Annotated in this window: 201 protein-coding genes, 1 tRNA gene and 1 riboswitch (1 of these 203 only partly in view); of the genes, 120 read left to right on the top strand and 82 right to left on the bottom strand. The window is 72.6% G+C overall.

The annotated features are described in order from the left end of the window. From trpM to ACFYOU_RS10800, 11 genes are all read left to right on the top strand, one after another. A protein-coding gene (gene trpM / locus ACFYOU_RS10750; RefSeq protein WP_389761430.1) for a tryptophan biosynthesis modulator TrpM crosses the window boundary here: on the top strand, positions 1-17 show its final stretch. It extends 178 nt beyond the left edge of the window; 17 of the gene's 195 nt are visible here — the last part of the coding sequence; its start codon lies beyond the left edge, outside the window; it ends in the stop codon at positions 15-17. 185 nt (positions 18-202) lie between these two features. Next, positions 203-1,510 (top strand): tryptophan synthase subunit beta, encoded by a 1,308-nt coding sequence (gene trpB, locus ACFYOU_RS10755; protein ID WP_391304740.1) that lies wholly within the window; start codon positions 203-205, stop codon positions 1,508-1,510. A gap of 59 nt (positions 1,511-1,569) precedes the next feature. Then, a complete protein-coding gene (gene trpA / locus ACFYOU_RS10760; protein ID WP_389761660.1) occupies positions 1,570-2,367 on the top strand; it encodes a tryptophan synthase subunit alpha in 798 nt (265 codons plus the stop codon). A 146-nt stretch (positions 2,368-2,513) separates the two neighbouring features. Next, positions 2,514-3,293 carry a thioredoxin domain-containing protein gene (locus ACFYOU_RS10765; protein WP_391304743.1) on the top strand — a complete coding sequence of 260 codons (780 nt, stop codon included), beginning with the start codon at positions 2,514-2,516 and terminating at the stop codon, positions 3,291-3,293. Between the two features lie 173 nt (positions 3,294-3,466). Next, complete coding sequence (gene lgt, locus ACFYOU_RS10770) at positions 3,467-4,447, top strand: prolipoprotein diacylglyceryl transferase (RefSeq protein WP_391304744.1); 981 nt, start codon at positions 3,467-3,469, stop codon at positions 4,445-4,447. A gap of 203 nt (positions 4,448-4,650) precedes the next feature. After that, positions 4,651-5,382: a VIT1/CCC1 transporter family protein gene (locus tag ACFYOU_RS10775; protein ID WP_391304746.1), complete on the top strand. Its 732-nt coding sequence runs from the start codon at positions 4,651-4,653 to the stop codon at positions 5,380-5,382. Between the two features lie 101 nt (positions 5,383-5,483). After that, the gene (locus ACFYOU_RS10780) at positions 5,484-5,663 is read left to right on the top strand and encodes a hypothetical protein (protein WP_387006205.1); all 180 of its coding nucleotides are present in this window, start codon (positions 5,484-5,486) and stop codon (positions 5,661-5,663) included. Between the two features lie 148 nt (positions 5,664-5,811). Then, positions 5,812-10,404 (top strand): glutamate synthase large subunit, encoded by a 4,593-nt coding sequence (gltB, locus tag ACFYOU_RS10785; protein WP_391304748.1) that lies wholly within the window; start codon positions 5,812-5,814, stop codon positions 10,402-10,404. Then, a complete protein-coding gene (locus tag ACFYOU_RS10790; protein ID WP_389761416.1) occupies positions 10,397-11,857 on the top strand; it encodes a glutamate synthase subunit beta in 1,461 nt (486 codons plus the stop codon). The genes gltB and ACFYOU_RS10790 overlap by 8 nt, the downstream gene beginning before the upstream one ends. Positions 11,858-12,065: 208 nt before the next feature. Then, positions 12,066-12,929, top strand: coding sequence for a TrmH family RNA methyltransferase (locus ACFYOU_RS10795; protein ID WP_389761414.1), 864 nt, complete (start codon positions 12,066-12,068; stop codon positions 12,927-12,929). An 82-nt stretch (positions 12,930-13,011) separates the two neighbouring features. After that, a complete protein-coding gene (locus ACFYOU_RS10800; RefSeq protein WP_391304750.1) occupies positions 13,012-13,413 on the top strand; it encodes a hypothetical protein in 402 nt (133 codons plus the stop codon). A 457-nt stretch (positions 13,414-13,870) separates the two neighbouring features. On the opposite strand, the gene ACFYOU_RS10805 is transcribed toward ACFYOU_RS10800, so the two are convergent. Both ACFYOU_RS10805 and ACFYOU_RS10810 read right to left on the bottom strand, forming a co-directional pair. Further along, positions 13,871-14,656, bottom strand: coding sequence for an ankyrin repeat domain-containing protein (locus tag ACFYOU_RS10805; protein ID WP_391304752.1), 786 nt, complete (start codon positions 14,654-14,656; stop codon positions 13,871-13,873). 67 nt (positions 14,657-14,723) lie between these two features. Then, entirely contained in the window at positions 14,724-15,611 is an 888-nt protein-coding gene (locus ACFYOU_RS10810; protein WP_391304754.1) for a hypothetical protein, read from the bottom strand. 248 nt (positions 15,612-15,859) lie between these two features. On the opposite strand from ACFYOU_RS10810, the gene ACFYOU_RS10815 reads away from it, so the two are divergent. Continuing rightward, entirely contained in the window at positions 15,860-16,639 is a 780-nt protein-coding gene (locus ACFYOU_RS10815; protein ID WP_391304977.1) for a trypsin-like serine protease, read from the top strand. 126 nt (positions 16,640-16,765) lie between these two features. On the opposite strand, the gene ACFYOU_RS10820 is transcribed toward ACFYOU_RS10815, so the two are convergent. Next, positions 16,766-18,535, bottom strand: coding sequence for a beta-galactosidase (locus ACFYOU_RS10820; protein WP_391304978.1), 1,770 nt, complete (start codon positions 18,533-18,535; stop codon positions 16,766-16,768). A 176-nt stretch (positions 18,536-18,711) separates the two neighbouring features. On the opposite strand from ACFYOU_RS10820, the gene ACFYOU_RS10825 reads away from it, so the two are divergent. From ACFYOU_RS10825 to pyk, 7 genes are all read left to right on the top strand, one after another. Then, positions 18,712-19,605, top strand: a complete 894-nt coding sequence (locus tag ACFYOU_RS10825; RefSeq protein ID WP_389761402.1) for a helix-turn-helix domain-containing protein — start codon at positions 18,712-18,714, stop codon at positions 19,603-19,605. Between the two features lie 6 nt (positions 19,606-19,611). Next, positions 19,612-19,968 (top strand): chorismate mutase, encoded by a 357-nt coding sequence (locus ACFYOU_RS10830; protein WP_385485470.1) that lies wholly within the window; start codon positions 19,612-19,614, stop codon positions 19,966-19,968. A gap of 303 nt (positions 19,969-20,271) precedes the next feature. Continuing rightward, positions 20,272-22,767 (top strand): aminopeptidase N, encoded by a 2,496-nt coding sequence (pepN, locus tag ACFYOU_RS10835; RefSeq protein ID WP_391304756.1) that lies wholly within the window; start codon positions 20,272-20,274, stop codon positions 22,765-22,767. Positions 22,768-22,944: 177 nt separating this feature from the next. Further along, on the top strand, positions 22,945-24,342 hold the full coding sequence (locus ACFYOU_RS10840; RefSeq protein WP_391304758.1) for an aminotransferase class V-fold PLP-dependent enzyme: 1,398 nt from the start codon (positions 22,945-22,947) through the stop codon (positions 24,340-24,342). Then, positions 24,339-25,787, top strand: coding sequence for a SidA/IucD/PvdA family monooxygenase (locus tag ACFYOU_RS10845; protein ID WP_391304760.1), 1,449 nt, complete (start codon positions 24,339-24,341; stop codon positions 25,785-25,787). Before ACFYOU_RS10840 ends, ACFYOU_RS10845 begins: the two co-directional genes overlap by 4 nt. Before the next feature lie 128 nt (positions 25,788-25,915). Next, positions 25,916-26,644: an SIMPL domain-containing protein gene (locus ACFYOU_RS10850; RefSeq protein ID WP_389761392.1), complete on the top strand. Its 729-nt coding sequence runs from the start codon at positions 25,916-25,918 to the stop codon at positions 26,642-26,644. Between the two features lie 199 nt (positions 26,645-26,843). Further along, complete coding sequence (pyk, locus tag ACFYOU_RS10855; protein WP_385485460.1) at positions 26,844-28,274, top strand: pyruvate kinase; 1,431 nt, start codon at positions 26,844-26,846, stop codon at positions 28,272-28,274. A 150-nt stretch (positions 28,275-28,424) separates the two neighbouring features. On the opposite strand, the gene ACFYOU_RS10860 is transcribed toward pyk, so the two are convergent. Further along, positions 28,425-28,507, bottom strand: a tRNA-Leu gene (locus ACFYOU_RS10860). 94 nt (positions 28,508-28,601) lie between these two features. On the opposite strand from ACFYOU_RS10860, the gene ACFYOU_RS10865 reads away from it, so the two are divergent. Further along, positions 28,602-29,261: an ANTAR domain-containing response regulator gene (locus ACFYOU_RS10865; protein ID WP_387006165.1), complete on the top strand. Its 660-nt coding sequence runs from the start codon at positions 28,602-28,604 to the stop codon at positions 29,259-29,261. 74 nt (positions 29,262-29,335) lie between these two features. On the opposite strand, the gene ACFYOU_RS10870 is transcribed toward ACFYOU_RS10865, so the two are convergent. The 7 genes from ACFYOU_RS10870 to ACFYOU_RS10900 form a co-directional block, all read right to left on the bottom strand. Then, positions 29,336-30,052, bottom strand: coding sequence for an ABC transporter ATP-binding protein (locus tag ACFYOU_RS10870; RefSeq protein WP_385485456.1), 717 nt, complete (start codon positions 30,050-30,052; stop codon positions 29,336-29,338). Continuing rightward, positions 30,049-31,026: an ATP-binding cassette domain-containing protein gene (locus tag ACFYOU_RS10875; RefSeq protein WP_391304980.1), complete on the bottom strand. Its 978-nt coding sequence runs from the start codon at positions 31,024-31,026 to the stop codon at positions 30,049-30,051. Before ACFYOU_RS10875 ends, ACFYOU_RS10870 begins: the two co-directional genes overlap by 4 nt. Positions 31,027-31,031: 5 nt before the next feature. Further along, entirely contained in the window at positions 31,032-32,828 is a 1,797-nt protein-coding gene (locus tag ACFYOU_RS10880) for a branched-chain amino acid ABC transporter permease (RefSeq protein ID WP_391304982.1), read from the bottom strand. Between the two features lie 5 nt (positions 32,829-32,833). Then, positions 32,834-33,766 carry a branched-chain amino acid ABC transporter permease gene (locus tag ACFYOU_RS10885; RefSeq protein ID WP_389761389.1) on the bottom strand — a complete coding sequence of 311 codons (933 nt, stop codon included), beginning with the start codon at positions 33,764-33,766 and terminating at the stop codon, positions 32,834-32,836. A 135-nt stretch (positions 33,767-33,901) separates the two neighbouring features. Next, entirely contained in the window at positions 33,902-35,125 is a 1,224-nt protein-coding gene (locus ACFYOU_RS10890) for a branched-chain amino acid ABC transporter substrate-binding protein (protein ID WP_389761654.1), read from the bottom strand. 1,191 nt (positions 35,126-36,316) lie between these two features. Then, positions 36,317-36,784: a hotdog fold thioesterase gene (locus ACFYOU_RS10895; RefSeq protein WP_391304764.1), complete on the bottom strand. Its 468-nt coding sequence runs from the start codon at positions 36,782-36,784 to the stop codon at positions 36,317-36,319. A 91-nt stretch (positions 36,785-36,875) separates the two neighbouring features. Continuing rightward, positions 36,876-39,155, bottom strand: coding sequence for an FdhF/YdeP family oxidoreductase (locus ACFYOU_RS10900; protein ID WP_391304766.1), 2,280 nt, complete (start codon positions 39,153-39,155; stop codon positions 36,876-36,878). Positions 39,156-39,292: 137 nt separating this feature from the next. Here ACFYOU_RS10900 and polA point away from each other — a divergent pair, with 137 nt between their 5' ends. From polA to ACFYOU_RS10915, 3 genes are all read left to right on the top strand, one after another. Beyond that, positions 39,293-42,019 (top strand): DNA polymerase I, encoded by a 2,727-nt coding sequence (gene polA, locus ACFYOU_RS10905; RefSeq protein ID WP_391304768.1) that lies wholly within the window; start codon positions 39,293-39,295, stop codon positions 42,017-42,019. 90 nt (positions 42,020-42,109) lie between these two features. Next, positions 42,110-42,490: a hypothetical protein gene (locus ACFYOU_RS10910; protein WP_391304769.1), complete on the top strand. Its 381-nt coding sequence runs from the start codon at positions 42,110-42,112 to the stop codon at positions 42,488-42,490. A 330-nt stretch (positions 42,491-42,820) separates the two neighbouring features. Continuing rightward, positions 42,821-44,677: a lytic transglycosylase gene (locus ACFYOU_RS10915; RefSeq protein ID WP_391304771.1), complete on the top strand. Its 1,857-nt coding sequence runs from the start codon at positions 42,821-42,823 to the stop codon at positions 44,675-44,677. A gap of 111 nt (positions 44,678-44,788) precedes the next feature. Here the strand turns inward: ACFYOU_RS10915 and ACFYOU_RS10920 are convergent, their stop codons facing one another. Together ACFYOU_RS10920 and ACFYOU_RS10925 are read right to left on the bottom strand one after the other, a co-directional pair. Next, a complete protein-coding gene (locus ACFYOU_RS10920) occupies positions 44,789-47,449 on the bottom strand; it encodes an ATP-dependent helicase C-terminal domain-containing protein (RefSeq protein ID WP_391304774.1) in 2,661 nt (886 codons plus the stop codon). A 105-nt stretch (positions 47,450-47,554) separates the two neighbouring features. Beyond that, on the bottom strand, positions 47,555-48,373 hold the full coding sequence (locus ACFYOU_RS10925) for a methyltransferase domain-containing protein (protein ID WP_391304985.1): 819 nt from the start codon (positions 48,371-48,373) through the stop codon (positions 47,555-47,557). A 439-nt stretch (positions 48,374-48,812) separates the two neighbouring features. Between ACFYOU_RS10925 and rpsA the strand changes: the two genes are divergently transcribed. The 4 genes from rpsA to ACFYOU_RS10945 all read left to right on the top strand — a co-directional run bounded on the left by rpsA (position 48,813) and on the right by ACFYOU_RS10945 (position 52,587). Further along, positions 48,813-50,309 carry a 30S ribosomal protein S1 gene (gene rpsA / locus ACFYOU_RS10930; RefSeq protein WP_385485442.1) on the top strand — a complete coding sequence of 499 codons (1,497 nt, stop codon included), beginning with the start codon at positions 48,813-48,815 and terminating at the stop codon, positions 50,307-50,309. A gap of 223 nt (positions 50,310-50,532) precedes the next feature. Next, a complete protein-coding gene (locus ACFYOU_RS10935; protein ID WP_389761373.1) occupies positions 50,533-51,471 on the top strand; it encodes a PAC2 family protein in 939 nt (312 codons plus the stop codon). A 44-nt stretch (positions 51,472-51,515) separates the two neighbouring features. Next, positions 51,516-52,118, top strand: coding sequence for a dephospho-CoA kinase (coaE, locus tag ACFYOU_RS10940; RefSeq protein WP_391304777.1), 603 nt, complete (start codon positions 51,516-51,518; stop codon positions 52,116-52,118). An 88-nt stretch (positions 52,119-52,206) separates the two neighbouring features. Beyond that, complete coding sequence (locus ACFYOU_RS10945) at positions 52,207-52,587, top strand: tetratricopeptide repeat protein (RefSeq protein ID WP_387006134.1); 381 nt, start codon at positions 52,207-52,209, stop codon at positions 52,585-52,587. 34 nt (positions 52,588-52,621) lie between these two features. Here the strand turns inward: ACFYOU_RS10945 and ACFYOU_RS10950 are convergent, their stop codons facing one another. Next, positions 52,622-52,882, bottom strand: a complete 261-nt coding sequence (locus ACFYOU_RS10950) for a DUF6343 family protein (RefSeq protein WP_389761368.1) — start codon at positions 52,880-52,882, stop codon at positions 52,622-52,624. 178 nt (positions 52,883-53,060) lie between these two features. Between ACFYOU_RS10950 and ACFYOU_RS10955 the strand changes: the two genes are divergently transcribed. Next, on the top strand, positions 53,061-54,071 hold the full coding sequence (locus ACFYOU_RS10955; protein WP_391304779.1) for an acyltransferase domain-containing protein: 1,011 nt from the start codon (positions 53,061-53,063) through the stop codon (positions 54,069-54,071). 36 nt (positions 54,072-54,107) lie between these two features. Here ACFYOU_RS10955 and ACFYOU_RS10960 read toward each other — a convergent pair whose 3' ends face one another. Next, a complete protein-coding gene (locus tag ACFYOU_RS10960; RefSeq protein WP_391304780.1) occupies positions 54,108-54,713 on the bottom strand; it encodes a S4 domain-containing protein in 606 nt (201 codons plus the stop codon). A 216-nt stretch (positions 54,714-54,929) separates the two neighbouring features. On the opposite strand from ACFYOU_RS10960, the gene ACFYOU_RS10965 reads away from it, so the two are divergent. Both ACFYOU_RS10965 and ACFYOU_RS10970 read left to right on the top strand, forming a co-directional pair. Next, entirely contained in the window at positions 54,930-56,465 is a 1,536-nt protein-coding gene (locus ACFYOU_RS10965) for a YfcC family protein (RefSeq protein WP_389761362.1), read from the top strand. A gap of 62 nt (positions 56,466-56,527) precedes the next feature. After that, the gene (locus ACFYOU_RS10970) at positions 56,528-57,373 is read left to right on the top strand and encodes a uracil-DNA glycosylase family protein (RefSeq protein WP_391304782.1); all 846 of its coding nucleotides are present in this window, start codon (positions 56,528-56,530) and stop codon (positions 57,371-57,373) included. Here the strand turns inward: ACFYOU_RS10970 and ACFYOU_RS10975 are convergent. Further along, entirely contained in the window at positions 57,342-57,746 is a 405-nt protein-coding gene (locus ACFYOU_RS10975) for a RidA family protein (protein ID WP_389761358.1), read from the bottom strand. The two genes, ACFYOU_RS10970 and ACFYOU_RS10975, sit on opposite strands and share 32 nt — an antisense overlap. Before the next feature lie 166 nt (positions 57,747-57,912). On the opposite strand from ACFYOU_RS10975, the gene ACFYOU_RS10980 reads away from it, so the two are divergent. Beyond that, positions 57,913-59,235, top strand: coding sequence for a cytochrome P450 (locus tag ACFYOU_RS10980; RefSeq protein ID WP_391304784.1), 1,323 nt, complete (start codon positions 57,913-57,915; stop codon positions 59,233-59,235). Positions 59,236-59,305: 70 nt separating this feature from the next. Further along, a complete protein-coding gene (locus ACFYOU_RS10985) occupies positions 59,306-60,007 on the top strand; it encodes a DUF899 family protein (RefSeq protein ID WP_391304786.1) in 702 nt (233 codons plus the stop codon). Between the two features lie 149 nt (positions 60,008-60,156). On the opposite strand, the gene ACFYOU_RS10990 is transcribed toward ACFYOU_RS10985, so the two are convergent. Both ACFYOU_RS10990 and ACFYOU_RS10995 read right to left on the bottom strand, forming a co-directional pair. Next, a complete protein-coding gene (locus ACFYOU_RS10990; protein ID WP_389761352.1) occupies positions 60,157-60,606 on the bottom strand; it encodes a hypothetical protein in 450 nt (149 codons plus the stop codon). Further along, entirely contained in the window at positions 60,597-61,151 is a 555-nt protein-coding gene (locus ACFYOU_RS10995) for an ATP-binding protein (protein ID WP_385485416.1), read from the bottom strand. Before ACFYOU_RS10995 ends, ACFYOU_RS10990 begins: the two co-directional genes overlap by 10 nt. Positions 61,152-61,317: 166 nt before the next feature. On the opposite strand from ACFYOU_RS10995, the gene ACFYOU_RS11000 reads away from it, so the two are divergent. Continuing rightward, a complete protein-coding gene (locus ACFYOU_RS11000; RefSeq protein WP_389761350.1) occupies positions 61,318-62,178 on the top strand; it encodes a helix-turn-helix domain-containing protein in 861 nt (286 codons plus the stop codon). Further along, positions 62,179-62,421, top strand: a complete 243-nt coding sequence (locus ACFYOU_RS11005; protein WP_385485412.1) for a DUF397 domain-containing protein — start codon at positions 62,179-62,181, stop codon at positions 62,419-62,421. It begins immediately after the preceding gene. Between the two features lie 356 nt (positions 62,422-62,777). On the opposite strand, the gene ACFYOU_RS11010 is transcribed toward ACFYOU_RS11005, so the two are convergent. Both ACFYOU_RS11010 and ACFYOU_RS11015 read right to left on the bottom strand, forming a co-directional pair. Next, complete coding sequence (locus tag ACFYOU_RS11010) at positions 62,778-64,262, bottom strand: glutamate synthase small subunit (protein WP_391304790.1); 1,485 nt, start codon at positions 64,260-64,262, stop codon at positions 62,778-62,780. Between the two features lie 67 nt (positions 64,263-64,329). Further along, complete coding sequence (locus tag ACFYOU_RS11015; protein WP_391304792.1) at positions 64,330-64,812, bottom strand: anthrone oxygenase family protein; 483 nt, start codon at positions 64,810-64,812, stop codon at positions 64,330-64,332. A 150-nt stretch (positions 64,813-64,962) separates the two neighbouring features. Between ACFYOU_RS11015 and ACFYOU_RS11020 the strand changes: the two genes are divergently transcribed. Both ACFYOU_RS11020 and ACFYOU_RS11025 read left to right on the top strand, forming a co-directional pair. Further along, entirely contained in the window at positions 64,963-65,613 is a 651-nt protein-coding gene (locus ACFYOU_RS11020) for a uridine kinase (protein WP_391304793.1), read from the top strand. A 109-nt stretch (positions 65,614-65,722) separates the two neighbouring features. After that, the gene (locus ACFYOU_RS11025; protein WP_389761342.1) at positions 65,723-66,142 is read left to right on the top strand and encodes a CBS domain-containing protein; all 420 of its coding nucleotides are present in this window, start codon (positions 65,723-65,725) and stop codon (positions 66,140-66,142) included. A gap of 13 nt (positions 66,143-66,155) precedes the next feature. Here the strand turns inward: ACFYOU_RS11025 and ACFYOU_RS11030 are convergent, their stop codons facing one another. The 4 genes from ACFYOU_RS11030 to ACFYOU_RS11045 form a co-directional block, all read right to left on the bottom strand. Beyond that, positions 66,156-67,298, bottom strand: a complete 1,143-nt coding sequence (locus tag ACFYOU_RS11030; protein ID WP_387006098.1) for a magnesium and cobalt transport protein CorA — start codon at positions 67,296-67,298, stop codon at positions 66,156-66,158. Positions 67,299-67,467: 169 nt separating this feature from the next. Then, a complete protein-coding gene (locus ACFYOU_RS11035; protein WP_391304796.1) occupies positions 67,468-68,874 on the bottom strand; it encodes an MFS transporter in 1,407 nt (468 codons plus the stop codon). A gap of 26 nt (positions 68,875-68,900) precedes the next feature. Then, positions 68,901-69,572, bottom strand: a complete 672-nt coding sequence (locus tag ACFYOU_RS11040; protein WP_391304798.1) for a methylated-DNA--[protein]-cysteine S-methyltransferase — start codon at positions 69,570-69,572, stop codon at positions 68,901-68,903. Between the two features lie 46 nt (positions 69,573-69,618). Further along, complete coding sequence (locus ACFYOU_RS11045) at positions 69,619-70,512, bottom strand: glycerophosphodiester phosphodiesterase family protein (RefSeq protein WP_391304987.1); 894 nt, start codon at positions 70,510-70,512, stop codon at positions 69,619-69,621. A 280-nt stretch (positions 70,513-70,792) separates the two neighbouring features. Here ACFYOU_RS11045 and ACFYOU_RS11050 point away from each other — a divergent pair, with 280 nt between their 5' ends. The 7 genes from ACFYOU_RS11050 to aroQ all read left to right on the top strand — a co-directional run bounded on the left by ACFYOU_RS11050 (position 70,793) and on the right by aroQ (position 79,882). Further along, entirely contained in the window at positions 70,793-71,659 is an 867-nt protein-coding gene (locus ACFYOU_RS11050; protein ID WP_391304799.1) for an MHYT domain-containing protein, read from the top strand. A gap of 102 nt (positions 71,660-71,761) precedes the next feature. Further along, positions 71,762-73,897, top strand: a complete 2,136-nt coding sequence (uvrB, locus tag ACFYOU_RS11055; protein ID WP_389761335.1) for an excinuclease ABC subunit UvrB — start codon at positions 71,762-71,764, stop codon at positions 73,895-73,897. 157 nt (positions 73,898-74,054) lie between these two features. Then, positions 74,055-74,690 carry a TerD family protein gene (locus ACFYOU_RS11060; RefSeq protein ID WP_391304802.1) on the top strand — a complete coding sequence of 212 codons (636 nt, stop codon included), beginning with the start codon at positions 74,055-74,057 and terminating at the stop codon, positions 74,688-74,690. Positions 74,691-74,759: 69 nt separating this feature from the next. Beyond that, a complete protein-coding gene (locus tag ACFYOU_RS11065) occupies positions 74,760-76,673 on the top strand; it encodes a TerD family protein (protein ID WP_391304803.1) in 1,914 nt (637 codons plus the stop codon). 314 nt (positions 76,674-76,987) lie between these two features. Beyond that, complete coding sequence (locus ACFYOU_RS11070) at positions 76,988-77,974, top strand: TerC family protein (RefSeq protein WP_385485390.1); 987 nt, start codon at positions 76,988-76,990, stop codon at positions 77,972-77,974. A gap of 223 nt (positions 77,975-78,197) precedes the next feature. Then, positions 78,198-79,307 (top strand): calcium:proton antiporter, encoded by a 1,110-nt coding sequence (locus ACFYOU_RS11075; RefSeq protein ID WP_391304805.1) that lies wholly within the window; start codon positions 78,198-78,200, stop codon positions 79,305-79,307. A 92-nt stretch (positions 79,308-79,399) separates the two neighbouring features. After that, positions 79,400-79,882, top strand: a complete 483-nt coding sequence (gene aroQ, locus ACFYOU_RS11080) for a type II 3-dehydroquinate dehydratase (RefSeq protein WP_389761324.1) — start codon at positions 79,400-79,402, stop codon at positions 79,880-79,882. A 26-nt stretch (positions 79,883-79,908) separates the two neighbouring features. On the opposite strand, the gene ACFYOU_RS11085 is transcribed toward aroQ, so the two are convergent. Continuing rightward, entirely contained in the window at positions 79,909-80,565 is a 657-nt protein-coding gene (locus tag ACFYOU_RS11085; RefSeq protein WP_391304807.1) for an MBL fold metallo-hydrolase, read from the bottom strand. A gap of 100 nt (positions 80,566-80,665) precedes the next feature. Continuing rightward, the gene (locus ACFYOU_RS11090) at positions 80,666-81,352 is read right to left on the bottom strand and encodes a maleylpyruvate isomerase family mycothiol-dependent enzyme (protein ID WP_391304808.1); all 687 of its coding nucleotides are present in this window, start codon (positions 81,350-81,352) and stop codon (positions 80,666-80,668) included. 230 nt (positions 81,353-81,582) lie between these two features. Here ACFYOU_RS11090 and uvrA point away from each other — a divergent pair, with 230 nt between their 5' ends. Further along, positions 81,583-84,654, top strand: coding sequence for an excinuclease ABC subunit UvrA (uvrA, locus tag ACFYOU_RS11095; protein WP_391304810.1), 3,072 nt, complete (start codon positions 81,583-81,585; stop codon positions 84,652-84,654). A gap of 57 nt (positions 84,655-84,711) precedes the next feature. Here the strand turns inward: uvrA and ACFYOU_RS11100 are convergent, their stop codons facing one another. After that, a complete protein-coding gene (locus tag ACFYOU_RS11100; RefSeq protein WP_391304812.1) occupies positions 84,712-85,620 on the bottom strand; it encodes a PfkB family carbohydrate kinase in 909 nt (302 codons plus the stop codon). Positions 85,621-85,959: 339 nt separating this feature from the next. On the opposite strand from ACFYOU_RS11100, the gene ACFYOU_RS11105 reads away from it, so the two are divergent. Next, positions 85,960-86,391, top strand: coding sequence for a Rieske 2Fe-2S domain-containing protein (locus tag ACFYOU_RS11105; protein ID WP_389761313.1), 432 nt, complete (start codon positions 85,960-85,962; stop codon positions 86,389-86,391). A gap of 58 nt (positions 86,392-86,449) precedes the next feature. On the opposite strand, the gene ACFYOU_RS11110 is transcribed toward ACFYOU_RS11105, so the two are convergent. Next, positions 86,450-87,397, bottom strand: a complete 948-nt coding sequence (locus ACFYOU_RS11110) for a hypothetical protein (protein ID WP_391304814.1) — start codon at positions 87,395-87,397, stop codon at positions 86,450-86,452. A gap of 229 nt (positions 87,398-87,626) precedes the next feature. On the opposite strand from ACFYOU_RS11110, the gene ACFYOU_RS11115 reads away from it, so the two are divergent. The 13 genes from ACFYOU_RS11115 (at position 87,627) to pgi (ending at position 104,075) form a co-directional block, all read left to right on the top strand. Beyond that, entirely contained in the window at positions 87,627-88,289 is a 663-nt protein-coding gene (locus ACFYOU_RS11115) for a papain-like cysteine protease family protein (RefSeq protein WP_391304816.1), read from the top strand. Beyond that, entirely contained in the window at positions 88,286-89,206 is a 921-nt protein-coding gene (locus tag ACFYOU_RS11120) for a hypothetical protein (RefSeq protein WP_391304818.1), read from the top strand. Before ACFYOU_RS11115 ends, ACFYOU_RS11120 begins: the two co-directional genes overlap by 4 nt. 246 nt (positions 89,207-89,452) lie before the next feature. Continuing rightward, entirely contained in the window at positions 89,453-91,621 is a 2,169-nt protein-coding gene (uvrC, locus tag ACFYOU_RS11125; protein WP_391304820.1) for an excinuclease ABC subunit UvrC, read from the top strand. Further along, the gene (gene rapZ, locus ACFYOU_RS11130; RefSeq protein WP_389761290.1) at positions 91,618-92,664 is read left to right on the top strand and encodes an RNase adapter RapZ; all 1,047 of its coding nucleotides are present in this window, start codon (positions 91,618-91,620) and stop codon (positions 92,662-92,664) included. Before uvrC ends, rapZ begins: the two co-directional genes overlap by 4 nt. Next, complete coding sequence (yvcK, locus tag ACFYOU_RS11135; RefSeq protein WP_387002654.1) at positions 92,661-93,713, top strand: uridine diphosphate-N-acetylglucosamine-binding protein YvcK; 1,053 nt, start codon at positions 92,661-92,663, stop codon at positions 93,711-93,713. The genes rapZ and yvcK overlap by 4 nt, the downstream gene beginning before the upstream one ends. Further along, positions 93,704-94,705 (top strand): DNA-binding protein WhiA, encoded by a 1,002-nt coding sequence (gene whiA, locus ACFYOU_RS11140; RefSeq protein WP_389761286.1) that lies wholly within the window; start codon positions 93,704-93,706, stop codon positions 94,703-94,705. Before yvcK ends, whiA begins: the two co-directional genes overlap by 10 nt. A gap of 173 nt (positions 94,706-94,878) precedes the next feature. After that, positions 94,879-97,833: a M14 family zinc carboxypeptidase gene (locus ACFYOU_RS11145; protein WP_391304821.1), complete on the top strand. Its 2,955-nt coding sequence runs from the start codon at positions 94,879-94,881 to the stop codon at positions 97,831-97,833. Positions 97,834-98,070: 237 nt separating this feature from the next. Next, positions 98,071-99,081 carry a type I glyceraldehyde-3-phosphate dehydrogenase gene (gene gap / locus ACFYOU_RS11150; RefSeq protein ID WP_387002660.1) on the top strand — a complete coding sequence of 337 codons (1,011 nt, stop codon included), beginning with the start codon at positions 98,071-98,073 and terminating at the stop codon, positions 99,079-99,081. Positions 99,082-99,243: 162 nt separating this feature from the next. Beyond that, positions 99,244-100,455 (top strand): phosphoglycerate kinase, encoded by a 1,212-nt coding sequence (locus ACFYOU_RS11155; protein ID WP_389761283.1) that lies wholly within the window; start codon positions 99,244-99,246, stop codon positions 100,453-100,455. A gap of 7 nt (positions 100,456-100,462) precedes the next feature. Then, positions 100,463-101,245 (top strand): triose-phosphate isomerase, encoded by a 783-nt coding sequence (tpiA, locus tag ACFYOU_RS11160; protein WP_391304823.1) that lies wholly within the window; start codon positions 100,463-100,465, stop codon positions 101,243-101,245. Positions 101,246-101,425: 180 nt separating this feature from the next. Beyond that, entirely contained in the window at positions 101,426-101,662 is a 237-nt protein-coding gene (secG, locus tag ACFYOU_RS11165; RefSeq protein ID WP_387002666.1) for a preprotein translocase subunit SecG, read from the top strand. 206 nt (positions 101,663-101,868) lie between these two features. Then, entirely contained in the window at positions 101,869-102,204 is a 336-nt protein-coding gene (locus ACFYOU_RS11170) for an RNA polymerase-binding protein RbpA (RefSeq protein ID WP_173263245.1), read from the top strand. 218 nt (positions 102,205-102,422) lie between these two features. Then, positions 102,423-104,075 (top strand): glucose-6-phosphate isomerase, encoded by a 1,653-nt coding sequence (gene pgi, locus ACFYOU_RS11175; protein WP_391304825.1) that lies wholly within the window; start codon positions 102,423-102,425, stop codon positions 104,073-104,075. A gap of 94 nt (positions 104,076-104,169) precedes the next feature. Here the strand turns inward: pgi and pgl are convergent, their stop codons facing one another. Genes pgl through tkt form a run of 5 tightly spaced genes read right to left on the bottom strand, consistent with a single transcriptional unit; the run spans position 104,170 to position 110,819 of the window. Beyond that, positions 104,170-104,970 carry a 6-phosphogluconolactonase gene (pgl, locus tag ACFYOU_RS11180; RefSeq protein WP_389761276.1) on the bottom strand — a complete coding sequence of 267 codons (801 nt, stop codon included), beginning with the start codon at positions 104,968-104,970 and terminating at the stop codon, positions 104,170-104,172. Then, positions 104,967-106,037: a glucose-6-phosphate dehydrogenase assembly protein OpcA gene (gene opcA, locus ACFYOU_RS11185; protein WP_391304827.1), complete on the bottom strand. Its 1,071-nt coding sequence runs from the start codon at positions 106,035-106,037 to the stop codon at positions 104,967-104,969. The genes pgl and opcA overlap by 4 nt, the downstream gene beginning before the upstream one ends. Next, the gene (zwf, locus tag ACFYOU_RS11190; RefSeq protein WP_389761272.1) at positions 106,034-107,566 is read right to left on the bottom strand and encodes a glucose-6-phosphate dehydrogenase; all 1,533 of its coding nucleotides are present in this window, start codon (positions 107,564-107,566) and stop codon (positions 106,034-106,036) included. Before zwf ends, opcA begins: the two co-directional genes overlap by 4 nt. 4 nt (positions 107,567-107,570) lie before the next feature. Then, positions 107,571-108,689, bottom strand: a complete 1,119-nt coding sequence (tal, locus tag ACFYOU_RS11195; protein WP_387002675.1) for a transaldolase — start codon at positions 108,687-108,689, stop codon at positions 107,571-107,573. A gap of 42 nt (positions 108,690-108,731) precedes the next feature. After that, positions 108,732-110,819: a transketolase gene (tkt, locus tag ACFYOU_RS11200; RefSeq protein WP_391304829.1), complete on the bottom strand. Its 2,088-nt coding sequence runs from the start codon at positions 110,817-110,819 to the stop codon at positions 108,732-108,734. 597 nt (positions 110,820-111,416) lie between these two features. Here tkt and ACFYOU_RS11205 point away from each other — a divergent pair. The 4 genes from ACFYOU_RS11205 to ACFYOU_RS11220 all read left to right on the top strand — a co-directional run bounded on the left by ACFYOU_RS11205 (position 111,417) and on the right by ACFYOU_RS11220 (position 115,797). Further along, positions 111,417-112,358, top strand: a complete 942-nt coding sequence (locus tag ACFYOU_RS11205) for a heme o synthase (RefSeq protein ID WP_389761266.1) — start codon at positions 111,417-111,419, stop codon at positions 112,356-112,358. A 69-nt stretch (positions 112,359-112,427) separates the two neighbouring features. Further along, positions 112,428-112,805 carry a hypothetical protein gene (locus tag ACFYOU_RS11210; protein ID WP_391304830.1) on the top strand — a complete coding sequence of 126 codons (378 nt, stop codon included), beginning with the start codon at positions 112,428-112,430 and terminating at the stop codon, positions 112,803-112,805. Between the two features lie 551 nt (positions 112,806-113,356). Further along, entirely contained in the window at positions 113,357-114,694 is a 1,338-nt protein-coding gene (locus ACFYOU_RS11215; RefSeq protein WP_391304832.1) for a glutamine synthetase, read from the top strand. Then, on the top strand, positions 114,694-115,797 hold the full coding sequence (locus ACFYOU_RS11220; protein ID WP_391304833.1) for an amidohydrolase family protein: 1,104 nt from the start codon (positions 114,694-114,696) through the stop codon (positions 115,795-115,797). The genes ACFYOU_RS11215 and ACFYOU_RS11220 overlap by 1 nt, the downstream gene beginning before the upstream one ends. Before the next feature lie 63 nt (positions 115,798-115,860). Here ACFYOU_RS11220 and ACFYOU_RS11225 read toward each other — a convergent pair whose 3' ends face one another. From ACFYOU_RS11225 to ACFYOU_RS11235, 3 genes are all read right to left on the bottom strand, one after another. Further along, positions 115,861-116,856, bottom strand: coding sequence for a COX15/CtaA family protein (locus tag ACFYOU_RS11225; RefSeq protein ID WP_391304834.1), 996 nt, complete (start codon positions 116,854-116,856; stop codon positions 115,861-115,863). A gap of 75 nt (positions 116,857-116,931) precedes the next feature. Then, on the bottom strand, positions 116,932-117,747 hold the full coding sequence (locus tag ACFYOU_RS11230) for an ABC transporter permease (RefSeq protein WP_391304835.1): 816 nt from the start codon (positions 117,745-117,747) through the stop codon (positions 116,932-116,934). Continuing rightward, on the bottom strand, positions 117,744-118,676 hold the full coding sequence (locus ACFYOU_RS11235; RefSeq protein ID WP_391304836.1) for an ATP-binding cassette domain-containing protein: 933 nt from the start codon (positions 118,674-118,676) through the stop codon (positions 117,744-117,746). The genes ACFYOU_RS11230 and ACFYOU_RS11235 overlap by 4 nt, the downstream gene beginning before the upstream one ends. A gap of 254 nt (positions 118,677-118,930) precedes the next feature. Here ACFYOU_RS11235 and ACFYOU_RS11240 point away from each other — a divergent pair, with 254 nt between their 5' ends. The 13 genes from ACFYOU_RS11240 (at position 118,931) to ACFYOU_RS11300 (ending at position 130,961) form a co-directional block, all read left to right on the top strand. After that, positions 118,931-119,785 (top strand): ArsR family transcriptional regulator, encoded by an 855-nt coding sequence (locus tag ACFYOU_RS11240; protein ID WP_391304838.1) that lies wholly within the window; start codon positions 118,931-118,933, stop codon positions 119,783-119,785. Further along, a complete protein-coding gene (sufB, locus tag ACFYOU_RS11245) occupies positions 119,782-121,203 on the top strand; it encodes a Fe-S cluster assembly protein SufB (protein WP_389761251.1) in 1,422 nt (473 codons plus the stop codon). Before ACFYOU_RS11240 ends, sufB begins: the two co-directional genes overlap by 4 nt. Positions 121,204-121,280: 77 nt before the next feature. Further along, positions 121,281-122,465 (top strand): Fe-S cluster assembly protein SufD, encoded by a 1,185-nt coding sequence (gene sufD, locus ACFYOU_RS11250; RefSeq protein ID WP_391304841.1) that lies wholly within the window; start codon positions 121,281-121,283, stop codon positions 122,463-122,465. Then, a complete protein-coding gene (locus ACFYOU_RS11255; protein WP_385485322.1) occupies positions 122,462-122,779 on the top strand; it encodes a non-heme iron oxygenase ferredoxin subunit in 318 nt (105 codons plus the stop codon). The genes sufD and ACFYOU_RS11255 overlap by 4 nt, the downstream gene beginning before the upstream one ends. A gap of 7 nt (positions 122,780-122,786) precedes the next feature. Then, positions 122,787-123,551 (top strand): Fe-S cluster assembly ATPase SufC, encoded by a 765-nt coding sequence (gene sufC / locus ACFYOU_RS11260; protein ID WP_387002695.1) that lies wholly within the window; start codon positions 122,787-122,789, stop codon positions 123,549-123,551. After that, on the top strand, positions 123,548-124,816 hold the full coding sequence (locus ACFYOU_RS11265) for a cysteine desulfurase (protein ID WP_385485318.1): 1,269 nt from the start codon (positions 123,548-123,550) through the stop codon (positions 124,814-124,816). The genes sufC and ACFYOU_RS11265 overlap by 4 nt, the downstream gene beginning before the upstream one ends. A gap of 10 nt (positions 124,817-124,826) precedes the next feature. Beyond that, complete coding sequence (gene sufU, locus ACFYOU_RS11270) at positions 124,827-125,285, top strand: Fe-S cluster assembly sulfur transfer protein SufU (RefSeq protein WP_385485316.1); 459 nt, start codon at positions 124,827-124,829, stop codon at positions 125,283-125,285. Then, complete coding sequence (locus ACFYOU_RS11275; protein ID WP_385485314.1) at positions 125,282-125,617, top strand: metal-sulfur cluster assembly factor; 336 nt, start codon at positions 125,282-125,284, stop codon at positions 125,615-125,617. The genes sufU and ACFYOU_RS11275 overlap by 4 nt, the downstream gene beginning before the upstream one ends. Positions 125,618-125,846: 229 nt before the next feature. After that, positions 125,847-127,061, top strand: a complete 1,215-nt coding sequence (locus ACFYOU_RS11280; protein ID WP_391304843.1) for a helix-turn-helix domain-containing protein — start codon at positions 125,847-125,849, stop codon at positions 127,059-127,061. Positions 127,062-127,186: 125 nt separating this feature from the next. Next, on the top strand, positions 127,187-127,609 hold the full coding sequence (locus ACFYOU_RS11285) for an ATP-binding protein (RefSeq protein WP_391304846.1): 423 nt from the start codon (positions 127,187-127,189) through the stop codon (positions 127,607-127,609). A gap of 451 nt (positions 127,610-128,060) precedes the next feature. After that, a complete protein-coding gene (gene dapD / locus ACFYOU_RS11290) occupies positions 128,061-129,050 on the top strand; it encodes a 2,3,4,5-tetrahydropyridine-2,6-dicarboxylate N-succinyltransferase (RefSeq protein WP_389761240.1) in 990 nt (329 codons plus the stop codon). 166 nt (positions 129,051-129,216) lie between these two features. Continuing rightward, entirely contained in the window at positions 129,217-129,798 is a 582-nt protein-coding gene (locus ACFYOU_RS11295) for a SigE family RNA polymerase sigma factor (protein WP_391304848.1), read from the top strand. Continuing rightward, positions 129,795-130,961, top strand: a complete 1,167-nt coding sequence (locus ACFYOU_RS11300) for a WD40 repeat domain-containing protein (RefSeq protein WP_391304850.1) — start codon at positions 129,795-129,797, stop codon at positions 130,959-130,961. Before ACFYOU_RS11295 ends, ACFYOU_RS11300 begins: the two co-directional genes overlap by 4 nt. Before the next feature lie 51 nt (positions 130,962-131,012). On the opposite strand, the gene ACFYOU_RS11305 is transcribed toward ACFYOU_RS11300, so the two are convergent. Further along, a complete protein-coding gene (locus tag ACFYOU_RS11305) occupies positions 131,013-132,860 on the bottom strand; it encodes an endonuclease/exonuclease/phosphatase family protein (protein WP_391304851.1) in 1,848 nt (615 codons plus the stop codon). A 351-nt stretch (positions 132,861-133,211) separates the two neighbouring features. Between ACFYOU_RS11305 and ACFYOU_RS11310 the strand changes: the two genes are divergently transcribed. Then, on the top strand, positions 133,212-134,798 hold the full coding sequence (locus ACFYOU_RS11310; RefSeq protein WP_391304853.1) for a hypothetical protein: 1,587 nt from the start codon (positions 133,212-133,214) through the stop codon (positions 134,796-134,798). 98 nt (positions 134,799-134,896) lie between these two features. Here ACFYOU_RS11310 and ACFYOU_RS11315 read toward each other — a convergent pair whose 3' ends face one another. From ACFYOU_RS11315 to ACFYOU_RS11325, 3 genes are all read right to left on the bottom strand, one after another. Beyond that, positions 134,897-136,138 carry a TerD family protein gene (locus ACFYOU_RS11315; RefSeq protein WP_391304989.1) on the bottom strand — a complete coding sequence of 414 codons (1,242 nt, stop codon included), beginning with the start codon at positions 136,136-136,138 and terminating at the stop codon, positions 134,897-134,899. 85 nt (positions 136,139-136,223) lie between these two features. Further along, complete coding sequence (locus ACFYOU_RS11320; RefSeq protein WP_391304854.1) at positions 136,224-137,417, bottom strand: MFS transporter; 1,194 nt, start codon at positions 137,415-137,417, stop codon at positions 136,224-136,226. 50 nt (positions 137,418-137,467) lie between these two features. Then, positions 137,468-138,034, bottom strand: coding sequence for a hypothetical protein (locus tag ACFYOU_RS11325; RefSeq protein ID WP_391304856.1), 567 nt, complete (start codon positions 138,032-138,034; stop codon positions 137,468-137,470). A gap of 97 nt (positions 138,035-138,131) precedes the next feature. Between ACFYOU_RS11325 and ACFYOU_RS11330 the strand changes: the two genes are divergently transcribed. The 3 genes from ACFYOU_RS11330 to ACFYOU_RS11340 all read left to right on the top strand — a co-directional run bounded on the left by ACFYOU_RS11330 (position 138,132) and on the right by ACFYOU_RS11340 (position 140,211). Then, positions 138,132-138,740 (top strand): TetR family transcriptional regulator, encoded by a 609-nt coding sequence (locus tag ACFYOU_RS11330; RefSeq protein WP_391304857.1) that lies wholly within the window; start codon positions 138,132-138,134, stop codon positions 138,738-138,740. A 293-nt stretch (positions 138,741-139,033) separates the two neighbouring features. After that, complete coding sequence (locus tag ACFYOU_RS11335; RefSeq protein WP_391304859.1) at positions 139,034-139,621, top strand: TIGR03086 family metal-binding protein; 588 nt, start codon at positions 139,034-139,036, stop codon at positions 139,619-139,621. A 53-nt stretch (positions 139,622-139,674) separates the two neighbouring features. Further along, the gene (locus ACFYOU_RS11340; RefSeq protein WP_389761223.1) at positions 139,675-140,211 is read left to right on the top strand and encodes a GNAT family N-acetyltransferase; all 537 of its coding nucleotides are present in this window, start codon (positions 139,675-139,677) and stop codon (positions 140,209-140,211) included. 45 nt (positions 140,212-140,256) lie between these two features. Here ACFYOU_RS11340 and ACFYOU_RS11345 read toward each other — a convergent pair whose 3' ends face one another. From ACFYOU_RS11345 to ACFYOU_RS11355, 3 genes are all read right to left on the bottom strand, one after another. Then, on the bottom strand, positions 140,257-141,726 hold the full coding sequence (locus ACFYOU_RS11345) for a penicillin-binding transpeptidase domain-containing protein (protein ID WP_391304861.1): 1,470 nt from the start codon (positions 141,724-141,726) through the stop codon (positions 140,257-140,259). A 106-nt stretch (positions 141,727-141,832) separates the two neighbouring features. Then, entirely contained in the window at positions 141,833-142,525 is a 693-nt protein-coding gene (locus tag ACFYOU_RS11350; RefSeq protein WP_389761219.1) for a response regulator, read from the bottom strand. Positions 142,526-142,607: 82 nt separating this feature from the next. Continuing rightward, complete coding sequence (locus ACFYOU_RS11355; RefSeq protein WP_391304863.1) at positions 142,608-143,900, bottom strand: histidine kinase; 1,293 nt, start codon at positions 143,898-143,900, stop codon at positions 142,608-142,610. Positions 143,901-144,081: 181 nt separating this feature from the next. Between ACFYOU_RS11355 and ACFYOU_RS11360 the strand changes: the two genes are divergently transcribed. Then, entirely contained in the window at positions 144,082-145,128 is a 1,047-nt protein-coding gene (locus ACFYOU_RS11360) for an aminotransferase class V-fold PLP-dependent enzyme (RefSeq protein ID WP_391304865.1), read from the top strand. Positions 145,129-145,207: 79 nt separating this feature from the next. Here the strand turns inward: ACFYOU_RS11360 and thpD are convergent, their stop codons facing one another. The 5 genes from thpD to ACFYOU_RS11385 form a co-directional block, all read right to left on the bottom strand. Next, positions 145,208-146,107 (bottom strand): ectoine hydroxylase, encoded by a 900-nt coding sequence (thpD, locus tag ACFYOU_RS11365; protein ID WP_391304866.1) that lies wholly within the window; start codon positions 146,105-146,107, stop codon positions 145,208-145,210. A gap of 4 nt (positions 146,108-146,111) precedes the next feature. Continuing rightward, positions 146,112-146,510 carry an ectoine synthase gene (locus ACFYOU_RS11370; protein ID WP_385485276.1) on the bottom strand — a complete coding sequence of 133 codons (399 nt, stop codon included), beginning with the start codon at positions 146,508-146,510 and terminating at the stop codon, positions 146,112-146,114. A 176-nt stretch (positions 146,511-146,686) separates the two neighbouring features. Further along, on the bottom strand, positions 146,687-147,958 hold the full coding sequence (ectB, locus tag ACFYOU_RS11375; RefSeq protein ID WP_389761210.1) for a diaminobutyrate--2-oxoglutarate transaminase: 1,272 nt from the start codon (positions 147,956-147,958) through the stop codon (positions 146,687-146,689). 89 nt (positions 147,959-148,047) lie between these two features. Next, positions 148,048-148,602 (bottom strand): diaminobutyrate acetyltransferase, encoded by a 555-nt coding sequence (gene ectA / locus ACFYOU_RS11380; RefSeq protein WP_391304867.1) that lies wholly within the window; start codon positions 148,600-148,602, stop codon positions 148,048-148,050. Positions 148,603-149,128: 526 nt separating this feature from the next. Further along, positions 149,129-150,172, bottom strand: a complete 1,044-nt coding sequence (locus tag ACFYOU_RS11385) for an aminotransferase class V-fold PLP-dependent enzyme (RefSeq protein WP_391304868.1) — start codon at positions 150,170-150,172, stop codon at positions 149,129-149,131. A 335-nt stretch (positions 150,173-150,507) separates the two neighbouring features. On the opposite strand from ACFYOU_RS11385, the gene ACFYOU_RS11390 reads away from it, so the two are divergent. The 3 genes from ACFYOU_RS11390 (at position 150,508) to ACFYOU_RS11400 (ending at position 153,824) form a co-directional block, all read left to right on the top strand. Then, positions 150,508-151,377: a hypothetical protein gene (locus ACFYOU_RS11390; RefSeq protein ID WP_391304869.1), complete on the top strand. Its 870-nt coding sequence runs from the start codon at positions 150,508-150,510 to the stop codon at positions 151,375-151,377. A gap of 76 nt (positions 151,378-151,453) precedes the next feature. After that, positions 151,454-152,545, top strand: coding sequence for an amidohydrolase family protein (locus ACFYOU_RS11395; protein WP_391304870.1), 1,092 nt, complete (start codon positions 151,454-151,456; stop codon positions 152,543-152,545). A 337-nt stretch (positions 152,546-152,882) separates the two neighbouring features. After that, complete coding sequence (locus ACFYOU_RS11400; protein WP_391304872.1) at positions 152,883-153,824, top strand: SCO1860 family LAETG-anchored protein; 942 nt, start codon at positions 152,883-152,885, stop codon at positions 153,822-153,824. Between the two features lie 158 nt (positions 153,825-153,982). Here ACFYOU_RS11400 and cobC read toward each other — a convergent pair whose 3' ends face one another. Both cobC and ACFYOU_RS11410 read right to left on the bottom strand, forming a co-directional pair. Continuing rightward, a complete protein-coding gene (gene cobC, locus ACFYOU_RS11405; protein ID WP_391304874.1) occupies positions 153,983-155,068 on the bottom strand; it encodes an Rv2231c family pyridoxal phosphate-dependent protein CobC in 1,086 nt (361 codons plus the stop codon). Then, the gene (locus ACFYOU_RS11410) at positions 155,058-155,630 is read right to left on the bottom strand and encodes a cobalamin biosynthesis protein (protein WP_391304876.1); all 573 of its coding nucleotides are present in this window, start codon (positions 155,628-155,630) and stop codon (positions 155,058-155,060) included. The genes cobC and ACFYOU_RS11410 overlap by 11 nt, the downstream gene beginning before the upstream one ends. Before the next feature lie 120 nt (positions 155,631-155,750). Here ACFYOU_RS11410 and ACFYOU_RS11415 point away from each other — a divergent pair, with 120 nt between their 5' ends. Beyond that, positions 155,751-156,479: a ZIP family metal transporter gene (locus tag ACFYOU_RS11415; protein WP_389761197.1), complete on the top strand. Its 729-nt coding sequence runs from the start codon at positions 155,751-155,753 to the stop codon at positions 156,477-156,479. A gap of 68 nt (positions 156,480-156,547) precedes the next feature. Here the strand turns inward: ACFYOU_RS11415 and ACFYOU_RS11420 are convergent, their stop codons facing one another. From ACFYOU_RS11420 to ACFYOU_RS11450, 7 genes are all read right to left on the bottom strand, one after another. Beyond that, entirely contained in the window at positions 156,548-157,972 is a 1,425-nt protein-coding gene (locus ACFYOU_RS11420) for a cobyrinate a,c-diamide synthase (protein ID WP_391304878.1), read from the bottom strand. 19 nt (positions 157,973-157,991) lie between these two features. Beyond that, complete coding sequence (gene cobO / locus ACFYOU_RS11425; protein WP_385485254.1) at positions 157,992-158,618, bottom strand: cob(I)yrinic acid a,c-diamide adenosyltransferase; 627 nt, start codon at positions 158,616-158,618, stop codon at positions 157,992-157,994. Further along, positions 158,618-160,735, bottom strand: a complete 2,118-nt coding sequence (locus tag ACFYOU_RS11430) for a putative cobaltochelatase (protein WP_391304881.1) — start codon at positions 160,733-160,735, stop codon at positions 158,618-158,620. The genes cobO and ACFYOU_RS11430 overlap by 1 nt, the downstream gene beginning before the upstream one ends. A 190-nt stretch (positions 160,736-160,925) precedes the next feature. Beyond that, a complete protein-coding gene (locus ACFYOU_RS11435) occupies positions 160,926-162,470 on the bottom strand; it encodes a cobyric acid synthase (RefSeq protein WP_389761189.1) in 1,545 nt (514 codons plus the stop codon). Beyond that, on the bottom strand, positions 162,467-163,444 hold the full coding sequence (locus ACFYOU_RS11440) for a cobalamin biosynthesis protein (RefSeq protein ID WP_391304883.1): 978 nt from the start codon (positions 163,442-163,444) through the stop codon (positions 162,467-162,469). The genes ACFYOU_RS11435 and ACFYOU_RS11440 overlap by 4 nt, the downstream gene beginning before the upstream one ends. A 144-nt stretch (positions 163,445-163,588) precedes the next feature. Beyond that, a riboswitch (cobalamin riboswitch) is annotated at positions 163,589-163,715 on the bottom strand. Between the two features lie 183 nt (positions 163,716-163,898). Further along, positions 163,899-164,135 carry a hypothetical protein gene (locus ACFYOU_RS11445; RefSeq protein WP_387002756.1) on the bottom strand — a complete coding sequence of 79 codons (237 nt, stop codon included), beginning with the start codon at positions 164,133-164,135 and terminating at the stop codon, positions 163,899-163,901. Between the two features lie 9 nt (positions 164,136-164,144). Next, positions 164,145-165,401 carry an anion permease gene (locus ACFYOU_RS11450; protein ID WP_387002758.1) on the bottom strand — a complete coding sequence of 419 codons (1,257 nt, stop codon included), beginning with the start codon at positions 165,399-165,401 and terminating at the stop codon, positions 164,145-164,147. Between the two features lie 392 nt (positions 165,402-165,793). Here ACFYOU_RS11450 and ACFYOU_RS11455 point away from each other — a divergent pair, with 392 nt between their 5' ends. Together ACFYOU_RS11455 and ACFYOU_RS11460 are read left to right on the top strand one after the other, a co-directional pair. Further along, positions 165,794-166,924 (top strand): alpha/beta fold hydrolase, encoded by a 1,131-nt coding sequence (locus ACFYOU_RS11455; RefSeq protein ID WP_391304885.1) that lies wholly within the window; start codon positions 165,794-165,796, stop codon positions 166,922-166,924. Positions 166,925-167,170: 246 nt separating this feature from the next. Beyond that, positions 167,171-168,661 (top strand): hypothetical protein, encoded by a 1,491-nt coding sequence (locus tag ACFYOU_RS11460; protein WP_389761182.1) that lies wholly within the window; start codon positions 167,171-167,173, stop codon positions 168,659-168,661. 19 nt (positions 168,662-168,680) lie between these two features. Here ACFYOU_RS11460 and ACFYOU_RS11465 read toward each other — a convergent pair whose 3' ends face one another. Further along, on the bottom strand, positions 168,681-169,094 hold the full coding sequence (locus ACFYOU_RS11465; protein ID WP_389761180.1) for a VOC family protein: 414 nt from the start codon (positions 169,092-169,094) through the stop codon (positions 168,681-168,683). Between the two features lie 326 nt (positions 169,095-169,420). Between ACFYOU_RS11465 and abc-f the strand changes: the two genes are divergently transcribed. The 3 genes from abc-f (at position 169,421) to ACFYOU_RS11480 (ending at position 172,677) form a co-directional block, all read left to right on the top strand. Then, positions 169,421-171,019 carry a ribosomal protection-like ABC-F family protein gene (gene abc-f / locus ACFYOU_RS11470; RefSeq protein WP_387002766.1) on the top strand — a complete coding sequence of 533 codons (1,599 nt, stop codon included), beginning with the start codon at positions 169,421-169,423 and terminating at the stop codon, positions 171,017-171,019. Positions 171,020-171,460: 441 nt separating this feature from the next. Next, positions 171,461-171,682, top strand: a complete 222-nt coding sequence (locus tag ACFYOU_RS11475; protein WP_018533414.1) for a helix-turn-helix domain-containing protein — start codon at positions 171,461-171,463, stop codon at positions 171,680-171,682. 185 nt (positions 171,683-171,867) lie between these two features. After that, complete coding sequence (locus tag ACFYOU_RS11480) at positions 171,868-172,677, top strand: enoyl-CoA hydratase-related protein (protein WP_391304888.1); 810 nt, start codon at positions 171,868-171,870, stop codon at positions 172,675-172,677. 39 nt (positions 172,678-172,716) lie between these two features. On the opposite strand, the gene ACFYOU_RS11485 is transcribed toward ACFYOU_RS11480, so the two are convergent. After that, positions 172,717-173,574, bottom strand: a complete 858-nt coding sequence (locus ACFYOU_RS11485; protein WP_391304890.1) for a hypothetical protein — start codon at positions 173,572-173,574, stop codon at positions 172,717-172,719. A 91-nt stretch (positions 173,575-173,665) separates the two neighbouring features. Here ACFYOU_RS11485 and ACFYOU_RS11490 point away from each other — a divergent pair, with 91 nt between their 5' ends. From ACFYOU_RS11490 to amaP, 5 genes are all read left to right on the top strand, one after another. After that, positions 173,666-174,160, top strand: a complete 495-nt coding sequence (locus tag ACFYOU_RS11490) for an Asp23/Gls24 family envelope stress response protein (RefSeq protein ID WP_385485232.1) — start codon at positions 173,666-173,668, stop codon at positions 174,158-174,160. 62 nt (positions 174,161-174,222) lie between these two features. Next, complete coding sequence (locus ACFYOU_RS11495) at positions 174,223-174,408, top strand: hypothetical protein (RefSeq protein WP_385485230.1); 186 nt, start codon at positions 174,223-174,225, stop codon at positions 174,406-174,408. A 3-nt stretch (positions 174,409-174,411) separates the two neighbouring features. Beyond that, positions 174,412-174,753 carry an Asp23/Gls24 family envelope stress response protein gene (locus ACFYOU_RS11500; protein ID WP_389761169.1) on the top strand — a complete coding sequence of 114 codons (342 nt, stop codon included), beginning with the start codon at positions 174,412-174,414 and terminating at the stop codon, positions 174,751-174,753. Further along, entirely contained in the window at positions 174,750-175,415 is a 666-nt protein-coding gene (locus tag ACFYOU_RS11505) for a DUF6286 domain-containing protein (RefSeq protein WP_391304893.1), read from the top strand. The genes ACFYOU_RS11500 and ACFYOU_RS11505 overlap by 4 nt, the downstream gene beginning before the upstream one ends. Then, positions 175,412-175,999 (top strand): alkaline shock response membrane anchor protein AmaP, encoded by a 588-nt coding sequence (gene amaP, locus ACFYOU_RS11510; RefSeq protein WP_391304895.1) that lies wholly within the window; start codon positions 175,412-175,414, stop codon positions 175,997-175,999. The genes ACFYOU_RS11505 and amaP overlap by 4 nt, the downstream gene beginning before the upstream one ends. Positions 176,000-176,023: 24 nt before the next feature. On the opposite strand, the gene ACFYOU_RS11515 is transcribed toward amaP, so the two are convergent. The 5 genes from ACFYOU_RS11515 to ACFYOU_RS11535 form a co-directional block, all read right to left on the bottom strand. Continuing rightward, on the bottom strand, positions 176,024-176,776 hold the full coding sequence (locus tag ACFYOU_RS11515; RefSeq protein WP_391304897.1) for an SDR family oxidoreductase: 753 nt from the start codon (positions 176,774-176,776) through the stop codon (positions 176,024-176,026). 77 nt (positions 176,777-176,853) lie between these two features. Then, on the bottom strand, positions 176,854-177,657 hold the full coding sequence (locus ACFYOU_RS11520; protein WP_389761160.1) for an SURF1 family protein: 804 nt from the start codon (positions 177,655-177,657) through the stop codon (positions 176,854-176,856). Between the two features lie 57 nt (positions 177,658-177,714). Next, a complete protein-coding gene (locus ACFYOU_RS11525) occupies positions 177,715-177,948 on the bottom strand; it encodes a hypothetical protein (RefSeq protein WP_387002785.1) in 234 nt (77 codons plus the stop codon). Positions 177,949-178,043: 95 nt separating this feature from the next. Beyond that, on the bottom strand, positions 178,044-179,108 hold the full coding sequence (locus ACFYOU_RS11530) for a DEDDh family exonuclease (protein WP_391304900.1): 1,065 nt from the start codon (positions 179,106-179,108) through the stop codon (positions 178,044-178,046). Between the two features lie 154 nt (positions 179,109-179,262). Next, positions 179,263-181,857, bottom strand: coding sequence for an MXAN_6230/SCO0854 family RING domain-containing protein (locus tag ACFYOU_RS11535; RefSeq protein WP_391304902.1), 2,595 nt, complete (start codon positions 181,855-181,857; stop codon positions 179,263-179,265). 341 nt (positions 181,858-182,198) lie between these two features. Between ACFYOU_RS11535 and ACFYOU_RS11540 the strand changes: the two genes are divergently transcribed. The 5 genes from ACFYOU_RS11540 (at position 182,199) to ACFYOU_RS11560 (ending at position 185,769) form a co-directional block, all read left to right on the top strand. Next, entirely contained in the window at positions 182,199-182,543 is a 345-nt protein-coding gene (locus ACFYOU_RS11540; protein WP_391304904.1) for a hypothetical protein, read from the top strand. A gap of 80 nt (positions 182,544-182,623) precedes the next feature. Further along, complete coding sequence (locus ACFYOU_RS11545) at positions 182,624-182,950, top strand: antibiotic biosynthesis monooxygenase (protein ID WP_391304906.1); 327 nt, start codon at positions 182,624-182,626, stop codon at positions 182,948-182,950. 62 nt (positions 182,951-183,012) lie between these two features. Next, positions 183,013-183,747, top strand: coding sequence for a VIT1/CCC1 transporter family protein (locus ACFYOU_RS11550; protein ID WP_391304908.1), 735 nt, complete (start codon positions 183,013-183,015; stop codon positions 183,745-183,747). 204 nt (positions 183,748-183,951) lie between these two features. Further along, positions 183,952-184,674 carry a lysoplasmalogenase family protein gene (locus ACFYOU_RS11555; protein WP_391304910.1) on the top strand — a complete coding sequence of 241 codons (723 nt, stop codon included), beginning with the start codon at positions 183,952-183,954 and terminating at the stop codon, positions 184,672-184,674. A gap of 51 nt (positions 184,675-184,725) precedes the next feature. Further along, positions 184,726-185,769 (top strand): zinc-binding dehydrogenase, encoded by a 1,044-nt coding sequence (locus tag ACFYOU_RS11560; RefSeq protein ID WP_391304912.1) that lies wholly within the window; start codon positions 184,726-184,728, stop codon positions 185,767-185,769. 16 nt (positions 185,770-185,785) lie between these two features. Here ACFYOU_RS11560 and ACFYOU_RS11565 read toward each other — a convergent pair whose 3' ends face one another. The 4 genes from ACFYOU_RS11565 to ACFYOU_RS11580 all read right to left on the bottom strand — a co-directional run bounded on the left by ACFYOU_RS11565 (position 185,786) and on the right by ACFYOU_RS11580 (position 191,963). Then, the gene (locus ACFYOU_RS11565; RefSeq protein WP_391304914.1) at positions 185,786-186,838 is read right to left on the bottom strand and encodes a CopD family protein; all 1,053 of its coding nucleotides are present in this window, start codon (positions 186,836-186,838) and stop codon (positions 185,786-185,788) included. A 77-nt stretch (positions 186,839-186,915) separates the two neighbouring features. Continuing rightward, positions 186,916-188,412 (bottom strand): CoA transferase, encoded by a 1,497-nt coding sequence (locus ACFYOU_RS11570; RefSeq protein WP_391304916.1) that lies wholly within the window; start codon positions 188,410-188,412, stop codon positions 186,916-186,918. A gap of 78 nt (positions 188,413-188,490) precedes the next feature. Then, positions 188,491-190,029 (bottom strand): S8 family serine peptidase, encoded by a 1,539-nt coding sequence (locus ACFYOU_RS11575; RefSeq protein ID WP_391304918.1) that lies wholly within the window; start codon positions 190,027-190,029, stop codon positions 188,491-188,493. A 359-nt stretch (positions 190,030-190,388) separates the two neighbouring features. After that, positions 190,389-191,963 (bottom strand): S8 family serine peptidase, encoded by a 1,575-nt coding sequence (locus ACFYOU_RS11580; protein ID WP_389761140.1) that lies wholly within the window; start codon positions 191,961-191,963, stop codon positions 190,389-190,391. A gap of 551 nt (positions 191,964-192,514) precedes the next feature. On the opposite strand from ACFYOU_RS11580, the gene ACFYOU_RS11585 reads away from it, so the two are divergent. The 3 genes from ACFYOU_RS11585 to moaA all read left to right on the top strand — a co-directional run bounded on the left by ACFYOU_RS11585 (position 192,515) and on the right by moaA (position 195,691). Next, a complete protein-coding gene (locus tag ACFYOU_RS11585; RefSeq protein WP_389761138.1) occupies positions 192,515-192,883 on the top strand; it encodes a DUF485 domain-containing protein in 369 nt (122 codons plus the stop codon). Continuing rightward, a complete protein-coding gene (locus ACFYOU_RS11590; protein ID WP_391304921.1) occupies positions 192,880-194,517 on the top strand; it encodes a sodium/solute symporter in 1,638 nt (545 codons plus the stop codon). Before ACFYOU_RS11585 ends, ACFYOU_RS11590 begins: the two co-directional genes overlap by 4 nt. 172 nt (positions 194,518-194,689) lie before the next feature. Then, positions 194,690-195,691: a GTP 3',8-cyclase MoaA gene (gene moaA, locus ACFYOU_RS11595; RefSeq protein ID WP_391304923.1), complete on the top strand. Its 1,002-nt coding sequence runs from the start codon at positions 194,690-194,692 to the stop codon at positions 195,689-195,691. A 12-nt stretch (positions 195,692-195,703) separates the two neighbouring features. Here moaA and ACFYOU_RS11600 read toward each other — a convergent pair whose 3' ends face one another. Then, complete coding sequence (locus ACFYOU_RS11600) at positions 195,704-195,922, bottom strand: hypothetical protein (protein ID WP_391304925.1); 219 nt, start codon at positions 195,920-195,922, stop codon at positions 195,704-195,706. Between the two features lie 326 nt (positions 195,923-196,248). Continuing rightward, complete coding sequence (locus ACFYOU_RS11605; RefSeq protein ID WP_391304926.1) at positions 196,249-196,635, bottom strand: DUF3099 domain-containing protein; 387 nt, start codon at positions 196,633-196,635, stop codon at positions 196,249-196,251. Positions 196,636-196,880: 245 nt separating this feature from the next. Here ACFYOU_RS11605 and ACFYOU_RS11610 point away from each other — a divergent pair, with 245 nt between their 5' ends. Further along, positions 196,881-197,162 (top strand): GlsB/YeaQ/YmgE family stress response membrane protein, encoded by a 282-nt coding sequence (locus tag ACFYOU_RS11610; protein ID WP_387002818.1) that lies wholly within the window; start codon positions 196,881-196,883, stop codon positions 197,160-197,162. Positions 197,163-197,282: 120 nt separating this feature from the next. On the opposite strand, the gene tyrS is transcribed toward ACFYOU_RS11610, so the two are convergent. From tyrS to ACFYOU_RS11625, 3 genes are all read right to left on the bottom strand, one after another. Continuing rightward, on the bottom strand, positions 197,283-198,572 hold the full coding sequence (gene tyrS / locus ACFYOU_RS11615) for a tyrosine--tRNA ligase (RefSeq protein WP_389761129.1): 1,290 nt from the start codon (positions 198,570-198,572) through the stop codon (positions 197,283-197,285). A 162-nt stretch (positions 198,573-198,734) separates the two neighbouring features. Beyond that, positions 198,735-200,129, bottom strand: a complete 1,395-nt coding sequence (locus tag ACFYOU_RS11620; RefSeq protein ID WP_389761127.1) for a metallopeptidase TldD-related protein — start codon at positions 200,127-200,129, stop codon at positions 198,735-198,737. Further along, positions 200,126-201,679, bottom strand: a complete 1,554-nt coding sequence (locus ACFYOU_RS11625) for a TldD/PmbA family protein (RefSeq protein ID WP_389761125.1) — start codon at positions 201,677-201,679, stop codon at positions 200,126-200,128. Before ACFYOU_RS11625 ends, ACFYOU_RS11620 begins: the two co-directional genes overlap by 4 nt. 320 nt (positions 201,680-201,999) lie before the next feature. Here ACFYOU_RS11625 and fabG point away from each other — a divergent pair, with 320 nt between their 5' ends. From fabG to ACFYOU_RS11640, 3 genes are all read left to right on the top strand, one after another. Beyond that, a complete protein-coding gene (gene fabG, locus ACFYOU_RS11630) occupies positions 202,000-202,716 on the top strand; it encodes a 3-oxoacyl-[acyl-carrier-protein] reductase (protein WP_385496265.1) in 717 nt (238 codons plus the stop codon). Between the two features lie 5 nt (positions 202,717-202,721). Next, the gene (gene fabI / locus ACFYOU_RS11635) at positions 202,722-203,489 is read left to right on the top strand and encodes an enoyl-ACP reductase FabI (protein ID WP_389761121.1); all 768 of its coding nucleotides are present in this window, start codon (positions 202,722-202,724) and stop codon (positions 203,487-203,489) included. A gap of 208 nt (positions 203,490-203,697) precedes the next feature. Then, the gene (locus ACFYOU_RS11640) at positions 203,698-204,066 is read left to right on the top strand and encodes a hypothetical protein (RefSeq protein ID WP_391304929.1); all 369 of its coding nucleotides are present in this window, start codon (positions 203,698-203,700) and stop codon (positions 204,064-204,066) included. A gap of 205 nt (positions 204,067-204,271) precedes the next feature. Here ACFYOU_RS11640 and ACFYOU_RS11645 read toward each other — a convergent pair whose 3' ends face one another. Further along, positions 204,272-204,991 carry a FadR/GntR family transcriptional regulator gene (locus ACFYOU_RS11645; RefSeq protein WP_389761117.1) on the bottom strand — a complete coding sequence of 240 codons (720 nt, stop codon included), beginning with the start codon at positions 204,989-204,991 and terminating at the stop codon, positions 204,272-204,274. Between the two features lie 173 nt (positions 204,992-205,164). Here ACFYOU_RS11645 and ACFYOU_RS11650 point away from each other — a divergent pair, with 173 nt between their 5' ends. The 4 genes from ACFYOU_RS11650 (at position 205,165) to ACFYOU_RS11665 (ending at position 207,729) form a co-directional block, all read left to right on the top strand. After that, entirely contained in the window at positions 205,165-206,523 is a 1,359-nt protein-coding gene (locus tag ACFYOU_RS11650; protein ID WP_391304931.1) for a CynX/NimT family MFS transporter, read from the top strand. Between the two features lie 43 nt (positions 206,524-206,566). After that, positions 206,567-206,683: an SGM_5486 family transporter-associated protein gene (locus ACFYOU_RS11655; protein ID WP_385496261.1), complete on the top strand. Its 117-nt coding sequence runs from the start codon at positions 206,567-206,569 to the stop codon at positions 206,681-206,683. Between the two features lie 221 nt (positions 206,684-206,904). Continuing rightward, positions 206,905-207,114, top strand: a complete 210-nt coding sequence (locus ACFYOU_RS11660) for a hypothetical protein (RefSeq protein WP_391304932.1) — start codon at positions 206,905-206,907, stop codon at positions 207,112-207,114. Positions 207,115-207,204: 90 nt separating this feature from the next. Beyond that, positions 207,205-207,729, top strand: coding sequence for a SixA phosphatase family protein (locus ACFYOU_RS11665; protein ID WP_387002837.1), 525 nt, complete (start codon positions 207,205-207,207; stop codon positions 207,727-207,729). A 99-nt stretch (positions 207,730-207,828) separates the two neighbouring features. On the opposite strand, the gene ACFYOU_RS11670 is transcribed toward ACFYOU_RS11665, so the two are convergent. Further along, complete coding sequence (locus tag ACFYOU_RS11670) at positions 207,829-208,386, bottom strand: TetR family transcriptional regulator (RefSeq protein WP_391304934.1); 558 nt, start codon at positions 208,384-208,386, stop codon at positions 207,829-207,831. Between the two features lie 91 nt (positions 208,387-208,477). On the opposite strand from ACFYOU_RS11670, the gene ACFYOU_RS11675 reads away from it, so the two are divergent. Then, positions 208,478-209,350 (top strand): alpha/beta fold hydrolase, encoded by an 873-nt coding sequence (locus ACFYOU_RS11675; protein ID WP_391304935.1) that lies wholly within the window; start codon positions 208,478-208,480, stop codon positions 209,348-209,350. 111 nt (positions 209,351-209,461) lie between these two features. Here ACFYOU_RS11675 and serB read toward each other — a convergent pair whose 3' ends face one another. Then, positions 209,462-210,670 (bottom strand): phosphoserine phosphatase SerB, encoded by a 1,209-nt coding sequence (serB, locus tag ACFYOU_RS11680; protein WP_391304937.1) that lies wholly within the window; start codon positions 210,668-210,670, stop codon positions 209,462-209,464. 355 nt (positions 210,671-211,025) lie between these two features. Between serB and ACFYOU_RS11685 the strand changes: the two genes are divergently transcribed. Beyond that, a complete protein-coding gene (locus ACFYOU_RS11685) occupies positions 211,026-213,572 on the top strand; it encodes an FHA domain-containing protein (protein ID WP_391304939.1) in 2,547 nt (848 codons plus the stop codon). Positions 213,573-213,677: 105 nt separating this feature from the next. On the opposite strand, the gene ACFYOU_RS11690 is transcribed toward ACFYOU_RS11685, so the two are convergent. Both ACFYOU_RS11690 and ACFYOU_RS11695 read right to left on the bottom strand, forming a co-directional pair. Next, positions 213,678-214,436: a transglycosylase SLT domain-containing protein gene (locus tag ACFYOU_RS11690; RefSeq protein ID WP_389761103.1), complete on the bottom strand. Its 759-nt coding sequence runs from the start codon at positions 214,434-214,436 to the stop codon at positions 213,678-213,680. Positions 214,437-214,945: 509 nt separating this feature from the next. Continuing rightward, on the bottom strand, positions 214,946-215,644 hold the full coding sequence (locus ACFYOU_RS11695) for an SDR family NAD(P)-dependent oxidoreductase (protein ID WP_391304940.1): 699 nt from the start codon (positions 215,642-215,644) through the stop codon (positions 214,946-214,948). A gap of 208 nt (positions 215,645-215,852) precedes the next feature. Between ACFYOU_RS11695 and ACFYOU_RS11700 the strand changes: the two genes are divergently transcribed. From ACFYOU_RS11700 to ACFYOU_RS11715, 4 genes are all read left to right on the top strand, one after another. Next, positions 215,853-216,998 carry a GAF domain-containing protein gene (locus ACFYOU_RS11700; RefSeq protein WP_391304941.1) on the top strand — a complete coding sequence of 382 codons (1,146 nt, stop codon included), beginning with the start codon at positions 215,853-215,855 and terminating at the stop codon, positions 216,996-216,998. Continuing rightward, a complete protein-coding gene (locus tag ACFYOU_RS11705) occupies positions 216,991-217,632 on the top strand; it encodes a response regulator (protein WP_389761097.1) in 642 nt (213 codons plus the stop codon). Before ACFYOU_RS11700 ends, ACFYOU_RS11705 begins: the two co-directional genes overlap by 8 nt. 229 nt (positions 217,633-217,861) lie before the next feature. Beyond that, positions 217,862-218,107, top strand: coding sequence for a chaplin (locus ACFYOU_RS11710; RefSeq protein WP_389761095.1), 246 nt, complete (start codon positions 217,862-217,864; stop codon positions 218,105-218,107). 234 nt (positions 218,108-218,341) lie between these two features. Next, complete coding sequence (locus tag ACFYOU_RS11715; RefSeq protein ID WP_389761093.1) at positions 218,342-218,581, top strand: chaplin family protein; 240 nt, start codon at positions 218,342-218,344, stop codon at positions 218,579-218,581. A 110-nt stretch (positions 218,582-218,691) separates the two neighbouring features. On the opposite strand, the gene ACFYOU_RS11720 is transcribed toward ACFYOU_RS11715, so the two are convergent. Continuing rightward, on the bottom strand, positions 218,692-219,486 hold the full coding sequence (locus ACFYOU_RS11720) for a hypothetical protein (protein ID WP_385496246.1): 795 nt from the start codon (positions 219,484-219,486) through the stop codon (positions 218,692-218,694). 119 nt (positions 219,487-219,605) lie between these two features. Between ACFYOU_RS11720 and ACFYOU_RS11725 the strand changes: the two genes are divergently transcribed. The 3 genes from ACFYOU_RS11725 (at position 219,606) to ACFYOU_RS11735 (ending at position 222,140) form a co-directional block, all read left to right on the top strand. Then, positions 219,606-220,397, top strand: coding sequence for an ABC transporter ATP-binding protein (locus ACFYOU_RS11725; protein ID WP_387002854.1), 792 nt, complete (start codon positions 219,606-219,608; stop codon positions 220,395-220,397). 163 nt (positions 220,398-220,560) lie between these two features. Continuing rightward, positions 220,561-220,989: an NfeD family protein gene (locus ACFYOU_RS11730; RefSeq protein WP_387002856.1), complete on the top strand. Its 429-nt coding sequence runs from the start codon at positions 220,561-220,563 to the stop codon at positions 220,987-220,989. A 206-nt stretch (positions 220,990-221,195) separates the two neighbouring features. Continuing rightward, complete coding sequence (locus ACFYOU_RS11735) at positions 221,196-222,140, top strand: SPFH domain-containing protein (protein ID WP_385496243.1); 945 nt, start codon at positions 221,196-221,198, stop codon at positions 222,138-222,140. Between the two features lie 51 nt (positions 222,141-222,191). On the opposite strand, the gene ACFYOU_RS11740 is transcribed toward ACFYOU_RS11735, so the two are convergent. The 3 genes from ACFYOU_RS11740 to ACFYOU_RS11750 all read right to left on the bottom strand — a co-directional run bounded on the left by ACFYOU_RS11740 (position 222,192) and on the right by ACFYOU_RS11750 (position 224,333). Then, on the bottom strand, positions 222,192-222,725 hold the full coding sequence (locus ACFYOU_RS11740) for an HNH endonuclease (protein WP_391304943.1): 534 nt from the start codon (positions 222,723-222,725) through the stop codon (positions 222,192-222,194). Between the two features lie 236 nt (positions 222,726-222,961). Further along, a complete protein-coding gene (locus ACFYOU_RS11745; protein WP_391304944.1) occupies positions 222,962-223,501 on the bottom strand; it encodes a YbhB/YbcL family Raf kinase inhibitor-like protein in 540 nt (179 codons plus the stop codon). A gap of 49 nt (positions 223,502-223,550) precedes the next feature. Then, complete coding sequence (locus tag ACFYOU_RS11750) at positions 223,551-224,333, bottom strand: sporulation protein (RefSeq protein WP_389761086.1); 783 nt, start codon at positions 224,331-224,333, stop codon at positions 223,551-223,553. A gap of 144 nt (positions 224,334-224,477) precedes the next feature. Between ACFYOU_RS11750 and ACFYOU_RS11755 the strand changes: the two genes are divergently transcribed. After that, positions 224,478-225,122 (top strand): DNA-3-methyladenine glycosylase, encoded by a 645-nt coding sequence (locus tag ACFYOU_RS11755; protein WP_389761084.1) that lies wholly within the window; start codon positions 224,478-224,480, stop codon positions 225,120-225,122. Positions 225,123-225,489 lie beyond the last annotated feature (367 nt).

Raw genomic sequence — 225,489 nt, forward strand, 5'->3', positions numbered from 1 at the left:
GGTCCGCGCGGGGCTGACGCACGCCCCGCGGTCCGGACCCGGTGCGGTGACCGGTCACGCCGGGACGACACGCGGTCCGGGCGGTTCGGCGCACCGGCGCCGGGCCCGCCCGGGACCGCGCCCGCCCGGCCGCCGCGCCGTCCTGTGCACCGTGGCCATCGTCGGACTACATCCGGGGCACTGCGCCCCGCGAGGAACACACATGCCCAGTGATTTCTTTGTCCCCGACCCCGAGGGTCGGGTCCCCGACGTCGAGGGGTACTTCGGCGCGTTCGGCGGGAAGTTCATCCCGGAGGCCCTGGTGGCCGCCGTCGACGAGGTCGCCGTCGAGTACGACAAGGCCAAGACGGACCCCGTGTTCGCCGCCGAACTCGAAGACCTCCTCGTCCACTACACGGGGCGTCCCAGCGCCCTGACCGAGGTCCCGCGCTTCGCCGAACACGCCGGCGGCGCCCGGGTGTTCCTCAAGCGCGAGGACCTCAACCACACCGGCTCGCACAAGATCAACAACGTGCTCGGGCAGGCCCTGCTCACCAAGCGCATGGGCAAGACCCGCGTGATCGCCGAGACCGGTGCCGGACAGCACGGCGTGGCCACCGCCACCGCCTGTGCACTGTTCGGCCTCGAATGCACCATCTACATGGGCGAGATCGACACCCAGCGCCAGGCGCTGAACGTCGCCCGGATGCGCATCCTCGGCGCCGAGGTCGTCGCCGTGAAGTCCGGTTCCCGCACCCTCAAGGACGCCATCAACGAGGCGTTCCGCGACTGGGTCGCCAACGTGGACCGCACCCACTACCTGTTCGGCACCGTCGCGGGCCCGCACCCCTTCCCGGCCATGGTGCGCGACTTCCACCGGGTCATCGGCGTCGAGGCCCGCCGACAGATCCTGGAGCGGGCCGGCCGACTGCCCGACGCCGCCGTGGCCTGCGTCGGCGGCGGCTCCAACGCCATCGGTCTGTTCCACGCGTTCCTCCCGGACGCCGCGGTCCGGCTCATCGGCTGCGAACCGGCCGGGCACGGCATCGAAACCGGGGAGCACGCGGCGACCCTGACCGCCGGCGAGCCGGGCATCCTGCACGGCTCCCGCTCGTACGTCCTCCAGGACGACGAGGGCCAGATCACCGAGCCCTACTCCATCTCCGCGGGTCTCGACTACCCGGGCATCGGCCCCGAGCACGCCTACCTCAAGGACAGCGGGCGCGGCGAGTACCGCGCCGTCACGGACGACGCCGCGATGCAGGCGCTGCGCCTGCTGTCCCGCACCGAGGGCATCATCCCGGCCATCGAGAGCGCGCACGCGCTGGCCGGCGCCCTGGAGGTGGGCCGGGAACTCGGTCCGGACGGACTGGTCCTGGTGAACCTCTCCGGACGCGGCGACAAGGACATGGACACCGCCGCGCGGTACTTCGGGCTGTACGACGACGGCGACACCGCCGCCCACACCGACGCCGTCGTCGCGGCGAACAGCGACGGCGGCGCCGCCGAGATCCAGGGGGACGCGAAGTGAGCGGGACGACCAGCACCAGCGCTCCGGAGGCCGCAGCGCACCTCGGCGGCCAGGGCGAACTGTTGAGCGCCACCCTCGCCGGGGCGCGCGCCGAGGGCCGGTCGGCCCTCATCGCCTACCTCCCGGCCGGGTTCCCCACCGTCGACGGCGGCATCGACGCCGTCAAGGCGGTCTTCGAGGGCGGGGCCGACGTCGTGGAGGTCGGGCTCCCGCACAGCGACCCCGTCCTGGACGGGCCGGTCATCCAGACCGCCGACGACATCGCGCTGCGCGGCGGGGTGCGGATCGCGGACGTGATGCGCACGGTCCGCGAGGCGTTCCTCGCCACCGGCAAGCCGGTCCTGGTGATGACGTACTGGAACCCGATCGACCGCTACGGCGTCGAGCGGTTCACCGCGGAGCTGGCCGAGGCCGGCGGCGCCGGCTGCATCCTGCCCGACCTGCCGGTCCAGGAGTCGGCGCCGTGGCGGGAGAACGCCGACAAGCACGGGCTCGTGACCGTGTTCGTCGTGGCGCCCAGCAGCCGGGACGCCCGGTTGGCCGAGATCACGGCCGCCGGCTCCGGATTCGTCTACGCCGCCTCACTGATGGGGGTCACCGGCACCCGGGAGTCGGTGGGGGAGCAGGCGCAGGACCTGGTGCGCCGCACCCGCACCAGCACCGAGCTGCCGGTCTGCGTCGGGCTCGGGGTGTCCAACGCCCGACAGGCCGCCGAGGTCGCCGGCTTCGCCGACGGGGTGATCGTCGGCTCGGCCTTCGTCAAGCGGATGCTGGACGCGGAGGGCCCCGCCGAGGGCCTGGCCGCGGTGCGACAACTGGCCGCCGAGCTCGCCGAGGGCGTGCGAAGCCACCGCTGAGCCGGTCCCGCTCCGGGGCGCGCGGTCATCGTGCGCGCGCCCCGGAGCGGTGGCGGTTCCGGGAGCTCCCCTCGGGGCCGCTTCACCCGAAGGGATGGTCCTCCCGTCGGGTGGGGACGGCGGCGGCACTGTGTCGTTTGCCGGGTGTGAGTGACAAGAACCGTGAGGGAAAGCGCACAGCCCGCGAGCGGCTGGCGGTCGAACGCGAGCGTGAGAAGGGGCGCGAGAAGCGCCGCCGGACCCTGATCGTCAGCAGCGCCGTCGTCGGCGTGCTGGGGTTGGCCAGCGTGATCGGCGTGATCGCCGCGAACTCCGGCGGCAGCAAGGGCGAGACCTCGGGTCCCGTGGTCGTGCCGAAGGGCGCCACCGGGCAGGACGGGTTGGTCATCCCGGTGGGCGAGAGCAACGCCAAGTCGACCCTCACGATCTGGGAGGACTTCCGCTGTCCCGTCTGCAAGATCTTCGAGGACACCTACCGGTCGACCATCCACGAGCTGACCGACAGCGGCAAGCTCAAGGTCGACTACCGCTTCGCGACCCTGATCGACGGCAACATGGGCGGCAGCGGTTCGCTGCACGCGGCCAATGCGGCGGCCTGCGCCCAGGAGGTCGGGAAGTTCCCCGCCTACCACGACGTCCTCTTCGCGAACCAGCCCGCCGAGACCGATGACGCCTTCGCCAGCAACGCCAAGCTGATCGACCTCGCCGGCGAGGTCGACGGCCTCGCCACGGACTCCTTCCGCAGCTGCGTCAACGACGGTACGCACAACAGTTGGGTCGCCAAGTCCAACAAGGCGTTCCAGGACGGCGACCTGCGGGGCACCCCGACCGTCCTGCTGAACGGCAAGGACGTCTACGGCGACCAGGCGAACCCGTTGACCCCGGCGAAGCTCAAGCAACTGGTCGAGAACGCCGACCAGGGCTGACCCGGGACTGACCGGAGCTGACCGGAGCGGTCCGGCAGGGGCGGCGGGGCGCCGACATCGAGACAAGATCGGACAAGGGCCCCGCGCCCCGCACCACGGCCGGGCCCGTTACCCAGACGTGTCCGGGGTCGGTTGTCGGATGCGGCGCCGGTCAGGGTAGCGTCGGACCTGCCATGGAACTTGCCTTCATCCCCAGCCCGTCACGCGGTGTGGTGCATCTCGGGCCCATCCCGCTCCGCGGCTACGCGTTCTGCATCATCATCGGTGTCTTCCTGGCGGTCTGGCTCGGCAACCGCCGCTGGATCGCCCGGGGCGGACGGGCCGGAACGGTCGCCGACATCGCCGTCTGGGCCGTGCCCTTCGGCCTGGTCGGCGGTCGCATCTACCACGTGATCACCGATTACGAGCTGTACTTCGGTGCGGGCCGGGACTGGGTCGACGCCTTCAAGATCTGGGAGGGCGGCCTCGGCATCTGGGGCGCCATCGCCTTCGGTGCGCTCGGCGCCTGGATCGGCTGTCGCCAGCGCGGCATCCCGCTGCCCGCCTACGCGGACGCGGTCGCCCCGGGCATCGCCCTCGCCCAGGCCGTCGGCCGCTGGGGCAACTGGTTCAACCAGGAGCTGTACGGTCGGCCCACCGACCTGCCCTGGGCCGTGGAGATCACCGCCTCCACCGACGGTCGCGTCCCCGGGACGTACCACCCGACGTTCCTGTACGAGTCGCTGTGGTGCGTGGGCGTCGCCGTCCTGGTCATCTGGGCGGACCGCCGCTTCCGGCTGGGACACGGACGGGCCTTCGCCCTGTACGTCGCCTCCTACTGCGTCGGCCGCTTCTGGATCGAGTACCTGCGGGTCGACGAGGCCCACCACATCTTCGGGCTGCGCCTCAACAACTGGACGGCGCTCCTGGTCTTCGTGCTCGCCGTCGTCTACTTCGTGCTGTCGCTGAAGAAGCGCCCCGGCCGCGAGGAGATCGTCGAGCCGGCCGAGGGCACGGGGACCACGGACTCCACCGAGGGCCCGACCGACGCCGCCGACGCGGACACCGACGCCGCTGACGCGGCCGAGGAGACCGGCGACGGGGCGGGCAAGGAGCCCCGCAAGCCGCGGGGACCGACGACGAAGGCGGCGGGGTCCGGAGCCGACAAGGGCTGACCGGTCCCGCGCGGCCGCACCGCACGCACCGCACGCACCGAAGAGGGGACGGACCACGTGTCCGTCCCCTCTCGGCGTGCCCGCACCCGCCAGCACCCCGGCCGCGGCGGGTAAGTATGGCCTTCCTTGCTGGTGAGAGACGTTTTTCGTGCGTAAGTTCGGGAGTGTTCGTACGAAGATCGAGGAAGGGAGTCGGCGGGGCCATGGCCATCATCGACACTCAGGCGCCCCTTCATGAGGCGCACCGGGACAACCACACGCACCGGGACGTCAACGGTGGGTGGCTGCGGCCCGCGGTGTTCGGCGCGATGGACGGCCTGGTCTCCAACCTGGCCCTGATGACCGGTGTCGCCGGCGGTGACGTCTCCCAGCGGACGATCGTGATCACCGGTCTCGCGGGCCTCGCGGCGGGCGCGTTCTCGATGGCGGCGGGGGAGTACACCTCGGTGGCCTCGCAGCGGGAGTTGGTGCAGGCCGAGCTGGCGGTGGAGCGCCGGGAGCTGCGCAAGCACCCGCAGGACGAGGAACGCGAACTGGCACAGCTGTACGAGGCCCGGGGCGTGGAGCCGGAACTGGCCCGCGAGGTCGCGCGACAGCTGTCGAAGGACCCCGAACAGGCGCTGGAGATCCACGCCCGCGAGGAGCTGGGCGTCGATCCCACCGACCTGCCGTCCCCGACGGTCGCCGCCGTCTCGTCCTTCGCGGCCTTCGCCCTGGGCGCGCTGCTGCCCGTGCTGCCGTACCTGCTGGGCGCCGGGGCCCTGTGGCCCGCGGTGCTGGTGGCGCTCGTCGGACTGTTCCTGTGCGGGGCGGTCGTGGCGAAGGTGACCGCACGGTCCTGGTGGTACAGCGGACTGCGCCAGCTGGTCCTGGGCGGTGCGGCCGCCGCCCTGACCTACTTCCTGGGCGTGCTCATCGGGACGGCCGTAGGATGACGTCGGGCGCCCGGCACCGGTGAGGTACGCGAGAAGTCGCGGAGACAACTGTTACCGCGCGGTTTCGAATCTTTGACGGCTGGGCATGAGCCGTAAGCGCTGTGGGCAACGAAGCCCTCCCGCTCCCCGAGGACCCCTGGTCGCCGACCCGACCCGACCAGAGGGGTCCCCGCACCAAGGCCGCCGACGTCCTGGGCCCCGGACAGCACCGGGGCCGGCCGACGGTCCCCGTCCCCCGCACCACCCCGCTGAGCCGCCCCTCGCAGGAGCTGACCGCTTGACCTCCGGTACCGTCCGGTGTCCGGATGGTGAAATGCGTAATCCGCTTTTCGAGAAGCATTCCATCATGTAACCTGCACGAAATTTTCGCAGAGGGCCAACGTCGTCCCTCGGCACTGGAAACATGCCACGACGACGACGGGAGTGCCGATGCGTACGCCGCGCCAGCCGTCCCAGCTCCCCGTGAGCGCCCCCTGGGCGCACATGGACGCTCGCCCTGCCGCACAGGGGATGTACGACCCGCGCAACGAGCACGACGCCTGTGGCGTCGGTTTCGTGGCCACCCTCACCGGCGAGGCGAGCCACACGCTGGTCGACCAGGCACTCACGGTTCTGCGCAACCTTGAGCACCGCGGCGCCACCGGCTCCGAGCCCGACTCCGGGGACGGCGCCGGAATCCTCACCCAGGTGCCCGACGCGTTCCTCCGCGAGATCACCGACTTCCCGCTGCCCGGGGCCGGTGCCTACGCCGTCGGCATCGCCTTCCTGCCGCAGCACGGCACCGACGAGCACACCGCGCGCATCGACGCCCTCGCCGCCGAAGAGGGCCTGACCGTCCTCGGCTGGCGCGAGGTGCCCGTTGCGCCCCAGCTCCTCGGCGCCACCGCCCGCTCCACGATGCCGGTCTTCCGACAGCTGTTCGTCACCGACGGCGCGAGCACCGGGATCGCCCTCGACCGCAAGGCGTTCGTGCTGCGCAAGCGCGCCGAGCGCGAGGCCGGGGTGTACTTCCCCTCGCTGTCCGCGCGGACGATCGTCTACAAGGGCATGCTCACCACCGGACAGCTCGAACCGTTCTTCCCCGACCTGTCCGACCGCCGCTTCGCCAGTGCCGTCGCGCTGGTGCACTCCCGGTTCTCCACCAACACGTTCCCGAGCTGGCCGCTGGCCCACCCGTACCGGTTCGTCGCCCACAACGGTGAGATCAACACCGTCAAGGGCAACCGCAACTGGATGCGCGCCCGTGAGTCGCAGCTCGCCTCCGACCTCTTCGGCGACCGGGCCGCCCTCGACCGGATCTTCCCGATCTGCACCCCGGACGCCTCCGACTCGGCGTCCTTCGACGAGGTCCTGGAACTCATCCACCTCGGCGGTCGTTCCCTGCCGCACAGCGTGCTGATGATGATCCCGGAGGCGTGGGAGAACCACACCTCCATGGACGCGGAGCGCCGCGCCTTCTACCAGTTCCACGCCACGATGATGGAACCCTGGGACGGCCCCGCCTGCGTCACCTTCACCGACGGCGTTCAGGTCGGCGCCGTCCTCGACCGCAACGGACTGCGTCCGGGCCGCTACTGGGTAACCGATGACGGGCTCGTCGTCCTCGGCTCCGAGGTGGGCGTCCTCGACATCGACCCCGCGCGCGTCGTCCGCAAGGGCCGTCTCCAGCCCGGCCGGATGTTCCTGGTGGACACCGCCGAGCACCGCATCATCGAGGACGACGAGATCAAGGCCGGCCTCGCCGCCGAGCAGCCCTACCGGGAGTGGCTGGAGGTCGGCGAGATCGAGCTGGAGGACCTCCCCGAGCGCGAGCACATCGTGCACACCCACGCCTCGGTCACCCGCCGCCAGCAGACCTTCGGTTACACCGAGGAGGAACTGCGCATCCTGGTCGCCCCGATGGCGAAGTCCGGCACGGAACCCATCGGTTCCATGGGCACCGACACCCCCATCGCGGCCCTCTCCGCGCGGCCCCGTCTGCTCTTCGACTACTTCACCCAGCTCTTCGCGCAGGTCACCAACCCGCCGCTGGACGCCATCCGCGAGGAACTGGTGACCTCGCTGCGCTCCTCGCTGGGCCCGCAGGGCAACCTCCTCGACCCGACCGCCGCGTCCTGTCGCAGCGTCACCCTGCCGTTCCCCGTCATCGACAACGACGAGCTGGCCAAGCTCATCCACATCAACGCCGATGGCGACATGCCCGGGATGAAGGCCGTGACGCTGTCCGGTCTGTACCGGGTCTCCGGCGGCGGTGACGCGCTCGCCGCCCGGCTGGACGCCATCTGCGCCGAGGCCGACGACGCGATCGACGCCGGCGCCCGGCTGATCGTCCTGTCCGACCGGCACTCCGACGCCGAGCACGCGCCGATCCCGTCGCTGCTGCTCACCGCCGCCGTCCACCACCACCTCATCCGCACCAAGCAGCGCACCCACGTGGGCCTGCTGGTCGAGGCGGGCGACGTGCGCGAGGTCCACCACGTGGCCCTGCTCATCGGCTTCGGCGCCGCCGCGGTCAACCCGTACCTCGCCATGGAGTCCGTCGAGGACCTGGTCCGCGCCGGGACGTTCCTGCCCGGGGGCGAGCCCGAGGCCGCGATCCGGAACCTGATCTACGCGCTGGGCAAGGGCGTCCTCAAGGTCATGTCCAAGATGGGCATCTCGACCGTCGCCTCCTACCGGGGCGCCCAGGTCTTCGAGGCCGTCGGCCTGGCCGACGCGTTCGTCGACCGGTACTTCAACGGCACCGCCACCAAGATCGGTGGCGTCGGCATCGACGTCATCGCCGAGGAGGTCGCCGCCCGGCACGCCAAGGCGTACCCGGTGTCCGGGATCGCGCCGGCGCACCGCGCGCTGGAGATCGGCGGCGAGTACCAGTGGCGCCGCGAGGGCGAGCCGCACCTGTTCGACCCGGAGACCGTCTTCCGGCTCCAGCACGCCACCCGCAACCGCCGCTACGACGTCTTCAAGCAGTACACGGACCGGGTGAACGAGCAGTCCGAGCGGCTGATGACGCTGCGCGGCCTGTTCCACTTCGACAGTGGACGCGCCCCCGTCCCGCTGGACGAGGTCGAGTCCGTCGCCGACATCGTCAAGCGGTTCTCGACCGGTGCCATGTCGTACGGGTCCATCTCCCGCGAGGCCCACGAGACGCTGGCCATCGCCATGAACCAGCTGGGTGGCAAGTCCAACACCGGTGAGGGCGGCGAGGACCCGGAGCGCCTGTACGACCCGGCGCGCCGTTCCTCCATCAAGCAGGTCGCCTCCGGCCGCTTCGGCGTCACCTCCGAGTACCTGGTGAACGCCGACGACATCCAGATCAAGATGGCGCAGGGCGCCAAGCCCGGCGAGGGCGGGCAGCTGCCCGGCCACAAGGTGTACCCGTGGGTCGCCAAGACCCGGCACTCCACCCCGGGCGTCGGGCTGATCTCCCCGCCGCCGCACCACGACATCTACTCCATCGAGGACCTCGCCCAGCTCATCCACGACCTGAAGAACGCCAACCCGAAGGCCCGCATCCATGTGAAGCTGGTCTCCGAGGTCGGGGTCGGCACGGTCGCCGCGGGCGTCTCCAAGGCGCACGCGGACGTCGTCCTCATCTCCGGCCACGACGGCGGCACCGGCGCCTCCCCGCTCACCTCGCTCAAGCACGCCGGCGGTCCCTGGGAGCTCGGCCTCGCCGAGACCCAGCAGACCCTGCTGCTCAACGGGTTGCGGGACCGGATCGTCGTCCAGACCGACGGTCAGCTCAAGACCGGCCGCGACGTGGTGATCGCCGCGCTGCTGGGCGCCGAGGAGTTCGGTTTCGCGACCGCGCCGCTCGTCGTCTCCGGCTGCGTGATGATGCGCGTCTGCCACCTGGACACCTGCCCGGTCGGCATCGCCACCCAGAACCCGGTGCTGCGCGACCGGTTCTCCGGCAAGGCCGAGTTCGTCGTCAACTTCTTCGAGTTCGTCGCCGAGGAGGTCCGCGAGATCCTCGCCGAGCTGGGCTTCCGCTCCATCGAGGAGGCCGTCGGCCACGCGGAGGCGCTCGACGTCAGCCGGGCCGTCCACCACTGGAAGGCCCAGGGCCTCGACCTCGCGCCGCTGTTCCACGTCCCGGAACTGGCCGAGGGCGCCGTCCGCCACCAGCTCGTCGAGCAGGACCACGGGCTGGAGAAGGCACTCGACAACGAGCTGATCCGGATCGCCGCCGACGCGCTCGCCGCCACCTCGCAGGAGGCGGCGGCCCCGGTGCGCGCCCGGGTCGCGATCCGTAACATCAACCGCACCGTCGGCACCATGCTCGGTCACGAGGTGACCCGGAAGTTCGGTGGCGCGGGCCTGCCCGACGACACCATCGACATCACCTTCACCGGGTCCGCGGGCCAGTCGTTCGGCGCGTTCGTGCCGCGCGGGGTCACCCTGCGGCTGGAGGGCGACGCCAACGACTACGTCGGCAAGGGCCTGTCCGGCGGACGGATCGTCGTCCGGCCCGACCGCTCGGCCGACCACCTCGCCGAGTTCTCCACCATCGCCGGCAACACCATCGGCTACGGCGCCACCGGCGGCGAGATGTTCCTGCGGGGCCGCACCGGCGAACGGTTCTGCGTCCGCAACTCCGGGGCGCTGGTCGTCTCCGAGGGCGTCGGTGACCACGGCTGCGAGTACATGACCGGCGGCCAGGCCGTCGTCCTCGGCGAGACCGGACGGAACTTCGCCGCGGGCATGTCCGGCGGGACCGCCTACGTCATCGACCTCGACCCGGCCCACGTCAACGCCGGCAACCTCGGCGCCGTGGAACCCCTCGACGCCGACGACAAGCAGTGGCTGCACGACGTGGTGCGCCGCCACCACGAGGAGACCGGTTCCACGGTCGCCAGGAAGCTGCTCGCCGAGTGGGACACCGCCGCCGACCGCTTCAGCAAGATCATCCCCAGTACGTACAAGGCAGTGCTCGCCGCCAAGGACGCCGCCGAGCGAGACGGGCTCTCCGAGTCCGAGATCACCGAGAAGATGATGGAGGCGGCGATCAATGGCTGACCCGAAGGGCTTCCTGAACCACGGCCGCCAGGGCGCCTGTTCCCGCCCGGTGCCGGAGCGGGTGCGCGACTGGAACGAGGTCTACGTCCCCGGCTCCCTGCTGCCGATCATCAGCGACCAGGCGAGCCGCTGCATGGACTGCGGCATCCCGTTCTGTCACAACGGGTGCCCGCTCGGGAACCTCATCCCCGAGTGGAACGACTTCGCCTACCGCAAGGACTGGCAGGCCGCCTCCGAGCGCCTGCACGCCACCAACAACTTCCCCGAGTTCACCGGGCGGCTCTGCCCCGCCCCGTGCGAGTCGGCCTGCGTCCTCGGCATCAACCAGCCCGCGGTGACCATCAAGAACGTCGAGGTCTCCATCATCGACCAGGCGTGGGACAACGGGGACGTCGCCCCGCAGGCCCCCGACCGGCTGTCGGGCAAGACCGTCGCCGTCATCGGCTCCGGTCCGGCCGGGCTCGCCGCCGCCCAGCAGCTCACCCGGGCCGGGCACACCGTCGCCGTCTACGAGCGGGCCGACCGCGTGGGCGGGCTGCTGCGCTACGGCATCCCCGAGTTCAAGATGGAGAAGCGGCACATCAACCGCCGCATCGAGCAGATGCGCGCCGAGGGCACCAAGTTCCGCACCGGCGTGGAGATCGGCCGGGACATCGACGCGGTGAAGCTGCGCAAGCGGTACGACGCCGTCGTCATCGCCGCCGGCGCCACCGTCTCCCGCGACCTGCCCGTGCCCGGCCGCGAGCTGGGCGGCGTGCACTTCGCGATGGAGTACCTGCCGCTCGCCAACAAGGTGCAGGAGGGCGACTACGTCACCCCGCCGATCACCGCCGAGGGCAAGCACGTCGTCGTCATCGGCGGCGGCGACACGGGCGCCGACTGCGTGGGCACGGCCCACCGCCAGGGCGCGCTGTCCGTGACCCAGCTGGAGATCATGCCGCGCCCGGGCGAGGAGCGGAACGCCAACCAGCCGTGGCCGACCTTCCCCATGCTGTACAAGGTGACCTCCGCGCACGAGGAGGGCGGTGAGCGGGTCTACTCCGTGTCCACCACCCACTTCGAGGGCGACGAGGACGGCAACGTCCGGGCGCTGCACCTGGTCGAGGTCGAGTTCGTGGACGGCAAGCTGGTCCAGCGGCCCGGCACCGAGCGCACCCTGCCCGCGCAGCTGGTCACCCTGGCGATGGGCTTCACCGGCACCGACCAGGAGAACGGGCTCGTCGCCCAGTTCGGGCTGGAACTCGACGCGCGCGGGAACGTCGCCCGGGACGCCGAGTACCAGACCAACGTGCCCGGCGTGTTCGTCGCCGGGGACGCGGGACGGGGACAGTCGCTCATCGTGTGGGCGATCGCCGAGGGGCGCTCCGCGGCCCGGGGGGTCGACCGCTTCCTGACCGGAGCGAGCGAGCTGCCCTTCCCGGTGCGGCCCACCGACCGGTCCATCATGGTCTGACCCACCCGCGGTCCATGACCGCCCGACGGACCGTCGGTCCGTCACCAGTCGTTCCGTACAACGGCGTACGGTACAGCTCGGCGCCCGCCCCCGTCCCCGACCGGACGTGGGGGTCGGGCGCCGAGCACTTCCACCGCCCGGGGGCGCCGCTCCCCGGGCGTTCCGGTGCGGGTTCTGCCCGGGGCGCGCGGGGTGGGAGAGTGGAGGGATGAGTCAGCAGCACCGTGCGCCGCGCCGAGGCGGTCCGCCGCTTAGGGTGACCACCCGCAACGCCAGGTTCCAGCAGTGGCAGGCCCTCCTGGGCAACCGCACCAAGCGCCAGCGCGCGGGGGAGTTCCTGGTGCAGGGGGTCCGGCCCCTCACCCTCGCCCTGGACCACGACTGGCCGCTGCGCGAGGTGCTGTACGCCGGGGACCGCAGCCCCTCCCGCTGGGCGCGCGACTTCCTCGACCGGGTCCCCGCCGAGACCTCCCGGATCGCCGTCGCCTCGGAGCTCCTGCACGAACTCGGCGGCAAGGAGGACACGGTCCCCGAGCTGCTGGGCGTGGCGGCGATGCCGGAGGACCGGCTCGACCGGATGTCCCCGGGCCCCGACTTCCTGGGCGTGGCCTTCGACCGCCCCATCACCCCGGGCAACATCGGCACCCTCGTCCGCTCGGCCGACGCCTTCGGCGCCCACGGGGTCATCGTCTCCGGCCACGCCGCCGACATCTACGATCCCAAGTCGCTGCGCGCGAGCACCGGCTCCCTCTTCGCGGTCCCGGTGGTCCGGGTGCCCTCCCCGCAGTCCGTCGCGGACTGGGCGACGGGGCTCCGTGCGCGGGGGGTGCCGCTGCGGATCGTCGGCACCGACGAGCGGGGGACGGCCGGGCTCACCCGGACGGATCTGACGGGCCCGGTGCTCGTGGTGATCGGCAACGAGACCTCGGGGATGAGCGGCGCCTGGCGCGAACTGTGCGACGAGACGGTCAGCATCCCGATCGGCGGGGCCGCCAGCTCCCTCAACGCGGCGGCGGCGGCGACCGTCCTGCTCTACGAGACGGCGCGGCAGCGGGGCTTCCCCTCCCACTGACCTGTTGACCGCCGCACGCTGATACAAAACTGTGAACTGAATTCACGGGCATTTATGTCGTGCGGGGTGTCAAGATGTCTCCATGGCAGGTCACAGGAAGCACACGCAGTTGCCGCGGGTCCTCGGGACGCTCGCCGGGGTCTCCCTCGCGGTCGGAGTCCTCCCCGGAATCTCCGTCGCCCCCTTCGAATCCGGGGGCGTCGCCCTGGTCGTCACGGTCTCGATCTTCATCATCGTCAACCAGCTGATCTACGCTTACCCGAACGAGATACGGACCGCCCCCGCCGGGGTGGTGCTCCTCCTCGCGGGGTTCGGCTTCGTCCAGGACACGCTCATCTGGCTACTGGTCTCGTACGCGGCGGACCGGTCGATCGGCGGGCACACGGTGGACGGGTTCCTGACCGCGTTGCTCGGTGGGCTCCTGGTCCGCGGAGTCACCCTGGCGGTCCTGTACCTGGCCCCGCCCCGCCCCACCGAGCCCTGACCCCTCCGGTGCGTTCACCTGGCGGTGCGCTGTCCTGCGCGGGTGCGCGGTGCGATTTGCGCAGTTCCCCGCGCCCCTTGGGTGCGTCCGCCTGGGCGTGCGTTGTCCGGCTCGGTGCGCTGGCCGCTTTGCGCAGTTCCCCGCGCCCCTATTCGGTGCGTTCCGCTGGGGGTGCGCTGTCTTGTGCGGGCCTGTCGGGGGTCCGGTTGTGGCTGCGGACGACGGCGTCGAGAAGCGCCCGAGATCCAGGGGCGCGGGGAACGGCGCAAAGCCACCACGCACCCGCACCGAGCAGCGCACGTCGAACGGAACGCACCGAAGGGGGCGCGGGGAACGGCGCGGGCAACCGCAATGCACCCTGCCGGACAGCGCACGCGCAGGTGGGCGTACCCAAGGGGCGCGGGGAACGGCGCGAGCAACCACCACGCACCCGCACGGGACAGCGCACCGGAAGGGCTCAGGCGGACGCGCCGGGTCGCACGGCCTCCAGGAGCCGTACGACCTCCGCGTGGCCCGCGTCCCGGGAGTCACCGGAACGCGCCGCACCGTCCGACCCGAGCAGCCATACCTCAACACGTTCCGTGCCATCAGCACCGAGCGTCCGCCGCACCGAGAAGGCCGCCCCCGGCGCAGAGTGCGCGGCCCGCAGCCTCGCCGTCAACTCCGCCTCGACGTCCAGGGCGGACCAGCGCCGCGCCGTCGCCAGGGCCTGCGCGCGCCCGGCCACGGCACCCCGCCCGAGCAGCGCCCGCACGATCGCGGGAGAGCCGCGGTCGGCCGCCGCGCACAGCGGGGATTCCTCGCCGGCCCCGGGCAGATCGGGGTCGGCCCCCGCATCGAGCAGCGCTTCCACCACCTCGACGTGCCCGCCGCGCACCGCCCAGGCCAGGGGAGTGAGGTCGAACTCCTCCCGGGCGTCCGGCCGGGCCCCCGCGGCCAGGAGCTCCCGCACCACCGCGAGGTGGCCCCAGACCGCCGCCGCGCACAGCGGCAGCCCCTCCGTGCCGCTCGGCCGATCGGGTGCCGCCCCCGCCGCCAGCAACAGGCGGACGAGGTCGGCGGCGCCCTGGACGGCGGCGGCGTACAGCGGTGTCAGCCCGTCCTCGTCCGGGCCGTCCGGGTCGAGCCCGCGCTCCAACAGCACGGTGAGTTCCCGCGCGGCGGCCTCGGGGTCCCCGAGGCTCAGCAGTACGGCGTCGTGGAGCGGTGCGCCGGGTGCGGTCCGGTCGCCGGGAGAGTCCATGACGGCACCCTGACCGAGGGCGCGGCCCCGGCACAAGGCGATTTCCGCGGGCGGGCGCCCCCGCGGGTCAGGTGTCGCAGTCCAACACCGTCCGGCACAGTGCGCAGCGCACCCGGACCGGTCCGCGCACCGGGACCCTGATCCGCTGGTGGCAGGTGGGGCAGGCGAACCGCACCCGTAGGGGTGAACGGCCCTCGAAGCAGTACCGGTCGTCGGAGGCCGGCGCCGCCCCGCGGTCCCGGGCGCTGCGGCGGTCCCGTGCGTACCGGCGGCGCCCCGCCCAGCCCGCCGCAGCCAACGGCGGTCGCCTCGCGTCCGACCGGGCCCGGGCCAGCCCCCGTGCGTACGCCTCGTACGCCTGCGGGCTGGTGAACCACGGCGACGGGTCCTCGTCGAACAGCAGCGCCCGTTTGGCGAGCACGTACCCGTACTCCTCGGGGGTCAGGTACCCGAGCTTCTGCGAGGAGACGGCGTCCTCCCGGTAGGCGTCGAGGAGCAGCCACCCCGCGCCCAGGTACGCGGCGGTGGTGTCGGTCAGGATCTCGTTGTCCCCGGTGTCGGGGAACGACAGGTCGAGCCGGTGCAGGTACACGTGCGCCACTTCGTGGGCGAGGGCCGCGCCGATGTCCCGCCGGTGGGTGCGGAACCGGTCGTTCAGCTCGATGAAGTACTCCGGCCCCGGGGTGAGTTCCACGTGCGCCGCATGGGTCATCTCCCGGAAGCTGACGATCATCCGGGCGTGCGGCAGGCGGTAGTGCCGCACCATCTCGCGGGCCACCCGCTGCGCGCCGAGGTGCAGGTCGTCGAGGTCGTCGAAGGCCACGTCGGCCGGGGTGACGCTGGTGCCGAAGGCGTCGACGGTGTCGCGGGACAGTCGTCGGTACAGGGCGGTGATCGCTGACCGCACCGTCTCCAGGTGGGGGAATCCGTGTTCGATCGTTCCGCCGTTCGCCACGTCCGAACCCCCTGAAGGCGCTGAACCGATTTCCACTGTAGGTGGGTTCACGCCGCCCGCGTGTGGCCGGTGTCCGGAATCGGGCCCTTGCCGCGGACCGCGGGCGATCTCCATAATCCAGAAACGCTTGGCGGGTCCATGTCATGTTCAGGGTCGGGGTGGTACGTGTCGACCGGCGCGCACCGCACCGAGCCCGCACCACGCCCGTCCGGCGGCCACCCTCCCCCACGAAGGGACGCACCTTGAAGATCCTGAAGAAGTTCGCCGGCGTCAGACGGCTCATAGCCGCCGGTGCGGTCCTCCTCGCCGCCGTCTCGCTCCAGCCCCTGAGCACCGCGCAGGCCGCCCCCTCGCCCGTCGTCGGCGGCACCCGGGCGGCCCAGGGCGAGTTCCCGTTCATGGTCCGGCTCTCCATGGGCTGCGGCGGCACCCTCTACACCCAGCAGATCGTCCTCACCGCGGCGCACTGCGTCAGCGGCTCGGGGCCGAACACCTCCATCACCGCGACCGCCGGGGTCGTCGACCTCCGCAGCCCCAGCGCCATCACGGTGCGCTCCACCTACGTGCTGCAGGCCCCCGGCTACAACGGCACCGGCAAGGACTGGGCCCTCATCAAGCTCGCCCAGCCCATCAACCTGCCCACCCTGAACATCGCCACCACCACCGCCTACAACACCGGGACCTTCACTGTCGCCGGATGGGGCGCAGCGCGCGAGGGCGGAGCCCAACAGCGGTACCTGCTGAAGGCGAACGTCCCGTACGTCAGCGACGCCGTCTGCCAGCAGGCGTACGGGTCCTCCCTGGTGCCCGGCGAGGAACTGTGCGCCGGCAACGTCCAGAACGGCGGGGTGGACACCTGTCAGGGCGACTCCGGCGGACCCATGTTCCGCCGGGACGCCGCCGGGGCCTGGATCCAGGTCGGCATCGTGAGCTGGGGACAGGGCTGCGCACGGCCCGGCTACCCCGGGGTGTACACCGAGGTGTCCACCTTCGCCGCACAGATCGCCTCCGCGGCCAGCACCCTGTAAGCGTCCGACCGGCAGGGCCGAAGCACGCGGCCCCCGGTGCTCCGTCCCCCCCCCCCCCCCCCCGCACGGGCCTGCGCGCGGCCCTCGTGGGGACGCCGGAGCACCGGGGGCCGTGGCGCCCGCCGCTCAGGGGGGAGTGAGGGCGGGCGCGGCGCCGGGCGCCTCGCACTCCAACAGCCACAGCTCGTTGACGCCCTCGCGGAGCAACGGCCCCGGGACGTACCACCGCTGCTGCGGGCCCACCGACCAGTAGCGCCCCACGTTGACGCCGTTGACCCAGGCGAAACCCCGACCCCAGCCGGGCAGCTCCAGCACCGCGTCCCCCACCGGCCCCCGCACCTCGAAGCCGCCCCGGTACAACCCCCGGCCGTCGTCGCCCGGCTCCGCGCCGCCCGGTCCGTCCACCGGCTCCAGTGCGCGCACCCGCTCCGCGTCGTCGAACGCGTCGAGCCGCAGCGCCCGCGCCCGCACCCCGTGCAGGTACTGCCGCTCGTGCAGGACGCCGCCCGTCAGCCCCTTCGCCTCCCCGAGCCGCGGCCCGTAGTTCACCCGGCCCAGCGACTCCACCCACAGCTCCAGCCGGGCCGGCCCCGCGACCGGCACCGGGAGCACCGCCTCCTGTTCGGTGAGCGTCCCCGCCCACACCCCGTCCACGTGGACCCGGGCGAGGTCCCGCAACCCCCGCACCCGCACCTCGTACGGCTGCCGGGGCCCCGGCACCTCCAGCGCGTACCGCACCAGCCCCCGGTCCACCCCCAGCTCCTCGAACGTCGGCGGCACCCCGTGCGTCGACTCCGGGTCGCCGAGCCCCTCCAGCACCGTCACCAACGGCACCCGCTCCAACGGCCCCGCCGTCACCGGCGCGCCCAGCACCGGGGGCGCCGGCGGAACCGGGGGCAAGGGGCCGTCCGCGTACGCGGCGAGGACCTCCCGCATCAACCGGAACTTCTCCGTCACCCGGCCGAACTCGTCCACCGGGGCGTCGTAGTCGTACGAGGTGACGTCCGGCTCCAGCCGCCCGTCGTGGAGCTCCCCGGCGCGGTTCGCCCCCGCCCACCCCGCGAAGTTCGTCCCCCCGAACGCCATGTAGAGATTGACCGACGCACCGCACTCCAGGATCTCCCGCAGCGCCCCGGCGGCGTCCTGCGCGTCCCGCGCCACGTGCTCCGCGTCCCAGTGGTCGAACCAGCCGCACCAGAACTCCATGCACATCAGCGGCCCCGTCGCCCGGTGCCGCCGCAGCACGTCGAAGCCCTCCCGCGCCCGTGACCCGAAGTTCACCGTCGCCAGCACGCCCGGCACCGACCCCCCGGTCAGCATGTGGTCCTCGGGCCCGTCCGAGGTGAACAGCGGCACCCGCACCCCGAGGTCCACCAGCAGGTCCGCGAGCCCCCGCAGATACGCGGCGTCCGACCCGTACGAGCCGTACTCGTTCTCCACCTGCACCATGACCACCGGGCCCCCGTGGTCGATCTGCCGCTCCACGACCTGCGGCAGCAGCGCCCCGAACCAACGCCCCACGGCCACCAGGAACTCCGGGTCCCGGGTCCGCACCCGCGGGCCCAGCGGCCCCGTCACCCAGTGCGGCAACCCGCCGTTCTCCCACTCGGCGCAGATGTACGGCCCCGGCCGCACGATCGCCCACATGCCGGCCGCCCGCACCGCGTCCAGGAACCGCCCCACCTGCTCCACGTCCCGGTACGCGCCCGGCCGCGGCTCGTGCAGGTTCCACGGCACGTACGTCTCGACGCAGTTCAGACCGAGCGCCCGCAGCATCGCCAACCGGTGGCCCCACTGCTCCTCGTGCACCCGGAAGTAGTGCAGCGCCCCGGACAGCAGCCGCACCGGCCGCCCGTCCAACTCGAAGTCGTCCTCGCCCACCCTGAACTCGGCCATCACGTCCCTCTCGCTCACCGGCACCCACACGATCACCCCTGGCGGGCGGCCCGGTCCATGGACAAAGATCAAGGGTGATTGGACGCAAAGGGCTCCGCACCGTCCCCGCGGCACCGGCCGTGCCCCCGCGGTCCGGTCCACCGGCGCCGACGGGGACGACGAGCGAGGGATGACGGATGTATCACACCTGGATGCGGTACTTCACGCCGAGCCCGCTGCACCAGCGACTCGGACTCGTCTGCCTCGGCGTCGGGCTGCAACACGGCACCCTCCCCACCGTCGGACCCCGCACCCTCGACCACCACGTCGCCGTCGTCATCACCGCGGGACGGGGCTGGTACCGCAGCTCCGACGGCCGCCGCACCACCATCACCGCGCCCGCCCTGCTCTGGCTCACCCCCGGCGTCCCCCACCACTACGGACCCGACCCCGGCACCGGCTGGGACGAGAGCTTCGTCGACTTCTCCGGCCCGGCCACCGCCACCTACACCGAACTTGGCTACATCGAACCCGAACGGCCCGTCGTCGCGCTCGCCGACCCCTCCGGGCCCCGCGCCGCCGTCGGCCGCATCGCCCGCGCGGCCCGCCGCGGCAACCCCCTCCTCGAAGTGGAGACCGGGGCCGCCGTCCACGAACTCCTCGTCGCCCTGCGCCGCGCCCGCGCCGGCGCGGCCCCCGACGGCGACCCCGTCCTCCAGGCCCTGGCCCGGGACGCCTGCCAGCCGCTGTCCGTCGCCGAGCACGCCGCCCGCCACGGCATGACCCCCGCGGAACTGCGCACCGCCGTCCGCCGCGCCGCCGGGTGCAGCCCCAAGGACTACCTCCTCGGCATCCGGCTCGGCCGCGCCAAGGAACTGCTCGCCGCCACGGAACTCCCCGTCGCCTCCATCGCCCGCCGCGTCGGCTACGACGACCCCGCGTACTTCTCCCGGCTCTTCACCCGCCGGGTGGGCACGGCCCCCGTGCGCTTCCGGGAGCAACAGGGCCGTGCGGTGCCCGGCGGCTGGTCCACCACCGTCCCCGACCCCGACGACCCCCCGACCCTCCGCCCCGCCCGCCCCGTAGGGTGATCCACCATGACCTCCAGCGACACCGAAACCGACCGCGGCGAGCGCCCCGACGTCACCGAACCGGCCGTCCGGGCCGAACTCGCCCGCCTCCGCGACAGCATCGACAACATCGACGCCGCCGTCGTCCACATGCTCGCGGAACGCTTCAAGTGCACCCAGCAGGTGGGCCTGCTCAAGGCCGTCCACCACCTGCCGCCGGCCGACCCCGCACGAGAGTCCGCGCAGATCAGCCGCCTGCGCAGCCTCGCCGAGAACGCCAAGCTCGACCCCGCCTTCGCGGAGAAGCTCCTCAACTTCATCATCGCCGAAGTGATCCGCCACCACGAACAGATCGCGGACGAATCCGTGACCGGCGGCAGCTGAACCCCGGCCCCACCCACGGCACGGCCCCACCCACGGCACGGCACCGCGCACCCTCCGCGCCACCGCGCACCCTCCGCACCACGGCGGCTCCCGGCGGACGGCCACCCCGCGCCCGCTCCGGCCGCCCCACCCAGGGCCGCACGAGCACCCGCCCCGCCCGCCCGACCGGCGCCCCCGGAGCGGGAGGTCGCGCCCCCGCGCCCCCCGATGCGCCCCGGGAGCCACGAGAACAACAGGCACAAGTGCCCCAGAACGCTCGGGAGCGGACACCGCCTCTGTGCCCGGCGCCCCGCATCGTGCAGCATGAGCAGCATGTCCGTACTGACGCGCGACGAAGCGCACAACCGAGCCAAGCTCCTCGACGTCCAGCACTACACCGTCGACCTGGACCTCACAACCGGCGACGACACCTTCGCCTCCCGCACGGTCATCCGCTTCGTCTCCCGCGCGGACGCGGACACCTTCGTCGAGCTGAAGCCCGCCGTGCTCCACTCCGTCACCCTCGACGGCACCGCACTCGACCCCGCCGCCCTCGACGACAACCGGCTGCCCCTCACCCTCACCGAGGGCGCCCACGAACTCACCCTCACCGCGACGATGCGCTACAGCCGCACCGGCGAGGGCATGCACCGCTTCACCGACCCCACCGACGGCGAGACGTACGTCTACAGCCAGCTCTTCCTCGACGACGTGCAACGCGTCTACGCCGCCTTCGACCAGCCCGACCTCAAGGCCGTCTTCGACCTCACCGTCACCGCCCCCACCGACTGGACGGTGCTCGCCAACTCCGTCACCACCGACCACGGCGACGGCCGCTGGACCGCCGCCACCACCCCCCGCATCTCCACGTACCTCCTCGCCGTCGCCGCCGGCCCCTGGCACAGCGTCCGCACCGAACACCGCGGCCTCCCCTTCGGCATCCACTGCCGCCGCTCGCTGGGCGCCTACCTCGACACCGACGCCGACGAGATCCTCGACACGACCAAGGCCCTCTTCGACCGCTACCACGAGAAGTTCGAGGAGCCCTACCCCTTCGACTCGTACGACCAGGCGTTCGTCCCCGAGTTCAACGCCGGAGCCATGGAGAACCCCGGCCTCGTCACCTTCCGCGACGAGTTCGTCTACCGCTCCGCCGTCACCGACACCGAACGCCAGACCCGGGCCATGGTCATCGCCCACGAAATGGCCCACATGTGGTTCGGCGACCTCGTCACCCTCAAGTGGTGGGACGACATCTGGCTGAACGAGTCCTTCGCCGAGTACATGGGCTACCAGACCCTCACCGAGTGCACCCGCTTCACCGGCACCTGGGTCGACTTCGGGGTCGCCCGCAAGGCGTGGGGCTACGACGCCGACCAGCGCCCCACCACCCACCCCGTCGCCCCGGACGCCGTGGACGACACGGCCTCCGCCCTGCTCAACTTCGACGGCATCTCCTACGCCAAGGGCGCCTCCGCGCTGCGCCAACTCGTCGCCTGGCTCGGCGAGAAGGACTTCCTCACCGGCATCAACACCCACTTCGCCCGCCACAAGTTCGGCAACGCCACCCTCGCCGACTTCATCGACTCCGTCGCCAGCGCCACCGAACGCGACGTGCCCGCCTGGGCCGACGCCTGGCTGCGCACCACCGGAGTCGACACCCTCACCGCCACCGTCGCCGCCAGACCCGGCACCTGGGCCCTCACCGTCGACCGCGAGGGCACCCGCCCCCACCGCGTCACCGTCGGCGTCTACGACCGCGACCTCAACGACGCCGGCGCCCTCGTCCTGCGCGAACGCCTCGACGTCGACGTGCCCCGCACCGGGGACACCGCCCCCCGCACCGGGGTGCGCCCCGCCCTGGTCCTGCCCAACGACCAGGACCACACCTACGCCAAGGTCCGCCTCGACGCGCACTCCGAGGAAACCGCGCTGCGCACCCTCTCCGGCGTCCCCGACCCGCTCGCCCGCGCCGTGCTGTGGAACACCCTGCGCGACATGGTCCGCGACGGCGACCTCGCACCCGGCGCCTACCTCGCCACCGCCGCCGCCCACCTCCCGGCCGAGACCGACCTCGCCCTCGTCCAGGGCGTCCTCACCTTCACCGCCACCCACATCGCCGACCGCTACCTCACCCCCGCCCAGCGCCCCGAAGCGCTGACCGCCCTCACCGGGATCTGCCGCTCGCTGATCCGCCGCACCGAGGACGGCGAGAACCCCGGACTGCGACTGATCGCCGTCCGCCACTACATCTCCGCGGCGGCCCACCCCGACACCATCGAGGACTGGCTCGCCGACGGCACCGTCCCCGGCGGCCCCGAACTCGACCCCGAACTGCGCTGGCGCATCCTCGGCCGCCTCGCCGTCCTCGGCGCCACCGACCAGGCCGCCATCGACGCCGAACTCGCCCGCGACCCCAGCGCCAGCGGACAGGAGGGCGCCGCCCGCTGCCGCGCCGCCCTCCCCGACCCCGAGGCCAAGCGCGCCGCCTGGGACGCCCTCTTCCACTCCGACGACCAGCTCTCCAACTACCTCTTCACCGCCACCGCACAGGGCTTCTGGCAGCCCGAGCAGGCCGAGCTCGTCGCCGACTACGTGCCCCGGTACTTCAGCGACGCCATCGCGGTCTCCGCCCGCCGCGGCCCCGCCATCGCCACCGCCGTCGGCCACCACGGCTTCCCCGCGCACGCCGTCGCCCCCGACACCCTCGCCCTCGGCCGGGCCGCCCTGGACGACCCCGCCACCACCCCCGCCCTCCACCGGCGGCTCGCCGACCAACTCGACGACCTCGCCCGGGCCCTGCGCGTGCGCGGCACCTGACCACCCCCCGCGGCCCCGCCCCGGCGCGGCCGCCCCCACCCCACGGCGGGTGGACGGGCCACCCGCCCGTCCACCCGCCGTAACTCTTTCGGGTTCCCTTCCTGTGGATCTACGCGACCGTCCCAACCAGGCCGCCAGGCTGGGCATTTCGCGCCCCAGCACCCGAAAGGCACCACCATGAGCGCGCAGCCGCCACTCGCCGGGGGAACCCACGGACCCACCCACCTCAGACCCCTCGTCGCCACCGTGCTCCGCGCCCTCGGCACCGGCGCCGCCACCCGCGGCGGACCCCTCCCGGCCGGCGGACCCGCCGCCGTCACCCACCGCGTCCGGGCCACCGCCGCACCCGCGCTCCCCGAGCACGGCACCGGAGCCGAAGAAGCCCTGCACACCCTCGTCCGGATGCTCACCGAAGGCGCCGCCGACCCCGCCGACCCCCTGTGCGCCGCCCATCTGCACTGCCCCCCGCTGGCCGTCGCCACCGCCGCCGACCTCGCCGCCAGCGCCCTCAACCCCTCCCTCGACTCCTGGGACCAGGCCCCCGCCGCCTCCGCCCTCGAAGCCCTCGTCACCACCGAACTCGCCGCCCTCGTCTACCGCGACGCCCCCACCCCCGGGCCCGCCACCGAACCCCCCACGGCCCTCGTCACCACCGGCGGCACCGAGTCCAACCAACTCGCCCTGCTCCTCGCCCGGGAACTCCACGGCCGCACCACCCTCGTCTGCGGCGCCAACGCCCACCACTCACTGCGCCGCGCCGCCTGGCTCCTCGGCCTGCCCGAACCCCACGTCATCCCCACCCCCACCGGCACCCTCCACCCCGAGGACCTGCACACCGCGCTCAGCCGCGTCCCCGGGCCCGCCCTCGTCGCCGCCACCGCCGGAACCACCGACGCCGGACTCATCGACCCCCTCCCCGACCTCGCCCGGCTCGCCGCCCGGCACGGCGCCCGCCTCCACCTCGACGCCGCGTACGGGGGCGGACTCCTCTTCAGCGACACCCACCGCCACCTCCTCACCGGCATCCACCACGCCCACACCGTCACCCTCGACGCCCACAAACTCGGCTGGCAGCCCGTCGCCACCGGACTCCTCGCCGTCCGCGCCCCCCGCGACCTCGCCCACCTCACCACCCGAGCCGACTACCTCAACGCCGACGACGACACCGAAGCCGGCCTCCCCGACCTCCTCACCCGCTCGCTGCGCACCACCCGCCGCCCCGACGTCCTCAAACTCGCCGTCACCCTCCGCGCCCTCGGCCGCCACGGCCTCGGCGCCCTCGTCGACCAGGTCTGCGCCCACGCCCACGCCCTCGCCGACCTCATCACCCGCCGCCCCCGCCTGGAACTGCACGCCGCCCCCACCATCAGCACCGTGCTCTTCCGCCCCCGGGACGCCGACGACCACCACCTCGCCGCCCTGCGCCGCCGCCTCCTCCACGACGGGGACGCCGTCCTCGGCCGCGCCCGCGCGGACGGCCGCCTCTGGCTCAAGGCCACCGTCCTCAACCCCCACACCAGCCCCCACGACCTCACCACCCTCCTCGACCTGGTGGAAGGACACCCCCGACGATGACTCCCACCCCGCCGCCCGCAGCGCCCTTGGTGACTCCCGCGCCCCGCCGCGACCCCGGCACCCCCCGCGACCTCATCGGCGTCGGCATCGGCCCCTTCAACCTCTCCCTGGCCGCCCTCGCCCACCCCCTCACCACCCTCGACACCGCCTTCTACGACCCCCACCCCGCCTTCCACTGGCACCCCGGACTCCTCATCGACGGCGCCACCCTCCAAGTCCCCTTCCTCGCCGACCTGGTCACCCTCGCCGACCCCGCCAGCCCCTGGACCTTCCTCAACTACCTCCGCGCCCACGACCGCCTCTACCCCTTCTACTTCTCCGAGCGCTTCCACATCCCGCGCACCGAGTACGACGCCTACTGCCGCTGGGTGAGCGACCGCCTCCCCACCCTCCACTTCGGCCATCACGTCGACACCATCCGCTGGAACCCCGAACGCGCGCTCTTCGAGGTGGAGTTCACCCGGACCGGACCGGACGGCGAGCCCGGGCCCACCGGTCGTGCCCTGGCCAAGAACATCGCCCTCGGCATCGGCACCGCCCCCCACGTCCCCGACCCCCTGCGCCCCCTCGCCGCCGACCCCACCGTCCCCGTCCACCACTCCGCGGACTACCTCACCCACCGCGCCCGCCTCCTCGCCGCCGACCACGTCACCGTCATCGGCTCCGGCCAGTCCGGCGCGGAGGTCTTCCTCGACCTGCTGCGCCACCGGCCCCCCGGACGCGAACGCCTCCACTGGCTGGCCCGCACCGAGGCGTTCGCCCCCATGGAGTACTCCAAACTCGGCCTCGAACACTTCACCCCGGACTACACCCACTACTTCCACGACCTCGCCGAGCCCGTCCGGGACACCCTCGTCCCCCGACAGTGGCAGCTCCACAAGGGCATCGACACCGAGACCATCAGCGCCATCCACGAGGAGCTGTACCGGCGCACCCTGCACGGCGGCTGGCCCGACGCCGTCCTCACCCCGGGCGTCACCGTCCGCACCGCGGGACGCGTCGCCACCACCCGGGTCGAACTCCACCTGGAACACGCCCAGCAGAGCACCCGCAGCCGCCTCACCACCGATGCCGTCGTCCTCGCCACCGGTTACCGGGAACGCCCCCTGACCCCCCTGCTCGCCGAACTCACCCCCCATCTGCGCCACGACGCCTCCGGACGGCTCCGCGTCGACCGGCACCAACGCCTCGTCCTCGCCCCCTCCCTGGGCGCCACCGGCCGCCACCTCTACGTCCAGAACGCGGAACGCCACACCCACGGCGTCGGCACCCCGGACCTGGGGCTCGCCGCCTGGCGCAGCGCCACCATCCTCAACTCCGTGACCGGCAAGAACCCCTACCCACTGCCGGCCCGCACCGCCTTCACCACCTTCGGGCTCAGCCGACCCGCACCCGTCGGCCCCGTCGGGGAACTGACGCTCACCCCGCTCAAGGAAGCCCGCTGACCGCCGCCCGCTGACCACCCCGCTGACCCGCCCCCACCCCCTAGGGCCACCGCCACCGGACCCCGTCGCACCCCGCTCGCCTCCGACGCCCGCGCCCGCCGGTCCCGTCCCCGTGCCACAGTGGCCCCATGACCACCCCTCAGCACCCCGCCGAGTCCACCGCGCTGCCCTACGGCACCCCGGACACCCCCCGGCTCGCCGTCCGCGGGGAGGCCCACCTCGAAGCCGCCCCCGAGATCGCCCGCATCACCGTCACCCTCACCGCCCGCGACACCGACCGCACCCGGCTGTTGACCAACCTCACCCGTCGCAACACCGCCACCCTCGACCTGATCCGCGCCCAGGGGGACGCCGTCGAGCACCTGGAGACCGGCACCCTCACCCTCACCCCGCACCTCACCAAGCGCGGCCGGGCCGACCACGTGCGGCACTACCAGGGACACATCCACCTCACCGCGGAGCTCGGCGACTTCGACGTGCTCGGCGAACTCACCACCCGGCTCGCCGACCAGGACCTCACCCGGGTCGAGGGCCCCTGGTGGGACCTGCGCCCCACCTCGCCCCTGCACCGCGAGGTCCGTCGGCGCGCCGTCCACGACGCCGTCACGCGGGCCCGGGAGTACGCCGAGGCCCTCGGCACCACCGTCGCCCATCTGGTCGAAATCGCCGACATCGGCGCCGACGCGCCGGCCGGCGCCGACTGGAGGCCCACGGCGGCCGGCGGCTTCAGGAGCGCGGCGTTCGCCGGCGGCGCCGTCAAGGGCGCCGACGTCCCGCCGCTCGACCTCGAACCCCAGCGCCAGTACGTCAACGCCGCCGTGCACGCCCGTTTCACCCTCGTCCCGCCGCGCCTGTGACCCGGCCCGCCCGGCTTTTCCCGAGTGGCTACGCGCGGCTACCCAACGTGCCCGAATAGCCGCACCCCGGCGCTGGTAAATGCTCATCAGAGCACCCCTGTGCACAATTCAACAGTTGTTAAAACCCTTTCATGCAAAGGATGTTGGGCAGTCACCTCATACCAATTTCCTACCCGCCAGTAAGCTCTACTCTCGAACCATGCGCCGAGCAAAAATCGTCTGTACCCTGGGCCCCGCCGTCGACTCGTACGACCAGATCAAGTCACTGGTCGAAGCCGGAATGGACGTAGCCCGCTTCAACCTCAGCCACGGCTCCTACGCCGACCACGAGGAGCGCTACCACCGCGTCCGCAAGGCGTCCGACGAGACCGGCCGCAGCGTCGGCGCCCTCGCCGACCTTCAAGGCCCGAAGATCCGGCTCGGTCGCTTCACCGAAGGTCCCGTACTCCTTGAACGCGGGGACACGTTCACCATCACCGTCGAGGACGGCGTCCAGGGCGACCGCCACACCTGCGGGACCACGTACGACGGCCTCGCCGCCGACGTGACCGCGGGCGAACGCATCCTCGTGGACGACGGCAAGGTCACCCTCGAAGTCGTCGCCGTGGACGGCCCCCGGGTGCGCACCACCGTCATCGAGGGCGGCATGGTCTCCGACCACAAGGGCCTGAACCTCCCCGGTGTCGCGGTCTCCGTCCCCGCGCTCTCCACCAAGGACCAGGACGACCTCCGCTGGGCGTTGCGCACCGGGTTCGACGTCATCGCCCTTTCCTTCGTGCGGAGCGGACAGGACATCAGGGACGTCCACCGCATCATGCGGGAAGAGGGGCGATTCGTCCCGGTCATCGCCAAGGTCGAAAAGCCCCAGGCCGTCGAGAACATCGAGGGCATCGTCGCCGCATTCGACGGCATCATGGTGGCCCGGGGTGACCTCGGGGTCGAAATGCCCCTGGAGCAGGTTCCGCTCGTGCAAAAGCGGGCCGTCAAACTCGCCAGGCGCAATGCCAAGCCCGTCATCGTCGCCACCCAGATGCTCGACTCGATGATCGAGAACTCCCGTCCGACCCGCGCGGAGGCGTCCGACGTCGCCAACGCCGTCATCGACGGCACCGACGCCGTCATGCTCTCCGGCGAGACGAGCGTGGGGAAGTACCCCGTCGAAACCGTGCGGACCATGGCGCGCATCGTCGAGGCGGCCGAGGAGGACCTCCTCGCCAAGGGCCTGCCGCCCCTCGACGAGGCCAACAAGCCCCGTACGCAGGGCGGAGCGGTGGCCAGGGCCGCCGCCGAGATGGGTGACTTCCTCGGCGCCAAGTTCCTGGTCGCCTTCACCCAGTCCGGTGACACCGTCAAGCGGCTGTCCCGCTACCGCTCGCCGATCCCCCTGCTCGCCTTCACGCCCGACCCGGCCACCCGCTCCCAGCTCAACCTCACCTGGGGCGTCGAGACCTTCCTGGGCCCGCACGTCGACTCCACCGACGCGATGGTCGAGCAGGTCGACGAGCAACTGCTGAAGATCGGTCGCTGCAAGAAGGGCGACACGGTGGTGATCACCGCCGGCTCCCCGCCCGGGGTCTCCGGCTCCACCAACCTGGTCCGGATCCACCACATCGGGGACAACCCGTCCTGACGGACCGCCGCGGGCGCGCGGCCACCGAGGCCCGCCGGGAGCACGCACGACTTTCCCGGCGGGCACGGCGTGGCCACCCTGCGTGAGCACGGCTGCTTCGGGTAGAAAAAAAGCGGAGGTTCACACCGAGGTGAACTTCCGCTTCAAGCGTGCCGGGTGCGGGATTCGAACCCGCACGTCCTTTCGGACAGATGTGTTTGAGACATCAGCGTCTGCCATTCCGCCAACCCGGCAGGGCACCCGAGCAGCATACCGGGTCGGCGCCCGTGTCCGCTGCTGGGTAGGCTGCATTGCCACGACAGACAGGCCCGCCACGAGGAGCCCCAGGTGACCGCCCCCGAGCCGCCCCAGCCCGTAGAAGACGACGACAAGTCCCACGTGCCTCCCCTGACGACCCGCGTCGTCATCGCCGAGGACGAGGCGCTCATCCGCCTCGACCTCAAAGAGATGCTGGAGGAAGAGGGCTACAGCGTGGTCGGCGAGGCGGGCGACGGCGAGCGGGCCGTCGAGCTGGCCCGGGAACTCCGTCCGGACCTGGTGATCCTGGACGTGAAGATGCCGAAGCTGGACGGGATCTCCGCCGCCGAGCGCATCGCGGAGGACTCGATCGCCCCGGTCCTGATGCTGACCGCGTTCTCCCAGCGGGACCTGGTGGAGCGGGCGCGCGACGCGGGCGCGATGGCGTACCTGGTGAAGCCGTTCAGCAAGAGCGACGTCGTGCCGGCGATCGAGATGGCGGTCTCGCGCTTCACCGAGCTGCGCACCCTGGAGCAGGAGATCGCGGACCTGACCCAGCGCCTGGAGACGCGGAAGCTGGTGGACCGGGCCAAGTCGGTGCTCCAGACCGAGTACGGCCTGTCGGAGCCCGCCGCGTTCCGCTGGATCCAGAAGACGTCGATGGACCGCCGGCTGTCGATGCGGGAGGTCGCGGAGGCCGTGATCGAGGACGGCAAGGAGCGCCGGGCCGCCAAGGACCAGCAGCAGTAGGCACGCGCACCGCGGTACGGGGCCCGCTGCCCGGAGAGGGGATCTCCGGGCAGCGGGCCTCGTCGTGTGCGGGTTCAGTCCTCGCCGAGGTACGCCTTGCGGACCGACTCGTCGTGGAGGAGGTCGGGCCCTGCGCCGGACAGGACGATCTTGCCGATCTCCATCACGTGCCCCTGGTCGGCGAGGGAGAGCGCGGCCTGGGCGTTCTGTTCGACGAGCAGGATGGTGGTGCCCTGGGCCTTGAGCTCGGCGATGGTGGCCATGATCTTCTGCATCATGATCGGGGAGAGGCCCATGGACGGCTCGTCGAGCATGAGCAGTTTGGGGCGGGACATCAGGGCGCGGCCCATGGCGAGCATCTGCTGCTCGCCGCCGGAGAGCGTGCCGGCGGCTTGTCTGCGGCGTTCGCCGAGGATGGGGAAGAGGTCGTAGGCGCGCTGGACGTCCTGCTGGATGCCCTCGGTGTCCTTGCGGAGGAAGGCGCCGAGTTGGAGGTTCTCCTCGATGGTGAGCCGGGGGAAGATGTGGCGGCCTTCGGGGGAGTGGGCGAGCCCGAGGGCGACGATCTTGTGCGCGGGGGTGGCGCCGAGCGGGGTGCCGGCGAAGGTGATGCTGCCGCTGAGCGGTTTGAGGAGGCCGGAGATGGTGCGCAGGGTGGTGGTCTTCCCCGCTCCGTTGGTGCCGATGAGGGTGACGACCTGTCCCGCGTCCACGGTGAAGGAGATGCCCTTGACGGCTTCGATCTTGCCGTAGGCGACCCTGAGGTCCTTGACTTCCAGGAGCGCGGTCACGGGGTGTCCCCTTCCGGGCGGGTGGCGCGGGTGCCTTCGTGCGGGCCGCCGGACGGGGCGTCGGACGGGCCGCTGGAGGGGGCGTCGCGCGGGGTGTCGGATTCCGTGGCACCACCGGTCGGGTCGGCGTGGGCGGCGGCCTCGGCGGCGACGACCTCGGCGAGGGCGGAGTCCTCGGGCGCCCCGTCGAAGGGGGTGCCGAGGTAGGCGGCGATCACGCGTTCGTCGCTCTGGACCACGCTGCTGGTGCCTTCCACCAGCTTCTCGCCCTGGACGAGGCAGGCGACCCGGTCGCAGAGGTTGAAGATGAAGCGCATGTCGTGCTCGATGACGAGGACGGCGATGCCCTGGTCCCGGATGGCGAAGACGAGCTCTTCGGTGGTGCGGGTCTCCTGGGGGTTCATGCCCGCGGTGGGCTCGTCGAGGAGGAGGAGTCCGGGGTCGCTGGCGAGGGCCCGGGCGATCTCCAGTTTGCGCTGCTCGCCGTAGGGGAGGTTGCGCGCGAGGTGGTCGCGTTTGCGGGCGAGCCCGATGAAGTCGAGGAGTTCCATCGCGCGTTCCTCGGACTCGCGTTCGGCCTTCTTGAACCCGGGGCCGCGCAGGAGCGCGGACCAGAGCCCTTCCTTGGTGCGGGTGTGCCGTCCGACGAGCACGTTCTCCAGGACGGTCATGTTGGCGAAGAGCCGGATGTTCTGGAAGGTGCGGGCGATGCCGGCCTGGGTGACGAGGTGGGGTTTGGGCGGCAGGACGGTGCCCCGGTAGGCGACGGTGCCTTCGGTGGGGACGTAGAGGCCGGTGAGGCAGTTGAAGAAGGTCGTCTTCCCGGCGCCGTTGGGGCCGATGAGCCCGACGATCTCTCCGGAGTTGACGGTGAAGTCCACGGACCGTACGGCGGTGAGGCCGCCGAAGCGCATGGTGACGCCGGTGGCTTCGAGGAGGGTGGTGCCGGCGGCGGTGGTGGTGTCGGTGCTCATGGTGGTCACGCCCCCGCCTTGGTGGTGTGCGCGCCGGGGCCCGGTTCGAGCCCTCGATCGGGGACGTCGAGTTGCCCGGTCTCGTGGAATTCGAGTTGCTGACGACGGTTGGCGATGATGCCTTCGGGGCGGAAGCGCATGAGGAGCACCAGGGCGATGCCGAAGGCGAGCAGGGACTTGTCCTGGAGGAAGACGAGCTTCTCCGGCAGCAGGTAGAGGAGCGCGGCGCCGAGCAGGGGCCCGCTGACGGTGCCCATGCCGCCCAGGACGACGGCGGCGAGGAGGAACGCGGAGTTGGGCGGGGTGGACCCGGCGAACTGGTAGGGGTTCGGGACCACGCTGTAGGTGACGTGCGCGCTGACGGTGCCGGCGAGCCCGGCGAGCGCGGCGCCGAGGGCGAAGGCGATGAGCTTGACGCGGAAGCCGTTGATGCCCATGGCGGTGGCGGCGGTCTCGTCCTCGCGGATGGCGACCCAGGCCCGGCCGATGCGGGAGTCGGCGGCCCGGTTGTAGACGAGGACCACGATGGCCATGATCACGACCATCAGCAGGTAGTAGTTGGCGAACCGGCCGAGGGTGATGCCGGCGATCTGGTGGCTCTCGCCGAAGTCGAAGCCGAACATCGTGAGGTCGGGGATGGCGGGGATGCCGTTGGGGCCGTTGGTGATGTCGGGGCCGGACTCGCCGTCGAGGTTGTTGACCGCGATGCGGAAGATCTCGCCGAAGCCCAGGGTGACGATGGCGAGGTAGTCGCCGCGCAGGCGCAGGGTGGGCGCGCCGATCAGGACGCCGAAGATCAACGAGGCGGCGGCGCCGGTGAGGGCGGCGGCCCAGAAGGGGAACTGCACCCCGGAGAAGCGGGAGAACTCGGAGCCGGAGACCAGGGCGGCGGCGTAGGCGCCGACACCGAGGAAGGCCACGTACCCGAGGTCGAGGAGTCCGGCGAGGCCGACGACGATGTTGAGGCCGAGGGCGACGGTGCCGAAGATGAGGATGTTGACGCCGATGTTGGCGTAGTGGTCGTTGGTCTGGGTGAACGGGAAGACGATGGCCGCGGCGAAGCCCATGGCCAGGGTGAAGGCGCGGTTGTCGGCGGTGAGCCGGGAGAGCCGGTCGACGATCCCGGCGGTGCTGAGCGCCCAGATGCCGAAGACGACCACGATCAGGTAGCCGATGAAGGTCTCGCCCTCTTCGGAGGGGGTGTCCACCCCGAAGGTGAAGACGCCCAGTCCGGCGAAGGCGACCAGGGTGATCACGGCCCGCTGGGCCCAGGGCGCGAGGGCGGAGGCTGCGGGTATCCGGTCGGGCTTCGTGAACAGCGGACGCAGCGCGGCGGTCCGTCCCCCGCCGGTGTCGGTGGGCGGGGGTGCCTGCTGGGGGAGGGCCAGGGCGCCGACCAGGGGCAGCGCGGCGGCCACGGCGGCGACGTACGCACCCGGTTCGAGGTTCGCCAGGCCGCCGAGGGTGACGGCGATCGCGATGACGGTGAACCAGGTGGTGGCGAAGAGGCCGAGTGCGGTGAGGGCGAGGGGGGCGTCGCCGCCGCCCGGGTTCAGCCGGCGCACGCCGGGCACGCCGGCGGAGGCCAGTGCGTAGAGGGTGGTGAGGACGCCGGCTATGAGGGTCATCCACTGGAGGCCGCCGGGGTACCCGTAGACGGTCAGGTCTCCGGGGAAGCTGCTGGTCCAGGTCCAGGCGAGGAAGGGGGAGGCGATGCTCGCCGGGCCGCCGGCGAGGATCAGGGCACGGGCCGCGGGGGTCGGCAGGGGCAGCAGGGCGGTGGTGCGCGGGGTGGTCGTCATGGTGATCACGCCCTGTCCGCGACGCGCTCGCCGAGCAGGCCCTGGGGCCGGAACAGCAGGACGAGGATGAGGAGGCAGAAGGCCCAGACGTTGGCCCAACTGGAGCCGCCGAGCTGTTCCATGCCGGGGACGCCGTCGATGTAGGCGCTGGCGAGGGTTTCGGCGACGCCGAGGACCACGCCGCCGAGCATGGCGCCGTAGATGTTGCCGATGCCGCCGAGCACGGCCGCGGTGAACGCCTTGAGACCCATGATGAAGCCCATGCGGTACTCGACGTGACCGTACTTGAAGCCGTAGGCGACGGCGGCGACCGCGGCGAAGAACCCGCCGATGGCGAAGGCGATCACGATGATGCGGTTGGTGTCGATGCCCATGAGCTGCGCGGTGTCGGGGTCCTGCGCGGTGGCCTGCATGGCGCGTCCGGTGCGACTGCGCCGGACGAAGAGGGCGAGGGAGGTCATGCAGACGGCGGCGATGCTGATCAGGAAGACGTCGGCGTTGGTGATGGTGAGGGTGCCGATCTCGTAGCTGCCCCCGCCGAGTTCGGGGAAGACGCGGGGCTTGTCGGCGCGGGGGTAGAAGTTGCGGACGACTTCCTGGAGGGCCAGGGAGAGGCCGATGGCGGTGATGAGGGGGGCGAGCCGTGGCGCTCCGCGCAGGGGACGGTAGGCGAAGCGTTCGGCTCCCACGGCGAAGAGGACGGCGAAGAGTCCACCGCCGATGAGCATCAGCGGCAGGGCCGCCCAGATCGAGGTGCCGGCCGGCAGGACGTAGGCGTAGATGGTCAGCGCGCCGAAGCCGCCGATCATGAAGATCTCGCCGTGCGCGAAGTTGATCAGCTGGACGATGCCGTAGACCATCGTGTATCCGATGGCGATCAGCCCGTACATCGAGCCGAGGAGCAGCCCGTTGGCCAGCTGCTGCGGCAGAGTGTTCACCGCGTGGCCTCCATTGTCGCTGGGGGTGGGCAGGGCGGGGCCAGACGAGGGGCCGCGCGGTGGGGATCTGCCTGCCGCGCGGCCCTGGGCGGAACCGGTGCCGTCTGGTGGTGCGGGGGTCGTGGTGCGGGCGGGTCAGCCGTTGTAGGTACCGGTCTTGACGGCTTCCCACTTGCCGCCCTTGACCTGGTACACGGTCAGCTGCTTGTTGGTGGTGTCTCCGAACTCGTCGAAGGAGACCTTGCCGGCGATGCCTTCGAAGTTGCTCTTGCCGACCTCTTCGACGACCTTCTTGCGCAGGTCGTTCCCGGTGGGCAGCTTGTCGCCGTTGGCTTCCTTGACCGCCTTGACGGCGTTGATGATGGCGGTGGCGGCGTCGTAGGAGTAGCCGCCGTAGGTGCCGTAGTCGCCCTTGTAGCCCTTGGCCTTGTAGGTGTCGATGAACTGCTTGGCGGCGGGGAGGGTGTCGACGGGCACGCCGACGGAGGTCACGAGGTCGCCTTCGGAGGTGCCGCCGGCGGTCTCGATGTAGGTGGGGGTGAACATGCCGTCGCCGCCGAAGAGCGGGATCTTCGCCCCGGCCTCCTTCAGTTGCTTGGTGATGAGCTGGGACTCGTCGTACTGGCCGCCGTAGTAGACGAGGTCGGCCTTGGCGTCCTCGATCTTGGTGACGAGGGCGCCGAAGTCCTTGTCGCCGGTGTTGACGCTGTCGGTGCCGACGACGGTGCCGCCGAGCTTCTTGAACTGCTCGCGGAAGATCTTCGCCAGGCCGGCGCCGTAGGTCTGCTTGTCGTCGACGACGAAGACCTTCTTCTTCTTGAGCCCGTTGTACGCGTAGTCCGCGGCGAAGCCGCCCTGGAGGGCGTCGGTGGTGGCGGTGCGGAAGTACGTGGGGTAGCGGCGCTTCTTGTCGCCGCTCTGCCAGTCCTTGCCCTGGGTCAGCGCGGGGTCGGTGTTGGAGGGGCTGATCTGCACCAGGTTGGCGGAGGCGAACACCTGCTGCATGGTCTGGGCGACGCCCGAGTTGAGCGGGCCGACCACGCCCACGACCTGTTTGTCCGCCACGAGGGCCGAGGCGTTCTGCTGACCGGTGGCGGGCTGGGCCTTGTCGTCAAGTGCTTTGAGTACGAATTTCACGCCGGGGACGAGCTTCTTCTTGTTCGCGTCGTCAATGGCGATCTTGACGCCGTACTGGATGCCGAGCCCGGTGGCGGAATTCTCGCCGGAGAGGGGCGCGTCCACACCGATGGTGAGGGTGGTGTCGCCGCCTGAGTCGTCTCCGGAGCCCCCGTCGTCGCGTGATCCACAAGCGGTGAGGGTGAGCGCTCCGGTGGTGAGAACGGAGGTGAGTATCAGCAAAGAGCGCTGTCGCACAATCAGTCCTTTCCGCCGACAGGTCCGTCCCTGTTTGGGTCGGAACAATGCCGGGCTGGTACCGAACTCCCTATGGAGCGGTGACTGGCGGTGACTCTAAGCCTGAGCCCTGGCCCGGGGCAGTGGCGTGGGCGCGCTTGTGACTCTCTTGTTATGACGGGCCGGAATTTATGATTCCGCTCCTTGTCGGTCGGACGGCTTCGGCGCTTTCTCCATGTGGTCCACATTCTGAGAGTCCGCACTTCCGCTTGGTGGTGCGGCGGGCGCCGGAGAAGGGGTGTTTGATGATCGTTTTGACCACCCGGAAATGATCGATAATTTAGATGCCGCTAACATTGAGATGTTCGATGAGTATTGCTTCCGTGTTACGTAGCGTGAAGTTCCCCGAGGAGGGTTCGGTATTCAGTGGGAGTTCGAAGTGAACGTCCCCCTATGTCCGCTCCTGGGGTGTGTGATGTCCGGGCTTTCCCGGCAACGGGGGGAATCGATGGTGATACGAAGAAGGACTCCTGGGATTCCTGTGAATGGTGAACGGGGTGGGTGCGCGCCGCCCCGCGTGATTCGACGGCTGCCGGGGCGGGCTGGGGCGGTGCGGGGTCCCGGGTGGACGACTTGACGCGCGTCACTGCCGCGCCCGCACGGCAGCGGGGTGCTCGTCGGGCGCCGTGCGGGCGGAATGCAGGGGTGATGGGGTGGTTCGCCCCGGTTCGAGTTCGTCTCGCGGCCGCCGAGGTGCCCGATTTCCGGACGCGAACGCCGGGCGGCACCCGCCGGTGCGCGGTGCGGTGCCGGAGGGGGTCCGCCGCCCGGTGGGCGCGGCAGGGGTGGCCGATGCGTGGAGGGTGCACGCGCTACGGGGGCGTGATCGTTCCGACGGGCGGGTGCGCCGGAGGGCCACCGATGCCTTCGGTCCGTGTGGAACGGGATGTGACGGGGCGTCCGCGCCGAGGGATTGGGCCGGTCAGGGGCGCGGTGGGCGTCTCGCAGGGTGACCGGGGCCGACGGGGCGCCGGGCCGCCGGGCCCGCAGCGCCGCGAGCCGCCGTGCGGAGGGGCGGGCGGGGTGCCGTGCTGTCCGCATGGTGGACAAGGCGGGCCCCGGGAGGTGGAGCCGGGCGGTCACCCGGCCCCGTCCGTGCAGCCGCGTACCGGCGACGCCCTCCGGGGCCGTCCCGGGTCAGCTCGCCCGGCCGCCCGCCTCGCGGAGCAGGCAGGTGAGACGGGCGGTGCACACCCGCCGGTCCTCGGAATCGGTGATGACGACCTCGTACGTGGCGGTGGAACGGCCCCGGTGGACGGGGGCGGCGACGCCGGTGACGACGCCGGAGCGCACCCCGCGGTGGTGGGTGCAGTTGAGGTCCACGCCCACCGCGATCTTGCCGGCACCGCCGTGCAGCATCGCGCCGATGGACCCCAGGGTCTCCGCGAGCACGGCCGAGGCGCCGCCGTGCAGGAGTCCGTACGGTTGGGTGTTGCCCTCGACGGGCATGGTGGCGACGACGCGCTCGGCGGACGCCTCGACGAGTTCGATGCCCATCCGCGTGCCGAGGTGCCCGGCCGAGAACAGGGACGGCAGGTCCACGCCCAGGCTCGCGTACTCGTCGATGACCTCTTGCGGGAACTTCACGGCGTGCTGTTCGCCCACGGGTCCACTCCGTTCGGGTTCGTCCACGTCTGCGCGTGTCGGGTACACCTGATGTGCCGGACCCGTTCTATCAGGTCGACTGAGCGCACGCTTAGGCGGTGGTGGGTGCTTCCAACCGGACGACCACGGACTTGCTCGCGGGCGTGTTGCTGGTGTCGGCGGTCGAGTCGAGGGGGACGAGGACGTTGGTCTCCGGGTAGTACGCGGCGGCGCACCCCCGGGCGGTCGGGTAGTGGACGACCCGGAACCCCGCCGCCCGGCGGTCGACCCCGTCGCGCCACTCGCTGACCAGATCGACGTACGCCCCGTCCGCGAAGCCGAGCGCCCGGGCGTCCTCGGGGTGCACCAGCACCACGCGGCGACCGTTCTTGATGCCCCGGTAACGGTCGTCGAGCCCGTAGACGGTGGTGTTGTACTGGTCGTGGGAGCGCAAGGTCTGGAGCAGCAGCCGACCGGCGGGCACCCGCGGGTACTCGACGGGCGCGGCGGTGAAGTTGGCCTTCCCGGTGGCGGTGGGGAAGCGGCGCTCGTCGCGCGGTGCGTGGGGCAGGGTGAAACCGCCGGGCCGCGCGATCCGGGCGTTGAAGTCCTCGAAGCCCGGCACCACCCGGGCGATGCGGTCGCGGACGGTGGCGTAGTCGCCGGCGAACTCCTCCCAGGGGGTGCTGCTCCGGCCGCCGAGGACGGCGCGCGCGAGGCGGCACACGATGGCCGGCTCGGACAGCAGCTCCGGGCCCGCCGGGGCGAGGCGCCCGCGGGAGGCGTGGACCATCCCCATGGAGTCCTCGACGGTGACGAACTGCTCGCCGTGCGCCTGGAGGTCGCGCTCGGTGCGCCCGAGGGTCGGGAGGACCAACGCGCGGGCCCCGGTGACCACGTGCGAACGGTTGAGCTTGGTGGAGACGTGCACCGTGAGCCGGGCGCGCCGCATCGCCGCCTCGGTGACCTCGGTGTCGGGGGACGCCGAGACGAAGTTGCCGCCCATCGCGAGGAAGACCTTCGCGTCGCCGTCGCGCAGCGCACGGATCGCCCGCACCACGTCGTAGCCGTGGGCGCGCGGCGGCGCGAAGCCGAACTCCCGCTCCAGGGCGTCGAGGAAGGCGGGCGCCGGGCGCTCGAAGATGCCCATCGTCCGGTCGCCCTGCACGTTGGAGTGCCCGCGCACCGGGCACACCCCCGCACCGGGGCGGCCGATCGCACCGCGCAGCAGCAGGAGGTTGACGACCTCGCGGATGGTGGGGACGGAGTGCTTGTGCTGGGTGAGGCCCATCGCCCAACACACGACCGTGCGCCGGGAGGCGAGGACCATGCGCAACGCCTCCTCGATCGCGCTGCGCTCCAACCCGGTGGCGGCCAGCGTCTCGTCCCAGTCGGCGCTGCGGGCGACCGCCGCGAACTCCTCGTACCCGTGGGTGTGCTCCCGGACGAACTCCCGGTCGACGCCGTCTTCGGCGTCGAGCAGCAGCCGGTTCAGCAGCCGGAACAGGGCCTGGTCGCCGCCGATGCGGATCTGGAGGAACAGGTCCGTGAGCGCGGTGCCCCTCGTCAGGCCCTTGGGGGTCTGGGGGTTCTTGAACCGTTCCATCCCGGCCTCGGGCAAGGGGTTCACCGTGATGATCCTCGCGCCGGACGCCTTGGCCTTCTCCAGCGCGGTGAGCATCCGCGGGTGGTTCGTCCCCGGGTTCTGCCCGGCGACGATGATCAGGTCCGCCCGGTACAGGTCCTCCAGCAGCACGCTGCCCTTGCCGACCCCCAGCGTCTCGGTGAGCGCGGAGCCGGAGGACTCGTGGCACATGTTCGAACAGTCCGGGAGGTTGTTGGTGCCGAACTCGCGGACGAACAGCTGGTACAGGAACGCGGCCTCGTTGCTGGTGCGGCCCGAGGTGTAGAAGACGGCCTCGTCGGGCGAGCCCAGGGCGTTCAGCTCCTCGGCCACGATCGCGAAGGCCCGGTCCCAGCTGACCGGTTCGTAGTGCTCCGCGCCCGCGGGCAGGTACATCGGGTGGGTGAGGCGCCCCTGCTGACCGAGCCAGTAGCCGCTGCGCTCGGCGAGGTCGGCCACCGAGTGCTCGGCGAAGAACGCGGGGGTGACCCGCCGCAGGGTCGCCTCCTCGGCGACGGCCTTCGCCCCGTTCTCGCAGAACTCGGCCGCGTGCCGGTGCTCGGGCTCGGGCCAGGCGCACCCCGGGCAGTCGAAGCCGTCCTTCTGGTTGACCCGGAGCAGGGTGAGCGCGGCGCGCCGCACCCCCATCTGCTGCTGCGCCGTGCGCAGGCTGTGGCCGATGCCGGGCAGCCCGGCCGCCGAGTGCGGGGGCGGGGACACCTCGGGGACGTCCTGCACCGGGTCGCTCTGGGGCGGTTTGCTGGCCATCTCGGCTCCTCGTCGAGCAGCGGGTCCGGTCGCCGCGGTGACCACGGCGCCCCGATCCTCCCACGAGGGTGTGACAGGGCCCCGGCGGCGGGCGGCGGCGGAGTCCGCTGTCAGTGGGGCGTGGCAGGATCGGGGGCGTGGCAGAGACAGCATCGAAGAAGACCGGGACGGCAGCGGGCGCGGACGGCGACCGACCGCGGCTGCTCCTCATGGACGGGCACTCACTGGCGTACCGCGCGTTCTTCGCGCTGCCCGCGGAGAACTTCACCACCGCGACGGGCCAGCCGACGAACGCGATCTACGGGTTCGCGTCGATGCTGGCGAACACCCTGCGTGACGAGGCGCCCACGCACTTCGCGGTGGCGTTCGACGTCTCCCGCAAGACGTGGCGCTCCGAGGAGTTCACCGAGTACAAGGCGAACCGTTCGAAGACCCCCGACGAGTTCCGCGGCCAGGTCGAGCTGATCGGCGAACTGCTCGACGCGATGCACGCGGAGCGCTTCGCGGTCGACGGCTTCGAGGCCGACGACGTCATCGCGACCCTGGCGACGCGCGCCGAGGCCGAAGGCTTCGAGGTGCTGATCGTCACGGGCGACCGCGACTCGTTCCAGCTGGTCAGCGAACACACCACGGTGCTCTATCCGACGAAGGGCGTGTCGGAGCTGACCCGGTTCACCCCGGAGAAGGTGCAGGAGAAGTACGGCCTGACGCCCGCGCAGTACCCGGACTTCGCCGCCCTGCGCGGCGACCCGTCCGACAACCTGCCCGGCATCCCCGGAGTGGGCGAGAAGACGGCCGCGAAGTGGATCAACCAGTTCGGTTCGTTCGCGGAACTGGTGGAACGCGTCGACGAGGTCAAGGGCAAGGCCGGCCAGAACCTCCGCGACCACCTGGACGCCGTGAAGCTGAACCGCCGGCTCACCGAACTGACCCGGGACGTGGAACTGCCGCGCACGGTCCCCGAGCTGGCCCGCGCCCCTTACGACCGCAAGGCCGTGGCGATGGTCCTGGACACGCTGGAGATCCGCAACCCGTCGCTGCGGGAGCGGCTGCTCGCGGTGGACCCGGGCGCGATCGCCGAGGAGCCGGTGGTCGAGGCGGGCGTCGAGGTCGACGGCACGGTACTGGCCACGGGCGAGGTCGCCCCCTGGCTCGCCGCACACGGCGGCCGGCCCCTCGGCCTGGCCGTGGTGGACACCTGGTCGCTCGGCTCGGGCACGGTCACCGAGATCGCGCTCGCCGCGGCGGACGGGGCGGCGGCCTGGTTCGACCCGGCCCAGCTCGACCAGGCCGACGAGAACGCGTTCGCCGCCTGGCTGGCCGACCCCGCGGCCCCGAAGGTGCTGCACAACGCCAAGAACGTGATGCGGGTCTTCGCCGAGCAGGGCTGGGGCATCGACGGCATCACGATGGACACCGCGCTCGCCGCGTACCTGGTGAAGCCGGGCCGCCGCTCCTTCGCGCTCGACGCGCTGACGCTGGAGTACCTCGGCCGGGAGCTGGCGCCCGCGTCGGCGGCCGACGGCCAGTTGGCGTTCGGCGCGGACGAGCAGGCGGAGGCGGACGCACTGATGGTGCAGGCCCGGGCCGTCCTCGACCTCGGCGGGGCCTTCGAGGTGCGGCTGCCGGAGGTCGGCGCCGCGGACCTGCTGCGGGACGTGGAACTGCCCACCTCGGAGCTGCTGGCGCGGATGGAGCGGCACGGCATCGCGGCCGACCGGGCCCATCTGGAATCCATGGAGCAGATGTTCGCCGGTGCGGTCCAGCAGGCCGTGAAGGAGGCGCACGCCTCGGTGGGCCACGAGTTCAACCTCGGCTCGCCCAAGCAGCTCCAGGAGGTGTTCTTCGGCGAGCTGGACCTCCCGAAGACCAAGAAGACCAAGACGGGGTACACCACCGACGCGGACGCTCTGGCCTGGCTCGCCACCCAGACCGACCACGAACTGCCCGTCGTCATGCTGCGCCACCGCGAGCAGGCGAAGCTGCGCGTCACGGTCGAGGGCCTGATCAAGACGGTCGCGGCGGACGGCCGGATCCACACCACCTTCAACCAGACGGTGGCGGCCACGGGACGGCTGTCCTCCACCGAACCGAACCTCCAGAACATCCCGGTCCGCACCGACGAGGGCCGTGCCATCCGTCGGGGGTTCGTCGTCGGTGAGGGCTTCGAGTCCCTGATGACCGCGGACTACAGCCAGATCGAGCTGCGGGTCATGGCCCACCTCTCGGAGGACGAGGGCCTCATCGAGGCGTTCACCTCCGGCGAGGACCTGCACAGCACCGTCGCCTCGCAGGTCTTCGGGGTGGAGCGGTCCGCGGTGGATGCGGAGATGCGCCGCAAGATCAAGGCCATGTCCTACGGCCTCGCGTACGGACTGTCGGCCTTCGGCCTCTCCCAGCAGCTCACCATCGAGGCGGGGGAGGCCCGCGCCCTGATGGACACCTACTTCGAACGCTTCGGCGGAGTCCGCGACTACCTCCACCGCGTGGTGGAGGAGGCCCGCGCCACGGGCTACACGGAGACCCTGTTCGGTCGTCGCCGTTACCTCCCCGACCTCAACAGCGACAACCGCCAGCGCCGTGAGATGGCCGAGCGCATGGCCCTGAACGCACCGATCCAGGGCACCGCCGCGGACATCGTCAAGATCGCCATGCTGAACGTCGACCGTGCGATGCAGGAGGCCCGGCTGGCCTCGCGCATGCTCCTCCAGGTCCATGACGAAATCGTCCTGGAGGTGGCGCCCGGGGAGCGGGAACCCCTGGAGGAACTGGTCCGCCGCGAGATGGCGGCCGCGGTGCAGCTGCGAGCCCCGCTGGACGTGTCCGTGGGGTCCGGCCGCGACTGGGAGTCCGCCGCGCACTGACGGCTCCGGTCCCCGGCGGCACCGGGGCGGGTCACCCGCTTGGACCGTGCCCCCGGGACACCGGCGAGTCGCACCGCGAGGATGCCGTGCATGGGTCTCAACCTGCGTGCGGGCCTCACCGCGGGCCTCGCCACGGCGGTGGCGGTGCTGCTGGCACCGATATCCGCGGTGGGTGCCGCCGCCGAGGGCGCGCGGTCCGCGGTGCTGCGCCGCGCCGACCGGGAACGGGATCTCGCCGCCCCACCGCCTCCGGGCGGTGGGGCGGCTCCGTCGTGGTCGCGCCGGCTGCGCGCGCTGCGGCCGTGGGGGAGGGCGCGCGGGAGCGGGGCACGGTGTGCGGCGGCGAGCGTGCGCCGCGCGTCCCCGACCGCCTTCCGCTGGCCGCCGGGGACGACCGCCCTGCCGCACTCCTTCGCCCGGCGCCTTCGCGGGGGTGGCGCGCGCAACCGCCCACCGCGTCGTACGGGCTGAACCCGCGCGCCGCTCCGGTCGCTCCGGCCCGACGCGTACCGGGCTCGCCGCTCGCCGTCCGCATGCCGTCGCCCGTCGCCCGTCGCTCGTCGCTTGGGGCGGGCCGCTGGGAACTGACGGGGCGTCCGCCGCGCGGAATCCGATGAGCGGTCCCCGACGGGGAAACGCCTACCGCCGGGCTGCACAGTCGCCCGTCCCCCATAGGTGAATCAATCACCTTAAATCGGGTGTGAACCCATGTCTCCGCACAGGAAGTTGCCGTAGGGTCACAGCGTGCGTGAGGGACCGCGCGCGCGGGATCTGTCAGCGGCGGAGAGGAGAACTGGTTCAATGGCGGCGTACCTCGGCAGAAGGCTGTGCAAGGGAGCGGCGACCACCGCCGTCGCGGCGTTGGCCGTGGCGGCACTGTCCGCGTCGGGCGCACCCGGTGCGCAAGGAGTCACCGACTCGGCGTCCGGGCTCCAGGCCGCCGACAACGCACCGGGCTTCCAGGGCGGTGACCCTTCGGCCACCGGTGACTCGCCCTACTACACCGAACTGCCGCCGCTCAAGAGCCCGGCCGTACCGCCCACCGCAGGTGAGTCGGCCAACGGGGGAAGATCGGAATCGGGCATACCGGCGACCGTGCTCGACGCCTACAAGCGGGCCGAATCCTCGCTGCGTTCCTCCCAGCCGGAGTGCAACCTCCCCTGGGAACTGCTCGCCGCGATCGGCAAGGTCGAATCGGGCCACGCCCGCGGCGGCCAGGTCGACGGCAACGGCACGACGACGTCCCCGATCCTCGGTCCCGTCCTCGACGGCAACGGCTTCGCCAACATCTCGGACACCGACAACGGGGCGTTCGACGGCGACTCGACGTACGACCGCGCCGTCGGACCGATGCAGTTCATCCCCTCCACCTGGGGCCAGGGCGGACCGGACGGTCAGGGCTGGGGCGCCGACGCCAACGGAGACGGCAAGCGCGACCCCAACAACATCTACGACGCCGCGCTCGCCGCCGGACGGTACCTCTGCGCGGGCGGTCGGGACCTCACGAAGGCGCCCCAACTCCGCGCGGCGATCCTCAGCTACAACCGGTCCACCGAGTACGCGAACACCGTGCTGTCGTGGCTGGAGTACTACCGCGAGGGCACCCACGAGATCCCCGACGGCTCCGGCTCCGTGCCCCGGGACCGCAGCGACGGGGGCACCGGCGGCGGAGCCGGCAGCGGCTCGGGTTCGTCCAACCCGCGCTCCGGCGACGACGACAACACGAACGACCAGGGCAACGGGGACGACAAGAACGACAAGAACGGCGACAACGGCGACAACGACAAGCCGCGCAGCCCTTCCAAGCCCGGCGCGACCCCGTCGCCCGACCCCGGCGACCCCACCGAGCCGCCCGGTGGCGTCGACCCGAGCGCCCCGCCCACCACCCCGCCCACGACTCCGCCGACGACCCCGCCCACGAGCCCTCCGACCACTCCGCCCACGAGCCCGCCCACCACGACCCCGACGGACTCGGTCAAGCGGTTGGCGAACGCGAGCGGCGAGCGACTCACGGCGACCGCGGGCGGGAGCTTCGCCGGTGCCGCCAAGGTCCGCGCGCAGAACGCGTCGGGCGATCCGGTGGGCAAGGTGCGCGTCCGCTTCAGTCTCGTCGGCGACACCGACGCCACCTTCCCCGGCGGCGAGCGCGTCGCCACCGTCCTCACCGACCGGTCCGGCATCGCCACCGCGCCCGCACTGGTGGCGGGCGAGAAGGTCGGCCGCTTCCTCGTGCGTGCCGCACTCGTCGGGCGTGCGGTGCGGACCGACCTCCCGGCGACCGTCACCGCTCGCCAGGCCGACGCCCTCGTCCGCACCGGTGACAAGGAACTGATCTGCGTGCCCGGCGCCCCGTTCGCGGACGCCGTCGAGGTCAAGGCCACCTACAAGGGAGCTGCCGCCGCCCGCGTCGCGGCCACGGCCACCCTGGTCACGTCGGCCCAGGACGCCACCCCGAACGACAAGGGCCCGCACTTCAAGGACGCCGCAGGCAAGCCCGTGCGCACCCTCACCGGCCTCGTCACCGACAAGGACGGACTGCTGCGGCTGCCACAGCTGCACGCCGACGACGCCATCGGCACGTTCCTGCTGCGCATCACCACCACCGGGGGCGCCACGCTCACGGTGGAACTGAAGGTCGAGGCCCCGCCCGCGACCTGATCCGCCGCCCCGCCCGCCCCCGCGTCCACCGGCACCACGGACGCGGGGGCGCCGCACCGGTGGCCCCGCGCACCTCCGGCCCGTCGGCCCCGCCGGGCAGCGGCGCGGCGCTCAGCTGCCGGCCCGCGCCGTGGTGTGCCGGGTGGGTTGGGCCGCCGCCGGGTCCTTCGGCCACGGGTGCTTGGGGTAGCGCCCCCGCAGCTCGGCCCGCACCGCGTGGTACCCCTCCGCCCAGAACGAGGCGAGGTCGGCCGTCACCGCCGCCGGCCGTCCCGCGGGGGACAACAGGTGCACCAGCAGCGGCACCCCCGCCACCTCCGGGGTCCGCGCCAGCCCGAACATCTCCTGCAACTTCACCGCCAACACGGGACGTTCGGGGTCCGCGTAGTCCACCCGGATGCGGGAACCGCTCGGCACCTCGATCCGCTCCGGTGCCAACAGGTCGAGCCGGGCCGCCTCTCCGCCCGCCCACGGCAGCAGCCGGGTGAGCGCCTGCCCCGCGTCGATCCGAGCGAGCTGCGCCCGACCCCGGGCGCGCCCCAGCTCGGGCTCCAGCCACTCGTCGGCCCGGGCGAGCAGCGCATCGTCGGACACGTCGGGCCAGTCCCCGCCCACCGTGCGGTGCAGGAACGCCAGGCGCTGCCGCAGCACGAACGCGTCCCGGTCCCACCGCAGCAGCCCGAGCCCCTCCCGTCGCAGCCCCTGGAGCAGGGCTTCCCGGACCAACCCGGGGTCGGGGTCGCGCAGCGGGCGCACGGTCAGTTCCACCGCCCCCAGCCGTTCCACCCGGCGGGCGATCAGGTCCCCCTCGGACCAGGCGACCTCCTCGCCCTCCGTCCGTAGGGACCCCGCGGCCCGGCGCGCGACGTCCTCGTCCACCACGGCGGCCAGCCGCACCCGGGCATGCCCGGCGCCCGCCGGACGGTCCGCGACCGCCACCGCCAACCACGGGACGCCCCGCAGCGCCGAACCGCCACCCAACTCCGCACGGGTCCCCGACACCATCCGGTAGTCGCCCTCGCCCCGCCCGTGCGCCAGCCGTTCGGGGAACGCCAGCGCCACCACCAGGCCACCGGCCCGGTCCCGGTCGTCGGCCGGCGAGTCGTCCGGCCCGGCCCCCCGCCCCGTCGACACGGCCCCCCGCCCCGTCGGCCCCTCGGGTCCCGTCGCCCCGGCCCCGGGTCCCGTCGACACGGCACCCCGGCCCGTCCCGGCTCCCGTCGAGGGCCCGGCCCCGTCCAGGGCGGCGGTCAGCCGGCGCACCTCCGAGCGCCACCGGGCCGCGTACCCGTCGTCGCCGCGCCGCGCGGACCGCCACACCGCGGCGAGGTCGTCCCCGTACTCCCGAGGAGGTTCCTCGCTCAGCAGGGCCACCACCTCGGCCGCGCGGCGCCCACCGACCTCGGCCGCCCCGTCCAGCAGGGCCCGCCCGAGCCGGGGGTGCACTCCGACCCGCGCCAACCGCACCCCGCGTTCGGTGACCCGCCCGGCCCCGTCCACCGCGCCGATCGCCGTCAACACCGACCGGGCCGCGGCCATCGCACCCGCCGGCGGGGCGTCCAACAGGGCCAGCCCGGTCGCGTCCGGATCGCCCCACACCGCCGACTGGAGCGCGAACGCGGTCAGTTCGGCCACCTTGATCTCGGGCGTGGGGAACGGGGGCAAGCGGTCGTGCTCCGCCGGTGACCAACAGCGGTACACCGCGCCCGGCGCCTCCCGCCCCGCCCGGCCCGCCCGCTGCCGGGCCGCGGCCCGGGACGCCCGCACGGTCGTCAGGGAGCCGAGGCCCCGGGCGTGGTCCGTCCGCGGTTCCCGGGCCAGACCCGAGTCGACCACGACCCGCACGCCCGGCACCGTCAGGCTCGACTCCGCCACCGACGTCGCCAGGACCACCCGGCGGCGGGACCCACCGGCCAGCACCGCGTCCTGCACCCCGGCCGGCGCCCGCCCGTGCACCTGGAGGACCTCCGTGTCGCTGCGCTCCGTGAGGTCCGCCAACTGGCCCGCGACCCGCGCGATCTCACCGACCCCGGGGAGGAAGCACAGGACGTCCCCCGTCCGCTCGGCCAGTGCGCGGCGCACCACGGACGCGACGTGCGTCAGCATCGCCGGGTCGACGCGCATGCCGTGCGCAGGACGCACCACCCGGGGCGGCGGTGCCCACACCACGTCCACCGGATGGGAGGTGCCGGCCGTCTCGATCACCGGCGCCCCGCCCATCAGCTCCGCCCACCCGCGCGCGTCGGTCGTCGCCGAAGCGGCCACCAGACGCAGGTCCGGGCGGAGGGTGCCCCGGACGTCGAGGAGGAACGCGGCCGCCGTGTCCGCGTCCAGGTGCCGTTCGTGGCACTCGTCCAGGACCACGGCGTCCACCCCCGCCAACTCCTGGTCCCGCTGGAGGCGCTGGAGGAGGACCCCGGTCGTGACCACCTCGACCCGGGTCCGCCGGCCCACCACCCGTTCCCCGCGCACCGTGAAACCGACGCTCTCGCCGGGCTGCTCCCCGAGCAGCCACGCCATCCGGCGCGCCGCGGCCCGCGCCGCGATCCGCCGCGGCTCCGCGACGACCACCCGGCGGGGCACCCCGCCGTCCCCGCCCTCCCCGACGCCCCCGTACCCCGCGAGTCCCGCGAGGGCCAGCGGCACCAGGGTCGTCTTGCCAGTCCCCGGGGGCGCGCAGAGCACCGCGGTGCCCTGGGTCTCCAGGGCGGACAGCAAGGCCGGAACGGCTTCGCGTACCGGGAGTCGGTCGAGTGCGTCGGTTCGGATCATGCGGTCAGTGTGCTGCTTCGTCGGGACCGGTGCCTCCAGTTGTCCACAGGCAGGGTCGGATCAGCGGATCGTATGACTTACCCGGACGTGCGGAGCGCACCCGCGTCACTCGTGCCGTTCGCAGACGAAGATCGCCGTTCCGGGGATCAGCTGCCCCCGCAGCGGTGACCAACCGCCCCACTCCTGACGGTTCCACAGCGGCCACTCCGGTTCCACGAGGTCCACCAGCCGGAACCCGCCGGCCACCACGTCCCGCACCCGGTCGCCCACCGTCCGGTGGTGCTCGACGTACACCGCCTCGCCGTCCTCGCCCTGCTCCACGTACGGCGTGCGGTCGAAGTAGGAGGCGGCCACCGACAGGCCCTCGGGACCCGGCTCGTCCGGGAACGCCCAGCGGATCGGGTGCGTCACCGAGAACACGAACCGCCCGCCGGGCCGCAGCACCCGCCGCACCTCCCGCAGCACCCGCACCGGGTCGGCGACGAACGGCAGCGCACCGTAGGCGGAACACGCCAGGTCGAAGGACCCGTCACGGAAGGGCAGCGCCCCGGCGTCCGCCTCGACCAGGGCGATGCCGTCCGCGCCGATCCGCAGCGCGTGCTGGAGCTGCCGGTGCGACAGGTCCAGTGCCACCGGCCGCGCCCCCTGCTCCGCGAGCCAGCGCGCGCACTGGGCCGCGCCGGCACCGATCTCCAGGACGTCGCGACCCTCCAGCGCGCCCGCCGGACCCAGCAGCCGGGCGTCGGCCTCGTCCAGCCCCTCGGGCCCCCAGACGAACCTCCCGTCCCCCAGGAACGCGCCGTGGTCGCTCTGGTACTCGTCGGCGTTGCGGTCCCACCAGCCGCGGTTCGCGCGGCTGCTCTCCGTGCCCGATGCGGTGCGCCGAGTGGCTTCCGGTTCGGACTGTTCGACCTCTTGGATGATCGGCTCCCTCGTCGTACTCTTCCGTGAATCGCCGGGGGCGCGTCCCGCGTCCGCCCGCCGGCCGGACCTCCGCACGGGATCGTGCCCGGGGCGGACGGCCGGGGGTCTGCGTCGGGTGGCCGGATGCGTTCTCCGTGGCCTCTGGCGACAGTTCTTGCGCCGGGTATGCGGCGATCCGCCCCGGGTGTGCGCCTTCGCGCATTGACCCTGTCCGGCTGCCCCCGTATGCTACAAGTTGCGCTGCGAGCCTGCGCTCCTCAGACCTAGCAGGCTGCGCTCGCGTCTGTTGTATGTCCCCTCGGTTTTCGAGGTGCGTTCCGTTCTCCCGTCAGGGAAGCGGGCCCGCACTTCCCAGGCTGTCCGGCTTCTGCAGAGCGACAACGGCTCCCGGCGTAGCAGTACCTACGACTTCAATGTCCGTACCGGAGCCCTTTCCCACATGACGAGCAGCACCGAGACCACCGCCACCACCCCGCAGGTAGCGGTCAACGACATCGGTAACGAGGAAGCCTTCCTCGCCGCGATCGACGAGACGATCAAGTACTTCAACGACGGCGACATCGTCGACGGCGTCATCGTGAAGGTCGACCGGGACGAGGTCCTGCTCGACATCGGTTACAAGACCGAAGGTGTCATCCCGAGCCGAGAGCTCTCGATCAAGCACGACGTCGACCCGAACGAGGTCGTCAAGGTCGGCGACGAGATCGAAGCCCTTGTCCTTCAGAAGGAGGACAAGGAAGGCCGCCTGATCCTCTCGAAGAAGCGCGCCCAGTACGAGCGAGCCTGGGGCACGATCGAGAAGATCAAGGAAGAGGACGGCATCGTCACCGGTACCGTCATCGAGGTCGTCAAGGGTGGTCTCATCCTTGACATCGGCCTCCGTGGCTTCCTCCCGGCCTCCCTGGTCGAGATGCGCCGCGTCCGCGACCTCCAGCCGTACGTCGGCAAGGAGCTCGAGGCGAAGATCATCGAGCTGGACAAGAACCGCAACAACGTGGTCCTGTCCCGCCGTGCCTGGCTGGAGCAGACCCAGTCCGAGGTCCGCCAGACCTTCCTCACGACCCTCCAGAAGGGTCAGGTCCGCTCCGGCGTCGTTTCCTCGATCGTCAACTTCGGTGCCTTCGTGGACCTGGGTGGCGTCGACGGTCTCGTCCACGTCTCCGAGCTGTCCTGGAAGCACATCGACCACCCCTCCGAGGTCGTCGAGGTCGGTCAGGAAGTCACCGTCGAGGTCCTCGACGTGGACATGGACCGCGAGCGCGTCTCCCTGTCGCTCAAGGCGACGCAGGAAGACCCGTGGCAGCAGTTCGCCCGGACGCACCAGATCGGTCAGGTCGTCCCCGGCAAGGTCACCAAGCTCGTTCCGTTCGGTGCGTTCGTCCGCGTGGACGAGGGCATCGAGGGCCTGGTCCACATCTCCGAGCTGGCCGAGCGCCACGTGGAGATCCCGGAGCAGGTCGTCCAGGTCAACGACGAGATCTTCGTCAAGGTCATCGACATCGACCTTGAGCGCCGTCGCATCAGCCTCTCGCTGAAGCAGGCCAACGAGTCCTTCGGCGCCGACCCGGCCGCGGTCGAGTTCGACCCGACCCTGTACGGCATGGCCGCGTCCTACGACGACCAGGGCAACTACATCTACCCCGAGGGCTTCGACCCCGAGACCAACGACTGGTTGGAGGGGTACGAGAAGCAGCGCGAGGAGTGGGAGCGCCAGTACGCGGAGGCGCAGACCCGCTTCGAGCAGCACCAGGCCCAGGTCATCAAGTCCCGCGAGGCCGACGAGCAGGCTGCTGCCGAGGGTGGCGAGGCCATCGCCGCCCAGGCCGCGAGCACGGGCGGTTCGTACTCCTCGGAGTCCGCGGACAACTCCGGTGCCCTGGCTTCCGACGAGGCGCTCGCCGCGCTCCGTGAGAAGCTCGCCGGTGGCCAGAGCTGAGGCTCAACCACTAGGCGCTAGCCGCTGACGTCGGGCCCGCACCCCCTCGGGGGTGCGGGCCCGACGCCGTTCCCGGACGCACCCCGTGCACCACCGCCACCACCCGTCCCGACCGTGTCCGGGTGATCGAACGGACGGATGAGCGGGGACGATCGGACGGTCACTCCGGGAATTCCTTCGTACCGCAGCGTGTTCTGACTGAGGGACACGAGGAGGAGCGGCTGTGCTTGATCCGCAGGGTTTGTACACGTGGGAACCGAAGGGCCTGGCCGTCGTCGACGTGGCCCTGGCCCAGGAGTCCGCCGGACTGGTGATGCTCTACCACTTCGACGGTTACATCGACGCGGGTGAAACCGGTGACCAGATCGTCGAACGACTGCTCGACTCGATGCCGCACCAGGTCGTCGCCCGCTTCGACCACGACCGGCTGGTCGACTACCGGGCGCGGCGCCCGCTGCTGACCTTCCAGCGCGACCGCTGGACGGAGTACGAGGTGCCCGCCCTGGAGGTGCGACTCGTCCAGGACGCCACGGGAGCGCCCTTCCTGCTGCTGGCCGGCCCCGAGCCGGACGTCGAGTGGGAACGCTTCGCCGCCGCGGTCCAACAGATCATCGAACGTCTCGGCGTCCGGCTCGCCGTGAACTTCCACGGCATCCCCATGGGCGTGCCGCACACCCGACCCGTCGGGCTCACCCCGCACGGATCGCGCACCGACCTGGTGCCGGGTCACCGCAGCCCCTTCGAGGAGGCGCAGGTGCCCGGGAGCGCCGAATCCCTGGTCGAGTACCGGCTGATGGAAGCGGGCCACGACGTGCTCGGCGTCGCCGCGCACGTACCGCACTACATTGCGCGCTCCCCGTACCCGGACGCCGCCCTCACCGTCCTCGAAGCCATCACCTCCGCCACCGGACTCGTCCTGCCGGGCGTCGCGCACGCGCTGCGCACCGAGGCGCACCGCACCCAGACCGAGATCGACCGACAGATCCGCGAGGGCGACGAGGAACTCACCAGCCTGGTGCAGGGCCTTGAGCACCAGTACGACGCCGCCGCCGGAGCCGAGAGCCGGGGCAACATGTTGGCGGAGCCGACGGAGATCCCCTCCGCCGACGAGATCGGCTTGGAGTTCGAGCGGTTCCTCGCGGAGCGCGAGGGCGAGGGCTGACCCGGGCCCCGCGGCCCCGCACCCCCTGCCTCTAAGCTGCGGTCATGCTGACAGTGGGCCTGACCGGGGGCATCGGAGCCGGTAAGAGCGAGGTGGCGCGGCTCCTCGTGGGGCACGGCGCGGTGCTGATCGACGCGGACCTGATCGCCCGGGACGTGGTCGCACCGGGGACCCCCGGTCTCGCCGCCGTGGCGGCCGCCTTCGGCCGGGACGTGCTCGCCGAGGACGGTTCCCTCGACCGGGCCGCCCTGGGCGCGATCGTCTTCGCGGACCCCGACGAGTTGGCCGTGCTCAACGGCATCGTGCACCCCCTCGTCCGGGAGCGGTCCGCCGAACTGAAGGCCACGGCACCCGAGGACGCGGTCGTGGTGCAGGACGTCCCCCTCCTCACGGAGAACGGCTTGGCGGACCTCTACGACCTGGTGATCGTGGTCGACGTGGCGCCGCAGACGCAGCTGGACCGTCTGGTGCGGCTGCGCGGCATGAGCGAGGCGGACGCCCGCGCCCGGATGGCCGCCCAGGCCACCCGTGAACAGCGCCTCGCCGTCGCCGACATCGTGATCGACAACGACGTGTCGCGGGACGAACTGGGGGAGCGGGTGGCGCAGGTGTGGGAGGAACTGCTCCGTCGCGCGGCCACCGGGTAGCGCGGGGAGCGGCCGGGGGGAGCGGCTGCGGGGAATGCCAGCGGCAGGAACGGGCGTTGAACGGGTGAACGAGGGGAAGGGATGGAGCGTGCCCGAGCGTAGTGGATCACCCGGACGAAGCCCGGAGACGCATGTCATCGATTTCCGCGCCGCCGAGCAGCTCCTCGCCGCGCGCGACCCCAGGGGGGCGGTGAAGCTGCTGGACCGGGTCATAGCGGCCCATCCGGAGAACACCGCGGCCAGGCTGCTGCGCGCGCGGGCCTTCTTCGCCGCGGCCCAGCTCAGGCCCGCCGAACTGGAGTTCACCATCGTGCTGGAGCGCGAACCCGACAACGCCTTCGCCCACTTCGCGCTCGCCCGGACCTACGAGCGGGCGGGCCGCCCCGAGCAGGCGCTGCGGCACTTCCGGCTCGCGGCGGCGCTGGACCCCAACCCCGAGTACACCGCCGCGGCCCGCTTCGACGACTGACGCCGCCGCGTCGGACGCGGAGCGCCCCACGGCGTCAACGCTCCGACGGCGGGAGGTAGGGCGGGACGTCCCGGCCCGGCTGGTAGTGCGGGCCCTGCCGGATGTGGCGGACGATCACGACCGTGTCGACCACGGTGATCAGCCACAGCACCGCGCAGGCCGCGGCCCAGCCGGGGCGGCCGACCCAGGCGAAGGCGACCGTGCCGGCGAGCGCCCAGACCATTCCCCACAGGCTCAGCCAGAAACGCATGCGCAGCGGACTGCGCGCGGTCATCGGCTCACTGCCCGTACGCATCGCCACACACCCTCCTCGTCTGCACGGTACTCCCGTGCCGGCCGGTGCGGACGGCGAGCCGGGTGGACACGTACGGTGATGTCCGGGCACTTCTCGTGCGGGCGGTCCGTTGAACGGGGCACGGGCGGCCGGGTCCTCCCGGGGTGCCGACGCGGGCGCACGACGACAAGGGGCGTTCATGGGAGCGGAGCGGGGGAAGCCGCCGCTGGACGAAGCGGCGCGCACGGACGAGCAGTCCGCCCGGTGGCTGGCGGCACTGGAAGCCCCGGGCATCGCGCCCGTCCGGGCGGAACTCCCGTCCGTCGACGACCTCCCCGACGTCCTGCTGGGACTCGCGGTGCCCCACGAAGCAGTGGCCGAGCTCCTGGCGCTGCGCGACCGGTTCGACCGGGACCCGAGTGCGCGGCTGTTGCTGGAGCGGGCCGTCGCCGGACTGCTGCACCGCCCGGACGAGATCGGCGGGGGCATCGCGCCGCAGACCCTGCCGACCGGGGACGACCCCCTCGGACGCTGCTTCCCGATCTTCGTCTATCTGGCGGCGCTCCCGCACACCCGCGCGTTGCACCGGACCCGCGGCATCGAGGACGAGGTCTCCCGCGCCTCCCTCGCCGACCTGGGACGTCAGATCGCGGTCCACCGCCGCCGGCACGGGGAGACCGGAACGACCCCGCCCGGCTGGTGCTCGCTCGCCTTCCGCGGCGAGCTCTACCAACTGGGACGGCTCCAGTTCCAGCGGGCGCACCTGCTCGAAGGGCTCGCCCCGCTCGTCATCGCGGCCGGCTCGGCGAGCGACCCCACCGACCTCTGCGCGAGTCTCCACATCCCCGACTTCCGGGGGCCGCTGTCACCGGAGGTCTGTGACCGGTCCCTGGAGCGGGCGCGTTCCTTCTTCGCGCGCCACTACCCCGAAGAGCGGTACCGCACCGCGGCCTGCTCCTCCTGGCTGCTGGACACGCAGCTCCGGACCCTGCTGCGCCCCGGGTCCAACATCGTGCGGTTCCAAGAGCGGTTCCGGCTCGGTCCGCCCGACAGCGAGCCCGATGACCACAGCCCCGTGGCGTTCGTCTTCGGCGATCCCACGGTGGCGTGGGACGACCTGCCCCGGCGCACTTCCGTCGAGCGGGCGATCGGCGACCACCTGAGGTCCGGCGGGCACTGGTACCACGGGCGGGGCTGGTTCCCGCTGTGACGCCGGACGGGTCCGGTGGACTCCGGGCCCGGGTGCTCAGCGATCGCCCGCGCGCCCCCGGCCGAAGCCCGTCGGCTCTTCCGGGCCCCGGGTGATGCCCAGGCCCCCGGTGCTCCGCAGGCGTTCCATGTCCCGGCGGTCCCGCTTGGTCGGCCGACCGGTACCGCGGTCCCGCACACCGGCGACGGCCACGGCCTCGCGCGGCGGGGGCGGCGGGCTGTTGTCGACGTACGCCTCGACGGCGACGGGTGCACCGACCCGCTTGCGGAGGACGCGCTTGACGATCACGATGCGCTCGCGCCCCGCGTGCCGCAGCCGCACCTCGTCGCCGACGCGCACCGCGTGGGCCGGCTTCACCCGCTCGCCATTGACCCGGACATGGCCGCCCCGACACGCGGCCGCCGCCAGGGACCGGCTCTTCACCAGGCGCACCGACCAGATCCAGCTGTCCACCCGGACGCTGCCCTGCGCGGGGTCGGGGGCCACCACCGGTCCGGTGCCCCCGCGCTCGGTGCTCGCGCCCGCGTCCCCGGAGCCACCGGGGTCATCCGCCCCGGCGCCGGAGGAGGAACCCGCTGCGGCCGGACGGGAGGAACCCGGTGCGGCCGGGGGAGGAGGGCCGTCCGCCAGATCAGAAGCCATGCCCCGACCTTAGCCCGGTGCGTGCCCCGGACGCCGTGGATATTCCGCCCGAGCGGCCCACTCCGGGGTGCACCGGGCACCGGGCCCCGGAATCCTGACATCCAGCCGCCCGCCGGACCCGGTCCGGTCCTTCGACAGCCAGCTGGCGGTGCGGAACCGGGAGGGAGCGCGTCCCGTGCACACCGAGGCCACGACCGCCGCCCCCGGGGGCGGGCCATGACCACCCGGACCCCCGAGGCCGAACCGGACCCGGCGCAGGAGCCCCGACCCGGGTTCCGCTTCCCCAGCGCCCAGACGGTCCTGGTCCTGGTCACCCTCGCCGTCTGGGCGCTCACCTTCCTGATCCCGCCGGGCACCTACGACCGTGACGCGCGGGGCGCCCCCGTCCAGGGCACGTACCACCGGGTCGATGCCTCGCAGAGCTTCGCCGACCGGCTGAACGACCTGTTCCTCGCCCCGGTCAACGGCCTCTACGGCATCCTCGACCCGCGCAGCGGGCAAGTGGGGCCCGAGCTGTCGGGCGAGCTGTTCGGCAGTGCCGGGGTCTTCCTCTTCGTCCTCGCGATCGGCGCGTTCATCACCGTCGTCTTCGTGACGGGCGCACTGGACCGCGGCATCGAACGGCTCGCGCACCGACTGCGGAACCGGGGCTGGTTGCTCATCGCGGGCGTCATGGTGGTCTTCTCGGTGCTCGGCACGGTCGAAGGATTCGCCGAGGAGACCCTCGGCTTCTACGGGCTCGTCGTACCGCTGGTGCTCGCCCTCGGCTACGACCGGATGACGGCCGTGGGCACGATCATCCTCGGTGCCGGGGTGGGCGTCATGTGTTCCACCGTCAACCCGTTCGCGACGGGGGTCGCCTCCGCCGCCGCCGGGATCTCACTGGGCGACGGCATCGTGCTGCGGTTCGTCATGTGGGTGGTGCTCACCTCCGTCACCATCACGTACGTCGTCCGGTACGCCCGGCGGGTGCGGGCCCGTCCCGAGCGGTCGGTGTCCGGGTTCCTGCCCGGTGACCGGGCGCTCGCCGCGGCCGGCGGCCCCGATGCGGCGGTCCCGGAACTGACGGGCACCCACCGGGCCGTGCTCGCGCTCACCACCCTGGTCTTCTCCTTCATGATCTTCTCGGTGGTGCCCTGGGCGTCCGCACTCACCGGGCGCGCGGACGCGGTCCCGTACGGGTGGGAGCTCGGCTGGTCGTTCCCCGAACTCGCGGCGCTGTTCCTCGTCGCGGCCGTCCTGGTCGGGGTCGTCGCGCGGATGGGCGAACAGCAGCTGAGCGCCACCGTGGTCCGGGGCGCGGCGGACTTCCTCTCCCCGGCACTGGTCATCGTCCTCGCCCGCGGCATCACGGTCATCATGAACAACTCACAGATCACGGACACCGTGCTGCACTCCATCGAAGGGGTCGTGGCGGGCACCTCGTCGGCCGCGTTCGCGGTGATCGTCTTCCTGGTGAACCTCCCGCTGGCGTTCCTGATCCCCTCCAGCTCCGGACACGCCACGCTCGCCATGCCGATCCTCGCGCCCCTCGCCGACTTCGCGGGGGTGTCCCGGGCGGTCGTCGTCACGGCCTGGGCGGCGGCCAGCGGCTGGATGAACCTCTGGGTGCCCACGACGGCCGTCACCATCGGCGGGGTCGCCCTGGCGAAGGTCGGCTACGACCGGTACCTGCGGTTCGTGTGGCCCCTGCTGGCGATCCTGGCGGTCCTGGTCTGCGGGTTCCTGGCGCTCGGCGCGGTGCTCGGCTGACCCGCTCCGACCGGTGCCGTCCGTCCGCTGCGGGCCCGCCGCCGGGTGCCTACCGTGGTGCCATGGGGCACACGGGAGCCATCGGCGACGCCGGCGCCGTGGAGGACGCCGCGCGGACCGTCCGGGACGCGGACGGGTTGGCCGCGCTGGACGTGCGGATCACCGACTGCGTCGCCTGTCCACGGCTCGTCGCATGGCGGGAGGAGGCCGCGCGGGTCAAGCGCCCCGCCCATCGTGACCAGGAGTACTGGGCGCGGCCGGTCCCCGGGTTCGGGCCGCCGGACGCCGCGCTGTTGCTCGTGGGCCTCGCCCCCGCCGCACACGGTGCCAACCGCACGGGGCGGATGTTCACCGGCGACCGCTCGGGCGACGTGCTGTACGCGGCGCTGCACGCCCTCGGACTGGCTTCCGCACCCCGCACCGGGGCGGCCGACGACGGACTGGCCCTCCGGGGCGTGCGCATCACCTCCCCCGTGCACTGCGCACCGCCCGCCAACCGCCCCAGCCCGGGGGAACGGGACACCTGCCGGCCCTGGCTCGTCCGCGAGGTGGGGTTGCTGCGCCCCACCCTGCGGGCCGTCGTGGTGCTGGGCGCCTTCGGCTGGCAGGCGTTGTGGCCCGCGCTCGCGGCGGCCGGCTTCGCGGTGCCGAAGCCCCGCCCCGCCTTCGGTCACGGGACCCGGGTGGGGGTCGCGTCGCGACCCGCCGGCCCGGAGCCGGGCCGGACCGCGGCCGGGCGGGGCGGGCCGGGACTCACCGTCTTCGGCTGTTACCACGTCAGCCAGCGCAACACGTTCACCGGTCGGCTCACCCCCGCGATGCTGCGGCAGGTGCTCGCCGCGGCGGCCGGGGCGGCGGGGGTGCTCCCGGCCGGGGTCAGTCCTGGGGCACCGCCACCGTCGCCGTGATCTCCACCAGCTGGCCGGGGTAACCGAGAAGGGTGACTCCCATGATCGTCGAGGAGTGCGGGCCGCGGCTCAGACCGCTGGCCTGGACCACCTCCCAGACCGCGTCCAGCGTCTCGTGCGCGTCGGTGACCACGTACACATCGGTGTAGACGACGTCCTCCAGTGCGGCGCCGACGGCCTTCGCCTGCTCGGTGAGGTTCGCGATCACCTGCTCGGTCTGTCGGACCGCGTCCCCGGCGCCGACGAGTTCGCCCGCCGGGTCCAACGGGACGGAGCCGGCCAGGAAGGCGAGCCGGGTGCCCGCCTCCACCACCGAGGCGTGCGCGTAGGTGGGCGGGGTGTACAGCGACGGGACGGTGACACGACGGATCATGGGGCTCCTCGGCCGGACGCGGGCCCCGCACCCGGTCGGGGCGGGACGTACCAGGCACGATCATGTGCTGCCCGCCCCGGTCCTCGCATCCGATTATCGGAACGCGGTGTTCCCCTCGCCTCGATCCGTGCGCTCCGCCGGCCGGCCGCACCTAGGCTTGCCGCCCATGGTCACCCCTTCCGCGCACCCGCGTCCGGAACCCTCCGACGAGCTCCCGCCGGCCCCGGACGGTTGCCCCGTCCGGGGTGCCGGCCGCGCTCCCGAGGACCCCGCGGACCGGCTGCTCGCCGACCCCTTCACCGCCTACGCGGCCCTGCGCGCCACCGCACCCGTCCACCGGATCACCGGACCCGACGGCACCCCCGCCTGGCTCGTCACCCGCTACGAGGACGTGCGGTCCGGGCTAGCTGACCCCCGGCTCTCGCTCGACAAGAAGAACGCCCTGCCGGGCGGTTACCACGGCTTCCGGCTGCCGCCCGCGCTCGACGCCAACCTCCTGAACATGGACCCTCCCGACCACACCCGCATCCGCCGTCTCGTGGCGCGCGCCTTCACCCCGCGCCGGATCGAACGGCTCCGGGAACCGGTCCGACGCGCGGCGCACGCCCTGGTCGACGGTTTCGGTTCCACCGGCCGCGTCGACCTCGTCACCGCGTACGCGGGGCCGTTGCCCGTCACCGTCATCGGTGACCTCCTCGGGGTCCCGGAGGGCGACCGGCGCGACTTCCGGAGCTGGACCGCGACGCTCCTCGGCCCGGAGCGCCCCGACCCGGTCGCCGCGAAGGAGACGGTGGGGGCGATGCTGCGCTTCTACACCGGACTCGTCGCCGACAAGCGCCGCGCCCCCGGCGACGACCTGCTGTCCGACCTCGTCGCCGTCCGCGACGAGACCGCCGAACCATCCCCGTCCGGCTCGTCCGGCCCGTCCGGGTCCGCAGCGGACGGGCGACTCACCGAGGACGAACTGGTCTCGTTGGCCTTCCTCATCCACTTCGCCGGCTACGAGAACGCCGTCCACCTCATCGGCAACGCCGCCCTCGCCCTGCTGACCCACCCCGAGGCGCGCGCCGAACTGCGCGCCGACCCTGCGCGATGGCCCGCCGCGGTCGACGAGTTGACCCGCTTCGACACTCCCGCGCTGCTCGCCTTCCGTCGGTTCCCCACCGAGGACGTGCGCATCGCCGGGGTCACCGTCGGGGCCGGGGAGACGGTGTTCCTCTGCCTGGCGTCGGCCAACCGGGACCCGGAACGCTTCCCCGACGCCGACCGGCTCGACCTGTCCCGGGACGCCTCGGGCCAGTTGGCCCTCGGCCACGGCATCCACTACTGCCTGGGTGCGTCGCTCGCCCGGCTGGAGGCGGAGGTCGCCCTCGCGGTCCTCCTCGAACGCCTGCCGGGGCTCGCACTGGACGGCGGTCCGACGGCCTCCCCACCGCGTCGGCGCACCCTGCGGAACAGGGGTCTTCGGGAACTGCCCGTCAGATTCTGAGCCCCGCCGATGAGTTCCGGTCCTCCGCACGGTCCACCCCCCACAGCCGTCGCCGTCCGGAGGAGGAACGATGTCGTTTCCGCAGATCGTCACGCGAGCGGAGTGGGTGAGTGCGCGGGAGGACCTGTTGGCCAAGGAGAAGGCCGTCACCCGCGCGCGGGACGCGCTCAACGCGGAGCGGCGCAGACTGCCGATGGTCGAGGTGCGCACGGAGTACGTCTTCGACGGCGCCGACGGGGCGTTGACGCTGCGCGACCTCTTCGAGGACCGGGACCAGCTCATCGTCCTGCACTTCATGTTCGCCCCCGAGTGGGAGTCGGGGTGCGTCGGCTGCTCCGCCTTCCTCGACCAGATCGGGAACCTGGCCCACCTCAGGGCGCGCAGTACGGCCTTCGTCGCCGTGTCCCGGGCCGCGTTCACCCGCATCCTGCCCTTCCAGGCGCGGATGGGCTGGGCGGTGCCGTGGTACTCGTCGGGCCGGTGCGACCGCGACGCCGACTTCAACACCGACTTCGGCGCCACGGTGCGGGAGGGCGGCCGGCTCGTCGAACGGTCCGGGGTGAGTTGCTTCCTGCGGCACGGGGAGCGGCTGTTCCACACCTACTCGACCACGGAACGCGGTCTCGACGGACTCGGTTCGACGGCGAGCCTGCTCGACCTGACCGCGCTCGGCCGGCAGGAGGAGTGGGAGGAACCCCCAGGGCGCGGGCTGGGCCACGGCGCCCGGGACGGCGGCGGCTGGCTGCGCTACCACGACGAGTACGAGGACTGATGCACACGGGCAACGGGGGACGGCACCCCCGAGGACCGGGGGCGGGGTCGCGGGCGGGGGTCAGAGGTCGGAAAAAGGGTCCGACCGGCGGCACCCCCACGGGCCGCCGGTCGGACCGGGTGACCGGGCGACACCCCCAGGGTCGCCGGTCAGGCCGTCACGGGACGGCACCACGTGGGCGTCGTTCCCGTGACGCGGCATAGAGCCAGATAGAGCGGTATGGGCGGGGTGTAGGGGACCGTCGCCGTCGGCCGGTGGATCAGCCCCGGGGGGCGGCCCCCGTCCGGGAGCAGGGCCCCGTTCACGTAGTGGGCGGGTGCGGGCCAGTGCAGCGCCACGTCCGAGCCGGCGGGGACGATCCACCACCAGCGGTCCCGCTCGTCGGCGTACACACACCCGATCCGGGGCAGTCGGGAGACCATCCGGCGGGCGTGGGCCTCGGGCACCGAGACCGCGTCGCAGCCGAGCGGGAGCGACATGCCCGTGGGCAGGGCCAGGCGCGGCGAGCAGGTGGTGCGCGTACGCCCCCGTGCCCTGCGGTGACGTTCCCGGGTGACCAGGGTGTCGAGGCTCAGCGTCCGTGCGGTCGTCACAGCCATTCGGCCCCCGTCCCGCGGAACGCCTCCGCACGGGCGCCCGGGACCGTCTTGCCGCCCACCGGCTCGGCGGCCCGCGGCAGTTCGGCCCAGACCAGCAGGCCGGGCCCGGTCTCCTGGGCACCCCAGGCGCTGGAGACCGCCGCGACGAGCAGCAGGCCCCGGCCGTGCTCCTCCTCGGGCCGCTGCGACGAGGGCCGGGGCTCGCCCGGGGCACATCCCTCGTCGCTGACGGCTATGCGCACCTTTTCGGTGTCGTCGTGCAACTCGCAGACGATCAGGGTGGAAGCGGTGTGCACGATGGCGTTGGTGACCAGCTCGGACACCACGAGATCGGCCGCGTCGCAGGTGTCCTCACAGACGGACCAGCCGGACAGCCGGGCCCGTGTGAGGCGCCTGGCCTGTGCGGGCGAGCCCGGATGTGCAGCCAACTCGAAGCGGAAGCGGCGCCTGGCAGCCTCGCCAGGAGGCGCCCCGGCTGCCTCGGCACCGATACCCATTTCGGCAGCCTCTGTTCCTAACGGCGCGGACGGAATCACGTTTGCCACTATCTCCCCGCCGTGAACACTTGGCAAGTGGCACTCTGAAAATTGCAGAGTGCAGTGTGCCCGGCGAGGGGCACATGGCACACTGCTCGCAACAGCACGCGAAGCGGCCCCAGTTGGGTCCGCTGTTCTGTGCTGCCTGATCATCGGTGACTCTCCGGAGGTGGACGTGAGCGAACCGCGGTCCGCGCCGACCGTCGGCCAGGTCGTGCTCGGTCGTCGCCTCCAGGACCTGCGGGAGCGCGCCGGACTGAAGCGTGAGGAAGCCGCCCAGCTCCTCCGGGTCGCCCCCGCCACCGTCCGCCGCATGGAGAACGCCGAAGTCGCCCTCAAAATCCCGTACGTGCAGCTCCTGCTGAAGGCGTACGGGGTCGCCGACGACGAGGCCGACACCTTCGTCACCCTGGCGGAGGACGCCAACCGCCCCGGCTGGTGGCAGCGCTTCCACGAGGTGCTGCCGGGCTGGTTCTCCATGCACGTCAGCTTGGAGGGGTCGGCGAGCCTCATCCGGACGTATGAACCGCACTTCGTGCCCGGACTGCTCCAGACGGAGGACTACGCACGCGCGGTGCTCCGCTCCGGTGCCGTGGGGCAGACCCGCCCCGAGGACATCGAGGGGCACGTGGCGCTGCGCATGCAACGGCAGGACCTGCTCACCCGCGAGGACGCCCCGCGGCTGTGGGTCGTCATGGACGAGACCGTGCTGCGCCGCCCCGCCGGCGGTCCCGAGGTGATGCGCGACCAGATCGACAAGCTGCTGGACCGCACGGCGCTGCCGAACGTCACCCTCCAGATCGCCCAGTTCGAGTCGGGTCCGCACCCCGGCACGTACGGCCCCTTCGTGCTGTTCCGCTTCACCGTGCCGGAACTGCCCGACATGGTGTACAGCGAGTACCTGACCGGCGCCGTCTACCTCGACGCACGTCCCGAGGTCGCCCGGCACCTTGAGGTCATGGACCGCATGGCGGCCCAGGCCGCCACAGCACATCGCACGAAGGAGATCCTGCGGGATCTCCGCAAGGAGCTATGAATGGATCGACAGGGGATATACAACGGCATGCCCGCTCGGGAACTCGGCGCCGAGGGCTGGCACAAGCCCTGGAGCGGGGGCAACGGCGGGAACTGCGTCGAAACCATGAAGCTGGCCGACGGCCGGGTGGCCGTGCGTCAGTCCGCGGATCCGGACGGGCCGGCGCTGATCTACACGCGTGGAGAGATCAGGGCGTTCATCCAGGGGGCCAAGGCGGGTGAGGCCGACTTCCTGCTCTCCTGAACCGATCGGCTCCCGCACCGCGCGCCACCCGGGACCGCGCCCCCGGTCGACCGGCGAGGGCCACGCCGCCCGACCGGACCCGTACCGTCCTCCCCCACGACCCGTCCGCGGCCCGTCATGACACCGCCGTCGGCGGTCGCACCCGGCATCTGACGTTCCCCCCTCCGCACCCCGGCGTCCCCCACGGCGTCGGGTCGTTCCGGCACGGCAGCGGAAGGGGGCCGATCGGAAGGGGTCCAGTGGAAGGGGCGCCCCGCCCTGCACCGGCCCGCCCCGCCCCGGCCCGCCTGGTGGCGCCCCGACCGACCGGTGGCGGCGACCGGTGCACGCCGCGGTGCCCTCGGCGGGGCGCACGGTCAGGCGCGCATCGGGCGGTCCTCCGGCCCGATCGGCGCGGGCAGCCCGCTCGTGCCGACCAGGTACCGGTCGACCGCCGCCGCCACCGCCCGGCCCTCCGCGATCGCCCACACCACCAGAGACTGACCGCGCGCCGCGTCACCCGCGGCGAACACGCCCGGGCGGTTCGTGGCGAAGGAACGGTCCCGGGCGATGCCCCCGCGGGCGTCCACCTCCACCCCCAACCCCGACAACAGCCCGTCGTCCCGGTCGGGCCCCGAGAACCCGAGCGCCAGCAGCACCAGATCGGCCCGCAAGGTCCGCTCCGACCCCGGCAACGGCCGCCGCCGCGCATCGACGTCGGCCATCCGCACCCCGCGCACCCGGCCCTCCGCGTCCCCCTCGAAACCCAGGGTCGACGCGGCGAACAGCCGCGCGTCGGCGTCCGACACGGGTGCACTGTGCAACCGGGCGCCCTCCTCGTGCGCCGCCGACAACCGGTAGACCCTGGGGTACGTGGGCCAGGGTTCCCCCGCCCCGCGGTCCGGCTCCGGCAGGACGTTGATGTCCAACTGGGTCACCGACGCGGCACCCTCGCGCAGCGCCGTGCCCAGACAGTCCGAACCGGTGTCCCCACCGCCGATGACGACGACGTGCCGTCCCGCGGCCGACAGCGGGGACACCTCCAGATCCCCCTCGCACACCCGGTTCGCCCAGGGCAGGTACTCCATCGCCTGGTGGATGCCCGCCAGCTCCCGCCCCGGCACCGGCAGCTCGCGCCACGCCGTCGCCCCCGTGGCCAGGACCAGCGCGTCATGACGGGACAGCAACTCCTGCGCACCGCACCCACGGCCCACCGCGGTGCCCGGGTGGAACTTCGTCCCCTCGTCCCGCATCTGCGCCAGCCGCCGGTCCAACTGCCCCTTGTCCATCTTGAACGCGGGAATCCCGTACCGCAGCAGCCCGCCGATCCGGTCCTCCCGCTCGTACACGACCACGGTGTGCCCGGCCCGGGTCAGCTGTTGGGCCGCGGCGAGTCCCGCCGGGCCCGAACCCACCACCGCGACCGTCCGCCCCGACAGCCGCTCGGGGGGCCGGGGCGGCAGCAGCCCGTCGGCCCACGCCCGGTCCGCTATCGCGGCCTCCACGTTCTTGATCGTGACCGCCGGCTGGTTGATCGCCAGCACGCACCCGGCCTCGCAGGGCGCGGGACACAACCGCCCGGTGAACTCGGGGAAGTTGTTGGTGGCGTGCAGCCGCTCACTGGCCGCCCGCCAGTCGTCGCGCGCCACGAGGTCGTTCCAGTCCGGGATCAGATTGCCCAGCGGACACGCCTCGTGGCAGAACGGGACCCCGCAGTCCATGCAGCGGTCGGCCTGCCGCCGGACCAGGGGCAGCAGCGCCCCGGGCACGTACACCTCGTCCCAGTCCCGGACCCGTTCCTCCACCGGGCGGCGCGGCCACTCCTCGCGCCCCGTCCGCAGGAACCCCTTGGGGTCGGCCATGGCCGTCTCCCTCGTGTGCGCTCCCGAGCCACGATACGCCGCGCCCCGGCCGTGGGGGCGGCCCCGCTCACCGGGCGAGCGCCAGCACGTACAGCGCACAGGACGCGAGCGCGGCGCCGGTACGGACGTGGTTGGCGCGCGTCCACTCACGCGCCCAGGTCCGCCAGTACCCGGCGGTGTCCGGTCCTGCGGGGTCGACCTCCGCCAGCGCGTCGTTGCGCGGGAAGTGCGCCACGGCGCTGAGCCCGAGGGTCCCGAACAGGTACAGCCCGGCGCCCGCGAGCAGCAGCACCCCGGTCGACCCGGGCCAGGACACCAGGGTGAACCCGACGATCACCGCGCTCAGCACCGCGCCGCCCGCGAACGCCACCATGACCCAGGGACTCAGCGCCGTCCGGTTGACGGCCTGCATCGCCGCGACGCCCTGGGGCGGCGGCAACGAGACCAGCGCCCGCATCACGAAGGTGGAGAACGCGTACAGCGCCCCCGCCGTCAACCCGCACAGCAGTGCCCCCGCGAACACCACCACGAAGAACGCCCCGTCGATCATCACCGCTCCCCTCGTCCGGGGCCCGGTCCCGGGCCCGTGCTCCCAGTCAAGCCCCGGCCGCCCTGGCCGACCATGGCCGAGACGCGCACCGGCATGCGTCTGCGTCCCCCCCGCCCGGTGGCCCGCGCCCGGCCCGGGGAGGATGGACCCGTGCGCCTGCAACCGATCACCTGGGACCGGCTCGCCCACGCCCTCGTGGAGCGGCTGCCCGCTCCGGACGCCGACCCCGTCGCGGACCACGAGGCCGACCGCACCTGGCTGCGAATCGCCCTCGACGCCGCTCCGGCGGCCCGGCCCGCGGACCTGGCGCAGCGGCTGGCCGAAACGCTGCGGACGCGCGGCCGGGCCGCCGTGGTCATCGGGACGGAGGGCTTCCAGCGGCCCGCCTCGCTCCGCTACGAACACGGGCGCGAGGACCCCGACTCCTACTACGACGGCTGGCTCGACACCGGCGCCCTGTGGCGGGAGGTGTTCGCGCCGCTGGACCCGGGAGGCACCGGCCTGGTGCTGCCCGACCTGTGGGACCCCGTCACGGACCGCGCCACCCGCAGCGCGCCCGTCGGCCTGCCGCCGGGCGGTGTGCTGCTGCTGCACGGCCCGTTCCTGCTCGGACACTGGTTCCCGTTCGACCTCACGGTGCACCTGGGGCTCTCCGCGGGGGCCTTGGAGCGCCGTACGCCCGCCGCGCACCGGTGGACGCTGCCCGCCTTCGCCCGGTACGCGTCCGAGGTCGATCCGGCGGCCGCGGCGGACGTCCTCGTACGGGCGGACGACCCCGGGCGGCCGGCGTGGAACGGCTGACCCGGGGCGTCTCGGGTGCGGCCCCCTCCCGGTGCGGTGACAATGGAGGGCGCCGGGACTAGCGACGCGTCCCGCGCCGCGCCGGCCGTCCGGCACCGGGAGGTACCGCATGACCACCGCCGGAGACATCATGCACCGGGGCGCCCAGTGGATCCCCGCCCACGAGACCCTCGACCGGGCCGCCCAGCTGATGCGGGACCTGGGGGTCGGCGCCCTTCCCATCGCCGACGCCGACGAACGCCTCTGCGGCATCCTCACGGACCGCGACATCGTGATCGAGTGCGTGGCCATGGGCCACGACCCGGCCAAGGTCACCGCGGGCGACCTGGCCCAGGGCACCCCGCGCTGGGTCGATGCGGGCGCCGACGTGGACGCGGTGCTCAACGAGATGCAGGGCCATCAGATCCGCCGGCTGCCGGTCCTGGAGGACAAGCGGCTGGTCGGCATGATCAGCGAATCGGACCTCGCCGGGCACCTGTCCGACGAGCAGATCGCCCACTGGGTCGAGAGCGTGTACGCCACGCGCTGACCCTGCCCGGAACTCAGAGCCAACCGTTGCGGCGGAACCCCCGGTACACCAGGACGCACGCCGTGGCGATCACGGTGAGCACGGCCGGGTAACCGTACGGGGACCGGAGTTCGGGCATGTGCGTGAAGTTCATGCCGTAGACCCCGCACACCATCGTCGGGACCGCGATGATGGCCGCCCAGGCGGTGATCTTCCGCATGTCGGCGTTCTGGGCCACCGTCACCTGCGCCAGATGGGCCTGGAGGATCGAGTTGAGGAGGTCGTCGAAGGCGCTGATCTGCTCGCCGACCCGCAACAGGTGGTCGGCGACGTCCCGGAAGTACGTCTGCATCTCCGGGTCCACGGAGCGCGTCGGGTGACCGGAGAGGATCTGGAGCGGTCGGTTCAGGGGGAGGACGGCCCGCTTCAGCTCCAGCAGTTCGCGCTTGAGCTGGTACACCCGCCCGGGGTCGACCCGGGCACCGCCCTCGGCGAACACCGCGGACTCGATCTGGTCCATGTCGGCCTGGATCGCGTCGGTGACCCGGAGGTAGTCGTCGACCACGTGGTCGGCCACGGCGTGCAGCACCGCGGCCGGCCCCTTCGCCAGCCGCTCCGGCTCGGACTCCAACTCCTCCCGGACCGGACCGAGCGAACCGTGCTGGCCGTGCCGGACGGTGATGACGAACCCGCGGCCGACGAAGACCATGAGTTCCCCGGTGTCCACCACCTCGCTGGTCGCGGTGAGTTCGGCGTGCTCCACGTAGGCGACGGTCTTGAACACCGCGAACAGCGTCTCCCCGTAACGTTCCACCTTCGGCCGCTGGTGCGCGTGGACGGCGTCCTCCACCGCGAGGGGGTGCAGGTCGAACAGCTCGGCGATGCCGGCGAACTGTTCCTCCGTCGGTTCGTGGAGCCCCATCCAGAAGAAGCCGTCGCCGCGGGCGCGCACCCGTTCCACGGCCCGGGCCAGGGCCTCGCCGGTCAGCGCCGGCCCGTCCGTCTGACGCACCCCGCCCTGGTAGCGCACGCAGTTGACGACGGCGGAACCCAGCGGGGAGCGGGCGGGGTGGCTGAGGTCGACCCGTCGGCGGCCACGGGTCAACTGCGCCACCTTGCGCAGGCCGCCGACCCCCCGGAGGCCACCGGCCCTCCGCAGACTTCCCGCCATCGACATGCCGAACTCCTCGTGTCGTACTGCGATGTGGCGGGTCAGTCTGCCAGCAGGACGGGTGCCGTGGGGACGGGAGCGGGGGTTCCGCAGTGGTCCAGCTCACCCCGGTGGCCTGCGGGTTCGCCCCGTGCGCCCCTGGTGCAACAGCGGGCTCCGGGCGTTCCGACCGGCCCTAGAGTCCGCGGTCCCGCCGGGGAGCCGTGCTCCGGTCGGCTCGCCGGGTGAGCAGGGTCAATGCGCTCAGCGGGAGCAACAGCAGCGCGGCCCACAGGTTCAGCCAGGCGTAGCCGGCCGCCGCCACCACGAGTCCCGCAAGGGCGCCGCCCACGCCCGCCGCCGCACTCATGACCAGGTCGGACAGGCCCTGGGCGGCGGCCTGCGCGGCCTTCGGGACCGACTCGGTGAGCAGCGCCGAACCGGCCACCAGCGCCGCCGACCAGCCCAGCCCCAACAGGAAGAGACCGGCCGCGGTCCGGCCGTGCGCACCGCCCGAGGTACCCGCGAGGAGGGCGGCGCACGCCAGCAGCACCACCGACAGGCCGATCACCGCATCGCGCCCCAGCCGGTCCGACAACCACCCCATGACCGGGGAGAAGGCGTACATGCCGGCGATGTGACCGCTGATCACCAGACCGATCAGCTCGATGCCGGCGCCGTGGTGCCCGAGGTGCACCGGGGTCATCGCCATGACCCCCACCATCACCGTGTGCCCGAGTGCGACGGTCACCAGCGCCAGCCGGGCCCGGGGCGACGCCGAGACGGCCGCGAAGCCCACACGCAGGGTGCCGCCCCGCCCCGGCGCCGCGTCGCCGGGGGACAGGGCGCGGGCCACCAGCAGCGGATCGGGGCGCATCAGGAGGGCGACCACCCCCGCGGCGGCCAGGAACACCCCCGCCGCCCACAGGAACGGCCCGGCGGTCTCCGGTACCCCGAGCGGGGCGGCGCTCGCCCCGGCCGGACCGGCGATGTTCGGGCCGAGGACCGCGCCGACGGTGGTGGCCCACACGACGTGGGAGATGGCCCGCGCCCGGTGGCCGGGTTCCGCGAGGTCCGCCGCGGCGAACCTGGCCTGGAGGTTCGCCGCGGTCGCCGCACCGAACGCCGCCATGCCGAGCAGCAGCAGCGGGAAGCTGTCCACCACCCCCGCGACCACGATGACCCCGGCGCCGACCGCCCCGATCAGGTACCCGAGCACCAGCCCGGCGCGTCGGCCGCGGGCGTTCATCAGCGCGGCCAACGGCAGCGCCAGGAGGGCCGTCCCGGCGACCGTCGCGGTGGGGGCGAGCCCCGCCAGGGAGCCGGTTCCGCTGACCTCCTCGGCCAGCACCGCGGCGAGGGCCACCCCGATGGCGACCCCGAGTCCGCCGAGTATCTGGCTGGATATCAGGGCGGTCGACACCCGTCGGCGCAGCGCGGGCAGGTCATCCGGGACGGTCACCGGGTTCGCCACCGGGGTCGTCACCGGGAGGCTCGGGCCGCGGTCGGGCCCGGGCCTGGGGGCCGTGGTGTCGGGTTCGGGCGTGCTGGAAGGATTCACCGCCGCAGTCTGACAGCGCACCCGCCGCTCGGAACACCCCATTGACCTGCGTAAACGGCGGGGAGCCCTTAGAACAGCGGCTGCGGCAGGACGCCCTCCAGGGCCAGCAGCGTCCGCTTGGCCTCCAGCCCGCCCCCGAAGCCACCGATGCCGCCGTCCCGCTCGACGACCCGGTGGCAGGGCACGACGACGGGCAGCGGGTTGGCGCCCATGGCCGCCCCCACGGCCTGCGCGGCGCCGGGCTGCCCGACCCGACCGGCCAGCTCCCCGTACCCCGCGACCGCGCCGTAGGGCACGCCCGCCAGCAGTTCCCGCAGCACCTCGCGGTGGAACCCCGAGACCAACGACCAGTCCAGGGGCACGGTGAAGGTGCGCAGCTCGCCGGCGAAGTACGCCGCCACCTGACGGATCGCCTCCGCGAGCAGCGGCTCGGCGGGGGCGTGCACCGGTCGGGTGCCCAGCCGGGCCGCCAGGGCGTCCAGGGTGTCGTCGCGCACCGCGTCGGTGGCGTGGAAGGCGACCGTGACCAGACCCCGGTCCGTGGTGACCAGGAGCAGCGGGCCGATGGCGCTGTCGACGACCTCCCAGGCGGGGACCCGGGCGCCCGGGCGGGCGCCGCCGGACCCACCCGCCTCACCCGTGCCGCCCGTGCCGACTACGCCGTCCGTGCCGTCCGTGTCGACTACGCCGCCCGTACCGTCCGTGCCGTTGGCGTGCTGCCCGTCCTCCGTGCTCACCATGCGGCCCACCGTACGCCCACCCCCTGACAGCGCGGGCCCGCCGCCGTCAGTCGACCTGACCGAGCGCCTCCGCCACGACGTCGGGGGTGTTGGTGATGATGCCGTCCACGCCGTTGCGGGCGGCCAGCCGCGCCTCCGGCGCCGCGTTCACCGTCCAGGTGTTCACCTCCAGACGGCGGCCGTGCGGCCCGCCGAAGCTCTGCACGGCCGCCACGTACGCCGCGGACACCGTGCTGTGCTTCGGGTTGATCTGGTCCGTGAACTGCGCGTACCAGGGCAGTGCCGCGAGCGAGGGGGTGCCGAGGAATCCGGTGCGCACGTCCGGGCGGGCGCCGTGCAGGGTACGGATGCTGTCCGTGCTGAAGCTCTGGACGACGAGCCGGTTCCTGAGGTGGCGCTGGTTGAGCCAGCGTTCCTCGCCGAGGACCCGCAGGACGTCGTCCTCGATCCCCGGATACTGCTCCGGGGCCTTGATCTCCATGAGCAGCTTCTGGTCGTTGACGTCGACCCGCCGCAGGTAGTCGCGCAGGGTGGGCACCCGGGTGCCCGCGTACTCCTCGCCCTTCCAGCCGCCCGCGTCCAGGCGGGAGATCTCCGCCGCGGTGAAGTCGGCGACCTTCCACGGCGACCGTCTGGGGAAGACCTGTTCGGCGTTGGTGGTGCGCTGGAGGTCGGTGTCGTGGATCACCACGAGGACGCCGTCCTTGGTGCGCTGGACGTCGTTCTCGACCCAGTCGACGCCCAGCTGGTCCGCCCGGTCCACCGCGGCGAGGGTGTTCTCGGGCGCCTGGGCCGAAGCACCGCGGTGGGCGATCACGGCCACCTGGTCCTCGGTGGCGAGGGCCTGGCTGGACAGGGCGGGCAAGGCCACGGCCGCCGCGCCCAGCACGACGACCGAGGACACGGCTCCCGTCCGTAGAGGTACCGGCAGTTTTCGCATCATATGAACGAGCACGGGACCGACCCTGCCAGCACCATCGCAACGGACCGTGTACGGCGCGTGCACACGCGCGGAACGGATGACCCGGTCGGACGCACGTCCGAGGCGGAAGGGGGACCGACGGTGCGGAGGGGAACGAACATGATCCTTTGAACCGGAATCGCTCGTACGTTCTTTCTGGGGTCATAATCACGTTGCAGCCCATGACGTTCCGGGCCCTGGGAAGGGGGAAACGGACGCCAACAGGGGGGTTCGCACAGAGCGAAAGGCAAACCGTTTCATGCAAGGCACCGTCGACGGCTTCAGCTACGGATGGGTCACCCCGGTCATCGCGTACGCCATGGCCTGTCTGGGCGCGGGGCTCGGCCTGCGCTGCACCACCAGATCGCTGCTCATCAACGACTCCTGGCGGCCCGGCTGGCTGCTTATGGGCTCGGCGGCCATCGGCTCCGGCATCTGGACCATGCACTTCGTCGCGATGATGGGCTTCACCATCCAGGAGACGCCCATCCGCTACGACGTCAAGCTGACGTTCGCCAGCCTCGGCGTGGCGATCGTCATGGTCGGCGTGGGGGTCTTCATCGTCGGCTACAAGGGCGCGACGAAGGCTTCCCTGTTCACCGGCGGCACCCTCACCGGCCTCGGCGTCGCCTCCATGCACTACATGGGCATGGCGGCCATGCACATGAACGGGCGCCTCGTCTACGACACCGGCGTCGTCGTCCTGTCGGTCGTGGTCGCCGTGGTCGCCGCGACCGCCGCCCTGTGGGCCGCCGCCCAGGTGCGCGGCTTCCGCTGGACGCTCGGCGCCAGCCTGGTCATGGGGGTCGCCGTCACCGGGATGCACTACACGGGGATGGCCGCGCTCAGCGTGAAGCTCCACGGGATCCCCGGCAACCCCGCCGGCGACTCGCCCGCGGAACTGCTCACCCCGATGCTGATCGGCCCGCTGGTGTTCCTGCTGCTCGCCGGCGTGGTCGTGATGTTCGACCCGATGCTCATCATGGGGCGCACGGAGTGGGAGACCGCCCGGGCCCGCGACGAAGCCCGGCAGGCGCGCCCCGCACCGGCCGACCCGTCCCTCTTCGACGCCTCCGGCCCGGTCCCCGCCCCGTCCGCCGCCCCGCCCGGACCGCAGAACTGGTGACCCGCACCGGGCCGGCCCGCACGACGCGGCGCCGGCCCGGTCGGCGCCGCCGCCGCGCCCGGCCCGCGCCCGATGTCAGTGGCGCGCCGTACGGTGGGTGTCATGCGGCCCGTATCCCATATCGAACGCACGGTGGCACCCTTCGAGGTCGTCAGCCCCTTCAGCCCCAGTGGCGACCAGCCCGCGGCCATCGCCGAGCTCGACCGGCGCATCCGTGCGGGGGAGAAGGACGTCGTCCTGCTCGGGGCGACCGGCACCGGCAAGTCCGCGACCACCGCGTGGATGATCGAGAAGCTCCAGCGCCCCACCCTGGTGATGGCGCCGAACAAGACCCTGGCCGCCCAGCTGGCGAACGAGTTCCGCGAGCTGCTGCCGAACAACGCCGTCGAGTACTTCGTCTCGTACTACGACTACTACCAGCCCGAGGCGTACGTCCCCCAGTCGGACACGTACATCGAGAAGGACTCCTCGATCAACGAGGAGGTGGAACGGCTACGGCACTCCGCGACGAACTCCCTGCTCACCCGGCGCGACGTCGTCGTGGTCGCCTCCGTCTCCTGCATCTACGGCCTCGGCACGCCGCAGGAGTACGTCGACCGCATGGTCTCCCTGAAGGTCGGCGAGGAGGTCGACCGGGACGAGCTGCTGCGCCGCTTCGTCGACATCCAGTACACCCGCAACGACACGGCGTTCACCCGGGGCACCTTCCGGGTGCGCGGCGACACCATCGAGATCTTCCCGGTCTACGAGGAGCTCGCCGTCCGGATCGAGATGTTCGGCGACGAGATCGAGGCCCTCTCCACCCTCCACCCGCTCACCGGCGAGATCATCTCCGACGACCAGCGGCTGCACGTCTTCCCCGCCACGCACTACGTGGCCGGTCCCGAGCGCCTGGAACGCGCGGCGAACGACATCGAGAAGGAGCTCACCGACCGGCTGGCCGAGCTGGAGAAGCAGGGCAAGCTCCTGGAGGCGCAGCGGCTGCGGATGCGCACCACCTACGACCTGGAGATGCTCCGCCAGATCGGCTCCTGCTCCGGCGTGGAGAACTACTCGATGCACTTCGACGGCCGCGAACCGGGCTCCCCGCCGAACACGCTGCTGGACTACTTCCCCGAGGACTTCCTCCTCGTCATCGACGAGTCGCACGTCACGGTCCCCCAGATCGGCGCCATGTACGAGGGGGACGCCTCCCGCAAGCGCACCCTGGTGGACCACGGCTTCCGACTGCCCTCCGCGCTCGACAACCGCCCGCTGAAGTGGGAGGAGTTCCAGAAGCGCATCGGCCAGACCGTCTACCTGTCCGCGACGCCGGGGAACTACGAGCTGTCACGCGGGGACGGTTTCGTCGAGCAGATCATCCGCCCCACCGGCCTGATCGACCCCGAGGTCGTCGTCAAGCCCACCGAGGGCCAGATCGACGACCTGGTGCACGAGATCCGCAAGCGCACCGAGCGCGACGAACGCGTCCTGGTCACCACCCTCACCAAGAAGATGGCCGAGGACCTCACGGACTACTTCCTGGAGCTGGGCATCCAGGTCCGCTACCTGCACAGCGACGTCGACACGCTGCGCCGCGTCGAACTCCTGCGGGAACTACGGGCCGGGGAGTACGACGTCCTGGTCGGCATCAACCTGCTGCGCGAGGGGTTGGACCTCCCCGAGGTCTCCCTGGTCGCGATCCTCGACGCCGACAAGGAGGGCTTCCTGCGCTCGGGCACCTCGTTGATCCAGACCATCGGACGCGCGGCCCGCAACGTCTCCGGCCAGGTCCACATGTACGCCGACAAGATCACCGCGGCGATGGACAAGGCCATCGAGGAGACCAACCGCCGCCGGGAGAAGCAGGTCGCGTACAACAAGGAGCGGGGCATCGACCCGCAGCCCCTCCGCAAGAAGATCAACGACATCGTGGCGACCATCGCCCGCGAAGAGGTCGACACCGAGCAACTGCTCGGCACCGGCTACCGGGCGGCCAAGGACGGCAAGCCGACGAAGACCCCCGTCCCCGCACGCGGCGCCGCGGGCCAGGGGGCCAAGGGCAAGGGCGGGGCCAAGGCGGCCCAGGTGCCCACGGACCGTCCCGCCGCGGAGCTCGCCGAGCAGATCGAGGAGATGACCGCCCGGATGCGCGCCGCCGCTGCGGACCTCCAGTTCGAGATCGCGGCACGGCTGCGCGACGAGGTGTCGGAGATGAAGAAGGAACTGCGGCAGATGAAGGAAGCCGGACAGGCCTGACCGCACGGTCGGGGCCACGGCGGGGAGCGGTCGGCCGGTGTGTTGCAAGAGCGACACAAATGCCGACCGCCGGGGCGGCGTTGTCGCAGCCCGTGCGTAGGGTTCTCGACAACCGCGGTCACCGCGGTACAGGGGACGGTTCGAGAGGGGACAGCGCGTGACGGTCAACATGACCAAGGGTCAGGCCATCAACCTGCAGAAGAACGACGGGGGCACCCTGACCGCGGTGCGCATGGGACTCGGCTGGCAGGCCGCGCCGCGCCGGGGGCTGTTCGGCTCGCGCACCCGGGAGATCGACCTCGACGCGTCGGCCGTGCTCTTCGCCGACAAGAGCCCCGTGGACGTGGTGTTCTTCCGGCACCTCGTCAGTGATGACGGTTCCGTGCGGCACACCGGGGACAACGTCGTCGGTGGGGTCGGGCAGGGCGGCGACGACGAGGCCATCGTCGTCGACCTCCAGCGTCTGCCGGTCCACATCGACCAGATCGTCTTCACGGTGAACTCCTTCACCGGGCAGACCTTCGCCGAGGTCCAGAACGCGTTCTGTCGCCTCGTGGACGAGACGAACGGCCAGGAGCTGGCCCGCTACTCGCTCGACGGCAGCGAGGCCGGCGGGATCTCCAAGGACCGGGCGCCGGCGGCTCCGGTGGGCGACGCCTGGAAGCGCTCCACCGCGCAGATCATGGCCAAGGTCCACCGCGCGGGTGCCGGCTGGCAGATGACCGCCGTCGGACAGGCGGCCAACGGCCGCACGTTCCAGGACCTCATGCCGGCGATCCTGCCGCACCTGTAGAAGCAGGGGGCCGGCCAGGGCCGCCGGCCAGCTGGACGCACGCCAGTCAGACACAGGGGGACACGGGCAATGACGGCCGAACTGGTCCGGGGGCAGAACCACCCCCTCACCCGGACCCGTCTGGAGGTACGGGTGTCGGCCGGCGGACGGGTCGTCGTCGCCGCCACGCTCTGTGACGCATCGGGCCGGGTGCTCGACACCGACGGGGTCGCCCACCCGGGTGGCCCGTCGCTGCCCGGCCTGGAGACGTCCCCGGGAGCCGCCGCCGACCACCGTCTCGCCCTGGACCTGGAGGCGCTGCCGGACACCGTGCACCGGGTCCACCTCCTGCTGGCCCTCCCGGCGTCCGGTGACCGTCCGGCCGGTTTCGGTGCGCTGCCGGCGCCCTTCACGGCCCTCGTCGGTCCCGACGGCACCGAGCTCGTCAGCTACACGGTGACCGGGCTGGGCGCCGAGTCCGCGGTCGTCGCCCTGGAGGTCTACCGCAGACGGGACGCCTGGAAGGTCCGCGCGGTCGGCCAGGGGTACGCGGGCGGTCTCGTCGACCTGCTCGGCGACCAGGGCCTGTCGCGGGCGGCCGAGCTGGCCGCCGCGATCGACGCGGCCGTGGCCCGCAGCGAGCCCCGCCCCACCGGGGGGACCCGGGCGGCCGGGGTCCCCGCCGCACGCTCCGCCACCGCCGACGGCGCCACCGCGGCGGGGAGCACCGCCCGCAACGCCGGCGGCTCCATCGACTACACCCACCGCGACCGCGCTTCAGCGGCCCCCACTGCTCCAACGGCCCCAGCAGCCCCGGTCGACCCGCCCGACACGGCCGCCTCGCCGTCCCCGGCGCCCGTGCCGTCCGGTGGGGGCCCCGTCGCGGGCGACGCCGCCGGCTGGTCGCTGGACGAGCGGCTCTACAACCAGGTCCGGGGCATGTTCGAAGACCTGGCCCGGAGCGTCTCCGCGTACCGCAGCGCCGTCGACTTCGCCGAGTCCCGCCGCGAACAGGAACTCGACCGCGCCCTCGCGGACCCCCGCGCCCGCATCGGCGGGGCGAGTGACGCGGCCCGGGAGTCGGCCCGCGCCAAGTACGCCTCCCTGGTCGACCGGGCCCGGGCCGCCCTCGACCGCGACCTCGCCCAGCTCACGGCCGAGTCCGCCGTCGTGGAGACCGCCCTGCCCGCCGCCTTCGCCCGCTGGGACAACGCCGTGTGGCAGGCGTACCGGACTCCGACCGAGGCCCCCCTGGCCCTGCGGATGGGTGACCTCCACCTTCCCGAGGCGGACCGGCTGCGCATCCCCATGCTCGTACGGCTCCCCCTGGAGCGTGGCCTGTGGATCGACAGCGGCCGCACCGAGGAGGTCCCCGCCTCCTCGGCCGACGGGGACACCCTCAGACGCCTCGCCCTGGAGACCGCGGTCGCCCACGCAGCCCGCATGCTCGCGGTGCACCTGCCCGGCGAGCTCACCCTCCACGTCATCGACGCGGCGGGGGCCGGTACGAACGCCCTCGCCCCGCTGCTCGACAGCGGAGTCCTCGCCGCGCCCCCGGCCCGCGGGGCCCGCGGGGTGAACCGGATGCTGGAACACCTCACCCGGCGGGTCGACCTCGTCCAGATGGCGCTGCGCAACCAGGCCGTGGACGCCCTGCCCGACGACCTCGACACCGCACGGCAGCTCCTGATCCTCCACGACTTCCCGCACGGCTTCGACGACCGGGCCGTCACCCGGTTGCGCTACCTCGCCGACGAGGGCCCCGAGGTCGGGGTGCACCTGCTGATGGTCGCCGACCGTGAGGACGCCGCCGCGTACGGTCCGCTGCTCGATCCGCTCTGGCGCTCGCTGCTCCGGTTGACGCCCGTTCCGGACGATCACCTCGCCGATCCCTGGGTCGGACACGCCTGGACCTACGAGCCGCTGCTCCCGCCGTCCGGCGGGCGGGTCCTCCACCGGGTGCTGGCCGAGGTGGCCGCCGCCCGGCGGGCGCGGGGCAGCTGAGGGCGCGCGCGCCGGTCAATGTCACCCGAATGGGTCAATGTAGGTGACAAGATGCCCCAAAACCCATCCTGACCAGGTGACTTGGCTCTCACTTTACCTTCTGCTTTACCGCTCTTTGGTCCTTCGGGTAACCTGGCTCACGCGGAGGGGAGTACTCCCTAATCTGCGGCGTACCCGTCAATACGGACCCGACAGGGACCCGGGGCGCCGGCCCATGGAACACAGGACGTCACACGTCCCGCGCTCTTCGGGTGGAAGAGACCTCCGGCAGCGGACGACGCTGGAACCTGCCGTTACGTACTGCCGGAGGCGCAGTGGATGTTTCCATGACCCTATGGGTCCTCACCATCGTGGGCTTGTGTGTCCTGATCGGGGCCGACTTCTTCATCGGTCGCAAGCCGCACGACGTGTCCATCAAGGAAGCCGGCATCTGGACGATCGTCTGGATCGTGCTGGCCGCCCTGTTCGGCATCGGCCTCTGGATCTGGGGCGGTGCCACCCCCGCCGGTGAGTTCTTCGCCGGATACATCACCGAGAAGTCGCTGAGCGTCGACAACCTCTTCGTCTTCGTCCTGATCATGGCGAAGTTCGCGGTTCCGACCCAGTACCAGCAGCGCGTGCTGCTGATCGGCGTGCTCATCGCCCTGGTGCTCCGGGCGATCTTCATCGCGGCCGGTGCCGCGATCATCGCCAACTTCTCCTGGGTCTTCTACATCTTCGGTGCCTTCCTCATCTACACCGCCTGGAAGCTGATCCAGGAGGCGCGTGCCGACGAGGACGACGAGGACTGGGACGAGAACCGCCTCCTCAAGGCCGCCGAGAAGCGTTTCGGCGTGGCGAGCGAGTACCACGGCACCAAGCTCTGGATCGTCGAGAACGGCAAGAAGATCATGACCCCGATGCTGGTGGTCATGCTGGCCATCGGCACCACGGACATCCTCTTCGCCCTGGACTCCATCCCCGCGATCTTCGGCCTGACCCAGGACCCGTACATCGTCTTCACGGCCAACGCGTTCGCCCTGATGGGTCTGCGCCAGCTGTACTTCCTCATCGGTGGTCTCCTCAAGAAGCTGGTCCACCTCAGCTACGGCCTCTCGGTCATCCTCGGCTTCATCGGCATCAAGCTCGTGCTGCACGCGCTGCACGAGAGCGGTGTCAACGTTCCGGAGATCTCCATCCCGGTCTCGCTGGGCGTGATCTGTGCGGTGCTCGTCATCACGACGATCACCAGCCTCATGGCCTCCAAGAAGAAGGCCCGCGAAGAGGCCGAAGCCGCCGAGCACCAGGGCGTCGACCTCTGATCCCCGCTTGACCCCGCCGGCCGGTGGGCCCCGCCCACCGGCCGCACCCGGCCCGGTCCCCCCGGACCGGGACCCGCACGCGAGCGACGGCCGCCGACCCTCAGGGTCGGCGGCCGTCGGCCGTTGCGCCGCGCCCCCGCACCCCGACGGCGCGCTTCTCCCGGCTGCGCATGGGTGTTGACCCGTCTGGAACCCTTTGGTGCGTGATCGTACGATCAGACACATGATCGTTCGGCTTCGAGAACTCGCATCCCGTTGGACCGAGGCGGTGCCAGTCCTCGCAGTGCTGCTCCTCGCCGTCACCTGGGGGCGCGACCTGGCCGGCGTCTGGGTCGGCCTGGTCACCCTGGTCCTGGCCCTGGCCGTGCTCGCCGCCGTGCACCACGCCGAGGTCGTCGCCCACCGGGTCGGCGAACCCCTCGGCTCCCTGGTGCTGGCGGTCGCCGTGACGATCATCGAAGTCGCGCTGATCGTCACCCTGATGCTGGACGGCGGCGACAAGAGCGCGACGCTCGCCCGCGACACCGTCTTCGCCGCCGTCATGATCACGTGCAACGGCATCATGGGCCTGAGCCTCCTCGCCGCCTCGCTGCGCCACCGGGTCGCCGTCTTCAATCCCGAGGGCACCGGCGCCGCCCTGGCCACCGTGGCCACCATCGCCACCCTCAGCCTGGTCCTGCCGACCTTCACCACCAGCAAGCCGGGCCCCGAGTTCTCCACCTCGCAGCTCACCTTCGCCGCCCTGGCGTCCCTGGTCCTGTACGGACTGTTCGTCGCGACCCAGACCGTGCGCCACCGGTCGTACTTCCTGCCGATCAACCGCAGCGGCGAGGTCATCGACGCGGCCTCCGCGGACGACACCGCCGAGCGGCCGAGCAACCGTGCCGCCTACACCAGCCTGACCATGCTCACCCTGGCCCTGGTGGGGGTCGTGGGGCTCGCCAAGGGGGTCTCGCCGACCATCGAGTCCGGCGTCGAAGCGGCCGGGATGCCGCACGCCGTGGTCGGTGTGATCATCGCCCTGCTCGTCCTGCTGCCCGAGACGATCGCCGCACTGCGCGCCGCCCGCCGCGACCGGGTGCAGATCAGCCTCAATCTGGCCCTCGGTTCGGCCATGGCCAGTATCGGGCTGACCATCCCGGCCGTGGCCGTCGCCTCCATCTGGCTGTCCGGCCCGCTGGTGCTCGGACTGAGCGCCACCCACATGGTGCTGCTCGCGCTCACGGTCGTGGTCGGCACCCTCACCGTGGTGCCCGGCCGGGCCACCCCGCTCCAGGGCGGGGTGCACCTGGTGCTGCTCGCCGCGTACCTGGTGCTCGCCGTGAACCCCTGACCCACCCGGCCCCGTCCCGGCGACCGGGCGGGGCGTGCGCGGGCGCGTGATAGACCTCCCCTGACGTGCCGCACCGACCCGGAGGCCCCGCGATGACCCGTCCCGCCCGCTCCCTCGCCACTGCGCCGATCATGGTCCTGAACGGTCCCAACCTGAACCTGTTGGGACTGCGTCAGCCCGATGTCTACGGCCACGCCACGCTCGCGGACGTGGAGGCGCTGTGCACGCGGACCGCCGCGGCCCACGGGGGCACGGTCGACTTCCGGCAGTCCAACCACGAGGGGGAGCTGGTGGACTGGATCCACGAGGCGCGCCTCGACCACCTCGGCGTGGTCATCAACCCCGCCGCGTACTCCCACACCTCCGTCGCGCTGCTCGACGCGCTCAACGCCTGCGACGGGCTGCCCGTGGTGGAGGTCCACATCTCGAACGTCCACCGGCGCGAGGCGTTCCGGCACCACTCCTACGTGTCGCAGCGCGCCGACGGGGTCATCGCGGGCTGCGGCATCCAGGGGTACGCGTTCGGCGTCGAGCGGGTGGTGGCCCTGGCCGTCGAGCGGGCGGCGGCCGGCTGACCGGTCCCGACCGCCCCGCCCGGGGCTCACCAGCCGCGGGCCCGCCACTCGGGGAGCTGGGGACGCTCGGCGCCCAGGGTGGTGTCCCTGCCGTGGCCCGGGTAGACCCAGGTCTCGTCGGGCAGCACGTCGAAGACCTTGGTCTCCACGTCGTTCAGCAGGTGGGTGAAGGCGACGGGGTCCTTGCGGGTGTTGCCGACGCCCCCGGGGAAGAGGCAGTCGCCGGTGAAGACGTGCGGGGGGCCGTGCGGGTCGTCGTAGACCAGGGCGATCGATCCGGGGGTGTGGCCCCTCAGATGGACGGCGCGCAACTCCACCCTGCCGACCCGCAGGGTGTCCCCGTCGGCGACCGGGACGTCCGTCGGGACGGGGATGCCCTCGGCGTCGTACCGGCCCGCGTAGGTGCGGGCGCCGGTCGCGGCGACGACCTCGGCGAGGGCCTGCCAGTGGTCCGCGTGCCGGTGGGTGGTGACGACGGACTCGATGCCGTCCGCACCGATCAGGGTGAGCAGGGTCCGGGCGTCGTTCGCGGCGTCGACCAGCAACTGTGCGTCGGTCGCCCGGCACCGCAGCAGATAGGCGTTGTTCTCCATCGGGCCGACGGCGACCTTGGAGATCATCAGGTCCTGCAACTCGTGCACGTCCGCGGGCCCGCCGACCTTCACCACTCCGCTGTACGTCATGGGGCCAGCCTACTCAGCGGGGGGCGCCCGGGGGCCGGGTCCGGGGTTCCCGGGGCGGGGGCGGAACCCGGCGTTGGACCGGTCCCGCCCCCGCGCGGCGTCACAGGGGCGGCAGGGCGGGCAGCGGGCCCCCGGTGACGGTGAGCGTCGACCCGTCGCGGCGTCCGGCGAGCCAGCCGAGGAGGTCCGGCTGCCGGCCGGTGACGGTGAGCGGGGTCCCGCCGCGGCTCCCGGTGGGGACCACCCGTCCGTCGTCCTGCCTGATCAGTACGGCCGGAACCCCGTCCAGACCACGGAACCGCTCCGCCAGGAAGAGGATCTCCTGCTGGACGAACGTGGGGGACAGGTCCTCCAACTCGTAACCGACGTCCAGGTCGACGTGATGGAGCTCGACCTCCACCAGACGACGGAAGGGGATGCGCGACGCCGTGTCCCGGACCCCGCCCCGCAGTTCCACCGTGCGGGACCAGTCCGCCGGGATCTGGGCGGCCGTCCACAGGCGTTCCGCGCTCTCGCGGACGTCCTTGGCCTGGGTGTCCAGGTCGCGGTGGGCGTCCCGTTCGATGTCGTTGGTCCGTGCGTCGGCACTGCTGTACATGGGGTGACCGGCGAGCACGTTCACGAGGGCGTCGGCATTGCGGGCCAGGTGGGCGAGGAGGTGGCCCCGCGTCCAGCCCGGCAGCCGTGACGGTCCGGCGAGCGAGGCGTTGTCCATGGGGGCGACCGCACCGAGGAGCCGTTCGGTCGCGTCACGTACAGCTGTCAGATCGCGTACATGATCATTCATGCCCACGACGATAGCCCCGCCACACGTTCGGGTGAAGGCGGCGTCCCACAGACGGAAATCGAATGCACGTGCTATAAGGTCGGATCCGGCATCGTGCATGCTTGATAGTCGGGACCGTGTTCCAGACGTCCCGCCCAGCAGAACCGCTCATCGCTGACGGCGGCCCCTCACAGTCCGGGAGGACGGGGGCCCCGCCCCTGTAGCTCCACTCAAGAAAGGTGCGGACCGGCGTGGCCGACCGTCTCATCGTCCGAGGTGCCCGCGAGCACAATCTGAAGAACGTCTCGCTCGACCTGCCGCGTGACTCGCTCATCGTCTTCACGGGGCTGTCCGGGTCGGGCAAGTCGTCGCTCGCCTTCGACACGATCTTCGCCGAGGGGCAGCGGCGTTACGTGGAGTCGCTGTCCTCGTACGCCCGGCAGTTCCTCGGCCAGATGGACAAGCCCGACGTCGACTTCATCGAGGGCCTGTCCCCGGCCGTCTCCATCGACCAGAAGTCCACCTCGCGCAACCCGCGCTCCACCGTGGGCACGATCACCGAGGTCTACGACTACCTGCGGCTGCTGTTCGCCCGGATCGGCAAGCCGCACTGCCCCGAGTGCGGCCGTCCCATCTCCCGGCAGTCGCCGCAGGCCATCGTGGACAAGGTCCTGGAACTGCCCGAGGGCAGCCGCTTCCAGGTGCTGTCGCCGCTGGTGCGCGAGCGCAAGGGCGAGTTCGTGGACCTCTTCGCCGACCTCCAGACCAAGGGCTACAGCCGCGCCCGGGTCGACGGCGAGACGATCCAGCTCTCGGAGCCGCCCGCGCTGAAGAAGCAGGAGAAGCACACCATCGAGGTGGTCGTCGACCGCCTCACCGTGAAGGACAGCGCCAAGCGGCGGCTGACCGACTCCGTGGAGACCGCGCTCGGCCTGTCCGGCGGCATGGTCGTCCTCGACTTCGTGGACCTCCCCGAGGACGACCCCGAGCGCGAGCGCATGTACTCGGAGCACCTCTACTGCCCCTACGACGACCTCTCGTTCGAGGAGCTGGAGCCGCGCTCGTTCTCGTTCAACTCGCCGTTCGGCGCCTGCCCGGACTGCACGGGCATCGGCACCCGCATGGAGGTCGACCCGGAGCTGATCGTCCCGGACGAGGACAAGTCCCTGGACGAGGGGGCGATCCACCCCTGGTCCCACGGCGCCACCAAGGACTACTTCAGCCGGTTGATCGGAGCCCTCGCGGACGCCCTGGGCTTCCGGACCGACATCCCCTGGGCGGGGCTGCCGCAGCGGGCCAAGAAGGCCCTCCTGCACGGTCACCGCACCCAGATCGAGGTCCGCTACCGCAACCGCTACGGCCGCGAGCGGGTCTACACGACCGCCTTCGAGGGCGCCGTGCAGTTCGTCAAGCGGCGGCACAGCGAGGCCGAGAGCGACACCAGCCGCGAGCGCTTCGAGGGCTACATGCGCGAGGTGCCCTGCCCCACCTGCGAGGGCACCCGGCTGAAGCCGATCGTGCTGGCCGTCACGGTGATGGAGAAGTCGATCGCCGAGGTCGCCGCCATGTCCATCAGCGACTGCGCGGACTTCCTGGGCCGGCTGAAGCTGAACGCGCGCGACAAGAAGATCGCCGAACGCGTGCTCAAGGAGGTCAACGAGCGGCTGCGGTTCCTGGTGGACGTCGGCCTCGACTACCTGTCGCTGAACCGCGCGGCGGGCACCCTGTCCGGCGGCGAGGCCCAGCGCATCCGACTGGCCACCCAGATCGGCTCGGGCCTGGTGGGCGTGCTGTACGTCCTGGACGAGCCGTCGATCGGCCTCCACCAGCGGGACAACCACCGGCTGATCGAGACCCTGGTCCGGCTGCGCGACATGGGCAACACCCTGATCGTGGTGGAGCACGACGAGGACACCATCAAGGTCGCCGACTGGGTCGTCGACATCGGCCCCGGCGCGGGCGAGCACGGCGGCGAGGTGGTCCACAGCGGCACCATGGCCGAACTGCTGGCCAACGAGAAGTCGATCACCGGTGCGTACCTCTCCGGGCAGCGGTCCATCCCGCTGCCCGAGATCCGCCGTCCCCTCGACCCCTCCCGACGGCTCACCGTGCACGGCGCCCGTGAGAACAACCTGCGGGACATCGACGTGTCCTTCCCGCTGGGCGTCCTCACCGCCGTCACCGGGGTCTCCGGTTCCGGCAAGTCGACCCTGGTCAACGACATCCTCTACACCCACCTGGCGCGCGAGCTGAACGGCGCCCGGAGCGTGCCCGGACGCCACACCCGGGTGGACGGCGACGACCTCGTCGACAAGGTGGTCCACGTCGACCAGTCGCCGATCGGCCGCACCCCCCGGTCCAACCCGGCGACCTACACCGGCGTCTTCGACCACGTGCGCAAGCTGTTCGCCGAGACCACCGAGGCGAAGGTGCGGGGCTACCTCCCGGGCCGGTTCTCGTTCAACGTCAAGGGCGGGCGCTGCGAGAACTGCTCCGGCGACGGCACCATCAAGATCGAGATGAACTTCCTGCCGGACGTCTACGTCCCCTGCGAGGTCTGCCACGGCGCCCGCTACAACCGGGAGACGCTCGACGTCCACTACAAGGGCAAGTCCATCGCCGAGGTGCTGGACATGCCGATCGAGGAGGCGCTCGACTTCTTCGAGGCGGTCCCCGGCATCGCCCGCCACCTCAAGACCCTGCACGAGGTGGGGCTCGGGTACGTCCGCCTCGGACAGCCCGCGCCGACGCTCTCGGGCGGCGAGGCCCAGCGGGTGAAGCTCGCGAGCGAGTTGCAGAAGCGCTCCACGGGCCGCACGGTCTACGTCCTGGACGAGCCGACCACGGGCCTGCACTTCGAGGACATCAGCAAGCTGATCACGGTGCTGTCCGGGCTGGTGGACAAGGGCAACACGGTGATCGTGATCGAGCACAACCTCGATGTGATCAAGACGGCGGACTGGGTCGTGGACATGGGTCCCGAGGGCGGCAACGGCGGCGGTCTGGTCGTCGCCGAGGGCACGCCCGAGGAGATCGCGGCGGTCCCGACCAGCCACACCGGCAAGTTCCTCCAGGACATCCTGGGCGCCGACCGGGTCGGTGCCGCAGTGCTCCCCCCGGCGCGCAAGCGCAAGACGGCGGCCAAGGCCACCACCGCCAAGGCGACCCCGAGCAAGACGGCCGCCAGCAAGACCGCGGCGACGAAGAAGGCCGTGACGAAGAAGGCCGCGGGCAAGACGGCGACGAGCAAGACCGCCGCGAGCAAGTCAGCGGCGACCAAGAAGGCCGCGTCGCCCCGGAGCACCCGGGCCGGCAAGGCGTAGCCGGGCGGTGAACCGTCCCTCGGGGTCCCCACCGTTGCGGTGCGGACCCCGAGGCGTTCAGGGGGCCAGTTCGCCGGCCCGTGGGGACCGGGCGCCCCGGTGGGCACAGGTGGCCGCCGCCGCCCGGGCCGCGAAGCCCAGGACGTCCGTCCAGACGGGCCGCGGCAGCGCGGCCAGCGCCGCGGCGGACAGCGCCCCGTGCGCGGTCAGCCGGTGGAGCAGCGCCGCGGTGACGGTGTCGCCCGCGCCGATCGTGTCCACCACCCGCACCGGTACGGCCGGAACCGTGAGTTCGCCGGCCTCCCGGGTGTACACGGACAGCCCCTCCGCCCCCCGGGTCAGCACCACCGCCGCGGGGCCCGCCGCCAACCACTCCCGCGGGGTGCCGCCCAGCCACTGCGCGTCCTCGACCGAGAGTTTCAGCAGGTCCACCGAGGGCAGCCAGGACCGGAACCGCGCCCGGTGGCCCTCGGCGTCCGGGACGAGGGCGGGGCGGACGTTCGGGTCCAGGACGGTCAGGACGCCCGGACCGGCGCACCCGTGCAGCACCTCCTCGTAGGCGCTGGCCCCCGGCTCCAGGACGAGCGAGCAGGTGCCGAAGGACACCGCCCGCGTCCCTTCGGGCAGCCCTCCGGGCGCGGTGAAGAGCCGGTCGGCGGTGCCGTCCACGTAGAACGCGTACCCGGCGGAACCGTCCCTGCCCACCGTGGCCAGGGCCAGCGTCGTCGGCTCCGGCCCCCGCTGGACGTGCGAGACGTCCACGTCCGCCCCGCGCAACCCGTCGAGCAGGGCCCGACCGTAGCCGTCGGTGCTCAGCCGGGACAGGAACGCGGTGGGGGAGCCGAGCCGCCCCAGGGCCACCGCGGTGTTGTACGGGCCGCCGCCGGGCCGGGGGCTCAGCGGGGCCAGCGGCCCCTCCCGCTCCGGCACCAGGTCGATCAGGGCCTCTCCGGCGACGACGATCACGTGCGGGTCCCTTCTACGGTTCCGGTCGGGCCCGGGAGCGCCCGTCGGGACGGCCCGGTCGCCCGACCGAGGGGGCGGCCACGCGGCCACGGGACCGCGGCACGTCCCGCACCGCAGCGTACGCGGACGGCGGGCCGCCCCTGCTGCCCCGGCACCGGGAGGCACCCCCGCCCCGGCACCGGCCGCCCCTGCTGGCGGGGGCCGCTGACGACCCTGCCGCCCCCGGCCACGGCGTCCGCGCCACCCCCGCCCGGTCGCCCCGGCCGCGGCCGGTAGGGTCGTCAGCGGCCCCCGGGGCCAGCCGGACTCCGTTGACCTGCACGAACACATGGAGACGTCATGCCTGCCCACGCGACACCGAGCCGCCGCACCCTGCTCCAAGGGGCGGCCGCCGTTCCGGTGGTCGGACTCGGTCTCACCGGCTGCTCCACCGAGGGGAACCCCCGGGCCGCCAGTGCGACCCCCACGGCTCCGGTGGAGCTGGGTCCCGAGGGCGAGGTGGCGAAGGGCACCACCAAGCTGTTCAAGGAGCAGAAGGTGGTCGTCACCCGGGCCGAGGACGGCGGCCTCACCGCCTTCGGCAGCGTGTGCACCCACGCCGGGTGCCCCATGAACAAGCTGGAGGGGACGACCCTGATCTGCTCCTGCCACGGCAGCCGCTTCGACGCCACCACCGGCGAGGTGCTGGAACGCCCCGCGACCGTGCCGCTGCCCGCGGTGCCGGTCCGGGTCGAGGGTGGCCGACTGGTCGCCGGCCCCGCCGACGCCTGAGCACCCCGCGGCGAGCACCGGGCCTGAGCACCCCGGGCCGGGGCACGGCCGGGCCCGGTCAGCCCCAGTCCCAGGTGATCCCCAACAGTCCCGCCCGCACCTGCGGTTCCACGAAGTGCACCGAACGGTGGCGCCCGCTCAACAACAGCTCCCGGCGCCCGCAGCGCGGTGCCGCCGCGGAGTTCTGGGTGAACCGGTGGCAGCGCACCGGCAGCGCCTCCTCCGCGAAGCTCACCTGGAGCAGGTACTGCCCCCCGGCGAAGCTGAAGCCGCGCACGTACTCCTGCGAGGTGCCCGCCGTGCCGTCCTCGAAGGCGTACCGGAACAGATGGGTGTCACCGCCCCGCAGCACAGTGTCGAACAGGAACTCCGCCACCAGCACCCCCGTCCCGCCGTGCCAACGCACCCGGCCGGTCCGGCAGTTCTCCAGCGCCCGGACGACGACCCGGTCGGGGGCGCAGCCGGGGTCACCGTGGTGGATGGCCACGTACCGGTCGACCCCGTCCTTGTGCGCGCGCACGATCTGGTGCGACTCGCGGCCCGACAGTTCGCGGCGGGGGCCGATGTGCACCCGCTCGTGGTGCCCGACCGTGTGCAGTCCGCCGTCGAGCGGCGACTCCAACTCCCCGAGGAGTCGTTCCAACACGTCCGAGGCCTCCACCAGGGAACGGTACGTGCGCGCCGCGGGGCGCCCGGAGCCCTTGGTGCCCTCGGGCTGGGCGAGGAGCCGGATCAGGGACTCCTCGGGCAGGTGCAGCACCTCCTCCAGGGCACGGACCGCCCGGAGCGACTCCGCGCGCTGCGGCCGCCGGGCGCCCTGCTGCCAGTAGCTCAGACTCGTCACCCCGACGTGCACGCCGAGCCGGGCCAGATGGTGCTGCACCCGCTGGAGGGAGAGGCTGCGCGCGGCGATCGCGGCCCGCAGGGCGGTGTGGAAGGGACCTGCCTTCAACGCCGTTTCGAGGTCCTCGGCGGGAGCCTGTGCCGGAGGTGTGCCGTGCCGCATCCAGGGGCCCTTCTGTGAATGTCCACAACGGCCCGACCGGTCGCCGGTACCGGTGCCGGGGCTGACCTGGCCGTCCTCCCCGACGCGTTCACACGGGTGCGCCCCCGTTCACGGACCCGTGTGCCCCCGCATTGAAGCGTGTTGACCTGCACTGGACAACACCTGATGCTCAACCCCAGCGTCCGGACGCGCTCCTCCGCTCACCCATCCCCCCAGTGGGAGGAACGCGATGCGCAAGAGAAACCCTCATACCACCCCACCGCGACGGTCAGCACTGCTCGCGGTGACCGTCGCCGCCGCGGCCCTGGCGGCACTCACCGCGCCCGTCGCCCAGGCGGCGCCGCCCACCACGCCGACCGCTGCCGCGGCGGCCGCCGACGGCCGGGCCGCTCCCGGTGACGTCTCGGCCCTCGCCACCAAGCGGCTGGACATCACCATGCAGGCCCAGCAGAAGACCAACTGGTGCTGGGCCGCCGCCGGCAACACGATCGCCGCCTGGTACGGCCGCTCGTACTCGCAGAACCAGTTCTGCAACGCCGCCTTCGGCCGCTCGCAGAGCTCCCAGTGCCCCAACTCCCAGGCCACCCTGGGCGATGTGCAGACCGGGCTGCGCTGGACCGGCGTCAACCCCGGCTCGTACGTCAACGGCTGGCTGCGCTACCCGACGCTCCAGACCGAGATCAACGCCAACCGGCCCGTGGAGACCCGCATCCAGTGGTCCTCCGGCGGCGGCCACATGCACGTCCTGTACGGCTACGACGACTCGGGCAGCTGGGTCTACTGGGGTGACCCCTGGCCGAGCAGCCAGCGCTACAGCTGGGCCTCCCACAGCTGGTACGTCAACAACTCCACCTTCAGCTGGACCCACTCCCTCTACCGGATCGGGGCGTGAGACCGGTGCGATCCACCACACGACACCAGAGCGCCGCCCGGACCCTGCCCCGTGCCGCCCTCACCCTCGGCGCGGCGACGCTGCTGACCGTCCTCGCCGCCCCCGCGGCCACCGCCGACGCACCCCCGGCCACCGACAAGGCGGCCAGCGCGGCGGCCGACAAGGCGGCCAGCAGCGCCGGCACGCTCGACGCCCTCACCCGGTTCTTCGCCCAGGACCGCGGCCAGACCCGTCCGCCCGGCGCCCCCGAGGCGCGGGGAGCCGCCGCGGCCGAACCGCGCGTCGAGGACGGTGCGGTGCCGGTGCACCACCTGTCCCCCGACTTCGTCGCGGGCAAGCCCGGCGCCCCGGTCGCCGTCCCGGTGTTCCACGCCAGCCGGGCGGTCGCCGCGGACGGCCGCACCGCCTCCCTGTGGACGGCCCGGCACGAGGGCCGCTGGCAGGTCGTGAACATCGCGACCGGCGACGAGGAGACCCGGTACGCGGCCCTGGGCGAACGGAAGCTGCCCGGCGGAACCGTCTTCCAGGAGCCCCAGATCGGCGCCTGGTACGTCCAGCGGGGCGAGCGCGTGGTGCCCCTCGACGGCGAGGCGCGCCGCGCGGTGGGCGCCGACGGCGCGACCCTCGCCGAGTACCGCACGCACGTGCGCAGCGCCTACGGCGACAAGCTGCGCGGTTCGGGCTACGCGAAGTCCGGCAAGGCGGGCGGGTACGGGCCGGCCGAGGCCGCCCGGGGCGCCGAAGGGGCGCACGGACCGGCCGCCCACGACACGCCCGCGACCCGGGCGGCCGAGCCGGACGGCGCCCTGAGCGTGCCGGTGGCGGTCGGCGCCGGCGCGGCCGGCGTGGGCCTGCTCGCCCTGCTGCTGTGGGCCGGCACCGCCCTGCGCCGCTGGGCCGGGCACCCGGGCAGCTGAACCACCCGGGGCCGCACCGCCGTGCGGCCCCGGGCCCGCCCCGGGCGCCCGCCGCCCGGGGCACCGCGCCCCCGGCCCCCGGCGTCCTCGCGGGACCACTCACCCCGCGAGCGCACCGGGTCGGGCCCCTGGGCCCGGGGCAGCCGGGCGCGGCACGGACGACCCCGTGTCGCGCCCGGCCCGCGCACCCGTCGACCGCCCTGGTCCGCGGCACGATCGTCAGTGCCCGCCAGTAGGGTGTGAGACATGGCAGACCCCTCCAGCTACCGCCCCAAGCCGGGACAGATCCCCGACTCGCCGGGGGTCTACAAGTTCCGCGACGAACACCGTCGGGTGATCTACGTCGGCAAGGCGAAGAGCCTGCGCCAGCGCCTCGCGAACTACTTCCAGGACGTCGCGGGCATGCACCCGCGCACCCGGACGATGGTCACCACGGCCGCCTCCGTGGAGTGGACGGTCGTGTCCACGGAGGTCGAGGCGCTCCAGTTGGAGTACTCCTGGATCAAGGAGTTCGACCCCCGGTTCAACGTCAAGTACCGCGACGACAAGAGCTACCCGTACCTCGCGGTCACGATGAACGAGGAGTTCCCCCGGGTCCAGGTGATGCGCGGCCACAAACGCAAGGGCGTGCGCTACTTCGGCCCCTACGGGCACGCCTGGGCCATCCGCGACACCGTCGACCTGCTGCTACGCGTCTTCCCCGTGCGGACCTGTTCGGCGGGCGTCTTCAAGAACGCCGCCCGCACCGGCCGCCCCTGCCTCCTCGGCTACATCGGCAAGTGCTCCGCGCCCTGCGTCGGCCGGGTCACCCCCGAGGAGCACCGCGAACTCGCCGACGAGTTCTGCGACTTCATGGCCGGCCGCACCGGCACCTACATCCGCCGGCTGGAAGAGCGGATGCAGGAGGCGGCCGAGGAGATGGAGTACGAGCGGGCCGCCCGGCTGCGCGACGACGTCCAGGCGCTGCGCACGGCGATGGAGAAGAGCGCCGTCGTCCTCGCCGACGCCACCGACGCCGATCTGATCGCGCTGGCCGAGGACGAGTTGGAAGCGGCCGTGCAGATCTTCCACGTGCGCGGCGGCCGGGTGCGCGGTCAGCGCGGTTGGATCACCGACAAGGTCGAGGCCGTCACCACGGGTGACCTGGTGGAACACGCCCTCCAGCAGCTCTACGGCGAGGAGAGCGGCGACGCGGTGCCCAGGGAGGTGCTGGTCCCCGCGCTCCCCGAGCCGGCCGAGCCCGTCCAGGAGTGGTTGACCGGTCGCCGCGGCGCCGGCGTGTCCCTGCGGGTGCCCCAGCGCGGCGACAAGAAGGCGCTGATGGAGACCGTCGCCCGCAACGCCCAGCAGTCCCTCGTCCTGCACAAGACGAAGCGCGCCTCCGACCTCACCACGCGCTCCCGGGCCCTGGAGGAGATCGCCACCGCCCTCGAACTGGACAGCGCCCCGCTGCGGATCGAGTGTTACGACGTCTCCCATCTCCAGGGCGACGACGTGGTCGCGTCCATGGTCGTCTTCGAAGACGGGCTCGCCCGCAAGAGCGAGTACCGCCGGTTCCAGATCAAGGGCCGCGCCGGTGACACCCAGCTCTGGCACGGCCGGGGGCAGGACGACGTCCGCTCGATGCACGAGGTGATCACCCGCCGCTTCAAGCGCTACCTGGCCGAGAAGGAGCGCACGGGCGAGTGGGCCACCGAGGAATCCGCGCCCCCCGAGGCCCTCCCCGCAGGCCCGACGGCCGACGCCCCGGACGCAGCGGCCACCCCGGCCGTCCCGGCCACCGCGGACGCAGCCGCGCCCGACGTGCTGCGCGCCGACGGCACGCCCGACACCCCGACCGGTCCGACCGACGACAACGGCCGGCCCCGGCGGTTCGCCTACCCGCCGCAGCTCGTCGTGGTCGACGGCGGACAGCCCCAGGTCAACGCCGCCCAGCGGGCCCTGGACGAGCTGGGCATCGACGACATCGCCGTGTGCGGACTGGCCAAGCGCCTCGAAGAGGTGTGGGTGCCGGGCGAGGACGACCCGGTGGTCCTGCCGCGCACCAGCGAGGGCCTGTACCTGCTCCAACGGGTCAGGGACGAGGCCCACCGCTTCGCGATCACCTACCAGCGGGCCAAACGCGCCAAACGTTTCCGGGCGAGCCCCCTCGACGACGTCTCCGGCCTGGGGGAGACCCGCAAGCAGGCCCTCATCAAGCACTTCGGTTCGGTCAAGAGGCTCCGGTCCGCGACAATCGACGAGATCTGCGAGGTGCCCGGCATAGGTCGCAAGACGGCCGAGTCCATCGCCGCCGCCTTCGCCGGGGCGGCACCGGCCGCACCCGCCGTGAACACGGCGACCGGAGAGATCATTGAAGACGAGGAGCCCGTATCCGCGGGCACCTCGGAGAACCGACGGGGGCAGGAACCATGACGAACCAGGATGCACACGACGCGCACGACACGCGCGATACGGGCGCCGCGGCCGGGTCGGACACCCCGGTCGGGGCCACCGCACGGGACGAGGACGGACACGGTGCACATACGGAACCGGACAGCGACGGAGCACAGGCGGGTGCGGGCATGACGATCGATGCCGCGGGAGTCCCCGAGGCGGCCATCCCCGAACTGGTGATCATCTCAGGGATGTCCGGGGCGGGTCGTTCCACGGCCGCGAAGTGCCTGGAGGACCTCGGCTGGTTCGTGGTCGACAACCTGCCGCCCGCCCTGATCCCCACCATGGTCGAGCTGGGCGCCCGCTCCCAGGGCAACGTCGCCCGGATCGCGGTCGTCGTGGACGTCCGGGGCCGCCGCTTCTTCGACAACCTCCGCGAGTCCCTCGCCGACCTGGCGGCCAAGCACGTCACCCGGCGCATCGTCTTCCTGGAGTCCTCCGACGACGCCCTGGTCCGCCGCTTCGAAGGGGTGCGCCGCCCGCACCCGCTCCAGGGCGACGGCCGGATCGTCGACGGCATCGCCGCCGAACGCGAACTCCTGCGCGAGCTGCGCGGCGACGCCGACCTGGTGATCGACACCTCCAGCCTCAACGTCCACGAACTGCGGGCCAAGATGGACGCCCAGTTCGCGGGCGAGGAGGAGCCGGAACTGCGGGCCACGGTCATGTCGTTCGGGTTCAAGTACGGGCTGCCGGTCGACGCCGACCTCGTCGTGGACATGCGCTTCCTGCCCAACCCGCACTGGGTGCCCGAGCTGCGCCCCTTCAGCGGGCTCAACGAGGAGGTCGCGGCCTACGTCTTCAACCAGCCCGGGGCCAAGGAGTTCCTCGACCGGTACGCCGAACTGCTCCGCCTGATCGCCGCGGGTTACCGCCGCGAGGGCAAGCGGTACGTCACCATCGCCGTCGGCTGTACCGGCGGCAAGCACCGGTCCGTCGCGATGTCGGAGAAGCTCGCCGCGCGGTTGGCGGCCGAGGGCGTCGAGACCGTCGTCGTGCACCGGGACATGGGTCGCGAATGACCGCGCGTTCACTCCGGCTGCGCCGTGCCGGCCGTTCCACCCCCCTCCGTCCGGGTGAAAAGCCGGTACGGGTCCGTCGGCGCGGTGCGCAGCCCAAGGTGGTCGCCCTCGGCGGGGGCATGGGACTGTCCGCGTCCCTGGCCGGTCTGCGTCGCATCACCGGCGATCTGACCGCCGTCGTCACCGTCGCCGACGACGGTGGTTCCAGTGGGCGGCTGCGCGATGAACTGGGCGTGCTACCCCCCGGTGACCTGCGTAAAGCCCTGGCGGCGCTGTGCGGTGACGACGACTGGGGCCAGACCTGGGCCCGGGTCATCCAGCACCGTTTCCACTCGGCCGGCGAGATGCACGGCCACGCCGTCGGCAACCTGCTGATCGTGGCGCTGTGGGAGCAGCTCGGCGATCACGTGCTCGCCCTGGACCTGGTCGGCAAACTGCTGGGCGCGCACGGCCGGGTGCTGCCCATGTCGGCGGTGCCGCTGGAGCTGGAAGCCCTGGTCAGGGGCCATGACCCGGAGCGTCCCGAGGACGTGGACACGGTCCGCGGGCAGGCCACCGTGGCCCTCACCCCCGGTGAGGTCCAGTCGGTCCACCTGGTCCCCAACGACCCGCCGGCCGTGCCGGAGGCGGTGGGAGCCGTCCTGGACGCCGACTGGGTGGTGCTGGGGCCGGGCTCCTGGTTCTCCTCGGTCATCCCCCACCTGCTGGTTCCCGAGTTGCGGGACGCGCTCACCGAGACCAAGGCCCGCCGGGTGCTCGCCCTGAACATCGCTCCGCAACCCGGCGAAACCGAGGGCTTCTCTCCGCAACGTCATTTGGAGGTTTTGGGACGACACGCCCCTAAACTCGCCCTGGACGTGGTGCTCGCCGACGAGGCGGCCGTGCCCGACCGCGAGTCACTCGCCGAAGCCGCACTGGGGTTCGGTGCCGCGGTCGAGCTGGCCCCGGTGGCCCGGACCGACGGCAGCCCGAGGCACGATCCGGAGCTGTTGGCCGCCGCGTACGACCGTATTTTTCGGATGCATGGAAGGATCGGCCCATGGCGATGACGGCAGCGGTGAAGGACGAGATCTCCCGGCTCCCCGTCACCCGGACCTGCTGCAGAAAGGCGGAGGTCTCGTCGATCCTGCGGTTCGCGGGCGGGCTGCACCTGGTCAGCGGACGCATCGTGATCGAGGCGGAGCTGGACACGGGGATCGCGGCCCGCCGGCTGAAGCGGGACATCCTGGAGATCTTCGGCCACAGTTCCGAACTGATCGTGATGGCTCCCGGCGGTCTGCGCCGCGGCTCCCGCTTCGTGGTCCGCGTGGTGGCGGGCGGCGACCAGCTCGCGCGCCAGACGGGTCTGGTGGACGGCCGGGGCCGTCCCATCCGGGGGCTGCCGCCGCAGGTGGTCTCGGGGGCCACCTGCGATGCGGAGGCGGCCTGGCGCGGGGCGTTCCTCGCACACGGCTCGCTCACCGAGCCGGGGCGTTCCTCCTCGCTGGAGGTCACCTGCCCGGGACCCGAGGCCGCGCTCGCCCTGGTCGGGGCGGCCCGCCGCCTCCAGATCGCCGCGAAGGCCCGTGAGGTGCGCGGGGTGGACCGGGTCGTCGTCCGGGACGGGGACGCGATCGGGGCCCTGCTGACCAGGCTGGGCGCGCACGAGTCGGTCCTCGCCTGGGAGGAGCGGCGGATGCGGCGCGAGGTGCGGGCCACCGCGAACCGGCTCGCCAACTTCGACGACGCGAACCTGCGCCGCTCGGCGCGGGCGGCCGTGGCCGCGGGCGCACGGGTCCAGCGGGCCCTGGAGATCCTCGGCGAGGAGGTGCCCGAGCACCTCGCCGCGGCCGGCCGGCTGCGGATGGAGCACAAGCAGGCGTCGCTGGAGGAGCTGGGGGCGCTCGCCGATCCGCCGCTGACCAAGGACGCGGTGGCCGGGCGGATCCGCCGACTGCTGGCGATGGCCGACAAGCGCGCCAGTGACCTGGGCATTCCCGGCACCGAGTCCAACCTGACGGAGGACCTGGCCGACAGCCTGGCCGACAACTTGGTCGGCTAGCGCTTCCGGCCCCGGGCAGCGTCCCCCAGGGGGCGTGGACGGTCGTTCACCCGACCGTCCACGCCCCCTGGGCGTTTCCGGCGCGGGGGCGACCCAGGCGCCCTATTGACATGATCATGAAGTCCCAAGAGCCTTGCGCCCACACCAGAGCAGGACCACCGCAAGGGGGACTGATGAGACGAAGAGCGAGAGCGATCCTCGCGACGGGCGCACTGATCCTCGGCGGCGCCACCGCCGCGCCCCTCGCCCAGGCCGGACCGCGGGCCGCCGCGCCCGCCGTCGAGGCCGCGGACGCCGTCAAGGTGTTCGAGGCCGACGTCACCCAGGAGCAGATACCCCTGCTCCTGAAGGCCGGGCAGGACGCGCACGAACTCTCCGAGCGGGCACCCGCCCGGGGAACCGCGCGCGTGGAGCTGTACCTCACCGACGTCCAGGCCCGGAAGCTGGAGCGCCAGGGCGTGGACGTCACCGAGCGGAAGGTGTCCGCCGCCACCGAGAAGCGGGTCGCCGCCGCGGGCGAAGGGGTCTTCCGCCCCTACGGCGGAGCGGGCGGGCTGAAGGAGGAGATCGTCCGCACCGGACAGGCGCACCCGGACCTGACCAAGGTCGTCTCGATCGGGAAGTCCCTGAACGGACAGGACATCCTCGCGGTCAAGGTCAGCAAGGGCGCCCGCACCACCAAGGACGGCGCCAAACCCGCCACGCTCTACCTGTCGAACCAGCACGCCCGGGAGTGGATCACCCCGGAGATGACCCGGCGGCTGCTGCACCACTACCTCGACCGCTACGAGACCGACCGCCGGATCAAGAAGATCGTGGACACCACCGAACTGTGGTTCGTCCTGTCCGCCAACCCCGACGGGTACGACTTCACCCACGCCGCCGACGGCCAGCGGCAGTGGCGCAAGAACCTGCGGGACGTCAACGGCGACGGCAGGACCTCCGCGGGCGACGGCGTCGACCTCAACCGCAACTTCGCCTACAAGTGGGGCTACGACGACGAGGGTTCGTCGCCCGCGCCCTCCTCGGAGACCTACCGCGGCGCCGGCCCCATGTCCGAACCCGAGACCCAGGTCCTCGACCGCTTCCAGAAGCGCATCGGCTTCGAGTACGGCATCAACTACCACTCCGCCGCCGAGCTGATCCTCTACGGCGTCGGCTGGCAGGTCGCCACCGACACGCCCGACGACGTGCTCTACAAGGCCCTCGCCGGCACCCCCGAGAAGCCGGCGGTCCCCGGCTACCGCCCCCAGGTGTCCTCCGAGCTGTACACCACCAACGGCGAGGCCGACGGGCACGCCGGCAACGTCAACGGCATCGCGATGTTCACCCCCGAGATGTCCACCTGCCAGACGGTGTCCGCGCGGTACCCCGACGACCCGTGGAACGCCCGGGACTGCGCCTCCGTGTTCACCTTCCCGGACGACGAGAAGCTGATCCAGGAGGAGTTCACGGCCAACGTGCCGTTCGCCCTCGCCGTCGCCGAGACGGCGGCCCACCCGGACCGCCCCGTGTCGGTGACCGGCATCGAGGCCCCGGACTTCACCCCCGCGGCCTTCGACACGTCCCTCGCCCGCGGCGGCGACCAGGAGGTCGCCGTCACCGCCCGCAAGTCGGTCCGGGACAAGGAGCTGAAGTACCGGATCAACGGCGGACGCGTGCACGACGAGGACCTGCGCCGCTGGAAGGGCGGCGAGACCTTCGGCGGCGAGGACAACCTGTACTTCGACGAGTACCGCGCCGAGGTCGAGGACGCCCGCCCCGGTGACCGGGTCGAGGTGTGGTTCACCGGCCGCACCCAGGCGGGCCGGGTCTCCAGCGAACCGTTCGCGTACACCGTCGCCGAACGTCCGAAGTCCTCGGTCCTGGTGCTCGCCGAGGAGGGCGCCACCGCCCAGCAGACGGCCGCCTACGTGGCCGCGCTCAAGGCGAACGGCAAGGACGCGACCGTCTGGGACGTCGCCACACGGGGCGCGCCGCACGCCCTGGGGGTCCTGGCCCACTTCCCGGTCGTCGTCCACTACACGGGCGCCCAGGTGCCCTCAGGGGCCACTCAGCTCGCCCTGCGGGCCTACCTCAACGAGGGCGGCAAGCTGGTCGAGGCCGGAGAGCGGGCGGGCGGCAACGTCCGACTGGGCCGCGCCGTCTCGAACGACTTCGCGCAGTACTACCTCGGCGCGTACGAGCGGCTGGCCGCCCCGGGCGTCACCTCCTTCGCCGGAGAGGGCCGGCTCGCCGGGGCCGGCGCGGGGCTCGGCGACGCCCCCGGCAACCCGCTGGACGCGGCGGGCCGCTACCTCGTCACCTCCGACGCGCTTCCCGCCGACCGCTTCCCGCAGTTCCGCAGCGGCTCCGGGGGCGGCTACCCCGGGCTCACCAACCCGTACGCGCCGCACACCGGGCAGGGCATGGCCTCCGCCGTTCACGCCGACAACGACTGGAAGCGGCTGACCCGCACGGTCGACCTCACCCAGGTCACCGCCGCCGACGCGCCCGCCCTGCAACTGGCGCTGAACTGGAACGTCGAGGACGGCTACGACCACGTCCTGCTGGAGGCGCACACCGTCGGCGCCGGGGACTGGACCACGCTCCCCGACCGCAACGGCGCCAGCTCCCGGGCCGTGCCCACCGAGTGCGAGGCCGGGTACTTCCTCAACGGCCACCCGTTCCTCCGCCACTACCTGGAGCGGGGGACCGGCCCCTGCACGGGCGGCGGCAGCACCGGCGAGTGGAACAGCTTCACCGGCTCCTCCGCCGGCTGGAAGCAGGTGGCCTTCGACCTGAGCGCCTACGCGGGCAAGAAGGTCGAACTCTCCCTCTCCTACGTCACCGACCCGGGCAGCGGCGAACGGGGCGTCTTCGCCGACCAGGCCCAGCTCCTCGTCGGCGGCCAGGTGCGGGACACCGAGGGCTTCGAGACCTCCCTCGGCACGTGGGGCGTGGGCCAGTCCCCGGTCGGCAGTCCCACCGTCACCGGCGACTGGGCCCGCACCGGCGAGCTCTACCGTTCGCACGCCTCCGTCACCGCGCGTGACAGCGTGCTCCTCGGCTTCGGCTTCGAGCACGTGCCGGACGCCGCCGACCGCGCCCGGCTGATGGGTCGCGCCCTGGCCGCCCTGCGGCGCTGAGCCGCACCGGCCGGACGGTGTCCGGGGCGCCCCCACCGGCCCCGGACACCGCCCGCCGGGCACCCCCGGGAGGTCCACGGGCCCGCACCACGACGGTGCGGGCCCGTGCCGCGTTGTGTTAAGGGCAGCTCGATGTCACCCCGGACGGCCCGGGGAGGTAGGGTCGGAGGCGGTCGGGGACATCCCATACAACTCGCCGGGCGTCGAAACCCGGCGCTCCAACGAGGAGATCGGTTCGTGACGATCCGCGTAGGCATCAACGGCTTTGGCCGCATCGGTCGTAACTACTTCCGCGCGCTGCTGGAGCAGGGTGCAGACATCGAGATCGTGGCTGTCAACGACCTGGGTGACACCGCGACCACTGCTCACTTGCTGAAATACGACACCATCCTGGGCCGTCTGAAGGCCGAGGTGTCGCACACCGCCGACACGATCACCGTCGGTGACCACACCATCAAGGTGCTGTCCGAGCGCAACCCCTCCGACATCCCCTGGGGCGAGCTCGGCGTCGACATCGTCATCGAGTCGACCGGCATCTTCACCAAGAAGGCCGACGCCGCCAAGCACATCGCCGGCGGCGCCAAGAAGGTCCTCATCTCGGCTCCGGCCAGCGACGAGGACATCACGGTCGTGATGGGCGTCAACCAGGACCAGTACGACCCGGCGCAGCACCACGTCATCTCCAACGCCTCCTGCACCACCAACTGTGTGGCGCCGATGGCGAAGGTCCTCGACGAGAACTTCGGCATCGTCAAGGGCCTGATGACGACGGTCCACGCGTACACGAACGACCAGCGCATCCTGGACTTCCCGCACAAGGACCTGCGCCGCGCCCGCGCCGCCGCCGAGAACATCATCCCGACGACGACCGGCGCCGCCAAGGCCACCGCCCTGGTGCTGCCGCAGCTCAAGGGCAAGCTGGACGGCATCGCCATGCGCGTCCCGGTCCCCACCGGCTCCGCCACCGACCTGGTCGTCACGCTCCAGCGCGAGACCACCAAGGACGAGGTCAACGCCGCGTTCAAGAAGGCGTCCGAGGACGGCTCCCTCCGGGGCATCCTGGCGTACACCGAGGACCCGATCGTGTCCTCCGACATCGTCAGCGACCCGGCGTCCTGCATCTTCGACTCCTCCCTGACCATGGTCCAGGAGGGCAACACGGTGAAGATCCTCGGCTGGTACGACAACGAGTGGGGCTACTCCAACCGCCTGGTGGACCTGACGGTCTTCGTCGGCGAGCAGCTCTGACCCGTACCCGCTACGGCAGGCACCCTCATGTGAAGGACAGGGCTCGGGCGGCGCGAAGGGGCGCCGTCCGGGCCCTGTCACGTGCGCACCGCTCTGCGGGAGCCCCCTGCGACTCCCGCAGCTCCTCGCCACCGCCCCGCGAGCCTTCCTAGGAGCCACTGAATGAAGACGATCGACGAACTCCTCGCCGAGGGTGTCGAAAACCAGCGGGTCTTCGTCCGCGCCGACCTCAACGTGCCGCTCGCCGACGGCGTCATCACGGACGACGGCCGCATCCGCGCGGTCCTGCCCACCGTGCGGGCCCTCGCCGAAGCGGGCGCCAAGGTCGTCGTCGCCTCCCACCTGGGCCGTCCCAAGGGCGCCCCGGACCCGGCGTTCTCGCTGCTGCCCGCCGCCGAACGCCTCGGCGAGCTGCTGGGCGCCCCCGTCGCCTTCGCCCAGGACACCGTCGGGCCCGCCGCCCACGGCGCCGTCGACGGCCTCCAGCCCGGCCAGGTCGCCGTCCTGGAGAACCTGCGCTTCAACCCCGGCGAGACCTCCAAGGACGACGCCGAGCGCGCGGAGTTCGCCGACCGTCTCGCCGCCCTCGCCGACGTGTACGTGGGCGACGGCTTCGGCGCGGTGCACCGCCGCCACGCCTCGGTGTACGACCTCCCGGCCCGGCTGCCGCACTACGCCGGCTACCTCATCGCCACCGAGGTCGGCGTCCTCAAGAAGCTCACCGAGGACGTGCAGCGCCCCTACGCCGTCGTCCTCGGCGGGGCCAAGGTCTCCGACAAGCTCGGGGTGATCGACCACCTGCTGGAGCGGGCCGACCGCATCATCATCGGCGGCGGCATGGTCTACACCTTCCTCAAGGCCCAGGGCCACGAGGTCGGCAACTCGCTGCTCCAGGAGGACCAGGTCCCGGTCGTCCAGGACTACCTCAAGCGGGCCGCCGAGCGCGGTGTGGAGTTCGTGCTCCCGGTGGACGTCCTGGCCGCCACCTCGTTCCCCGACCTGAAGACCAAGGCCCCCGCCCACCCCGTCACGGTCGCCGCGGACGCCATTCCCGCGGACCAGCAGGGCCTGGACATCGGCCCGAAGACGGGTGAGCTGTACGCGGCGAAGCTCGCCGACGCGGCCACCATCTTCTGGAACGGCCCCATGGGTGTCTTCGAGCACCCCGACTACGCCGAGGGCACCACCGCGGTCGCCCAGGCCCTGCTCGACTCCTCGGCCTTCACGGTCGTCGGCGGTGGCGACTCCGCCGCGGCCGTACGCATCCTGGGCTTCGACGAGCAGGCATTCGGACACATCTCGACCGGTGGCGGCGCCTCCCTCGAATACCTCGAGGGCAAGACGCTCCCCGGCCTCGCCGCACTGGAGAACTGAACCTTCCATGACGAAGCAGACCCGTACGCCCCTGATGGCCGGCAACTGGAAGATGAACCTCAACCACCTTGAGGCCATCGCCCACGTCCAGAAGCTCGCCTTCGCCCTCGCGGACAAGGACTACGAGACCGTCGAGGTCGCCGTCCTGCCGCCGTTCACCGACCTGCGGTCCGTGCAGACCCTCGTCGACGGCGACAAGCTGAAGATCAAGTACGGCGCGCAGGACATCTCCGCGCACGAGTCCGGTGCCTACACCGGCGAGATCTCCGGCGCGATGCTCGCCAAGCTCAAGTGCACCTACGTCGCCGTCGGCCACTCGGAGCGCCGCCAGTACCACGGCGAGACCGACGAGCTGTGCAACGCCAAGGTCAAGGCCGCGTTCAAGCACGGCCTCACCCCGATCCTCTGCGTCGGCGAGGGCCTGGACGTCCGCAAGGCCGGCCAGCAGGTCGAGCACACCCTCGGCCAGCTCGACGGGGCGCTCAAGGACCTGCCCGCCGAGCAGGCCGAGACGATCGTGATCGCCTACGAGCCGGTGTGGGCCATCGGCACCGGTGAGGTCGCCACGCCCGAGGACGCCCAGGAGGTCTGCGGGGCGATCCGCGGCCGGCTCGCCGAGCTCTACTCCAAGGAGCTGGCCGAGCAGGTGCGCATCCAGTACGGCGGTTCCGTGAAGTCCGGGAACGTCGCCGCGATCATGGCGCAGCCCGACGTGGACGGCGCCCTCATCGGGGGAGCCGCGCTCGACGTCGACGAGTTCGTCAAGATCGTCCGCTTCGAACGGGCGTGAGTAGGCGCTAGCGACGATCCGTCGTACCCTTGCGGGGGCCGCTGGCCGGTAAGGCGAGCGGGCGCTGGGCGCGGGCACCGGGAGGTGTCCCGCACGGACGTCCGTCGGCTCGTCCGACCGGCCGCGGTCCTCGCGCCGTCCATCAAGATCCGAGGGAAGACCCCGGAAAGGGAGTTCACTGTGGTTTTCGGGTTCTCGATCGCCGTGATCGCCTTCAGCCTGCTGCTGACGCTGCTGGTGCTGATGCACAAGGGCAAGGGCGGCGGTCTGTCCGACATGTTCGGCGGCGGCATGCAGTCGTCCGTGGGCGGGTCCTCGGTCGCCGAGCGCAACCTCGACCGCATCACCGTCGTGGTCGGTCTGCTCTGGTTCGCTTGCATCGTCGCCCTCGCGATCATGATGAAGCTCGACAGCTGAGCCTCGTCACCGTCGCACACGCACACCACGTTGAGCCCCATGACGGGTACGCGCCCCCCGGCGCGGCCTATCATGGGGCTTGCGTCTCGGGGTGGGGTGTAACTCCATTCACTGGACGCGCGTTGGGCCTTACGTAGACTGAGGCGCCCCCGGCGAAGCGTTACGCCGACTCGCTTCGCGGCACCATCACGCAGGGAGTTACGACCGTGGCAAGTGGCAACGCGATCCGGGGAAGCCGGGTCGGGGCGGGGCCGATGGGCGAGGCCGAGCGCGGCGAGTCCGCGCCGCGGCTGCGCATCTCCTTCTGGTGCTCGAACGGGCACGAGACACAGCCGAGCTTCGCCAGCGACGCGCAGGTCCCGGACAGTTGGGACTGCCCGCGGTGCGGCTTTCCGGCAGGTCAGGACCGGGACAACCCACCGGCTCCACCACGGACCGAGCCGTACAAGACCCACCTCGCCTATGTGCGGGAGCGGCGCAGCGACGCGGACGGCGAGGCGATCCTCGCCGAGGCGCTGGCGAAACTGCGCGGCGAGATCTGAACGGACCTACCGGCGGGCCGGACACCTTCACCCAGGTGTCCGGCCCGCTGTGCGTCGCCGGGGGACCGTCAACGTGGGGAGCCACCCGTGACGGTGAACGTGTCCGGCCGCGCCCGCACCCGACGGCCGTCCGTTCGCCGTCCTGATCAATTAGGTTGGAGGGTGCTGCGGCAAGGCGCCCAGACCAGGCGACGGCAGAGAGAAGGACGACGTCCGAGATGAATGCAGAAGGCCGTACCAGGCTCAACCAGACGCCCGAGTGGACCGCCCTGGTCAAACACCGGGAAGAACAGGGCGAGATGCGGCTGCGCGACCTGTTCGCGGCGGACCCGGACCGCGCCACCGGATACGCGCTACAGGTCGGTGACCTGTACGTCGACTACTCCAAGCACCTCATCACCGACGAAACGCTCCGACTGCTCCGCGAGCTCGCCGAGGCGCGGGGCGTGTACGCACTGCGGGACGCCATGTTCCGCGGCGACAAGATCAACACGACGGAGGACCGCGCGGTCCTGCACACCGCGCTGCGCGCCCCGAGCGGCGCGGTGATCGAGGCCGACGGGCGCAACGTCGTCCCCGCGGTGCACGAAGTCCTCGACCGCATGGGCGTGTTCGCCGACCGGGTCCGTTCGGGTGAGTGGACCGGTCACACCGGTGCGCGCATCAAGAACGTCGTCAACATCGGCATCGGCGGCTCCGACCTCGGCCCCGCCATGGCCTACGAGGCGTTGCGCTCCTACACCGACCGCGGCCTCACGGTGCGGTTCGTGTCGAACGTCGACGGGGCCGACCTGCACGAGGCGGTCAGGGACCTGGACGCCGCCGAGACGCTGTTCATCGTGGCGTCCAAGACCTTCACCACCATCGAGACCCTGACCAACGCCACCTCGGCCCGCAACTGGCTCCTCACCGAGCTGAGGGCGGGTCAGGAGGCCGTGGCCAAGCACTTCGTGGCCCTGTCGACCAATGCCGGGAAGGTCGCCGACTTCGGCATCGACACGGCGAACATGTTCGAGTTCTGGGACTGGGTCGGCGGCCGCTACTCGTTCGACTCGGCGATCGGGCTCTCCCTGATGATCGCGATCGGGCCGGACCGGTTCCGGGAGGTGCTGGACGGTTTCCACACCGTCGACCGGCACTTCCGCAACGCCCCGCCCGAGCAGAACGTCCCGCTGCTGCTCGGTCTGCTGGGCGTCTGGTACAGCAACTTCCACGACGCCCAGGCGCACGCGGTGCTGCCGTACTCGCACTACCTGTCCAAGTTCACGGCGTACCTCCAGCAACTGGACATGGAGTCCAACGGCAAGTCCGTCGACCGGGAGGGCGCACCGGTCGACTGGCAGACCGGCCCCGTGGTCTGGGGCACGCCGGGCACCAACGGGCAGCACGCCTATTACCAGTTGATCCACCAGGGCACCAAGCTGATCCCCGCGGACTTCATCGGGTTCGCCGAGCCGGTCGCCGACCTCCAGCCGGGGCTCGTCGCCCAGCACGACCTGCTGATGGCGAACTTCTTCGCGCAGACCCAGGCGCTCGCCTTCGGCAAGACGCCCGAGGAGGTCCGCGCCGAAGGGGTCCCCGAGGAGCTCGTCCCGCACAAGAGCTTCCGGGGCGACCGCCCCACGACCACCATCCTGGCGAAGGAGCTGACGCCGTCGGTGCTCGGTCAGCTCATCGCCCTGTACGAGCACAAGGTGTTCGTCCAGGGGGCCGTGTGGAACATCGACTCGTTCGACCAGTGGGGCGTCGAACTGGGCAAGGTGCTCGCCAAGCGCGTGGAACCCGCGCTCACCGAGGGCGCAGAGGTCCCGGGCCTCGATGCGTCCAGCACGGCCCTGGTCGCCAAGTACCGCGAGCTGCGCGGCCGTTGACACGACGGTGCCGGGCGTCCGGTCCTCCTGGACGCCCGGCACCGGGCCGTGCTCCTCCGGTCACCACGGAGCCCGTGGTGACCACCGCCCCGCCCTAGGGCGAAGCGGGCGGGTACAGATCGCGCGGCAGCCGGGAGGCCGCCGCAGAGTCGAGCAGCCACAGGGTCCGCGCACGTCCCCGGGCGCCGGCCGCCGGCGCCTGGATCTCGCCCGCGCCCGACAGGGCGATGGCCGCGGCCTCCGCCTTGTCCTCGCCCGCCGCCAACAGCCACACCTCACGGGCGGCCCGGATCGCGGGCAGCGTCAGGGAGATCCGGGTGGGCGGCGGCTTCGGCGCCCCGTGGACGCCGACGACGGTCCGCTCGGTCTCCCGGACGCCCGGCAGCTCGGGGAAGAGCGAGGCCACGTGCGTGTCCGGGCCGACCCCCAGCATCAGGACGTCGAAGGTGGGCACCGGACCGTGGTCCTCCGGACCCGCCGCGGCGGCCAGTTCCGCGGCGTACGCGGCGGCAGCCGTGTCCACCCCGTCCCCGGCCGGACCCCCGGTGGCGTGGGGGCCGTCCGACGCGGGCATCGCGTGCACCCGCTCCGGGTCGAGCGGCACCGAGTCCAACAGCGCCGCACGCGCCTGGGTCACGTTCCGCTCGGGGTCGCCCTCGGGCAGATAGCGCTCGTCCCCCCACCACAGGTCGAGGCGGGACCAGTCGATCGCGTCCCGGGCGGGCGCCGCGGCCAGCGCGGCGAGCACGCCGTTCCCGTTGCGCCCGCCGGTCAGGACGATCGACGCCGAGCCCCGAGCGGCCTGGGCGTCCACGATCTTCGTGATCAGCCGGGCCGCCGCGGCCTGCGCCATCAGCTCCTTGTCGCGGTGCACCACGAGCTGGGGTGTGCTCACGTGCGGGCCTTCCGGGCGGGAACCGACTTCTTCGCCGTCTTCGCCGGTGGCGTCTTGTCGTCGCCCTCGCCCTCGGGGGAGCCGCCCGGGGAACCGCCGGGTGCGCCGGCCGCCTCCGTGCGGGCGGGGACGCTCGCCGTGGACTCGGCCAGCCCCTTCACCCCGAACCGCAGCACGGACGCGTAGATGTCGTCCGGGTCCAGGCGCCGCAGCTCCTCCGCGATCAGCTCCGCGGTCTCCCGTCGCTTCAACGCCACCGCGCGGTCCGGCTGACCCGCGATCGACAGCGTGGCCAGCGACCCGTCCGGTCGGTCGAGACCGATCGGTCCGCAGTCCGTCTGGAGCCGCACCGCCGTCAGCCCGGGGCCGCTCGACACGGTCCGGGTCACGGGCGTGCCCAATCGTTCCGCCAGCCACATCGCCAGCAGTTCCACACTGGGGTTGTACTCCTCGCCCTCGACCTCGGCCGCGGTCACCGTGCAGGCGATCTGGTCCAGCGCGGCGGCCAGCATCGAGCGCCAGGGGGTGATCCGGGTCCAGGACAGGTCGGTGTCCCCGGGGGCGTAGGTGTCGGCGCGGGACGTCAGCTCCGCCACCGGCTGCTCGGCGGAGTAGGCGTCGGTGATCCGGCGCTGGGCGAGCGCGCCCAGCGGGTCGCGCGCCGGGTCGGCGGGAGCGTTGATCGGCCACCACACCACGACGGGGGCGTCCGGCAGCAGCAGCGGCAGGACCACCGACTGCGCGTGCTCGACGACCTCGCCGTACAGCCGCAGGACGACCGTCTCCCCGGTGCCCGCCTCACCGCCCACCCGGACCTCGGCGTCCAGCCGGGAGGTCGTGCGGATGCGCGGCGACCGCGAGACCCGGCGGATGACCACCAGGGTGCGCGAGGGGTGCTCGCGGGACGCCTCGCTGGCCGCCCGCAACGCGTCGTACGCGTTCTCCTCGTCCGTGACGATGACCAGGGTGAGCACCATGCCGACGGCCGGGGAGCCGATGGCACGGCGCCCTTCGACCATCGCCTTGTTGATCCGGCTGGCCGTGGTGTCCGTAAGGTCGATGTTCATGGCCGACGCCAGCTCCGTCCGTCTCGTGCGAGCATTTCGTCCGCCTCGGCGGGGCCCCAGGTCCCGGACTTGTACTGGGCGGGCTTGCCGTGCGCGTCCCAGTGCTGCTCGATCGGGTCGAGGATGCGCCAGGACAGTTCGACCTCTTCTGTGCGGGGGAAGAGGTTCGAGTCGCCCAGCAGGACGTCCAGGATGAGCCGTTCGTACGCCTCCGGACTCGACTCCGTGAACGACTCGCCGTAGGCGAAGTCCATGGACACGTCCCGGACCTCCATCGAGGTGCCCGGCACCTTGGAGCCGAAGCGCACGGTCACGCCCTCGTCCGGCTGGACCCGGATGACCAGGGCGTTCTGCCCCAGCTCCTCGGTCGCGGTGTGGTCGAAGGGGGAGTGCGGGGCGCGCTGGAAGACCACGGCGATCTCCGTCACCCGGCGGCCGAGGCGCTTGCCGGTGCGCAGGTAGAAGGGGACCCCCGCCCAGCGGCGGTTGTCGATCTGGAGCTTCACCGCCGCGTAGGTGTCGGTCTTCGACTTGCTGTCGATGCCGTCTTCCTGGAGGTAGCCGATGACCTTCTCGCCACCCTGCCACCCGGCGACGTACTGGGCGCGGACGGTGTCGGCGCCCAGGTCCGCGGGGAGCTTGACCGCCCCGAGGACCTTGGTCTTCTCGGCGGCCAGCGCATCCGCGTCGAAGGAGGAGGGCTCCTCCATTGCGGTGAGCGCGAGCAACTGGAGCAGATGGTTCTGGATCACGTCCCGGGCGGCGCCGATGCCGTCGTAGTACCCGGCCCGGCCGCCGATCCCGATGTCCTCGGCCATGGTGATCTGCACGTGGTCGACGTACGACCGGTTCCAGATCGGCTCGAACAGGGTGTTGGCGAACCGGAGCGCCAGGATGTTCTGGACGGTCTCCTTGCCGAGGTAGTGGTCGATCCGGAAGACCTGGTCCGGGGCGAAGACCTCGTGGACGATCGCGTTGAGTTCCTTCGCCGACGTGAGGTCGTGACCGAAGGGCTTCTCGATGACCGCCCGCCGCCAGGACCCCTCCTCCTGGTCGGCCAGCCCGTGCTTCTTGAGCTGCTTGACGACCAGGGGGAAGAACTTCGGCGGAACGGAGAGGTAGAAGGCGAAGTTGCCGCCGGTGCCCTGGGCCTTGTCCAGATCGGTGATCGTGGCCTTCAGCTGCTCGAAGGCGTTGTCGTCGTCGAAGTCGCCCTGGACGAAGCGCATGCCCTGGATCAGCTGCTGCCAGACCTCCTCCCGGAAGGGGGTGCGGGCGTGTTCCTTGACGGCGTCGTGGACCTCCTGGGCGAAGTCCTCGTTCTGCCACTCGCGACGGGCGAACCCGATCAGCGAGAAGCCGGGCGGCAGCAGACCCCGGTTCGCGAGGTCGTAGACGGCGGGCATCAGCTTCTTGCGGGACAAGTCGCCCGTGACGCCGAAGATCACCAGGCCCGACGGCCCCGCGATGCGCGGGAGCCGTCGGTCCGCGGCGTCACGAAGCGGATTGGCTCCGTGGACGGGTGTCAAGGTCTCAGCCCTCCGAAGGGGTGAGGCGCTTCAGCTCCGCCTCGGTCGATGCGAGCAGGTCGTTCCAGGACGCCTCGAACTTCTCGACGCCCTCGTCCTCCAGCAGGTTCACCACGTCGTCGTAGGCGATCCCGAGCTTCTCGACGGCGTCGAGGTCGGCGCGCGACTGCTCGTAGGTGCCGGCGATGGTGTTGCCGGTGATGACGCCGTGGTCGGCGGCGGCCTCCAGGGTCGCCTCCGGCATCGTGTTCACGGTGCCCGGCGCGACCAGGTCGTCGACGTACAGGGTGTCCTTGTACGCGGGGTCCTTGACCCCGGTCGACGCCCACAGCGGACGCTGCGGGTGTGCGCCCGCCTTGTCCAGGGCCAGCCAGCGGTCGGAGGAGAAGACCTCCTCGTACGCCTGGTAGGCGAGCCGGGCGTTGGCCAGGCCGGCCTTGCCGCGCGCGGCCTTGGCCTCCGGGGTGCCGAGGGCGTCCAGCCGCTTGTCGATCTCGGTGTCCACCCGGGACACGAAGAACGAGGCCACCGAACGGATCTTGGACAGGTCCAGGCCCGCGGCCTTCGCCTTCTCCAGGCCCGCCAGGTAGGCGTCCATCACCGCGCGGTAGCGCTCCAGCGAGAAGATCAGCGTGACGTTGACGCTGATGCCGAGGCCGATGACCTCGGTGATCGCGGGCAGGCCCGCCTTGGTCGCCGGAATCTTGATCAGGGTGTTGGGCCGGTCCACCAGCCAGGCGAGCTGCTTGGCCTCGGCGATGGTCGCCCGGGTGTCGTGCGCGAGTCGCGGGTCCACCTCGATCGACACCCGGCCGTCCTGGCCGCCCGTCGAGTCGAACAGGGGGCGCAGCACCTCGGCCGCGTCCCGGACGTCCGCCGTGGTGATCATGCGCACGGCCTCGTCGACCGTCAGCTTGCGGGCCGCGAGGTCACGGAGCTGGGACTCGTAGCCGTCACCGCCCGAGATCGCCTTCTGGAAGATCGACGGGTTGGTCGTGACGCCCACCACGTGCTGCTGGTCGATCAGTTCGGCGAGGTTGCCGGACGTGATCCGCTTGCGCGAAAGGTCGTCCAACCAGATCGCTACGCCTTCGTCGGAAAGGCGCTTGAGTGCGTCCGTCATGGGAATTGCATCTCCTACTTGATCTTTAGTCGTCTGTGGGCGTCAGCGCTGAACGGCGGCCAGGGATTCCCGCGCGGCGGATTCGACCGCCTCGGAGGTGATGCCGAACTCGCGGAACAGGACCTTGCCGTCCGCCGAGGCACCGAAGTGCTCCAGCGACACGATGCGGCCCGCGTCACCGACGTAGCGGTGCCAGGTCAGCCCGATGCCCGCCTCGACGGCGACCCGCGCCTTCACGGACGGCGGCAGCACCGTGTCCTTGTACTCCTGGGTCTGCTCCTCGAACCACTCCACGGACGGCATGGACACCACCCGGGTGGGCACGCCGGACGCCTGGAGCCGCTCCCGGGCCTCCACCGCCAGGTGCACCTCGGAACCCGTGCCGATCAGCAGCACCTCGGGGGCGCCGCCCTCCGCCTCGAAGAGCACGTAGCCGCCCTTGGCCGCGTCCTCGTTCGGGTCGTACGTGGGCACGCCCTGCCGGGTCAGCGCGAGACCGTGCGGGGCGCCCTTGCCGAACACCTTGGTGTAGCGGCGCAGGATCTCCCGCCAGGCGATCGCCGTCTCGTTGGCGTCGGCCGGTCGGACCACGTTCAGCCCGGGGATCGCCCGCAGCGACGCGACGTGCTCGACCGGCTGGTGGGTCGGACCGTCCTCGCCGAGGCCGATCGAGTCGTGCGTCCACACGTACGTCACCGGCAGGTGCATCAGCGCGGACAGTCGCACCGCGTTGCGCATGTAGTCGGAGAACACGAGGAACGTGCCGCCGTAGACACGGGTGTTGCCGTGCAGCGCGATGCCGTTCATCTCCGCGGCCATCGAGTGCTCGCGGATGCCGAAGTGGATGGTCCGGCCGTACGGCTGGGCCTCCGGCAGCGGGTTGTCGGCGGGGAGGAACGACGAGTTCTTGTCGATCGTCGTGTTGTTCGAGCCGGCGAGGTCGGCGGAACCGCCCCACAGCTCGGGGATCACCGCGCCGAGCGCCTGGAGCACCTTGCCGGACGCGGCCCGGGTCGCGACGCCCTTGCCGGTCTCGAAGACCGGGAGCTTGTCCTCCCAGCCGGCCGGCAGCTCACCGGCCGAGATGCGGTCGAACTCGGCGGCCCGCTCGACGTTCGCGGTGCGCCAGGCGGCCAGGCCCTTCTCCCACTCGCCCCGGGCCTCGCGACCGCGGTCCAGTGCGCCCCGGGTGTGGGCCAGGACCTCGTCGGTGACCTCGAAGCTCTGCTCGGGGTCGAAACCGAGGACGCGCTTGGTGGCCGCGACCTCTTCGTCGCCGAGCGCCGAACCGTGGGCGGCCTCGGTGTTCTGGGCGTTGGGCGCGGGCCAGGCGATGATCGAGCGCATCGCGATGAACGAGGGGCGCTCCGTCTCGGCCTTGGCGGCCTGGATCGCCGTGTACAGCGCCTGCGGGTCGAGGTCGCCGTTGGCCTTCGGCTCCACGCGCTGCACGTGCCACCCGTACGCCTCGTACCGCTTGGCGGTGTCCTCGGACACGGCGGTCTCGGTGTCGCCCTCGATCGAGATGTGGTTGTCGTCCCACAGCATGACCAGGTTGCCGAGCTTCTGGTGACCGGCCAGCGAGGACGCCTCGGCGGCGATGCCCTCCTGGAGGCAGCCGTCACCGGCGATCACGAAGACGTGGTGGTCGAAGGGGGAGGCGCCGGTGGCGGCCTCCGGGTCGAACAGACCGCGCTCGTACCGGGCGGCCATCGCCATGCCCACGGCGTTGGCGACGCCCTGGCCGAGCGGCCCGGTCGTCGTCTCGACGCCGGCGGTGTGGCCGTACTCCGGGTGGCCCGGGGTCTTCGAGCCCCAGGTGCGGAACGCCTTCAGGTCGTCCAGCTCCAGGCCGAAGCCGGCGAGGTAGAGCTGGATGTACAGCGTCAGGGACGAGTGTCCCGCGGACAGCACGAACCGGTCGCGGCCCGTCCATTCGGGGTCCGCGGGGTCGTGTCGCATCACCTTCTGGAAGAGGGTGTAGGCGGCCGGGGCAAGGCTCATCGCGGTGCCCGGATGGCCGTTGCCGACCTTCTGCACGGCGTCAGCGGCAAGGACACGGGAGGTGTCCACGGCACGCTGGTCCAGTTCGGTCCATTCAAGGGCTGTCGTGGTCGGCTTGGTGCTCACCCTGGGTCAGGGCTCCTCTCCACATGCTCGGGACATTCGGGATGGCGGACGCCCGGGGGCCGCGTGCGCGGTGGGACGTCCGCCTGCTCGGCATGGCGCCGAAACCGGTGTTGTCCGAGAGCCCACCGGCTTGCTGCCGAGCCTACCGTCGTCGTCACGTGCACTTTTCGGCTCATTTCCAGACTGCCGGGGCTCGGCGCGGTTCGCCTCTCGGGGCGCTGACCTCCTCCGTCCCCCCTTTCGCTGCCGCCCCACCCGTCCGATGGGGCGGCAGCCGCCGCCCCGACTCCTCCCGCCCGCCCCGGAACACCGTCGACCGGGTGCGCCGTTCCCCGAGCGCGGGGAACGTGCGGAGTCCGCCCGTGGCCGGAGCCGGTCGTTCCGCCGACCGTCCCCGGCCGTCCCCCGAACGGCCCCGCGCCCGCCGTCAGGGGGTGAACGACGAGGTCGCGCACCTCCTCGCGAGCGCCCCCCAACACGAGCGACCCCCGCGAAGGGCGAGGTAAGGGCAACGTCTACAGTGGCGTGGTACGCGCGAGCCTTTACCCGGACTTCACAGGTCTAAGGCTTGCTTTGATGTCTCTGTCAGGGGTGTGCGTGACGGCCGTTGAATCCCGTCCGGCGGGAATGCTGCGGACGAGCCGGGGACACCGGCCGCTGCGAGCCCGGGTCATGGCGTTCGTGGCGCTGACCAAGCCGCGGATCATCGAACTGCTGCTGATCACCACGATCCCCGTGATGTTCCTGGCCCAGCAGGGCGTGCCCGATCTGAAGCTCGTCCTGATGACGACGATCGGCGGCTACCTGTCCGCGGGCGGCGCCAACGCGCTGAACATGTACATCGACCGGGACATCGACGCGCTGATGGAGCGGACCGCCCGCCGGCCGCTGGTCACCGGAATGGTCTCGCCCCGCGAGACGCTCGTCTTCGGCCTCTCGCTCGCCGTCATCTCCACCCTGTGGTTCGGCTACTTCGTCAACTGGCTCTCCGCCTGGCTCTCCCTCGGCGCGCTCCTCTTCTACGTGGTCGTCTACACGATGATCCTGAAGCGGCGCACCACCCAGAACATCGTCTGGGGCGGGATCGCGGGCTGCATGCCGGTGCTGATCGGGTGGTCGGCCGTCACCAACTCGGTCTCCTGGGCCGCGGTCATCCTCTTCCTGGTCATCTTCTTCTGGACGCCCCCGCACTACTGGCCGCTCTCGATGAAGGTCAAGGAGGACTACGCGCGGGTGGGCGTGCCGATGCTGCCCGTGCTGGCCTCCAACAAGGTGGTCGCCCGGCAGATCGTGGCGTACAGCTGGCTGATGGTCGCGGTGTCGCTGCTGCTCACCCCGCTGGGGTACACCGGCTGGTTCTACACCGCGGTCGCCCTCGCCACCGGCGGTTGGTGGCTGTGGGAGGCGCATGCGCTGCTCGCCCGGGCGAAGAGCGGGGTCACCGGGGCGAAGCTCAAGGAGATGCGGCTGTTCCACTGGTCCATCACCTACGTCTCGCTGCTCTTCGTGGCCGTCGCCGTGGACCCGTTCCTGCGCTGACCCGGTCGGCGCCGTGCGTGGGCCACGACACGTTCCCCCACTGACCTACTCGTCGGTAGGCTCCGTTCCATGGAGAACGCGAACGTGAACGCGCAGGGCGCTCCCGGCGAAGACGGCGGCGTCGGCAAGTGGACGGCGGCCCGTGCGGAACGCCGTGAGCGCCGGCTGGCCAAGGAGATCGGTGCCTTTGCCGCGGCGCACGGGGGAGCGGAGGGGCAGGTCGCCCACCTCGGGCGCAAGGGTGCTCGGATCGTCCTCGTCGGGGCTGACGGGGCGTGGGGGGACCTGGTGGTCCCGTCCTGTGAGGTCGCGGCCGCGGTGGTGGCTCGGGCCGGGATCACCGTGCACGAGGCGTTCGACGGTGAGTTTGCGGCGCGGGTTCGTACCGGGCCCTACGAATGGTCCCGGATGGCCGGCATCCAGATCGGCGGCCCCTCGACCTCCTGACACGGTGCGGTCCGCTTGCCGCGCGTCCAGCATTCGCGCAGTTCCCCGCGCCCCTCGGGTACGTCCCCCTGCACGTGTGCGGTCCGCTCGCCGTGCGTCCGGCATTCGCGCAGTTCCCCGCGCCCCTTGGGTGCGTTCTGCTGGGCGTGTGTGGTTCGCTCGCCGTGCGTCCGGTGTTCGCGCAGTTCCCCGCGCCCCTTGGGTGCGTTCTGCTGGGCGTGTGTGGTTCGGTTGCCGTGCGTCCGGTGTTCGCGCAGTTCCCCGCGCCCCTTATCGGGGCCCGTTGTCTAGCTCGCACCCGCAGGGAACAGCCCACCCGCTGGTAGCGCCCCGATAGGGGCGCGGGGAACTGCGCGAAATCCACGGCGCACCCGCAGGGGACAGCGCACCCGACCAGGGGCGCGGGGAACTGCGCGAACTTGCAACGCCCCCGCACGGGACAGCGCGCAAACCCGCCAAGCCCCCCGCACGGACCAACGTGCCCCCCACGCGTCCCGACCGTTATCCCAGGGAAGGTGTCAGGGATCATCGGTCGAAACGAGGAGCGCGCCATGGGTACCAGGGACGCCAGCGACGGACGTGCGGCGCAGCCGGAGTGGCGGGTCCGGGCCGCGGAACTGGCCGCCCGGGGCGTCGAAACCGTCGCCCTGACCATCGTCGACAACGCGGGGATCTGCCGCGTCAAGACCTTCCCCCTGGCCCGACTCACCGAGGTCGCCGAACGCGGCGTCGGCATGGCCCCCTGCTTCGACGTCTACACCTCCGCCGACCGCATGGTCAGCTCACCGCACCTCGGCGGCCCCGACGGGGACCTGCGGCTCTTCCCCGACCCCGACCGCATCGTCCCGCTGGCCGCCCAACCCGGCTGGGCCTGGTCGCCCGCCGACCGCTACGAACAGGACGGCCGCCCCTACGCCTCCTGCCAGCGCCTGTTCGCCAAGTCCGCCGCCGACCGGGCCGCCGCGCTGGGGTTCACCCTGACCATGGGGTTCGAGACCGAGTGGATCCTGCGGCGCCCGGACGGCACCTGCCCCACCACCGGGCCCGCCTACGGCATGACCCGGGTCGTGGAACTCGCCGACTACGGCCGTGACCTGTTGCGGGCCCTCACCGACCAGGGCGTACGGGTGCTCCAGTTCCACCCCGAGTACTCGCCCGGCCAGTTCGAGATCTCCACCGCCCCCGCCGACGGCCCGGTCGCCGCGGCCGACGACCTCGTCCTCGTCCGCGAGACCATCCGCGCGGTCAGCGCCCGGCACGGGCTGCGCGCCTCCTTCGCGCCGACCTTCACCGCCGGCGAGGTCGGCAACGGCTGCCACCTCCACCTCGGCCTGCACCGCGACGGCACCGACCTGCACCGCGACCCCCGCGCACCGTACGGCCTCGCCCTCGACGCGGCGGCCTTCCTGGCCGGAGTACTGGAGCGGCTGCCCGCGCTGCTGGCCGTCGGCGCCCCGTCCCCGGCGAGCTACCTACGGCTCGCCCCCTCCCGCTGGGCGGGTGCCTACCGCTGCTGGGGGGTGGAGAACCGGGAGGCCGCGCTGCGCCTGGTCCCCGGCGACGGGCACGCCGAGCTGAAGTGCTTCGACGCCACCGCCAACCCGTACCTCCTCGCCGGCAGCGTCATCACCGCCGGCCTCGCGGGCATCGCCGAAGGGGCCAAGCTCCCCGACCCGGTCACGGGCGACCCCGCCGGCCTCGCCGACGTACCCCGGCTCCCGCGCTCACTGGACGAGGCGGTCGACCACCTCACCGCCAGCGACGAACTGCGCGAGGCCATGGGCGAGGTCCTGTACGGGGCCGTGCTCGCGGTGCGGCGGGCCGAGGCCGAGGACTTCGCGGACAGCGACCCGGAGCGCATCGCCGCCGACACCCGCTGGCGGTACTGATGTTCGACCTGCCCCCGCTCGTGGACCACCACTGCCACGGCGTGCTCCTCGACGACCCGGACGCCGACGTGTTCGCCTCGTACCTCACCGAGTCCGACGCCCCGGCCGCGCCCGGCACCAGCTTCTTCGACACCCAGGCCGGCTTCGCCGTCCGCCGCTGGTGCCCGCCGCTGCTCGGGCTCGATCCGTACACCTCACCGGCCCGCTACCTGGCCCGCCGCCGCGAACTCGGTGCGGCGGAGGCCAACCGCAGGCTCCTGGGCGCCACCGGCATCGGCACCTTCCTGGTCGACACCGGGCTGTCCGGCGACCTCACCACCCCCGAGGAACTGTCCCGAGCGGGGGGCGGACGGGCCCGGGAGGTCGTCCGGCTCGAAGTCCTCGCCGAGCGGGCGGCCGACGCCTTCGACGACGCCCGGACGTTCGTGGACGCCCTGGACGTCTCGGTGGACTCCGCGGCGCGGACCGCCGTCGGGTTCAAGTCCGTGGTCGCCTACCGGCACGGTCTCGCCCTCGCCCCCGAGGCCCCGACCGCCGCCGAGGTGCTGACCGCCGCCGGACAGTGGCTCGGCGCCCGCCGCCCCGGGGACCGGCTCACCCACCCGGTCCTCCTGCGCCACCTGCTGTGGACCGCGGTCGACACCGGGCTGCCGCTCCAACTGCACACCGGCTTCGGCGACCCCGACCTACGGCTCGACCACGCGGACCCGCTGCTGCTCACCGACTTCGTGCGGGCGACCGCCGGGAGCGGCTGCGACCTGGTGCTGCTGCACGGCTACCCCTACCACCGGGGCGCGGGCTACCTCGCGGCCGTCTTCCCGCACGTCTACGCCGACATGGGGCTCACCCTCGGCCACACCGGAGCCCGGGCCCGGGCGCTGCTCGCGGAGATGCTGGAGCTCACCCCCTTCGGCAAGCTGCTGTTCTCTACCGACGGCTACGCCCTGCCGGAGCTGTACGTGATCGGGGCCCGGCTGTTCCGCACCGCCCTGGAGGAACTGTTGGGCGAGTGGGTGCGCGACGGTTCCTGGGGGTACCCGGACGCCCACCGGGTGGCGAAGATGCTGGCCTCGGCCAACGCCCGCCGGGTCTACCGGCTCTGACGCCGACGGGGCCACGGGAGCGGTGCTCCGGTGGCCCCGGCGAGGCGTACGACCCCGGTGGGGTCAGACGGACGACAGCGCGGAACCGCTCCGGGCGGGCACCGGCACCGGCAGCTCCGGTCGTTCCCGCAGGGCGAGCAGCACCCGTAGGGTCGCGATCCACACCAGGCACGAGCCCAGCATGTGCGCCCCGACCAGGACCTCCGGCAGGTCGGTGAAGTACTGCACGTACCCGACGGCGCCCTGGGCCATGAGGATCAGGAACAGGTCCCGGGTCCGGTTCAGCGGACCGCGGGGCGCGTCCACCGCCTTCAGCACGAACCACAGCGCGAAGGTCAGGGAGACCACGACCCAGGCGAGGACCGCGTGCACCTTGGTCACGGCCTCCCAGTTGACGTCCATCCGGGGCACGTCGCTGGAGTCGCCCGCGTGCGGCCCCGCACCGGTGACCACCGTGCCGACGGCGATCAGCAGCCCCGTCACCACGACCATCACCCAGACCAGCTGCTGCACGGCCTTGCCGACCAGCGGCTTGGGCGGTGCGTCGCCCTCCCGGGAGCGCTGCCACATCACCGTCGCCACCGCGATCAGGGCGGTGGACAGCAGGAAGTGGGCGGCGACCGTGTACGGGTTCAGGCCCACCAGGACGACGATGCCCCCCAGCACCGCATTGCCCATGACCAGCCAGAACTGGGCCCAGCCGAGCCGGGTCAGGGAGCGTCGCCACGGCTTCTGCGAGCGGGCGGCGATGATGGCCCAGCCGACGGCCGCGCACAGCACGTAGGTCAGCATCCGGTTGCCGAACTCGATGACGCCGTGGAGGCCCATCTCACGGGTCGCGGTCAGCGAGTCGTCGGTGCACTTGGGCCAGGTCGGGCACCCGAGGCCGGAGCCCGTGAGCCGGACGGCCCCGCCGGTGACGACGATGACGACCATCATCACGAGCGCCGCCATGGCGGCGCGCTGCACGATGCGGGTGGTGGGGGTCCAACGATCGGCGATGTAGGCGAGCGGGTTGCGCGCGGCCTCAACGAGGTCGTCTCGGGTCACTTTTGGCACGTGCACATGGTAGGCGGGTGCTTGTGCACGCCTTCACGAGGGGGACGTTTCGCGTGCCCCCGCGTCGGACGGCGCTCACTCCCAGCGGAAGAAGCGCCCCGCCGCACCCAGCCCCGCGACCGCCCACACGGCGAGGACGCCCAGGTCACGCCAGGGAATCCCGGCGCCGTCCCGCAGCACGTCACGCAGCCCCTCGGACAGCGCGGCGATCGGAAGGAACTCCAGCACGGTGCGTGCCGCCTCCGGGAACCGGTCCAGCGGCACCACCACGCCGCCGCCCATCAGCAGCAACAGGAAGACCAGATTCGCGGCAGCGAGCGTCGCCTCCGCCTTCAGCGTCCCGGCCATCAGCAGCCCGAGACCCGAGAAGGCGGCCGTGCCGAGCACGAGCAGCAACAGCACGGTCAGCGGGTTGCCGTCCGGCGACCAGCCGAGGGCGAGCGCGATCACGGTCAGCAGTGCCACCTGGAGCACCTCGACCACCAGGACCGACAGGGACTTGGCCGTCATCAGCCCCCAGCGCGGCAGCGGGGAGACGGCGAGGCGCTTCAGCACGCCGTACCGCCGTTCGAAGCCGGTGGCGATGGCCTGCCCGGTGAACGCCGTGGACATCACGGCGAGGGCCAGGACCCCCGGTGCGAGGAAGTCGACGGCCTCGCCCTCCCCGGTGTCCACGATGTCGACCGAGCTGAACAGGGCGAGCAGCAGGGCCGGGATGATCAGCGTCAGCAGCAGCTGCTCGCCGTTGCGCAGCAGCATCCTGGTCTCCAGGACGGCCTGCGCGGCGATCATCCGGGGCAGCGGGGCCGCCCCGGGGCGGGGCACGAAGGTGCCGGGCCCCCCACCCGCGCGGGCGGGCGTGTCGGCGGCGGTGTTCACCTCGGCGGTCATGAGCGCAGCTCCCTACCGGTCAGCTCCAGGAAGACGTCCTCCAGGGTGTGCCGCTCCACCGAGATCCGGTCCGGCATCACCCCGTGCTGGGCGCACCAGGAGGTGACGGTGGCCAGCAGCTGCGGGTCGACGGTCCCCGCGACGCGGTACGCGCCCGGGCTCACCTCGTCGACCTGGGAGTCCGGGGGCAGGGCCTTGAGTAGGGCGCCGACGTCCAGTCCGAGGCGTCCGGTGAAGCGCAGGGTGTTCTCGGCGCCGCCCCGGCACAGCTGCTCGGGGGAGCCCTGGGCGATGACCCGGCCGGCGTCGATGATCGCGACGTCGTCGGCGAGCTGCTCGGCCTCGTCCATGTGGTGCGTGGTGAGCACGACGCTCACCCCGTCGGCGCGCAGGTCGCGGACGAGGCCCCAGGCGGTGCGGCGGGCCTGGGGGTCGAGCCCGGCGGTGGGCTCGTCGAGGAAGACCAGCTCGGGGCGGCCCACGACGGCCATGGCCAGCGCGAGCCGCTGCTGCTGCCCGCCGGAGAGCCGCCGGTAGGTGGTGCGTCCGCAGCTGTCGAGGCCGAGCCGGTCGATCAGGGCCGGTACGTCGAGGGGGTGGGCGTGCAGCCGGGCGACGTGGTGCAGCATCTCGTCGGCGCGGGCGCCGGAGTACACCCCGCCGGACTGGAGCATCACCCCGATCCGGGGGCGCAGCGCCGCGGCGTCGCGCTGGGGGTCGAGGCCGAGGACGCGGACGGTTCCGGCGTCCGGTGCGCGGTAGCCCTCGCAGACCTCGATGGTGGAGGTCTTGCCCGCGCCGTTGGGGCCGAGCACGGCGGTGATCCCGGGCCCGGCGACCAGGTCGAGGCCGTTGACGGCGGTCTTGGGGCGCCTGGTTCCGTACCGCTTCACCAGGCCCTGGACCTGGAGGACGGGCTCGCTTCGCATGAGGCGCAAGTCTAGGGAGCCGCGCCGGGTGCCGGGGCCGCGGGGTGTCCCGCCGGCCGGCGGGGTGCGGGGGCAGAGCGGGGCACGGGCCCGGATGGGGGAGACTGTGCGGGCGCTCTGCGCAGGGTGGCGGGGCGGATTCCGGGTCCCTTAGCAGACCAGAGCCGGTTAGGTAACCCTTAGTGACGGATGCCACCGTGTTGGCTGACCTCGGTCGCTTGTCCGCTCTCGGGGAATTACGCAACAATGGCGTTGTGAAAAACGTCGGCGAGGTCCGGGCAGCCCCTCAGGGGGTGCCGCAGGAAGACTCCGCGACCGGTGAGCGTTCGACGCGCAACCGGGTCGCGCGCTCGATCCTGGACCACGGCCCGTCGACGGTGGCCGACCTCGCGGGCCGGCTCGGCCTCACCCAGGCCGCCGTCCGGCGCCATCTGGACGCCCTGGTGGGCGACGACGTCGTCGAGGCCCGTGAACAGCGCGTCTACGGGGCCCGTACCCGGGGTCGACCCGCCAAGGTCTTCGTGCTGACCGACTGCGGCCGCGACGCCTTCGACCAGTCGTACGACAAGCTGGCCGCCGATGCGCTGCGCTGGATCGCACGGACCGCCGGCGGCGGCGCCGTCGGCGAGGCCGCCGTCGCCGCCTTCGCGCGCGACCGGATCGAGACCCTGGCCGAGTCGTACCGCGCCGCGATCGAGGCCGCGCCGCCCGAGAAGCGGACCGAGGCGCTGGCCAGGGCCCTCACCGCCGACGGGTACGCTGCTACGGCGCGCAGCGCGCCCGGCCGCCAGCGCGGCGAGCAGTTGTGTCAGCACCACTGCCCGGTCGCCCACGTGGCGGAGCAGTACCCACAGCTGTGCGAGGCGGAGACGGAGATCTTCTCCCGCCTCCTCGGGACGCACGTCCAGCGGCTGGCGACCATCGCCCACGGCGACGGCGTCTGCACCACGTACATCCCGAACGCCCCGGACGGATCGGACGCCCACGCGGCGCCGGACCCGGACGGACCCCGTCAGCCGCCGGACCCACCGGGCCGGACGGCACCGCGCACACCACCCCGAACAGAGCGTCACCCATCAGCAAGCACGGCCGGGAGGAACCCCGCATGACTCTCCCCACGGAGACTGCCCACCCCGAACTAGAGGGTCTGGGTACGTACGAATACGGCTGGGCCGACTCCGACGAAGCCGGTGCCTCCGCCAAGCGCGGACTGGGCGAGGACGTCGTCCGGGACATCTCGGCCAAGAAGGACGAGCCGGAGTGGATGACCAAGCTCCGTCTCAAGGGCCTGCGCCTGTTCGACAAGAAGCCCATGCCGAGCTGGGGCTCGGACCTGTCGGGCATCGACTTCGACAACATCAAGTACTTCGTGCGCTCCACGGAGAAGCAGGCGGAGTCCTGGGAGGACCTGCCCGAGGACATCAAGAACACCTACGACCGGCTCGGCATCCCCGAGGCCGAGAAGCAGCGTCTGGTCGCCGGTGTCGCCGCGCAGTACGAGTCCGAGGTCGTCTACCACCAGATCCGCGAGGACCTGGAGGAGCAGGGCGTCATCTTCCTGGACACGGACACCGCGCTCAAGGAGCACCCGGAGCTGTTCAAGGAGTACTTCGGCACCGTCATCCCCGTCGGTGACAACAAGTTCGCCTCGCTGAACACGGCCGTGTGGTCCGGCGGGTCCTTCATCTACGTCCCCAAGGGCGTGCACGTGGAGATCCCGCTCCAGGCCTACTTCCGCATCAACACGGAGAACATGGGCCAGTTCGAGCGGACGCTGATCATCGTCGACGAGGACGCCTACGTCCACTACGTCGAGGGCTGCACCGCGCCGATCTACAAGTCGGACTCCCTGCACTCCGCGGTGGTCGAGATCATCGTGAAGAAGGGCGCCCGCTGCCGCTACACGACGATCCAGAACTGGTCGAACAACGTCTACAACCTGGTCACCAAGCGCGCCGTGGCCTACGAGGGCGCGACCATGGAGTGGGTCGACGGCAACATCGGCTCCAAGGTCACCATGAAGTACCCGGCCGTCTACCTGATGGGCGAGCACGCCAAGGGCGAGACCCTGTCGATCGCCTTCGCGGGCGCGGGCCAGCACCAGGACGCGGGCGCCAAGATGGTCCACATGGCCCCCAACACCTCCTCGAACATCGTCTCCAAGTCGGTGGCCCGGGGCGGCGGACGCACCTCGTACCGCGGCCTCATCGAGATCGGTGAGGGCGCGCCCGGCGCCAAGTCGAACGTGCTGTGCGACGCACTGCTCGTGGACACGATCTCCCGCTCCGACACCTACCCCTACGTGGACGTCCGCGAGGACGACGTGTCGATGGGGCACGAGGCGACCGTCTCCAAGGTCTCCGAGGACCAGCTCTTCTACCTGATGAGCCGCGGCCTCACCGAGTTCGAGGCGATGGCGATGATCGTGCGCGGCTTCGTCGAGCCGATCGCCAAGGAGCTGCCCATGGAGTACGCCCTTGAGCTGAACCGGCTGATCGAGCTCCAGATGGAGGGCGCGGTCGGCTGACCCGGCCCCCGCCCCCCGGGGCCCGCGCGGCCCCCGTAGCGTCACGTCTTCATCAGAAAGCGAGCACCAAGACAGCCATGGCTGAGGCTCAGAACACCCCGGTGGGGTCCACCACCGCAGGCGCCATCGCGGTGGCGGCGGAGTCGACCGTCGCCACCCGCATGAGCGCGCCGCCGTCCTTCGACGTCGCGGACTTCCCCGTGCCGCACGGCCGGGAGGAGGAGTGGCGGTTCACCCCGCTGAACCGACTGCGCGGGCTGCACGACGGCACCGCCGTCGCCACCGACTCCGGCGTCAAGGTCGTGGTCGACGCGCCCGCCGCCGTCACCGTCGAGACCGTGGGTCGAGACGACGCCCGTCTCGGCCGGGCCGGCACCCCCGTCGACCGGGTCGCCGCGCAGGCGTACTCCGGTTTCACCGCGGCGACCGTGGTGACCGTGCCCAAGGACACCGTCCTGACCGAGCCGATCCGCATCGCCGTGCACGGCGAGGGCGGCACCGCCTACGGCCACCAGGTCGTCGAGCTGGGTGCCTTCGCCGAAGCCGTCGTGGTCGTGGACCACACCGGTGACGCCGTGTTCGCCTCGAACGTCGACTACGTCCTCGGGGACGGCGCCAAGCTCACCGTGGTCTCCGTCCAGGACTGGGACGACACCGCCGTCCACGTCGCCCAGCACAACGCGCTGATCGGTCGGGACGCCTCCTTCCGCTCCGTCGTGGTCACCTTCGGCGGCGACCTGGTCCGTCTCCACCCCCGGGTCGCCTACGCCGCGCCCGGTGGCGAGGCCGAGCTGTTCGGGCTGTACTTCACCGACCGCGGGCAGCACCAGGAGCACCGCCTCCTGGTCGACCACAACACGCCGCACTGCAAGTCCAACGCCGTCTACAAGGGCGCCCTCCAGGGGCAGGGCGCCCACGCCGTGTGGATCGGCGACGTGCTCATCCAGGCCGCGGCCGAGGGCACCGACACCTACGAGATGAACCGGAACCTCGTCCTCACCGACGGCGCCCGGGTCGACTCGGTCCCCAACCTGGAGATCGAGACCGGCGAGATCGTCGGTGCCGGCCACGCCTCCGCCACCGGCCGCTTCGACGACGAGCAGCTCTTCTACCTGATGGCCCGCGGCATCCCCCAGCACGAGGCCCGGCGCCTCGTGGTGCGCGGCTTCTTCGCCGAGCTGGTCCAGCAGATCGGACTGCCCGACGTCGAGGAGCGGCTGATCGCCAAGATCGAACAAGAGCTGGAGGCTTCCGTCGCATGACGTACGTACGCGCCTGCGGACTGAGCGAGCTGGAGGACGACACCCCGATGCGGGTGGAGCTCGACGGCCTGCCCGTCTCGGTCGTACGCACCGAAGGCGAGGTGTTCGCCATCTACGACATCTGCTCCCACGCGAACGTCTCCCTGTCGGAGGGCGAGGTGGAGGACTGTCAGATCGAGTGTTGGCTGCACGGCTCCAGCTTCGACCTCCGCACCGGCAAGCCGTCCGGCCTTCCCGCGACGCGCCCCGTCCCCGTATACCCCGTAAAGATCGAAGGGGACGATGTGCTCGTCTCCCTCACCCAGGAGTCCTGAGGCACCCATGGCAACGCTTGAAATCCGAGACCTGCACGTCACCGTCGAGGCCGACAACGCCACGAAGGAGATCCTCAAGGGCGTCGACCTGACCGTGAAGCAGGGCGAGACGCACGCCATCATGGGCCCCAACGGCTCCGGCAAGTCGACCCTCGCCTACTCGCTGGCGGGTCACCCCAAGTACCAGATCACCGGCGGCACCGTCACCCTCGACGGCGAGGACGTTCTGGAGATGTCCGTCGACGAGCGGGCCCGCGCCGGCCTGTTCCTCGCCATGCAGTACCCGGTCGAGATCCCCGGCGTCTCCGTCTCCAACTTCCTGCGCACCTCCGCCACCGCCGTCCGCGGTGAGGCCCCCAAGCTGCGGACGTGGGTCAAGGAGGTCAAGGAGACCATGGAGCGCCTCCACATGGATCCGGCCTTCGCCGAGCGCAACGTCAACGAGGGCTTCTCCGGCGGCGAGAAGAAGCGCCACGAGATCCTCCAGCTCGAACTGCTCAAGCCGAAGGTGGCCATCCTCGACGAGACCGACTCCGGTCTCGACGTGGACGCCCTGCGCGTGGTGTCCGAGGGCGTCAACCGCGTCCGCGAGACCGGCGAGGTGGGCACCCTGCTCATCACGCACTACACCCGCATCCTGCGGTACATCAAGCCGGACTACGTCCACGTCTTCGCCAACGGCCGGATCGCCGAGTCCGGCGGCGCCGAACTCGCCGACAAGCTGGAGAACGAGGGCTACGAGGCATACGTGAAGGGAGGCGCGTCCGCGTGACAGCAGCCCGACAGGGGCTCCCCGGTCTCCTCGACACTGAGGCGCTCCGCAAGGACTTCCCGATCCTGGACCGGGTGATCCACGACGGGAAGAAGCTCGTCTACCTGGACAACGCGGCCACCTCGCAGACGCCGCGCCAGGTACTCGACGTGATCGCCGAGTACTACGAACAGCACAACGCCAACGTCCACCGCGGTGTGCACGTGCTCGCCGAGGAGGCCACCGCGCTGTACGAGGGCGCGCGCGACAAGGTCGCCGCGTTCATCAACGCGCCCAGCCGCGACGAGGTGATCTTCACCAAGAACGCCTCGGAGTCGCTGAACCTGGTGGCCAACATGCTCGGTTGGGCCGACGAGCCCTACCGGGTGGACCAGCACACCGAGATCGTCATCACGGAGATGGAGCACCACTCCAACATCGTGCCCTGGCAGCTGCTCTCGCAGCGCACCGGCGCGAAGCTGAAGTGGTTCGGCCTCACCGACGACGGCCGGCTCGACCTGTCGAACATCGAGGAGGTCATCACCGAGAAGACGAAGATCGTCTCCTTCGTGCTGGTCTCCAACATCCTCGGCACCGTCAACCCGGTCGAGGCGATCGTGCGCCGTGCCCAGGAGGTCGGGGCCCTGGTCCTGATCGACGCCTCCCAGGCCGCCCCGCACATGCCGATGGACGTCCAGGCCCTCCAGGCCGACTTCGTGGCCTTCACCGGCCACAAGATGTGCGGGCCGACGGGCATCGGGGTGCTGTGGGGTCGCCAGGAGCTCCTGGAGGACCTGCCCCCGTTCCTCGGCGGCGGCGAGATGATCGAGACGGTGTCCATGCACTCCTCGACCTACGCCCCGGCCCCGCACAAGTTCGAGGCGGGCACCCCGCCGATCGCCCAGGCCGTGGCGCTGGGTGCGGCGGTCGACTACCTCAGCGGCATCGGCATGGAGCGGATCGCCCAGCACGAGCACGCCCTCACGGAGTACGCCGTCAAGCGGCTCCTGGACGTGCCCGACCTGCGGATCATCGGCCCCACCACGGCCGAGGACCGGGGCGCCGCGATCTCCTTCACCCTCGGCGACATCCACCCGCACGACGTGGGTCAGGTGCTCGACGAGGAGGGCATCGCGGTCCGGGTCGGCCACCACTGTGCGCGGCCGGTCTGCCTGCGGTACGGAATTCCCGCGACCACCAGGGCGTCGTTCTATCTGTACTCCACTCCGGCCGAGATCGACGCACTGGTCGACGGGTTGGAACACGTACGGAACTTCTTCGGCTAGGGGTCACACGGTGAAGCTTGATTCGATGTACCAGGACGTCATCCTCGACCACTACAAGCACCCGCACGGGCGTGGTCTGAGGGACGGTGACGCCGAGGTGCACCACGTCAACCCGACGTGCGGCGACGAGATCACGCTCCGGGTCAAGTACGACGGGCAGCGGATCGTCGACATCTCCTACGAGGGCCAGGGCTGCTCGATCAGCCAGGCCAGCGCATCGGTGCTGAACGACCTGCTCGTGGGCAAGGAACTCGCCCAGGCCCAGAAGATCCAGGGCGTGTTCCTTGAGCTGATGCAGTCCAAGGGCCGGGTCGAACCGGACGACGAGATGGAAGAGCTCCTGGAGGACGCGGTCGCGTTCGCCGGGGTCTCCAAGTACCCGGCACGGGTGAAGTGCGCCCTGCTGAGCTGGATGGCCTGGAAGGATGCGACGGCCCAGGCCCTCGCGGAGGAGGCGAAGACCGCATGACGGACAACGACACCCTGATGAAGCCCGCCTCGGAGGAAGAGGTCCGCGAGGCGCTGCTCGACGTGGTCGACCCCGAGCTGGGGATCGACGTGGTCAACCTGGGGCTGATCTACGGCGTCCACGTGGACGACGCCAACATCGCCACCATCGACATGACGCTGACCTCGGCGGCCTGTCCGCTCACCGACGTCATCGAGGACCAGGCGAAGTCGGCCACCGAGGGCCTGGTCAGCGAACTGCGCATCAACTGGGTGTGGATGCCGCCGTGGGGTCCGGACAAGATCACGGACGACGGCCGTGAGCAGTTGAGGGCCCTCGGGTTCAACGTCTGAGCCCGTCCCCGCCGTACGCACGAGGGGTGCCACCGCGATCCGGTGGCACCCCTCGTGCGTGTTCCCGGGACCAGCCGTCCCACCCCGGCTCACCACGAGCGGCGCTCGATGGGCTTCAGGACCGGCTGAGCCGCCGTCTCCGGGCACTGTCGCGGACGGCCCTGCCCAGTGCGCGAGCAGTGGCGTCATCGGAGCCCTGCCCTGAGCACGGCGGGAGTACCGTGGCAGCGTGGCAAACGAAGACTTGGGGAAGACTCTGCGCCGCCTGCGCCGTCTGGCCGCCTTGACACAAGAAGAGTTGGCCGGACGCTCCGGCGTGTCAGTCGATGTGATCCGTCAGCTCGAACAGCGGCGGAAGCACTCGGCACGCCTCCCCACGCTTCACGCTCTCGCCAACGGTTTGGGCGTGGAGCTGACCACACTGCTGGGCGACCCCCCTGCGGTCTCGGCAAGCGGAGAGAGCGACGGGCCGCGCTTCGTCGCCGTGCGCAGGGCGATCATGCCAGTGCTGTGGGGGCCACAGCCGGAGCCGACCGGCCAGGGCTTCTCTGCGGACCAACTGCGCGAGCACATCGCAGACGGCTGGTCTCAGTACCACGCAGCCGAGTTCGACACGGTGATGAAGAGTCTCCCCGACCTGATCACCGACGCGCGTTCAGCCACGGTGTCCGGAAGCGACGAGGACCGCGAGGCCGGTTTCGCAGCCCTGGGCAAGACACTCCAGCTCGCCGGGCACGTCGCCGTGCGCATGGGCAGGACGGACCTTGCCCTCACGAGCCTGGAGCGGGCCGTAGACGCAGCGGAGCGTTCCGCGGACCCGCTCTTGGTTCCCATGATCGTGAACTCTGTCGCCTGGACCTACCAGCGGCAAGGTCGCCTGGAAGACGCCCTGGGGATCGCCCTTCGCGCGGCTGAAGCCATCGAAAGCGGCGGCCACACGGACACGGCCGACGGACTGAAGGTGTGGGGCGCCCTCACCATGAGTGCTGCCACGTCGGCCGCACGGAGCGGCGACTACGAGCGGGCGGCCGAGCTGATGACGGGAGCGGAGGAGGAAGCGGCCCGTGTCTCCAAGCTGCCTGCGGGCAATGACCACCGCATGGTCAGCGTCTTCAGCCCGTCGTCGGTGCGCATCGAACGCGTCCGCCTCGCCGTGCAGTACGGGCGCCCGCAAGACGCCTTGGCGCTCGCCAAGGGAATGCGGCTGAGCAAAGACACTCCGCCGTCCTGGCGGACGTGGCTGCTGCTGGACGTGGCCCGAGCACACACGGACACCGGGGATGCCGCCGGAGCGGTGAAGGCGCTGGAGTCCCTGCGCCGGGTGGCGCCCACATGGATGCAGCACCACACGTTGGCCGTGGCCATAGTTCGGGACCTCTGGGCTCTTCCCAACCACCCGCCGGGACTCCGACCGCTGGCCGAGTTCCTGGGGGTCAGCGAATAGCGTGCTGAAAGTGGGACGTTGCGCCCCTGTCAACGTTCCCGGCGTGGCGCTTGCATGAGCGGACAGTGCCCCGGCGGCCGTGCGACCGGCCCCGGGGCTCGGCCGATCTGAGAGAGCAGACCGACATGCCGCAACCTGCAACGCGGTCTCGCAGGACCGGACACCCCGGGTACAGCGAGACTCTGCCCCGTCAACCCGAGAGCGCCGCGCCGGCCCGGCGCCTGGTCCGCGCCGCGTGTGCCGTGTGGCGCCTGGACGACCTGGCGGAGGACGGCGCCCTGATCGTCTCCGAACTCGTGTCGAATGCCGTCCAGCACGCCCGCCGGGAATCCATCCGGATCACCATCGAGCGCCCCGGGACGGGGCGCGTGCGCGTCGGTGTCGTGGACTTCTCCCGGGTGTCCCCGGTTCGCGGGGAGCCGGACCCGGAGCGCGAGAGCGGGCGCGGCCTCGCGCTCGTGGCGGAGTTGGCTGAGAACTGGGGAACCGAGTCGTTGCCCTGGGGCAAGCGAGTCTGGGCAGAACTGCACGGGAAGGCACAAGAATGAGCACGCGCGTAGTGGTCCGGCGCGAAACATGAACCTGGAGCCAGATCGTGAGCCGGACGCAAAGCCGGTGACGTACGCCACGGAGCACGCGGTGTGCGAGGAGTTCTGAGAGGCAGCAGAAGACCTCGCCGACGGACAGTCGTGGGTACGGAAGCACTGTGGCAAGAACCCGCCCCACCACGCCTTTCGGGAGCTGATCACGCGTCCGTGGCGCACGTGGTGCCACGGACGAGCTGAGAGTCTGGAGAGACGCCAGAAGCCCCGGCGCGGTGGTGGTCACCGGCCGGGGCTTCGTCGTACAAACGTCACACTCCGCTCCCACCCGGGACGGCGTGATGGTGCGGACGTCTCACGGACTGACCGTCCCGTGTGGCCGATTCGCCTCTGACCTGGTCTCTGTGGACTGATGGGACGCTGCGAGCACCGGGTGGACAACCCCTAGGATTCCCCCATGACCGACACGACTGCTGCACGCACCACCGGCGCCGTTGCCGCCGGGCTCGCCACCGTCACCCCCGACGGCACCGTCCTCGACACCTGGTTCCCCGCCCCGGAACTCACCTCCGAGCCCGGCCCGGCCGGCACCGAGCGGCTGACCGCCGAGCACGCGGCGGAACTCCTCGGTGAGGGTGCCGTCAAGGCGGTGGGCGCCGACGCCCGCCGCGGTGTCGAGGTCGTCGCGGTCCGCACGGTCATCGCCTCCCTGGACGACAAGCCGCTCGACGCCCACGACGCCTACCTGCGGCTGCACCTGCTCTCCCACCGGCTGGTCAAGCCGCACGGCCAGAGCCTCGACGGAGTCTTCGGGCTGCTCGCCAACGTCGCCTGGACCTCGCTGGGCCCGGTCGCCGTCGACGACATCGAGAAGGTCCGCCTCAACGCCCGCGCCGAGGGCCTCCACCTCCAGGTGACCTCCGTCGACAAGTTCCCCCGCATGACGGACTACGTCGTCCCGACCGGGGTGCGGATCGCGGACGCCGACCGGGTCCGGCTCGGCGCGCACCTGTCCGCCGGCACCACGGTCATGCACGAGGGCTTCGTCAACTTCAACGCCGGCACGCTCGGCACCTCCATGGTCGAGGGCCGCATCTCCGCGGGCGTCGTCGTGGGCGACGGCTCCGACATCGGCGGCGGCGCCTCCACGATGGGCACCCTCTCCGGCGGCGGCAGCGTCATCATCTCCATCGGCGAGCGCTGCCTGGTCGGCGCGGAGGCGGGCGTCGGCATCGCCCTCGGCGACGAGTGCGTCGTCGAGGCGGGCCTGTACGTGACCGCCGGCACCCGTGTCACGCTGCCCGACGGCCAGATCGTCAAGGCCCGTGAGCTGTCCGGCGCCTCGAACATCCTCTTCCGCCGCAACTCCGTCACCGGCGCCGTGGAGGCCCGTCCGAACAACGCCGTCTGGGGCGGCCTGAACGAGGTCCTGCACAGCCACAACTGACCCGTGGCCCCGAGGGCGGTCCGGACGGCGGGGTGCACGCCGACCGGGCCGCCCTCCGTCGTGTGCCCCCGGATACCGGCCGGGCCGCATAGCGGGCCGCCCGTCGCCCCGTCCCCAGGAGCGGAGGCGCCCCGACCGGGTCGCCCGCCGAGTGGGGAAGGTGTCGATGAATGCCGAAGACGAACGAGGGTTCCGGGAGTTCGTGGCGAACCGGTCCTCCGCCCTCCTGAGGACCGCGGTCCTGCTCACCGGAGGCGACCGGCACGCGGCCGAGGACCTGCTCCAGGGCGCCCTGCTCAAGGTCGTGGCCCGCTGGCGCCGGATCGACGACCACGAGGCGTACGTGCGCCGCGTCCTGTACCGGCAGCAGGTCGACCGCTGGCGGCTGAAGTGGCCCCGGCGCGAACTGACCGTCGCGGAGCCGCCCGAGGCCGCCGCACCGGCCGACGCCCATGCGAACGCCGAACTGCGGATCGTCCTGCTGGGCGCCCTGGCCCGGCTCACCGCACGCCAGCGGACCGTGCTGGTGCTGCGCTACTTCGAGGACCTGCCCGAGGCCGAGGTGGCCGACGTGCTCGGCTGCTCGGTCGGCACCGTGCGCTCCACCGCCCACCGCTCGCTGGCCCGGCTGCGCACCCTCGCCCCGGAACTCACCGCACGGGCGGCGACGGCCCCCGACGCACCACCGGACGCCGGCCGCGCACCGTGGACCCCTGACGGCATCGTGTACGAGGAGGTGGCCCGGTGAACACCGAGGGCCTGTTGAAGGAAACACTGCACGCGCAGGCCACCGTGGTGGCCCCCGCCCCCGCCGACCTCGCCGACCGGGTGCTCGCCGCCCGCCGCCGGGGCAACCGACTGCGGGGCGCGGCGGCGGTCGCCGCGGTGATCGCACTGGGGCTCACCGGGAGCCAGGTGCTCCCCGGGGACACGGCGGCCTCCACCCCGGCGGCCGACTGGTCGAACGAAGACGTGCTCGCCCGCCCGGACCAGTCCCCGCCGCGCGACCTGATCGCCGCGGGGGACCTGGCGATCGGCGCCCACTACACCGTGGCCACCCGGGCGAACGCGGACGGCAGCACGACCTACGACCGCGCCTACCGGTTGCTCAACCGGTCGTCGGGCAGGTACGAGAAGTCCGCCTGGTCGTACGTGGACGTGGCGCCCGGGCTGCGCACCGCCGCCGTCCTCGTCGGCGACCTGCCGACCCGTCGGATCGGCCTGGTCGACCTGGACTCCGGATACGTCGACCGGTGGATCACGGTGCGCAAGGCGGTGGCGGCCGTGGCCTTCTCCCCGGACGGGACCCGGCTGGTGGGCACCACGTACCGGGCGAATCCGGACATCGGGCCCGTGGGTAAGGACGCCGGGCCCTCGGACCGGACCGGATTCAGCGTCATCGACGTCGCCTCGGGCGAGGAGAAGTGGCGCCCGACGAAGGGAGCGAACCTCGCCGAGGTCGCGTTCGGCGCTCGCGCCGGGGAGAGCCAGCGACGGCAGGACTTCGACTGGACCGCCGACGGGAAGCGGGTCCACGTCCCGAACCCGACCCCCGGGTACGTGTCGCCGGACGTGGTGTACACGGGGCCGTGGGGCGCGGGGGTCCGGAACCTCGACGGCAAGCCGGTCCGGACCTCGGAGCCGAAGATGACGGAGGGCCGGCTGGTGGGAGGGGGCGTCGAGCTTCCCACGGTGGACGCCAAGGAACCGAAACCCGGAGAGAAGCCCGTCGCCTGGCCGGGCGGTGACCGGGCGATCGTCTGGCGCTGTGTGCCGAAGTCCTGCAAGGGCGAGGGGGCGACCGGGCGGCTGACCCTGGTCGACACCCGCACCGGCCGTTCCCTCCCGCTCAGCGGGGCCCGCCCGGAGGTGGGTGAGGGCCGCTGGGAGCCGGTGTTCGCACCGCGCTGACCGGCCGCGGGTCCCGGGGCGGACGCCGACCCGCCCCGGGGCCCCGCCCGCTCAGGGCCGCAGCCGCAGCACCTGCGGGTCGTGGTCGCTGTTCTGGTCGGCGAACTCGGCGTTGAGGTGCACCGAGTCGTACGCGAAGCGGCCCCACCGCACCGACGGGCTCACCAGGATCTGGTCGAGCACCTGGCTGTTGCCCTGGTACGCGTACGAGTAGCGGTCGCCCGCCGGCAGCGACTTGACCGCCGACCACAGGGCGCCGCCGTCCTCCAGCAGCCGGGTGGTGCGGGAGAACTCGAAGTCGTTGATGTCGCCCAGGGCGATCACGGCGGCGTCCCGCTGCACCTTCAGGACGTCCTTGACGAAGGCGTTGACCTCCGTCGCCTGGCGGTGCCGCTGGACCTCCGACGAGCGGGCCGGGGGCTGGAACTGCGAGGTCAGCGCCTGGTCCCCGCCCTTGGACGCGAAGTGGTTGGCGATCACGATCACGGTGCGGCCCCGGAAGACGAACTCCCCGGCGAGCGGCTTGCGGCTGTCGGTCCAGGCGTCGGAAGCGGGAGCGATCCGCCCCGGCGACAGGGTCAGGGCGGCCCGGCCGTCCACCCGGGTCACCCCGGTCGCGGTGGTCGCGTCCCCGCCGGGCCGGTCGGCGAAGGAGACCCGCTCGGGGTCGAAGAGGAAGACCTGACGGATGTTGCCGCCCGGCTCGCCGCCGTCCCGGCCGTCCACCGGGTCGATGGACCGCCAGTCGTAGCGCGGGCCGCCGTGGGCGACTATCGCGTCGACGAACCTGCGGATCGTGACGTCGGCGGCGACCGTGCCGTCCTGGGTGCGCCCGTTGTTGTCCTGCACCTCCTCCAGGGCCAGCACGTCCGGCGAGGCCAGGTTGGTCGCGACCGCCTCGGCGAGCGCGTCGAACTTCTCCTGCGGGTCGCCCGGGTCGAGGTTCTCGACGTTGTACGTCGCCACCGAGAGTTCCTTGTCGTGCTGCGGGCGGGTCCGCTCCCGTTCCAGTCCGCGGTCCACGACCGTGCCGAGCGTCCGGGCGGTCAGCGTGTAGCCGCCGAACTGGTTGAAGTCCAGGGGGCCCTCGGCGCCGCCCTTCAGCACGTCGCCCACGTTCGCGGCGGGGAACGGCCGCTCGGCGACCGGGACCAGCGACTGGACCTTGAGCCGTCCGGTGTTCTGGTCCCGGTAGGAACCGTAGAGGGCGCCGCCGCGGCGGTTGTCGTTCTCGTCCGGCTTCACGGTGACCCACAGTTCGCTGAACGCGGTCGCGCCCACCACCCGGGAGGTGCCCACCCGGACGTTCATGCCCTCCAACGACTCGTAACGGTCGAGGGCGTACGTGCGCGGGCGCAGGGGGAGGCCGTTGATCGATCCGCCCGCCGCGGGGTCACCCGTCGGGGCGTACGCGTCCGGGACGGACCGCCGGTCCAGGGTGGTCGGGGCGGGCAGCGGGTGGCCCGTGGACACGACCGTCACGGTCGGCCGGCTGAGCTGGGTGAGCGACTGGTTGCCGCTGGCGGCCCCGCCCGGGACGAACTCCGTGACGGTCCCCGACACCTGCACCGCGTCGCCGGGCGTGACCGTCGGGGTGGAGCCGGTGAAGACGAACAGCCCCTCGCTGGTCGCCGGGTCGTCGTCCGGGGCGGTGTCCTGGAACCAGAAGCCCCGGGACGAGCCGTAGGCCCGGACGCCGGTGACGACTCCCGAGACGCCGGTGACCTGGGTGCCGACGAGCGGGGAGGTCCGGGTGGCGCCCTGGACGTCGTGGATGGCGGTCGGGGACGGGACGGGGTCCGCCGCGTGCGCCGGGACGGTCAGGGCCACGGACGTCAGCGTGGAACAGACGGCGGCGACGGTGAGCGCGGCCAGACGGGTCGAGGTTCTGCTCGGCAAGGGAATCCCTCCGGGTGGGTGGGGCGTACGGGACCGGCGCGCCCGGAGGCGGCGACCGCGGCGGGGACCGCGGTGGCCTCCGGTGGTGCCGGGGGCGAATCGGCGTGCGGGGTGGTGACGGGTGGTGCGGGAGGAGCGCGGGAGGCCGTCCGGCCTGCTCCGGAGCGGGAACACGGTGTCCCGGCTCCGTTACCGACCGGTTTCTACGCGCGTCAATCTCTTGGGTCCACGGGGGAGTTGTCAAGGTCCCGGAGGGGTACCACGCTTGACGAGTACATGAACCAGACGGCATGGGGAGAAATCCGTCTAGGCTGAGCGGCCGGACCACATTGCCCGGAGGAGAAGCCGCCCATGACCGACCGTTCCCCGTTGCCCCCGGTGCGGCTGCGCCCCGAGGCGGACCTCGCCAGGGACGCGCTCGCCTCCCCGTTGTTCTCCCGCGCCGTCCGCCTCGCACGGTGGGCCGGCCCCGACCGCCGGGTGGGCGCCGGCGGCGAACTCGCGGAGGAACTGCTCCCGGCCGCCGCGGTGGAACTCGGACTCCTCCCGGCGTCGGCCGTGGGCCTGCCCGACGGCTCCGAGGACCCGCGCCCGGGCGACGCCGCGGATTCGGCGGATTCGGCGGAGCTCGGCACCGAAGCCGTCGAGGACGCCCTCGCCGACGCCAGTGAGGCCTGGCGGGTGGCCGTCGACATCGGGCTCATCGAGACCTTCGAGGCATCGGACCCGGCCGCCGACGACCCGGCCGCCGCTGAAGGCTCCGCCGCTGAGGGCACCGCCGCCCCCGCCGAGGACCTGGAACTCATCACCTCGGGCTCCCCGCAGGACGTGCTCACCCTGTGGCTGGCCGCCCTCGACGCCGTGCTCGCCGACGCCAGCCTGCCCGACCTGGACGACCTGGTCGACGCCATCGAGGACGGGGGCACGGTCGACTTCGGCGAGCTGGACTGGAACCCGGAGGCCGAAGCGGACTTCCTCGACGGGGTGCTCGGCAACCTGTACCTGCTGACCGCCAGCGAGGACGGCCCCGAGGACGGTCGGGTGCCCCTGCCCGTGCTGGCCGCGTCGATGCTGGTGCCCGACGACATGGGCGAGCCCACCGACGACGTCCTCGAAGAAGTGTCCGACGCGATGCTGAAGCTCGACGGACAGTTCCGGATGCTCGCGCCGATCGGACTGGTCGACTTCCAGCCGGTGGACGAAGCGCTGATGGTCGACGACGAGCAGGACGGGGCGGCCGCCGCCGTCGGTGCCTCACCGGACGACGACGACCTCGACGTCAGCCGGTACGGCCTGGTGCGGCTCACCCCGCTCGGGCTGTACGGCGTCCGGGCCCGGATGGTGGAGGCCGGCGTCGAGGCCCCGGCCGTCGGAGACCTCGCGGACAAGGGCGCGGACGTCCTGCTGGACCGTACGGCCTTCTACCCCGCCGCGGCGGCCCGTACCGAGACCTCGCTGTGGCTCGCCGACCGCGCCCCGCTGGCCGCCGCCCGGGACCTGCTCGCCGCGGCCCGCGGCTCCGACGAGGACGGCCCGCTGCGCCGGCTCTGCTGTCAGCAGGCGCTGTCCCTGGTGGGCGCCGAGGCGGAACCCGCACTGCGCGAGGTGCTGGACGACCCCGAGTTGGGTGGCCTGGCCCGGGTGTGGCTGGCCGAGCACGGCGCGGCTGACGTCCCGCCGCCCGGCGAGGACATGATCTTCTGGCTCACCGTCGACACGGTGGCCGCGCAGCTCGCCGCCGAGGGCAACTCCGAGGAGCTCCAGGCGCTGGTGGAGGGGCTCGCGGCGCAGCACGCCGGGTTCTTCGACGTGGTGTGGCGGGTCGAGCACCCGGCGACGGCCGACGTCCTGGAGGCGATGGGTCGGTTGCACCCCGACAAGGCGGTGGCGAAGCAGGCCCGGAAGGCGGCGTTCAAGGCCCGGTCCCACCGGTCCTGAACGACCCTCCGGCCACGCGGACCCGCGGGTACGTCAGGAGGCCGCTCACCCGCCCGGTGGTGCCGGACGGGTGAGCGGCCTCCCGGGCCCGGGCGGTCCTAGAGGATCTGGGCGCCCGGCTTCACCATGCCGCGCACCGTCCGGGACTTGACGAAGTCACCGAGCGCGGTCATCTCCCACTCACCGCTGTACTGGCGGATCAGCTTGCACATCAGGACCCCCGTCTGGGGCTGTGCGCTGGTGAGGTCGAAGCGCGCCAACTCCTCACCGGTCGTCGCGTCCATCAGACGGCAGTACGCCTTCGCGACCTCGGTGAACTTCTGGCCCGAGAAGGAGTTCACCGTGAAGACCAGGCCCGTCGCCTCCTGGGGGAGACGGCCGAGGTCGACCACGATGACCTCGTCGTCGCCCGCGCCGTCACCCGTCAGGTTGTCACCGGAGTGCTTGACGGAGCCGTTCAGGATCGACAGCTTGCCGAAGTAGCAGCTGTCGAGGTGGTTGCGCTGCGGCCCGTACGCGATGACCGAGGCGTCGAGGTCGATGTCCTTGCCCCGGTAGGCCGGCTCCCAGCCGAGGCCCATCTTCACCTGGGAGAGCAGCGGGCGACCGCCCTTGACCAGCGAGACCGTCTGGTTCTTCTGGAGGTTGACCCGGCCCTTGTCGAGGTTGATCTTGCCGGCGCCCAGGGTCGGGGCGGCGGGCGCGGCGGCCGGCGGCGGGGCCTGCTGCGGGGTGGAGGCCACGGAACGGGTCGGTGCCGCCGGGGGAGCGGCCGGGGCCGGGGCGACCGGGGCGGGGACGGGCGCCGGGGGAGCGGCCGGGGCGGGGGCCGGGGTGGCGGGGGCCGGCTCCTCCACGCTGACGCCGAAGTCGGTGGCGATGCCCGCGAGGCCGTTCGCATAGCCCTGGCCCACCGCGCGCACCTTCCACACGCCGTTGCGGCGGTAGACCTCCACGATCACCAGCGCGGTCTCCGTGCCGAGCTGCGGCGGGGTGAAGGTGGCCAGGACGGAGCCGTCCTCGACGTTGCGGACCGTGGCCGTGGGCTCCACCCCCTGGAAGGTCCGGCCGGCGGAGTCCGGGCTCGCCGTCACGACGATCTTCTCGATGTCCGGCGGGAGGGCCGTCGTGTCGATGGTGATCGCGTCGGGCGCCGTGCCGTTGCCCGAGCGGTACGTCACGCCCGGACCTGCGGGCTGGTTGTAGAAGATGAAGTCGTCGTCGGAGCGCACCTTGCCGTCGGCGGTGAGCAGCAGGCCCGAAACGTCGAGCCGCGCCGGAGCGGCGACGTCGACCGCCACCCGGGCGGCACTGAGGGGAAGGTTCGAGCCGGGGGTCATAGCTGTCATGCCCGAGGTAACGAACGGTGCTGCCGGGCCGTTCCCCCCGCACGTGCCGGGCGCTGCGAATGCCCCCGTTCGGCCGTCATCCGGTCTGTCGGCGGGCCAGCAGCGCTCCGGCCACCGCCGTCCCGCACACCCCGAGGACGACCAGGACCGTGCGGTGGTCGGCCACCGCGACCAGCGCCGCGCCCAGCCCCAGGGCGAGGGCGTTCGGAACGAAGAGCAGGGTGTGGGCGGTGGCCACCGCCCGCCCCAGGACCTCGTCCGGCACCTCCCGCTGGACCGCCGTCAACGCCGCGATCAACACGCACGGCAGCCCCGCCCCGATCGCCACGGACGCCATCAGGGCCACCGGTTCGTGGGGCACCGCCCGCAGGGCCGCCCCGGCGGCGAACAGCGCGGTCCCGCCCGCCGCGAACCGGTGGTCGCCCCACCGCCGCAGCAGCCGTCCGGCCAGCAGGCCGACCGCGACCGAGCCCGCGCCCTGGGCCGCGTACAGGACCCCCGCCCAGCTCGGCGGGCGGCCCAAGCCCTCGTCGACGACCGCGAACACCAGCGCCCCGTTCACCCCGGCGAGCAGCATGACCGCGCCACCGCCCACCACCAGGGGCCGCAGCGCCGGTGCCCGCCACAGTGCCCCGGCGCCCGCGGCCACCTGTTCCCGCCAGCCGGTCGTGGTGGGCGCGGGGTGCGGCTCGGGAACCCGCAGCGCCGCGTACAGGCCCGCCGTCAGGGCGAACAGCGCCGCGGTGAGCACCGCCACCGCAGCGCCGCCGTGCGCCGCGTACAGCGCGGCGCCCAGCAGGGGCGCGACCAGCTTGACGCCCTCGCCGGCGGTGGTCCGCAGCCCGTTGAAGTCGCCCAGGAGCTCGCGGTCCACCACGCGGGGGCCGAGGGCGCCCCGGGCCGCGTCCTGGACGACGCCCGTCGCCCCGTACAGCACCAGCACCGTGAACAGCAGCCACAGCCGGTCCGCGGAGTCCACCGCGCACAGCGTCAGGAGCAGCAGCGCCAGGGCCAGCTGGGTGCGGACCAGCAGCGGGCGGCGCCGGGTGCGGTCGGCGAGGGTGCCGAGCACCGGGCCGAACAGGGTGGGTGCCCACACGGCGAAGGTGCACAGGGCGGCCAGCGCGCTCGACCCCGTCAGGTCCTTCACCCAGACGCCCGCCGTGAGCCACAGCAGCGAACCCGCGAGGCCGCCGCCCACCACCCCGCCCAGGTACAGGCCCGCCTCGCGGTCCCGTAGGACCCTGGTCACCGTTCCCGTTGCCGTCATACGGGCTGATCGTGCGACTAAGGCCCCCCGTCCGGGATCGTCCGGATGCCTTAACTCATGGCTGCGTCCGGCTCGTCGGGGGTCCGGGTCGTACGGACGCGCGCTTCGGCGTCGCGGAGCACTCCCGGAGCCAACCGCCGGTGGACCGCGGACAGCGGGGGCCAGATCGCGCGGCCCGGGCGGCGCCGGTAGTGCAGGAAGGTGCCCAGCGTCACCTGGCCGCGGGGTGCCCGGACCACCAGGGCGCCGGCCAGGAACCAGGAGGCGGCCTCCAAGCGGATCCAGTCCTCGCCGCGGGCGGTGACGCGCCAGCCGGCCACGGTCTCCGGTGACCGCCCGCGGCTGAGCCGAAGCCCCAGCAGGCCGCGCCAGATGAACCGTTCGGCGGGGCCGGGCACGTCACCGAACAGGGCCCGGGCCCAGCGCTCCGGCGCGGCGGCGGTGTCCGTCCGCAGGGTGAAGTGGTCGGCGTAGTCGAGGGAGGGCAGTCCGCTGAGGGAACGCAGGGGCTCCGGCATCCGGTGCACACCCGCCGCGCCCTCCACGACGCCCCTGCGCGGGCCGTCGCGGTCACGCTCCCGACCTGCGGATTCCGGTTTCCGGCGGGAGCGGGTCATGCGCGTCCTCCGTAGATGTATACGGTAGCGTATGGAACCAGGTTAGCTTGGTTGTACGCTGCCGTACAGCTCGGTGGGAGAACAGGACGGGGAACGGATGGGCGCGCCACGGACACCGCGGGAGCGTTGGATCGAGGAGGGCCTGCGGGCGCTGGCCGAAGCCGGCCCCGACGCCGTCCGCGTCGAGGCGCTCGCCAAACGGATCGGCGTCACGAAGGGCGGCTTCTACGGGTACTTCGCCGACCGCGACGCACTGCTGGTGGCCATGCTCGACGTCTGGGAGCGGGAGAGCACCCATGACGTGATCGACCGCATCGAGGAGGAGGGCGGGGACCCGAAGTCCCGGGCCCAGCGGGCGGGCGAACTCAGTTTCTCCGACGACCGACTGCTCCCCGTCGACCTCGCGGTCCGTGCGTGGGCCCGGCACGACGAGGCCGTCGCGGAGCGCCTGCGTCGGGTCGACAACCGTCGGATGGCGCTGTTGCGCGCGGCGATGGGCACCTTCTGCACCGATGCGGAGGAGGTCGAGGCCCGTAGTCTGCTCGCCTTCTGCGCGGCGATCGGTGCCCACTTCCTCGCGGCCGAGCACGGGGGGTTCACCCGGGCCCAGGTGCTCGACCGGGCTGCCGATCTGCTCCTCGACCGCCCCCGCGACGCGGCCGTGGCCCCGGAGCCGGGCGCCGGTCCTGCGCCGGCCGGCGGCTGACGGCCCGGGCCCCTTCGTACGCTCCGCTGCGTGGTGCTCTGCGGGTGCGCTTCGGTTGCTCGCGCCGTTCCCCGCGCCCCTTCGGGGCGCTCCGGTGCGGGTGCGTCGTCCCTGGCGGGGGCCTCTGCCAGGGTGCCCTGGAGGGGCGCGGGGAACTGCGCGGAAGGCGCCGCGCATCGCGTACGCGCACCGATGAGTTGCGGGTTGTCGGGGGGTCTGCACTGGTGGAGGGAGAAGGTGACGCCCTCACGGACGGTCGCCCCGTCCGTTCCGCCCCGCCGAAGGAGCCCACGATGTCCGTGCCGCCCGTTGACCTCGGTCCGCAGACCCTGACGATCGCCCGACTCGCCGAAGCGGTCCGCGACGAGCAACTCGACGCGCCCACGCCCTGCCCCGACTACGCGGTGGGCCAGCTGCTCGCCCACCTCGCCGGGCTGGCCGCCGCCTTCCGGGACGCCGCGCGCAAGGAAGCGGGGCCCACCACCGACACCCCGCCCGGGGAGGTCCTGCCGGAGCTGGAGCCCGGTTGGCGGTCGGTGCTGCCCGCGCTCCTCGGCGAGCTGGCCGGGGCGTGGCGGGACCCGGCCGCCTGGGAGGGCGGGACCCGGGTGGGCGGGGTGTCGCTGACCGGTGCCGTGGCCGGGCTGGTCGCCGTGGACGAACTCGTCGTCCACGGCTGGGACCTGGCCCGCGCCACCGGACAGGAGTACGCACCCGACGACGAGGCCCTGCGCGCCGCGGAACGGTTCCTCGCGCAGGCCGCCGCCGAGCCCACCGACGGAGGAGGACTGTTCGGTCCGCCCGTGCCCGTACCGGACGGGGCGCCCCTGCTGGACCGGGTGATCGCACTGAGCGGCCGGGACCCCCGCTGGACCCCGTGACCAACGCTTCGGTCACCGCACCACGCCCGCCCGGTTTTTGGGAAACTGGCCCGATGATCGATATGCGTGTGGCCAGCAGTGCCGACTACGACCGGATCGACGCCCTCGACGACTCCTTCACCACCGACCGGATCCTCCACGTCACGGGGGGCGACTCCGGCTTCGAGATCCGCAGCGTGGCGGTGCAACCGCCGCTGCGCAAGGAGTACCCGGCGGACCCGGAGGCCGACCTCGCGCGCCGCGACCAGGACGCCCACCACACGGTCGTCGCGGTGGAGGACGACCGGATCGTCGGCTTCGTCACGGTCTCCTACGCCGAGTGGAACCAGCGCGCCCACGTCGAGCAGGTCACCGTCGACCCCGCGTACCGCGGCAAGGGCCTCGGCAGCGCGCTGATGGCCCGCGCCGAGTCCTACGGCCGCAAGGCGGGCGCCCGCACCCTCTGGCTGGAGGTCACCCACGTCAACGCCCCCGCGGTACGGGCCTACCGACGCCTCGGCTTCGAGGTGTGCGGACTCGACACCAGCCTCTACGTGGGCACCCCCGCGGAAGGGGAGATCGCCCTGTTCATGAGCAAGTCCCTGGACTGACCGCGCGCCCCGGGGTCCGCCCGCCGGCGCGCGGTCGTCGTCCGGTCAGCGCAGCGCGGCCTCCATCATCGCCTTCGCGATGGGCGCGGCCTGGCCGTTGCCGCTGACCTCCGAACGCGCCGCGTCCGACTGCTCGATGAGGACCGCGACGGCGACCTGCTTGCCGCTGTCGGGGTCCTGCGCGTACGAGGTGAACCACACGTACGGCGTCTCGCTGTTGTTCACCCCGCGCTGGGCCGTACCCGTCTTGCCGCCGACCTTCGCCCCGGAGATCCGGGCGTTGCTCCCGGTGCCGTCCTCGACCACCGTCTCCATCGCGGACCGCAACTGCCGGGCCGTGGACTCGCTGAGGACCCGCTCGGAAACCGGGTCGACGTCCTCCAGCACGTTCCCGTCGGCGTCGGTGACCCGACTGACCAGGTTCGGGGTGACCAACTCGCCGTCATTCTCGATGGCGGCCGTCACCATGGCGACCTGGAGCGGGGTCGCCGTCACCTCGAACTGGCCGATGCCGGTCAACGCGGTGGACGGACGGTCCATGTCCTTCGGGTACACGCTCTCGTACGCCCGCACCGGAACGTCCAGTTCGGCGTCGTTGAAGCCGAACTTCTCCGCCATGGCCCGCACCTTGTCCTGACCCAGGTCGACCGCGGCCTTGGCGAAGACGTTGTTGCACGAGTACTGGAGGGCCGTCCGCAGGGAGGCGTCCTCGCAGGGGGCGGTGCGGATCAGGTTCTCCAGGACGGTGCTGGAGTCCGGGAGGGTGTAGGGGCTGGGGCTCTTCGTCCGCTCGTCGACCGAGTCGTACAGCCCGTTCTCCAGCGCCGCCGCCGCGACGACCAGCTTGAACGTCGAGCCCGGTGCCAACGGCTTGCGGATCGCCCGGTTCACCAGCGGCTCGTCGGCCTCCGCACCCTTCTCGGCCTTCTCGTTCAACCCGGCCCACGCCCGGGCGTCCGAGCTGCCGGAGCCGGAGATCCGGGACGGGTCGTACGAGGGCGTGGACACCATGCCGAGCACCCGGCCCGTCGCCGGCTCCAGCGCGATGGCGGCGCCCTTCTTGTCGCCGAGCCCCTCGAACGCGGCCCGCTGCACGTCCGGGTCGATGGTCGTCACCACGTCGCCCGGCTCGCCGCGCTTGCCGGTCATCGTGTCCAGCGGACTCCGCAGTTCCACGGCGGTGCCGTCCAGCACGTCCTGGTAGACCCCCTCCAGGAGGTTCGCCCCGTACACGTGGGAGCTGTAGCCCGTCACCGGGGCGTACAACGCGCCGTCCCGGTAGGTGCGCTTGTACGCGAGATCGCTGTGCTCGGTCCGCTCGGAACCCGTGATCGCCTCCCCGGCCACGATGATGTCGCCCAGCGGATAGGCGTACTGCTCGATCGCCTTGCGCCGGTTTTCCTTGTTGTCCGCGAGGGCCCGGCCTTCGTAGAACTGCACCCAGGTGGCCCGGCACAACAGGGCCAGGACCAGCAGCAGCGAGAAGACCGAGGCGCGCCTGATCGTCTTGTTCATCCTGTCGGGAAGGACGAACGGGCGGCACCCGCAGTTCCTGCCCGCGCCCGGACCCCGGCCGGTGTGCCCCGTCTCACGGAGCCCGCCCGCGTCCCCGGCCGGCCCCTCACTCCCGACCGGCCAGCCCGGCCTCGTAGGCGGCGATCACGGCCTGCGTCCGGTCCCGGGCCCCGGTCTTCGCCAGCACCCCCGCCACATGGGTCTTCACGGTCGCGGCCCCCACCTCCATCCGCCGGGCGATCTCCGCGTTGTTCAGCCCCCGGGCCATCAGCCGCAGCACCTGCGCCTCCCGACCGGTCAGCCGCGACACCCAGGCGGGGGCCGCCGACGCGGTGCGGGCGTGCGCCCCGGCCAGGGCGCGCACCGCCGCCGGGAACAGCAGCGTGTCGCCGCGCGCCACCAGCCGCACCGACTGCACCAGCACCTCGGGGTCGCTGCGCTTCAGCAGGAACCCCGACGCCCCGGCGCGCAGCGCCCCGTACACGTACGCGTCGTTCTCGAAGGTCGTCACCACCACGATCCGCGGCGGTGCCGCGTCCCCCGCGACGATCAGCTCGGTGGCCCGGATGCCGTCGATCCCCGGCATCCGGACGTCCATCAGGACCACGTCCGGCCGGGTCTCGCGCACCAGTGCCACCGCCTCCGCGCCGTCCCGTGCCTCACCGACCACGGTGAGGTCCGGTTCGTCCTCCAGGATCACCCGCAGTGCGGTGCGCACCATGGCCTCGTCGTCGGCGAGCACGATCCGGACGGGCGGCCGGGTCTCCTCGGGCGAGGTCGTCGGTGCCCACGTCGTCATGTCGGTTCGTCTCCTGTGTCCGGTGGGTCCCACCCGGCTCCTGCGGGTGCGGCGGTCGTTTCCGTCCGGGGGCGCGCCGCCGTCACGCACCGTCCCGTAGCGGCAGCCGTACGCACAACGACCAGCGGCCGTCGTGGGCGCCCGCCGCCACCGTGCCGCCCAGCAGCCGGACCCGGTCGGCGATCCCGGGCAGCCCCTGGCCGCCGCCCGTGCGCGGGGCCGGCCGGGGGGCGGCCGGCAACGGGTTCTCCGCCGTGATCTCCAGTTCCGTGGCGGTGACCGTCACCCGCAGGCCCACCGGGGTCCCGGTGCCCGCGTGCCGCAGTGCGTTGCCCAGCGCCTCCTGCACGATCCGGTACGCCTCCCGGGACACCTGCGGCGGCAGCGCGGCCAGGCCGTGCGGACCCGGGTCCAGGGCGGTCTCGACGCGCAGCCCCGTGGCCCGGGTCCGCCGCAGCAGCCCGTCGAGGTCGGTGGCGAGGGTCGGCGCCGGCGCGGTCGGGGCACCGGCGTCATCGTCGCGCAGCACCCCGAGCACGGCGTCGAGTTCGCCGACGGTGCGCCGGGTCGTCTCCTCGATGGCGACGAGGGCGGTGCGGACGAACTCCGGGTCGCGGTCCAGGAGCCGGCGGGCCGCCGCGGCCTGGAGGCCGACCGCACTGAGCGCGTGTCCCACGGAGTCGTGCAGTTCACGGGCCAGTCGGTTGCGCACCGCGAGGTCCGCGGCCCGGCGTTCGGCCGCCGCGAGCCGGTCCGCCGGCCCCGGGCCGAGCAGTACCGGCACCGCGCGGGCCAGCACCGCGCCGGCCACCGCCGCGCACGCGGCCAGCGCCACCAGGGCCGCCAGCCCCGCGAACGGCGTCAAGACGTACTCCCCGCCGGAGAACGCGGGGTGGGAGTCCCCGAGCGGTTCCCCGCGCAGTGCGGTCACGGGGGGCAGCACCAGGAGCGCCAGCCCCAGGGGAACGACCGCGAGGGTCGCCCCGCTGATCACCACGCCGAGGACGAGGTGCAGGGCGAACCAGGCCGAGGTGCGTCCGCGGGCGCCCCAGGAGCGGGCGGGCCCGTCCCCCAGTGCGTCCCCCGCCCCCGTCACGCGCAGGGCGCGCACCGCGGCCACCGCCACCGGCCGGGCCACCGGGAACAGCGCGACCAACGGGACGCAGGACAGCCCGACGGCCAGCGACAGCACCTGGTCGCGGGGCGTGCCGAGCAGCCCCGTCCCCCCACCGACCCCGAGCAGGGCCAGCAGGACCGAACCGGCCAGCAGGAAGGGCATGGCGAGCGCGCCACCGAGGACCAGATGCGTCCAACGGCGGCGCGCACGGCCGCCGAACAACGCCTTCGGGGCGGTGGCGAGGGCGGCGCGGAACATCCGCCCAGCGTAGGCGAACGGCAGGTCACCGGCGCCGACGCCGCTGGACCAACCCGCCACGTGCAGGGGCCCGTTCACCGCCCACCGGCCCGGCGCCCGGCTCCGTCGCGTGGGGGGAGGGGAGCCCCGTTCGGCCGGCGCGGCATGGACCGGACGGCCCGGGAGGGGCACAGTGAGGAACATGGAGAAGCTTGACGAAACCACGGTCCGCGCCGAGTTCGCCCCCGAGACGACCTATCTGAACACCGCCAGCATCGGGCTGTCGCCGGCCCGGACCGTGACGGCGCTGCGATCGGCGGTGGAGGCCGCGACGACCGGCCGGCCGACGGACCTGTTCGGCGATGTGCACCGGAGCCGGGAGATCTTCGCCCGGATCGTCTCGGTGCCGGCGAGCCGGGTTGCCGCGGGGGCGTCCGTCGCCGTGTACACCGGGCTGATCGCCGCCGCGCTGCCGCCGGGCGCCGAAGTGCTCACCGTCGAGCAGGACTTCAGCTCCACCGTGGCCTCCTTCCACACCCGGGGCGATCTTTTGGTGCGGGAGGTTCCGTTGGAGCGGGTCGCGGACGCCGTCCGCCCCAGTACCAGCCTGGTCGCGCTGAGCGCGGTCCAGTCGGCGGACGGGCGGGTCGCGGACCTGGCGGCGGTGCGGGAGGCCGCCCGCGCCCACGGGGCGCGCACCTACGTGGACGCCTCCCAGGGCGTGGGCTGGCTGCCCCTGGACGCCGGGGCGTACGACTTCGTCTCCGCCGTCGCCTACAAGTGGCTGCTGTGCCCGCGCGGAGTCGCCTTCCTGGTCGTCCCGGAGGACCTGGGCGGGCTGCGGCCCGTCTTCACGGGCTGGGCGTCCGGCGAGAACCCCTGGGACAGCTGCTACGGTCCCGTCACCGAACTGGCCCGCTCGGCCCGCCGGTTCGACGAGAGCCCGAGCACCCTGGCGTACGCCGGGGCCCGCCACTCGTTGGCCCTCGTCGAGGAGTTGGGCCCCGAGCGGATCGGGGCCCACGACCTGGCCCTCGCCGACCGCTTCCGCGCCGGGCTGGCCGACCGCGGCCTGGAACCGATCCCGTCCCCCGGCTCGCCGATCGTGGCGGTGCCGGGCCTCGGGGCGCGGCAGGGCGAGCTGAGCCGGGCGGGCATCGAGCTGTCCGACCGGGCGGGGAACCTGCGGGCGGCCTTCCACCTGTACAACACCGAGGCGGACGTCGACCAGTTGCTCGACCGGCTGTGACCCGGGGCGGGGCGCGGGGGTGCGGGTCCCGCGCCCCTTCGGGGTGCGCCGCGGGCGGACGTGCGCCGTCCGGCCGGGGTCAGTGCACGGGGGTGAAGTCCCGGGCGCCGATGTACTCCGGACGTCGCACCGGTGCCGCGAACGGCTCCTGCGCCGCGTTCTCGACGCTGTTGAACACGATGAACACGTTGCTGCGCGGGTACGGGGTGATGTTGTCCCCGGAGCCGTGCATGCAGTTGCAGTCGAACCAGGTCGCCGAGCCCGCCGCGCCGGTGAACAACCGGATGCCGTGCTGGTCGGCGAAGTCCGTGAGGGCCGTGTGCGACGGGGTGCCCGCGTCCTGCATCTGGAGCGACTTCTTGTAGTTGTCCCGAGGGGTGGCCCCCGCACAGCCGAGGAACGTCCGGTGCGAACCCGGCATGATCATCAGCCCGCCGTTGGTGTCGCGGTTCTCGGTCAGCGCGATCGACACGGACACCGTCCGCATGTTCGGCAGTCCGTCCTCGGCGTGCCAGGTCTCGAAGTCGGAGTGCCAGTAGAACCCGGACGCCCCGAACCCGGGCTTCACGTTGATCCGGGACTGGTGGACGTACACGTCCGAGCCGAGGATCTGCCGGGCCCTGCCGACCACCCGTTCGTCGCGCACCAGGCCCGCGAACACCTCACTGATCCGGTGCACCTCGAAGACCGAGCGGATCTCCCGTGACGACGGTTCGATGATGGACCGGTCGTCGCCGCGGATCGCGGGGTCGGCCACCAGCCGGTCCAGTTCCGCGCGGTAGACCACCACTTCGGCGGGGGTGATGAGCTGGTCGACGGTCAGGAAGCCGTCCCGTTCGTACGCGGCCAGGTCCTCGCGGGCGACGGGGCCCGGGGTGTCCGGTCCGCTCCAGACGACCGGGTCCCGGCGCGGTACGGACACCTCCGAGGCGCCTCGGCTGGGGTACAGGTCGACTCGGCCGGGGGTCGTGGTGGTCATGCGGTCATGCCTCCTCGGTCAGCAGCGGATAGACGCCGTTCTCATCGTGGTCCTCGCGCCCGGTGACGGGCGGGTTGAACACGCACAGGCACCGGAAGTCCGTCCGCGGTCGCAGGGTGTGCCGTTCGTGGCCGTCGAGCAGGTACATCGTGCCGGGGGTGATCAGATGCGTCTCGCCCGTCTCGTCGTCGGTGAGTTCCGCCTCGCCCTCGACGCACACGACGGCCTCGATGTGGTTCGCGTACCACATCGACGTCTCGGTGCCCGCGTACAGGACCGTCTCGTGCAGGGAGAAGCCCACCCGCTCCTTCGCGAGCACGATGCGCTTGCTCTCCCAGGTCCCGGAGCGGGACCTCACGTGGCGGTCCGTTCCCTCGATGTCCTTGAACGATCGGACGATCACTTGGTGTACTGCCCTTCTGTGTGTCCTGGGTGTTCCGTGGGTGCCGTGTGTTCCGCGGCTACGGGTGTTCCGCGGCTACGGGTTCCGGTACGGGTTCCCGTGCGGTACGGGGTGCTCGGCCGGCCGGTGTCCGGGCGGCGTCGGCCGAGCGGGGCGGGCGCCCGGGCCCGGGTCGGTCAGGCGGTCTCGCGCACCGCTCGGGCGAGGGTGCGCAGCCCCTCTTCCAGTTCGTCCGGCGTGATGGTCAGCGCGGGGAGCAGTTTGACGACCTCGCCCTCGGGGCCCGACGTCTCGATCAGCAGCCCCAGCTCGAAGGCGCGGCGCGCGATCCGGGTGGCCCGGCCCCGGTCGTGGAACTCCACGCCCCACACCAGGCCGCGGCCCCGGTAGTCCTTGACCTCGTCACGGTGCTCGTCGGCCAGCGCACCCAGCGCCTCCTGGACCTGCTGCCCGCGCGACAGGGTCTGCTTCTCCATCGCGGGCCCGTCCGACCAGTACGTCTCCAGGGCCGCCGCGGCGGTCACGAACGCCGGGTTGTTGCCGCGGAAGGTGCCGTTGTGCTCCCCGGGCTCCCAGACGTCCAGCTCCGGCTTGAACAGGCACAGCGACATGGGCAGCCCGTAGCCGCTGATCGACTTGGACACGGTGACGACGTCCGGCACGATGCCCGCCTCCTCGAAGGAGAAGAACGCGCCGGTCCGTCCGCAGCCCATTTGGATGTCGTCGACGATCAGGAGCATGTCCCGGCGGGCGCACAGGTCCGCGAGCGAGCGCAGCCACTCGGCCCGGGCCACATTGATGCCGCCCTCGCCCTGCACGGTCTCCACGATCACCGCGGCCGGCTGGTTGAGCCCCGACCCCTGGTCCTCCAACAGCCGCTCGAACCACAGGAAGTCCGGGACGCGGCCGTCGAGGTAGTGGTCGAACGGCATCGGGGTGCCGTGCACCAGGGGGATGCCCGCACCGGCCCGCTTGAAGGCGTTGCCGGTCACCGCGAGCGAGCCCAGCGACATCCCGTGGAAGGCGTTCGTGAACGACACGATCGACTCCCGGCCCTTCACCTTGCGGGCCAGCTTCAGCGCGGACTCCACCGCGTTGGTCCCGGTCGGGCCGGGGAACATCACCTTGTACGGGAGGTCACGGGGCCGCAGCACCAGGTTCTGGAACGACTCCAGGAACGCCCGTTTCGCGGACGTCGACATGTCCAGGCCGTGGGTGACCCCGTCCCGTTCCAGGTAGTCGATCAGGGCCCGTTTCAGGACCGGGTTGTTGTGCCCGTAGTTGAGCGAACCGGCACCGGCGAAGAAGTCGAGGTAGGCGTGACCGTCCTCGTCGTACATGCGGCTGCCCTGCGCGCGGTCGAAGACGGTGGGCCAGGCGCGGCAGTAGCTGCGCACCTCGGACTCCAGGGTCTCGAAGACGCTCAGGTCGGGCTGGGTGATGCTCACGGGGTTCTCCTGGCTGGTCGGGGTGACAGGGGGCGGGGCGAGCGGTCGCGGTGCGGGGCCGTGGGGAGGCGGCCCCCGTCCGGTACGGGTCAGGTGCCGAACGGGCCGATGCGGTAAAGGACCTCCGGGGCGTGACCGCCGTCGGGGAAGGCGCCGGAGTCGAACAGCACCTCGCGGTCCACGGGGAGGTCATGGCGTGCGGCGAAGGAGGTGAACAGCCGCTCGGAGGCCGTGTTGCCGGGCGTGATGGTGGTCTCCACCCGGTTCAGGGTGAAGGGCGCGGAGGCGAGGTCCGCGGCGACCCGTGCGGTGAGCCCGTCGAGCAGTCCGGCGGCGAGGCCCCGGCCCCGGTGCGCCGCGTCGACCGCCACCTGCCACACGACCAGGGTGCCCGGGTGGGTGGGGCGCAGGTACCCCGTGATGAATCCGACCGGCTGCCCGCTCCCGTCCCGTGCCACCACCGAGGTGTCGGCGAAGTCCCGACACCACAGGAGGTAGCTGTACGAGGAGTTGAGGTCGAGGGTCCCCGAGTCGCGGGCTATCCGCCAGACGGCGGCACCGTCAGCCACCTCCGGACGGTCCATCCGCAATCCGGCGGGCATTTCTCGGAATTGTTCTTGCAGGTCTGCTCGTGCAGCGGTCATGCGGATTTAATTTACCGACCAATTCTTTGGATTGCATGGCCCTGCGGGGTTACGGCGAACGGGGTGCTGTGTTATCACGCGGGCGCGTGGGTCCGCGCGAGAAGGCAGCGAAAAGCCCGCTTTGTACGGGATTTATGCGTACGAAGCGGGCTTGGTGTGGAATAGGTCACAGGGTCGCGACACCTGGGGAAGCTGTCGGAATTACGCTGATCGGCGTCACGTGATGTTCGCGAAATCTTAGCGTTTAGCCTTTGTGGAACCGGGCAGAAGAATAGGGGTCCATTGCCTGGAAAATAACTCTGAATTTATGGGCGGCGAGGCAACCGAAGTTCCATGAATTACGTCCCGCGCAGGTGATTCGTGTCAAGACCGCCGCGCACCGGGCCGTGCACGGGGACGCAGGGGCGGTTCCGGGACGTGCCCGACGCCCGCCCCTGACGTCCGCCCCCGACGGCCGTGGCGCGGACCTCCGGCCGGACCTCCGACGGCCGTGCCGACCGGACCTCCGGTAGCTGCGCCGACCGGCTCAGGCGGCCAGCGCCCGGCCCAGCGCGGCCAGCGACCGCTCGACGGTCTCCGCGGTGGCGTCGCGGCCGTAGTGGTTCACCCGGATCATCTCGTGGGCCAGTGCGCCGCCCCCGGCGACCAGCGGCACCCCGGGGTCCAGCGCCAGCGCCCGCGCCACCACGGCCGAAGCGTCCACCGCGTCCGGCACCCGCAACGTGGTCGCCACCGGCGCCGCGTGCCGGGCCTCGTGGACGTACGGCTCCAGCCCCGCGCCCAGCGCCACCGCACCCTCCCGGACCGCGCGGGCGGCCGTCGCGTGCCGCGCCGTCACGGTGTCGAGCCCGTCGGCCTCGATCCGCTCGATGCACGCCTCCAGCGCCAGCATCTCCAACTGGGCGGGGGCGTGCAGCAGCGCCTTGCGCCCCGCGTCGATCCACCGCTCCTTCCAGTCGAGCAGCGACAGGTACGAACGCCGCGGCGCCCGCGGGTTCGCCGCCATCCGCTGCCACGCCCGCTCGCTCACCGACACCGCCGACACCCCGGCGGGCCCGCCCATCGCCTTCTGCGCCCCGATCACGCACAGGTCGACCCCCCAGGCGTCGGGCAGCAGCGGCTCGGCCGCCACCGACGCCACCGCGTCCAGCATGAACAGCGCGCCGTGCCGCGTCACCACCTCGCCGATCTCCGCGACGGGGTTGGTGTTCCCGGTCGCGGCCTCCGCGTGGACCAGCGAAACGAAGTCGATCTCCGGGTGGGCGGCCAGCGCCTCCTCGACCTGCTCGGGCGACACCGCCGCGTGGTACGGAACCGCGAGGTCGACGACCTTCGCACCGCAGTCCCGCAGCCAGTCGCCGAACGTCTGGCCGTACGGCCCGGTGATGACGTTCAGCGCGGTGGTGCCCGGGCCGGCCGCGCTGCGGATGCAGCCCTCCAGGGGGAGCAGGGCCTCGCCCTGGGTGATCACGACGTCCTGTTCGGTGTCCAGCAGCCCCGCCACGCGCCGCTCGACGGCGGCGAAGCGGTCGGCGGTCAGGGGCGCCAGGTCGAGAAGGGGGTGCGTCACGGCGGTGCTCTTTCCGGTCAACGAAGGCCCGCGGATCGCCAGCGGACTTCATGAGCGTAACCGCAGGTGACGGGCGAGCGGGCGGGAGCCCGACGGGTGGGGAAGCAGCCGTTCGGCGGCCCCCGCCGCAGGCACCGGCGTGTTGGCCGGATTCCCGCTGGCACCGGCCCGGCGGGGCTGGTGACACTGTGGGCGTGCAGCCCCGCCCGGCCCGCCCCTCCCCGGGCGCCGCCGCGAAGGCGGAAGCAGGAGCCGTGGTGCACCGGCGCACAGGTTCCGCAGTCCGCGGAACGTCGAGTCCTTTGCATGGCGACGCACGTCAGGAGGGACCTCCCGTGACGGCAGGGCCGAGCAGTCCTCCCGCAAGTGCAGACTGGGGCAAAGCGAACTTCGGCACCATCTACGACTGTCCCGACCCGCGCCCGTACTTCGCGACGCTGCGCCCGCTGGGGTACCAGATACCCCACCACGGCCAGGCCGTCTTCCGGGTCCTGGTCGACGCCCTGCGCGGGCTGCACCCCGACCGCCCGCCCCTGACCGTGGTGGACCTGTGCTGTTCGTACGGGATCAACGCGGCGCTCCTCAACCACCGGGTCACCCTGGCCGAGTTGTACGCCCGGTACGCCTCCCCCCGGGTGGCCGCACTGTCCTCCCGGCACCTGGCGGTCGAGGACCGGGCCTTCTTCGACGCGCGCCGCACGCCCGGGGCCGTGTCGGTGACGGGCATCGACGCGGCGCCGCGGGCCGTCGGGTACGCCCGCGACGCCGGCCTGCACGACCACTCCTTCGCGGAGAACCTCGAAGTCGCCGCGGCGAGCCCCGCCCTGCGCCGTGCACTGGCGGCCACGGACCTCATCACCGTGACCGGAGGCATCGGTTACGTCCGCACCCGGACCTTCCGCACCCTCCTCGACGGGGTGGCGCACCCGCCGTGGGTCGCCGCGTTCGTGCTGCGCACCGTGCCCTACCAGCCGATCGCCGAGCTCCTCGCCCGTGCCGGACTGGTGACGGAGAAGCTGTCCGCCCGCACCTTCCGCCAGCGGCGCTTCGCGGACGACGCCGAGCGGGAAGCGGCGTTCGACGCCCTGGCCGGCATCGGGCTGCGCACCGCGGACCGGGAGGCGGACGGCTACTACCACGCCGACCTGTACCTGTCCCGACCCGCCGCCGATGCCGCGGCGCTGCCCCTGGGGCTGCTGCTGTGAGGCGTCCGTAGGCACCCGCGGGTCCCCCGTCCGGGCCGGGGCGGCGGGCCCGGGCGGGGACACTAGGGTGCTGGACATGACGGATCACACGGTGCTGCACGTCAGGGGGCGGGTGCTGGCGGGCCCCGAGGACGTACGGGACGAACTGTGGGTGGTCGGCGGCCGGATCACCTACGAGCGGCCCGCCGGGGCCCGCGAGGTGACCACCGTCGCGGGCTGGGCCCTGCCCGGGCTGGTGGACGCGCACTGCCACGTCGGGCTCGACGCCCACGGCCCCGTCCCCGTCGAGACCGCCGAACGGCAGGCGCTGGCCGACCGGGAGGCCGGCACCCTGTTGATCCGGGACGCCGGCTCGCCCTCCGACACCCGCTGGATCGACGACCGCGAGGACCTGCCGCGGATCATCCGCGCCGGCCGGCACATCGCCCGCACCCGCCGCTACATCCGCAACTACGCCCACGAGGTCGAGCCCGCCGACCTCGTCGCGTACGTCGCCCGGGAGGCCAGGCGCGGGGACGGCTGGGTCAAGCTCGTCGGCGACTGGATCGACCGCGAGGCGGGCGACCTCACGGCCTGTTGGCCCCGGGACGCCGTCGGGGCGGCGATCGCCGAGGCCCACCGGTGGGGCGCCCGGGTCACCGCGCACTGCTTCGCCGAGGACTCCCTGCGGGACCTGGTCGAGGCGGGCATCGACTGCGTCGAGCACGCGACCGGCCTCACCGAGGAGACGATCCCGCTGTTCGCCGAGCGCGGCGTGGCCATCGTGCCGACCCTCGTCAACATCGCCACCTTCCCCCGGCTCGCGGACGGCGGCGAGGCCAAGTTCCCGCGCTGGTCGGCCCATATGCGTCGGCTGCACGCCCGGCGCTACGACACCGTGCGCGCCGCCTACGACGCGGGGGTGCCCGTCTTCGTCGGGACGGACGCGGGCGGCTCCCTCGCCCACGGCCTGGTCGCCGCGGAGGTCGCCGAACTCGTCCGCGCCGGCATCCCGCCCGTCGAGGCGCTCTCCGCCACCACCTGGGGCGCCCGCGCCTGGTTGGGCCGGCCCGGACTGACCGAGGGGGCCCCGGCGGACCTCGTCGTGTACGAGGGCGACCCCCGGGCGGACGTACGGACGCTCGCCGCACCGCGCCGGATCGTGCTGCGCGGCCGGATCGTCGGCTGAGCCGATCATCTCCCGACTCCGGGACGGTGGTTGACGTGACGTCACCCACCGTCCCGGTGGGGGGTGCGCCCGAGGGGCGGGGCGTCCGCCGATCGGCCGGGACCCCGCAGGTGGACGGTCACTCGGGTGACGGAGGTGCACATCCGTGCCCGAATATTCAAACAAGAGCACGAAAACCCCACTTTGGGGTGAACTCACGCCAGGTTGCCGGTTGTTCACTCTCGGTGCGCAAGTATTCACTCCAACGGCACGGTCGCCGCCCGCTTCGGTCCCCGTCGCGGTGCCCCGAGCGACCCCGCCGTTCAGTTCCGATGTCTCTCGTGGGGGTCCCACCACCTTGAACAGCAACGCCTTTCGCCTGCCCGCGCGCCGTCTCGGCGTGACCGCCGTCGCCACCGCGCTGGCCGCCGCGTCCACGGTCCTCGTCGGCGCCGGCTCCGCGCACGCCACCGGCGGCGAGGGCAAGGCGAGTGCCGTCGTGCTCCGCACCGGACTCGACGTCTCCTTGCTCAACAAGACCGTGAACGTGCCGCTCACGGTCTCCCTGAACGACGTGCAGGCGCCGGCCAGCGCCGACAAGACCGCACTCACCGCACGCCTCGACGGGGTGGAGGGCGGCAAGCCGTTCACCGTGGTGCGCGCGGCCGCCGCCCAGGCCCGGGCCACCGTCGAACGGGGGCGCGCCGAGGGCTTCAGCAACCTCGTACGGGCCCGGGTGAACGTCCCGGGGCTGCCGCTGCTGTCCCTGATCGAGGTGGAGAAGGTCACCGCCCAGGCCGTCTGCGCGGTCGGCCGGCGGCCGGTGGCCGAAGCCAACGTCCTCGGTCCCGTCACCGTGCTCGGCAAGACGGTCACCCTGACCGCCCGGGGCACCACCGAGGTCGAGGTCCCCGGGGTCGGCGAGGTGCGGCTGGACCTCTCCCAGCGGGCCACGACCACCCGGACCGCCGCCGCGACGGCACTGGAACTGAAGGTGTCCATCAACCCGTTGAAGCTGAACGTCGCCGAAGTGAACGGCACCGTCACCCTGGCCCGGGCCACCTGCGAGACGCCCGCCGCCCCCGCGTCGGCCGCCCCGTCCACACCGCCGCGGCAGGAGCCCGAGGCGTCGGTCAAGCCGGCGGAACAGGGCACCAAGCCCCAGACCGGCCCCGGTGAGGACCTCGCCGAGACCGGCGGCAGCTCGGCCACGCCCTACGTCGCCGGGGGCGCGGCCCTCCTGCTGGCCGGCGGCGTGAGCGCCCTGTACTTCACCCGGCGGGCCCGCCGCCAGTCCTGACCCCCGCCGTGGACGCCGAGCGGCACCCGACGCCCCCGCTCCGGGGCGCCGCACCGCCGTCCGGCGTCACCCGGTCCCGCGGGGTCCCGAAGGGCGCGAGCGAGCGCCCGCCAGGACCCCGCGGGACCACCCGGTACGACGCCTCCCGTCGGGACCGCTCACGCACCGGCGGGGGAGAGCGCCCGTTCCAGCGCCGTGAGGAACGCGGCGGAGGTCGCGCCGTCCCGGACGGCGACCCGGAGCCAGTCGGGCCCGAGTCCGGGGAACGTGTCCCCCCGCCGCACCGCGAAGCCGTGCCCCCGCAACCGCTCCCGCACGTCGAGCCCGTCGGGCACCCGGAACAACACGAACGGCGCCTCGGGCACCCCGTACACCCGGACCCCGGCGGGCGCGAGCCGGGTCAGCCCGGCGAGCAGCCCGGCCCGATCCTCGCCCACCGCCTGCGCGAAACCGGCCGCCTCCGCCCGGGCCCGCTCCGACAGGCACGCCTGGACCGCCACCAACCCCGGCGAGGACACCGGCCACAGCGGCTGCGCACGCTCCAGCAGCCGCACCGTCTGCGCACCGGCGACCACGTACCCGACCCGCAGCCCGGCGAGCCCCCAGGTCTTGGTGAGGCTCCGCAACACCACCAGCCCCGGCACGTCCAGCCCCGCGACCGCCTCCCGCTCCCCGGGCACCGCGTCGATGAACGCCTCGTCCACCACCAGCGTCCGCCCCGGGCGGGCCAGCCGCAGCAACGCGTCGGCGGGGTGCAGCACCGAGGTCGGGTTCGTCGGGTTCCCGACCACCACCAGGTCCGCGTCCTCGGGCACCGCCCCGTCCCGCAACCGGAACCCGTCCTCCGCCCGCAACAGCACCCGGCCCACCCGGTGCCCCGCGTCCAGCAACGCCGCCTCCGGCTCGGTGAACTGGGGGTGCACCACCACCGCCCGCCGCGGCGACAACGCCCGCGCGAGCAGCACGAACGCCTCCGCGGCCCCCGAGGTCAACAGCACCCGCTCGGCCGCCACCCCGTGCCGCGCGGCGACCACCTCCCGGGCCGCCCGCCCGTCCGGATAGGCGGCGAGCCCGTCGAGCGCACCGGAGATCCGCTCCCGCAGCCACGGGGGCGGCGTCCCCGCCCGGACGTTCACCGCGAGATCGGTCAGGGACCGCCCGTCGCCGCGCACCTCCGCGTCCCCGTGGTGGCGCAGGTCGTACCCGGCCGTGTCCCGGCCCGCCGGCCTCACCTCAGTGGACATCCGTGCTCCCGCCCGCCGACGGTGGCCGTCCGCCACCGTCGTCTCGTTCCCGTCCGACACCGATCGGTTCCGGCGCCGCGCCCGCCATGGTCACATGCGCCCCCGGACCCCGGGCGGGCCCGCCCCCGTCCCCGCCGTACCGGGCCAGCGCACAGGTCGCCCGCGCCGGACGCCCGTCCGCGCCCACCGACTTCCGCTTGGGTACGAGGAGTTCACCGCCCCCGAGGAGGTCACCGCCCCCGAACAGTGCGGCGGCCTCGGCCACCGAGGGCGTGCCCACCGCCGCCAGGGTCGCGTCCGACGGATGCGGGACCACGATCCGCGCCAGGTCCGCCGCCGGATGACCCCACAGGGGCACCTCGAGCCGCCGGGCCGCCCCGACGACCCCCGGCTCCTCGGCCCGCCGGTCGACCGTCGCCAGGGCCACCAGCGCGGCCGGCGGCACCCCGGCCTCGGCCAGCACCCGGCGCACCAGCGCCAGGACTTCCGCGCACGGGACTCCGCGCGCCGCGCCGACCCCGGCGACGACACCGACGCCGTCCGGCGACCGGGACCAGGTCATGTACGGGCTCCTCTCGCGGTCGGGCGGGAACGGGTGCCGGTCGGGTGATCAGCGGATCACGCGCGTGCCGCGTGCCCGCGCGTCCCCGGGTGAGGGACCACGGCCGTGTAGCAAGGGACCATGGCCGTGCTGGTGGCGCTGGGTTCGTTCGTGATGACGCTCGTCGGGGGGTGGGCGGCGCACCGGGTCGTCGACCGGCGCCACCTGGTGCTCGGCTTCGCGGGCGGGCTGATGCTCGGCGTGGTCGGCTTCGACCTGCTGCCCGAAGCGCTGGAGGGCGCGGCCCGGCCCGTGCACGGCGTCCCGTTGGCGCTGCTCCTGTTCGTCGGGGGGTTCCTCACCGCCCATGTGGTGGAGCGGCTGCTGGCCCTGCGGCAGGCGGAGCACGGGGCGCACGAACCGGACCGGGTGCCGCAGGTCGGGTTGGGCGCGGGGGCCGCGATGGTGGCGCACAGCCTCGCCGACGGCATCGCCATCGGTGCGTCGTTCCAGGTCGACGCGGCCATGGGGGCCACCGTCGCGATCGCCGTCATCACCCATGACTTCGCCGACGGGTTCAACACGTACACCGTCACCAGCGCCTACGGCAACGACCGGCGCAAGGCCCTCGCCATGCTCCTCGCCGATGCCGTGGCCCCCGTGGTGGGAGCCGCGTCCACCCTGTTGTTCACCATCGGCGCCGGAGCCCTCGCCGGGTACCTCGGCTTCTTCGGCGGGGCCCTGCTGTACATCGCGGCGGCCGAGATCCTGCCCGAGGCCAGCCACCGCCACCCCGCGCGTTCGACCCTGCTGTGCACGGTCGCCGGGGCGGCCCTGATGTGGCTGGTGATCGGATCGGCCGTGCACTAGACCCGACCCCGACCCCGACCCCGACCCCGACCCCGCACCCGTTCCCGCGGCCCCGAGCTCCCGGGCGTTCAGCCCGCGCACGACCGCGCCCGCCCCTGCGGCGGCACCCCGGCGCCCGTCGGTCCCACCGCCCGGGACCGGGCGGCGTGCTCCACGAACCGTGCGGCCACGCCCGGTCCGGCGGCCCAGTGGGTGTGCAGATAACTCGCGTGCACCCCGCCGATGACGAAGCCCTCCACCCGGGGCTGCGGCCCGCGCAGCCCCCACGCGGCCGTGGCGCCGGCACCCGGCTCCAGTACCGTCCGGTGGAACTCGTGCCCCCGCATCCGGGTGCCCGCCGCCGCCAACGGACTGTCGGACACGGCGACCGCGTCCCGGTACCCGAGGGTGAGCCGTCCCGACATGCGCGCGTCCCCGGGCACCACCGCGCACATCGGCTCCCCGTCCAGCGACCGGGCCAGGTACAACAGGCCCGCGCACTCGGCGGCCAGCGGGGCGCCCGACGCCGCCAGTGCGGCGACCGCCGCCCGCAGCGGCTCGTTCGCGGCCAGTTCGCCCACGTACACCTCGGGGAAGCCGCCGCCGATCACCAGGCCCGCCGTGCCCTCGGGCAGTCGCTCGTCGCGCAACGGGTCGAAGACGGCGACCTCCGCGCCCGCCGCGGTCAGCAGTTCCGGGTGCTCCGCGTACAAGAACGAGAACGCCGGGCCGCCCGCCACCGCGATCACCGGCCGCGCGCCGTCCACCGGGCGCACGGGCACCGCCCCGGCCGGGTCCCAGGGGGTCGCGTCCACGGGGGGAGCGGTCCGGGCGAGCGCCCACAGCGCGTCCAGGTCGCACCCCCGGCGCACCGTCTCGGCCATGGCCGCCACCGCCGCGGTCGCGTCCCCGTGCCGCTCCGCGACGGGCACCAGGCCCAGGTGCCGGGACGGGGTGGTCACCCCTTCGGCCCGCCGCAGCGCGCCGAGCACCGGCATGCCCGCCTCCTCCAGGGCGTCCCGCAGCAGTTCCTCGTGCCGGTCGGAGCCGACCTTGTTGAGGATCACGCCGCCGATCCGCACCTGCGGGTCGAAGGACGCGAAGCCGTGCACCAGCGCGGCCACCGAACGGGACTGCGAGGACGCGTCCACCACCAGCACGACCGGCGCCCGCAGCAGCTTGGAGACCTGGGCCGTCGACGCCAGCTCGCCCTGCCCGGACGCCCCGTCGTACAGGCCCATCACCCCCTCGACCACGGCGAGGTCGCAGCCCTGCGCGCCGTGCGCGAACAGCGGCCCCACCAGGTCGGTTCCGCACATGTACGCGTCGAGGTTGCGGCCCGGGCGACCGGTGGCGAGGGCGTGGTACCCGGGGTCGATGTAGTCGGGCCCGACCTTGTGCGGCGACACCCGCAGCCCGCGCTGCGCGAACGCCGCCATCAGGCCCGTGGCCACGGTGGTCTTGCCGGTGCCCGACGCGGGCGCGGCGACGACCAGCCTCGGTACGTCGATCACGTGCGCGTCACCGTTCGCGTCACCATTCGATGCCCCGCTGACCCTTCTGACCCGCGTCCATCGGGTGCTTCACCTTCGACATGTCCGTCACCAGGTCCGCGAACTCCACCAGTGCGGGCGGGGCGTTGCGTCCGGTGATCACCACGTGCTGGTTGCCGGGCCGGTCCCGCAGCACCGACACCACCTCGGCCACGTCGATCCAGCCCCAGTGCAGCGGGTACGCGAACTCATCCAGCACGTACAGCCGGTAGGTCTCGGCCGCGAGGTCGCGCTTGATCTGCTCCCAGCCCTCCCGGGCCTTCTCCGCGTTGACCTGGTTGGAGTCGACGCCCTCCGCCTCGGCGACGGGCGCCCGCTGGATCCAGGACCAGCCCTCGCCCATCTTGTGCCAGTCGACGGTGCCGCCCTCGCCGCTGGCGCCCAGCACCCGGAGCGCGTTCTCCTCGCCGACCTTCCACTTCGCCGACTTGACGAACTGGAACACCCCGATCGGCCAGCCCTGGTTCCAGGCGCGCAGCGCCATCCCGAACGCCGCCGTCGACTTGCCCTTGCCGATGCCCGTGTGCACCATCACCAGCGGCCGGTTGCGGCGCTGACGCGTGGTGAGTCCGTCCTTCGGGACGACGGACGGCTGTCCCTGTGGCATTACGCGACCCTTCCCCGGGCGCCCGCGGCACCCCGTACGTCCTTGACCAGCCCCGCGAGCGCATCGGCCCGCAGCTCCTCCAACGTCACCGGGGTGCCGCCGAGGTCGGCGGCCAACCGTCCGGCGAGCCCCAGCCGCACCGGACCCGACTCGCAGTCCACGACCACCGAGGCGACCTGGTCGGCCGCCAGCAGTCCCGCCGCGCGCGAGGCCCGGCGCACCGGCTCCACGCCCCCGGTCGCCCGGCCGTCCGTGACGACCACCAGCAGCGCCCGGCGCGCCGGGTCCCGCAGCCGCTCCACCCGCAGCACCTCACGGGCCCGCAGCAGCCCCGCCGCCAACGGGGTGCGACCACCGGTCGCCAAGGAGGCGAGCCGGGTCGCCGCGGTGTCCACCGACGAGGTCGGCGGCAGTGCGAGGGCGGCGTCCGCGCCCCGGAAGGTCACCAACCCCACCTTGTCCCGCCGCTGGTAGGCGTCGAGCAGCAGCGACAGCACCGCACCCTTGACGGCGCTCATCCGCCGCCGGGCCGCCATCGAACCGGACGCGTCCACCGCGAACAGCACGAGGTTGCCCTCCCGCCCCTCCCGGGTCGCCTGGCGCAGGTCGTCGCGGCGCACCAGCAGGCCCGGACCCGACCGGCCGCGCGCCCGCTGGTGCGGGGCGGCGGCCCGGACGGTCGCCGAGAGGTGCAGCTTGGTCAGGGCGCCCCGGGGGCGACGGTCACCCGTGGTCCTGCCGTGTTCGGTGCGGGCCCGGGAACGCCGCCCGGCGGCGCCCTCGCCGAGGCCGGGCACGGTCAGCGTGCGGGTGCGGAAGGCTTCCGAGGCCGCCGCCGCGGGCTGCTCGGGGGCCACGCCCACCGGCTGTCCGGCGGGGGCGTCCGGTGCCTCGGTGGGCCGGGGAGCGTCGCCGGGGTCCGTCCCCGTGGAGTCGGGCGCCGCCGCGTCGTCCGGGGCGTCCCGGGGCGGGGGCGGCGTCCCGGGGCCGCCCCCGGGCCCGCCGTCGTCGGGCCCTTCGGGGCCGTCCGGGTCGGGGTCCGGCGCGTCCTCGTCCGGGGCGCCGTCGGGGCCGGCGGGGGGCTCGGGCTCCGGTTCGGGCTCGTCCGGTCCGAACCCGTCCAGCACCTCGTCGAGCTTGTCCTCGTCCAGACCGGGCGCGTCGAAGGGGTTGCGGCGCCTGCGGTGCGGGAGCGCGAGCAGCGCCGCCTGCCGGACGTCCTCGGCGCGCACGTCCCGGCGGCCCGCCCAGGCGGCCAGCGCCGTCGCGGTGCGCGCCATCACGATGTCCGCGCGCATCCCGTCGACCTCGAAGGCCGCGCAGGCCGCCGCGATCCGCAACAGCGCGCCGTCCCCGAGCCGCACCTCGGGCAGCAGGGCGCGGGCCGCGACGATCCGCTCGCGCAGCGCGGACTCGTCCCCCGCCCAGCGCTCGGCGAAGGCCCCGGGAGCGTCGTCGTAGGCGAGCCGCCGCTTGACGACCGCCACCCGCTGCTCCGGTTCCCGGGACGCGGTCACCTCCACGGTCAGACCGAACCGGTCCAACAACTGGGGGCGCAGCTCGCCCTCTTCCGGGTTCATCGTCCCGACCAGCAGGAACCGTGCGGCATGCCGTACCGAGACGCCTTCGCGCTCGACGTACGAGGCGCCCATCGCGGCGGCGTCCAGCAGCAGGTCCACCAGGTGGTCGTGGAGGAGGTTGACCTCGTCCACGTAGAGGATGCCGCGGTGGGCGTCGGCCAGCAGACCCGGCTCGAACGCCTTCACCCCGTCGGCGAGGGCCCGTTCGATGTCCAGGGCGCCCACCAGCCGGTCCTCGGACGCGCCGACCGGCAGTTCCACCATGCGGGCGGGCCGGTCGGTGGCGGGGCCCGGCTCGTGGGGGCCGTCCGGGCAGCCCGGGTCGGGGGCGTGCGGCGCGCACGAGAAGCGGCAGCCGGTGACCGTCGCCACCTCGGGCAGCAGCGCGGCCAGGGCGCGCACCGCGGTGCTCTTGGCGGTGCCCTTCTCGCCGCGCACCAGGACGCCGCCGACCGCGGGTGACACCGCGTTCAGCAGCAGTGCGAGCCGGAGGTCGTCCTGGCCGACGATGGCGGTGAATGGATACGGGGTGGTCACCCGTGGCCCTCCCTGTCGATGGGGTCGATGGGGTCGATGGGGTTCCCGCGGGGCGCGGACGGGGCGCCGGGTGCGCGGGCGTCGGCCCGCGTGCCCGCGTCGGTGTCCGTCGCCCCGCGGGCTCGGTGTGCTCCGGCGCCGGGCGCCCCGCGTCCACGGGCCGCCGCGGCCGGTCCGCCGGCCGGGCGCCTCACGGGGCGCCCGGCGGAACGAACGGCAGGCCGGGCGGCGGGCCCGAGACGATGAGGTCGCGCAGCGCGTCGGTGTCCGTGTGGTGCTCGATCAGATCGGCGAGGCGGTCGAGTTGCTCCTCGCGCAGCGCGGCGAACGAGGTGTCCGCCGCGGGCACGAACCGGCGGCCGGCGCGCGCGGCGACCTCCCGCAGGAAGGCCCGCCGGAAGCCGTCCGACTCCAGCGAACCGTGCCAGTGGGTGCCCCACACGGAGCCCACCCGGCAGCCGTCGAGGAAGGGTTCCCCGCCCCGTACGTCGGCGACGCCGTGGTGGATCTCGTAACCGTCGACCCGCTCGCCGAGCGCCGTGCCCGACGGCCGGGCGAGGGTCTTCTCGCGGGCGAACCGCACCCGCACCGGCAGCAGTCCCAGCCCGTCCACGGTGCCGGTGCGGGACTCGACCTCGTCCTCGATGCGCTCGCCCAACACCTGGAACCCGCCGCAGATCCCGAGCACGGGCCGGCCCTCGGCGGCCCGCCGCAGCAGCACCTCGGCGAGCCCCCGCTCCCGTAGCCAGCGCAGTGCGGCCACGGTCCCCCGGGTGCCGGGGACGACCACGAGGTCGGCGTCCGCGGCCTCCTCGGGCCGGTCGACGAAGCGCACCACGACGCCCGGTTCGGCGGCGAGCGCGTCCACGTCGGTGAAGTTGGACATCAACGGCACCGCGCACACCGCGATCCGCAGCACCTCCGCGCCGACCGGGGCAGCGGCCGAGGACTCGCGGACGGTGCCCCGCAGCGACACCCGTAGCCCGTCCTCCTCGTCGATGCCCAGCCCGTGCTGGAACGGCAGCACCCCGTAGGTGGGGCGGCCGGTGAGGCTGCGGAGCATGTCGAGCCCCGGCTCCAGTAGCGAGACGTCGCCGCGGAACTTGTTCACCAGGTAGCCGGCGACGAGTTGCTGGTCCTCGGGGGCCAGCAGGGCGGTGGTGCCGAAGAACGAGGCGAACACCCCGCCGCGGTCGATGTCGCCGACGACGAGCACCGGCAGCCCCGCCGCCCGGGCGATCCCCATGTTGACGATGTCCGTGCGCCGCAGATTGATCTCGGCGGGGCTGCCCGCGCCCTCGCAGACCACCACGTCATGGGTGGCCCGCAGTTCCTCCAGGCACTCCACGACGGTGCCCAGCAGCGCCTCGCGGCCCCCCGGCACCGGTTCGCCCTCGGTCGGGCCGCCGCGCGCGCCGAAGAAGCCGCGGGCGCTCATCTCGCCGACCGGGCGCCCCTTCAGCACGACCTGACTGGTGCGGTCGCCGCCCGGCTTCAGCAGCACCGGGTTCATCAACGCACTGGGCTCCACCCCGGCGGCCTGGGCCTGCATGGCCTGGGCCCGGCCGATCTCGGCGCCGTCCCGGGTGACGAAGGAGTTGAGGGACATGTTCTGCCCCTTGAACGGCGCGACCTTCACGCCCTGGCGCGCCAGCCACCGGCAGATCCCGGCGGTCACCACGCTCTTGCCCGCGTCGGACGTCGTCCCCGCGACCAGCAGTCCGCCCCGCATCATCCCCGCCCCCGTCCGGTGCCCGTACCGGTGCGCCGGAGGCGGCGGGCCGTGAGCAGCCCGCGCCCCGCCGCGCACACGGCCAACGTCAGCCAGCCCACCCGTCGGGACAGCCGTACCGCCCGTTCGACGTCCTCGACCGCGACGGCCCGTCCGGCGCCGTTCAGCACCGGTCGGTGTTCGACCCGTCCGCCGTAGGACAGGGTGCCCCCGAGCCGGACGCCGAGGGCGCCGGCGAACGCGCTTTCGGCGACGCCCGCGTTGGGGCTCGGATGGCGTCCCGCGTCGGCGCGCCAGGCCCGCGCCGCGGCCGCGGGCGCACCGCCGGCCAGGACCGCGAGGGCGCCGGTGAGCCGGGCCCCCGGCCAGCCCATGACGTCGTCGAGCCGGGCCGAGGCCCAGCCGAAGCGGCGGTGGCGCGGCGACTTGTGGCCGACCATGGCGTCCAGGGTGTTGACGGCCCGGAAGGCGATCAGTCCGGGCACCCCGCCGACGGCCCCCCACACCAGCGCGCCGACCACGGCGTCGGAGGTGTTCTCGGCGACCGACTCGACCACCGCTCGGGCGATCCCGTCGGCGTCCAGGGACTGCGGGTCGCGCCCGCACAGGTGCGGCAGCCGTGCGCGGGCCGCCGTCACCTCGCCCGCGGTGAGCGCGGCGCCGATCGCCCGGGCCTCCCGGCCCAGGCTGGTCCCGCCGAGCACCGTCCAGGTGGCGGCGGCGGTCAGCGCGACGGACGCGGCGGGGGAGCGGTCGGCCGCGCGGGCGGCCAGCGCGGCCGCTGCCGTCACGCCCCCGGCGCACAGCGCGGTGTGCAGTGCGCCCCAGCCGCGGTGGTCGCGCCACAGCACGTGTTCGACGGCGCCCGCGGCCCGACCGAAGGCAGCGACCGGGTGGCCCCGTCGGGGGTCACCGAACAACAGGTCGCCGATCAGTCCGGCGGTGGCGCCGTACGCGAAGGTTCGCCCGGCCCGCATCGGCTCAGTCCGCCGTGCCCCGGAGGACCTTCGAACGGTGGAGGGGTCCCGCGCCGTGGCGCACGGGACCGGGAGACGGGCGCCCCGGCATCGTGGTGGTCCTCACTCAGGGTCCGCGCCCTGGGTCGACGGATACGTCGGCGAGAGTCTCCTGGCTCCCGGATCGGCGCTTCCCCCGGTCTTCCAGCCGCTGGGGCCGTGACGTCCGGTGTGGGGGAGCGCTCCCCGGTGACAGTGGCGGGACCGCGCCGGATTCGCACCGGCTTCCTCTGCTGCCGCCGTAATGGCTCGGGAAGTCCACCACGCCCCGAGAACACCCGTCAACCGCGCGCTGACCTGCGGCGGGGCAGTGTGTGAAGACCCACATGCGAACGGTCCGGCCGGTCACCGCGCAGGGAGCGGTGACCGGCCGGACCGTTCGTGACCCGTGCGGGTCCGGTGGAGCAGGGGGTGATCAGGCGACGATCAGGTAGATGCCGTACGTGACGGCGGCCACGCACAGGGCGAAGCAGGCGTAGGCGCCGGTGGCGGCCATTGCTGCCGATCCGCCCTTGGGACCGCCCTCCGCGGCGAGCGCCGCCTCCCGCTTGGAGAGTCCGACGATGCCGAGGGTGAACAGGCCCACGAGGGCCACCGTGACCACGAGGCTGACGCCGAACACGGAGGCGAGTGCTGCCCAGTCGATTTTCATGGAGGTTCCTTACACCTTGGCGGTCCGCGGCGCGGACTCCGTCGAGGGGTCCTGCTTCGCCGGGAGGGTGGCCGTGAGGTCGCCCAGGGCGGTGGCGTCGGCGACCGGACCGGCCGGCGGCGGGGTCACCGCGGCGATGGCGGTGGTGACGACGCCCGCGGGCTCGTCGACGTCGTTGACGTTGGTGTGGTCGACGACCTCCCGGCGGGAGATGAACCAGATGGCGGCCGACCCGGCGACGAGCAGCGCGCCCGTGACGGCGATGCCCCAGGGGCCCTGCTTGGTGAGCAGTTCCGCGAGCGCACCGACCACACCGGCGGCCGGCAGGGTCAGACCCCAGGCGACGAACATCCGGGTGGCGGTCGACCAGCGGACGACCCCGCCCTTGCGGCCGAGGCCCGCACCCATCACGGCACCGGAGCAGGACTGCGTGGTGGAGAGGGAGAAGCCCAGGTGCGAGGAGGCCAGGATGACCGTCGCGGCACTGGTCTGGGCGGCGAAGCCCTGCGGGGGCTGGAGGTCGGTCAGACCGCGGCCCATCGTGCGGATGATGCGCCAGCCGCCGAGGTAGGTGCCGAGCGCGATGGCGATGCCGGCGGAGGCGATGACCCAGACCGGCGGGTTCGACCCGGGAGCCAGGGCGCCACCGGTGACCAGCGCCAGGGTGATGATGCCCATGGTCTTCTGCGCGTCGTTGGTGCCGTGCGCGAGGGAGACGAGTCCGGCCGAGGAGATCTGCCCGATGCGGTAGCCCTTGGAGGTCGACTTGTCGTCGGCCTTCTTGCCGATCTTGTAGGTCAGGCGGGTCGCGAGCATCGCGGCCACACCGGCCACCAGCGGAGCGGCGACGGCGGGGATCAGGACCTTGGTGACGACGGTCGAGCCGTTCACCGAGTCCCAACCGGCCGACATGACGGCGGCACCGATGAGGCCACCGAACAGGGCGTGCGAAGAGCTGGACGGCAGGCCCAGGAGCCACGTGAACAGGTTCCAGAGGATGGCGCCGACGAGCGCCGCGAAGATCACCTCTGGCTGTATGCCGTCTTCGTTGATCATGCCGCCCGAGATCGTCTTGGCGACCTCGACCGAAAGGAAGGCTCCGACCAGATTGAGCACGGCGGACATGGCCACCGCCGTCTTGGGCTTCATTGCGCCAGTCGAGATGGTCGTCGCCATCGCGTTGGCCGTGTCGTGGAAACCGTTCGTGAAATCGAACACGAGAGCGGTGACGATCACGATTCCGAGGAGGAGCGTGATGTTTTCCATTTACCCAGGCTTCTGTTGGACGACAGTGGCGGTTGGAACGTAGGCAACCTGAGTGAACGGAAGATGAACTGGGGCGGGCATCGCGGTGTCTCAATCTGGAGCAAGGCTATTCCGCATGGGGGGGCCGGGTGATCGGGCGGTGCCGCGAGGCCGGAACGGTGGGCTCCGGGGCTTCCGGCGCAAGCGGTTGCCGCACTCTGCCGGGGGGTCGGTTCACCACCTCATCCGACTGTACGACCCTCGCCCCACCCGACGACCCGGCGATCCGCTTTGTCCTGAATAAGTAAGAAACATCACCCACCGTCCCGTCCGACGGTCACACCGGTCCCGTACCCCCCGCCGCGGCGCGTCCCCGCTGGCCGCGGGCCCCGCCCACCCCGACACTGGGAGACGTGCGTACAGCCCGAGTGACGGCCGCGGCCGTCACCGCCACCACAGCGACCACCGCCCTGCTGGCCCTGGCCGCGGGCCGCTTCGCCAGCAACGCCGCCCTCAGGCCCCGTCCCGGCCACCCGCTCCCCACCGACCCCCGGCTCACCGTCCACACGGTCACGGCCGACCGGGTCACCCTCACCCGGGACCTCTCCAGCCTGCGCCCCGGCACCTACGGCCTCACCGGCCACGGCGTCCACGCGGTGGTGGGCCCGGTCCTCCCGGACGCCCCCCACACCGCCGACACGGTCGTCCGCCGCCTGGAACGCGTCACCCACGGCACCCTGGACCCGGGCGCCGAGGTCCGGCTCACCCCTCAGGTCCACATCGGTGACCCCCGCACCGCCCTCGGCCTGGACCACGAGGACGTCGAGGTCCTCGGCGAGACGGGCCCGCTGCCCGCCTGGCTGGTGCCCTCCGCCCGCGACACCTGGGTCATCGCGGTGCACGGCCTGGGCACCACGCGGGAACACCCGATGGTCGTCATGGACTTCCTGCACCGCCGCCGCTTCCCGGTGCTGTGCCCCGCCTACCGGGGAGACCGCGGCGCGCCCCGCTCCCCGGACGGCCTCAGCCACCTGGGCGAGACCGAATGGCGCGACCTGGACGCCGCGATGCGCCACGCCGTCCGCCACGGGGCGCAGCGCCTCGTCCTGCACGGCTGGTCCACCGGCGCCACCATGGCGCTGCGCGCCGCCACCCACTCCGCGCTCCGCGACCGCGTCGCCGGACTGGTCCTCGACTCGCCCGTGCTCGACTGGGAGGCCACCGTCCGCGCCCTCGCCACCGCGCGGCACGTGCCGGACGCCCTGCTGCCGCTGGCCGTCCGCGCCGCCCAGGGTCGCACCGGACTGCGTCCGCACCGGGTACGGGAACGGGCCGACATCCGCGACCTCCGGGTGCCCGCACTGGTGGTGCACGGCCCGGACGACGCGGTCGCGCCCTGGGCGCTGTCCCGGGCCTTCGCCCGCAGCCGCCCCGAACTGGTCACCCTGCACGCCGTCCCCGGCGCCCCGCACGGCGCCATGTGGAACGCGGACCCCACGGGGTACGAGGAGGCGCTGCGCCGTTTCCTCACCCCGCTGGGCTGACCCCGCTCCCCGTCCGCCGGGCCGACCCCCGCTCCCCGTCGTCCTCCGCCCGGGCGACCGGGCCCCATACCCCCCTGTGGTAGACGCCTCGTCCGCACCAGCCCCCTCAGCCCCACCCGTCCCACCTCCCGGGCGGCTCCGCTTCGGCTCTCTCGAACAGGACACGGACCACCGCACAGGGGTTCACCCGCTCCTCGCGGGGCATTCCGTTTGGGTTTTCGGACCGTCAACCGGAAGACTGCCCCTGTGACGTCCCGTACCCCGCGCGACTCCAGGCTCCGACTCGTCCGTCCGCGTTCCCTGACCGCCGCCACCCCGGCGGTCGGGGAAAGGCGTTCCCGCCGCCCCGCACCGAGGCCGCCCGAGGGCACCCCGGCGCCCTGGGAGTTGGCCCGCACCGCCCGGGCGGGCCTCGCCGGGGCCGTACGGGTGGCCCGCTGGGCGGACGCCGCGCTACGCCCCTCCGCCCACCGGGACCCGGGGCCCGGCGCCCCGCGCAGCGTCCCCGCCCAGCCCACCGGACCGGCCCCGGACGTCCCCTCCCCGGCCCTGGCCACCCTCCCCGACGGCGGCGGCAACCTCTCGGCGGCGACCGCCGAACGCGCCGCCGCCGAATTGGGGCTGTCCCCGCGTCAGGTCCGCGCCGACTGGGACACCGCCCGACTGTCCGGGCTCGTCGAGGTGCACGGCGACTACGCCCGCGCCGGCTGGCGGCTACGGGCCTGGGACCGGGACGACGCCGCGGTGCTCCGCGGCTGGGTGGCCCTGTTCGACGCCTGGTCGCTCGCCCACCCCGCTCCCGGGGAGCCCGAGGCGGCGGCCGTCGCCGAGGTGGTGGAGGCCATGCCGCAGGTGCTGTCGTTCCTCCAGCTCTCCGCGGGCCCCGTCCCGGTGCCGCAACTGCTCGACCTGCTGGAACAGCGGGTCACCGAACTGCGCACCGAACGCTGCGAGATCCCCTACGGACCCGGCGCCGAACCGGTGGGCACCGCGCCGGACCCGGTCGCCCCGCCCCGGGTGTCGGCACTGCTCGACTGGGCCCTGCACGCGCTCACCGCCGTCGGCGCCCTGACCTGCGACGCCGGCCAGGCCACCCTCACCCCGCTCGGCAGCTGGGCCGTGTGGGTCAAGCTGGAACAGATCTGCGTCGCGGCCCAGAGCACCGCCGGGGGCAACATCGAGCACTCCGCCGAGGCGATGCTCCGCGGCTGTGCCCGACTGCGGCCCAGCGAGGCCCGCGCCGAGTACCGCGCCTGGCTCGCCGCCCGGACGGTCTCCAGCGCCGTCACCGAGCTGATCGCCGCGGCCCGTGGCGAGGACGCCCTGCTGCGCGGACTGGCCTTCGACGCCCTGCGGGTCGTCGGCGCACCCGCCGAAGCGGAGGTCCGCCAGGTGCGGGAGGAGCCCTCGCTGCGGCCGTACGCCCTGCTCTGGCTCGCCGAGATAGAGGGGGTGGACCCCGAGGACGCGCACGCCGTGCTGACCCACGACGAGGAGGTCTGGCTCTGGGTCGACACCGCAGCGGCCGTCGCCGACCACGGCGAGGCCCAACTGCTCGTGCGCCACCTGGAGTCCGCGCCCCACCCCACCGTCCCGGCGCTGCTGGAGGACATCCGGGGCGTGGGGCATCCGCGCACCGTGCAGGTGCTCGTCGCGCTCGCCGCCGCCCACCCCGACCCCGCGCTCGCCAAGGCGGTGCGCCGGGCGGCCTTCCAGGTGCACACCGGCGGCGGCTGACCGGCCGACGGCGGTGCGCTCAGCCGCCGATCGAGGGCGCGTACGTGCCGAAGCTCCACACGTTGCCCTCGTGGTCGCGGGCCAGGTAGTCCCGCGACCCGTAGTCCTGGTCGGTGGGCGGCAGCACGATCTGCACGCCGTGCTCCACCGCCCGCCGGTGGTGGGCGTCGACGTCGTCCACCACCACGTACGTCCCCCACGGGCCGGCACCCGTCAACGCCTGGTCGAAGGGGCCGCCGCGCCCCAGGGAACCGAGCATCACCGCGCCGTTGCCGTACGACAGCTCGGCGTGCAGCACCCGGCCGTCCTCCCCCTCGAAGACGCTCACCACGGTGAAGCCGAACGCCTCCGTGAGCAGCTTGATCGCCGCGTGCGCGTCCGCGTACAGCAGCGACGGGTAGACGGTCGGGGGGCCGTCGTTCGTGTGCGCCATGGGAAGTCCCTCCTCGGCCGGACCGACCCGGCTCCCGGGCCGGTCCCGTCGGCGAAAACGTGACTGCTGACCAGTCTGGCACCGGGGTCCGACAACGCCCTGTCGAGCCGTCCGTCGGCCGACCCCGGACCCTCCCGGCCGCCCCCGCCGCCCCCGGGCCGCCGCCGGTCCGCACACCCCCGGGCGCCTCGGGAGCCCGCCGGCGCAGCGGGGAATCCGCTTGCGCACGCCCGTTAGACTTCTCCCATGGCTGTTCTCCTCGTGCATTAGACGGCGTCACCGCCCTCGCCGCCCATCTCGCCGTCCATCCGCCCAGGAGTCCGTCCGTGATCACCGCTTCCGGTATCGAGCTGCGCGCCGGCGCCCGCGTCCTCATCGAGTCCGCCACCTTCCGCATCGCCAAGGGCGACCGCATCGGCCTCGTCGGCCGCAACGGCGCCGGCAAGACCACCCTCACCAAGGTGCTCGCCGGGGAGGGCATCCCCGCCGCCGGCACGGTCGCCCGCTCCGGCGAGGTCGGCTACCTCCCGCAGGACCCGCGCACCGGCGACCTCGACATGCTCGCCCGCGACCGCATCCTGTCCGCCCGCGGGCTGGACACCCTGATCCGCAAGATGCGCGAGAACGAGGAGCGCATCGCCAGCGGCCAGGGCTCCACCCGGGAGAAGGCCCTGCGGCAGTACGAGCGGCAGGAGACGGAGTTCCTCACCAAGGGCGGGTACGCCGCCGAGGCCGAGGCCGCCACCATCGCCGCCGCGCTCAACCTGCCCGACCGGGTCCTCGGCCAGCCGCTGCACACCCTCTCCGGCGGTCAGCGCCGCCGGATCGAGCTGGCCCGCATCCTCTTCTCGGACGCCGACACCCTGCTCCTCGACGAGCCGACCAACCACCTCGACGCGGACTCCATCGTCTGGCTGCGCGACTACCTCAAGACGTACCGCGGCGGCTTCATCGTGATCTCCCACGACGTCGACCTGGTCGAGACGGTCGTCAACAAGGTCTTCTACCTGGACGCCAACCGCTCCGCCATCGACGTCTACAACATGGGCTGGAAGCTCTACCAGCAGCAGCGCGAGGCCGACGAGAAGCGCCGCAAGCGCGAGCGCCAGAACGCCGAGAAGAAGGCCGCCGCACTCAACGCGCAGGCCGACAAGATGCGCGCCAAGGCCACCAAGACGGTCGCCGCGCAGAACATGGCCCGCCGTGCCGAGCGGCTGCTGTCCGGACTCGAAGACGTCCGGCAGTCCGACAAGGTCGCCAAGCTGCGGTTCCCCGACCCCGCGCCCTGCGGCCGGACCCCCCTCACCGCCGAGGGCCTGTCCAAGTGGTACGGCTCGCTGGAGATCTTCACCGATGTCGACCTGGCGATCGACAAGGGCTCCCGGGTCGTCATCCTGGGCCTGAACGGTGCCGGCAAGACCACCCTGCTCCGGCTGCTCGCCGGGGTGGAGAAGCCCGACACCGGCGAGGTCGTCGAGGGCCACGGCCTCAAGCTCGGCTACTACGCCCAGGAGCACGAGACGCTGGACCCGGAGCGCACGGTCCTGGAGAACATGCGCTCGGCCGCCCCCGACCTTGACCTGGTCCAGGTGCGCAAGACGCTCGGCTCGTTCCTCTTCTCCGGCGACGACGTCGACAAGCCGGCGAGCGTGCTCTCCGGCGGGGAGAAGACCCGTCTCGCCCTCGCCACCCTGGTCGTCTCCGCGGCGAACGTGCTGCTCCTGGACGAGCCCACCAACAACCTCGACCCGGCGAGCCGCGAGGAGATCCTCGGCGCGCTGCGCACCTACCAGGGCGCCGTCGTCCTCGTCACCCACGACGAGGGCGCCGTCGAGGCGCTCCAGCCCGAGCGCATCATCCTGCTGCCGGACGGCGTCGAGGACCTGTGGGGCGCCGACTACGCGGACCTGGTCAGCCTCGCCTGAACCCGCCCGCAGGGCACCCGCCGATCGGGGTGGGTGCCCGCTCGCCCGTTTCCCTCCGCCGGCGGGAGCCCGAACCCCGGACGAGTGAGGGCGGGAACGTGCTTGATCGAAAGGGTGATCCACTGCGTATGGATCATTCGGCCTAGTGGTGATCCATCAATGGTGTGAGATCGCCTAGTGCAGCGGTGCGTCCTACACGGATTTTTGTGGACGGAGGAAAAGGTTCCGCTTCTCGCGCGGGCGACCCTCCTGACCTGCTGATTCACCGACGGCTTCGCCCACGCTCTCGCTCGCGACGAAGCGGAGGCAAAGGTTCCCCCCGTGCGGATCGCTTCCCAAACGGCTCCCGGTGTCGTACCGACCTTGCCGAATGGGTGGCCAGGAAGCGCGGGAGGGGTGATCATGAGAAGTCCAGAGCGCACTTCCCATGAGGAGGCACGGGTGGCCGAGACTCTGAAGAAGGGCAGCCGGGTGACCGGCGCCGCGCGCGACAAGCTCGCGGCAGACCTGAAGAAGAAGTACGACTCCGGTGCGAGCATTCGAGCGCTGGCCGAGGAAACCGGCCGCTCGTACGGCTTCGTCCACCGGATGCTCAGTGAGTCCGGCGTCACGCTGCGGGGACGCGGCGGGGCGACACGAGGGAAGAAGGCAGCCGCCAGCTGACGTCCGGGCGGCTCCACCGGCTCTACCCCGGCTCCGGTGTGGCCACCCGGTCGGTCGTCCGACCGACCGGGTGGTTACTGTGCAGTCACTTACGGGTGCCCGCGTACACCGGTCACACGGCGCGTCGGATGCCGAGTACCGAGTGCGACGTCCGGCACCACCGGACCGCACCTCGGAGGCGCCCCGTGTCGTCACAGCCACTGCCCCGGTCACCGCAACCCCTACTCGACCGGGACGGCGTTCGGTTGACCGTGGACGGCGAAGTCGCCACGGTCACGCTGACCCGTGCCGCCAAGCGCAACGCCCAGAGCCCCGCCCTGTGGCGCGCGCTGACCGAGGTCGGCCGCACGCTGCCCGGCACCGTCCGGGTCGTGGTGCTGCGCAGCGAGGGCACGTCCTTCTCCGCCGGGCTCGACCGGCAGGCGTTCACCCCGGAGGGCTTTCCGGGCGAACCGTCCTTCACCGATCTGGCCCACCGCACCGACGCGGAGCTCGACGCCGCCATCGCCGGGTACCAGGAGGCGTTCACCTGGTGGCGGCGCCGGGACCTGGTGTCCGTCGCGGCCGTCCAGGGGCACGCCATCGGCGCCGGCTTCCAACTCGCCCTCGCCTGCGACCTGCGGATCGTCGCCGAGGACGTGCAGTTCGCCATGCGCGAGACGAGCCTCGGACTGGTGCCCGACCTCACCGGTACCCATCCCCTGGTCGAGCTCGTCGGCTACGCCCGCGCCCTGGAACTCTGCGTGACCGGCCGCTTCGTCAAGGCCGCCGAAGCCGAACGGGTCGGCCTCGCCAACCTCGTCGTCCCGACCGGCCAGCTGCCCGCCGCGACCGCCGACCTCACCGCCGCGCTGCTCGCCGCCCCCCGGGACGCCGTCATCGAGACCAAGGCCCTCCTCCAGGGCGCCGCCGCGCGCGGCTACGAGGAACAGCGGGCCGCGGAGCGCGCCGCACAGGCCCGACGGCTGCGCGACCTCACCGGCCTGGGCGACTGACCGGCCGCGGCGACCGGGCCACGCGCCGGCACGGGGCCCTCAGTCCCACGCCGTCACCAGCACCGCCACCGAGGGGTGGTCAGGGAAGGCGTCCGTGACGGCCCGGCGCACCGCCCGCCCCACCTCCAACGGACCCGTGTCCGCCGCCACCGCGAGCTCGACCCGGACGTGCCGGCGGGGCAGCGCCGGCGCACCGCCCGGTTCCGCAGCAGCCGGCTCGGTGATCCGCACCGGGGCGGCCAACCCGCCCAGCGCCCCGGTCAGCCGTGCGACCCCCGGCACCCGGGCCGCCACCGCCGCAACCCGCGCCACGTCGTCACCGGTCCCATCCGAAGCACCGGTCTCCTCCGAAGCGCCGGCGGCATCCGGGTCACCGGCGCCACCCGGGTCGCCGGGAGCGTCGGAGGCGTCGGGGCGTCCGGCGCGGTCCGGGGCGGTCGAAGCGGCCCCGGCGGCGCGGGCCGCCCCCTCGGACGGCCCCGGTGCCCCGCCGGGGCCCGCATCCAGCACCTCCGTCACCCGGAGGTCCACCTCCACCACCCCGAGCCCGACGACCCGGGCCGCCGCTACCAGCGCCGCCCTCGTCCGGGCCACCGTCACCGGCAGCGGAGCGTCGAGCGCCGCCGCCAGCTCCCCGGTGATCCGCAACGGACCCGGCGGCACCGCGGTCGGCGGCGCCGGCAGCCCGGCCTCCGCACCCGCCACCGCCCGGTCCCCGACGGCGGAGAAACCGAGTGCCCCGAGCTCTGCCCCGGGCAGCGCCCCCACCTGTCGGCGCACCCCCGCACGGGCCGCCGACTCGGCGATCCAGACACCGTCACCCGGCCCGCCCAAGGGCAGCAGAGCCCCCAGTCCCAGTTGTTCCCGCACCACCTGCGTCCACCCGTCAGCGGTCATTGCTCCAGCCTGCCCCATCCCGGACGCGCGAGCCGGCAACCGCGCTTAGTGTGGGCTCCAGGACCACGACCCCGGTGGAGAGGGAACGGCGATGACCGACACCACGCAGCGGAAGGGCCCGGACAATCCGGCACAGTCCTCGAACGAGCAGCGCGAGTCGCTGCGCAAGTCCCCGACGACGCGGCGGGGCGGCGGCGACCCGGCGACCCGCGGTCGCACCACCATCGCGGACGGAGTGGTCGAGAAGATCGCCGGGCTGGCCGCCCGCGACGTCGTCGGGGTCCATGCGATGGGCAGCGGACTCTCCCGCACCTTCGGCGCGGTCCGCGACCGGGTGCCCGGCGGCTCCAAGTCCGTGTCCCGCGGGGTCAAGGCCGAGGTCGGCGAGGTGCAGACGGCCCTCGACCTGGAGATCGTCGTCGAGTACGGCGTGTCGATCGCGGAGGTGGCACGTGCCGTGCGGGAGAACGTCGTCACGGCGGTGGAGCGGATGACCGAACTGGAGGTCGTCGAGGTCAACATCGCGGTGAGCGACGTCAAGCTGCCCGACGAAGAGGACGAGGAACCCGAGTCACGGCTCCAGTGAGCCCACGGGGCGGGGGCAGTCCGCAGGTCGGCAGCACCGCAACTCGCGCAGAGGAGCGCACGATGAGCATGGCCCTGGTCGGCATGATCGCCGGAATGGCACTGGGCTTCGCCGGGTACTTCGGCGGCTTCGGAGCCTTCCTGCTGGTGGCGGCGCTCGGCGCCGTCGGCTTCGTGGCGGGCCGGTTCCTGGACGGCGACCTGGAACCCGGCGAGTTCTTCCGCTCCCGCGGCGACCGGCGGGGGTGACGGGTGGCCGCTCAGGTCGTCGAGGCCGCCGAGCGCGGGGCCACCCGGATCGCCGACCGCGTCATCGCGAAGATCGCCGCGCGGGCGGCCCGCGAGGCACTGGGGACCGTCCCCGCGGGCGGCGCCCCGCACACCACGGTCGAGGTCCACCAGAACAGCGCCCGGGTCCGCGTCACCCTCGAACTCGACTACCCCGGTGACCTCGGAGCCCAGTGCGCCGCGGTGCGCCGCCGGGTCGCCGAACGGGTGAGGACGCTGGCCGGGATGGAGGTCCCCGAAGTCACGGTGCACGTGGAACGGTTGCACCCGGCCTCGGCGGGCGGAGCGCGGGAGAGGATCCGATGAGCGAGCCCGAGCCGCCCCCGGAGGCGACCGGCGACACCCGCCGGACCCCCGTACTCGACCCGCCCCACGACCCCGCCGCCGCCCGGGACCCGCACGCCGCGGACCCCTCCGGGAGCGCCGGGCCCCGCCGCTTCTGGTCGGCCCGCCGGGTGCCCGCCGGGATCGTCGCCCTGCTCCTGGTCGCCGGCACCGGCCTGCTGCTCTACGACGTCGCCGCCGTGCGCGCGGGCCGTCCCGCGATGGGCTGGCGCCGCACCCTCGCCGACGGACTCGCCACCCGCCCCCTGGACGATCCCTGGGTCCTGACCGGCGCGGGCGTCGCCGCCGCACTCGGCCTCCTGCTGCTCGTCCTGGCGCTCACCCCCGGCCAACGCTCCCTGCTCCCCATGCGCGGCAGCGACCCGGACCTGCGGGCCGCACTGCACCGCAAGGCCGCGGCCACCACCCTGCGGGACCGCGCCGCCGAGGTGTCCGGGGTGCAGTCGGTACGGGTACGGGTGCGGCGCCGCAAGGCGGAGGTCCGCGCCGTCTCCCACTTCCGTGAACTGGACGACGTCCGCGCCGACCTGGAATCCGCCCTCGCCGAGGGCGTCGACGAACTCGGCCTCGGCCGTCCCCCCGCGCTCCGGCTACGGGTGCGACGCCCCGGCAAGAAGAGGTGAGGCCCGTGCTCAGGACCGTCGACCGGGTGCTCCTCGGCGCGCTGGGACTCGTCCTGCTGCTCGGCGGGGGCTCCGTCCTCGCCGTCGGACTCGGAGTGCGGCCCCCCTCCTGGTGGGTGTACGACGACCGTCATGACGTCCTGCTCTCGACCGCCCGGCGAACCCGTTGGCGGGACGAGGGCTGGTGGTGGCCCACGGTGATCGCGGTACTGGCGGTCCTCGTCCTGCTCGCCCTGTGGTGGTTGTCGTCGGTGCTGCGTCGCCGCCGTCTCGCCGGCGTCCTCGTCGACACCGGGGACGGCGACGACGCAACTCTGCGGGGCCGTGCCCTGGAAGCCGCCCTCGCCGCCGAGGCGGAGGACCTCGACGGGGTGGAGCGCGCCGAGGTCACCCTGACCGGCCGCCGCAGCACCCCGGCGGCCCGGGTGCGACTCACCCTGGAGCCGCACGCCGAGCCCCGCGGGACCCTGCGGCGGCTCGACGCCGAGGTCCTGGCGGGCGCCCGGACCTCCACCGGCCTGGCCCGGTTGCCCGCCACGGTCCGACTGCGCACGGTCCGGCACCACGCGGAACGCGTGAGCTGACCCGCGCGTCGGCCCGTCCGCTGCTCAGAAGCCGTGCCGGGCGCCCCCGTCGACGGGCAGCATGATCCCGGTCAGGTACGAGGCCGCGGGCGACAGGGTGAACGCCGCCACCCGGCCGAACTCCTCGGGCGTGCCGTAGCGGCGCAGCGGGATCTTCGACTCGTGGCCGGCCCGGGTCGCCTCCGGGTCGGCGGACAGCGCGTCCAGCTGTCGCACCCGGTCGGTGTCGATCCGTGAGGGGAGCAGGCCCACCACCCGGATGCCCCGGGGCCCGAGTTCGTCGGCGAGGGACTTGGCGAAGCCCGCGAGGCCCGGGCGCAGTCCGTTGGAGACGGTGAGACCGGGGATCGGCTCGTGCACGGACGCCGACAGCACGAAGCCGATCGCCCCTCCCTCGCCGAGTTCGGCGGCGGCCGTCCGGGCGAGCCGGACCGCACCGAGGAAGACCGACTCGAACGAGGCCCGCCACTCGTCGTCGGTGTTGTCGGCCACGTACCCGGGTGCGGGTCCGCCCACGCTGATGAGGATGCCGTCGAAGCGGCCCAACTCCCGGGCCGTCGCGACCAGGCGGTCCGCGGCGGCGGGGTCGGCGTTGTCCGCGGCGACCCCGACGGCGTTCGGGCCCAGCGCGGTCGCGGCTTCGACGGCGGCGGACTCCTCGCGCCCGGTGATCACCACCTTGGCGCCGTCGGCGACGAGTGCGCGGGCGGTGGCGTTGCCCAGTCCCCGGGTGGCGCCGGTGACGACGTAGACACGGTCCTTCAGTCCAAGATCCATGACCCCATCCTGCCCCGGGGCGCGGGTCGACGGGGACCGATCCCCGCAGCCGGGGCCGGTCCCCGTCGTCCCGCCCGTCAGACCGTCGCGGTCGCGGGCGGCCCGGTCGGGGTGGTGTCGGACTCCTTCGCCGCCGCGGCGGCCCGGTCCCGCAGCTCCCGACGGACCAGGATCACCCACCCCACCGGTACGGCGGCGGTGAACAGCCACCACTGCACGGCGTAGGCCATGTGGGCGCCGATGCTGCCGTGGTCGGGGGCGGACAGCAGTTGCGGGGTGCCGCCGTCCGGGGCGGGGGCGGACAGCTCGACGAATCCGCCGAGCACCGGCCGGTCCAGGACCTCGGCCATCGCGGCGCTGCCGATCAACATGACCATTCCGTCGGGCAGGCCCTTGAGGTCCTTGATGCCGCTCTTCGCCGTGGTCTCGTCGGGCATCAACCGCCCGGTGACGGTGACCTCGCCGCCCGGCGGCGCGGGGATGCGCGGCAGCTCGGTCTGCGGTCCGTCGGCGGCGATCCAGCCCCGGTTGACCAGCAGCACCTTGCCGTCGTCGAGGACGAGCGGAGTCAGGACGTGCACCCCGACCTGGTCGTCGCTGTTGGTGCGGCGGCGCACCACGAACTGGTTCTCGTCGTCGTAGGTGCCGGTCGCCGTGACCCGTCGGTACCGTTCGGCGTCGGCCACCGCGTGCCCCGGTGAGGTCAGTTCCCCGACCGCCACGGGAGCCGCCGTGATCGCCGCTTCGATCCGCTTGTTGTGGGCGACGCGGTTCTCGTGGCGGTGGAACTGCCAGAAGCCCAGCTCGATCATCACGGGGATGAGGACGAGGGCGAGGAGGGTGAGGATCACCCACTGCCGGGACAACAGGAAGCGGTACACCCCACGACCGTACAACTCGCTCCCGCGCCGTTCCGCGTCAGGGTCCCGGCGCCGGCGTCAGACCCGGTCCACGATGCCCGCGTGGCCGTCCGCCCGGGAGCAGTGCGCACCGCAGTACCAGTGGCCCTCGACCTCGACGCCCTGCCCGATGACCTGGACGCGGCAGTGCTCGCACAGGGGCGCCATCCGGTGGATGGCACAGGCGAAGCAGTCGAAGACGTGCACCGCGCCCTGGGCGTGCACCTCGAAGGACATGCCGTAGTCGTTTCCGCAGACCTCACAACGTGCCATGCGCCACAGGGTGCGCGCAGCGCCCCGGTACGGCGGGTGGGCAGGCGGAGCCGCCCGCTGTTTTCACCCGATCATCCGACTCTTCCGTCCGCCCGTCAGCCGTTCGTGGCCGTGGGTCCGGTGGTCCGCGCCGACCCGCCGCGCGCGGTCTTGGCGGGCACCGGATCGGCGGGCTCCACGTCCCGCAGCAACTGTCCGAACGCCGCCTCGTCGATCACGGGGGTGCCGAACTGCGCGGCCTTCACCGTCTTGGAGGTGCCCGAATCGGGGTCGTTCGTCACCAGCAGGCTCGTCAGCCGGGACAGGCTCGTCGCGATGTGCAGCCCCGCCTCGATCGCCCGGTCCTCCAACAGCTCCCGATCGACGGAGGTGTCACCGGAGAAGGCCACCCGCATGCCCTGCTTCAACGCCCCGCCCACCGCGTAACGGCCCGGATTGGGGTACGGGCACGGGGGCCGTTTGCGGGACTGCCGCCAGCTCCCGGCGTACCCGGACGAACCGCCGTAGGACGCCTGGCGGCCGATCACGGGCGCCGCCGGGGTCGCCGAGCCCGGGGACCACTCGGTCAGCGGACGGCACTCCAGCAGCGGCAGCCGCAGACCGCCCCGCGCGGCCGCCCGCAGACTCGGGCGGAACGCCTCCGCGAGCACCCGCGCGTCGTCCAACGCGTGGTGGGCCCGCTGCTGGACGACCCCGAAGTGCGCCGCCAACGACTCCAGCTTGTGGTTGGGCAACGGCAGCCCCAGTTCCTTGGACAGGGCGATGGTGCACAGCCGCTGGCGCACCGGGGGAGTCCGGCCGGCGCGCGCGTACTCCCGGGCGATCATCGACCAGTCGAACACCGCGTTGTGCGCGACGAGCACCCGGCCGTCGAGCCGGGCGGCGAACTCCTCGGAGACGTCCGCGAACAGCGGCGCGTCGGCCAGTGCCTCGCTCGTCAGACCGTGGATCCACACCGGTCCCGGGTCACGCTCGGGGTTCACCGTCGTGTACCAGTGGTCCTCCACGTCCCCGCGCGCGTCCAGCCGGTACACCGCGGCGGACACGATCCGGTCGTCACGGGCGAGACCGGTCGTCTCGACGTCGACCACCGCGTACCCCTCGGGGTACGCGGTCGGCCACTCGGGCGGGTGCGCTGCGGTCGTACGGTCGTCGAGCATGGTCATTGAGGATACGGCCCGCGGCTGACACCGCGTCCGGCGCCACCCGACCGCGCCCCGGAACGCGGCGCCCCGCCCGGTCGGCGCACAACTGGCGCGGTGCGGCACGAGGTTGACGGCCCGCCCGGTACAGGGTGCCCGTTCCGACCCCGGGTCAACCCAGTGCGGCCACCAGGTCCTGGGCCGCGAGCAGGTCGAGACCGCACCCGTCGACGGGCCCCGGGAGCAGCCGGTACACCTCCCCGCTGACCTCGTCGGGCGCGACGTCCCCCTCCACCAGGGCGAGCAGGACCCGCTTGCCCCGGGCCGCCTCGGCGGCCAGCGCGTCCACCGCGCCCGGGCGGCGTTCCTCGGGCGGGCCGCCGTCGCGGACCCGGGCCGCGAACCGGGCACGCCCTTCCCCGTCCGCCCTCCGGTACACCCACAGTTCGTCCGGCTCTTCGGGCCCCGGCGCCCGGCGGACCACGGCGACCTCCTCGGCGCGGGCGGCACCGTGCCACACCGCCAGGTCCCACAGCGTGGTGCGGCCGGCCCCGAGGTGCGCATGGAGGTCACGCCCCACCCGGCCCAACTGGAAGCGGTGGCGGGCGACGCGGTGGTACCCCTCGGACGCCGGCACCTGCACGTCCGTCCACACGCTCACCCGCCGCTCCAGGTCCACCAGCATCGGCAGCTGGACCCGACCGGGACCGGCCAGGTCGAAGCGCTGGCGCACCGCCCCCGGATCGAATCGCGCATCGCGGCCCTCGTACGGCAGGGCCATGAACCCGGCGAACCCGTCCGCCAACGCGTCGAAGGGGGTGTTGTCGAAGCTGAACACGACCGGGACGAGGTAGCGCCCCCCCGTCCGGGCGAGGGCCGCCGGGTCCAGGTCCACGTACTCGGTGGCGCCGAGCGGCGCGGGCGCGGAGGTCAGGTCACCGGAGTGCACGGCCGCGCCCTCGCCGAACCTCAGTTCCGTGTAGTCGCACAGACCGGTGAACGCCCAGTCCGCGTCGTACAGCGCCACCGACAGGTCCAGGTCGACGGGTTGCTGCCCGCGCTGCCGCCAGTGCAGGAACAGCCGGACGATCGGGCCCTGCGGCAGCGGGCGCACACTGCCGCGCGGGAGGGACACCAGGCTCTTCGACGCGGTGTGTTCGGCCGTCGGCACGGGGAGGTCCGCGAGGGAGGCGTCCAGTACGGCGAGGTCCACGCCCGGTGCCTGCGACAGCCTGCGCAGCACCTCGTCCTCCAACAGCGCGCCCACCCGGGCGGTGAGCTCCGCCGGCAGCGGCTCCCTGGTGTCGGGGACCGTGAAGGCGTGCGTCGCCCGGCCCCGGGGCAGGAACACCCGCCGTCCGCCGGGCCGGTGCCGCACCCGCAGCCGTCCGTACGCGGCGAGCAGCGGTCCCGCGCCCGCCCGGGGCAGCGCCTCGCGCAGCAGGTCGGCCGTCGCCGCGGACAGGTCCGGGTCGCCCGACAAGCGCAGCAGGTGGTCGAGCCGCCGCAGCAACTCGCCGGGCCGCCGGGCGAGCAGGGCGAACGCCTCCCCGGTGTCCCGCGCGGCGAGCACCCGTTCCACGTGCGCCCGGAACCGCACGGGCCGCAGTCGCCGCCCGTGGCGCCGCACCGCGTCCGGGTGCGCGTCCGCCGTGGCGCGCAGCGCACGGCCGAGCGCATCGTCCCGGAGCGGGGTGCCGCGCACGACGGCGAACGCCAGGGCCGCTCGCGGGTGCCGCCGGTGCCCTTCGAAGGGGTGCAGCACCTGCCCCGCGGCCTTCCACAGACCCGGGTGCCGGGCCATGTCCTCGACCGCCGAGGACACCGCAAGACCGTCCAGGGCCGTCAACAGGTCGCGGCGCAGCGGACGGGGCAGGGACCGCAGCGGATGCCCGCCGACCAGGTCGCCCCCGCCGTCCGACCACACCCGCAGCAGCCGCAGCACGTCGGTGGCGGTGGTCAGCCGTTCGGCGAGCAGCGGGCGCACTGCCTCGCGGGTGGCGGGCTCGCGCAGCAGGGTGCCGAGGACCAGGGCCTTCGTCTCCCGGACGGGGACGTCGAGGGGCAGCCACCGCGAGGGGCACGGTGCGTGCGCGAGCAGCACCGTCAGGTCGTCCCGGTCCTGCGGTGACAACGGGGTGCGGCGGGCCAGCAACCGGGCCAGCGCCCGCCCGCTGTCGGCGGCCCGGTCACCGCCCAGTACCAGCGGGCTCAGCGGCCCGACGGGAACGGTGAACCGCCGGGGGTCCGGGGGAGCGGTGGGCAGCAGGAAGGGGTCGTCCGGGTCGATGCGGCGGTTGCACAACGGGCAGCCCGTGTAGTCGGCGCCGTCCCAGCAGGACCGGCACACCAGATGGGCGCACGGCGACACCGGGTGCACCGAGCCGTTCCGCGCGCACCGCACGCACGGCTGCCCGGGGTGCTGGAGGAGCAGCGCGAACACCCGCTGCACGTACAGCTCGTGGGTGTCGTCCGGCGGGGACAGCGGGAAGCGACGGAACAGCGGGAAGTGCGGACGGTCGGCGCCCACCAGCGAGTCGAGCTGCTTGACCAGCGTGTTGAGCGCCATCCGCTGCCGGAGTCGGCCGAGCCCCGCCAGCGCGTCGCGCAGCGGTTTGCTGAGGGTGTGGCCCCGTTCCAGCAACAGCGATTCGCCGGCCACGATCGTCGACGAGTCGGCCACCGGCTCGTGGCCCGGCGCGGGCGCGGGTGCGTCGAGGTAGACGGTGCGCATCCGGCGGAGCAGCACGAGAGCGAGTTCGGTCATCTGGGCCCCCCGGGACGTGATGAGCGGGGGCGGAGAGCGGGCGCACTACGGAACCCATGCAGAGGATGAGAAGGAAGCACGCCGCGGAGCCGCCCCCGCGAGAGTGGAGTGTATGCGGCGCCGCGCACGCTCCGCCACGGGATTGCCGCCCGCTCCCGGGCGGACGGGCACCCGTGGGCGAGGCCCCGCACCGGGTCGCCCGGGGGATCGCGAGGGCCCGCGGGCCGGGGCTGCACGAGTGGCAAGGGGGACGGCCGCGGCACACACTGGAAGGGACGGGACCGGCCCTGTGACGGCCCCACGTCCCCGACCGACCGCACCTACCCCACCTGGTGAGCACCATGAGCACCCCGGAAGACCAAGACTCCCTGCTGCGCTGCGAGTTGACGACCGATGACTTCACGGCCGTGGCCACCCTGCACAGCGGTGGCAGACGCCGGGTCACTGTTACCGGGCACCTCTCCTGCCCGAGCACCGGCTTCGCGCTGAGCCTCGCGAAGGGCGATCCGGGGATCAACCCGCAGCCGAACGAGCTGGTGCTCCAGATCGTCGAGAAGGAGCCGGACGACCCGGTGAATCCCGTCATCACCGAGACGGAAGCGTCCGGCTACTTCGAGGTCACACCGGAGGTGGACACCGTCGTCATCCGGAACCTCGACCTCAGGGTGCCGGTCAAGGACGCCTAGCGCGCAGCCGGGCGCTGGTCGCACCCGTCGTGGAGGGGCCCCTGCGTCGCCCCCGGACCGGGGCACGGCAGGATGGACGCATGAGTATCGTGAAGATCAACGTCCTGACCGTCCCGGCTGAACAGCGCGAGGTGCTGGAGCAGCGGTTCGCGTCCCGCGCGGGATCGGTGGAGGGCTCCGACGGCTTCGAGTGGTTCGAGCTGCTGCGCCCGGTCGAGGGCACCGACCAGTACCTGGTGTACACCCGCTGGCGCAGCGAGGAGGACTTCCAGAAGTGGATGGACGGGCCCATGCAGGCGGCCCACCGGGGCGGCGCCGCCACGGGTGAGCGGCCCAAGCCCGCCGCCTCCGGTTCGACGGTGTGGTCCTTCGAGGTCGTCCAGCAGGCCGCGCCCAAGCAGGGCTGACGTCCCCGGGCGTCCCGGAGCGGCGTCCCCGTGCCGTCGCCCGGGGGTGAGACGCTCCAGCGGTGAGCGAACCGACACCCCCGGGCGGTCAGCCGCCCCCGCACGACGAGGCCCACGGCGGTGCGCTCGGCGGGCGCCTCAACTGGTTGCGGGCGGCGGTCCTGGGCGCCAACGACGGCGTGGTGTCGACGGCGGGCCTGGTGGTCGGCGTCGCGGGCGCCACCGGTGACCGGTCGGCCCTGTTCACGGCGGGCCTCGCGGGACTGCTCGCGGGCTCGATGTCGATGGCCGCCGGCGAGTACGTGTCGGTGTCCACCCAGCGGGACTCCGAGCAGGCGGCGCTCGCCCAGGAGCGTCGGGAGCTGCGGGACGAGCCGGAGGCCGAACTCGCAGAGCTGACGGGCCTGTTGACCGACCGCGGCATGAGCGCCGCCGTCGCCAGGGAAGCGGCCGAACAGCTCACCGCACGCGACGCGTTGCGCGCCCACGCACGGGTGGAGCTGGGCATCGACCCGGACCAGCTGACCAATCCCTGGCACGCGGCCTGGGCGAGTTTCCTGGCGTTCACCGCCGGGGCCCTGCTGCCGCTGCTCGCGATGGTGCTGCCGCCCGCGGACTGGCGCCTCGCGGTGACCGTCCTGTCGGTGCTGGCGGCGCTCGTCGCCACCGGGTGGACCAGTGCCCGCCTCGGCGCCGCCGATCCGCGGCGCGCGGTGCTGCGCAACGTGGTCGGCGGCGCGCTCGCGATGGGCGTGACCTACGCGGTGGGCTCCCTGCTCGGCGCGGCGGGCGTCTGACCCGGCCCGCCCCGCCCCAGCGTGACTCGGCACCGTCCTGACAAGGGGCGAAGTGCACAGAAGTGACGACCTACTCAACGGTAATACTTGTGGGTAATCACGTCTGGTGGTGGCCCGGAACGCCCCCTACGGTGCATCCATGCCCCCTCTCACGGATGCCGCCCGACCCCCCACGGCACCCGTCCCGTCCCCCGGAGACCCCGAGTGATCCCGCCCCTCCTCCCCGCCGCGCCGACCACCCGGCACGCCACCCTGCTCCGCGGACTGCTCGCCGCCTACGCCGTGGCCGCCACCGCCGACCTCGTGGCCCTGCTCGCCGGCTCCTCCGCCGGCCACACCGCCGTCAAACCCGTGCTGCTGCTCCTGCTCGCCGCCCACGCCGCCCTCAGCGGCGGCCCGCGCCTGCTCACCGCGGCGCTGCTGTGCGGCTGGGGCGGTGACGTCCTGCTGCTCGTCGACCACGACCTGGCGTTCCTCGCCGGCATGGGCTCCTTCGCCGTCGGCCACTTCTGCTACCTGGCGCTCTTCGCCCGCTACGGCCGCCCGGGCCGTGACCCCCGGACCCGGAACGGGCGCGCCGTCCTCGGTGCCGCGTACGCCCTCGCGCTGGTCGGCACCGTCACCGTGCTGTGGCCGGACCTCCCGGCCGGGCTGCGCGTCCCGGTGGCGCTCTACAGCGTGCTCCTGACCGTGATGGCGTTCCGCGCCGGGCTCCTGGGGCCGGTCACCGGGCTCGGGGGCGCGCTCTTCCTGCTGTCCGACACCCTCATCGCCACCGGCATCGCCGACTGGCCCCAGCTGCCGCGCCCCGACTTCTGGGTCATGCTCACCTACCTCACCGCCCAGTTCCTGTTGGCCACCGGCGTCCTCGCCGCCGCCACCGCGCACCGCGGCGGCGACCCGGCGTACCGTGAGGAACGGATCTGAACGGCGGTTCCCGGACCCGGTCCGGGGGCCCGCACGGCACAGGACTCGCCCATGCGCGCCACCACCATCCACGGCATCCGTGACATCCGGGTGGACGACGTGCCCGCGCCCCGCGTCCAGTACGCCACCGACGCCGTGGTCCGCGTCGTGCGGGCGTGCGTGTGCGGCAGCGACCTGTGGGCCTACCGGGGTGCCGCCCGGCGCCGGCCGGGGCAGCGCATGGGGCACGAGTTCCTGGGCCTCGTCGAGGACGTCGGTGCCGAAGTGACCCGGGTGCGCCCCGGGGACCTGGTGGTGGCGCCGTTCCTGTGGTCCGACGGCGTGTGCGCGTACTGCCGGGACGGCCTCACCTCCTCCTGCGTGCACGGGGGTGCCTGGGGCGGCCCCGGGTACGACGGGGGACAGGGCGAGGCGGTGCGCGTCCCGTACGCCGAGGGCACCCTCGTCACCCTGCCCGCGGACGCGCTCGGCGACGACCGGCTGTTGGCCGCGCTCGTCACCCTGTCCGACGTCCTCGGCACCGGCCACCACGCGGCCCTCGGCGCGGGCGTGCGCCCCGGTGTGACGGTCGCCGTCGTCGGGGACGGTGCGGTCGGCCTGTGCGCGGTGCTGGCCGCCCGCCGGCTCGGGGCGGAACGGATCATCGCCCTGGGACGACACGGTCGACGCACCGCGTTGGCGGGCCACTTCGGTGCCACCGACGTCGTCGCCGAGCGGGGGGAGGCCGCGGTCGAGGCGGTCCGGGAGCTCACCGGCGGCGAGGGCGCCCCCGCGGTGGTCGAGGCGGTCGGTACCGAACAGTCGATGCGCACCGCCCTCGGCATCGCCCGGGACGGCGGGGCGGTCGGCTTCGTCGGCGTGCCGCACGGCAGCGCCTCCGGGGTGGACCTCGGGATCATGTTCGCCCGGAACATCGCCCTGCGCGGGGGTGTCGCCCCGGTCCGCGCACATCTGCCGGACCTGCTGCCCGACGTCCTCGACGGCACCCTCGACCCCTCACCGGTGTTCGACCTGACGGTCGGTCTGGAACAGATCGCCGACGGCTACCGGGCGATGGACGAGCGCACCGCCCTCAAGGTCCTCGTCACCCCGTGAACCCGCGCCGCGTGCCTCACCACCACAGCGCACCCCAGCGGATCGGCACCGGCAGGGCCGTCAGCAGCGCCGACACCGCCACCACCAGGCCCAGTACGGCGACCTCGACGCGCGCGGGTGCGAACGCGGCCAGCGGATCGGCCGGTCGGGCCCGTCTACGGCGCGGCCGGGTCGCCCGGAGCAACCGGCGCCGGGCGACCAGTGCCAGCACCGTGACCACCACCATGAGCAGTGCCTTGGCCAGCAGCACCCGCCCGTAGGCGGTGGTCCGCAGCTGTTCGAAGAGGGTGTCCGGCGGCATCCGGCGCACCGTGCTGACCAGCCCCGTGGCCGTCACCGCAGCGAGCAGGACCACGGCCACCCGCGCGTACAGCGCCAACAGCGCGGTTCCCGCACGGGGGTCGGACGCCCGCCATCGCCAGCCGACCCGCACCGCGTACACCAGACCGCCCACCCACAGGGACGCGCTCGTCAGGTGCACCAGGGTCAGCCCCGCCCCGACCAGCGGCCGCAACTCGGTCACCGGGTGCGCCCGCAGGGCCTCGGCGACCACGACCGCGACGAGCGGCAGCGCCCGCAGTGCGGTCCTGCGCGACCGGGACAGCAACCCCGCGACGAGGAACGCGTTCACCTCCACCAGGGCCAGCGCCCCGTCCCGGGTCTGGTAGAGCCCTCCGACGTCCATGTCCGACAGCCGGCCGGGCACCAGGTTCCCGGTGGCCACGATCGAGGCGAGGCCCAGTGCGGCCACCGTCCCGGCGAACGCCGCGTACCCCGACCACGAGGGCGGTGGACCCCCGTCCGGCACCTCGGGCACCCGGCGCGCCAGCAGCCCGCCGAAGAGTTCCCCGCACTGGATCGCCAGTGCCGCGAACAGGACCGTCCGCAACAGGCCGATGCCGGCGGTTCCGGGTGCCGGGTCCTCCCCGGTGCCGTCGAGGGCCAACGACGGTCCCAACAGCGGGATCAGACCGGCGAGCAGCAGCAGGAGGAGCACGGTGACCGTCCGGGCGAGGGGGGCGCGCCACGCCGGCCGGGGGGCGGCGGACAGGGGCGAGGGCCGGGCCACCGCCGCATCGTCCGCCCCGGGTATCGGGGGTAGGGAGTCCACACCGAATCTTCACCACCGGGGACGGACGGGGCAAGTCAGGCGGGATCGCCCCGCCAGCGGGCCGGGTCCGTTCCCCACGGGCCGGGCGGGGTCGCCCAGTCGGTGGGGCCGCCCGCGAAGCGCACGGGCGGCAGCGCGTACCGCAGTCGCCCGTGCGGCCCGTCCCGTTCGGTCAGCCACCGGTCCGTGCCGCCCGGCGTCTGCGGTCGGTACGGCGCGCCGACCGTACGGGACGGACCCGGGTCCGTCGTGGCCACGGCACCGGCACCGGCCACGGCATCGGCACCGGTGTCGATGCCGGTGAGCCAGGCAGCGGTGCGGGCCAGGCACACCCCGACGGACCGTCCGGCGCCGTCCCGCTGGCGCAGGGTCAGGGCGCGGAGCACCCCGGCCGCCAGCAGGTGGCCGCTGCCGTGGTCGAGTGCCTGGGCCGGCAGCGCGCCGGGCCGTTCGGGTGACCCCGTGGTGACCGCGATGCCGCAGGCGGCCTGCACCAGGCTGTCGAAGCCCCGCCGTCGCGCCCACGGCCCGCTCGGACCCCAGGCCGACAACCGGGCCACCACCAGCCCGGGCCGTCGGGCGGCGAGGGCGGCGGGGTCGACTCCGAAGCGGTCGAGACAGCCGGGCCGGTACCCCGTCACGACGACGTCGGCCCGTTCCACCAGGGCGTCGAAGGTCCGGCGCCCGGAAGGGGAGGCGAGGTCCAGGGCCGTGGACCGCTTCCCGAACCCCGTGTCCACGTACTGGTCGGGCAGTTCCGGCAGCTCCGGGGAGTCGATGCGCAGCACGTCCGCGCCGAGCAGGGCCAGGGTGCGGGTGGCGACGGGCCCGGCGATCACCCGGGTGAGGTCCAGGACCCGCACCCCGGCGGCGGGCAGCAGTGGCACACCGTCCGGCGGGGGCAGCGGGCGCGACCCGTCCGGCCGCCCGGGGAGCACCGCCCGCTCCACCAGGGGCAGTCCGGCCACCGCGGCGCCCTGCGGGTGCGCGGCCCACGCGGCGGGCGTGCGCAGGGCCACGGCCAGACCTCCGGCCGCGTACACGGTCTCCTCCGCGCCGGGGGCGCTGCTCCGGGCCAGCACCTGCGCGACCCGCTCCACGGCGTCCTCGTCGGCGGTGTCGGCGGGCAGTCCCAGCGCGGTCAGCAGCCGCGTCCGGTGGTGGGGGTAGTTGGCGTGGGTGCGCAGCCAGCCGTCGGCCGTCCGCCACCACCGGGACAGCGGGGCGAACGCCACCGGCGCCCGACCGCCGACCCGTAGGTGCCGTTCGCTGACGAACGAGGTGGCCACCGCCCCGTCGTCCACCTCCACGGCGGGCACCGGGCCGGGCGCGCCCCGCTCCGCGGCGAGTTCGGCCGCCGCCAGCGAGGCGGCCCCGACACAGGCGCGGGCGAGTTCCCGTACCGGCAGCGGCGAGGGCAGGGCGCCGGCCCGGACCACGGTGCCGACCCGGGACGGCAGCGCGGGGTCGCCGCCCAGCGCGGTCCAGGCGGACCGGAGGTCCGGGGCGGTCGGAAGGGCTTCGTGGGTCATGGACGCGAAGGTAGGGCACCCGTGGCGCGATCGGGGACCGGGGGCGCGCCGGCCGCGGCCGGCGCGCCCGTGCTGCGCCTACTTGCTGACGGCGTCCAGGGCGTCCGCGACGCCCGCTCCGTAGAAGCCGTTGCGGTTCTTGCCGCCCTCGCAGACGGCGTCGATCTTCCCGTCGCCGTTGATGTCGTACGGGTCGGTGCACGCGGTGGCGTCGGCGCCGCGGTACAGCAGGGCCTTGACCTGGGCGGGGGTGGCGCGCGGGTGCGTGGACTTGATGAGCGCGGCGACACCGGCCGCGTGCGGGGAGGCCATCGAGGTGCCGGCCATGTATCCCCAGCCGCCGCCGGGCAGGGTGCCGAGGATCAGACCGCTGGTGGCGGGGGCCTGCGGCGGCTGGTACCGCGTCGCGTCCCCGCCGGGAGCGGCGATGTCGACGACGCCCTTGCCGTAGTTGGAGAACGACGACTTGACGCCCTTGGCGCCGGTCGACGCGGTGGTCACGATCCCGGGGAGCTGGGTCGGGATGTCGAGACACTCGGAGGGGTCCACGACCCGGGTGCCGGGGGTGCTGTCGTTGGGGCTCGACGGGTCGGTCAGCTCGTCGGCGGCGAGGTCGAAGTTCTCGTTGCCCGCCGCCGCGATGTTCACGGCGCCCTTGCGCTCCGCGTGGCGGGCGGCCCGGGAGACGGCTTCGATCAGCGCCTTCTGGTCGGGGTCGTCGGCGCAGTTGAAGTACCAGGGGTCGGTGTAGTAGCTGTTGTTGGTGATGTCCACGTCGTTCTCGGCGGCCCACATGAAGCCGCACACGACGGCCTCGGTGTAGAAGAAGCCGGCCGGGGTGGACACCTTGATGCCGGAGACCTTCACGCCGGGGGCCACTCCGGTCATGCCCGTGCCGTTCTTGGCCGCGGCTATCTCCCCGGCGACGTGCGTGCCGTGGGCGCTCTCGCCGGGGCCGGGGCGCCAGGCGCCGTCCCGGGTGTCGGGGGCACCGGACACGCAGTTGACGGACGCCGCGCGGTCGAAGTTCGGGGCGATGTCCGGGTGGGTGTCGTCGACGCCCGTGTCGATGACGGCGACGGTGACGTCCTTGCTGCCGAGGGTCCGCTCGTGGGCCCGGTCGGCCTTGATCGCGGGCAGGCTCCACTGGAGGGGCTGCAACGGGTCCTGGGACGCGCCCGCCGTCTCGGTGGCCGCCGCGACCTCCGCGTCGGACAGTTCCTCGGGCGCCTCCAGGACGCCGGTGGCCTGCGCGGGCAGCGGCGCGGTGCGGGTGGCGCCCGCGGACTGCACGCCGCGCACCGTGCGCAGCACCTTCGCGAACTCCGGGTCGGCGGAGTGGGCGACGATCACGCCTATCTTCCGGTAGGTGGCGACGACGGTGCCGCCGGCCTTGCGGATGGCCCGCTCGACGGAGTCGGCGGCGTGCTGGTGGCTCAGGTTGACGACGTAGCTGAGGTTCGTCCCCACGGGCGCGGCGCTCAGGGCCGACGGCGTGCTCTCCGTGTCGGCGGCGGTGGCCGGGGTGGCGTGCGGCAGGAACGCCAGGGTGGAGACGAGGGCCATGCCGAGCGGGACGGTGGCGACGCGTCGGGTGCGGGGGAGGGGCGTGCTCATGTGATCTCCGGTTCGTCTGACCGGCGCGGGTGGCGCGCCGGGCGGGAGTAACGATCTGGGGGGAGCCGGGGTGGAGCCGTGGGCGGCGCGGGGTGACGCGCGGTACGGCGACATGTGCGGTACGAGGACGAGCGGTGCGGCGACGCGCCGGTCGGTCGTCGCCGCGGGGGAGCGTCACGCGGGAAGGGGGCGCCGGGCGGGGCGGCCCGACGGGCGCTGGAGGGGGGCGGAGGGGCGCGAGGGGCGGATGCGGGGGGCGGGCTCGCCGTCCCCCGTGCACCCGCTCGCGCCCCCGCACCCGGGCGTGGGACCGGGCCCACCCGGTCCCTCGTCACCGTGGGCCGGGTGGGTCCGACCGGTCAGTCGACGGCGGCGAGGGCGTTGACCACGCCGTAGCCGTAGAAGCCGTTCGCGTGCTTGTTGCCCTCGCACACCGAGTCCACGACGCCGTCACCGTCCGGGTCGTAGGGCTCGGCCGGGCAGCCCGGGTTGTCGGCCTGCGCCTTGAGCAGGGCCTGGAGCACCGCGGGGGAGGCCCACGGGTGCTCGGACTTCAGCAGCGCGGCGACACCGGCCGCGTGCGGGGCGGCCATCGAGGTGCCCTGGAGGAAGCCGTACTCGCCACCGGGCATGGTGGAGAGGATGCGTCCGTTCTTCGAGGGGGTGTCGGGGATCTGGTAGCGGCGGTCGCCACCCGGCGCCGCGACGTCCACGACGCCCTTGCCGTACGAGGAGTAGTACGACTTGAAGCCCTTCGAACCCGTGGCGCTCACCGTCACCACGCCCGGGAGCTGGGTGGGCAGGTCGAAGCACTCGCTGGGGTCGATGGTCCGCGGGACCGGGACCGAGTCGTCGGGGCTGGAGTCGTCCAGGATCTCGTCGGCGGCGAGGTCGTGGTTGGAGTTGCCCGCGGAGGCGAGGTGCAGGGTGCCCTTGCGCTGGGCGTACAGCTGGGCCCGGTTGACCGCGTGCACGATGGCCCGCTGGTCCGGGTCGGCCATGCAGTTGTACAGCCACGGGTCCACGTAGTAGCTGTTGTTGGTGATCTCGACGCCGTGGTCGGCGGCGAACACGAAGGCGCACACCACGCTCTCCGGGTAGAACAACTCGCTGACCGGGTCGGCGACCTTGATGCCCGCGACCTTCACCCCGGGCGCCACGCCCGCCACGCCGATGCCGTTGCGGGCCGCGGCGATCTCACCGGCGACGTGCGTGCCGTGGTAGTGCTCCGGCTTCTCGGGTCGCCAGGCGCCCGGCGAGGTGTCGGGCTTGCCGCCCACGCAGTTCGCCGACTGGGCGGCCGAGAAGTTCGGCGCCAGGTCCGGGTGGGTGTCGTCGACGCCCGTGTCGATGACGGCGACGGTCACCTTGGAACTGCCCGGGTTGATCTTCGCGGCCTTGTCCGCGCCGATCACCCGCAGGTCCCACTGTTCCGCCTCCAGCGGCTCCGTGTCGGGCACGGACTCCCGGCCCGCCGCGGTCGACGGGGTGGCGGCGGCGGTCGCGGCCTTCGACAGGTACTGCGGGGGACCCTCCTGCGTGGTCCCGGCGGCGCGCAGCGGCGCGGTGCGGGTCGCGCCCGCGGACTGCACGCCGCGCACCGTGCGCAGCGTCTTCGCGAAGTCCGGGTTGGCGGAGTGGGCGACGATCACGCCGATCTTGTCGTACGCGATGACCACCTCACCGCCGGCCCGGGCGATCGCCTTGCGCACCGCGGCGACCGTTCCCCGGTCGACCTCGGTGTTGACCACGTACGCCAGCTTCGGACCGTCGGCGGGCGCGGCGGTGCCCGAAGCCGGGGCGGTCGCGGCGGCGGGGGACGAGCCGCCCGACGTGGCGGTCGCGGTGCCCGGCAGGAAGCCGAGCGACGCGGTCAGCGCCAGACCGAGCGGCACCGCCAGGAGGGACCGGCGTCTGGAGCGCAGCGGGACCATGGGATCTCCACATCATCCGGAAACGGGGCAGCCCGACCACGAGGATGGTGAGTGATCGGGCAGGTACATGACGTATGGCTCAGGGCGAAGTTATCCCTAGGCGTCCCCGGCCTTCAATGATTTCCGTAAGAAATGCCGAACGCGCCGTTCTATGCGCGTCCAGTTGCGGGGAGCTCCTCCGGCGCCGTCGCCGGTCAGGCCCCGTTTCCGGTCGGCCGGCTGAATCCCCGTTCAGTCCCCGGCGAGCCGCTTCCTCCCCCCGCGCCGTGCCGTTGGACAGACGGCCAGGCCGTCAAGCCCCCTGTCGGATCACGCTCAAGGGGCCTAGCATCCATCCGACTCGCGTGATCCACGTCACCGTGAGGTCAGAAAACGACATGTCCGTACCGAATCCGACGTCATCAACGGCACCTTCCACACCGTCACGAACGTCCACATCGTCAGCACGACCCGCCCCCGCGGCCGAACCGGTCGCCGTGGGCGCCCCCGCATCGAGCCCCAGAACAGAGTCGCACCCCCCATCCGTCGCATCCGCACCGCGAGGAGACTCCGTGGCCACCGACGCACCACCCCCACCGAACGGCGAACCCGACCGCCGGGCCGGACTGCCGTCCACCGAGGAGTTCATCGAGGTCCAAGGCAGTGCGGAGTTCGCCGAACTGCGCCGCTCCTACCGGTCGTTCGCCTTCCCCCTGACCATCGCCTTCATCACCTGGTACCTGCTGTACGTCCTGCTGTCCAACTACGCCGGCGACTTCATGGGCACCCGACTCTTCGGCAACATCAACGTCGCCCTCGTACTGGGCCTCGCCCAGTTCCTCACCACGTTCCTGATCGCCTGGTGGTACTCGCGGCACGCCGCAGCGAAGCTCGACCCCAAGGCCGAGGCCATCAAGGACCGCATGGAGGGCCGCGCATGACCACCGCGACCGACCACCTCGCCCCGGCCGTCCTCGCAGCCTCCGAAGCGAGCGAACACCGACCGCTGATCATCTCCCTGTTCGCGGCGTTCGTCGTCGCCACCCTGTTCATCACCGTCTGGGCCGGCCGCCAGACCAAGGACGCCGCCGACTTCTACGCGGGCGGCCGACAGTTCACCGGCTTCCAGAACGGGCTCGCCGTCTCCGGCGACTACATGTCCGCCGCGTCCTTCCTCGGCATCGCCGGCGCCATCGCCCTCTTCGGCTACGACGGCTTCCTCTACTCCATCGGCTTCCTCGTCGCCTGGCTCGTGGCCCTGCTGCTGGTCGCCGAACCCCTGCGCAACTCCGGCCGCTACACCATGGGCGACGTCCTCGCCTACCGGATGCGCCAGCGCCCGGTCCGCACCGCCGCCGGCACCTCCACCATCGTGGTCTCCATCTTCTACCTGCTCGCGCAGATGGCCGGGGCGGGCGTCCTCGTCTCCCTGCTGCTCGGCATCACCAGTGACGGCGGGAAGGTCCTCATCGTCGCCCTGGTCGGCGTCCTGATGATCCTCTACGTCACCATCGGCGGAATGAAGGGCACCACCTGGGTCCAGATGGTCAAGGCGGTCCTCCTCATCGGCGGCACCCTCCTGATCACCTTCCTGGTCCTGTGGAAGTTCCAGTTCAACGTCTCCGACCTGCTCGGCAAGGCCGCCGAGAACAGCGGCAAGGGCGCCGCCTTCCTGGAGCCCGGCCTCAAGTACGGCGCCACCGCCACCTCGAAGATCGACTTCATCTCGTTGGGCATCGCCCTGGTCCTCGGCACCGCCGGACTCCCGCACATCCTGATCCGCTTCTACACGGTGCCCACCGCCAAGGCCGCCCGGAAGTCCGTGAACTGGGCCATCGGCATCATCGGCGCGTTCTACCTGATGACCATCGCCCTCGGATTCGGCGCGGCGGCCCTCATCGCACCCGAGGAGATCACCTCCTCCAACAAGGCCGGCAACACCGCCGCCCCCCTGCTGGCCCTGCACATCGGGGGCGTGGACTCCACCTGGGGAGCCGTCCTGCTGGCGACGATCTCCGCCGTGGCCTTCGCCACCATCCTCGCCGTGGTCGCCGGACTCACCCTCGCCTCGTCCTCGTCGTTCGCCCACGACATCTACGCGAACGTCATCAAGAAGGGCCGGGCCAGCGAGAAGCAGGAGGTGCGGGCCGCCCGCTGGGCCACCGTCGCCATCGGCATCGTCTCCATCGGCCTCGGCGCCCTCGCCCGGGACCTCAACGTCGCCGGCCTGGTGGCGCTCGCCTTCGCCGTCGCCGCCTCCGCGAACCTCCCCACGATCCTGTACAGCCTCTTCTGGAAGCGGTTCACCACCAGCGGCGCCCTCTGGTCCATCTACGGCGGCCTCAGCAGCGCCGTGCTGCTGGTGCTGTTCTCCCCGGTGGTGTCCGGCAAGCCGACCTCCATGTTCCCGGACGTCGACTTCCACTGGTTCCCGCTGGAGAACCCCGGGATCATCTCCATCCCGCTCGGCTTCCTGCTCGGCTGGCTCGGCACCCTCCTGTCCAAGGAGCCCGCCGACCCCGCCAAGTACGCCGAACTGGAGGTCCGTTCGCTCACCGGCACCGGGGCCCACTGACCGGACCCGTCGCCGTTCCGCCCCGCACCGCGGGACGGCGACGGGAAACGCCCCGACCTCCCGCCCCCACCCTCACGTAGGCTCACCGGTAACCCTGGGGGCCGCCCCGCACCGGACACCCGGTCGGAGCGCTCCGCCAGCACGCCTAGCCACCACCGGGGAGGGGACCCACGTGCTCATCGACACCCACGGCCGAGTCGCCACCGACCTGCGGGTCTCCCTGACCGACCGGTGCAACCTCCGGTGCACGTACTGCATGCCCGAAGAGGGCCTGGCCTGGCTCGCCAAGTCCGACCTGCTCACCGACGACGAGATCGTCCGCCTCATCCGGATCGCCGTCACCCGGCTCGGGGTCACCGAGGTCCGCTTCACCGGCGGCGAGCCACTGCTGCGCCCCGGTCTCGTCGGCATCGTGGACCGGGTCGCCCGACTCGCCCCCCGCCCCCGGATCTCGCTCACCACCAACGGCATCGGCCTGGCCCGCACGGCGGACGCGCTACGCGAGGCGGGCCTGGACCGGGTCAACGTCTCCCTCGACACCCTGCGCCCGGAGGTCTTCAAGGCCCTCACCCGCCGGGACCGGCTGTCCGACGTCACGGCCGGCCTGGCGGCGGCCAGCTGCGCCGGCCTCGCCCCCGTCAAGGTCAACACCGTCCTGATGCCCGGCCTCAACGACGACGAGGCACCCGACCTGCTGGCCTGGGCGCTCGACCACGACTACGAACTGCGGTTCATCGAACAGATGCCCCTCGACGCCCAGCACGGGTGGCAACGGACCGGCATGATCACCGCGGGGGACGTCCTCGCCTCCCTGCGCACCCGCTTCGCCCTGGAACCGGAGCAGTCGCAGGAGCGGGGCTCGGCCCCGGCGGAGCGCTGGATCGTGGACGGCGGCCCCGGGCGGGTCGGCGTGATCGGTTCCGTCACCCGCCCGTTCTGCGCGGCCTGCGACCGCACCCGACTGACCGCGGACGGCCAGGTCCGCAACTGCCTCTTCGCCCGCGAGGAGACGGACCTCCGGGCCACCCTGCGGTCCGGCGGGGACCCGGCCCACGTCGACGAGGAGGTCGTCCGTCTGTGGCGCGCGGCCATGTGGGCCAAGAAGCCCGGTTCCGGCCTCGACGACCCGTCCTTCCTCCAGCCCGACCGCCCGATGTCGGCGATCGGCGGCTGACGCCCCCCGGGGTCAACCCTGCGCGGGCCCTTCCTCGTCGGCGGGCTCCCGCCAGTCCGCGAGGGCGACGACGTCCTTGAGGAACCCGCGCACCCCCAGGAACTGGGAGAGGTGCTCGCGGTGCTCCTCGCAGGCCAGCCAGGTCTTGCGCCGCTCGGGCGTGTGGACCTTCGGGTTGTTCCAGGCGAGCACCCACACGGCGTCGGCCCGGCACCCCTTGGCGGAGCACACGGGCGGACCCGGCACGGGCTCGGGAAGGGACCCGGGGAAGCCCGGGAAGCCCGGGAAAGGCGATGACCCCGAGAACGCGGACGGGTCGGGGCGCGGGGGGAGCGAGTTCACGTCACCACAGTAAGCGCGTCCCGATCGCGGGCTCCGCGCACCCCGTCCGAAAACAACGACGCCGGGCAGCCACGGGGGGAGCTGCCCGGCGTCGGTCAGTCGCTCCGACGGGGGATGCGGAGCGCGTACGCAGTATGTCACGCGTCACCCGCCGCCCGGCACTGGATCCGCATGATTGATCTGAGCAGTTCTTGAGCTTGGCGCAATGGCTCCGCTCAGCCGGAGGCGCCTCCCGTGGAGCCCGCAGCACCGGCCCCGCCCCTCGCCGAAGGCCCCCCAGCGGATTCCGCACCGGATTCCGGTGCAGGTCCCGACAGTGCGGACGGCAGGGGCGTCCTGATGAACGTCGAGGGCAGCGAAGGCGCGTTCTCCCGCCCCGCGTTGGCGATCACCACGGCGATGTACGGCAGCACCATGCCGAGCACGAGCGCCACCACGGCCACATGGCGTTCCACGTTCCACAGCGCCACGGCGGCCACGAACGAGAGCGTCCGGACGGACATCGAGATCATGTACCGGAGCTGTCGGCGCCGCACGTCCTCGGAGAGCCCTTGCCGTGCCCCGGTGATCCGGAAGACCCCGGCGTCGTCCTGCTTCCGCATCACGTTCCACCACCGCCCGCTCCTGAGGACCCACACCGGTCCGAACCGCTCTCACGGTACGCCCCGGCCGGACGGCCCACGAGACCGGGGGAGGCCGGACAGTGGCCGGAACGAGCCGCCCGGAACGACGTCTCCCCCAGGCGTCGGCCGCGTCCGGACGCGGCCGACGTGCGGCGCACCGTCGTCGGCCGGACACTGGGTGCACGCACGACGAACCACACGTCGAGCAGAACCAGGAGGCACCCATGGGCTGGTTGTGGGCGATCATCGTCGGATTCGTGCTGGGGCTCATCGCCAAGGCGATCCTGCCGGGCAAGCAGCACAGCCCGCTGTGGCTGACGACGATCTTCGGCATCATCGGCGCCGTCATCGGCAACTCCCTGGCGGCGGCCTTCGGCATCGCGGAGACCAGCGGCATCGACTGGGGCAGGCACGCCCTCCAGATCGTCGCGGCCGTCATCGTCGTCGGACTCGGCGACATGGCGTACGTGGCGCTGTGGGGCAACAAGAAGAAACAGCGCGCCTGAGCCCGCGCACCACCGGCGGGGAAACGCCCCCACCGCCAGCACCGAGGGGACGGTTCCGCGGTAGTCGCTACCGCGGAACCGTCCCCTCGAACGCGTCGTACGCCTCGAACGCGGGGGCGCTCAGCCGGTGGTCCCCCCGGGCTCCTCGCCCGTGACCTCGATCGCGGCCAGGTTGCGCTTGCCGCGCCGCAGCACCAGCCAGCGACCGTGCAACAGCTCCGCCGCCGCGGGCACCGCGTCCTCGGCGGTGACCTTGACGTTGTTCACGTAGGCACCGCCCTCCTTCACCGTGCGCCGGGCCGCGGACTTGCTGGCCACCAGCCCGACCTGCGCGAACAGGTCGACCACGGGACCCAGCTCGGCGACCCGGGCGTGCGGCACCTCCGACAGGGCCGCCGTCAGTGTCGCCGCGTCGAGGTCCGCCAGCTCGCCCTGACCGAACAGCGCCCGGGACGCCGCGGTGACCGCGGCGCACTGGTCGGCGCCGTGCACCAGGGTGGTCAGCTCCTCGGCGAGGGCGCGCTGGGCGGCCCGGGCCTGCGGGCGCTCCTCGGTGGCGCGCTCCAGCTCCTCGATCTCCTCGCGGGACCGGAAGCTGAAGATCCGCAGGAACTTGGAGGCGTCCCGGTCGTCCGCGTTCAGCCAGAACTGGTAGAAGGCGTACGGCGTGGTCATCTCCGGGTCCAGCCACACCGTGCCGGACTCGGTCTTGCCGAACTTGGTGCCGTCCGCTTTGGTGATCAGCGGAGTGCCCAACGCGTGCACCTCGGCACCCGGCTCGACCCGGTGGATCAGGTCGGTGCCGGAGGTGAGGTTGCCCCACTGGTCACTGCCGCCGGTCTGGAGCGTGCAGCCGTAGCGCCGGTACAGCTCCAGGTAGTCCATGCCCTGGAGGAGCTGGTAGCTGAACTCCGTGTAGCTGATGCCCGCATCGGAGTTGAGCCGTCGGGAGACGGCCTCCTTGGCGATCATCTTGTTGACCCGGAAGTGCTTGCCCACGTCCCGCAGGAACTCGATGGCCGACATGCCCTGGGTCCAGTCCAGGTTGTTGACCATGACCGCCGCGTTCGGACCCTCGAAGTCCAACAACGGCTGGATCTGCCCGCGCAGCCGCTCCACCCAGGACGCCACGACCTCGGGCGCGTTCAGGGTGCGCTCCGAGTTCGGCTTGGGGTCACCGATCAGGCCGGTGGCCCCGCCGACCAGGCCCAGCGGCCGGTTGCCCGCCTGCTGGATGCGCCGCATGGTCAGGATCTGCACGAGGTTGCCGAGGTGCAGGCTGGGCGCGGTCGGGTCGAAGCCGCAATAGAACGTGACGGGACCGTCCGCGAACGCTTTGCGCAAGGCGTCCTCGTCAGTGGACAGGGCCAGCAGCCCGCGCCACTTCAGTTCGTCGACGATGTCCGTCACGGTCTCGTGTCTCCTTGTCGTACGGGTTCGTACGGGGTCGTACGCGTCATGCTCGTCGTGCGGGCCGTGCCCGTCACCACGGGGGCCGGCCGTACCGGCGGTCCCGCGCGGCCCGCGGCCGGCGCCGGCCACGACGTGCCGGTACCGGCCAGTCTAGGGGCGTCAGACCCCCTGGCTCACCGAACTCATGTTGAAGTCCGGCACCCGCAGCGGCGGCATGGCAGCTCGAGTGAACCAATCGCTCCATTCGCGCGGCAAGGTCTTTTCGGTCCGTCCGGCCTCCACCGCCCGGCCCAGCAGGTCCACCGGCGATTCGTTGAACCGGAAGTTGTTGACCTCCCCGACCACCTCGCCCCCCTCGACCAGGTACACGCCGTCCCGGGTCAGCCCGGTCAGCAGCAGGGTCGCCGGATCCACCTCCCGGATGTACCAGAGGCAGGTCAGCAGCAGCCCGCGTTCGGTCGACGCGACCATCTCGTCCAGGGACCGGTCGTCACCGCCGTCCAGGATCAGGTTCCCGATCGCCGGGGACACCGGCAGCCCGGTCAGCCCGGCACTGTGCCGGGTGGTCACCAGCCGGGACAGCGCGCCCTCGCTGATCCACTCGGTCGCGGTCAGCGGCAGCCCGTTGTCGAACACCGAGGAGTCCCCGCCGGAGGAGTGCGCCAGCACGAACGGCGCGGTCTCCACCCCGGGCTCCCGGGGGTCGCTGCGCAGCGTCAGCGGCAGTCCGGCCAGCTTCTCGCCGACCCGGGTGCCCCCGCCCGGCGTCGAGAACACCGTGCGTCCCTCGGCCGCGTCCCGGCCGGCCGCCGACCAGTACTGGTAGATCAGCAGATCGGCCACGGCGGTCGGCGGCAGCAGCGTCTCGTACCGTCCGGCGGGCAGCGCGATCCGGCGCCGCGCCCAGGCCAGCCGCCGGGCCAGCTCGGCGTCCAGCTCACCGGGGTCCACATCGCTGAAGTCCCTGGTGGCCCGGCCCGCCCACGCCGACCGGGTGCGGTCCGGGGACTTGGCGTTCAGCTCCAGCGTGCCCTTGGGCTGGTCGTGCCGCAGCCGTACCCCGGTCGAGGTGCCGAGATAGCTCGACACCAGCTCGTGATTGGCGAAACCGTACAGCTCCCGCCCACCCGCCCGGGCCCGTGCGAACGCCTCGCCGAGCGCCGGGGCGAAGTCCGCGAACACCGCCGACGAGGTCTCGGCCGGGGCGCCCGTGAAGTCGGCGGAGTGCGGCACCCCGGACACCAGCGGCTGGGCGTCCTCCGCCGGACCCGCCGCCCGCGCGGCCTCCTCGGCGGCCCGCACCAGCGGCTCCAGGTCGTCGGCGGTGACCGCCGACCGCGAGACCACGCCGGACGCCGTCCCGCGGGCGCCGTCCACCGTCGCGACGACGGTGAGGGTACGGCCCCGGGTGACCCCGTTGGTGGTCAGCGCGTTGCCCGCCCAACGCAGGTTCGCCGTCGACTCCTCGTCCGCGATGACCACGCAGCCGTCCGCCCGCGACAGTTCCAGCGCGCGCTCGACCAGCTCGTGCGGCTTGCTCACCCGTGGGCTCATCGCCCGGCCTCCTGCGTGGTGTTGAGGATGTTGACGCCCCGGAACAGGGCACTGGGGCAGCCGTGGGAGACCGCCGCGACCTGGCCCGGTTGGGCCTTGCCGCAGTTGAAGGCACCACCGAGCACGTACGTCTGCGGGCCGCCCACCGCCGTCATCGAGCCCCAGAAGTCGGTGGTCGTCGCCTGGTAGGCCACGTCGCGCAGCTGCCCGACGATCCGGCCGTTCTCGATGCGGAAGAAGCGTTGCCCGGTGAACTGGAAGTTGTACCGCTGCATGTCGATCGACCAGGACCGGTCACCGACCACGTAGATCCCCCGCTCGACCCCGCCGATCAGGTCCTCGGTCGACATCCCCGCCGGGTCCGGCCGCAGCGACACGTTCGCCATCCGCTGCACCGGGACGTGCCCGGGGGAGTCGGCGTACGCGCAGCCGTTGGACCGGTCGAAGCCGCTCAGCCTGGCGATCCGCCGGTCCAGCTGGTACCCCACCAGGGTGCCCTTCTTCACCAGGTCCCAGGACTGCGCGGCCACGCCCTCGTCGTCGTACCCGATGGTCGCCAGCCCGTGCTCGGCGGTGCGGTCACCCGTCACGTTCATGATCTCCGAGCCGTACCGCAGCTTGCCCAGCCGGTCGAAGGTCGCGAAGGACGTGCCCGCGTACGCCGCCTCGTAGCCGAGCGCCCGGTCGAGCTCGGTGGCGTGACCGATCGACTCGTGGATGGTCAGCCACAGGTTCGACGGGTCGACCACCAGGTCGTACAGTCCGGCCTCCACGCTCGGCGCGAGCATCTTCTCGGCGAGCAGTTCGGGGATGGACTCCAGCTCGCCGGCCCAGTCCCAGTGCGCTCCGGTCAGGTACTCCCAGCCCCGACCGACCGGCGGTGCGAGGGTGCGCATCGAATCGAACTCGCCGGTCGACTCGTCCACCGCGACGGCCGTGAACTCCGGATGCAGCCGGACCCGCTGCTGGGTGGTGACGGTGCCCGCGGTGTCCGCGTAGAACTTGTTCTCGTGGACGGTGGTCAGCGCCGCGTCCACATGGGTGACGCCCTTGGCCGCCAGCAGCCCCGCGCTCCACTCGGCCAGCAGCGCGGCCTTCTCCTCGTCCGCGACGGTGAACGGGTCCACCTCGTAGCTGGACACCCACGTCCGGTCGGCGTGCACCGGCTCGTCGGCCAGCTCCACCCGTTCGTCGGCCCCGGCCGCCCGGATGACCTGCGCCGACAGCTTCGCCATCGCCACCGCCTGGGACGCCACCCGGGCCGCCGCGTCCATCGTCAGGTCGACGCCCGAGGCGAAGCCCCAGGTGCCGCCGTGCACGACCCGCACCGCGTAACCCAGGTCCGTGGTGTCCGACGAACCCGACGGCTTGGCGTCGCGCAGCCGCCAGGACGCGCTGCGGACCCGTTCCAGCCGGAAGTCCGCGTGCTCAGCGCCCAGTGCGCGGGCCCGCGCGAGCGCCGCGTCGGCGAGTGCCCGCAGGGGCAGCGCCGTGAAGGCTTCGTCGATCGAATGTGGCACGGGGGGTCTCCCTGCGGGCGTGACGGGCATGGTTCGGGTACGACGCGGGGGGCATCGGCCGACCGGGGCGCCGGGGCGTCCGGGACCGACTCGGGAGCCGGACGCCGCCGCGCCGCCCGGCCCGCACCGATCATGTCCGACGCGCGCCGCGATGGCCACATCCTGACGGGCCCCACGGCCTCCGCGGTTCTGTAGGGATCCAACAGCGAGCCCCGTCCGTCACTGTCGGTGGCCGATTCTCTTCGCACCGGACGGTACCGATAGGTTTCCGGGAGGGGCGGCGCAGACGCCTGCCGCCGTGTGCGGTGGTCGCCGCCGCGACAGCAGACCGCTAACGAAAGGGTGATCCGTTGAGCCGCTCGGTTCTCGTCACCGGAGGTAACCGGGGCATCGGCCTCGCCATCGCCCGCGCGTTCGTCGAGGCGGGCGACAAGGTCGCGATCACGTACCGCTCGGGCGACCCCGAGGCACTGAAGGCGCAGGGGCTCCTCGCCGTCCGGTGCGACATCAACGACGGCGAGCAGGTGGAGCAGGCGTACAAGGAGATCGAGGCCGCGCACGGCCCGGTCGAGGTCCTCGTCGCCAACGCGGGGATCACCAAGGACCAGCTCCTGCTGCGGATGTCCGAAGAGGACTTCACCTCGGTCGTCGACACCAACCTCACCGGCACCTTCCGGGTCGTCAAGCGGGCCAACCGGGGCATGCTGCGTGCCAAGAAGGGCCGCGTCGTCCTCATCTCCTCCGTCGTCGGTCTCCTCGGCTCCGCCGGCCAGGCCAACTACGCCGCCTCCAAGGCCGGCCTCGTGGGCTTCGCCCGCTCCCTCGCCCGGGAACTCGGCTCCCGCAACATCACCTTCAACGTCGTCGCGCCCGGCTTCGTCAACACGGACATGACGCAGGTCCTCACCGAGGAGCAGCGCGCGAACATCGTCCGACAGGTGCCGCTGGGCCGCTACGCGGAAGCCGACGAGGTGGCCGCCGCCGTGCGCTTCCTCGCCTCGGACGACGCCTCGTACATCACTGGAGCCGTCATCCCGGTTGACGGCGGACTGGGAATGGGTCACTGATCACCATGAGCGGAATCCTCGAAGGCAAGCGCGTCCTGATCACCGGTGTGCTGATGGAGTCGTCCATCGCGTTCCACACCGCGCGGATCGCCCAGGAGCAGGGCGCCGAGGTCATCCTCACCGCCTTCCCGCGCCCCACGCTCACCGAGCGCATCGCCCGCCGGCTGCCCAAGCCGACCAAGGTCGTCGAACTGGACGTCACCAACGACGACCACCTGGGCCGACTGGCCGACGTGGTCGGCGAGGAGCTGGGCGGCCTCGACGGAGTGGTGCACTCCATCGGCTTCGCCCCGCAGGACGCCCTCGGCGGCAACTTCCTGAACACCCCCTTCGAGTCCGTCGCCACCGCCATGCACGTGTCGGCGTTCTCGCTGAAGTCGCTGACCATGGCGTGCCTGCCGCTGATGCAGAACGGCGGCTCGGTCGTCGGCCTCACCTTCGACGCCCAGTACGCCTGGCCGCAGTACGACTGGATGGGCCCCGCCAAGGCCGCCCTGGAGGCCACCAGCCGCTACATGGCCCGTGACCTGGGCAAGCAGAACGTCCGCTGCAACCTCATCTCCGCGGGACCGATCGGCTCCATGGCCGCCAAGTCCATCCCCGGCTTCGAGGAGCTGGCCTCGGTGTGGGACGACCGCGCCCCGCTGGAGTGGGACCTCAAGGACCCGGAGCCGGCGGGCAAGGGCGTCGTCGCCCTGCTGTCGGACTGGTTCCCGAAGACGACCGGCGAGATCATCCACGTCGACGGCGGACTGCACGCCATCGGCGCCTGAGCTCCCGCCCGGCGCGCCCACCGCGGCCCGCCCTGCCGTACGACGCCCCGTCCCCGCCCCGTGCGGGAGGCGGGGCGTCGCCCGTTCGGGCCACCAGATCGAGCGGACCGGGGGCCGAACGGGTCACGCTGGACAACGAGTTTCCCCCTTGTGGTGCAGCCGCGACGGCCCCCGATGACCGCCGCGGTACGGCCGAGGAGGTTCCCTGGTGCGGTGGTCATCCGGATTCGTCCCGTTGCTCGCCCTGCTCGTCTTCCTGACCGCCCTGCCCGTCGGTGCCGACCCGCACGGCGGTGAAACCGACACGGAGCCCGACCGGCCCACCCGGGCGGAGGGCGACTTCGGTCGCAGCGGCGCCGAGTGCCGTACCGCGGTCGAGGGCTCGGAAGTGATCGCGCACTGCCACAACCCGTACCCGACGGTCTACCGGGTCACCCTGCACGTCGAGTGCGCCGAGTGGTGGGACATCGACACCGACGGCGCTCCCGTCGACGCCGACCCCGCACGAACGGTCCGCCTCTCCGCCCGCTGCTGGAAGAACGTCACCACCACCTGGATCACCCAACACCCCCGATAGGCCCGCGGGGAACGCCGCACCCGCAGAAAATGCCCCCGACAGGGGCGCGGGGAACTGCGCAAATCCCCCAGCGCACCCGCACGGAACAGTGCACCCGCAGCCAATCGCCCCGGATGAGGGGCGCGGGGAACTGCGCAAAATCAACAGCGCACCCGCACGGAACACCGCACCCGCAGGGACTCGCCCCCGACAGGGACGCCCCACCTCAAGGGGAGCCGGACGACACCCCCGCCGACGGGGCAGCCCCGTCCCGCACCCGCCCCCGCCGACACATGGACGCATACGCCGCAGCCTCCACCGCCGCCACCTCCGCGTCCCCGACGCGAATCGCATCCACCAACCGCGCATGATCCATGTGATGCTCGGGCGTCAACGTCGCGCCCACGTCCGAGCGCAACCAGTCCCGCAACACCTCGCCGAGGTCCGCGTACACCGCGGACAGCACGTCGTTGTGCGAGGCCGACACCACCGCCAGGTGAAAGCTCGCGTCCGCGGTCACGAACGCCTCCGCGTCCCCCGACTCCCAGGCCCGCTCACGCCGCAGCAGCAACGCGTCCAACTGGGCGAGGTCCCGTTCGGTGCGCCGCTGCGCGGCCAGCCGCGCCGCACTGGACTCCAGCGCGGAGCGCAGCTCGGCCACGTGCCGGGGCTCCGCGCCCGCGAACCTGCGCTGCATCACCCCGGCCAGCTCACTGGTGGCCGCGACGTACGTTCCGGAGCCCTGTCGGATGTCCAACAGGCCGTTGTGCGCGAGCGCGCGCACCGCCTCCCGGACCGTGTTCCTGGCCACGCCCAGCTGCTCGACGAGTTCGGGCTCGGTGGGGATGCGGGAGCCCACCGGCCACTCACCGGAGGTGATCTGTGCCCGGAGCGCCGCGATCACCTGCTCGGACAACGCCGATCGTGTGGGGTGGTTCAGCGGCATGGGCGTCGGTCCTTCGCGGAGGCGGACGGGCGGATGTTCCGGCGTGCGCGGGCGCACGGCGGCGGAACCGGTGCGGGCCACCGGCCGGGACAGGCTACGGGGAGCCGCCCCCTGCCACCCTTCCCGCTCCGACGGTGGTCAGTCAATCATCCCATGATTCTATGATGGGGGGCATGCGCAGCGAGGACACCTCCACGATCACCCCGATCAACCGGGACCCCCGGCCCGACGACCGGCCCGCGGACCAGCCCGACGACCGGCCCGGCAACCGGCTCGGCGACGGGTCCGGCGACCGCCCCGCCACCACCGCCGCCGGCCCGCGCCGCCGACCGGTCGGCCCGGCGCTCGTCGTCCTCGCGATCGTCCTCGCCGCGGTCAACCTGCGCCCCGCGATCACCAGCCTCGGCGCCCTCCTCGAAGAGGTGCGCACCGGCCTCGGCATGAGCGGCACCCTCGCCGGGCTCCTCACCTCGGTCCCCACGCTCTGCTTCGCCGTCTTCGGGATCACCGCACCGCGCCTCGCGCAGCGCTTCGGCCCCGGTGCGGTGGTCTGCGCGGGCATGGCCGCCGTCGCCACCGGACTGGCGCTCCGCCCCTTCGCCGGCGGCACCGCCGGACTCCTCGCGGGCAGCGCCCTCGCCCTGATGGGCATCGCCGTCAGCAACGTCCTCATGCCGGTGATCGTCAAGCGCTGGTTCCCCGACCGGGTCGGCACCATGACCGGTTTGTACTCCATGGCCCTCGCGCTCGGCACCGCCAGCGCCGCCGCCTTCACCGTTCCCCTCGCCGACGCGCTCGGCGGGAGCTGGCGCGGCGGCCTCGCCGTCTGGGCGGCCCTCGCCGCCGTCGCCGTGGTGCCGTGGCTGTTCCTCGTCCGCGACCGCGGACGCGCTCCCGGTGCGCCCGCCGCCCCGACCGCGACGGTGCCGACCGCCGACGGGCTGCGGATCACCCGTAGTCGCACCGCCTGGGCGCTGGCGGCGTTCTTCGGCCTCCAGTCCACCGCCGCCTACATCACCATGGGCTGGATGCCGCAGATCTTCCGGGACGCCGGCGTCTCCGCCGACACCGCCGGACTGCTGCTCGCCGTCACCATGGTCATGGGCGTGCCGCTCGCGTTCGTCATTCCCCGGGTCGCCACCCGACTGCCCCACCAGGGTCCGATGGTCGTCGTCCTGGGCCTGTGCGGGCTCGCGGGCTACGCCGGCCTCTACTTCGCGCCCGCCGCGGGCGCCTGGGCGTGGGCACTGCTGCTCGGCGTCGCGAACTGCGCGTTCCCCCTGGCCCTCACCATGGTCGGCATGCGCGCGGGCTCCGCCGCCGGCGTCGTCAAGCTGTCCGCCTTCGCGCAGAGCACCGGATACCTGCTGTCGATACCGGGACCGATCCTGGTCGGCGTGCTCTACCAGCACAGCGGCGGCTGGGGACTCCCGATCGCCCTCATGGCCGCGCTGCTCGTCCCGCAGATGGCGGCCGGCGTGCTCGCCGGACGCAACCGCACCGTCGAGGCCGAGTGGGCGGCGCGCCGCTGACCCCGCCCGACCGCCCGGGCCCGGGCGGTGCGAGACTGGCGCCATGCCTGTGCTCGATCCGAATCCCCAGAACGGCCAGAAGAAGCTCCTCATCGTCTTCGGCGCGATGATCGGCATCACCGTCATCATCGGTGTGATCGCCACCATCGCCTCGCCCTGACCCGTACACCGCGTCGACCCGCACGCCCCCGTGAAGGGGGCGCCGCCACCCGGGGCGGGCAACCGACCCCGGGGGGTGGGGTTACCCCCACCGTCCCCTAGGGGGTCAGGGTCAGGGTCAAGTAGGTGGCCTTCCCGATGGGTTGACGAGGCCCGCCGGCGTAACTTCGAACCGTGCCCCGCACCCGCGGCGCACGAGTGGCGAAGACCCGTGGAGGCGTCATGCCGGCCCGTACGCACACCCGGCCGTCCAGCCCGGCGTCCACCGGCGGCGTCGAGGTCCGGCTGCCCTGGTGGGCCGTGCTCCTGCCGGCCGTCGCCTTCGGCGTGCTGTTCCTGCTGCTCCTCAATCCGGCCGAGGCCCACGCCGCGCCCGCCTACCCGGAGATCGGCCTGTTCGTGGAGCGTGCCCGCCAGGTCCTGGCGTTCTGAACGGTGTCCCCGGGGTGTGCCCGGCAGCCTCGAAAAGCGGCCCGTCAACTCCCTGCGCCACGTGGCGGGTTTCGTGCGAAGCTTGACCGCATGAGCGTCGCAGAACCCCGCAGGATCGTCGTTTTCCGGCATGCCAAGGCCGACTGGCCCGACCTCGCCGACCACGAGCGTCCGCTCGCCGAGCGCGGCCGGAAGGACGCCCCCGTCGCCGGGCGCAAGCTCGCGGACTCGGGCATTCCGCTGGACCTGGCCCTCTGTTCCACCGCGGCCCGGACCCGCGAGACGTGGAAGCTGGCCGTCCACGAGCTCGGGCACCGACCCCGGACGGTGTACGAGGAGCGGATCTACGAGGCGTCCCCCGGCGAGCTGATCGCCCTGTTCAACGAGCTTCCGGACGACGCGCGCAACGTCATCGTGATCGGGCACAACCCGGGGGCCCAGGGAGTGACCGAGGTCCTCGCCGGATCGGCCGAGGGCGACGCCGCCGAACGGCTGGGCCGCCGCGGCTTCCCGACCGCCGCGTTCGCCGTCCTCACCTTCGAGGGCGCCTGGAAGGCCCTCGAACCCGGAACGGCCACGCTCGCCGACTACTGGGCCCCCGGCGAGCCCCGCTAGCCCGACGCTCCGGGCCGCCGTCCACCGGTACGACCCCGCCGACCCCGCCGACCTCTGTCGCCGGGGCGTGCGGGCTGTCCGGGCACGCCCCCTCCGCGGTCAGCGGGCCGTGTCGAGGAGGACCCGCGCCGCGCTCTTGGCCTGCGCCGCCGGCTCCGGGGAGCCGTTGATGCCCGCGACGACCATGGCGCCGTTGGCGAGCAGGGCCAACTGGTCGGCGAGCTCCGGGGGAGCGCCGAGGGCGTCGGTCTGCTCGGCGAAGTACTGCCGCAGCGCCTGTTTGTGACCGCGCGCGATCTCGGCGACGTCCGGCGAGATGCCGCCCATCTCGCCGAAGGTGTTGATGAAGGCGCAGCCGCGGAAGCCCGGGTCGGCGAACCAGTCGCCCAGGTAGTCGAAGACCGCGAGCGCCCGTTCGTACGGGGTGTCTGCGCGGGCGGCCCCGTGGGCGGCGATGGCCTCCCGCACGGCCGCGTCGCGACGGTTCAGGACGGCCCAGACCAGATGGTCCTTGGAGGGGAACAGCTGGTAGAGCCGTTTGAGGGAGACGCCCGACGCGGTGCGGATGGCGTCCATGCCGACGGCCTGCACCCCGCGCTCGTCGAAGAGTCCCTCGGCCGCCTCCAGGAGCCTCAGCTCAGCGGTGTCCGCATCCATCGTTCGCTCACCCCTTGCTGGAAAACCATCGTTCTCCTACTCTACGAGGCAGAGGGAGAACGATCGTTCTCCATCCTGACGGGGAGGTCCCATGCCCAGCTTCGCCCTGCGCGCCCGCACCGAGACCGTGGACGGCCTGGAGGTCTTCTACCGGGAGGCCGGCGATCCCGCCCGCCCCACGCTCGTCCTGCTGCACGGCTTCCCGTCCAGCTCGCACATGTACCGCCAGCTGATGGCCGAACTGGCCGACTCCTTCCATCTGATCGCCCCCGACCACATCGGCTTCGGCGCCTCCGCCGCGCCCGACGTCGACGCCTTCCCGTACGGCTTCGACAAGCTCACCGAGATCACGCTCGCACTGCTCGACCGGCTCGGGATCGACCGCTTCGCCCTCTACCTCCAGGACTACGGCGCGCCCATCGGACTGCGGATCGCCTCCCGCCACCCCGAGCGGGTCACCGCGCTCGTCACCCAGAGCGGGAACGCCTACCTGGAGGGCTTCACGCCCTTCTGGGACGTGCTCTTCGCGCACGCCCGGGACCGCGCGGCCCACGAGGGGGCGGTGCGCGAACTGCTGACCGCCGGGGCCACCCGCTGGCAGTACACCCACGGCGTCCCCGCCGACCGCCTCGACCGGGTGGGCCCGGAGACCTGGACCCTGGACCAGGCCGGCCTGGACCGGCCGGGCAACAAGGAGGTCCAACTGCAACTCTTCTGGGACTACCAGTTCAACCTGGACCGGTACCCGGACTTCCAGGAGTACTTCCGCACCCACCGGCCCCCGCTGCTCGCCGTGTGGGGACGCGGCGACGAGATCTTCGGACCCGCCGGCGCCGAGGCGTTCGCACGGGACCTCCCGGACGCCGAGATCCACCTCCTGGACGCCGGCCACTTCGCGCTGGAGACGCACGGACCGGAGATCGCGGCCCTGGTGCGCGACTTCCTGGACCGCCGGGCGAAGTGAGCCGATCGCTGCTCCCCGGCCGTGCTCCACCCCGGCCGTGCTCCACCCCGGCCGTGCTCCACCCCGGCCGTGCTGCACTGCGGACCGGCCGGGGACCTCGGTCGGCGAACCTCAGCCCGCGGCCGCGGAGTCCGCCGACTCGACCTCTTCGCGGGACACTCCGAGGAGGTAGAGCACGGTGTCGAGGAACGGCACGTTGACCGCCGTGTGCGCGGCCTCCCGGACCACGGGCTTCGCATTGAACGCGACCCCGAGTCCCGCCGCGTTCAGCATGTCCAGGTCGTTCGCACCGTCGCCGATCGCCACGGTCTGCGCCAGCGGCACCCCGGCCTCCGCGGCGAACCGCCGCAGCAGCCGCGCCTTGCCCGCCCGGTCCACGATCTCGCCCGTGACCCGTCCGGTCAGCTTGCCGTCGACTATCTCCAGGGTGTTGGCCTGCGCGAAGTCCAGCCCGAGCCGCTCCTTCAGGTCATCGGTGACCTGCGTGAACCCGCCCGACACCACGCCCACCTGGTACCCCAGCCGCTTCAGCGTCCGGATCAGGGTCCGCGCGCCGGGCGTCAGCCGCACCTCGGCCCGGACCTTCTCCACCACCGAGGCGTCGAGCCCGGCCAGCAGGGCGACCCGGGCGTGCAACGACTGTTCGAAGTCGAGCTCCCCGCGCATCGCGGCGGCCGTGACCCCGGCGACCTCCGCCTCGCAGCCGGCGTGCGCGGCGAACAGCTCGATGACCTCGTCCTGGATCAACGTGGAGTCCACGTCCATCACGACCAGTCGCTGCGCCCGTCGGTGCAGCCCCGCGGCCACCACGGCGACATCGACGTCCAGCGCCGCGGACGCCGTCGCCAACTCGGTCCGCAGCGCCTCGGTCGCCACCCCCGACACCGCGAACTCCACCGCGGTCACCGGGTACTTGGCCAGTCGGAAGATGCGGTCGATGTTGCCGCCGGTGGCGGTGATCCGGGCCGCTATGCCCGCGGTCGACCGGGCGGTCAGCGGGTGCCCGAGGACGGTCACGTGCGAACGTCCGAGCCCGCGCGGCCGGTTGTCCCCGCGGCCGGAGATGATCTCGGCCTGCATCTTCATGGACTCGGCCCAGCCGTGGACGGTGGCCCGCAGATCGCCGGCGCGGCCGTGCGAGGGCTCGGTGACGAGCGCGCACAACGTGATGCGGCCACGGGTGACGACCTGCTCGATGTCGACCACGTCGACGGAGTAGGCGGCGAGGGTGTCGAACAGTCCGGCAGTGAGACCGGGCCGGTCCTTGCCGAAGATCTTGACCAGGAGGGTGGGATCGTCTGAGGTGTGCGAGTCGCTCATGGTCCTTCCACGGTAGCCGGCCGGCACGCCGGGCGCGCGGGTGGTCCGGGGAGCGGACAGTTCCCGCGTCCGCGCCCGGCCCACGAGCCCCGCGCCCCTCCCCACCAGCAGCTGGACCCTCCGCCGCCGCACCGCCCCGCACCCGACCGGACCGATCCGCGGGCACCGCGGGACCACCGCCGTACGCCCCGGCCCGCGTCCGCCAACGGGCCTGGCAGCACGGCCCGTCCGCGCACTTCGCACCGCCCGACTTTCGATTCCGGGGCCCGGCCTGGAATAGTTCCCCACATTGTTCGACATCCCTAGGACTCCCCACGACGGGGGAACATCGGGGGACACATCAGTGGGGCATGGAGTGCCGGAACTCGTACTGGAAGTGAACGGACGGACCTGGACGCTCGACCCGTCCAGACCGTGGACCCTCGGACGTGATCCGCAGGGGGACATCGTGCTCGATGACGCCAGGGTCTCCTGGCGGCACGCCACGATCAGCTGGAACGGTCGGACCTGGGTCGTCGAGGACCACGGCAGCACCAACGGCACCTTCGTGCAGGGACACCGCGTCCACCAGATGGAGATCGGCCCCGGCTCGGCCGTGCACCTCGGCAACGGGACCGACGGTCCCCGGGTCGACCTGAGGGACGCCGCCGCCGTGCCGCGGCAGGCCCAGGGCGCCGCGCCCGCGCACCAGGGGTGGGCCGACCCGCAGCAACCGCCCGCCCACCAGCCCCAGGGCGGACCCGAGCACGGTTGGCAGCAACAGCCGCCCCAGCAGCAGCCGGCCCACCAACAGCCGGCCCAGCAGCCGCCCGTGCACGAGGTGCCGCAGCAGCAGGGACCGGGCGCGGGCGGGGCCGCGGGAGCCCCACCGGCCCACGGCGACCGCAGCCCCACCTCGTTCCACCAGTTCGCCCTCGGCCGGGTCATGCGCATCGGCCGTGCACTGGAGAACGAGCTGGTCGTCTCCGACCTCCAGGTCTCCCGGAACCACGCGGAGTTCCACGCCACGCCCGACGGCCGGTTCGAGATCCGTGACCTCGGCTCGCACAACGGCACCTACCTCAACGGCATGCCGATAGCCAAGGGCGGACGCGCCCTGCTCGGCCCCACCGACATCATCGGCGTCGGCCACTCCACGTTCCGGCTGGTCGGGGACCGGCTGGAGGAGTTCGTCGACACCGGCGAGGTGTCCTTCTCGGCCCGCCATCTGACGGTCACCGTCGACGGCGGCAAGCAGATCCTCAAGGACGTGTCCTTCGGGGTCCCGGAGAAGTCGCTGATCGCCGTCATCGGACCGTCCGGTTCCGGCAAGTCGACCCTGCTCAAGGCGCTCACCGGCTACCGGCCCGCCGACCGGGGCGACGTCCTCTACGACAACCGGAACCTCTACAAGCAGTTCGCCGAGCTGCGCCAGCGCATCGGTCTGGTCCCGCAGGACGACATCCTGCACAAGGAACTGACCGTCCGGAAGGCGCTCCGCTACGCGGCGAAGCTGCGGTTCCCCGCCGACACCAGCGAACAGGAACGCGAACAGCGCATCGGCGAGGTGCTGCGCGAGCTGAAGCTCGACCTCCACAAGAACAAGAAGATCACCTCCCTCTCCGGCGGTCAGCGCAAGCGGGTCTCGGTGGCCCTGGAACTGTTGACCAAGCCCTCGCTGATCTTCCTGGACGAGCCGACCTCCGGGCTCGACCCCGGCATGGACCGCGACGTCATGCAGTTGCTGCGCGGGCTCGCCGACGACGGCCGGACCGTGCTCGTGGTCACCCACTCGGTGGCGGAGCTCGCCCTCTGCGACAAGCTGCTCGTGATGGCACCCGGCGGTTCCGTCGCCTACTTCGGCCCGCCCGAGGAGGCCCTGAACTTCTTCGGCTACGACACCTGGGCCGATGTGTTCTCCGCCTTCGAGAACTACCGCGACTACGACTGGGCGGGCCGCTGGAAGGGCTCCCAGCACTACCAGATGTACGCGGCGGACATCGACGCCGTCGCACCCCAGTCGGCGCAGCCGCCGTCCCGCCAGGTGGTGCGCCCGCCGAAGCCGCAGAGCTGGGGCTCACAGCTGCTCACCCTGGTCCGCAGGTACCTGTCGGTGATCGCCTCCGACAAGGGCTTCATGGCCCTGATGCTGGTCCTCCCGGCCGTCCTCGGCGCGGTGAGCCTGCTCATCAACGCCGACCAGGACCTGCTGCCGAACCCGCCCGCGGCGGACGGCCGGCCGGTGCCCAACGGCACCGCGGCGACCGTCCTGCTGATCCTCGCCGTCGGCGCCTGCCTGGCGGGCGCCGCGAACTCGGTCCGCGAGCTGATCAAGGAACGGGTCATCTACGAACGGGAGCGCGCGACCGGCCTGTCACGCTCCGCGTACCTGATGTCCAAGGTCATCGTGCTCGGCCTGATCACCGTGCTCCAGGGCGCGATCGTCGGTGGCATCGGCTTCACCCTGCGCGACGTCCCCGAGGAGGGCGTCGTCCTGGGCGGACTCGTCCTGCTCGAACTGTCGCTGCCGATCATGGCGCTCGGCTTCGCCTCGATGATGTTCGGCCTGATCATCTCCGCGCTCGTCAAGACCGCCGAGAAGACCATGCCGCTGCTCGTGATGTTCGCGATCATCCAGATCGTCTTCACGGGCTGTCTGTTCACCCTGCACGGCACCGTGGGCGTCAACGAACTCTCCTACCTGATGCCCTCGCGCTGGGCGGTCGCCGCGGCCGGGGCCAGCCTCGACTTCAACCGGGTCAACCCGAACACCGACGACCCCGGCAGCACCGACCCGCTGTGGGACCACGACGGGGGCACCTGGCTGCTCGACATGGGCGCCCTGCTCGCCCTCGGCGCCCTCTGCGGCGTCCTCGTGGCCCGCTTCCTGCGGCGCCACGAGCCGGAGGTCATGCGCAAGTGACCCGGTGCCCCGACGGGCACCGGACACGACGACGCCGAGGGCGGCACCAGTGCGGGTGCCGCCCTCGGCGTGGTCACGGCCGGGGGCCGTGGGGTCCCCGGGGGATCAGTAGGCGCCGAAGACGTTGTCGATCGAGCCGTACCGGTCGGCCGCGTAGTTGGCGGCGGCGGTGATGTTCGAGACCGGGTGGTAGATGTCGTACGGCGTGCCCGACACGTGGTACGCGTTGAAGGTCGGCGGGATGACCTGGAGCAGGCCCTTCGACGGGATGCCGTTGCGGGCGTTGATGTCCCACAGGTTGATGGCGCGCGGGTTGCCGCTCGACTCCCGGATGATGTTGCGGTACAGGCCGTTGTACGTGCCCGGGATGCTGTTCTTCTTCATGACGTCGAGCGACTCGCGGATCCACCCGTCGAGGTTGTTCGCGTAGAGCACGGTCCGGGCGGAGGTGCGGCTCGCCGCCGTCGACTGCTCGCGCGACTGCTCGGCCGCGGCCTTGGACCCGGCGGCCCGGTCGGCCTTCGCCGCGTCGACGGCCTTCTTCGCCTCGGCGTCGCGCTGGGCGTCGGCGGCCTTCTTGGCCTCGGCGTCGCGCTGGGCCTTCAGACGGTCGGCGGCGGCCTTGACCTTCTGGTCGGCCGCGGCCCGCTGGTCGGTGACGTCGGCCCGGACGTCCTCGATCTTCTGCTTGTTCTGGAAGGCCGCGGGGGCGGCCTCGGTCACGGGGGCCTCGGAGGCGTCGGCCGGGACCAGGGTGAGAGCGAGGGCCGCAGCACCGAGGGTCGCGACACCGGCGATGGAGAACTTGTGGATCCGGGTCAGCGTCGTACGCCGTTCACCGGAGGCAGAGCTGTTCTTCGGCATGGTGGGACCTCTTCGAGTAGCGGAGGTCGCTCGTGGTCCGGCAGGGGACAGGTGTTTCCGACACAAACGCCGCGGGCAAACTCCCGCGGCGCCGAGCGACGGCAGCCATTCTTAGCTCCCGCAAAATTCGCTGGCAATCATGTGACGTACGAAGCCGGATAGTGGATCAGGGGGGTGGACGAGTCGCCCGAATCGGGAGTCATCCCCGTTCAAGAGCCTGAAGGTGAACCACTAGGGGCCTTCGTACGTGATGTGCGTCCTATGCCGGGGCTCACACCCCGCCCCCCGCCATCTCACCCACTGTTGCGAGAGCAATCCTCATCGTGAGGCATCTCGCCCCCCCCGGAGAAGCCGGCCGCCCCCGCCCCCGTCCCCTGCTCCGTGCGCCCCTCGCCCGTCCCTGTTACCCCCGCCCCTCCACGCCCGCTCGCTCCTCTTACACCTCGCGCACGCGCGATGCCCCGGTCCCGCCGATCCCGCAACCCGGGGCCGTCACCCTCCGCGGGGCGTCACCGCTGCTCCAGCAGCGCCGGGGCGCCGTACCGCCCACTGGGCGCCCGGCCGTCCAGCAGACGCAGGAAGGCCGGCACCACCTGCTCCGGCAGCGGCCGCCCCTCCTCGTCCTCCTCGGGTGCCGCCGAGCGGTACAGGTCGGTCCGCATGTCCCCCGGATCCACGGCCCACACCCGCAGCCCCGGCTCCTCCACCGCCAGCACCGCCGCCAACTGGTCCAGCGCCGCCTTGGACGCCCCGTACCCGCCCCACGTCTCGAACGGCTCGGCCGCCGCCTCGGAACTCAGGGCGATCACCGTGCCCGCCGGCGCCCGGCGCAACAGCGGCAGCGCCTCCTGCACCAGCCCCAGCGCGGCCACCACGTTCACCTCCAGCGCCTGCCGCAGCCCCGCCAGCGGGTGGGCGTCCAGCCGCACCAGCGGCTCGGCCCCCAGCACGCTCGCGTTGTTCACCAGCAGGTCCAGTCCCCCCAGCGCCCCGGCCGCAGCCACCAGGTCCCTGCGGTGGGCGGCGTCCGTCACGTCACCGGGCAGCGCCGTCACCCGCGTGCCGTGCGTGCGCACGTCCTGAGCGGTCCGCTCCAGCACCTGTGGCGTCCGGGCGTTCAGCACCAGGTCCCAGCCCCGCCGGGCCAGCGCCAACGCCAAGGCCCGCCCCAGGCCCTTCGACGCCCCCGTGATGATCGCCACTGCCATGCCGGTCGGCTCCCCGCTCTGGTCCGCTGTCGTCCGCCGGTGCGCCCCACTGCCCGCACCCGCGCGGTCCACCGTAGGAACCCCACCGCCCGGTCCGCCTCGGACGTCGGGCGCAGACCCCGGGTCCCTTGGGCCTAGGCCCCCCGCCCTACCCCGCCGCCACCGGCCGTCGGATACCGCCCCCGCCCCCCGCCGGTACGGTGAACACATGAGTCACGGCCCACGATCCGGCCTCTACGCGGTCAGCTCCGCGTTGCTGGCCATGAGCAGGCATCTTGAGGTGCGCGACGTCCTCAAGACCATCGTGGCCTCCGCCCGCGAACTGCTGGACGCCCAGTACGCCGCCCTGGGCGTGCCCGACGACCACGGCGGCTTCGCCCAGTTCGTGGTCGACGGCGTCAGCGACGAGCAGTGGCGCGCCATCGGCCCGCTGCCCCGCCAGCACGGCATCCTCGCGGCCATGCTCAGGGACGCCGGCACCGAGCGCCTCGCCGACGTCCGCAAGGACCCCCGCTTCGAGGGCTGGCCCGTCACCCACCCCGACATGTCCGACTTCCTGGGCATGCCGATCCGGGACGGCGACGAGATCATGGGCGCGCTGTTCCTCGCCAACAAGAACCATCCCGCGCCCGAGGGCAGCTGCGGCTTCACCCAGGACGACGAGGACCTCCTCACCATGCTCGCCCAGCACGCCGCGATCGCCCTCACCAACGCCCGCCTCTACGAGCGCAGCCGGGAACTGACCATCGCCGAGGAGCGCTCCCGCCTCGCGCACGAGCTGCACGACGCCGTCAGCCAGAAGCTGTTCTCGCTGCGGCTGACCGCCCAGGCCGCCACCGCCCTCGTCGACCGCGACCCCGTGCGGGCCAAGGACGAGCTGACGCAGGTCGCGGCCCTCGCCGCCGAGGCCGCCGACGAACTGCGGGCCGCCGTGGTCGAGCTGCGCCCCGCCGCGCTGGACGAGGACGGCCTGGTGGCCACCCTGCGCACCCACACCCAGGTGCTCGACCGTGCCCACTCCGCACGCGTCACCTATCACGGCCACCTCCCGCGGGCCCTGCCCGCCTCCCAGGAGGAAGCGGTGCTGCGGGTCGCGCAGGAGGCCCTGCACAACGCCCTGCGCCACTCCGGCGCGCAGCAGGTGGACGTCCGGCTCGACCCGCACGAGCGGGGCGCCGTCCTCCTCGTCGTCGACGACGGCGCGGGCTTCGACCCGCGGGCCGTCCGCCGGGCCGGGCGCCACCTCGGGCTGGTCTCCATGCGGGACCGCACCGACGGCGTCGGTGGAACGCTGACCGTGGCATCGGAGCCCGGCAAGGGCACGACGATCAAGATGGAGGTCCCCGGTGGCTGACAAGAGCATCCGCGTGCTCCTCGTGGACGACCACCAGGTCGTCCGCCGGGGCCTGCGCACCTTCCTGGAGGTCCAGGGGGACATCGAGGTGGTCGGCGAGGCCGCCGACGGTGCCGAGGGCGTCGCCCGGGCCGAGGAGCTGGGGCCCGACGTCATCCTGATGGACGTCAAGATGCCCGGCATGGACGGGGTGGAGGCCCTGCGCCGGCTGCGCGAGCTGGCCAACCCCGCGCGGGTGCTCGTGGTCACGAGCTTCACCGAGCAGCGCACGGTCGTGCCCGCCCTGAGGGCCGGTGCCGCGGGGTACGTCTACAAGGACGTCGACCCGGACGCCCTCGCCGGCGCCATCCGCTCGGTCCACGCCGGCCACGTCCTCCTCCAACCGGAGGTCGCCGACGCCCTGCTCACCCAGGAGGGCACCGGCGGCGGCCAGGGCCGTGCGGGTTCCCTGACCGAACGGGAGCGGGAGGTGCTCTCCCTGATCGCCGACGGCCGTTCCAACCGCGAGATCGCCCGGGCCCTCGTCCTCTCCGAGAAGACGGTGAAGACCCATGTGTCGAACATCCTCATGAAGCTCGACCTCGCCGACCGCACCCAGGCCGCCCTCTGGGCCGTGCGGCACGAGGTGGCCTGAGGGGCGGCCCGCTCCCCACCCCCTGCTGACCAGCGATGCCCTGCTTCACCCGACCAGGGGGCGCACCCCGGCGCTCGCCACGGGGCGCGCCCAGGCCCGGTTCCCCTCCGGAATGAGATTCATACTGTCGGGTGGATGTCACTCGAACGGCGTATCCCTCATGCCGTGCGCCCCGTTCATCCGGGTGTGTCGCGACGATCGGTCGCGGCGGACCAAGGAGGAACGAGAAGTGAAGAACCTGAAGCGTGTCGCGGCCGTGACGATGGTGGCCGGTGGACTGGTCGCCGCCGGTACGGGCATCGCCTCCGCCACCGGTGGCGCGCACGCCGGCGGCCAGGCCGTGCACTCCCCGGGCGTCGGCTCCGGCAACGTCGTGCAGGCCCCGATCCACGTTCCGGTGAACGTCGTCGGCAACACCGTGAACGTCGTCGGCCTGCTGAACCCCGCCTTCGGCAACACCGGCATCAACCACTGAGCCGGCCCGCCCCCCGTGTGATCGGCCCCGTCATGCCGGGGCCGATCGCACGCCGGTCCGCGGAACCCCGGTGACCGGATCCGCCCCCGCCGACCCGCAGTCCGACGGTCCGTACATGTGCCTATTACTCCGATCGGGCCGAACGCCGTGGCACCCCGTGTCGTCGTCGGGGGGCGCACGTTCTCAGCGTGCGACCCGCGGCCGGGTCGCCACGCTCACCCAGGAGGAACATCCATGAAGATTGCGAAGAAGGCCGTCCTGGCCGTCGCCGCCGCCGGCATGGCCGCCGGCGCCTCGGCCGGCGCAGCCGTCGCCGACGCGGGTGCCGGAGCCGTCGCCGCCCACTCCCCGGGCGTCGCCTCGGGCAACGTCGTCCAGGTGCCCGTCAACGTTCCCGTGAACGTCGTCGGCAACACCATCAACGTGATCGGCCTGCTGAACCCGGCGTTCGGCAACACCGGCGTGAACCAGTGACCTGAGGTCACGCACGGCTGACGGCGGCCTCCGAGACCCGTGGTGGTTTCGGAGGCCGCCGCCGTCACCCGTACGGCCCCGCGCCGACCCCGGGCGCCGGGGCGCGCGCCTCAGCCGCTCTCCCGAGCCTCCACGTACGCGTTGTACGCCGCCACCTGCGCCCGCCGGGCCGTCCGCTCCACCGGCCGCAACACCGCGTCCCGCGCAGCCAGTTCGGACGCGCTGACCGCGCCCCCCGTCCGGTGCTCATGGGCGTGCTCCTCGGCCACGGACACCAGCAGGCCCACCCGCTGCGCCAGCTCCAACACCCGTACCGCGCGCGGCGGGTACCCCGGCGCCAACAGCTCGCGCCCCCGCTCGGCCCGCGCCCGGTACGCGTCCACCGCCGCCTCCGCCACCGGACCCGCGCCGGCCACGTCGAGCCGCGACAGCGCCCCGGTGGCCTCGCGCAGGGCCTCCGCGAGCTCCCGCTCCGCCTCCCCCAGCGAGGGCACGTCCGCCGGCGGTGCCTCCCGGACCGGCCGGCACCGCCAGAGCACGTCCACCCGGACGTCCCCGGCGGGCCCCGCCTCGAACACCTCCGGCACGAACCCCAGCGCCGCGCCCCGACAGATCACCGCCTCCCCGGCGTCCAGCGCGGCCTCGTTGAACTCCGGCGGGCCACTGAGCCCCAAGGGGTGACCGGGCGCCGGGAGCGCCACCCGGAGCCCGGTCACCCCGAGCACCCGCAGCCGACCCAGCGCCAAGGTCAGCCCGACGGGTCCGACCTCCCCGGGAATCCCTTCGACCCGGTGCGCGGTGTCCTCACCCACCACCGCCTCCACCGCGTCATCCGGTGCGACAAACCCGGCCAACAAGGCATTTCCCCAGGACGTCAACCGTCCGGAACGTGGTTCTGCAAACATGCGACCACCCTAAGGACCGACCACGAGCACGGCGTGCCCGACAGGTGGCGTAGGTTTTATCCGGGGGCTGCGTCCACCGACGCACGCGACAGCCGAACTGCATGGGAGACAACGCGCTCATGAGCGATGTACTGGAACTGGTGGACGTATCAGTGGTCCGCGAGGGCCGGGCACTGGTGGACCAGGTCTCCTGGTCGGTCAAGGAAGGGGAGCGTTGGGTCATCCTGGGCCCCAACGGCGCCGGCAAGACCACCCTCCTCAACGTCGCGTCCAGCTACCTCTTCCCGAGCAAGGGCACGGCCACCATCCTCGGCGACCGGCTCGGCCGGGTCGACGTCTTCGACCTGCGCCCCCGCATCGGCATGGCGGGCATCGCGATGGCGGAGAAGCTCCCCAAGAACCAGACGGTCCTCCAGACCGTCCTCACCGCCGCCTACGGCATGACCGCGGGCTGGCACGAGGACTACGAGGAGGTCGACGAGCAGCGCGCCCGCGCCTTCCTCGACCGGCTCGGCATGAGCGACTACCTCGACCGCAAGTTCGGCACCCTGTCCGAGGGCGAACGCAAGCGCACCATGATCGCCCGCGCCCTGATGACCGACCCCGAACTGCTCCTGCTGGACGAGCCCGCCGCCGGACTCGACCTCGGCGGACGCGAGGACCTGGTGCGCCGCCTCGGCCGCCTCGCCCGTGACCCGATCGCCCCGTCCATGATCATGGTCACGCACCACGTCGAGGAGATCGCCCCCGGCTTCACCCACGTCCTGATGATCCGTCAGGGAGAGGTGCTGGCCGCCGGCCCGCTCGAACTCGAACTCACCTCCCGCAACCTGTCGCTGTGTTTCGGCCTTCCGCTCGTCGTCGAGCAGCGCGGCGACCGCTGGACCGCCCACGGGCTGCCCCTCTCCTGAACCCCCGATCCGTCCCGAACGCCCCACCGGCCCCCTGCGTCACTCCCGTTCACCGGTCGGGGCGCCCGGCACGGCCCCGAACCCGCGCGCCACGTCGACGAGCGCCCGATCTGCCCGGTTAAGAGCCCTGCCGCAACGCTCCCCGCGGTCCTACCATGACCCTGTGGACATCGATGCGTGGGTGTGGTGGCTGATCGGCGCGGTGGCGCTGGGGATTCCGCTCGTGATGACGGCGATGCCGGAGTTCGGCATGTTCGCGGTCGGCGCCGTCGCCGGCGCCGTGACGGCAGCACTCGGCGGCGGCATCGTCCTCCAGGTCGTCCTCTTCGTCGCCGTCTCCGTGGCCCTCCTCGCTGTGGTGCGGCCCATCGCGGCCCGGCACCGGTCCCAGACGTCCGGATCCGCCACGGGGATCGACGCCCTGAGGGGACGTCAAGCCGTCGTGACGGAACCGGTCGACGGCAGCGGCGGCCGGATCAAACTCGCCGGCGAGATCTGGTCGGCCCGCTCCCTCCACCCCGAACAGTCCTACGCGGTGGGGGAACAGGTCGACGTGGTGGAGATCGATGGCGCCACGGCCGTCGTCATCTGACGCCCCACCGGGCCGCCCCACGAACGGGGGACCGACGGACCCCGCGAACCGGCAGGCCCGTCCGTCGGAACGGGCCCACCGGCTGGCCGGAACGCCCCACGGACCGGCCGACCGTCTGACAGACTCGACCGGAAAGATCTTCAAGTAGCCGGACAATCCTCCGATCGTCCACACACGCCGAGGCAAGAAGGGTACGGGGAGCCACGATGGGACCGATCGTCATCGTCCTGATCATTCTGGTGGTGCTGGTCTTCATCGCCCTGATCAAGACCATCCAGGTCATTCCACAAGCGAGCGCCGCCATCGTCGAGCGGTTCGGCCGCTACACCCGCACCCTCAACGCGGGTCTCAACATCGTCGTCCCGTTCATCGACTCGATCCGCAACCGGGTCGACCTCCGCGAACAGGTCGTGCCGTTCCCTCCGCAGCCGGTGATCACCCAGGACAACCTGGTCGTCAACATCGACACGGTCATCTACTACCAGGTCACCGATGCCCGCGCCGCCACCTACGAGGTCGCCAGCTACATCCAGGCGATCGAGCAGCTCACCGTCACCACGCTCCGCAACATCATCGGCGGCATGGACCTGGAACGGACCCTCACCTCCCGCGAGGACATCAACGCCGCCCTGCGCGGCGTCCTCGACGACGCCACCGGCAAGTGGGGCATCCGCGTCAACCGCGTCGAACTGAAGGCGATCGAGCCGCCCACCTCCATCCAGGACTCGATGGAGAAGCAGATGCGCGCCGACCGCGACAAGCGCGCCGCCATCCTCACCGCCGAGGGCATCCGCCAGTCCCAGATCCTCACCGCCGAGGGCGAGAAGCAGTCCGCCATCCTGCGTGCGGAAGGCGAATCCAAGGCCGCGGCCCTGCGGGCGGAGGGCGAGGCCCAGGCCATCCGCACCGTCTTCGAGTCCATCCACGCCGGTGACCCCGACCAGAAGCTGCTCTCCTACCAGTACCTCCAGATGCTCCCGAAGATCGCCGAAGGCGACGCCAACAAGCTCTGGATCGTCCCCAGCGAGATCGGCGACGCACTCAAGGGACTCTCCGGCGCCTTCGGCAACCTGGGCGGCGGCATCCCGACCCCGAACATCCCGAGCCCCGCGACCCCGACCGAGCGCCGCGAGAACCCCTCACTCGACTGACCTCGAAACCACCGGCCCCGGGGGCGCCCCCTGCGCCCCCGGCGGCACGTCCTACGCGGCGGAGGCCCGCACCGGGCCCGAACTCCGGGACGCCCCCGTGAGCCACTCCGGCAGGACCTCCTCGTTGAGGCCCAGCGCCAACAGCATCGCGTCCGCCGGACTCGGCTCGAACGGCTCCCGCAACAACGGCATCCCCGCCTGCTCGGGCGTGCGGTCGGCCTTGCGGTGGTTGTCCTCCGCGCACGAGGCCACCGTGTTCAACCAGGAGTCCGCCCCGCCCCGCGACCGGGGCACCACGTGGTCCACGGTCGTCGCCCTGCGCCCGCAGTACGCGCACCGGTGCCGGTCCCGCACCAGCACTCCCCGCCGTGACCACGGAGCCCGTCTTCGGAAGGGCACCCGTACGTACCTGCACAGCCGGATCACCTGCGGCGCCGGAAGCTCCACGGCCGCCGCACGCATGCGCAGTTCGGGGTGGGACTGCTCCACGACCGCCTTGTCCTGGAGCACCAGGACGACCGCGCGGTGCAGCGTCACCGTCGACAACGGTTCGAAACTCGCGTTGAGGACCAGCGTGTCACGCACTCCGCCCACCTCCCGTACGGACCGGCCCACCCCCCTGGCGGGCTGGGATCAACTCTGGCCGGGCCCGACGAGATGGACAACGCAATATCCGCGGGTACCCGGGACTGCTGACTCCAGCGGCACGACCGTGAACCCCTCGGCCCACGGCACGAAAATGCCCGCCCCTGATCACTTCCAAGACCAGAGGCGGGCAAACGTCACATGAACCCTGACTTCAAGGGGCCGTCCGGTGGACCTCAGTCCACCCCGGGATCGGCGTACTCACCGATCAACTGCGCCCGAGCCAGGGCGTGGAACCGCAGGTGGAAGCCGACCACCGCGGGGGAGGCGTCCCCGTCCGGCCCCAACGTCTCCTGGTCCACCGCGTACACGGTGAACACGTACCGGTGCGCCCCGTCCCCGGGCGGCGGCGCGGCGCCCCCGAAGTCCTTCGTCCCGTAGTCGTTGCGCACCTGCACGGCCCCCGCGGGCAACCCCGCGAAGGAACCGCTCCCGGCGCCGGCCGGCAGTTCGGTCACGGAAGCGGGGATGTCGAACACCGTCCAGTGCCAGAAACCGCTGCCGGTCGGCGCGTCCGGGTCGAAGCAGGTCACCGCGAAACTCCGGGTGTCCGCCGGGAAACCCTCCCACCGCAGGTGCGGCGAACTGTTCCCGGCCGCGTACACCTGAGCGTCCTTCAGCACTCCGCCCGGTTCGACGTCCTCGCTCACCACCGTGAACGAGGGCACCACCGGGTGGAAGTCGTGCGGGAGCGGCGGCCTCTGGGGCTCGGTCACCTCGGTACCTCCTGGATCTCTGCGTACGGCAACACGTCCGGCGTCGAGCCTAGAACCAGTTGCGCTTGCCGCCGACCTCCGACAGCCAGCGGTTCAGGTACTCCGCCCAGTCCGTCCCCCGGTAGTCGTCCAGCGCCACCTTGAAGGAGCGGTAGCTGTCGCTGCTCTCCACGAACAGACCCGGCTTCTTGTCCATCTCCAGGACGACGTCCATCCCCACGCGGTCCGTGACGAAGCTCAGCTCGACCTGGTTCAGCCCGCGGTACTGCTGCGGCGGCAGGAATTCGATCTCCTGGTAGAAGGGGAGCTGCTGTCGCGTCCCCCGGATGGCGCCCCGCTCCATGTCGGCACCCTTGAAACGGAACCCGAGCTGCGCGAACGCGTCCAGGATCGCCTGCTGCGCGGGCAGCGGGTGTACGTGGATCGGGTCGAGGTCGCCGGAGTCCACGGCCCGGGCGATCTCCAGCTCGGTGGTCACCCCGATGTTCATGCCGTGCAGGTGCTGGCCCCCGAAGTGGGTGATCGGGGTCTCCCAGGGGATCTCCAACCCGAACTGCACCGCGTGCACCGCACCGGCCTGGAGCTCGAAGGCCCCGCCCAACCGCTGCTTGGTGAACTCGATGTCCTGCTTGTACTCCTGGTCGTTGCTCTCCACCTCGACCCGGGCCTGGAGGCCGACCGAGAGCGCCTCGATCTTCTGGTTCACCGAGCCGCCCTGGATGCGGACCTCACCCTGCACCACTCCGCCGGGCACCACATTGACCTCGGTGAGCACCGTCTCGACCGAAGCACCACCGGCGCCCAGACTCGCGAGCAGCTTCTTGAACCCCATGACTCTCCTTCCCAGGCTCAGCGCCTGTGACGATTGATCCTCGACCCATACCAACGCGTACCGGCCACGAGCGGTTCCGAACCGCGCCCCTGTCCGGTCACCGGCCCGTTCTACCGGACACCCCGTGCACTACGCTCGGAGCGCATGATCGAGCCACCCCCCGACCGTAGGCCGTTGCCCCGGGACTTCTTCGACCGCCCCGTACTGGACGTCGCCCCGGACCTGCTCGGCCGCACCTTGGTACGGAACTCGCCGGACGGCCCGATCGAACTGCGCCTCACCGAGGTCGAGGCGTACGCGGGGCCGCTCGACCCCGGTTCCCACGCCTACCGCGGCCGTACCGCACGCAACGCCGTGATGTTCGGCCCGCCCGGGCACGCGTACGTCTACTTCACCTACGGAATGTGGCACTGCCTCAACCTGGTGTGCGGTCCCGAGGGCTCTGCGAGCGGCGTCCTGCTCCGGGCCGGCCGGATCGTCGAGGGCGCACCGCTGGCCCGCACCCGTAGGTTCTCGGCCCGAAACGACAAGGAACTGGCCAAAGGGCCGGCCCGGCTCGCTACCGCGCTGGACATCGACCGGGCCCTCGACGGCACGGACGCCTGCGCGGGCCGGAACGCCCCGCTCTCCGTGCTCGGGGGCACCCCGCCCCCTCCCGACCAGGTGAGGAACGGACCCCGCACGGGGGTGTCCGGTGAAGGAGGGGTTCATCCCTGGCGTTTCTGGATCGACGGCGACCCCACGGTCAGCCCCTACCGCGCCCATGTGCCGCGCACGCGCCTAACTTGACTCCCCTCTGGCCGATCCGTAACGTAGCCCGAGCCGCTTGAACCGGGTACGGCGTTCAGCCAGTAGCCCGAAGCGGCCAACCACTACCTACGACAGCCCCTCAAAGGGCGTGAATTTCGCGTGCCGAAATTCGTGCCCATGGGTACTCGATTATGAGTCCCCGAGGGAATCGGTTAACGTAGTGAATGTCGAAAGGCCGCAAGGCCAAAAGGCAAACAGCAGGAAATCCCGCCGGCCGGGAATCGGGTCAGAAAAGATCTGATAGAGTCGGAAACACCGAAGGGAAGCGCCCGGAGGAAAGCCTCAGCCGAATGGCTGGAGTGAGTACAAAGGAAGCGTCCGTTCCTTGAGAACTCAACAGCGTGCC

Origin of the sequence: Streptomyces sp. NPDC005955 (assembly GCF_042871255.1) — a bacterium.
Classification (GTDB): Bacteria; Actinomycetota; Actinomycetes; order Streptomycetales; family Streptomycetaceae; genus Streptomyces.

Excerpts from the sequence above, each read along its gene's own strand:
- ACFYOU_RS10840 (WP_391304758.1), top strand. The coding sequence starts at position 22,945 with ATGAGCGCGCAGCCGCCACTCGCCGGGGGAACCCACGGACCCACCCAC.
- ACFYOU_RS11210 (WP_391304830.1), top strand. The coding sequence starts at position 112,428 with ATGGAGAACGCGAACGTGAACGCGCAGGGCGCTCCCGGCGAAGACGGC.
- rapZ (WP_389761290.1), top strand. The coding sequence starts at position 91,618 with ATGACGAACCAGGATGCACACGACGCGCACGACACGCGCGATACGGGC.
- ACFYOU_RS11025 (WP_389761342.1), top strand. The coding sequence starts at position 65,723 with ATGACCACCGCCGGAGACATCATGCACCGGGGCGCCCAGTGGATCCCC.
- ACFYOU_RS11115 (WP_391304816.1), top strand. The coding sequence starts at position 87,627 with ATGCGCAAGAGAAACCCTCATACCACCCCACCGCGACGGTCAGCACTG.
- ACFYOU_RS10965 (WP_389761362.1), top strand. The coding sequence starts at position 54,930 with ATGACCACCCGGACCCCCGAGGCCGAACCGGACCCGGCGCAGGAGCCC.
- ACFYOU_RS11530 (WP_391304900.1), bottom strand. The coding sequence starts at position 179,108 with ATGCTCGACGACCGTACGACCGCAGCGCACCCGCCCGAGTGGCCGACC.
- ACFYOU_RS11735 (WP_385496243.1), top strand. The coding sequence starts at position 221,196 with ATGGGACCGATCGTCATCGTCCTGATCATTCTGGTGGTGCTGGTCTTC.
- ACFYOU_RS11075 (WP_391304805.1), top strand. The coding sequence starts at position 78,198 with ATGATCGTTCGGCTTCGAGAACTCGCATCCCGTTGGACCGAGGCGGTG.
- ACFYOU_RS11010 (WP_391304790.1), bottom strand. The coding sequence starts at position 64,262 with ATGGCCGACCCCAAGGGGTTCCTGCGGACGGGGCGCGAGGAGTGGCCG.
- ACFYOU_RS10805 (WP_391304752.1), bottom strand. The coding sequence starts at position 14,656 with ATGGACTCTCCCGGCGACCGGACCGCACCCGGCGCACCGCTCCACGAC.
- ACFYOU_RS11610 (WP_387002818.1), top strand. The coding sequence starts at position 196,881 with ATGGGCTGGTTGTGGGCGATCATCGTCGGATTCGTGCTGGGGCTCATC.
- serB (WP_391304937.1), bottom strand. The coding sequence starts at position 210,670 with ATGAGCGACTCGCACACCTCAGACGATCCCACCCTCCTGGTCAAGATC.
- ACFYOU_RS11360 (WP_391304865.1), top strand. The coding sequence starts at position 144,082 with ATGGAGAAGCTTGACGAAACCACGGTCCGCGCCGAGTTCGCCCCCGAG.
- ACFYOU_RS11660 (WP_391304932.1), top strand. The coding sequence starts at position 206,905 with ATGCCGGCCCGTACGCACACCCGGCCGTCCAGCCCGGCGTCCACCGGC.
- ACFYOU_RS11490 (WP_385485232.1), top strand. The coding sequence starts at position 173,666 with ATGACCGACACCACGCAGCGGAAGGGCCCGGACAATCCGGCACAGTCC.
- ACFYOU_RS11090 (WP_391304808.1), bottom strand. The coding sequence starts at position 81,352 with ATGAATGATCATGTACGCGATCTGACAGCTGTACGTGACGCGACCGAA.
- ACFYOU_RS11005 (WP_385485412.1), top strand. The coding sequence starts at position 62,179 with ATGGATCGACAGGGGATATACAACGGCATGCCCGCTCGGGAACTCGGC.
- ACFYOU_RS11545 (WP_391304906.1), top strand. The coding sequence starts at position 182,624 with ATGAGTATCGTGAAGATCAACGTCCTGACCGTCCCGGCTGAACAGCGC.
- ACFYOU_RS11395 (WP_391304870.1), top strand. The coding sequence starts at position 151,454 with ATGACGGATCACACGGTGCTGCACGTCAGGGGGCGGGTGCTGGCGGGC.
- ACFYOU_RS11580 (WP_389761140.1), bottom strand. The coding sequence starts at position 191,963 with ATGGTCCCGCTGCGCTCCAGACGCCGGTCCCTCCTGGCGGTGCCGCTC.
- ACFYOU_RS11235 (WP_391304836.1), bottom strand. The coding sequence starts at position 118,676 with ATGCGAAGCGAGCCCGTCCTCCAGGTCCAGGGCCTGGTGAAGCGGTAC.
- ACFYOU_RS11275 (WP_385485314.1), top strand. The coding sequence starts at position 125,282 with ATGACGGACAACGACACCCTGATGAAGCCCGCCTCGGAGGAAGAGGTC.
- ACFYOU_RS11525 (WP_387002785.1), bottom strand. The coding sequence starts at position 177,948 with ATGGCACGTTGTGAGGTCTGCGGAAACGACTACGGCATGTCCTTCGAG.
- ACFYOU_RS11315 (WP_391304989.1), bottom strand. The coding sequence starts at position 136,138 with ATGACCCCCGGCTCGAACCTTCCCCTCAGTGCCGCCCGGGTGGCGGTC.
- ACFYOU_RS10825 (WP_389761402.1), top strand. The coding sequence starts at position 18,712 with ATGTATCACACCTGGATGCGGTACTTCACGCCGAGCCCGCTGCACCAG.
- pepN (WP_391304756.1), top strand. The coding sequence starts at position 20,272 with ATGAGCAGCATGTCCGTACTGACGCGCGACGAAGCGCACAACCGAGCC.
- ACFYOU_RS11310 (WP_391304853.1), top strand. The coding sequence starts at position 133,212 with ATGACCGACCGTTCCCCGTTGCCCCCGGTGCGGCTGCGCCCCGAGGCG.
- aroQ (WP_389761324.1), top strand. The coding sequence starts at position 79,400 with ATGACCCGTCCCGCCCGCTCCCTCGCCACTGCGCCGATCATGGTCCTG.
- rpsA (WP_385485442.1), top strand. The coding sequence starts at position 48,813 with ATGACGAGCAGCACCGAGACCACCGCCACCACCCCGCAGGTAGCGGTC.
- ACFYOU_RS11700 (WP_391304941.1), top strand. The coding sequence starts at position 215,853 with ATGAGTCACGGCCCACGATCCGGCCTCTACGCGGTCAGCTCCGCGTTG.
- ACFYOU_RS11750 (WP_389761086.1), bottom strand. The coding sequence starts at position 224,333 with ATGGGGTTCAAGAAGCTGCTCGCGAGTCTGGGCGCCGGTGGTGCTTCG.
- ACFYOU_RS11050 (WP_391304799.1), top strand. The coding sequence starts at position 70,793 with ATGCAAGGCACCGTCGACGGCTTCAGCTACGGATGGGTCACCCCGGTC.
- ACFYOU_RS11110 (WP_391304814.1), bottom strand. The coding sequence starts at position 87,397 with ATGCGGCACGGCACACCTCCGGCACAGGCTCCCGCCGAGGACCTCGAA.
- ACFYOU_RS11325 (WP_391304856.1), bottom strand. The coding sequence starts at position 138,034 with ATGACCCGCTCCCGCCGGAAACCGGAATCCGCAGGTCGGGAGCGTGAC.
- opcA (WP_391304827.1), bottom strand. The coding sequence starts at position 106,037 with ATGAACATCGACCTTACGGACACCACGGCCAGCCGGATCAACAAGGCG.
- ACFYOU_RS11230 (WP_391304835.1), bottom strand. The coding sequence starts at position 117,747 with ATGACCGCCGAGGTGAACACCGCCGCCGACACGCCCGCCCGCGCGGGT.
- ACFYOU_RS11665 (WP_387002837.1), top strand. The coding sequence starts at position 207,205 with ATGAGCGTCGCAGAACCCCGCAGGATCGTCGTTTTCCGGCATGCCAAG.
- ACFYOU_RS11015 (WP_391304792.1), bottom strand. The coding sequence starts at position 64,812 with ATGATCGACGGGGCGTTCTTCGTGGTGGTGTTCGCGGGGGCACTGCTG.
- fabI (WP_389761121.1), top strand. The coding sequence starts at position 202,722 with ATGAGCGGAATCCTCGAAGGCAAGCGCGTCCTGATCACCGGTGTGCTG.
- yvcK (WP_387002654.1), top strand. The coding sequence starts at position 92,661 with ATGACCGCGCGTTCACTCCGGCTGCGCCGTGCCGGCCGTTCCACCCCC.
- uvrB (WP_389761335.1), top strand. The coding sequence starts at position 71,762 with ATGCGGCCCGTATCCCATATCGAACGCACGGTGGCACCCTTCGAGGTC.
- ACFYOU_RS11620 (WP_389761127.1), bottom strand. The coding sequence starts at position 200,129 with ATGAGCCCACGGGTGAGCAAGCCGCACGAGCTGGTCGAGCGCGCGCTG.
- ACFYOU_RS11715 (WP_389761093.1), top strand. The coding sequence starts at position 218,342 with ATGAAGATTGCGAAGAAGGCCGTCCTGGCCGTCGCCGCCGCCGGCATG.
- ACFYOU_RS11215 (WP_391304832.1), top strand. The coding sequence starts at position 113,357 with ATGGGTACCAGGGACGCCAGCGACGGACGTGCGGCGCAGCCGGAGTGG.
- ectA (WP_391304867.1), bottom strand. The coding sequence starts at position 148,602 with ATGACCGCTGCACGAGCAGACCTGCAAGAACAATTCCGAGAAATGCCC.
- thpD (WP_391304866.1), bottom strand. The coding sequence starts at position 146,107 with ATGACCACCACGACCCCCGGCCGAGTCGACCTGTACCCCAGCCGAGGC.
- sufB (WP_389761251.1), top strand. The coding sequence starts at position 119,782 with ATGACTCTCCCCACGGAGACTGCCCACCCCGAACTAGAGGGTCTGGGT.
- ACFYOU_RS11030 (WP_387006098.1), bottom strand. The coding sequence starts at position 67,298 with ATGTCGATGGCGGGAAGTCTGCGGAGGGCCGGTGGCCTCCGGGGGGTC.
- ACFYOU_RS11440 (WP_391304883.1), bottom strand. The coding sequence starts at position 163,444 with ATGCGGGCCGGGCGAACCTTCGCGTACGGCGCCACCGCCGGACTGATC.
- trpB (WP_391304740.1), top strand. The coding sequence starts at position 203 with ATGCCCAGTGATTTCTTTGTCCCCGACCCCGAGGGTCGGGTCCCCGAC.
- ACFYOU_RS10820 (WP_391304978.1), bottom strand. The coding sequence starts at position 18,535 with ATGGCCGAGTTCAGGGTGGGCGAGGACGACTTCGAGTTGGACGGGCGG.
- ACFYOU_RS10830 (WP_385485470.1), top strand. The coding sequence starts at position 19,612 with ATGACCTCCAGCGACACCGAAACCGACCGCGGCGAGCGCCCCGACGTC.
- ACFYOU_RS10950 (WP_389761368.1), bottom strand. The coding sequence starts at position 52,882 with ATGCGTACGGGCAGTGAGCCGATGACCGCGCGCAGTCCGCTGCGCATG.
- ACFYOU_RS10915 (WP_391304771.1), top strand. The coding sequence starts at position 42,821 with ATGGCGGCGTACCTCGGCAGAAGGCTGTGCAAGGGAGCGGCGACCACC.
- ACFYOU_RS11330 (WP_391304857.1), top strand. The coding sequence starts at position 138,132 with ATGGGCGCGCCACGGACACCGCGGGAGCGTTGGATCGAGGAGGGCCTG.
- ACFYOU_RS10960 (WP_391304780.1), bottom strand. The coding sequence starts at position 54,713 with ATGGCTTCTGATCTGGCGGACGGCCCTCCTCCCCCGGCCGCACCGGGT.
- ACFYOU_RS10920 (WP_391304774.1), bottom strand. The coding sequence starts at position 47,449 with ATGATCCGAACCGACGCACTCGACCGACTCCCGGTACGCGAAGCCGTT.
- pyk (WP_385485460.1), top strand. The coding sequence starts at position 26,844 with ATGCGCCGAGCAAAAATCGTCTGTACCCTGGGCCCCGCCGTCGACTCG.
- ACFYOU_RS11755 (WP_389761084.1), top strand. The coding sequence starts at position 224,478 with ATGATCGAGCCACCCCCCGACCGTAGGCCGTTGCCCCGGGACTTCTTC.
- ACFYOU_RS10800 (WP_391304750.1), top strand. The coding sequence starts at position 13,012 with ATGGCAGGTCACAGGAAGCACACGCAGTTGCCGCGGGTCCTCGGGACG.
- ACFYOU_RS11350 (WP_389761219.1), bottom strand. The coding sequence starts at position 142,525 with ATGACGACGTGGGCACCGACGACCTCGCCCGAGGAGACCCGGCCGCCC.
- ACFYOU_RS11450 (WP_387002758.1), bottom strand. The coding sequence starts at position 165,401 with ATGGAAAACATCACGCTCCTCCTCGGAATCGTGATCGTCACCGCTCTC.
- ACFYOU_RS11655 (WP_385496261.1), top strand. The coding sequence starts at position 206,567 with ATGCCTGTGCTCGATCCGAATCCCCAGAACGGCCAGAAGAAGCTCCTC.
- ACFYOU_RS11625 (WP_389761125.1), bottom strand. The coding sequence starts at position 201,679 with ATGCCCGTCACGCCCGCAGGGAGACCCCCCGTGCCACATTCGATCGAC.
- ACFYOU_RS11435 (WP_389761189.1), bottom strand. The coding sequence starts at position 162,470 with ATGATGCGGGGCGGACTGCTGGTCGCGGGGACGACGTCCGACGCGGGC.
- ACFYOU_RS10955 (WP_391304779.1), top strand. The coding sequence starts at position 53,061 with ATGGGAGCGGAGCGGGGGAAGCCGCCGCTGGACGAAGCGGCGCGCACG.
- ACFYOU_RS11445 (WP_387002756.1), bottom strand. The coding sequence starts at position 164,135 with ATGAAAATCGACTGGGCAGCACTCGCCTCCGTGTTCGGCGTCAGCCTC.
- ACFYOU_RS11605 (WP_391304926.1), bottom strand. The coding sequence starts at position 196,635 with ATGCGGAAGCAGGACGACGCCGGGGTCTTCCGGATCACCGGGGCACGG.
- ACFYOU_RS10975 (WP_389761358.1), bottom strand. The coding sequence starts at position 57,746 with ATGATCCGTCGTGTCACCGTCCCGTCGCTGTACACCCCGCCCACCTAC.
- ACFYOU_RS11415 (WP_389761197.1), top strand. The coding sequence starts at position 155,751 with ATGGCCGTGCTGGTGGCGCTGGGTTCGTTCGTGATGACGCTCGTCGGG.
- sufC (WP_387002695.1), top strand. The coding sequence starts at position 122,787 with ATGGCAACGCTTGAAATCCGAGACCTGCACGTCACCGTCGAGGCCGAC.
- ACFYOU_RS11495 (WP_385485230.1), top strand. The coding sequence starts at position 174,223 with ATGAGCATGGCCCTGGTCGGCATGATCGCCGGAATGGCACTGGGCTTC.
- ACFYOU_RS11535 (WP_391304902.1), bottom strand. The coding sequence starts at position 181,857 with ATGACCGAACTCGCTCTCGTGCTGCTCCGCCGGATGCGCACCGTCTAC.
- ACFYOU_RS11720 (WP_385496246.1), bottom strand. The coding sequence starts at position 219,486 with ATGTTTGCAGAACCACGTTCCGGACGGTTGACGTCCTGGGGAAATGCC.
- ACFYOU_RS10880 (WP_391304982.1), bottom strand. The coding sequence starts at position 32,828 with ATGACGACCACCCCGCGCACCACCGCCCTGCTGCCCCTGCCGACCCCC.
- uvrC (WP_391304820.1), top strand. The coding sequence starts at position 89,453 with ATGGCAGACCCCTCCAGCTACCGCCCCAAGCCGGGACAGATCCCCGAC.
- ACFYOU_RS11295 (WP_391304848.1), top strand. The coding sequence starts at position 129,217 with ATGAATGCCGAAGACGAACGAGGGTTCCGGGAGTTCGTGGCGAACCGG.
- ACFYOU_RS11065 (WP_391304803.1), top strand. The coding sequence starts at position 74,760 with ATGACGGCCGAACTGGTCCGGGGGCAGAACCACCCCCTCACCCGGACC.
- ACFYOU_RS11340 (WP_389761223.1), top strand. The coding sequence starts at position 139,675 with ATGATCGATATGCGTGTGGCCAGCAGTGCCGACTACGACCGGATCGAC.
- ACFYOU_RS11085 (WP_391304807.1), bottom strand. The coding sequence starts at position 80,565 with ATGACGTACAGCGGAGTGGTGAAGGTCGGCGGGCCCGCGGACGTGCAC.
- ACFYOU_RS11255 (WP_385485322.1), top strand. The coding sequence starts at position 122,462 with ATGACGTACGTACGCGCCTGCGGACTGAGCGAGCTGGAGGACGACACC.
- ACFYOU_RS10775 (WP_391304746.1), top strand. The coding sequence starts at position 4,651 with ATGGCCATCATCGACACTCAGGCGCCCCTTCATGAGGCGCACCGGGAC.
- ACFYOU_RS11035 (WP_391304796.1), bottom strand. The coding sequence starts at position 68,874 with ATGGGGTGTTCCGAGCGGCGGGTGCGCTGTCAGACTGCGGCGGTGAAT.
- ACFYOU_RS11105 (WP_389761313.1), top strand. The coding sequence starts at position 85,960 with ATGCCTGCCCACGCGACACCGAGCCGCCGCACCCTGCTCCAAGGGGCG.
- ACFYOU_RS11040 (WP_391304798.1), bottom strand. The coding sequence starts at position 69,572 with ATGGTGAGCACGGAGGACGGGCAGCACGCCAACGGCACGGACGGTACG.
- tpiA (WP_391304823.1), top strand. The coding sequence starts at position 100,463 with ATGACGAAGCAGACCCGTACGCCCCTGATGGCCGGCAACTGGAAGATG.
- ACFYOU_RS11320 (WP_391304854.1), bottom strand. The coding sequence starts at position 137,417 with ATGACGGCAACGGGAACGGTGACCAGGGTCCTACGGGACCGCGAGGCG.
- tal (WP_387002675.1), bottom strand. The coding sequence starts at position 108,689 with ATGACGGACGCACTCAAGCGCCTTTCCGACGAAGGCGTAGCGATCTGG.
- ACFYOU_RS11695 (WP_391304940.1), bottom strand. The coding sequence starts at position 215,644 with ATGGCAGTGGCGATCATCACGGGGGCGTCGAAGGGCCTGGGGCGGGCC.
- ACFYOU_RS10970 (WP_391304782.1), top strand. The coding sequence starts at position 56,528 with ATGGGGCACACGGGAGCCATCGGCGACGCCGGCGCCGTGGAGGACGCC.
- ACFYOU_RS10790 (WP_389761416.1), top strand. The coding sequence starts at position 10,397 with ATGGCTGACCCGAAGGGCTTCCTGAACCACGGCCGCCAGGGCGCCTGT.
- ACFYOU_RS11355 (WP_391304863.1), bottom strand. The coding sequence starts at position 143,900 with ATGTTCCGCGCCGCCCTCGCCACCGCCCCGAAGGCGTTGTTCGGCGGC.
- ACFYOU_RS11670 (WP_391304934.1), bottom strand. The coding sequence starts at position 208,386 with ATGGATGCGGACACCGCTGAGCTGAGGCTCCTGGAGGCGGCCGAGGGA.
- ACFYOU_RS10850 (WP_389761392.1), top strand. The coding sequence starts at position 25,916 with ATGACCACCCCTCAGCACCCCGCCGAGTCCACCGCGCTGCCCTACGGC.
- ACFYOU_RS11465 (WP_389761180.1), bottom strand. The coding sequence starts at position 169,094 with ATGGCGCACACGAACGACGGCCCCCCGACCGTCTACCCGTCGCTGCTG.
- ACFYOU_RS11675 (WP_391304935.1), top strand. The coding sequence starts at position 208,478 with ATGCCCAGCTTCGCCCTGCGCGCCCGCACCGAGACCGTGGACGGCCTG.
- ACFYOU_RS11345 (WP_391304861.1), bottom strand. The coding sequence starts at position 141,726 with ATGAACAAGACGATCAGGCGCGCCTCGGTCTTCTCGCTGCTGCTGGTC.
- ACFYOU_RS11220 (WP_391304833.1), top strand. The coding sequence starts at position 114,694 with ATGTTCGACCTGCCCCCGCTCGTGGACCACCACTGCCACGGCGTGCTC.
- ACFYOU_RS11650 (WP_391304931.1), top strand. The coding sequence starts at position 205,165 with ATGCGCAGCGAGGACACCTCCACGATCACCCCGATCAACCGGGACCCC.
- ACFYOU_RS11515 (WP_391304897.1), bottom strand. The coding sequence starts at position 176,776 with ATGGATCTTGGACTGAAGGACCGTGTCTACGTCGTCACCGGCGCCACC.
- ACFYOU_RS10875 (WP_391304980.1), bottom strand. The coding sequence starts at position 31,026 with ATGAGCACCGACACCACCACCGCCGCCGGCACCACCCTCCTCGAAGCC.
- cobO (WP_385485254.1), bottom strand. The coding sequence starts at position 158,618 with ATGCCACAGGGACAGCCGTCCGTCGTCCCGAAGGACGGACTCACCACG.
- ACFYOU_RS11540 (WP_391304904.1), top strand. The coding sequence starts at position 182,199 with ATGAGCACCCCGGAAGACCAAGACTCCCTGCTGCGCTGCGAGTTGACG.
- ACFYOU_RS11590 (WP_391304921.1), top strand. The coding sequence starts at position 192,880 with ATGACCACCGCGACCGACCACCTCGCCCCGGCCGTCCTCGCAGCCTCC.
- whiA (WP_389761286.1), top strand. The coding sequence starts at position 93,704 with ATGGCGATGACGGCAGCGGTGAAGGACGAGATCTCCCGGCTCCCCGTC.
- pgi (WP_391304825.1), top strand. The coding sequence starts at position 102,423 with ATGAATGCAGAAGGCCGTACCAGGCTCAACCAGACGCCCGAGTGGACC.
- ACFYOU_RS11285 (WP_391304846.1), top strand. The coding sequence starts at position 127,187 with ATGCCGCAACCTGCAACGCGGTCTCGCAGGACCGGACACCCCGGGTAC.
- ACFYOU_RS11570 (WP_391304916.1), bottom strand. The coding sequence starts at position 188,412 with ATGACCCACGAAGCCCTTCCGACCGCCCCGGACCTCCGGTCCGCCTGG.
- lgt (WP_391304744.1), top strand. The coding sequence starts at position 3,467 with ATGGAACTTGCCTTCATCCCCAGCCCGTCACGCGGTGTGGTGCATCTC.
- ACFYOU_RS10795 (WP_389761414.1), top strand. The coding sequence starts at position 12,066 with ATGAGTCAGCAGCACCGTGCGCCGCGCCGAGGCGGTCCGCCGCTTAGG.
- dapD (WP_389761240.1), top strand. The coding sequence starts at position 128,061 with ATGACCGACACGACTGCTGCACGCACCACCGGCGCCGTTGCCGCCGGG.
- ACFYOU_RS11145 (WP_391304821.1), top strand. The coding sequence starts at position 94,879 with ATGAGACGAAGAGCGAGAGCGATCCTCGCGACGGGCGCACTGATCCTC.
- ACFYOU_RS10910 (WP_391304769.1), top strand. The coding sequence starts at position 42,110 with ATGGGTCTCAACCTGCGTGCGGGCCTCACCGCGGGCCTCGCCACGGCG.
- ACFYOU_RS10985 (WP_391304786.1), top strand. The coding sequence starts at position 59,306 with ATGTCGTTTCCGCAGATCGTCACGCGAGCGGAGTGGGTGAGTGCGCGG.
- ACFYOU_RS11645 (WP_389761117.1), bottom strand. The coding sequence starts at position 204,991 with ATGCCGCTGAACCACCCCACACGATCGGCGTTGTCCGAGCAGGTGATC.
- cobC (WP_391304874.1), bottom strand. The coding sequence starts at position 155,068 with ATGTCCACTGAGGTGAGGCCGGCGGGCCGGGACACGGCCGGGTACGAC.
- gltB (WP_391304748.1), top strand. The coding sequence starts at position 5,812 with ATGCGTACGCCGCGCCAGCCGTCCCAGCTCCCCGTGAGCGCCCCCTGG.
- ACFYOU_RS10900 (WP_391304766.1), bottom strand. The coding sequence starts at position 39,155 with ATGGCCAGCAAACCGCCCCAGAGCGACCCGGTGCAGGACGTCCCCGAG.
- ACFYOU_RS11575 (WP_391304918.1), bottom strand. The coding sequence starts at position 190,029 with ATGAGCACGCCCCTCCCCCGCACCCGACGCGTCGCCACCGTCCCGCTC.
- coaE (WP_391304777.1), top strand. The coding sequence starts at position 51,516 with ATGCTGACAGTGGGCCTGACCGGGGGCATCGGAGCCGGTAAGAGCGAG.
- ACFYOU_RS11045 (WP_391304987.1), bottom strand. The coding sequence starts at position 70,512 with ATGCGAAAACTGCCGGTACCTCTACGGACGGGAGCCGTGTCCTCGGTC.
- ACFYOU_RS11725 (WP_387002854.1), top strand. The coding sequence starts at position 219,606 with ATGAGCGATGTACTGGAACTGGTGGACGTATCAGTGGTCCGCGAGGGC.
- ACFYOU_RS10980 (WP_391304784.1), top strand. The coding sequence starts at position 57,913 with ATGGTCACCCCTTCCGCGCACCCGCGTCCGGAACCCTCCGACGAGCTC.
- ACFYOU_RS11410 (WP_391304876.1), bottom strand. The coding sequence starts at position 155,630 with ATGACCTGGTCCCGGTCGCCGGACGGCGTCGGTGTCGTCGCCGGGGTC.
- ACFYOU_RS11505 (WP_391304893.1), top strand. The coding sequence starts at position 174,750 with ATGAGCGAGCCCGAGCCGCCCCCGGAGGCGACCGGCGACACCCGCCGG.
- ACFYOU_RS11155 (WP_389761283.1), top strand. The coding sequence starts at position 99,244 with ATGAAGACGATCGACGAACTCCTCGCCGAGGGTGTCGAAAACCAGCGG.
- ACFYOU_RS11335 (WP_391304859.1), top strand. The coding sequence starts at position 139,034 with ATGTCCGTGCCGCCCGTTGACCTCGGTCCGCAGACCCTGACGATCGCC.
- ACFYOU_RS10845 (WP_391304760.1), top strand. The coding sequence starts at position 24,339 with ATGACTCCCACCCCGCCGCCCGCAGCGCCCTTGGTGACTCCCGCGCCC.
- ACFYOU_RS11485 (WP_391304890.1), bottom strand. The coding sequence starts at position 173,574 with ATGACCGCTGACGGGTGGACGCAGGTGGTGCGGGAACAACTGGGACTG.
- sufD (WP_391304841.1), top strand. The coding sequence starts at position 121,281 with ATGGCTGAGGCTCAGAACACCCCGGTGGGGTCCACCACCGCAGGCGCC.
- ACFYOU_RS11690 (WP_389761103.1), bottom strand. The coding sequence starts at position 214,436 with ATGCCGAAGAACAGCTCTGCCTCCGGTGAACGGCGTACGACGCTGACC.
- ACFYOU_RS10990 (WP_389761352.1), bottom strand. The coding sequence starts at position 60,606 with ATGGCTGTGACGACCGCACGGACGCTGAGCCTCGACACCCTGGTCACC.
- ACFYOU_RS11560 (WP_391304912.1), top strand. The coding sequence starts at position 184,726 with ATGCGCGCCACCACCATCCACGGCATCCGTGACATCCGGGTGGACGAC.